The organism is Sphingomonas sp. BE123, from assembly GCF_031456015.1.
Lineage (GTDB): Bacteria > Pseudomonadota > Alphaproteobacteria > Sphingomonadales > Sphingomonadaceae > Sphingomonas.
Window position 1 is genome coordinate 1455270 of the sequence record NZ_JAVDTW010000001.1, and the last position, 180666, is coordinate 1635935.

Here is a 180666-nt window from a genome sequence, read left to right on the forward strand (position 1 = left end):
GCGGCGCGCGCTGCCGAGGCGCGTGCGCGCGCGTTGCAGCGCGCCGCCGCCAGCGAGCGGGACGAAGCGCGCCAGGCACAGGCGCGGGAAGCGGCTCTGGCCGCCCAGATCCAGGCGGCCGAGGCCGACATCGCGGCAGCGCGCGCGCGCATCGCGATCACCGACCGCATGCTCGCGCAGCAACGGACCCGGCTGGCCGAGCGCCAGGGGCCGATCCTGCGCCTGCTTGCAGCGCTGCAATCGCTCGCCAGCCGGCCGGCCATGCTCGCGCTGGTTCAGCCGGGATCGACCGCCGACATCGTCCATGTCCGCGCGGTGCTGGGCGCAGTCACGCCGACCGTGCGGGCGCGGACCGCCGATGTGCGCGCCGAAATTGCCCGTACCCGTCAGCTGCGCGAGCGTGCCGGCCGCGCCGCCCGGAGCCTCGCCGACGGGCGCGCGCGGCTGCAGGCGGAACGGATCGCGCTGGTGCGGATGGAGGCCGAGCATCGGCTGAAATCGGCGGACTATCGGCGCGAGGCGATGTTCGAATCCGACCGCGCGCTCGCGCTGGGCGAACAGGCGCGCGACCTGGTCGACCTGATGGACACCATGGGCGAAGCGGCACAGACGCGCGCCGCGCTCGCCGCGCTGCCCGGCCCGCTGCCGCGCCCGGGCGATCCGGCCGAAACGGTCGATCGCGGCGCCCCCCTGCCCGTGCGCGCCGGCCCGCCGCCCTATCGCCTGCCCGTTGCGGGGCGCCTGGTCACCGGCCTTGGCGAAGTGTCCGATACCGGCGTGCGTGCGCGCGGCCTCACGCTCGTCACCGGCCCGGAGGCGCAGGTGGTCGCGCCGACCGCGGGACGCGTCGTCTATGCCGGGCGCTTCCGTCGCTATGGCAATATCGTGATCCTCGACCATGGCGGCGGCTGGACGTCGCTGGTCGCCGGGCTCGACGCCGTGATGGTGCGGGTCGGGGAGACGCTAATCCAGGGTGCGCCGATCGGGCGTGCGCCGCGCGGCGACGCACCGCGGATCACCGTCGAACTGCGCCGGCAGGGGCGTCCGGTCGACCTCGCGCAGCTGCTCGATTGAAAACGGCGGGTTGCCGGTCCTGCCCCACCGTTGCCGCTTTGCGGCCACGCGGTTCCGGTCTATCCTGTCGCGCAAAGACCTTGAGGAACGTATGCGTATGATCCGTCCCATCCTCCAGGTGTCCGCCGCCGTCGGCGCGCTGGCCCTGATCCCCCTGACCACCGGTGCGATGGCCAGCGTCGATACGTCGAGCTATCGCGAGCTCGATGCGTTCATGGACGTCTATACCCGGGTCAAGGCGTCCTATGTCGACAAGGTGGACGACAAGACGCTGATCGAAGGGGCGATCGGCGGCATGCTCGCGAGCCTCGATCCGCACAGCTCCTATGTCGATGCGCTCGCCTTCGACAATCTGCGGCTGCAGACTGACGGCAATTATGGCGGTCTCGGCCTGTCGGTCACGCTCGAGGATGGCGCGGTCAAGGTCATCACCCCGACCGAGGATACGCCGGCGTGGCGCGCGGGGATCAAAGCGGGCGACTATATCACCCATCTCGACGGCAAGCTGATCTATGGCGGCACGCTCGACGAGGCGATCACCCAGATGCGCGGCGCGCCCGGGACGAGGATCACGCTGCGCATCGTCCGTCCTGGCCGCGACAAGCCGTTCGATGTCGCGCTGACGCGCGAAACGATCGTGCAAAAGGCCGTGAAGTGGGAGGTGCAGGACGGCATCGGCATCCTCAACATCAACACCTTCAGCGCAACCACCGCCGCCGACATGCGCGCCGGGATCGCCGCGATCGAAAAACAGCTGGGCAGCGGGCTCAAGGGCTATGTCATCGACCTGCGCGGCAATGGCGGTGGCCTGCTTAACCAGGCGATCGAGGTCAGCGACGCGTTCCTCAGCCATGGCGAGATCGTGTCGCAGCGCGGACGCGAAAAGAGCGATATCGAGCGCTGGTACGCCGAATCCGCGATCCGCGGCGACCTGACCCGCGGGCTCCCGCTGGTGGTGCTGGTCGATGCCGGAACCGCGTCGGCATCGGAAATCGTGGCCGGCGCGCTGCAAGATCACCATCGCGCGCTGGTGCTCGGCGAAAAGACCTTCGGCAAGGGCTCGGTGCAGACGCTGCTCCAGCTTGGCCCGCGCACCGCGCTGCGCCTCACCACCGCGCGCTATTACACGCCGTCGGGCAAGTCCGTGCAGGAAGGCGGGATCGAGCCCGATCTGTTCGTGCCCCAGATCAGCGACCCCGACTACAAGACCCGCCCGGTCTTCCGTGAAGCCGATCTGCGCCGTCACCTGATCAACGAGACCAAGGTCGACAATGCCGTGCTGGAAGAGGACACCCAGACCGATCCCCGCTTTGCCGCGACCCCGGCCGAGCTGGAGAAACAGCGTATCAAGGACTTCCAGCTGCATTACGCGCTGCAGACGATCGCGCGCATCGGTGCGCCGACGCGCGTCGCCGTCGGCGGCGGCGCCAAGGCGGGCGGGCGCTGAGGCCGGTCATGTCCCCGCTCCGCACCGCCCAGCTGCTCGCCCTGTTCGTCCCGCTCGCCCTGATCGGGGGCGCGCTCACCAGCCAATATGGCTTCGGCCTCTACCCGTGCGAAATGTGCATGTGGCAACGCTGGCCGCACTATACCGCGATCCTGCTCGCCACGCTGGCGTACATCGTGGGGCCGGCACGCGTGCCATTGGTCGCACTTGCCGCACTCGCCATCGCGGTGAGCGGCGCGATCGGCGCCTTCCATGCCGGGGTCGAATATGGCTGGTGGGAAGGGCTGACCCAATGCGCCACCACCTTTGGCGGTGAGGGCAGCGCGCTCGACCGGATCATGAACGCGCCGCTGATCCGCTGCGACGTCGCACCGTGGAGCCTGTTCGGCATTTCGCTCGCCGGGTGGAATGCGCTCTTTTCGCTGGGCGCAGCGTTCACCATATCGCTGCTGTTGCTGAAAGGACGCCGCGCATGAAGTGGAAGCCGGGCGATCGCCGCGAACCGGTCGAGGCCATGATCCGGGTGGATCAGGCCGGCGAATATGGCGCGACCCGCATCTATGCGGGCCAGCTTGCGGTGATGGGCGACCGCCATGACATGGCGCGCGCGATTTCCGGCATGGCCAATCAGGAAGAACGGCACCGCGCCTTTTTCGACGCGCTGATCGCGCGCCGGGGTGTGCGTCCGACCGCGCTGCAGCCGCTCTGGAACGTCGCTGGCTATGCGCTCGGCGCGGCCACGGCAGCGATCGGCCCGACTGCCGCGATGGCATGCACCGTCGCGGTCGAGACCGAGATCGACCGCCATTATGCCGAACAGCTCGACGCGCTCGGCGCGGACGAGCCCGAGCTTGCCGCAGCGGTCGCGGAATTCCGCGCCGAAGAGCTTGAACACAAGGAAAGCGCACTCGCCGCCGGTGCCGAGACGGCGCCGGCCTATCCCCTGCTCTCCGGAGCAATCCGGATGGCGTGCCGCGCGGCAATCGCTGTATCGAAACGGCTGTAAGCGGCCGCAAGGAGTTGACGATGAAGACAATGATCCTGTTCCCGCTTGCGGTCCTCGCCGCTCCGCTGGCGACGCCTGTGGCGCCCGCCGCGGCCCAGAATGCACCGCAAAATGGCGTGCTGATCATCTATGGCGACGACAAATGCCCGACCAACGCCGATGGCGACGAGATCGTGGTCTGCGTCCGGCGCCCGGCCGATGAACGGTTCCGCATCCCCAGCGAACTGCGCGACAGCGGCGTGACCCCCGAGCGCGAAAGCTGGGCAGTGCGCCAGCGTTCGGCGCTGACCGCCGGCGACACCGGCATCGGCAGCTGCAGCACGGTGGGTCCGGGCGGCGGGATCGGTTGCGGGACGCGCGAGATCCAGGCCGGCAAGGCCGAGGCGGATGCCCGCAAAAAGGCCGAAAAGGTCCTTCCGGACTAAGCCGGCACGGCATTACCACCGACCGGCTCGGCAATCGCCATGGGCACCACCGCCGCGCGCCGCCCATGGCACGTGCCAGCGCTGCTGTTCGCATTGGTGTGGCTGTCCTGCACCTGGTTCGGTTCCTGGGCGTTCAATCCCAACAGCGCCACGCGTCTGCTCGCGGCCACCGCGATCGTCGAAACCGGGTCGGCCCGGATCGATCCCTATGGCGCGATGACGATCGACAAGGCGCAGTTCGACGGCCATCTCTACATGGACAAGGCGCCGGGCATGACGCTGATGGCGCTGCCCTTCGTCGCCGCGACCAACTGGATCACTGGCCAGACCAGCGCCGACGTCCCCCATATGCTGTTCGACCCCGATGCCGAGGCATTTCTGCGTCTGCGCATGCGCATCGCCATTGCCGGGATCGGCGCGGTGCTGACCGCACTCGCGGCGGTTGCACTGCTCGACCTTGGCACCGGCATCGGCGGCAGCCGCGCGGCGGGGCTGTTCGCAGGTATCGGCTTCGCGCTCGGCACGACGCTGTGGGGCTGGACGACGACGTGGTTCGGCCATGCCGCCGCTACCTCTCTCATCGCCATTGCACTCTGGGCGGTGTGGCGCGGGACCCGCGATGGCCTCGCGCCCCGCTACGCTCTGGTCGCCGGATTCGCGCTCGGTTGGGCGGTCGTGGTCGAGCATGGCGCGCTGCTGCTCGGCGCACCGGTCGCGCTCTGGGCGCTGTGGCGCATCCGCAACGCCGATCGTGCCGCCCAGCTCCGCACGATCGCGCTCGCCATCGCTGGCGGCATCAGCGCCGCCCTGCCCCTGCTCGCCTACAACCTTGCGACCTTTGGCGATCCGTTCATCACCGGCTACTCGGGCGTGGTCGGGTTCGAGGGGATGAAGCAGGGGCTGTTCGGCCTGACCTATCCCAAGCTCGACGTGCTCTACGAAATCCTGCTCGGCAAGCGGCGCGGGATCATCTGGGTCGCGCCGCTCCTCGTGCTCGCCCCGTTCGGCATCTGGAGCCTGCTGCGCGACCCCGCACGGCGCGACCTCGGCATGCTGGCGACGGGCGGCGCGCTCGCCTGTTTTCTCTACCACGCAGCCTATGTTTATTGGGACGGCGGCAACGCCACCGGCCCGCGCCATGCGCTCCCGGCGATCGCCTATCTCGCGCTCGGCCTTGCCGCCTATTGGGGCAGCGCCAACCGGGTCGAGCGGGGGCTTGGCCTTGCCTTCCTCATCGCCAGCGTGGCGCTCAACCTGATCATCACCGCGGTCGACATCCAGGCCCCGCACCACTTCACCGCGCCGGTGACCGATCACATCCTGCCCGGCTTTCTCGCACTCAACCTGCGTACCATCCCCAGCGAATTCTGGGGCTGGCCACCCGGCGCGGGCCTCGCCCTCTACCTCATCCTCGCCGGCGCCCTTGCCATCCTGCTCGCGCTCGCCTGCCGCCGCAGCGCGCCGGACTGACTGGACAGTCAAACCGCTGGAACGTATAAAGAACATATGGCCCAGCTCGACCTGCGCGAAAAGCTCGAAATCCTTGCCGACGCGGCAAAATATGATGCCTCCTGCGCCTCGTCCGGCACGGCAAAACGCAAATCCTCGGGCGGCAAGGGGCTGGGCTCGACCGAAGGATCGGGCATCTGCCACGCTTATGCTCCCGATGGGCGCTGCATCAGCCTGCTCAAGATCCTGCTGACCAACAGCTGCATTTTCGACTGCCATTATTGCATCAACCGCAAGAGTTCGAACGTGCGCCGCGCGCGCTTCACCGCGCAGGAGGTCGTCCGCCTCACGCTCGATTTCTATCGGCGCAACTATATCGAAGGGCTGTTCCTCTCCTCCGGCATCATCCGCTCGCCCGATTACACGATGGAGCAGCTGGTCGAGGTCGCGCGCAGCCTGCGCGAGGACCATGATTTTCGCGGCTATATTCATCTGAAGACGATTCCCGACGCCGATCCCGGGCTGATCCATCAGGCCGGGCTGCACGCCGACCGGCTGTCGATCAATGTCGAGTTGCCGACCGTCGCCGGCCTCACCCGCCTTGCGCCCGAAAAGTCGGCGCCGCGGATCGAAGGGGCGATGGGCGACCTGAAGCGCGATATCGACGACACGCGCGACGCCCGCAAACGCTACCGTTCCGCCCCTAAATTCGCCCCCGCAGGCCAGTCGACGCAGATGATCGTCGGCGCCGATGCCGCCACCGACCGCGACATCGTCGGCCGCGCTGCCGGACTCTATGGACGGTTCGGCCTGCGCCGCGTCTATTATTCCGCGTTCAGCCCGATCCCGGACGCGAGCGCGGTCCTTCCGCTTCAGCGCCCGCCGCTGATCCGCGAACATCGGCTGTACCAGTCCGACTGGCTGATGCGCTTCTACGACTATCGCCCGGACGAGGTTGCCGATGCCGCCGACCCCGCAACGGGCATGATGCCGCTCGACATCGATCCCAAGCTCGCCTGGGCGCTGCGCCACCGCGATCGTTTCCCGGTCGATGTCAACCGCGCCCCGCGCGAAGCACTGCTGCGTGTTCCGGGCCTGGGGGTGAAGGCGGTCGACCGCATCCTCGTGTCGCGGCGCTGGCGACGCCTGTCGCTCGCCGATGTCGCGCGGCTCACCGTGTCGGTGAAGAAGCTCAAGCCTTTTCTGATCACGACCGACTGGCGCCCCGTCCTGCTCGCCGATCGCGCCGACCTGCGCCCGCTGGTCGCGCCACCGCCGCAGCAGATGCAATTGTTCGCGGCCTGAGAACGACTCGCGGGTGAAACAATCTTCGGCACGATCGGTTGGGCGGGCAAAGGAGACTTTGCATGGCCGAAACCCGCATTTTCGAGGATCTGATCCGCGACCACGACCGTCAGCGCGACCTGCTCGACCGTATTGCCCAGACCAGCGGCGACAGCCCGGAACGACGGGCGCTGTTCGAGGAACTGCGCCTGGAGCTTCAGGCGCACGCGGCGGCCGAAGAGGAGTCGCTTTACGCCACGATGCTCGCCAACCCCGATCTGCGCGACGAAGCACGGCATTCGGTGTCGGAGCACAAGGAAGTCGACGACATGCTGGGCGAACTGGTCGAGATGGAGATGTCGTCGAATGGCTGGCTGACCCGGTTCAAGACGATGCGCGACCGCTACCTCCATCATATCGAGGAGGAAGAGGAGGAGATGTTCCCCGCCGCCGAAAAGGATCTGGACGACGCGACCAAGCGCAAGCTTGCGGCGATCTTCGAGAAGCGCAAGCCGCGCGAACTGGAACGCGCCGAACAGGAAATGCCCGGCGACGCGCGCGAATGACCCCGATCGGTCCCCGCGCCGGTTCATGCGCGGGGACCGGGGCGGACTGACATGCACCGCGTCACGCTCGCCGATGAGGATGATTTCGATGGCTGGCGCGACGCGGCGCGCGCGCTCGCGGCTGCCAATGTCCCGCCCGAGGCGGTGCTATGGCAAGTCGGCGACGCGCCGTCCGACCTGTTCGGCGCCACTGCAGCGGCGCTGCCGCCCGCGCCAGGTCCGTTGCGCGTTTCCCGCCAGTTCATCGATCTTGCCCGCACCGCGATCCTCCATCGCGATCCGGCACGCTTCGCGCTGCTCTACACGCTTTTGCTCCGCCTGATCGCGCGGCCCGGCGCCATCGCGGATCGTGCCGATCCGCTGATCCGCCGGATCGAGGGACTGGCCAAGGGGGTGCGCCGCGACATTCACAAGATGCGCGCCTTTGTCCGCTTTCGCGCGGTGGCCGACGCGCCGGGGGACGACCCGCGCTATGTCGCGTGGTTCGAGCCCGAACATCATATCGTCCGCGTCAATGCCCGTTTCTTCGTCGACCGCTTTCATACGATGCACTGGTCGATCCTGACGCCGGCGCTGACGATCCACTGGGACGGATCGGTGCTCAGCGAGGGGCCGGGCGCCAGCCGCGCCGATGCGCCGCAGGACGATCCGGTCGAGGCGGTGTGGAAAAGCTATTACGCGTCGATCTTCAACCCCGCGCGGCTCAAGATCGGTGCGATGCTCAAGGAAATGCCCCGCAAATACTGGAAGAACATGCCCGAAACCGCGCTGGTCGCGGACCTCATCAAGGGCGCCCGCGCCCGCGAACTGGCGATGGTGCAGACGGCGCGGGCGACCGCACCCGCCGGCGATGCGCGCGCGGCATGGGCCGCGCTGCGCGACGAGGCCGCCGCCTGCACCCGCTGCCCGCTGCACCGCCCCGCAACCGCCACGGTGTTCGGCGAGGGCCCGGTCGATGCGCCGCTGATGCTGGTCGGCGAGCAGCCGGGCGATCAGGAAGACCTCGCCGTACGCCCCTTTGTCGGCCCGGCCGGGCAGCTGCTCGACGCGGCGCTGGCCGAAGCAGGGATCGACCGCGCGGCAACCTACCTCACCAATGCGGTCAAGCATTTCAAGTTCGAGCCGCGCGGCAAGCGCCGCATCCACGCCACGCCCGACGCGGGCGAGATCAGTGCCTGCCGCTGGTGGATCGAACAGGAATTGCTGATCGTCCGGCCGCGCATCGTCGTTGCGCTCGGCGCGACCGCAGCGCGCGCGCTGCTCGGGCGGACCGTGACGATCGCACGCGAACGCGGGCGCCCCGTTTCGCTCGAATCGGGGGCTGAGGCGTGGATCACCGTCCACCCAAGCTATCTGCTGCGCCTGCCCGACCCTGCCGCCGCAGCCGAGCAGCGCGCGGCGTTCGTCGCCGACCTGCGCGCCGCGGCCGCCCGGCTCTAGCCCGCGTCGCGCTTCAGCTTCGCGAGCGCCGCGAACGGACCGGTCGGGTCTTCGCTCAGCACCCCGGCGTCGCGCAGCACCGCATCGGCGCGCGGGCTGCGCGGAAACGGATCGAGCGCCAGCGCCAGCGTCTCCGCCGCCGCCTCCCCCAGATCGATCGCTCCGCCGGTGAAAAACACCGTGTCGCAATCCGCATCGGACAGTTCGACCTCTTCGCCCGACGCCGTGTCCTCGGGCAGGAACCGGATCGCGAACGCCTCGTCCACCTGCGCCGGCACCGCATCGCCGGTGACACTGCATGCCTGCACCACCGCGCCCGCCAGATGCCCGCGTGCGACGACCCCGCTGGCGTCGCGCCGTATCTCCATCTCGGCATCCAGCCGGTCGATCGCGATCAGCCCGAACCGCCGCGCCAGCGCCGCCCGCTCGTCTGCGGTCGCGCTGATCGTCACGCGGTGCGCGCCGGCACCGATCCCGTCGAGCCGCTGGGCGCGCGAAAATTCCGGCTGGATCATGGCATCCGTCCCGCCATCAGCGCGTCGAGCGGGGTTTCGGCGAGCGCCGCGCGCAGCGCGCGCAACGCTGCAGCGCTGTGGCCGAGCGCATCCGCCCCGGGGTCCTCGCCGCGATACAGGTTGCGCAGCAGCGCCGCTTCGAACGCCCCCGGCGCCGCATCGCTGGCGAGTGCGTCGCGATAGGCGGCGATCCGCCCGCCGAGCAACGCCATCATCTTGCCGATGCCCTTGCCGACCACGACATCGCCGATGCCGATCTGGCGCAGCTGCCCATCCATGTCGGCAACGAAACATTCGGTCAGCCGCGCCGTGACCTCTGCCGCCGCCGGCTCATGCTCGATCCGCAACATCACGATGCCCAGCACGCTCGCGATCATGTCGAACCGGCCATTGACGCTGTCGGGTACAGCGCCCGCCTCATACCAATGCGGTTCGCGCCCGCGCGCGACCACCGCCTGGTAAAGCGCCGCTGCCGGGTTTTCCGCGCGCCGCCCGGTCAGCTTCTGCCACAATCCCATCGTCACACTCCAATTGCCTCACGACGCTTGTTTGCCGGGGCTGCCCCGCATATTGAGGGGAACGGCGCGCGATGCAATGCGTGGCCCGTGCCCGGTCTGGGGAGAGTGAGTTTGATGAAGTCCGCCCGTATCCTGTCCGTCGCGCTGTGCGGCACGATCCTGCTCGGCACGAGCGCCTGTGTGAAGCCACTGCGCGGGTATCAGGGCTATGTGGTCGATGCGGACCTGGTCAATTCGGTCCAGCCCGGCGTCGACAATCGCGAATCGGTCCTCGCCACGCTCGGCAAGCCGACGCTGACCAGCCAGTTCAACGAAGGCGAATGGTATTATGTCGGGCGCGCGACCCGCAATTTCGCGTTCAACAATCCGCGCGCGGAGCAGCAGACCACGCTGCGCATCCGCTTCGATTCGGCGGGCAATGTGACCGAAGTCGCGCGCACCGGGATCGAGCAGATCGCGAAGATCAATCCATCCAACGAAAAGACCCCGACCCTGGGTCGCGAACGCGGCTTTTTCGAGGATCTGTTCGGCAATATCGGCACGGTCGGCGCGCCGGGGACCGGCGGCGGCCCGGACGGCCCCTGACCGGGTCGCGGCTTTCGCGCCGCTGAACCGCCCATTCCCGCGCGGTTCAGCCGGGCGGGTCTAGCTTCCTCCCATGCCCGCCAGTCGGGCGATGTGCAGGAGGAAGACGATGAAGAAACTGATTGCCACCGCGCTGATCGCTGCGGTCGCCATGCCGGTGATGGTCCCGGCTGCCAGTGCCCAGTCGCAGCGCGAGGTGCGCCGCGAGCGCCAGGATCTGCGTGAGGAACAGCGCGAACTGCGCGACGCCCGCCGCTATGGCGACCGCCGCGACATTCGCCGCGAACAGCGCGACGTGCGCGAAGCGCGCCGCGACTATCGCGACGCGGTTCAGGATCGCAACCGCCGCTGGGGCGACAATGACTGGCGCGGCTATCGCGGCACCAATCGCGGCCTGTACGCCCGGGGCGGCTGGCGTGCGCCGTTCCGCTATCAGGGGTTCCGTGCCGGGGTGCGCATCGCGCCGACCTATTATGGCAGCCGCTATTTCATCGCCGATCCGTGGCGTTACCGCCTGCCGCCGACCGGCCGCTATCAGCGCTGGGTGCGCCATTATGACGATGTGCTGCTGGTCGACACGCGTCGCGGCTATGTCGTCCGCGTGATCCGCAACTTCTACTGGTAACCCCATGAAAGGGCCGCGCCGGCGGATACGCTGCCGGCGCGGCCAGTACAGGGTTCGGGCCCGAAAGGGATGGACCGGACGCGAGAACGCACCGCCCGCGCTTTGGTTCAACGCACCGTAAACAGGATCTGGTCGACGACCCGGCCGCCCGGCGCCACCAGCCGCAACTGGTGCCGCCCGGGGCCCGCCAGCACCAGCGGACGCGAATCCGCCGCGCCCAGATCGCGCCCGTCAAGCGTCAGGCGATGGCCGATCACTTCGCCCGATACGCTGATCGCCATGCGCTGTCGCTCGATCGGGATATCCGGGTCGAGTGCATAGACGCTGCCCGCCACCGGGCTGACGATGCGCGGCCGCCGCGCCACCGCCGGCGCCGCCGCGACCTGTGTCATCGCCGTTCCGGCGAGGAAATATTCGCGGCGCGGCTGTTCGATCGTGCCGCTGAAACGGACCTGCCGCGCCTCGATCCCCTTAGGCCGCGCCGGCGCGCGTCCGGGCTGCTCGGCGTGCAGCGCCATCATCACGTCGCGCCACACCGGCGCCGCGCCGCTCGTCCCCGACACCGCGCGCATCGGATCGCCTTCCAGATTCCCGACCCACACGCCGACCGTGTAGCGGTCCGAAAAACCGATGCACCAATTGTCGCGCATCGCCTTTGACGTGCCCGTCTTCACCGCGGCCCAGAACGGCAGGCGCAGTGCCGAATCCATGCCGAACGTACCCGCGCGCGCCGCCGGGTCGGCGAGCATGTCGGCGACCAGCCACGCGGCCTGTGGCGTGGTGGTCGGGCGATCCGCCTCAGCCTTCGCCTCCGCTTCGACCCGCAACGGCGCCCAGCGCCCACCGCGCGCCAGGCTGCGATAGGCCGCAACCTGCTCGACCAGTGTCACCTCCGCCGACCCCAGCGCCAGACTGAACCCGTAATAATCGCCGCTCTCGGTCAGCCCGCGATAGCCGCTGTCCCACAGCCGGTCGCGAAACGCCTCCACCCCGGTCAGGATCAGCGTCCGCACTGCCGGTACGTTGAGCGACCCCGCCAGCGCCGAGCGCGCACTTACCGGCCCCTTGAAGGCGCGGTCGTAATTTTGCGGTACATACAGGCCAGACGCGGTGTCGAGCTGCACCGGGCTGTCGTCGAGGATCGAGGCGGGGGTGAGATACCCCTTCTCGATCGCCTGCGCGTAGAGGAACGGTTTCAGCGTCGATCCCGCCTGCCGATAGCTCGCCGCGCCATCGACCGCGGGTGCAGTCGATGCCCCGCCAATCCCGCCAACCCACGCCAGGATCTCGCCCGTTCGATTGTCCGCAACGATCACCGCCCCGTCGCGCGCACGCGTCCCGCCAAGGCCGACCAGTTGCCGCCGCAGCGCCCGGATCGCGGCGCGCTGCACATCCAGGTCGATCGTCGTCTTCACCCGCAGCCCCGGCTGCGTCAGCATCCGGTTCGCCAGATGCATCGCCAGCCCCGGATCGAGCGCCAGGCTGCGCGCCGGGCCCAGCATCGATGCCGCCGCGCCGGCAAAGCGGCTGCACTCGGTTTCCCGCGACAGCGCGCACGCGCGGCGCGCAACCGTCGCCGCGCCCGCCGCCGGATCGGGCAGCAAGGCCGCGAGCAACAGCCCATCGTCGCGGGTCAGCGCATCGGGCGTCTTGCCGAGCAGCCCCAGCGCCGCGGCACCGATCCCCTGCGCCTCACCGCGAAACCCTGCAAGGTTGAGATACGCCTCGAGGATTTCGTCCTTGCTCCACGCGCGTTCCAGCGCGGCGCCCGCCCGCATCTGGCGGAGCTTGTCGATGAACCCGCGCGATCCCGGCGCAGCCAGATCGGGCGACAGATAGGCCGCGACCTGCATCGAGAGCGTCGATGCGCCGCGCGCGCGCTTCCCCTCCAACCGGTCGCGGATCGACCCGGCAACTGCCCACCAGTCAACGCCGTCATGCTCGCGAAAGCGGCGGTCCTCGGCGTTCGCGATCGCCGCGACGGCTTCCGGCGCAATCGTGTCGAGCGGGGTCCAGGCCAGCCGCCGCGCCTGAAAATCGACCCGCGAACTGTCAAGCAGCCGCCCCGCGCGGTCATACAGCCACGCCTCGGACGGCTTCCACCCCGCCACCGTCGCGCGATGCGAAGGCAGCGGCGGCGGCAGCGTCGCCCAGTCGATCGCCGCATGCCCCCCGGCGAGCGCCAGGATCGCCGCCACCGCGATGCGCGGTCCGCTCCACCATGCCCGATGCGTCGTCGCTTCAAGGCCGGTCCAGAGGCTACGGACACGCTCGGTCAGGGACGGGAGGAACGCCACACCCACTCGCCGTCACCCCCGCGAAAGCGGGGGTGACACATGAGGGCCGCTAGTCACCGTTGCACCACCACCACCGGCTGATTCGGAACCGCCGCGCGGATCTCGGGCGAATACATCGCCTCGACCCGGCTCGGCGGCAGCTGCAACCGGCCCGCCGCATTCAGCCGCATCGCATAGCTCACGCTGTGGGTCCCGCGCGGCATCCACGCGAAATAGCCCCGCCACGCATCGCGTCCGCGCTCGACATAGCTGGTCCCGCCGCTGCTGGTCCCTTCGGCCAGCATCTCCGACTGACCGCCCAGCGATCCGATCACCGTCGCACCCGCCGGCACCGGATCGCTGATCACCACCCAGTTGCGGTCGGCACTCGCCTCGACCGTCAGCGTCACCTTCAGCACGTCGCCGCGCGTCAGCACGCCCTTGGTCTTGGCCTGCACCACCTCGACCGTCCGGGTCAGCTTGTAGCCGGCGTTGAGCGGCTGGGTCAGCGGCACCGCCGCCTTGACCTGAACGCTCGCCCATGGCCCGGCACCGCCCGACTGGCTCAGCACCAGCGGCGTCGGCGTACGCGGCAGGGCGAAGAGCAGGCTGCGCTGCGCCTCGGCCAGCGGCCAGCTGCGCGTCACCGTCCGCGTGCCGATCGTCGCCGTCGTGATTCCCGCCACGTCAGCGGCGGGATAGACGCCCTCGAACTTGCGCGCAGCGATCACGCCCCATGCATTGGCAGTGGTCGTGTCCCAATGGCCACGTTGCTGGCGCAGCGCCGCGCCGACCATCATCTTCGGCCCCTCGCCCTGGAACGCCGGACGGCCCAGGGTCGCAACCAGCGCCTTCAGCACCGATTCGTCGCCCGATGCCATCAGCCACCACGGCACATTGCCCTTGTCGGACAGGTCGATCCGCGTCCCTTCATACACCAGCCGCGTCTTGAGCACGCCCTCCGCCGCCGCGCGCAGCTGCGCACCATTGGCAAGGCCAGGCACCCGGCCGAGCGCCGCGATGTAATCGGCAAGGGTCGAGGTCGGCATGTCCTGCGGCGTGATGCCGAGCTGCCCCAGCATCGCCGCATTGGCGGCCCCCTGCCGCGCCAGCGCCGCGAACGCCGCGACCTTTTGCAGCCGCACATCGCCATAATCGTCGTGCCGCAGCCGCCCGTCGAGCACCGCCTTCAGCGCCTCGATCATCCGACCGCGTGATGCTTCGGGGATCGGCAGCCCGGCCTCCGCCGTGATCGACAGGATGTAGCTGGTCAGCGCCTCCGATCCGCGCAGGCTCTCCGACGGGAAGTACCGCAGCAGGCCATCGCGATCGAGATAGACCGGCAGTTCGCCCGCCAGGCGATTCCATGCGCCGACATCGCCCAGCACCACCGCCTGTGAGGTACGCTGCTCGAAACAGCCATAGGGATAGGCCGACATGTAATCGCGTACGCCCTGCAGCGGCGGGACCAGAGTCGGCGTCAGCCGCACTGTCACGCTGCCCATGCCGGGCAGCGCTCCGCCGGGCGGCGCGATCGAGATCGGCCCGCCCTCGCCCACGCGGGCAAGCGTCGCTGCCCAGGTTTCGACCGGCACCGCTGGCGCAATCTCCTGCGTCACGGTCACTGCATCGACCGCCTTGCCGCCCGCATCGCGTGCGGTGACATTCCATTGCAGCTTGTCGAAGCCCTGCGGCGCGGTCAGGTTCCACGCGATCGGCACCGCGCCGCCCGCCGGGATGTCGACCGTCAGGTCACGGCCAACCGCCACCTTGGGCGACAGCTCGACCTTCGCCGTCACCGTCATCGGCTTGTCGGAGCCATTGCGCAGCGTGAAGCCTGCCGAGAAGAAGTCGCCATCGCGCACCAGCGGCGGGATGCCGGCAAAGATGCTCAGATCCTGCGCCGTCCGTACCGCCGTCTCGCCCATGCCGAACGTCTGGCCGTCGTCGCCCAGCGCCACGGCGACCAGCTTGAACGCGGTCAGCGCATCGCTCAGCGGCACGTCGACCACCGCCTGGCCCTGTGCGTTGAGCGGCACCGTCCCGCGCCACAGCAGCACCGGCTGGAAATTCTCGCGGTTCAGCGCGGACAGGTCGCCACCGCCGCCGCCGCCAGCCGCGACCGCCTTGCGCCCATAATGGCGCTTGCCCACCACCTGCGTCTGTGCGGTAGAGGTCAGCACCGACAGCGGCCGCTCGCCCATCATCGCCTTGAGCACGTCCAGGCTCTCGTTCGGGGCAAGCTGCAGCAGCGCCTCGTCCACCGCGACGAAGGCGACATCGGCCTTGGGCGCGACGCTGCCATCGGGGTTCTTGACCTGTAGCGCGACCTTCGCCGTGTCGCGCGCGGCGTAGCGTTCCTTGTCCGCCTTGACGGTCACGCCCATGCGGTGGCCTTCCCAGCCGACCTTGATCTTGGCGATGCCCATGCGGAAGCTCGGCTTGGCCAGATCGACCAACGCCGTCGGCTTGGCCCCCTCGCGCGAGAAGAAGGGCAGGTTCCAGCGGCGAGCGAGGTCCGCCCACCACAATTTCCACCCGCCGACGCGCCCGCGCACCGCCATCACCGACACGAACACATCGGGGGCATAAACGCCCTTCAGCGGCACCTCGACCACCGGATTGTCGCCCGACAAGGTCGTGACAAAGCTCGACAGCACGCCCTCACGCTCGACCGTCACCAGCGCGGTCGCCTCCCGGAACGGCATGCGTACCTGGAATCGCGCAGTATCCGTCGACTTATACTCCTGCGCCTCGGCAATGACGTCCATCCGATCGCCATTGTCGCCGCCAAACCACCAATCATCCTCGCCCGCGAGCCAGACCGAGGTGGTGGCGCGCGCGACATTGCCGGCGCTGTCGGTGGTGGTCGCGACAACATGCACCTCGCCCGATACGCCCGGGTCGATCGAACATTGCGCCAGACCCAATTCGTCGGTCCTCGCCGAACAGGATGCGCCGATCTTGGTCGTGCGCATGTTGTTTTCATACGCGTAGAAGCCGCCGATCAGTCGCCGCCGCGCGGTCAAGATTTCGCGGCTGTACACCGCAACCTGCACCTTCTGACCGTTGAGCGGCTTGCCCTGCGGGTCCAGCGCGACGAAGCGCAGCCGCAGGTCATCCTCCTTCATCAGCCAGCCATCGGTCTTGACGCCCAGCTGGACGGCCGCGCCGAACAGGGTGATGCCGCGCGACGCGGTCAGCACCTCGCCATTGGCGTCCTGATAGTCCATTTCGACGCGCATGCGGCTGGTGCCGGTCAGCGTCTGGGGGATGTCCACGCTGGTCCGCGCGGTGCCGTCGGCGCCAAGCGTCACCGGCAGCGTCTGCATCGGCGGCAGCTGGCTCGAATCCTCTTCCTCGCCGTCGCCGTTGAGTGGCTTGGTTCCCTCCTCGATCGCGCGCCCGCCAAAGCTGTAGCCGTCATAGCCATCGGGCGCGTCGCCCGCGTCATAATAGCCGATGCGCAGTTCGACCGGCAGGTTCGACGCCCCGCCACCCGAGAGGTACCCGACAAACAGGTCGAGCGGCAGCGTCTTGGGCCGCACCGCCGCTTCCTTCGGCCCGGCGACCGACGCCTTCATCGTCGGCAGCTTGTATTCGTCGACCTTGATCGACTGGCTGGTCCAGACCGTCTCCTCGCCGCCCTTGCCGTCGCTCTTCACGAATTGCAGGTTATAGTCGCCCATCGGCGCGCCCTGCGGCACGTTCCACTGCGTTTCGCCGCTGCCGCTCGCCCCGATCGTGACCGGCAGGTCGAACTGCGTGTCCGAACCGCTGTGCGACAGGCGCAGCAATCCCTTGAACCCTTCGGGGCGGACAAAGCCACTCGCGACCGGCCGGCGCAGGATATGCTTCATGTTGACGCTCTCGCCCTGGCGAACCAGCGCGCGGTCGAACACGGTGTGGACGATGTCGCTCGCGGCATTGTAGCCGAAGGACAGGTCGAAATCGTACGGACGGATCCCCTCGCCCCACGCGGTCAGCGTAAAGCTCATGTCGTCGCCCTTGCGCGCCGATACCATCAGCGGCGGCGAGGACCCGTCCTCGCACCCGCCCCAGCTTTGCGGTTCGGGCAGCCCCTGCGCCACCGCGAGCCGGCCGAACTGGTCGGTCTGGCCGGTTGCCAGCCCGGTGCCCGAGCAACTGTCGGTCACGCGCACCTGCGCGCCGGCGACCGGCTTGCCGCTGTCGAGCGCGGTGACCCAGACAAGCGATCCTTCGCGGCCCCATTTGAAGTGCACCGCCATGTTGGTGACCAGCGCACCTGCGGCCACGTAGCGCGGCGCATCGCGGCCCAGCAGCGCGCGGCCAAGCTGTGGCGATGCCAGCTCGACGACATAGAATCCTGGCTTGCTCAGCGGGATTCCGACGACCTCGAACTCCTTGCCCTTGCCCGGCAGGGCAATCGGCTGCAGCGCGGTGCCGCTCGCCCCGGTCAGGATCGATTTGGCGCCGGTCTGATTGATCGTGACCGTTTCGCTGCCCTGCTTGACCTCGTCGCTCTTGTAATCATCGGCATCGTCGATCGTGCGCAGCCATTTGGCGATTTCGCCGTCCGACGCCTCGACGCGTAGCTGCTGGCCGGCGATGCTCAGGCCCTTGCGCTGCAGCGCCGGTTCGACGTTGCGCACCGTGACGGGGAGCACCCCGCCCTCCTGCGCCTCGATGATCCCGAAGGGTGCGGCAAACTTCACCAGCGGGGGCGCTTCGTCGAACCGCACCTCCAGCGGGAAGCGCTGGCCATTGGACAGCACCCGCCCGCTCTCGTCCTTCAGCCCTGCGGGCAGGACCACCTTGCCGGTGGTGGATGCCGGCAGCGGCCCGGCGAACTTGATGTCGCTGACCGTATTGGCGCGCTTGTCGTCATCGCTCAGCACGGGGGTGAGCTGCTTGCCATCGGGCAGCGAAATGCGGATCGCCTCGGCCTGTTCGCGCGGGATGCGCGCGGTGAAGCGGACCCAGGCTTCCTTGACCGGGTTGCACCCCGCTTGCGGATTGACCCGCGAACATTCGAATCGCGCCTCGAACGGCTTGCGCACGGTGAAGTCGAAGCGCTGGTCGGCGCCCGCGGTCTTGCCGCCAGCCCCCGCTACGCCCGCGCCCCATACCAGCGCGACGTCACGCCCCGGCGGCAACGGTCGCCCGCATTTCAGCGCGACGACGTTGGACAGCACCTTGGCGCGCTCCTCCGCCTGTTCCGGCAGCGCCTCGGCCATCCCGGCCTCGCTCAGGAAATTGCGCACTTCCCAGCGCTTGGGATTCAGATCCTGCAGCAACTTGCCCGGCACTTCGGGGGCGAGCAATTCGACCGGGATCTTCTCGCCGATGCCCTCGACCGCGCAATAGGCATTGGCCGCGACCGACGCGCGCGTGGCGGGCATGTTGGTGCCGATCAGGAAGACCTGGTCCTCCTCGATCTCCCCGCCCCAGCGTTGCGGCAGCATCGCCTTGACCGTCGGCCCGCCGGCATCGATCGTGAACTCGCGCTTGCCCGCGACGGCATAGCCGGCGACGCTCTTCAGCCGCTCTTCCAGCGTGACGGTACAGGTCGTCCCACCCGGCAGCGGGCTGGAAAATTCCCAAACATAGGTCTGCTGATCGACCCAGCGCCCCGCGCCGCCGATTGCGCACGCAACCTTGATCGGGGAAGCCGCGCGCGGATCGCCCAGCGGCACCATTGGCTGGCTGAAGCGCACCGTATAGCGCTCGATCGCGCCATCGCCCATGCCGGGGGTGGCCAGCACCACCTGCGGGCTCGAATCGCCCCATGCCGCAATCGGTGTGAGTGCCAGCGCCAAGATGGCGGCCGCGCGTGCCAGGTGCTTCATCGAACCCACTCCCCCCAGACAGGTTACGGCGCCGACCCTACGCGCCTTGCCGCCGGAGTCCAGTGTCAGCACCGCCCTCTTCTCAGTTTCTGTCAGTGGTTTGCGCGCCTGGCGTCCCGCACATTCGGCGCATCGCGGCACCCCGCCGCGTCGCCATTCAACGATGCAAGGATCGGATATCATGAAGAAAATCGCCCTGGCGCTCGCCGCCGCGCTCACCACGCTTGCCACCCCGGCACTCGCGCAGGAAGCCGAAGATTTCAGCGGCGCCAAGGCGAGCATCACTGCCGGCTACGACGTCGTCGACCTCAACACACCCGGGGTCCGCAACCCCGACGGCGGAACCTATGCGCTCGGTCTTGGCTATGACATCCAGAAGGGCCGCACGGTATTCGGGATTGAGGGCGAAGTGGCCGACTCGACCGCCAAGCTCAAGGCCGGCGGCGCCACGCTCGCCGAGGCCAGCCGCGATCTGTACATCGGCGGGCGCGTCGGCATCGTGACCGGCAAGACGCTGATCTATGCCAAGGCCGGCTATTCCAACTTCCGGCTGCTTACCGTCGCGGGCAACGGCAATGCCGACGGCTTCCGCGCCGGCGCCGGGCTGGAGCACAAGCTTACCGATACCGTCCATGCCAAGGTCGAATATCGCTACACCGATTACGAAGCCGGCATGGAGCGCCAGCAGATCGTTGCCGGAATCGGCCTGCGCTTCTGATCTCAAAGCGATGACAGAAGGGCCGGCTCCCGCTCGGGAACCGGCCCTTTCTTTCGGCGCAGCGCGGGCCCGGTCCGTGCCTGGCGTCGGACGGGCTCCGCCGCCGTGTCAGTACATATGCTGCCCGCCATTGATCGACAGCGTCGACCCGGTCACGAACCCGCCCTCTTCGGCGCACAGAAATGCGACGCCGCGCGCAATCTCGTTCGCCTGGCCCAGCCGCCCGACCGGGATCTTCGCGACGATCTTCTCGAGCACTTCGCCCGGAACCGCCGCAACCATGTCGGTGTCGATATAGCCCGGTGCGATCGCGTTGACGGTCACCCCGAACTTCGCGCCTTCCTGCGCCAGCGCCTTGGTAAAGCCGTGGATGCCGCTCTTCGCCGCGGCATAGTTGACCTGGCCATATTGGCCCGCCTGCCCGTTGATCGACCCGATATTGACGATGCGGCCCCATTTGCGCTCGCGCATCCCCGGGAACACGCCCTTGGCCATGTTGAAACAGCCGCCAAGGTTGGTGTCCATGACCTCCTTCCACATCTGGTAGGTCATCTTGAGGATCGTGCCGTCGCGCGTGATGCCGGCATTGTTGACCAGCACGTCGACCGGCCCCAGCGCCGCCTCGACCTGCGCGATCCCCGCCTGGCAGGCATCGTAATCGGCAACGTCCCACTTGAACGCGGAAATGCCCGTCCGCTCGCTGAACTCGGCAGCGCGCTGGTCATTGCCGGCGTAATTGGCCGCGACCGTCATCCCCATGTCGCGCAGCGCGATGCTGATCGCCTCGCCGATCCCGCGTGTGCCGCCCGTAACGATCGCTACCCGTGCCATAACCTCTCCCATCGCGTGAGCGGGAAGGCTAGGTTAGGTCCGCCCATCCCGCAAGTTCCGATGCGACGATGCTGCGCAGCATCGCGATCCCCGCCGCGCTATCGTTCAGACATGACAGATACGCGAAATGCGTGCCCCCCGCCGCGATGAAATCCTCGCGCCCGCGGATCGCCAGTTCCTCCAGCGTTTCGAGGCAGTCGGCCGAAAAGCCCGGCGCAACGATCGCCACCTTGCGCATGCCCTTGTCCGGCAATTCGCCCAGCACCGTGTCGGTCGCCGGCTCCAGCCATTTGGCACGGCCGAAGCGCGACTGGAACGTCACGATCAGATCGCGCCCCAGCGCCTCGCCCAGCAGCCGCGCGGTCTTGCGGCAATGGCAGTGATAGGGATCCCCCAGGTCGAGCGTCCGCTGCGGCATCCCGTGAAAGCTCGCCAGCACCGCGTCCGGTTCGAAGTCGAGCGCGGCCAGCTGCATCCGCACCGATTCCGCCAGCGCCGCGATGTAGCGCGGATCGTCATGATAGGGCGGCAGCGTGCGCAGCGCCGGTTGCCAGCGCATCGCGGCCAGCGTCTCGAACGCCTTGTCGACCACCGTCGCGGTCGTCGCGCCGCAATATTGCGGATAGAGCGGGGCGATCAGGATGCGTTCGCACCCGGCGTCCTTCATCGCCTTGAGCTTCGCCGGGATCGACGGGTTGCCATAGCGCATCGCCCAATCGACCATGACCTGCGGCCACGCCGCCTGCAGCGCCACCGCCTGTCGCTTGGTGATCGCGGCGAGCGGCGATCCGTCCTCGGTCCATACTTGGCTGTACGCATGCGCCGACTTGGCCGGGCGCGTGCGCAGGATGATGCCGCGCAGGATCGGCTGCCAGAGCAGCGCCGGAAGCTCGACCACGCGACGGTCCGACAGGAACTCGCCCAGATACCGCCGCACCGCACCCGTGTCAGGCGCATCGGGGGTGCCAAGATTGACCAGCAGCACGCCGACCCGGCGTGGCGGGACGGGGGGATGGCCATTGGGGAGCATCATTCGCCTCCGGGAATCAGGGGAAGTTGCCGCAACCGGACCCCGGTTGCCGCATGGATGGCATTGGCGATCGCGGGCGCCACCGGCGGCACGGCCAGTTCGCTGGCACCGCCCGGCTCCGCCTCGCTCGCGATCAGTTCGATCATGATTTCGGGCGTGTCGGCCAGTCGGGGCAGAGCAAGGTCGGCAAAGCCGCGCGCTTCCGCCCGATTGGCGGTAAAGCCCGTGGTCGCGCCCAGCGCCGCGGCCATGCCAAAGATCAGGCCGCCCTCGATCTGCTGCTGCACGACATCGGGATTGACCACCCGCCCGCAATCGACCGCCGCCACCAGGCGGTCGACCCGGATCCGCTGGTCGCCGCCGACCGACGCCTCGGCCATGACCGCAATATAGGATCCGCGAAACGCGTGGCACGCCAGTCCCTGACCGCTCCCCGCCAGCCCGCCCTGCCACCCGCCCAGCGTCGCGACGGCAGACAGGCACCGCGCCAGTCGGGGCTCGCCGCCCAGCATCGCGATGCGGAAGCTGTGCGCCTCGATCTGCGCCACATGCGCCAGTTCGTCGATGAAGCTTTCGGTGAAGAATGCGGTCACGCCATGCGCGCCTCCGCGCCAGTAACCGGTCGCGACGCCGATATCGGCGGGATGATGATCGACCGCCAGCGCCGGGATGCGATAGGGCGGCCGCGCGCCCGCGACCGCGGCCGGGTCGCCGTCGCCGCTCAGCATCAATGCGGTGCCGGTCACCCCATCCCCCGCCATCAGCCGGGCGGCGAGTTCATGCCCGCTGGCCGGCGCGGCGATCTTGGCCAGCCAGCCGCTGACCGCGCCATTGCCGCCCAGCCGCGCCGTCATCCGCGCTGCCGCGGGCGCGCGATAGCGATCCTGGACGCTGGTTTCGCCGCGCGACCAGGTCAGCTGCACGGGCTTGCCCACCTGCTGCGCGATCAGCGCGGCCTGCTGCGCGCAGGCGTGTTCGAGGTTCTGACCAAAGGATCCGCCGGCAAAGACCGGATGGATGATGACCGACTCCGCGCTCATCCCGATCGCATCCGCCACCGCCGCCCGGGCAAGGCCCGGGGCCTGTGTCGCCATCCACACGCGGCACCGCCCGTCCGCAATCGTCGCGGTCGCGGTCATCGGCTCGATCGCGGCATGCAGCGCGACCCCGACGCGATAGCTCGCGGTCACCACCCGCGCGCCCTTGAACGCCGCGGACAGATCCCCCTCCGCCACGATGCGGGTGCCATCGCCGTCCAGCGCGGCATCGAGTGCGGCCTGGATCGACGCGCTGTCGACCTTGCTCGTCACCTCGAATTTGGGATTCAGCGCGTCGAGCGCGCGCTGCGCCGCCCAGCTGGTATTGGCGACCGCCGCGACCCATTGGTCGGTACGTACGATCTGCGCGACGCCGGGGATCGCCCGCCCCGCCGCCTCGTCCACCGCCACCAGCCGCGATGTCCCGATCGGCCCCTGGCGCACGGCGGCAAAGACCATGTCGGGCAGGCGGATGTCGGCGGCAAAGCTGGCGCTGCCGGTGACCTTGCCCGGGCCGTCGAGCCGGGGCAGCGGTTCGCCCAGCAACCGGTCACCCTCGCCCTCGCGCAGGGGCAGGTCGTCGGGGACGGTCTCACCGGCGGCGTCCGCTGCGATCGCGCCGAACCCGATCTTCTGCTTGTCGTGCAGCACGAACCCGCCGGCGGTGGTACAGGCGCGCCAGTCGACGCCCCAGCGCCGCGCTGCGGCCTGACACAACAGCGCGCGCGCCGCCGCCCCGGCCTCGCGCAACGGCGCCTCGAACTGGCGCAGCGAGGTCGACCCGCCGGTCAGCACCAGCGCGCTGCGCCGCGCATGGGTCGCGCGCAACGCATCGGGCACCAGCCCCGGAAACAGCTCGGCCGAAGCCAGCGGATTGGCATAAAGCGGGTTGAGCGGCGCCTGCTCGACCCCGACGCGGCGCCAGTCCGCGCCCAGTTCGTCGGCAAGCACCTGCGGCAGCGTCGTGAACACCCCCTGGCCGGTTTCGCATTGCGGCACCGCGACCGTCACCTGACCATCGGGCGCGATCTTGAGCCAGGCGCCGAACGCGGTCTCGCCGTCGCGGACCGGCAAATTGGGCAGATAGGTCCGTGGCCATGCCGCCCATGCGACCAGCAGCCCGATCCCGGCGCCCCCGCCGATCAGCAGCGTCCGCCGGTCGATCCCCTTGATGCCCTTGCGCTCCATCCCAGCCGCTCTAGCGGGGCGAAAAGCAGGACGCCACTCCCATCGCTCCCCTTGGCCCCGCCCGGATATGCCGATAGGACAGCGCCGAACTCCCGGGGAGCCCGACACGTGATCCTGACTGCCGCCGCCCAAGCGACCTCGTACATCCAGTTCAGCGACCTCGGCCTCGACCCGGTCGCGCTGGATCTCGGCTTCTTCCAGCTCAAATGGTATTCGCTGGCCTATATTGCCGGCATCCTGATCGGCTGGTGGTATCTGCTCAAGCTGCTCGGCCGGCCCGGCGCGCCGATGGCACGGCGCCATGCCGATGACATGGTCTTTTATGCCACGCTCGGCATCATCCTCGGCGGCCGCCTCGGCTATGCGATCTTCTACCAGCCGCAGCTGTTCGCCGAGCCGATCAAGCTGCTCCAGCTGTGGGAGGGCGGCATGTCCTTCCATGGCGGAATGATCGGCGTGATGCTCGCGGTGCTGTGGCTGTGCCGCCGCGAAAAGCTCGATTGGCTGCGCGTGCACGACTATGTCGCCTGCTGCGTGCCGTTCGGGCTGTTCTTCGGCCGGCTCGCCAATTTCGTGAATGGCGAGCTGTGGGGCCATCCGACGACGGTGCCGTGGGGGATCGTGTTCGACCGCACCGGCGAAGCCGTGCCGCGCCATCCCAGCCAGCTCTACGAAGCCGGGCTCGAAGGGTTGCTCGTCGGCCTGATCCTGTGGTTCCTGTTCTGGAAGACCGATGCCCGCTACCAGCCGGGCAAGCTCGTCGGCACCTTCATCCTCGGCTATGGCCTGTCGCGCTGGTTCGTCGAATTCTTCCGCGAACATGACGCGCAGTTCGATGGCACGATCTTCGCCACGCCCGGCCTGCACATGGGCCAGTTGCTGACGCTCCCGATGATCTTCGGCGGCATCTACCTCATCGCCACCGCCAAAAAGCGGCGCGCGCGCGTCGAACCGGTTGCGGGCGACCAGACGATCGCATGAGCGACACGCCTAACGTCGACGGCCCCCTGCCCGAGCGGATCGCCCGCGCGATCACGCTCGCCGGGCCGATCCCGCTGTCGCAGTTCATGGGTGCGGCCAACACCCATTATTACGCCACCCGCGACCCGCTCGGCACGCGCGGCGATTTCACGACCGCGCCCGAAATCAGTCAGATGTTCGGCGAGCTGGTCGGGCTCGCACTCGCCGATCTGTGGGACCGCGCCGGGCGCCCCGGCTGCCATTATGTCGAGCTTGGCCCGGGCCGCGGCACGCTCGCCAGCGACGCGCTGCGCGCGATGCGCAGCGCTGGCCTGACCCCGCCGGTGCATTTCGTCGAGAACAGCCCGATGCTGCGCGCCGAACAGGCAAAGGCAGTGCCGCACGCCGAATGGTCGCTCGATCTGGTCGGCCTGCCGGACGATGCGCCGCTGCTGGTTGTCGCCAACGAATTTTTCGACGCGCTCCCAATCCGGCAGCTGGTCAAGACGCCGCAGGGGTGGCGCGAGCGGCTGGTCGCGTGTCAGGACACGCTGTTCCTGCCCGTCATCGGCAACACCATCTTCGATCCGATCATCCCGCCGCAGTTTCGCGATGCGCCCGACGGGTCGATCCTCGAAACCTCGCCGCCCAGCGTCGCGATCCTGCGCGCGCTCGCAGCGCGGCTGTTGCAACAGGGCGGCGCGGCGATCCTGATCGACTATGGCTATGCCGGCCCCGCGATCGGCGACACGCTGCAGGCCGTGCGCGGCCACGCATATGTCAACCCGTTCGAGGATCCGGGCGAGGCCGACCTCACCGCGCATGTCGATTTCGGCACGCTGATCGAAGCCGCGCGGGTCGAGGGGCTGGCGGCCTATCGCCCGATCACCCAGGGCGCGTGGCTGCGCGAACTTGGCATCGAGCCGCGCGCCCAGGCGCTCGCCGCCGCCGCACCCGCTCGCGCTGCCGATGTCGCCGCTGCGCGCGACCGGCTGATCGGGGACGAGGCGATGGGCGAGTTGTTCAAGGTCGTCGCCCTCACCGCCCCGGGGTGGCCGATCCCGGCGGGGTTCGCATGATCCGTATCGACACCCCGACCGCCGCCGACGCCGTCGCGCTCGACGCGATGGCGCAGGCGAGCTGGCGCGACACCTTCGCCCATTTCTACAAGCCCGAGGATCTCGCCGCGTTCCTCGACGAGAATTTCGGCGAAGACGGTCGCCTTACCCGTGATCTCGCCAACCCGGCGATCACCTGGGCCGTCGCCCGCGCCGACGGTGCCATCGCCGGTTACGCCAAGATGGTCCCGCCAACGCTCGAACAGGCCGGCCCCGCCGACGCGCAACTGGCGCAGCTCTATGTCGCAACCGACTGGCACGGGCGCGGCGCCGCACAGGCGCTGATGGACTGGGCGATGACCACCGCCCGCGCCCGCCGCGCACCCGCATTGCTGCTGACGGTGTTCGAGGAAAACCACCGCGCAATCGCCTTTTACGGCAAATATGGCTTCGTCCATGTCGGCGACTATGCCTTCCCGGTCGGCCGTCAGATCGACCGCGACCTCGTGATGCGGCTGGCGCTGTGAGCGAAGCCCTCACCATCCTGCGCGCCACCGCGCTCGACGGCGTCGCGCATGGCTTCCTGGGCCGCACCGGCGGCGTCACCGCCGGCCCCACCGCCAGCCTCGACATGGGCCGCCGCGGCCTGCCCCCCACGCCCGCGCTGCAGGAAAACCAGCGTCGCGTGATCGCCGCCATCGCACCCGGCAGCCGCTTTGCCACTGTCCATCAGGTCCACTCGCCCGACGCCGTCATAGTCGGCACCGACTGGGACGAGGATAACCGGCCGCACGCCGACGCGCTCGTCACCGACCGCCCCGGCCTGCTGCTCGGCATCCTCACTGCCGACTGCGCCCCCGTGCTGTTCGCCGACCGCGAAGCCGGGGTGGTCGCCGCCGCCCATGCCGGGTGGAAGGGCGCGCTCCACGGCGTCACCGACGCGACCATTGCGCGCATGGAGGAACTCGGCGCCGACCGCAGCCGCATCGCCGCCGCGATCGGCCCGTGCATCGCCCGCGCCAGCTACGAGGTCGACGACGCGTTCCTCGCCCGCTTCGCCGCCAGCGACCCGGCGAACGAACGCTTCTTCACCCCCGGCAAGCCCGGCCACCACCAGTTCGACCTTGAGGCCTATGTCGTCCACCGCCTCGCCGCGGCCGGCCTCCGCCGGATCGAGGCGCTCGGCGCGGACACCTATGCCGATCCCGCGCGTTTCTTCAGCTATCGCCGCGCAACGCACGAAGGCGCCGCCGATTACGGTCGCCAGATTTCGGTGATCGCATTGACGGAATGACGGATCGGTGCGACGGCTGCGGCAACTAGTTTCACCTGATACCAGGAGCGGCCCGCCATGACCGACACGCCCGACCAGACCCCTGACGAAGCGGCAATCACCGGCGCGCCCGCGCGCGGCCGCCCCAAGCCCTCGGCCGACACCATCGGCAATCGCAAGCTCAGCCCGAGCACGCTGATGATGGGCCATGGCTATGACCCGATGCTGTCGGAAGGCTCGCTGAAGCCGCCGATCTTCGCCACCTCCACCTTCGTCTTCCCCAATGCCGCCGCCGGCAAGCGCCATTTCGAAGGCGTCACCGGCAAGCGTCCCGGCGGTGCCGAAGGCCTCGTCTATTCCCGCTTCAACGGCCCCAACCAGGAAATCCTCGAGGATCGCCTAGGCGTATGGGAAGAAGCCGAAGACGCGCTCGCCTTCTCCTCCGGCATGTCCGCCATCGCCACTTTGTTCCTCGCGATGGTCAAGCCCGGCGACACGATCGTGCACAGCGGCCCGCTCTACGCCGCCACCGAAACGCTGATCGCGCGCATCCTTGGCAAGTTTGGCGTGCACTGGGTCGATTTCCCCGCCGGCGCCACGCGTGAAGAGATCGACGCGGTGCTGCAAAAGGCATCGTCGGGCAATGTCGCCCTCATCTATCTCGAAAGCCCCGCCAACCCGACCAACGTGCTGGTCGATGTCGAGGCCGTCGCCGCCAGCCGCGACGCGATCTTCACCGGTGAAAACAAGCCGCCGATCGCGATCGACAACACCTTCCTGGGGCCGCTCTGGGCGCAACCGCTCAAGCAGGGCGCCGACCTCGTCGTCTATTCGCTGACCAAGTACGCCGGCGGCCATAGCGACCTCGTCGCCGGCGGCGTGCTGGGCAGCAAGGCGCACATCAACACCATCCGCATGATGCGCAACACGATCGGCACGATCTGCGACCCCAACACCGCCTGGATGCTGCTGCGCAGCCTCGAAACGCTCGAACTGCGCATGAGCCGCGCCGGCGAAAACGCCGCCAAGGTCTGCGAATATCTGCGCACCCATCCCAAGGTCGAAAGCGTCGGCTATCTCGGCTTCCTGCCCGAAGGCAGCCGTCAGCGCGACATTTACGACCGCCACTGCACCGGCGCCGGCTCGACCTTCTCGCTCTACCTCAAGGGCGGCGAGAAGGAGGCGTTCGCCTTCCTCGACAGCCTCAAGATCGCCAAGCTCGCGGTCAGCCTCGGCGGCACCGAAACCCTCGCCAGCGCCCCCGCCGCGATGACCCACCTCTCGGTCCCCGACGCGCGCAAGCAGGCGCTCGGCATCACCGACAATCTCGTGCGCATCTCGATCGGCGTCGAAAATGCCGACGACCTGATCGCGGACTTTGAGGAGGCGCTGAAGGCGGTTTAATCCGCCCTCAACGCCCATGGTCGAGAAACGCGAGCGGAATGTCGATCCGCTCGCGCCAGGCGCGCTCATTATGCTCGGTGCCGGTGAAACTGCGGATCTCGTAGGTTTCGCCGCGCACCCAGCCCAGCGTCGGCAACATCGCATCGATCGCCGCGGCAAAGGGGGGATAGGCCGCATCCAGCGTCGCCGTGCCATGATCGAAATAGACGCGGTTGCGCGCCGGATCGAACGCGCTCCCGGTCAGCCACGCGCGTAGCGCCGCCCCCACCGCCTCCGGCCCCTCGGGCGGGCGGCTATAGAGTGCCATCGGTGCCGCGAGCGGCAGGTGGATCGAAAGGCATGCCGCCTGCCCGAAGACGCGCGGATATTCGCCGATCGCATAAAGCGAGATCAGTCCGCCCATCGATGATCCCATCACCGATGTGTCCGCCGCGCCACGCAACGTACGGAACCGCGCGTCGATCGCCGGCTTCAGCTCCTCGACGATGAAGCGCAGATAGGCGTCGCCCAGCAACGGCCCGCCCGCCATCTCCAGCACTGCCGCACGATATGCCTCGGGCAGATGTGCCGCGACCTTTTGCGGAAAATACTCGCGATAGCGGGCCGCCGTGTTGGCCACCCCCACCACGATCGTGTCGCGCAGGTCGCCGCGCGCCGCCATCCGCGTGATGGCCTCGTCCACGCCCCACTCGCCGGCGAACGCCGCCTTGCCATCGAACAGATTTTGCCCGTCATGCATGTAGATCACGGGAAACCGCGCCGACCGCCGCGCATCATAGGCCGCGGGCAGCCACACCAGCACCTTGCGCGCCGCGATATGGCGCGATGGGAACGCGTCGATCTCGACGATCTGCCCGCCGGTAACCTGCGCCGTGGCAGGCAATACCGACAGACCCAGCCCAGCGACGGCCCCGCCCAGCACATTGCGCCGCGTCCAGCTCATGTCCCTCTCCTCAACGTTGACGCAAGCCTAGCACCGCCTTGAACTCTGACGAGAAAGCATACGAATGCACGTCGCCGAATACTGTCCTTCCCCCTCCTCTCCCAATCGCCTAGCCATCCCACATGCCCGACGAGTTCACCTTCCTCACCGCCCTGCGCGCCATCGCCACGCATCCGGCGGCGGCTGGGCTCGCCGACGATACCGCACAGCTCGGCGTCACCACCGGAACGCTGATCCTCACCAGCGACACGATGGTCGAGTCGGTCCATTACCGCCCGCACGACCCGCCGGAATCGGTCGGCTGGCGGCTCGCGGCGGTGAACCTGTCCGACCTTGCGGCCAAGGGCGCGACCCCGCTGGCCTGCCTGCTCAATTACAGCCTGTCGGGCGATGGCGCGTGGGATCGCGCCTTCCTGCACGGCCTCAACGATGCGCTCACCCGCTACGCCATGCCGCTGATCGGCGGTGACACGGTGGCGATGCCGGCGGGAGCGCCGCGCAGCCTCACCCTCACCGCCATCGGCACCGCCCCGGCCCAAGTCCCGCTGCGCACCGGCGCGCAGCCCGGCGATACGCTCTGGGTCACCGGCACCATCGGCGGCGCAGCGTTCGGCGCGGATGGGCAGCCGCGCGACCTCGCCCGCTACCTCCACCCCGCCCCGCGTGTGGCCGAGGGTCAGGCGCTCGCCCCGTTCGCCACCGCGATGATGGACGTGTCCGACGGCCTGCTGATCGACGCTCAGCGGCTTGCCGCCGCCAGCGGCATCGCGCTCACCATCGACCTCGACGCCATCCCGCTCGCCCTGCCCGGCCCCGTCCTCGACGCTGCGTGCGCGGGCGACGATTACGAACTGCTCTTCACCCTCCCCGACGGCATCGAGCCACCCGTTCCCGCCACCCGCATCGGCGCCGCCAGCACCGGCAGCGGCCTCACCCTGACGGCAAACGGCGCGCCAGTACCCCTCCCAGCAAAGCTCGGCTACCGCCACGGTTGAGAACGCAATTCCTCCCCTGAGCTTGTCTCAGGGGAGGGGGACCGCTCGCGAAGCGAGTGGTGGAGGGGCGGCCGCGCAGACGGCCGTGAGCGGCTCGGCAAAATTCCGCCGTCTGACGACGGCGGCCCCTCCGTCATTGCTTCGCAATGCCACCTCCCCTGCAGGGCAGGGGAGGAATTGCCCCCCCCCAAACCCCCTTCAAATGTTGGATTTCATCTGATCTACCCTGATCGATGAAGCCAACCGCACCCGACTCACCCACCCCCGCATCGCCACCCCGGCGCGCACCGGTCGCGTGGCTGGTGTCAGCGTGTGGTTCTCCTGTCCCGCTCCGGGTGCAAGCCCCTCGCGCCGATGTCGCGCCACCGTCGCGTCCCCGTTCGCCGCGCCGCACACCCCGCTTTTTTGTCCGCTTCGTCCGGCGCTGCCCCATTCCACCACGCCGCTTGACAGCCCCCCGCCCCTCTCTACGCTCCACCCCGACGCGGTTTGTACCGGGCATCAAGATCTGGACGACCCGCGCGGTTCACAGGGGAAGGATACCAGATGCCGATTGTCTATATCGCCATCGCGTGCGGCCTGATTGCCGTGCTCTATGGCCTGGTAACGTCGCAACAGGTGCTGCGCGCACCGGCAGGCGACCAGAAGATGCAGGATATCGCAGCCGCCATTCAGGAAGGCGCCAAGGCCTATCTCGGCCGCCAATATACCACCATCGCCATCGTCGGCGTCGTCGTCGCGGCGGTGATGTTCTTCACGCTCGGCGCGCTGTCGACCGTCGCATTCCTGATCGGCGCGATCCTGTCGGGCGTTGCCGGCTATGTCGGCATGAACATCTCGGTCCGCGCGAATGTCCGCACGGCTGAGGCGGCGCGCGGCTCGCTGCAGGGTGGCCTCACCCTCGCTTTCCGCGCCGGAGCCGTCACCGGCATGCTCGTCGCCGGGCTCGGCCTGCTCTCGATCGCCGGACTCTTCTGGTATCTCGTTGGCCCCGCCGGTGAAGCCGCGAATGGCGAGGATATCATCAAGGCGCTGACCGCACTGGCGTTCGGTGCGTCGCTGATCTCGATCTTCGCCCGCCTCGGCGGCGGCATCTTCACCAAGGCCGCGGACGTCGGCGCCGACCTGGTCGGCAAGGTCGAAGCCGGCATCCCCGAGGATGATCCCCGCAACCCCGCCGTGATCGCCGATAACGTCGGCGACAATGTCGGCGACTGCGCCGGCATGGCCGCCGATCTGTTCGAAACCTATGTGGTCACCATCGGCCTCACCATGGTGTCGATCGCGCTACTCGTCGGCGGGCTTGCCGATGACGCGATGCTCGCGCTGATGGCGCTCCCGCTGATCGTCGGCGGCGTGTGCATCATCACCTCCATCATCGGCACCTATATGGTCCAGCTCGGCGGCAGCCAGTCGATCATGGGTGCGCTGTACAAGGGGTTCTGGACCACCGCGATCCTCGCCATCCCGGCGATCTGGTTCGCGACCGACTATACGCTTGGCGATCTCAACGCCGCGATCGGGGATCAGGCGTTTACCGGCATGGACCTGTTCTGGTGCATGATGATCGGCCTCGGCGTCACCGGGGCGCTGGTGTGGATCACTGAATACTACACCGGCACGCAATATCGCCCGGTCCGCTCGATCGCCAAGGCATCGGAAACCGGCCATGGCACCAACGTCATTCAGGGTCTGGCGATCAGCCTTGAATCGACCGCGCTGCCGACCATCGTGATCGTCGTCGCGGTGATCGCATCGTTCCAGCTTGCGGGAATCATCGGCGTGGCGTTCGCCGCCACCTCGCTGCTCGCGCTCGCCGGCATGGTGGTCGCGCTCGACGCCTATGGCCCCGTCACCGACAATGCCGGTGGCATCGCCGAAATGGCCGGGCTGCCCGACGACGTCCGCACCCGCACCGACGCGCTCGATGCGGTGGGCAACACGACCAAGGCGGTGACCAAGGGCTATGCCATCGGCTCGGCCGCGCTCGCCGCACTGGTGCTGTTCGGGGCGTATACCGAGGATCTGACGCGCTATTTCCCCGACATCGTCGTGGACTTCTCGCTCAGCAACCCGTTCGTGATCGTCGGCCTGCTGCTCGGCGCGCTGCTGCCCTATCTGTTCGGCGCATTCGGCATGACCGCCGTGGGCCGTGCAGCGGGCGCCGTGGTCGAGGATGTCCGCGCCCAGTTCCGCGACAATCCCGGCATCATGGCCGGGACCAGCCGCCCGAACTATGGCCGGACCGTCGACATCGTGACCAAGGCGGCGATCAAGGAAATGATCGTGCCTAGCCTGCTCCCGGTGCTGTCGCCGATCGTGCTCTACTTCGTGATCCTGTCGGTCGACAGCCAGGCCAACGCGTTCGCCGCGGTCGGCGCGATGCTGCTCGGCGTGATCGTGTCGGGCCTGTTCGTCGCCATCTCGATGACCTCGGGCGGCGGCGCTTGGGACAATGCGAAAAAGTACATCGAAGACGGCAACCACGGCGGCAAGGGCAGCGAAGCCCATAAGGCCGCAGTGACCGGCGACACCGTCGGCGATCCCTACAAGGATACCGCCGGTCCGGCGGTCAATCCGATGATCAAGATCACCAACATCGTCGCCCTGCTGCTCCTCGCGGCACTCGCGGCGGGCTGATCGACATGGCCTTCTTCAGCCCCTCCCGCCTTCGCGGGAGGGGTTGGGGAGGGTCTTCTTTCTTCTGTTACTTCAAGCCCAGCGGTAATCGGCCACCACCGGAAAATGATCCGACGGAAACCGCCCGTTCCGCCCGAAATCGACCGTCGCGACCGCCACCGGCGTCAGGCCCCGGGCCATGACCCAGTCGATCCGCTTCCCCGGCGTTCCGGAAAAGCCATGGAACGTCCCTTCCGGCCCCTTCCGCTTCGGCGCCGCAACCCAGGTATCGAGCAGACCGGCACTGAGAATGCGATGCGCGTCGCTCTCCGGCCCGGTATTGAAGTCGCCGGTCAGCACCACGATATCGCCAGCAGGCCGCTGCGCCACCCACGCCGCAATCGCCGCCGCACAGTTGCTGCGCGCCACCTCGTCCTCGCCGCGATACGGAAAATGCGTGTTGATCAGCCAGAAGCGCTTGCCCGCCACCGTCTCGAACAGGCCCCAGGTCGCCATCCGCGGATAGGGGTGCCCCCAGCTGATGCTCCCCGGCACATCGGGCGTATCCGACAGCCAGAAATGGCCAAGGTCGATCACCTTCATTCGGTCGCGGCGAAAGAACACGCCCATATGCTCGTCGCCGCGCCCGCCGCGCCGATCGACCCCGAACCAGCTGAACTGCGGCAGCCGCTCGACGACATAATCGCCCTGGATCTTCCACAATTCTTGGGTGCCGATGATGTCCGGATCGGCGCGGCGAAGCGTCTCGACGAACAGGTCGCGCCGCGCCGCCCACCGGTTCGGTCCATCCGAGTCGAGTGGCAGGCGGACGTTGAAGCTCATCACCCGCAACCCGCTGCGCGGCTGTGCGGCGCGCGCCCAGCCGGGTGCGAGCGCCATTGTCGCCGCTACCGCCATCACTTCGCGCCGTTTCATCCGCAGAACTCCGCACTTGCCTGTTGCCAACGCTGTCACCTATGCCTGAGGCGACAGGGGAGGCAAATGGCGCGACGGCCGACGATCAAGGAAGTTTCGAAACTCGCAGGCGTGTCGTTCAAGACCGTCTCGCGCGTGCTGAACAACGAAAAGAATGTCAGCGAGGAAACCCGCCGCCGCGTCGAGCAGGTCGTCGCCGAACTCAACTTCCGCCCCAGCCTCGCCGCGCGCACGCTGGCCGGGCGCAAATCCTTTCAGGTCGGGCTGCTCTACGACAACCCCAGCCCCTATTATGTGTACCACCTGCTCGCCGGGGCGCAGGAGGGGTGCGCCGAACATGGCTATCGCCTGCTGACCCAGCCGGTCGACAGCGCCGCGTCCGGGCTGGTCGCCGATGTCGCGGCGCTGGTGGACGAAACCCATCTCGACGGGCTGATCCTCTCGCCACCGCTGACCGAACATGCCGAGCTGCTCGACGAACTCGACCGGCGCGCCCTGCCCTATGTGCGGATCGAACCGGGGTTGCGGCGCGACTCCGGCCGCTCGGTGACGATCGACGATGCCAGCGCCGCGCATGAGGCGACCGCCCATCTGCTCGCGCATGGCCACCGCGCCATCGCCTTCATCAAGGGCCCCGACAGCCATGTCTCGTCGATCGAGCGGTTGAAGGGCTATCGCACCGCGCTCGCGGCGCATGGCGTCGCCTTTGACCCGGCGCTCGTCGTGGCGGGGGATTACAGCATCGAATCGGGACGCCAGGCCGCCCGGCTGCTGCTCGACCGGCCGGGCCCGCCCTCGGCGATCTTCGCCGGCAATGACGACATGGCGGCCGGCGCGCTGGCAGTTGCGCATGAGCGCGACATTTCCGTTCCGGAACAGCTGTCGATCGTCGGCTTCGATGATTCGGACCTTGCCGCCGCCGTCTGGCCGCCGCTCACCACGGTGCGTCAGCCGGTCCACGAACTCGCGCGCAGCGCCGCCGATCTGCTGCTCGATCCCAAGGTTCAGCGCGACCGCGTCACCTTCGACACGCGGCTGATCGCGCGCGCCAGCTCGGGTGCCGCGCCGCCGCGCTGACCCCGCCTAGCGCCGCAGCGCGCGCATCACATCCTGCCACAGCGTCAGGTTGCGGCGTGCGCGCTGGACGATCGCCGACTGGCGGATCCGCGTGATCACCGCATCGGCCAGCCACCGCCCCGGCTGGCGCAGCGGCCGCCGCACCTGGACCACCAGCAGCACGCTGACCCCGGCGGCGTCGTTCCACAGCTCATGGTCGACCGTATCGTCGAACAGCAGCGTCTCGCCCTCGGCCCAGCGCAGGATCCGGTCGCCAACGCGAATCCGCGCATCGCCGTCGCGCGGCACGTGCAGCCCGAGGTGACAGGTGAGCAGCCCCTTGGTCGCCCCCCGGCTCGCCGGCACATGCGCGCCGGGCGACAGGACCGCGACATGCGCGCTGACCAGTCCCGGGATGCGCCCGACCAGCGCCGCGGTCACCGGACAGCGCGCCAGCGCCTCCTCGACGCGATAGCCATAGCCCCACAGGAACCAGGCCTGCCACGGCCGCAACGGCGCGACCGCCCCGCGCGCGCCCGGCAGCACCGCCGCCGGCACCGCGTCCGGCAGTGCGAGTGCCAGCGCCTCGCGCCGGATCGCCTCCCACTCCGCCCGCAGCGGCGCGGTCCAGCAAAATCCGCGAACGTCGAGGATCGGGTGCGTCGGGACCAGCGAGAACCGCGCGATCACCCGATCAGTTACCGCGCGCACCTGCCCCATCGCAAAGCCGGCAAGCCCCCGACGCGGCGGCGCCTCGGACTCGGCAGCACCCGGGATCAGCGCAAGCGCGGGCGCGGGTCGCGCTGCGTCACGCCCCCCATCCTGCTGCCGCTGGCTCCCCTGCCGCCCCATCATCGCCTCCACGCGCATCGCCCGGTCGGCGTGCCCGATCCGGGCGCTAGGGCATGATCTGGGTCCAAATCATGGCAGAACCCGCGCGGCATCGCGGGCAAATGCGGCACCGCTCGGACCGTCGCACCGCGCTGGCGGTCGCGGTCGAAGCGCGCTAGGCTGCGGGCCAATGGCTTTGTCTCTGCGCCTGACGCCGCTCGCTTTGTCCGTCCTGTTCCTGGCGGCCAATCCTGCAACCGCCCAGACCGCCCGCCCGGCCCAGCCGGCAGCGGCGCCACCGACGGCAGCAGTCCCGGTCGACCGCTCGCCCTGGCTCTATGCCGGCAGCGATATCGCGCATGACCCCGAATGGCGCTTCGGCACCCTGCCCAATGGCCTGCGCTACGCGGTCCGGCGCAATGGCGTGCCCCCCGGCCAGGTGGCGGTCCGCCTGCACCTGCGCGTCGGCTCGCTGATGGAGGAGGAGAGCGAGAAGGGCTTTGCCCATCTGCTCGAACATCTTTCCTTCCGCGGCTCGTCCAAGGTTCCCGATGGCGAATCGAAACGCGTGTGGCAGCGGCTCGGCGTCACCTTCGGTTCGGACAGCAATGCCAGCACGACGCCGCTGTCGACGACCTACAAGCTCGACCTGCCCAATGCGACCGAGGCAAGCTTCGACCAGTCGATGATGATCCTGGCCGACATGATGGCAGCGCCCAACATCACCACCCAGTCGCTGAACCAGGAGCGGCCGGTCGTGCTGGCCGAACAGCGCGAGGGGCTTGGTCCGCAGGAACGCTTCAGCGACCTGCGCCGCCGCGTGTTCTTCGCCGGACAGCGTTTTGCCGACCGGCCGGTGATCGGCACCGTCGAAACGCTGACCGGAGCGACCGCCGACGCGGTGCGCGCCTTTCACCAGCGCTGGTATCGCCCCGACCGCACCACGCTGGTGATCGTCGGCGATCTCGATCCCGCAATCTTCGAGGCGCAGATCGTCAAGCATTTCGCCGCGTGGAAGGGGACCGGCCCGGCCCCCGTCGACCCCGCTTTCGGCACCCCGTCCGGGGGACATCCCAGCAGCGGCGCGCTGGTCGAACCGACGCTGCCGCCGCTAGTGGCGATGACGGTGCTGCGGCCGTGGAAGCTCGATGCGGACACGGTGATGTTCAATCGCGAACGCATGGTCGACATCGTCGCGATCCGCATCATCAACCGCCGGCTCGAGCGGCGCGCGCGCGCGGGATCGAGCTATATCGGGGCCGGCGCCGACCTGTCGGACCTGCTACGCTCCGCCAATGCCACGACGATCCAGATCCTACCCGTGGGGGAGGATTGGGAAACGGCGGTGCGCGAAGTGCGCGGCGTCATCGCCGATGCAATGGCCAGCGCACCGACTCAGGCGGAGATCGACCGCGAGGTCAACGAAATCCTCGCCGACCTGCGCAACGCGGTCGAAACCGCGCGGGTCACCTCGGGTACCCAGCGCGCCGACACGCTCGTCGCGGCGCTCGACATCCATGAAGTGGTGACCAGCGAAGAGACCAGCCTCGGCATCCTTCAGGGCGCGATCGACGGGCGCATGTTCACGCCCGAGCGTGTCCTCGCCTCGACCCGGCGCGTGCTTCAGGGCGTGGCGACCCGCGCGGTCATCACCACACGCACTCCCGATCCCGGCGTCCAGGCCAAGCTCGCGGCGGCGCTGACCGCCGATGTCTCGGGCCTCGCCGGCACCCGCGCCGCGCTCCGCAACGTCAGCTTCGCCTCGCTGCCGCGGCTCGGGTCGCCGGGCAAGGTGGCGATGCGCGCAGTCGCCGTGCCCGACCCCCGGATCGAACAGGTCCGCTATGCCAATGGCGTCACCGGGCTGTTCTTCCAGAATCCGGGCGAAGTCGGGCGTGTCTATGTCAGCGTGCGCTTCGGGCGCGGGATGCAGGCGCTGCCCGCCAACCGCCAGACCCCGGCCTGGGCGGCGAACCTTGCCCTGCTCGAAAGCGGGATCGGATCGCTGGGGCAGGAAGAGCTGGACCAGATTACCGGCGACCGCCGCATCTCGATGGATTTCGGGATTGGCGACGATGCCTTCGTCATCTCGGGACAGACCTCGCCCGCCGATCTCGCCGACCAGCTTCGCCTGATCGCGACCAAGCTGGAAGTACCCGGCTGGGATCCGAAGCCGGTGGCGCGCGCCCGTGCGGTCGCCACGACCAGCTATGCGGCGCAGCGCGCATCGCCCGATGCGGTGATCGGAACCAGCCTCGAAAAGCTGCTGCGCGCGGGGGATCCGCGCTGGGGCATGCCCGACCTCTCGGAGATCGAAAAGCTGAACGCCAAGGACTTCCGCGCCTTCTGGGAGCCCCTGCTCGCCAGCGGGCCGATCGAGGTGCAGGTGTTCGGCGACATCGATGTCGAAAAGGCGATCGAAGCGGTCCGCCAGACCTTTGGCGCAATGAAGCCGCGCCGCGCGTCGCGCATCGTCTCCGCCGCGGTCCAGTTTCCCGCGCATGTCGAAACCCCCGTCGTCCTGCGCCACACCGGCGAAGCTGAACAGGCAGCGGCGGTGATCGCGTGGCAGGCCGGCGGCGGCGCTGCCAATATCGCCGAGGGGCGCAAGCTGGAGATTCTGGCCGCAGTGATGCGCGACCGCATCCTCGACCGCATCCGCTCGGCCGAGGGGGTCAGCTATTCGCCGACCGTGCTCAGCCAGTGGCCGGTGGGACAGCCCGGTGGCGGGCGGATCATCGCGCTGACGCTGCTGCCGCCCGACAAGACCGATCTGTTCTTCACCGTCGTGCGCGAGATTGCGGCGGACCTCGTCGCCAAGCCGATCGAGCTGGACGAGCTGCGCCGCGCGCTGGTGCCGACCGCCCAGCTCGTCTCGCGCCGCTCGACCGGCAATCCCTTCTGGATGCAGCAGACCGAAGGCGGCACCACCGACCCGCGCCGGCTCGCCGCGATCCAGTCGCTCGGGATCGATTATGGCCGGACCGGGCCGGAGGAGCTTCAGGCGCTGGCCGCCAAATATCTGCTGCGTGAAAAGGACTGGACGATGGTCGTGCTGCCCGAGGAAACACCGGCTGCCCCGGTGGCGGGAGCACGCTGAACGCGTTGCATCGTCGCCCCGGGTCGGGCCCGGGGCGACGTATCGGCTAACCCTTGTACAGCCCGTCGAGCCGCTCGCCATAGACCTGCTTGAGGACATGGCGCCGGATCTTCAGGCTGGGGGTCATCTGCTGGTTCTCGATCGTGAACGGCGCATCGGCCAGGATGAAGCGGCGTACCCGCTCGATCACCGACAAATTGGCGTTGACGCGATCGACCGCCGCGCTGATCGCCGCGCGATAGGCGGGATCGTCGCGCAATGCGGCGAGATCGCACTTCACCCCGGTCCGGGCGCACCATTCCTGCGTCCATTCCGGGTCTGGGACGATCACCGCAGTCATGTACGGCTTGCGGTCGCCCGCGATCATCGCCTGCATGATCTCGGGCTGCAGCGTCAGCATGCCCTCCACCTTTTGCGGCGCGACATTATCGCCCTTGTCGTTGACGATGATGTCCTTCTTGCGGTCGGTGATCTTGATCCGGCCCTTTTCGTCGATCAGCCCGATGTCGCCGGTATGCAGCCACCCGTCCTTCAGCACCCGGGCGGTCTCCGCCTCGTTGCGCCAGTAGCCGTGCATCACCAGCTCGCCGCGCACGAGGATCTCGCCATCCTCGGCGATGCGCACCTCGACCCCCTCCAGCGGCGGCCCGACCGTATCGTGCTTCAGCCCGGCCTTGGGCCGGTTGCAGCTGATCACCGGCGCCGCCTCGGTCTGGCCATAGCCCTGCAGGAAGGTGATGCCGAGGCTTTCGAAGAACACCCCGACTTCGGGGTTGAGCGGCGCGCCGCCCGACACCATCGCCTTGATCCGCCCGCCGAACTTCTTCGACAATTTGGGCTTGAGCGTGCGGTCGATGAACAGGCTCATCGGCAGGTCGAGCAGCGATCCCTTGCCCGCTGCCTTCTTGCCGCCGATGCTGACTGCGCGGTCGAGCAGGAAATTGGCGAACTTGCCCTGTTTCTCGACCTGTTTGGTGATCCGCGTGCGCAGCACTTCGAACAGGCGCGGGACGACGACCATCAGCGTCGGGCGCACCTCCTCGATATTCGACGCCAGCTTGTCGAGCCCTTCGGAATAATAGATCTGCGCGCCCAGCCCGATCGGGAAATGCTGCCCGCCGGTATGTTCATAGGCGTGGCTGAGCGGCAGGAACGACAGGAACACCTCGTCCTCCCATCCGAAGTCCTCGCTGATAACGGTGCAGCAGCCCTCGACATTGGTCAGGATCGCGCCGTGATGCTGCATCACGCCGCGCGGGCTGCCCCCGGTTCCGCTGGTGTAGATGATGCACGCCAGATCCGCGCGCCGCATCCCCGCCGCCGCCTGTTCCGCCTCGGCCACGCTCACCGGGTTGGCCGCAATCAGCGCGTTCCAGTCGTGAAAATCGATCGCACCCTGCTGGCTCAGCTTCAGGTCGGTGATACCGATCAGCACATGCCCGCCGCTTCCCGCGGTGTGCAGAATCGCCGGCAGCAGCGTCTTGGCCAGCTTGGCATCGGACACGATCGTCATCGTCGCGCCCGAATTGTCGATGATATGCTGGTGATCGCGTTCGGTATTGGTGGTGTAGGTCGGCACGGTCACGCCGCCCGCCGCCATGATCGCCAGGTCGCTGATGCACCATTCGGGGCGGTTCTCGCTGACCAGCATCACCCGGTCGCCAGGTTTGAGTCCCAGCTTCTTGAGCGCCGCAGCAAGGCTCGCGACCTTCTGCGCCGCCTCGGCCCAGCTGGTCGACTGCCATTTGCCGCCCGATTTCGCCCACAGGAACGGCGCATCGCCCTGTTCCCGTGCGCGGGTGAAGAACATCGAAACCAGATTGTCGAACTTTTCGAGCTTGCGCATCCTGTTCCCAACTCCTGCGGCACGGGTTCGTGCCCGCGCTCGATTTGAGCGCGAACCCTAACGCCGCCGCCGCCAAGCGCAATGCCGCTACGTCACAGACGCTTCAGGATACGCCGCACCAGCCCGGGCCCTTCGAACACCAAAGCCGAATAGATCTGCACCATCGTCGCCCCGGCATCCAGCCGCGCCAGCGCCTCTTGCGGCGAATCAATCCCGCCCACCGCGATCACCGGCAGCGCGCCATCGGCAATCGCCAGTGCTTCCGCCAGCTTGGCCCGCGCCAGCACCGCCAGCGGCCGCCCCGACAGCCCGCCCGCCTCGCCCGCCAGCGGTGAGCGCAGGCTGTCCGGGCGCGAAATCGTCGTATTGCCGACGATCAGCGCGTCCAGCCCGGCATCCACCGCCGCCCCGACCACGCCCGCCATGCCGTCGCGGTCCAGATCGGGTGCGACCTTCAGGAACAGGGGAACCCGCCCCCCCGCCAGCATCCGCGCCGCACTCGCCGCGCGCAGCAGCTCGTCCAGCGCCGGCCGCGACTGCAGGTCGCGCAGCCCCGGCGTGTTGGGCGAGCTGACATTGATCGTCACATAATCGGCATGCGGCGCGACCTTGGCCACGCCCAGCGCGTAATCCGCCACCCGGTCGGCGCTGTCCTTGTTGGCGCCGACATTGATCCCGAGCACGCCCGGGCGGCGTGCCCCCTTCACCCGGTCGATCGCCGCATCGATCCCGCCATTGTTGAACCCCATGCGGTTGACCACCGCGCGATCCTCGACCAGCCGGAACAGCCGCGGCTTGGGATTGCCCGCCTGCGGGCGCGGGGTCAGCGATCCGATCTCGACGCTGCCGAACCCCAGCCCCATCAGCCCGTCGATCGCCTCGCCGTCCTTGTCGAGCCCTGCCGCCAGCCCGACCGGATTGGGGAATTCGACCCCGCCAATCGTGACCGGCCGCACCCGCGGAATCGCGCCGCGAGGCGCCAGCGCCGCCGCCCGGATCGCGAGCCGGTGGGCGCGCTCGGCATCGAGGGTGAAGATCAGCGGCTTGAGCAGGTCGTACAGCATGATCGCCCAATAGAACGACGGGTTGACGAACGCTACGCTCAAGCCCATTTGCCTAATCGGATCGAATCATTCCGATTTAAGAATCGCTCGCAACAGCCAGGGACCATGCGCCTCTCCGCCCAGACCGATTATGCAGTCGTCATGCTCTCCGCCGCCGCACGCCATTGCGGCGTCAGCGGGCGGCTGAACGCGACTTTGCTGGCGGACGAGACCGGGCTGCCGCTGCCCACGGTGCAGAAACTGGTCAGCCGCCTCTCCGCCGCCGGCCTGATCGAAAGCGCCCGCGGCACCGGCGGCGGCTTCCGCCTCGCGCGTCCGCCTGCGGCAATCAGCCTTGCCGATATCGTCGAAGCGATCGAAGGGCCGATCGCGCTCACCGGCTGCATCGACGCGGCCAAGCAGGATTGCCTGATCGTCGCGACCTGTCAGGTGAAGCCGCACTGGACCAGCGTCAACGCATCGGTCCGCGACGCGCTCGCGGGCGTCACCCTCGCCTCCCTCTCCTCCCAGTCGGTACCCGGATAATGGCCACCAAGAATGCCGAGGCGCTCGCCGCCGCGAACAAGAAATATGAATGGGGCTTTTCCTCGGATATCGAACAGGACTTCGCGCCCAAGGGGCTGAGCGAGGACACCGTCCGCTTCATCTCGGCCAAGAAGAACGAGCCCGAATGGATGCTTGAGTGGCGGCTCAAGGCCTATCGCCACTGGCTGACCATGCCGTCGCCGGACTGGGCCAAGCTCGACATCCCGCCGATCGACTATCAGGACGCCTATTATTACGCGGAGCCCAAGGCCAAGCCGAAGCTCGGCAGCCTGGACGAGGTCGATCCCGAAATCCTGCGCGTCTATGAAAAGCTCGGCATCCCGATCGAGGAGCAGAAGGTGCTTGCCGGGGTCGAGGGCGCGCGCAAGGTCGCGGTCGATGCGGTGTTCGACAGCGTCAGCGTCGCCACCACCTTCCGCAAGGAACTCGAAGCCGCCGGAGTCATCTTCCGCAGCATCTCCGAAGCGATCCGCGAATATCCCGAGCTGGTGAAGAAGTGGCTGGGGAAGGTCGTGCCGATGCACGACAATTACTTCGCCGCATTGAACTGCGCGGTCTTCAGCGACGGCACCTTCGTCTACATTCCTGAGGGCGTCCGTTGCCCGATGGAGCTGAGCACCTATTTCCGCATCAACGCCGAAAATACCGGCCAGTTCGAACGCACGCTGATCGTCGCCGACAAGGGCAGCTACGTCTCGTATCTCGAAGGCTGCACCGCGCCGATGCGCGACGAAAACCAGCTTCACGCCGCCGTGGTCGAGCTGGTCGCGCTCGACGATGCCGAGATCAAGTACAGCACGGTCCAGAACTGGTATCCCGGTGACGAGAATGGCAGGGGCGGCATCTATAATTTTGTGACCAAGCGCGCTTTGTGTCAGGGCCGCAACTCCAAGGTCAGCTGGACCCAGGTCGAAACCGGCAGCGCGATCACCTGGAAATACCCCAGCTGCGTGCTCAACGGCGAAAACAGCGTCGGCGAATTCTACTCGGTCGCGGTCACCAACAATCGCCAACAGGCCGATACCGGCACCAAGATGATCCACAATGGCAAGGGGTCGCGCTCGACGATCATCTCCAAGGGGATCAGCGCGGGCCGGTCGAACAACACCTATCGCGGCCTCGTCCGCGTCGCGCCGGGCGCAGAGGGCGTGCGCAACTTCACCCAATGCGACAGCCTGTTGCTGGGCTCCGAATGCGGCGCGCACACCGTGCCGTATATCGAAGTCAGGAATCCTTCAGCCCAGATCGAGCACGAAGCGACCACGAGCAAGATCAGCGAGGACCAGATGTTCTACGCCATGCAACGTGGGTTAGACCAAGAGGCGGCGGTCGCCCTGATCGTCAACGGCTTCGCGAAAGAGGTGCTGCAGCAGCTCCCGATGGAGTTCGCGGTCGAGGCGCAGAAGCTGCTTGGGATTTCGCTGGAAGGCAGCGTGGGATGATCGCCGCGCTCGCCCTTATGGTCGCGGTGCCGCAGGACGCGATCGCCGCGCCCGAGCCCGAATATGAGGAAGTGGTGATCACCGCCCGCGTCGGTCGCGTCGCTTTGGTGTTCGACCGCGCGCCCGATGGCCGCCTGATCAACTGCCGCGTGTTCAAATCGTCCGGCACGAAGCGGATCGACGATGCCGCCTGCACGTCCTTGCCCGACTGCGTCACCTCGACCGTGGGTCAGGAATATTGCGGCGGTAGCGGCGCGGGCCTGACGGCGGTCGCACCAAAGATCCTGCCGACGCCCGAACCCAGGCTCGGCCTCGGCGTCTCGCTCAAGCCCGAAGCGCCGAAAGTGCCAGCGGTCGGCCCGGTGGTCGGCGGCACCCGGGACGAAGACCCCAACCGCCTCGGCAAACTCCCGCCCCTACCCAAGGACGAAAGCGGCACCCCCGCGATCACGCTGGGTCCGGTAAAGCAGGACGAGCCGCGGTGAGCGGGGCCCCGTTTTCCTTCTTCCGTCATGCTGAACTTGGTTCAGCATCCACCGCGCCACCAGCGACAATCTCGCCCATGGCGGAGTGGACCCTGAACCAAGTTCAGGGTGACGAACTTCAGAATTTGCACGCAGGATAACATGCTCCAGATCACCAATCTCCACGCCGAAATCGACGGCAAGCCGATCCTCAAGGGCCTGACCCTCAGCCTCAATGCAGGTGAGGTCCACGCGATCATGGGCCCCAATGGCGCGGGCAAGTCGACCCTCGGCTATGTCCTCGGCGGCCGCCCGGGTTACGAGGTGACCGAGGGGAGCGTGACCTTCAACGGCACCGACCTGCTCGAACTCGAACCGCATGAGCGCGCCGCCGCCGGCCTGTTCCTCGGCTTCCAATACCCGGTCGAAATCCCCGGCGTGTCGAACGTCCAGTTCCTGCGCGAAAGCCTCAACAGCCAGCGCCGCGCGCGCGACGAGGCGCCGCTGTCGGGCGGCGAGTTCCTGAAACTCGCCCGCGCCCAGGCCGCAGCGCTGGAGATGGACGCCGAGATGCTCAAGCGCCCGGTCAATGTCGGCTTCTCGGGCGGCGAGAAGAAGCGCAACGAAATGGTGCAGATGGGCATCCTGAACCCGCGTCTCGCGATCCTCGACGAGACCGATTCGGGCCTCGACATCGACGCGTTGCGCATCGTCGGCGAAGGCATCAACCGCATCATGCGCGCACCTGACAAGGCGGTGCTGCTGATCACCCATTATCAGCGCCTGCTCGACTATGTGAAGCCGGACTTCGTCCACATCCTCGCCGACGGCCGCATCGTGAAGACCGGCGGTCCCGAACTCGCGCTCGAACTGGAGCGTGAAGGCTATGCGCAGGTGGCGGCATGATGACGTCCCGGCAAGGCTGGATCGCGGCGCTTCTCGGCATCAGCCTCTGGGCGTGCGGCGCGACTATCGTGCACTTCTTCCCCGTTCTGTTCGATGGCGGGATCGCGACCGCGGTGATGTTCGGGGTCGGCGTGCTGACCAGCCTGGTCACGGTCGAAGCCGCACGCCGCCTCGGCAGCGCGTCGGGCGGGCCGCTGGTCGCCATGATGGCGCTGGGCACCGGCATCGCCCTGCTGCTCGATGGGATCGGCCTCGCCTTCGTATCGGATATCTATGCCGGACGCAGCTTCGCCAGCCAGGCGGGCGCGGCGTTCATCATGTGGGCGGGCGGCGCAGGGCTGCTGATCGCACTGGTGACGGAGCGGAAGCGGTGAGCCTGTTCGCTACCCTTGCCCTCTTCGCCGCCGCGCAGGAGCCGCCGCTCGACCCGTTGACCGAAGCGGAAATCGTGATCGTCGGACAGCGGCTGCAGGGCGTCACCGTCAATGTCGGGCGCGATGCCGAGGGCCGCTGGCATTGCGGACTGACCGGCAGCACCGGCTATCCGAAACTCGACGAACGCCTGTGCCGCGCGACGACGAAGTGCGTCCAGAAGGGCAAGTCCGACGATGCGGCGATCCAGGCCTGTGTCGCAAAGACCAAGCCGGGTCTGATTGCCGAACTGCGCAAGCGCGCCAAGCGGGGTGGCAAATGACCCACGGTCTCGTTCTCGACGCCCCGGTCGCAGAGGATTGGCGCTGGTTCGACGCCGCGCCGCTCGATGCGCTCGCCGCGACGCCGCGCGGGTCTGCGCCCGATGTCGCGCGGCTGTGGATCGACCTGCCCGGCCCGCGCCTGTTGTTCGTCGACGGCGCGTTCGTGGCTGAGGGCAGCGCGCCCGGCGCGGTCGAGATTTCCGCCGCGCCGATCATGACCCGCGCCAATCCCTATTCGGAAGCGGCATGCGCCAATGCGCAGGCGGGCTATGTGCTTTATCTCAAGGCCGAAGCCGCACTCGACGGTCCGGTGCAGGTGATCCACGCCACCACCGGCGGGGTCGCGCATCTGTCGAACAAGATCGTGATGCAGGCCGACGCCGTCGCGTCGCTGGTCGAAACCCATGTCGGCACGGGCTGGAGCAACGCCAATCTGTGGGTCGAACTGGGCGAGGGCGCGCGGCTGATGCGCGCAATCCGCGTGCTGAAGCATGACGGCGCGCACACCGACTATGCCGATGCGACCATCGGCACGGCGGCCAGCTTTGTCAGCACCGCGCTCGTCACCGGCTGCCGCACCGCGCGCGCCGAGGCACGGCTGACGCTGACCGGCGAAGGGGCCTATGGCGAGGCCGGCGGCGCGCTGCTCACGCGCGGCGGGGAAAAGGCCGATGCCGCGACCGTCGCCGACCATGCCGCCCCCGAAGGGACCAGCCGCCAGATCTGGCGCGCGGTCGCCGCCGACACCTCGACCGCCAGCATCGCCTCGCGCGCCGAAGTGCGTCGCGACGCGCAGAAAACCGATGGCGAACAGTCGCTGCGCGGCCTGCTGCTCAAGCGGACCGCGACGGTCAATCTGAAGCCCGAGCTCGAAATCTTCGCCGACGACGTGAAATGCGCGCACGGCGCAACGGTCGGCGAGCTCGATGCCAAGGCGTTGTTCTACATGCAATCGCGCGGGATTCCGGAGGCACAGGCCAAGGCGCTGCTGACCCGCGCCTTCGTCGCCGACGCGCTCGACCGGATCGGCGACGAAGCGGTGCGCGACGCGTTCGCGGCGGACGCGGATGCGTGGCTGGAGGCAGCGCTGTGACCACCCTCACCGCCACTGCCCCGCTCGATCTGCTCGCCGATTTCCCGGCGATCCCGGCGGGCTGGGCCTATCTCGACACGGCTGCCACCTCGCAAAAGCCGCAACCGGTGATCGACGCGATCACGCGCGGCTATGCCCGGGATTATGCGACCGTGCATCGCGGCGTGTATCAGCGCTCGGCCGACATGACCTTGGCCTATGAAGCCGCGCGCCGCCGCGTCGCCAGCTTCATCGGCGGGCGTGAGGAGGAAGTGGTATTCGTCCGCGGCGCGACCGAGGGGATCAACCTCGTCGCCTATAGCTGGGCGGTCCCCAATCTTCAGCCCGGCGACCGCATCCTGCTCAGCCAGCTTGAACATCACAGCAATATCGTGCCGTGGCAGCTGGCGGCGGAACGCACCGGCGCGGTGATCGACGTCGTCCCGCTCACGCACGACCACCGCATCGACCTCGACGCGATGGCGGCGATGCTGACCGACCGGCACAAGTTGGTGGCGCTCGCCCATGTCTCCAACGTCATGGGCTCGATCCTCGATGTGCAGCGCGCGACGCAGCTGGCGCATGGCGTCGGCGCAAAGATCCTGATCGACGGCTGTCAGGCCGTGCCGCGCCTGCCCGTGAACGTCGCCGAACTCGGCTGCGATTTCTATGTGTTTTCGGGGCACAAGCTCTACGGCCCGACCGGGATCGGCGTGCTGTGGGGCCGCCACGACCTGCTCGACGCGATGCCCCCCTGGCAGGGTGGCGGGGCGATGATCGACCGGGTGACGTTCGCGAAGACGAGCTACGCCCCCGCGCCGGGGCGGTTCGAGGCGGGGACGCCGCACATCATCGGCGTCACCGGCCTCCACGCCGCGATCGACTATGTCGACGGCATCGGCCTTGACCGCATCCACGCGCATGAAAGCGCGCTGGTGAAAGCGGCGCGCGACGCGCTGTCCGGACTCAACAGCGTCCGGCTGCTCGGCCCCGACGACAGCGCCGGAATTGTCAGTTTCGTCGTGGAGGGGGTGCATCCGCACGACGTCGCCACCATCTTGGACGAAGGCAATGTCGCGATCCGCGCCGGGCATCACTGCGCCCAGCCGCTGATGGACAGCCTCGGGCTGCCGGCAACCGCACGCGCCAGTTTCGGCGTCTATAATAGCGCAGGCGACATCGCTGCGCTGGTCAAAGGAATCGAGCGAGTGACGAGGATCTTCGGATGAACGAAGAACGCAGGATCGAAGTCGAGGAAGTGGACGCCGTGGCGACGCCGCCACGCGCGCGCGTGGAAGACGCGCGGGAAAGTTTCGAACGCAAGCGCGACTATCTCGAAGGCTTCCTCGCCCAGAAGCCCGCAAATGTCCCCGCTGGCGAACCCGGCGGCGCGACCTACGAAGCGATCATCGACGCCTTGAAAGACATTTACGACCCCGAAATCCCGGTCAACATCTACGACCTCGGCCTGATCTATAACGTCGAAGTCACCGATGCCGGCCACGCGGTGGTGACGATGACGCTCACCACCCCGCATTGCCCGGTCGCCGAATCGATGCCCGGTGAAGTCGAACTGCGCGTCGGCGCCGTGCCGGGCGTGGGCCATGCCGAGGTCAATCTGGTCTGGGACCCGCCTTGGGATCCGGCGAAGATGAGCGACGAGGCCCGGCTCGAACTGGGGATGCTGTGATGACCGAAGTCAAAACCCGCGCCCGCCCCGCAGCGATCGTGCTGACCGCCGCGTCGGAAGCGCGCATCGCCGACCTGATGGCAAAGGCGCCCGACGGCGCGATCGGCGTGAAGCTGTCGACCCCGCGCCGCGGTTGCTCCGGCCTTGCCTATTCGGTCGACTACGTCACCGCGGCCAACCCGATGGACGAGCGGATCGACACCCCCGGCGGCACGCTGTTCGTCGATGGCGGGTCGGTGCTCTACCTGATCGGGTCGACGATGGACTGGGTCGAGGACGATTTCACCGCCGGCTTCGTGTTCAACAATCCGAACGCCAAGGGCGCCTGCGGCTGCGGCGAGAGCTTCACTGTCTGACGACGCCCCCAGGTCGAACACCGCCCGCAACGCTGCCATCGCGGCGACGGTGCTGCTCGCGCCAGGCGGGTTCATCCTGGGCGGGATCCTGATCGCCCGCGCGCTCAAGAAGCGGCGCGAGGCGAAAGGCGCGGATTAGACCGCGAACAGCTGCCCGATATCCTTGAACGCCTTGAACTCCAGCGCGTTGCCGGCGGGATCAAAGAAGAACATCGTCGCCTGTTCGCCGGGCTTCCCCGCGAACCGGATGTGCGGCTCGATCACGAACGCCGTCCCCGCCGCCTTCAGCCGATCGGCCAGCGCGTGCCATTCGTCCCAGTCGAGCACCAGCCCGAAATGCGGCACCGGCACCGCGTCGCCATCGACCGCGTTGCGCAGTCGGACTCCGGCGCCCTCGCCCTTGTGCAGCACCAGCTGGTGCCCGCGCAGGTCGAAATCGATCCAGTGGTCGGGATCCTCGCGTCCCTGCGGACAGCCGAGCAGATCGCCGTAAAAGGCGCGCCCCGCCTCTAGGTCGTCGACCGGGATCGCGAGGTGAAAGCGCGGCATCGTCATCACATCCATCCTTCCAGCACCTGATCGGGCGGACGGTGGCCGTCGGCCCAGAAACGGATATTGGCGATCACCTTCTCGCCGGTCGCCTGCCGCCCCTCGAACGTCGCGGAGCCCATATGCGGCGTCATCACGACATTGGGCAGTGCGAGCAGGCGCGGGTCGATCTGCGGTTCGAACCGCCACACGTCCAGCCCTGCCCCGGCGAGCCGCCCGCCCTCAAGCGCGTCGACCAGCGCCGCTTCATCGACGATCCCGCCGCGCGAGGCGTTGATGAGGTAGACGTGGCGCCCGAGCAGCCCGATCCGCCGCGCATCGATCAGATCGCGGCTCTGGTCGTTGAGCGGGGTATGGATCGTCAGAATGTCGATCTCGCCCAGCATCGCGTCGAGATCGGCATGGAACGTCGCGCCAAGCTCCGCCTCGATCGCATCGGGCAGGCGGTGGCGGTTGTGATAATGGATCGACAGGCCGAACGCCCGCGCACGCCGCGCGACCGCCTGTCCGATGCGGCCCATGCCGACAATGCCCAGCTTCTTGCCGCCGATGCGATGGCCCAGCATCCCGCCCGGCGACCAGCCCTTCCACTGGCCCGACCGGACTAGCTTCTCCCCCTCGGCCAACCGCCGCGGCACGGCGAGGATCAGTGCCATGGTCATGTCGGCGGTGTCTTCGGTCAGCACGCCGGGGGTATTGGTCACGACGATGCCCCGCGCCCGCGCGGCGCGCAGATCGATATGGTTCACGCCCGCGCCGAAATTGGCGATCAGCTTGAGCCGCTCCCCCGCCGCCGCGATCAGTTCGGCATCGATCGTGTCGGTGACGCTGGGGACCAGCACATCGCAATCCTGGATCGCCGCGACCAGCGCGGCGCGATTCATCCCTTCCTCAAACGGATGCAGGACCGTGTCGAACAGCTCGACCATCCGCTGCTCCACCGCGTCGGGAAGCTTGCGGGTAACGATCACGCGGGGTCGGGCGACGCGCGTCTGTGCCATGCCGGCCCGCTTGGCCGCGCGCGCTTCGCCAGTCAACGGTTGATGCACCCGCCCCGCCGCCTTTAAGAGGGGGATGGTTGCGCCGAACGGGGGAAGAAATGCAGTTGCGGGTCGTTCTGGCTATGCTTGTCGTGCTCGCGCTGGGGGTGGGCGCCATCGGCGATGCCTGGGCGCAGCAGCGCAATCCGCCCTATTTCGCCTCGATCGCCGCCGGAAAGGCGCGGATGCGCACCGGCCCCGGTCGCAACTATCCGTCCAGCTGGCTCTATGTGCGCGCGGACCTGCCGATCAAGGTTGTGGAGGTCTATAACGACTGGCGCAAGGTCGAGGATCCGGACGGCACCCAGGGCTGGATGCTGGTTTCGCTGCTTTCCTCGACCCGCACCGCCATCGTGGTCGGTTCGGTGCTCGAGATGCGCGACGAACCGCGCTTCGGCGCGCGCGTCAACTGGCGGGCCGCGCCGGGCGTGGTCGGACGGATCAGCAAGTGCCGGCGCGGCTGGTGCTGGCTCGATGTCCGCGGGCGCGGCGGCTATGTCGAACAGAACCGCATCTGGGGCACCGAGCCGGGCGAGGACGTCCCCTAAGAATCCGGACCCTGGTCGAGCGGGTCGGGCTGGGCCGCACGCCCCTTGAACCCCTGCGCGACGACAAACCATTCGACCGAACCCTTGCGGCTCGACGGTGGCTTGGCGTGTTTCACGGTCGCGAAATTGCGCTTCATTTCAGCGACGAGATCGCTGTCCGCTCCGCCAGCGAACACCTTGGCGACAAAGACGCCGCCCGGCGCGAGGTTGCGGATCGCGAAATCCAGCGCGGTCTCCACCAGCCCCATCGTGCGCAGCGCATCGGTCTGCGCATGGCCGACGGTGTTCGCGGCCATGTCCGACATGACCAGGTCGGGCGCGCCGCCCAACGCCTCCATCAGCCGGTCGGGCGCGGCATCGTCCATGAAATCCATCTGAAAGATGGTGACGCCCTCGATCGGATCGACCGGCAACAGGTCGATGCCGACCACCGCCGCCTTGGGCAGTTTGCGCCGCACGACCTGACTCCATCCCCCCGGCGCGATGCCGAGATCGACGACGCGTTTGGCGCCCTTCAGCATGTCGAACTTTTCGTCGAGCTCGATCAGCTTGTAGGCGGCGCGGCTGCGATAGCCCTCGGCCTTGGCTTTCTTGACATAGGGGTCATTGAGCTGCCGCTCGAGCCAGCGCACCGACTGGCTTGTCCGCCCGCGCGCGGTGCGTACCCGCGTACGCCCCCGGGTCCCGCCGCGGCTCACAGCGAACGCCCGTCGATCAGGCGCCGCAAGATGCCTTCGCGGATGCCGCGATCGGCAATGCCGAGCCGTTCGGCAGGCCAGATGTCCATGATTGTCTCCAGAATCGCGCAGCCCGCAACGACCAGGTCGGCGCGTTCGGGACCAATACAGGGAATTGCCGAACGGCCGGCGAGGTCGAGTTCAGCCACGCGCCGGCTCACCGCGCGCATCGATGCCGCCGGAACGATCAGGCCGTCGACCGCATTGCGATCATAGGAGGACAGGCCAAGGTGCACGCTGGCGAGCGTCGTGACCGTGCCGCTCGTCCCGAGCAGCCGGGGCGTTCCGCGGACCGACGGAAGCCGGCTGATGAACGGGGCAAAGGCTGCGGCCACCTCGGCGCGCATCCGCGCATAGGCGGCAGCACGTGCCGCCGGCGCGTGATCGCCGACGATACCGCGCGCTTCGGTCAGCGAAACGACCCCCCAGGGCGCACTGTGCCAGTCGAGAATACGCGGATGATCGCCCGTCGAATCGACGACGACCAGCTCGGTCGACCCACCGCCGATGTCGAAGACCAGGGCAGGCGCATCGCCCGGCTCGAGCAAAGCATGGCAGCCGAGCACGGCAAGCCGGGCCTCTTCCTCGGCGGTGATGATGTCCAGCACGATCCCGGTTTCGCGATAGACCCGATCGATGAACTCCGCGCCATTCGCTGCCTGGCGGCACGCTTCGGTCGCGACGGCGCGGGACAGCGCGACATGGCGGCGACGCAGCTTGTCGGCGCAGATCCGCAACGCAGCGATGGTGCGCTCGATCGCCGCATCCGACAAGCGACCGGTCGATGCCAGCCCCTCGCCCAGTCGCACGATCCGGGAAAAGGCGTCGACGACGGTGAAACCCGAACCGGTCGGGCGGGCGATCAGCAGACGGCAATTATTCGTGCCAAGGTCCAACGCGGCATAGTGACGCGCCTCGGGCCAGCGCTGACGGGCAGCGGGCGGGGCGGAATTCGGGGCCGGGCGGGCCGGACGTTTCGCCGGCGGGCGCGGCCTCCTGGCGGAGCCATCCCCCATGCAATCACTCACTTATGGTCTTCCGTCACGGCCGAACCGGCCGCCGGTGCTTGGTTACCAAGCTAGCGCAACCGCTTCAGGCAGGCAAGCAGCGCACCGGCCCGCTTCTGTTGCTTTCCCTATTGACCCGCCCGACAAGTCCGCATAGATGCGCGCGCTCCAAGCGCGATGCCCTGTCGTCTAATGGTAAGACCACGGACTCTGACTCCGTTAATTGTGGTTCGAATCCACACGGGGCATCCAATTCTTCTTCCGGCCTTAACCCCGCGACGTCATCGGGCAGGCACGACGCTATCTCAGACCTGGTAGTGACCGCATGGGCTCACCAGCTCCATGCTCGCGCGATATTTGCGCGACGCACGCTCCGCGCAGCCCGATTTCCCCCTACAATAATCAGGTTGTCGCCACCTTGGATCGTCCCGCAGGGACAGCCCGATGCGACGTTGGAGGCAGACGGGCAGCCGGATGAATTTGTTCCGCGCGATAAAGAGGATCTGGGCGATCAGCGGCTCCCCCGAACTGGTGGCGGCCCAATATCGCACGCTTCGCAGCCAGATTCCCATGATGTACGCGTTGATGATCGTCGACGCCGCTTTTCTCGCCGTTGCGACCTTCGAACAGGTTCCGCTGATGCTCAGCGTCGGAGCGCCGATCTTGCTGGGGCTGATGGCACTGGTCCGCGCGCTGATGTGGGTCCGCCGGCGCGGCGCGTGTCCGGCCGCCACCGACATGCGGCGCTACCTGCGCGGGACGGTCGTGGTCGCGGCCGTGCTCAGCGCTGCCTTTGGCGGTTGGGGCCTCGTCCTCATGGAGTATGCCAATCCCACCCAGACCTTCGCGATCGCACTTTACATCTTTGTCGGCGCCATTGGCTGCTGCTATTGCCTCCAGACGCTTCCCGCCGCGGCCCGTTTCGTCCTTCTGCTCGGCGCAGCGCCGGTCACGATCCAGCTGCTGTTCTCGCAGGACTGGTACCTCACCGGGATCGGCGCAAATTTCGTCCTGGTCGCCGCCGTGCTGTTCCGGATGCTGTCGAGCTACCATCGCGGCTTTATTGACGTCCTCAACTCCCGCTCCGAAATGCTGGCCGAACAGGCGCGCGCGCAATCGGCCGAGCGCCGCGCGCAACAGCTTGCCTATCACGATGCGCTGACCGAACTTCCCAATCGCCGTGCGCTGAGCGAGCATCTGGCGGGCCTGCGCTTCCTTGCGCCGGAGCGCGCCGTTGCGCTTCTGGTTCTCGACCTCGACCATTTCAAGGCGGTGAACGACGTCCATGGCCATCATGCCGGGGATGAACTGCTCCAGCGCGTCGCCGATTGCCTGACCGACATCGTGGGCGATTCAGGCAGGGCCTATCGACTCGGCGGCGACGAGTTTGCGATCACGCTGGATCAGGAGCGTCCCGATATCGACGCAACCGAGCGGATCGCACGGCGCATCGTTGACGTGCTTGCCGCCCCCTTCTGGATCGATGGGCTGGTCCACCATATCGGCGGCAGTATCGGCATCTCCGTCTATCCGCGCGACGCGCCCGACAGCGACACGCTCATGCGGCGCGCGGACATTGCGCTCTACCAGGCCAAGGCCTGCGGGCGGTCGCAGTATCGTCTGTTCGAACGCGCCATGGACGCGGCGATCGTGCGGCGCTCGGTGCTCGAACAGGAGTTTCGCCGCGACCTCGCACAGGGCGGGTTCCGGCCTTATTACCAGCCCATCGTGCATCTGGAGAGCGAAGCGATCACCGGCTTCGAGATGCTGGCGCGCTGGGAACGCGACGACGGAGTCGATGTGGGGCCGAGCGAATTCATTCCGATTGCGGAAGAATGCGGGCTGGTCGGCGAATTGATGCTCAACCTGCTCGAGCAGGCCTGCGCCGACGCGACCGCGTGGGACCCGGGGCTCACCCTGTCGATCAACGTCTCCCCGACACAGCTCAAGGACCGGTGGCTCGGCGAAAAGATCCTGCGGGTGCTGACCAAGGCCGGGCTCCCGCCACGCCGCCTGAAGCTCGAAATCACGGAAAACGCGCTGATCGCCGAGCCGGCCCATGCCAAGTCGATCATCGAAAGCCTGAAAAACCAGGGCGTCCTGCTCGCGCTCGACGATTTCGGCACCGGCTATTCGTCGATCCAGCATCTGCGCATCCTGCCGTTCGACAATCTGAAGATCGACCGTTCCTTCATCACCGGCATCGAACAGGATCCGGAGGCACACCGCATGGCGGTGTCGATGATCCATCTCGCGTTCAACCTGGGCCTGTCGGTCGTTGCCGAAGGGGTCGAAAGCGCCGGCGTGTTCGCAATCCTGAAGGAAATGGGATGCGCCGAGGGTCAGGGCTATTTCTTCGGTCGCCCGGTCAGCCAGTCCGGAGCGCTCGCCCTGCTCGAACGCGCGCGCCCGGGCGCGACATCGGCGGAACGCCGCGCCGGCTGACCCAACGCGCGGCGCCCTGCCCGCCTCAGTCGATCAGTTCCAGCGCCACGGCGGTCGCCTCGCCGCCGCCGATGCACAACGATGCCAGCCCGCGCTTCTGCCCGTTATTCTGCAACGCGGCGATCAGCGTCGCCATGATCCGGGCGCCGCTCGCGCCGATCGGGTGACCCAGTGCGCACGCGCCGCCATTGATGTTGAGCACATCGTGGGGGATCGAAAGGTCGCGCATCGCGATCATCGCGACCACGGCGAACGCCTCATTCACCTCGAACAGATCGACATCGCCGATCCCCCAACCGGCCTTGGCCAGCGCCTTCTGCATCGCGAATACCGGCGCCGTGGTGAAGCGCGCCGGGGCATGGGCGTGGCCCGCATGCGCCACCAGCCGCGCGACCGGGGTCAGCCCAAGCCGCTCCGCCACCGACGCCCGCGTCATGACCAGGGCCGCGGCGCCGTCCGAGATGGACGAGGCATTGGCTGCCGTGACCGTACCGTCCTTGGCAAAGGCGGGCTTGAGCGTCGGAATCTTCGCGGGGTCGCCCTTCGCCGGCTGTTCGTCGGTGGCGACGGTGACCACGCCCTTGCGGGTCTTGACCTCGACCGGCACGATCTCGCGATCGAACCCGCCCGAGCGCTGCGCCTGTTGCGCGCGGGTCAGGCTGGCAATGGCATATTCGTCCTGCGCCTCGCGGGTGAACTGATATTCGGTCGCGATCTCCTCGGCATAGGTGCCCATCGCGCGGCCCGGCTCGTACGCATCCTCGAGCCCGTCGAGGAACATATGGTCGTACAGCCGGTCATGGCCGATCCGCGCGCCAGTGCGGTGCTTGAGCGAAAGGTATGGCGCGTTGGTCATGCTCTCCAGACCGCCCGCGATGATCAGGTCGGTCGACCCCGCGACCAGCGCGTCCGACGCCATGATCGTCGCCTGCATGCCCGATCCGCACATCTTGTTGACCGTCGTCGCCTCGATATGCTGCGGCAGGCCGGCGCGGATCGCCGCCTGACGCGCGGGCGCCTGGCCAAGACCCGCGGGCAACACGCAGCCCATATAGATACGCTCGATCGCCTCACCCTTGAGCCCCGCGCGCTCGACCGCCGCGCCGACCGCCGTCGCGCCCAGTTCGGTGGCGGTCACATCGGCCAGCGCGCCCTGCATGCTGCCCATCGGCGTCCGGGCATAAGAAACGATGACGACGGGATCGGTGGACATGTTGGCCTCTCCGGGAGTTTGCGTTGCGGGCGATCTAGGCTTGCGCCCCGGCAAATGCAAAAGGGAGCGACGATGGAACTGCTCGACATCCTCAAATGGTTCGCCTCGATCAGCGGCATCGTCGCCGCGTTCATGGTCAGCCTCGACAATGGCCGCCGGGTCACCGGATGGGGCTTTGCGCTGTTCGTTGCGTCGAGCATCGCATGGATCAGCGGCGCGGTGATGGAGGGCGAAACCCCGCTGCTGTCACAGAATCTGGTACTGTTCGGGATCAACATTTTCGGCGTCTATCGCTACCTGATCCGCAAAAAGGCGGTCGATGGCTGAGCTTTACTGGCCGACTCTCCTCGGCATTCTCGGCGCGGTATTCGGCAGCTTCATCGCAACCGTCGCGATCCGCTGGCCTCAGGGCCGCAGCGCGTTGCAGGGGCGATCGGCATGCGACGGGTGCGGCAAGCCGCTGGCAGCGCATGAGCTGATCCCGCTGGTCAGCTTCCTGCTGCAACGCGGGCGATGCCGCGCTTGCGGGAACGCCATCCCCCGCGCCCATCCCGCCACCGAGATCGCCGGAGCCGTGATAGGAGTCGCCGCCGGACTGGTCGCGCCCGGATGGGAAGGCGTTGCAGGCGCGGTGTTCGGCTGGTTGCTGCTGGCGCTGGCCGCGCTCGACCTCGCCGCTTTCTGGCTGCCCAATCTGCTGACCGGGGCACTGGCCGCCGCGGGTCTTGTCGACGGCATTTTCTTCGAGCCGGGCTGGATCGACCGGCTCCTTGGCGGCCTGATCGGCTTTGGTCTGCTCTATCTCGTCGCCTTCAGCTACCGCCATGTCCGCAAGCGCGAGGGGCTGGGCGGGGGTGATCCCAAGCTGTTCGGGGCGATCGGCCTGTGGCTCGGCGCGTCGATGCTGGCCCCGGTCCTGCTGGGCGCAAGCGTTACCGGCCTTGCCGTCGCATTGGTCATGAAGCTGTCAGGGCGCGAAATCGGGATGACGAGCCGGCTTCCGCTTGGCACATTGCTCGCCATCGCCGCATTCCCGGCGTGGCTCTATTCGGTCGGAGTGTGACGATGCGCGAGATTCTGGATGCCCAGCGGGCAGCGTTCATGGCGGAGCTGCCGGTCGGGCTGGACGTGCGCAAGGATCGCCTCAAGCGCGCCGCAGCGATGGTGCGCGACAATGCCGCCCGCTTCTGCGACGCGTTGAGCGAGGATTTCGGCCATCGCAGCCGCCAGCAGTCGATGATCACCGACATCGCGGCATCGGTTTCCCCGCTCGAGCACGCGCGCAAGTCGCTCGACCGCTGGGCGCGGCGCGAGAAGAAGCCGGTGATGTTCCCGCTCGGCCTGCTCGGCGCCAAGGCATGGGTCGAATATCAGCCCAAGGGCGTGGTCGGGATCATCTCGCCGTGGAATTTCCCGGTCAATCTGGTGATGAGCCCGCTCGCCGGGGTGTTCGCCGCCGGCAACCGCGCGATGGTGAAGACCAGCGAATTCACGCCCGTCACCGCCGCGCTGTTCGAGGAACTGGCACCCAACTATTTCGATCAGACCGAACTGGCGTTCGTGAGCGGCGGGCCGGACGTCGGCAAGGCCTTTGCCTCCCTGCCCTTCGACCATCTCCTGTTCACCGGCGCCACTGGGGTCGGCCGCCACATCCTCCACGCCGCAGCGGATAATCTGACCCCGGTGACACTGGAGCTCGGCGGCAAGTCGCCCGCGATCCTGGGGCGATCGGCCAGTCTGGCGCAGGCGACCGAGCGGGTGGCGATGGGCAAGATGCTCAACGCCGGGCAGATCTGCATCGCGCCCGACTATCTGATGGTTGCGGCGGAGCAGGAGGCGGCGGCGGTCGACGGCATCGTCGCGGCGGCTTCGGCGATGTACCCGACGCTGCTGAGCAACCCCGACTATACCTCGGTGGTCAACGACCGGCATTATGCCCGCCTGACCGCGGCGATTGCCGACGCGCGCGACAAGGGTGCGGAGGTGATCGAAGTCAACCCGGCGAACGAGGATTTTGCCGCGTCGAACAGCCGCAAGCTGCCGCTGCACATCGTCCGCAACCCAACCGACGACATGATCGTGATGCAGGAAGAGATTTTCGGCCCGATCCTGCCAGTACGCAAATATGACAGCATCGACGGCGCCATTGCCGAGGTGAACCGGCGCGACCGACCGCTCGCGCTTTATTATTTCGGCAGCGACGATGGCGAGCGCCGTCGGGTGCTCGACCGGACCATTTCGGGCGGGGTCAGCCTCGACGACACGATCTTCCACGTCTCGATGGAGGAGCTGCCGTTCGGCGGGATCGGGCCGTCGGGCATGGGCGCCTATCATGGCGAACCAGGCTTCCGCACCTTCAGCCACGCCAAGTCGGTGTTCAAGCAGTCGAAGCTCAACGTCGCCAAGCTCGGCGGGCTGATGCCCCCTTATGGAAAGGCGACCGACACGGCAGTCAAGCGACAGCTTGGCTGACGCGCCGGTCGCTGCGCGTCAGTTGCCGGTCAGGATGCGGTCGACCAGTTGCTTCACCGTCGGCACGAAGCCGTTGGAATAGAAGGGGTCGCGCTTGAAGTTGTAGGCGGCGTGGCCCGCGAACATCAGATTCTGGTCGGTCGGCCCGCCATGCGCGATGTCCTGCAGCGTCTTTTGAATGCAGAAGCTGCGCGGGTCGGCGAGACGACCGGTCGAATTGGTCTCGCTGTCCGCCCAGCTCGAAAAGCTGCACTGGCTAAGGCAGCCCATACAGTCTGCCTGATCCTTGCGGATCACCTGCTTTTCGACCGGATCGACGAAGATCAGCGTGTTGTCAGGGGTCTTGAGCGCGTCGGTGAAGCCGAGGCCGACCCATTCGCGGGCACGCAGCAGGTCGTTGCGGGTGACCCAGAAATTCTTGCCCTTCACCCCGACATCGAGCTGGAAGGTGTGGTCGCCCGCCGCTTCGGTCGAATAGGCGATCTGGCGTTCGGAACGCGCCTCGAGGCTGCGCAGGAACGGGTTGCGGACGGCTGACGAATAAAAGCCGGTCGGCGAGAAGCGGTGCAGCAGCACGTCGCCCTCTTCGATCTCCATCAGCTTCGACTTCCACTCCTGCGGGATCGGACTTTCCTGCGTCAGCAGCGGCCGCGTACCGAACTGGAAGGCGATCGTGCCAAGCTCGGGATTGTCGATCCAGTCGTTCCAGTCGCGCAGATACCAGACGCCGCCGGCCATCACGATCGGTACAGCGTCCGAAATGCCGCCCTCGCGCATCACCGCGCGCAGTTCCTTGACGCGGGGATAGGGATCCTGCGGCGCGCGGGGGTCTTCGGCGTTGGACAGGCCGTTATGCCCGCCGGCGAGCCAGGGATCTTCGTACACCACCGCCGCCAGCCATTCGCTCGCCTTGGAATAAGCGCGCTTCCACAGCGCGCGGAACGCGCGGCCGGAGCTGACGATGGGCAGATAGTTGACGCCGTAGGACGCGGTGATCTCCGACAGCTTGTACGGCATGCCCGCGCCGCAGGTGACGCCGGCGACCATGCCGCGGGTCCGCTCCAGCACGCCGTGCAGGATGCGCTGGGCGCCGCCCATTTCCCACAGCACGTTGATGTTGATCGCGCCCTTGCCGCCCGAGATTTCGAACGCGCGCTTGACCTGCTGCACCGCGCCCTCGATCGCATAGGCGATCAGTTCTTCATGGCGTTCGCGCCGGGTCAGCGCCTTGTAGATCTGGGGGATGATCTTGCCATCGGCATCATAGCTGTCGGCATTGACCGCGCTGACCGTACCGATGCCGCCCGCTGCGGCCCAGGCCCCTGCCGAAGCGTGATTGGTCGCCGCGACACCCTTGCCGCCCTCTACCAGCGGCCACACTTCCTGGCCGTTATAGACGATCGGCTTCAAACCCTTGAACAAGACATCCTCCAGAAAATTTCGCGCTATGTTTAGCCGCGATCCTTGAATTGTGCGAGGGGAATTACCCCAGCGCGCCGGGGCGCCCAGCCGCCTCGGCGTACAGCTTGGCATAGGCAGCGATCATCGCCTGTTCGTCGAACAGTTCGCGCGCCCGCGCCTGGTTCGCCTTGCCGACAGTGCGGCGCGCGTCGGGATGGGCGGCGAGCACCTCGATCCGGTCGCGCAAATGGACCGGATTCCAGTCCTTGCTGATCGTCGACACATTTTCGGGATCGACCATCTTGGCGACGTCGCCGACCGGGGTCGACGCGATCGGCAGCCCCGCCGCCATCGCCTCCATCACCGCAATCGGTTGCTGCTCGCTCTTCGACGACAACGCGAAAATGTCGAACAGGCCCATGTACTTGTGCGGATCGGGCAGGAAGCCGGCGAGCAGTACCTGCTTTTCCATGCCCATATTGGCGATCGTGTCCTCGATCGCCTCACGGTCCGGCCCCTCGCCGACGATGACCAGTTGCGCCTTGGTTTTCATGCCGCCGACCGCACGGACCAGCATCGGAATGTCCTTGACCGGCCGCAGCCCGGCCAGCGTGCCGACCACGACATGGCCGGGCAGCCGCTTGAAGCCGGGGATCGCCCTGGGATCGGGCTTGCGGCCATAGGCGGCGACGTCGATTCCGTTCGAGATGCGGTGCAGCCGCGCCCGGGGCTGTTTCCAGACATGGTGGGCGATGCTTTCCAGCGTATGCGACGGCACCACCAGCCCATGCGCCGCGGTCAGCGCGATGCGGCGGTACATGTTGCGGACGCGGTTGAGGCGGAACGCCTCGTCCGCATTGAAGCCGTCTTCGTGGTGGATCACCGGGGGCATGTTCTTGCCGAACACGCGCCGCGCCATCACCCCGTCGATCGCGCCCCAGTTGTAGGTCAGGACCAGATCGAACCGCGCCATGAACTTGGCAATCGCCTCGTACCGGGCGACCGACGGCTTGCCGGTCAGCGGCGGCGGGTTTTGCGCAATCTCGTAGCGGACGCCCTTGGCGATCGCGTCGCGCGCGCCAGTGGCCCCCTCGACCCCGGAGACGATGACATGCTTCGCCCGGTCGCCGAACGCGTTCATCAGGCGGACGGCACGGGCTTCCTTGCCGCCAAGGTCGAAGCTGGAGTGGAGGTGCAGGATGTTGAGCATCATCGGCCCCTTGCAGTTGTCATTTTCGGGGCGGAGTCAACCGGAGTGCCGGACGAAGCGGACATAAATGCGCGTGTATCGGACGGAAGCGATCGCACGGCATTTGCGACGGGGTGGGTCCTGGACCGGGACGCTGGCGGTGAGCGACCGTGGCGCGACGCGCGCGCGACAGGCTCAGGCCGAGGATGTTGCGCCAGGGGGAGACGGATCGTGTCCACCCCAAGGGTAGATCAGAATAAATCCAACATTGGAAGGGTTTTGGCGGGCAAATAGTACGCGGCGCTTCTTCTTAGCCCTCTCCCGCTTGCGGGAGAGGGTTGGGTGAGGGTCTTATCTTATCCTCCCCCGCCAGGGGGAGGTGGCGCCGCAGGCGTCGGAGGGGGAGGACGGCTGTGTCCTTTCGGCTTTTGCCGATGTGGTTCCTCCACCTCCGTCAGCGCTTTGCGCTGCCACCTCCCCCTTGCGGGGGAGGATTGAGTTGGTCGCGGCGTTTGGTGGCGATCGACATGATTTGCGTGACGACGCCGTCGAGATGTTCCAGCACCTCTTGCGCCGCGTAGCGCATGGTGCGGACGCCCTGCTCTGCCAGCCATGCGTCGCGCTCGGCGTCGCGGGCTGGACGATCGCCACGCGCGTGCGCTTCGCCATCGACCTCGATCGCCAGTCGCGCGGGGGCGCAGTAGAAGTCGAGGATATAGGGTCCGGCGGAGTACTGCCTACGGAAACGCAGCCCCGCTGAATTGGCCCGTAGTGCTAACCACAGGCCGATTTCCGGCGGGGTCATTTGCTTGCGTAGCTGGCTGGCGTTGCGGCGGCTGGGTTCCGATCCATTCAGGCGCATTGCCGTCCTCCCCCTCCGTCGCCTTCGGCGCCACCTCCCCCTGGCGGGGGAGGATTTTTTAAGTCACCCGCGCCAGCAGCCGGTCGATCGCCGCTTCCGCCTCGGCCTCCGTCAGGGTCGGGGTGTGCCCCGTATCGGGGATCGTCACCAGTTCGCTGCCGGCAACCTTGGCATGCATGCGGTCCGCCACCGCTGCGGGGAGGATGTCGGAGGTGCCGCCGCGGACGATCAGGAGCGGTTTGTCGGCCAGCGCGTCGAACGCGCGCCACATGTCGGGGCCGGCTTCATTGCCGGGAACGCGAAAGGGTTCGGCGATCTTCATGTCATAGTCGAGCACGATGCGGCCCGCGCTGGTCAGGCGGTACAGGCGCTTGGCCATGTCGAGCCATTCGGTGATGCCCCAGTGCGGGTAGACATGCGCGTTCGCCTCGGCCACCGCACGCGCCGCGTGCATCCAGGTGGGGTGCCAGCTGGGCTTGCCGACATAGCCACGGATGCGGCCGAGGCCTGCGGGATCGATTTCCGGCCCGACATCGTTGAGCACCGCGCCCGCGATCCGTTCGGGATGGGTCGAGGCCATCAGCATCGTCAGGATGCCGCCAAGCGAGGTGCCGATCGCAACGAAGCGGTCGAGCTTGAGTTCGCCGACCAGTGCCTCCAGATCCTGAAGATAGGTCAGCGGGACATAGGTCATCGGGTCCTTGGCGTAACCGCTCTCGCCGCGTCCGCGCAGCTCGACCGCGATCACGCGCCACTCGCCCGCCAGCCGCTCAGCGAGCTTTTCATAGTCGCGCGCATTGCGGGTCAGGCCGGGGATGCAGACCACCGGCGGCCGGTCCGACCGGCCCGGATAGTCGCGATAATGCAGCCGCAGTCCGTCGCCGGACCACCAATAGCCGTCGGTAAAACTGGGCAGGTTGCGCGCGGTCGCCATCGTCCCCCATATCGCTGCATGGCCGATTTCCCGCAAGCGCCCGCGTACATGCCCGATCCGGCAGTGCTGAAACTGGGCGACAGTTTCTACGATCCGGTCGATGCCGCCGACTTTCCGCAGACCGTTTTGCGCTTTCGCAACGATCGCGCGGCGGCGGAGGTTGGGCTGGACACGTTGAGCGACGACGCGTGGCTGCGCCATTTCGGGCGGTTTGCGCCGCTGCCCGGCAATCTGCCCCGGCCGCTGGCGATGCGATACCATGGCCATCAGTTCCGCGTGTACAATCCCGAGCTGGGCGACGGGCGCGGCTTTACCTTTGCGCAGATGCGGCGCGGGGCGGACGGCGCGCTGATGGAGTTGGGCACCAAGGGCTCCGGCCAGACGCCTTGGAGCCGGTTCGGCGACGGGCGGCTGACGCTGAAGGGCGGGGTGCGCGAGGTGCTGGCGACCGAGATGCTGCAGGCGCTGGGGGTCAATACCTCGCGCAGCTTCTCGCTGGTCGAGACCGGCGAGGCGCTGGAGCGCAACGACGAGCCCTCCCCCACCCGCTCCGCCGTGCTGGTGCGGATGAGCCATGGGCAGATCCGGATCGGGACGTTCCAGCGGCTTGCCTATCATGGCGATGCCGAGAACATGCGGCGGCTGGTCGACTGGTGCCTGGCCGAATTGTTCGGGGTGGTGGCGGCGGCGGATCCGGTTGCGCAGCTGCTGGGGCTGGCGGTCGATCGCACCGCGCGGCTGGCGGCAAGCTATATGGTCGCCGGCTTCGTGCATGGCGTGCTCAACACCGACAATATCAATGTGACCGGCGAGAGCTTCGACTATGGCCCGTGGCGGTTCGCGGCGACATTCGACCCGGGCTTTACCGCCGCCTATTTCGACCATGCCGGCCTCTATGCCTTTGGTCGCCAGCCCGATGCGATCCTGTGGGACGTCGCGCAGCTGGCGGTGTCGCTGCGCCTGATCAGCGAAGCGCCGCCATTGATCGCGCAGCTCGAGCGGTTCGAGGCGCAGTTCCGCCATGCCTATGCGCCGTTGCTGCAGCGGCGGCTGGGCATCGTCGCGCCGACGGGAGCGGACGCGACCGAGCTGGGCTGGACGCTCAAGGATGCGGTCGAGCAGGCGCTGATGGCAACCGGCCACGCGATCGACCGGTTCTTCTTCGACGGGTTTGGCGGTGCGCTGCCCGACAGCTATGGCGCGGATTGGGACGCGGTGCGCGCGGCGCTCAAGCCCTATGCGCCGGTTCCGCGCGGGCGAAACCATCCCTATTTTACGGGTGCACCCTGCGCGCTGCTGTTCGGGGAGGTCGAGGAAATCTGGGCCGCCATCGACCGCGCCGACGATTGGGGACCGTTCCAGGCCAAGGTCGCGGCGATCCGCGCACTGGGCGACGCGCTCGATCAGCCGGGATGTCACGGGTGAGGTGGCATCACGCTTAATAGCTGCTAGAGGACGTCCAATCCTCTGGGCTCCAACGCATAGAAAGACCCATGCCCGCCACGGAAATCATTTCGACCGAACCCGCCACCGGTGCCGTGCTGTGGCGGCACAAGATCGGCGATGTCGACGGAGAGGTTGCCAAGGCCCGCGCGAGTTGGGCCGAATGGGCGGCGCGCCCACTCGCCTACCGGATCGAGGCGCTGCGCCGTTTCGCCAATGTCGTGCGGCAGAAGAGCGATGCCTTCACCGACCTGATCGCGCGCGAAACCGGCAAACCGCTGTGGGAAGCGCGGACCGAGGTCGAGACGGTGATCGCCAAGGTCGATATCTCCGTCACCGCCTTTTCCGAGCGCACGGGGCAGCGGCGGATCGACGCCCCGATGAACACGCGCCTCGCGCTGCGGCACAAGCCGCATGGCGTGCTGGCGGTGCTGGGGCCGTATAATTTCCCGGCGCATCTGCCCAATGGCCATATCGTCCCGGCGCTGCTCGCGGGCAATGCGGTGGTGTTCAAGCCGTCGGAAAAGACCCCGGCGACCGGCGCGTTTCTGGTCGAATGCTTCCATGCCGCGGGCGTGCCGGAAGGGTGTATCCGCCTGCTGATCGGCGGGCCGGACGAGGGCAAGGCGCTGGCGTCGCATGACGGGATCGACGGGCTGTTGTTCACCGGATCGGCCCGCACCGGCATCGCGCTCAACCGCGCCTTCGCATCGAAGCCGGAGAAGATCCTGGCGCTGGAAATGGGCGGCAACAACCCGATCCTGGTGTGGTCGACGCCCGACATCTATTCCGCCGCGGTGCTGGTGGTGCAGTCGGCCTTCACCACGGCTGGCCAGCGCTGCACCGCCGCGCGCCGCCTGATCGTCGACGAGAATTTGTTCGAGCCGCTGGTGGGCGAGGTCAACAAGCTGATCGGCCGCCTGATCATCGGTGAGCCGCATGCCGATCCGGCGCCGTTCATGGGGCCGGTGATCGACAATGACACCGCCGACCTGCTGACCGAAAGCTTCCTCGAGCTGACCTTCATGGGCGGCAAGCCGTTGCGCCACATGGAGCGACCGATTGCCGGGCGGCCGTTCGTCACCCCGGCGATGATCGACATGACCGAGGCCAGGGAAAAGCCCGATGTCGAGCTGTTCGGCCCGATCCTGCAGGTGATCCGCGCCAAGACGTTCGAAGAGGCGATCGCCGAGGCGAACAACACCCGGTACGGCCTGTCGGCCAGCCTGGTGAGCCAGGACCCCCAGCTGTACGACCAGTTCTGGGCCAATATCCGCGCAGGGATCGTCAACTGGAACCGGCCGACCAATGGCGCGAGCTCGTCGGCGCCGTTCGGGGGCATCGGCTGGTCGGGCAATCACCGGCCCAGCGCCTTCTACGCCGCCGATTACTGCGCCTATCCGGTGGTATCGTCGGAAGCGGAACAGGCGCGCGTGTCGATCGGCATCGGGTTGCGCGACAGCTGAACCGGATCAGCGCTGGCCCGCTGCAGCGGCGGCAAGCCCCCAGCTGAGGTAGATCTGGAATTTGAGCGGCTCCTGCAACGCCCGGAGCTCGGCCTGGTCGGCGGCGGCATAGACGCGTTTGCGTCGGACCGCCGCCAGCGTCGCGTCGATGCCCGATTTGAGCAGGACGCGCGCCTCGGCAGTGCGGCGCACGACCGCCAGCGCCTTGCCGAGTTCGATGTCGGCCGCGGCGCGGGCCGGATCTTCGGCATGGGTGCTGGCCCGCACGATCGTGCGGAGTTCGCGGGTCGCCGCGACATATGCCGGCGCGTCGCCGCGCTGTTCGGCCAATGTGCGGCGCGAGCCAAGCACGGCGACGAGCGACGCCGGATCGAATTTGGCCCGCTCACGCGCGATGACCAATGCCGCGTCGAGATCTGCCTGGGCAGCCGCCAGGTCGCGGCCGGTCATTGCGAGCACCGCGCGCAGCCGCAGAATATCGAGCCAGCCCTTGTCCTTTCGCCGCAGATGGTCGGCAAGAAAGCTGCGGTCATAGGTCGCGATGGCGCGCTCGAGCAGCCGCTTGCTCGCGACCGGATCGCGCCGATACAGCGCGCGCCGGGACAACATCGTCGCAACCGCCGACACCGTCATGTCGAGCCTGGCCGGCGCCGGATGCGTGGCGATTTGGGCGGTCATCCAGCGCTCGAGCCGGTCCCACAGCGGCGCCGCCTCACCCCGCCGACCCTCACGGTCCAGGCGCTCCGCATATTCGGCGAGGACCTGAACGGTGAGCGCGTCGAGATTGCGCGGCACGGCGGCGATCGCCTGCTGCATCCAGCGGTCATAATCGCCCGGGCGCGACGTCAGCAATGCAAGGCGCGCCTGCATCAGATGCCAGTAAAAACCGATCTGGCTGTCGGAGAGTCCCGTTTCCCCCGCCGCGCGACGATAGGCCGATGCGATCAGGTCCATCAGATCGACCCGGCCCATCAGCTGCGCAACGTTGAAGCTCGTCCAGAAGCGCGAGACGCATGAATCCAGAAATCCGAACCGTTCCTGCATCCGGCTTTTCGTGCAGATCGCCTCGTCCTGTTGCAGTGCAGCCGCAAACTCGGCCAGTTCCGCATCGGTGAGCTGGCGTTGGGCATGGACCGGCGCACTGAACAGCACGCCGAACGCTGCAAAACCGGTCAGGCAGGCAAGCAAAGCAAGTCGCATCGCCCCAGCATAGGCCGCACAGGCAGCGAGACAATGGTCGGGATCGGTCACCGCGGCGTTCCGGACCCGGTCGATTAAATCTTTGCGATAAAAGGCGGAACTCGCCGTACCCTGGGTCATTGAGCGGGCATTGTGACCAAGATTGCTTCCCCCGCCCATCCGCGTGCCGATCGTTTGCACCGCGAAGCCAGCAACTGCCTGCAGATCGCCGTGCGCGAGCGCGATCCCGCCTTTACCGCGCAGCTGATTGACGAGGCGCTGCGCCTGGCGGCGCGGGCGCGGGACCTGCGCGCAAGCGATGCGGCAAAGATTCGCTAGCCTCTCGCAAAGCAACCCTCGGTTGTCGCTCGACGCCGCGCGGACCATCTGGACGCAATGGCTTCCCTGCTCGATCCCGAGGCGCGCGGTCGCGTCATCCTTGTCGGCGCCGGTCCCGGCGATCCCGGCCTGCTGACCGTCCGCGCGGTCGAGGCGCTCAAGTCCGCCGATGTGCTGGTCCATGACGGGCTGGTCGATCCGCGCGTGCTCGACCTGGCACCCAATGCGCACCGCATTTGCGTCGCCAAGAAGCGCTCCAAGCACACCGTGCCACAGGACGGCATCAACGCGCTGATCATCGCGCATGTGAAGACCGGCGCGATCGTCGTGCGGCTGAAGGGCGGCGATCCGTTCATCTTCGGCCGGGGCGGCGAAGAGGTCGAGGCTGTGCGGGCGGCAGGCTTGAAGGTCGAGGTGATCCCCGGAGTCAGCGCGGCGCTGGGCGCGGCGGCGGAAGCGATGCTGCCGCTGACGCATCGCGACTGGTCGAGCGCGGTCAGCTTTGTCGCTGGCCAGTGCAAGGGGCTGAAGGATCAGGACTGGTCCGGCCTTGCCGGCAAGGGCCGCACGCTCGTCATCTATATGGGCGTCGCGACCTGCCCCGACATCGCCGAAAAGCTGATGGCCGACGGGGTTGCGCCGGACATGCCGGTCGCGGTGCTCGAACGTGCGACGCTGCCCGGCAGCCGCGCGATCCGCACCCTGCTCGCCGATCTTGGCCCGATGGTCGAGCGCGAGCAGGTGCAGAGCCCGGCGATCATCGTCGTCGGCGAAGTGGTCGCGCTGTCGGACGCGCAGGACAAGCTCGCCAGCTGGGCGAAAGCGGCGGAGGCACTCGCATGAAATTGCTGACCGGAAACGATCTTGCCACCGGCGACGTGACCTGGTGGACCGGCACAGGCTGGTCGCGCCATGTCGCGGACGCCGTCGATGTCGGCGAGCAGGGCGAAGCGATCGCGCAGGCCGAGGAAGGCGCGCGGCGGGTCAACACCCCCTATGTGATCGACGCTACCGCCACGCCCGAGGGACCACGCCCCGCGCATATCAAGGACCGCATTCGCGCGCTCGGCCCCACCGTGCGCCCGGACCTGACGCTCAAACCCGCCGATCCCAATGCCGGCAGCTGGGTGATCTGACATGTACAAATATGACGAATATGATCACTCCATCGTCGCGGCGCGCGTCGAGGAGTTTCGCGATCAGGTGCAGCGCCGCCTGGCCGGGCAGATCACCGAGGACCAGTTCAAGCCGCTCAGGTTGATGAACGGCCTGTATCTGCAGCTGCACGCGTACATGCTGCGCGTCGCGGTGCCCTATGGCACGCTCGACAGCCGCCAGATGCGGATGCTGGCGCATATCGCGCGCAAGTACGACCGCGATTACGGCCATTTCACCACGCGCCAGAACATCCAGTATAACTGGATCAAGCTGGAAGACGCGCCCGACATCCTCGCCGAGCTGGCGACGGTCGAGATGCATGCGATCCAGACGTCGGGCAACTGCATCCGCAACATCAGTTCGGACCAATATGCCGGCGCCGCGGCGGACGAGCTGACCGATCCGCGCCCTTGGGCCGAATTGCTGCGCCAGTGGAGCACCTTCCACCCCGAATTCAGCTATCTGCCGCGCAAGTTCAAGATCGCGGTGATCGCGGCGGACGCGGATCGCGCGGCGATGCGGCTGCACGATATCGGGCTGCAGATCGTGGAGCGCGACGGCAAGCACGGCGTTGCCGTCTATGTCGGCGGCGGCATGGGGCGCACCCCGATGATCGCGCCGCTGATCAACGACTTCGTGCCGTTCGAGGACTTTCTGTCCTACATGGAAGCGTGCCTGCGCGTGTATAATCGCTATGGCCGCCGCGACAATATGTACAAGGCGCGGATCAAGATCCTGGTCCATGAGATCGGCGCCGACAAATATCGTGACGAGGTCGCGGCCGAGTTCATCGCGGTCAAGAAGCTGGGCATCGATCCGCCGCGCGCGGAGTTCGACCGCATCGCCGCGCACTTCGCCGATCCGGCGTTCGAAACGGGCCTGAGCGACGAACTCGACCGCAGCGATCCCGACTTTGCGGTGTGGCTCGACCAACAGGTCGTGGCGCACAAGCAGCCGGGCTATGCCATCGTCAATATCAGCCTGAAGCCGGTCGGCGGTATTCCGGGCGACGCATCCTCGGCGCAGATCGACGCGATGGCGGACCTGGCCGAGCGCTACAGCTTTGACGAGCTGCGCGTCACCCATGCCCAGAACATCGTCCTGCCGCATGTGCGCAAGGCGGACCTGTATACGGTGTGGCAGAAACTGGTCGAGGTCGAGCTGGCCGACGCCAATCTCGACCTGATCAGCGACATCATCGCCTGCCCCGGCCTGGATTATTGCAGCCTCGCCAATGCGCGGTCGATCCCCGTGGCGCAGAAGATCGCGACGCGCTTCGCCGATCTTGGGCGGCAGCGTGAACTGGGCGAGTTGAAGCTCAAGATCAGCGGCTGCATCAACGCCTGCGGCCACCATCATGCCGGGCATATCGGCATCCTGGGCGTCGACAAGAAAGGCGTCGAAAACTACCAGCTCTCGTTCGGCGGATCGGGCGCGGAGGACGTGTCGCTCGGCCAGATCACCGGCCCGGGGTTCAGCGAGGACGGCGTGGTCGACGCGGTCGAGCGCGCGACCGAGGTCTATCTGCGCGAACGTGCGCAGGGCGAACGCTTCGTCGATACCTATCGCCGCATCGGCATGGCCCCGTTCAAGGAGGCGATCTATGGTTGATGCGCTCCGTTTCCGCACCGACGAACCGCATGACGAACCGGCCGTGACGCTGGATGCGTTTCTCGGCCAGTCCAACGCCACTGCGGTGCGCCTCGAATCGAGCGAGGATGCGCGTGCGCTGATCCCGCATCTCGACCGGCTGTCGCTGGTGGAAGTCAGCTTCCCCAAGTTCCGCGACGGGCGCGGCTATTCCGCGGGCCGCATCCTGCGTGAGGCGGGCTATACCGGCGAGCTGCGCGCGCAGGGCGATGTGCTGGTCGACCAGATCCCGCTGATGCGCCGCTGCGGCTTCGACAGCTTCGCGCCCGAGGCGCCGGTCGACGAAGCGGTGCTGGCGGCGAGCCTCGCGCGCTATGACGCGGTCTATCAGGGCGCGGCGGACGGGGCGGTACCCGTCTGGAAACGGCGGCATGGCTGACGCAGCCGCCCGCCGCGTGGACCGCATCGACGTCGCGCCCCGTTTCGGCGAGCGCGACGCGATCCGGCTGAACAACCTGTTCCGCGGCGTGCCGACGGAAGAGATGCTGCGCACCGTGCTGGCCGAGCAGATGGTCGGCGACGTCGCGCTGGTGTCGTCGTTCGGCGCGGAGAGTGCGGCGCTGCTGCATCTGGTCGCGGCGGTCGATCCGGCGGTGCCGGTGCTGTTCCTCGACACCGGCAAGCATTTCCCCGAGACGCTCGCCTATCGCGACACGCTGGTCGAGCGGCTCGGGCTGACCGGGCTGCGCGTTCTGACCCCCGACGCCGACATACTCGCCCGGAAGGACGAGAACGGGCTGCGCTGGTCGTACGACCCCGACGGCTGCTGCGAGATCCGAAAGGTGATCCCGCTCGACGCGGCGATGGCGGGCTTCGACGCAAGCATCACCGGGCGCAAGGCGTTTCAGGCGAGCACCCGCAACGCCCTCCCCCGCTTCGAGGTGGACGGCGCGGGCAAGCTCAAGGTCAACCCGCTCGCCGACTGGACCAAGGCGGATATCGAGGCCTATTTCGCCACCCACGACCTCCCCCGCCACCCGCTGGAGGCGCAGGGCTATCTGTCGATCGGCTGCGCGCCGTGCACCAGCAAGGTCAAGCCCGGCGAAGACCCGCGCTCGGGCCGCTGGGCCGGCTGGGACAAGACCGAATGCGGCATCCATACGCCGGTCGCGGACGGCGACCCCGACCTGCCGGTGTTCTGAGGATGGTTAACCCCCTCCCCTGAAGGGGAGGGGCTGGGAAGGCCTTACTCGTACGGCTCGGCCACCATGTCGCCGGCGTAATCGCTGAACCGCGTGAAGCTCGATTCGAAGCTCAGCAGCACCTTGCCGGTCGCGCCATGGCGCTGCTTGGCGATGATCAGTTCGGCGAGGCCGAAGACGCGCTCCATTTCGAGCGCCCATTTGGCGTGGTCCTCGAACACCTTGGGATCGTCGCCTTCGCGCGGGCGCTTGGGTTCGCGCGCGGCGACGTAATAATCCTCGCGGAACACGAACCACACCATGTCGGCGTCCTGCTCGATCGAGCCCGATTCGCGCAGGTCCGACAGCATCGGGCGCTTGTCCTCGCGGCTTTCGACCGCGCGGCTCAGCTGCGACAGCGCGATCACCGGGACGTTGATGTCCTTGGCCAGCGTCTTGAGGCCGCGGCTGATTTCCGAGATTTCCTGGACGCGGTTGCCGTCGCGATTGTTGCCGCTGCCCTGCAGCAGCTGAAGATAGTCGACGATGACGAGGCCGAGTTCGCCGTCATGCTTGGACTGAAGGCGGCGCACGCGGCTGTGCAGCGAGCTGATCGTCAGGCCGGCGGTGTCGTCGATATAGAGCGGCAACTGTTCGAGGTCGGCGGCAGCCTGCGCCAGCTGGGCGAACTCGGCCTTGCTGATATTGCCCATGCGCAGCGCTTCCGACGCGATGCGCGAGCTTTCCGACAGGATACGCAGCGCGAGCTGGTCCGCCGACATTTCGAGGCTGAAGAACGCGACCTTCGCGCCGATCGATTGCTTCGGGCTGATGCCCAGGCGGATATCGTCCATCATCCGCCGCGCGGCGTTATAGGCGATGTTGGTGGCGAGCGAGGTCTTGCCCATGCCGGGGCGGCCGGCAAGGATGATGAGATCGCTGTGATGCAGACCGCCGATACGGCCATTGACCGAATCGAATCCGGTGGTGACACCCGCGACGCCGCCGCCGGCACTCTGCGCACGCTTGGCATTTTCGAGCGCGATCTTGGTCGCTTCGTTGAAGGATTTAACGGTGTTGGCGGTGCCGCCATCGGCCGCGACCTTGAACAGCGCTTCTTCGGCGCGGTCGATCTGTTCGCGCGGGTTGACGTCCTCGCTGGTGTCGAGCGCCTTCTCCACCATGTTGCGGCCGACCGTCACCAGCTCGCGCAGCAGGGCAAGGTCGTAGATCTGGCGCGCGAATTGGCGCGCACCGATCAGCCCCGCGCCAGAGCCCGTGAGCTGCGCCAGATAGCCGGGGCCGCCCAGCTGGGCCATCCCCTCGTCCTTTTCGAACAGCGGCTTGAGCGTCACCGGGGTCGCCAGCATGTCCTGCTTGCGCAGCGTCTTGATCGCGCGAAAGATGCGGCCATGGACCGGCTCGAAGAAATGCTGGTCCTGCAGCACCTCGACAATGTCGTCGGCAAGCCGGTTGTCGATCATCATCGCGCCGAGCAACGCCGCCTCCGCCTCCACATTCTGGGGCAGGCGCGGGGCGGCATCCGCCGGGGCGGCCGAAGAAGCCGGGGGAATCGTAGCAAGTGTGGCCATGGCCCCCTTTCCCACTCCAGCGGTTGCGGCTCAACCCGCCACAAGCTGTTTATCCTGTGGACGAGACACCCGCGCGCCCGGTAGTGGCACAGCATGGCCGACCCCCGGATCATCGACGTCACGCTGGACGAGCGCACGATCCTGTGGCGCTCGGCGGATATCGAGCAGGAACGGCGCATCGCGATCTTCGACCTGATCGAGGAAAACAGCTTCGCGCCGCAGCGCGCCTATCCCGATGGCTATGCCGGGCCGTACCGCATCGCGCTGTCGGTGCCGGAGGGGCGGTTGCAGCTCGACATCAAGCGCGCGGACGATAGCGCGCTGGAGACGCTGATCCTCAGCCTCGCCGCCTTCCGCCGCCCGATTCGCGATTATTTCGCGATCTGCGACAGTTACTTCCAGGCGATCCGCAGCGCGACGCCGAGCCAGATCGAGACGATCGACATGGCGCGGCGCGGCATTCATGACGATGCCGCGCGCCTGTTGATGGAGCGGCTGGACGGCAAGATCGCAGTCGATCACGCGACCGCGCGGCGGCTGTTCACGCTGATTTGCGTCCTGCACATCAAGGCATGATGCGGCGTATCCGGATCCTGGCGGGCATCCTGCTCGCCCTGGCCCTGGTCGGCGTGGCCGGGTGGATGTGGGCGATCGGCTGGGCGCCATCGCGCAGCGATTATGCCGAGCAGGGGATCGATGTCGGCGACGAATCGGGCAAGATCGACTGGATGACGGTGCGCGGCGGGATCGACTTCGCCTATGCCCGGGCGACCAGCGGCGCGGACGTGCGCGACGCGCTGTTCGCCGAAAACTGGGCCGGCATGTATGAAGCAGGAATCCGCCGGGGCGCGCTGCACAGCTATTCGCTGTGTCAGCTGGCCAGCGATCAGGCGGGCAATTTCAGCGCGACGGTGCCGCGCGATGCCGACGCGCTGCCGGTCGCGATCGACCTGCGTTTTCACCCGGACTGTCCGGCACGCCCCGAACGCGACGTCGTGCTGGGCGAGGTGCGCCAGCTTGCCGCGCTGATCGAAACGCACAGCGGCAAGCCGGTGATGCTGCGGATCACCCCGGAGTTCGAGGCTCAATACCAGCTGAGCGCCGCGATCGATCGCCCGCTGTGGAGCACCGGCATGTTCTTTCCGCCCGAATATCTCGCGCGGCCATGGCGGTTGTGGCAGGCCAGCACCATCCGCCGCATCGAAGGGGCCGAACGCCCCGTAAACTGGACCGTGATCGCCCCATGACCGACACCCCTGAACTTGGGGACGCCCCCCGCCTGATCGCCGCCGCACGCGCGGCTGCGCGGAATGCGCACGCACCCTATTCGAACTTCGCGGTCGGCGCGGCGCTGCTGATGACCGATGGCAGCATCGTCACCGGCTGCAATTTCGAGAATGCGAGCTATGGCCTGTCGCTGTGCGCCGAGACGGTGGCGACCGCGCGCGCCAATGCCGAGGGGCGGCTGCGCGAAGTGGTTGCGGTCGGGATCATCGGGGGCATGATGACCGATGGCGTGGCGCATGGCAGCGACCCGATCCGTCCGTGCGGGCGGTGCCGTCAGGTGCTGAACGAGGCAGCGCAGCTGGGTGGGCGCGATCTGGCGGTGTTCTGCGCGGGGGCCGAGGGCGATGCGTATGAGACGCATCGGCTGAGCGACCTGCTGCCGCATGCCTTTGGTCCGGGGGATTTGGGGATCGGGTGAAGGCTTTTTGAGCGCACAACGACACGAAGCCACCAAGAGCGAAGCAGACAATCCCTGCGTTGCGGCCTTGGCGCGAACACAGTCTTTGTGGCTTCGTGCCTTTGTGCGAGCCAAAACTTTCCGAAGCTGCGCACAGCTGTTCCGTCCGTGAAAAATTCGCACTAGAGCCTGTCAGATGAGCATCCTCTCCGACATCTGGATTCGCGAACAGGCCCAGAAGCACGGCATGATCGAGCCGTTCGTCGAGGCGCAGCGGCGGGAGGGGTGCATCTCCTACGGCCTGTCCTCCTATGGCTATGACGCGCGGGTGGCGGACGAGTTCAAGATCTTCACCAATATCGACAGCGCGGTGGTGGACCCGAAGGATTTCGCGGCGACCAGCTTCGTCGATCGCCAGACCGATGTCTGCATCATCCCGCCCAACAGCTTCGCACTGGCGCGCACGGTCGAATATTTCCGGGTGCCGCGCGACGTGCTGGTGATCTGCCTCGGCAAATCGACCTATGCGCGGTGCGGGATCATCGTCAACGTGACGCCGCTTGAGCCCGAATGGGAGGGGCATGTCACGCTGGAGTTTTCGAACACCACGCCGCTGCCCGCCAAAATCTACGCGAATGAGGGGGCGTGCCAGTTCCTGTTCCTCAAGGGGAACGAGCCGTGTGAGACGAGCTATGCCGACCGCGCGGGGAAATATATGGGCCAGCGCGGCGTAACGCTGCCGCGGCTGTAGAGCCCCATTCCATCGTGATCCTCCCCCGCGAGGGGGAGGATTGACGAGCGGTAGCCCGGAGCGCTTACCGCCCAGCCATCTGCGCGGCGTCGAGCAGGCGCAGCCCGCGCTGCGCGACGACATGCGATGCAGCGACCTGGCCGTCGGCGACGTCCATCGCCACCGCCTTGCGCGCCAGCACCTGCTGGTACAGCGCCCGCGCTTCGGCCACGCGGCCGGTGCGCGCATAGACTGCAGCAAGGTTGAGCAGGACTTCGGGCCGTTCGGGGAAGATGCGCTGTTCGGCCAGCAGATGGCGCTCGGCGAGGTCATAGTCGCCGGCAGCGATCGCGCGATGGGCGTTGGGCTGATCGGCCACCTGGGCCTGAGCGGCGGGGGCAAGCGCAAGGGCGGCGGTCAGAGCGACGGCGGCGAAGGGAACACGCATGGCACACTCTCCTAATGTTACAAATCAATGACACCTAAATGTCATTAATGTGTCACATAGGCAAATGCGTTGTTTGCAATCGATCGCGGCGGGTCGAAGCGCCTGGGCAGAAACGAAAAAAGGGGCGGCCGAGGCCACCCCTTTGAATTTCGACAGTCGCCGCGACGATCAGAAGTCGTTGCGATACTGTTCGTTGCCGACGAAGCCGAGCTTCGAAACGGCGGACCGCTTGATCACCGCCAGCACTTCGTCGACGCGCTCGTAGCGCGCCTGCGGATCGGGCTGGAAGTGCAGTTCCGGTTCCGGGCTGATCGTGACGCTCTGGTCCAGATACTGGCGCAGGATGACGTCGTTGATCTCGCTGCCGTTCCAATAGATCTTCCCTGCGGGGTCGATCGTGATCTTGTTCTTCTGCGGCTCGATCACCTTGGGCGGCGGGTTGCCCTGATTCTGCGGAAGGTCGACCTTCACCGCGTGCGTCTGGGGCGGGATGGTGACGATCAGCATGATGAGGAGCACGAGCATGACGTCGATCAGCGGCGTCGTGTTCATCTCCATCATCGGCTGGCCGTCGTCTTGGCCGGCGCTCATTGCCATGATGTGTACTCCTGAACTTCGGGCTTACTGGGGCACGCCCAGCTGCGGCTGCGAGATGAAGCCGACTTTGACGAAGCCCGCATTCTGCATCGTGTAGATCACGCCGCCAATGCACTTGTACGGCGTGTTCACGTCGCCGCGGATATGCACTTCGGGAATGTCGTCCGGCTTGATGTTCGCCGCACCGACGCGGTCGACCACAGCCTGCAGATTGTCGCTGGCGCGCTTCAGCAATTCGGTGCTCGTGATCGGGGTCATCTGCCAGAACACCTGGCAATTGCCGCCCGCATCCGCGCGCACCGCGAGCAGCACGTTCTCCGGCTTGGTTTCGGTCGGTTCGAACTGCACCTTCGGCAGCTCAAGTTCGACCGACTGAATCGCGACGGGAATCGCGATCAGGAAGATGATGAGCAGAACCAGCATGACGTCCACGAGGGGCGTCGTGTTGATGTCCGACATCGGTTTTTCTTCGGCGCCATCGCCGCCTACACTCATCGCCATTGGCGCAATCCTATCTTTCGCATCCTGTCCCCGGACCAGACCGGCCCGGGGGCTGACCGTGCGGCGCGGCGAACCGCCACCGCACGGTTGTCAGTCGAACCTTCAGGCCTTGGCAGTGGTCGCGACCGGCGGCGCCTTCGGCGCAACCTTGCCGGTGACCGGACGGACGCGGCCGTCCGAAGCCAGATAGCCGAGCACGTCGTTCGAGAAGCCGCTCAGCTGCTCGGCGATCGCCTTGTTGCGGCGCTGCAGCCAGTTGTAGGCGAGCACGGCCGGAACCGCGACGACGAGGCCGAGTGCGGTCATGATCAGTGCTTCACCGACCGGGCCGGCAACGGTGCCGATCGACGCGTCGCCCGCTGCACCGATCTTGATCAGCGCGCGGAAGATGCCGACGACGGTACCGAACAGACCGATGAACGGCGCGGTCGAACCGACGGTCGCGAGGAAGGCGAGACCGCCGCCCAGCTGCGAGTTGATCGAGTCTTCCGAACGCTTGAGCGAGCCGTGCAGCCAGTCATGCGCTTCGATCGGATCGGTCAGTTCCTTGTACTGGTCCTGGGCGAGCAGCGCGTCGTCGACGATCTGGCGATAGGCCGAGTTCTTCTCGAGCTTCGCGGCCGCTTCACGCAGGCTGCCCGACTGCCAGAAGCTGGCACGGACGCGCTTGTACTGGTTCAGCACCTTCTGCTGCTCGAACACCTTGGTGAACAGGATGTAGAGCGAGAAGAAGAGCATGCCGGTCAGGATGATCGCGGTACCCCATGCGATCACGCCGCCCTCGTTCATGGCGTGCAGGATGTCGAAGTTCGCGGCCGCGGGCGCTGCTGCGGGGGCGGCGGCTCCGGCGAGGATGGTGGTCAGCATGTGCGGTTCTTTCCCTTGAAATAAAGATAGTGATGTCGGTGAGGATCAGTCTTCGAGCTGCCACCGGAAGCGCAGGGTCTTGGTACCCCCGGCCACCGGGTTGCCAGCTGCGTCGAGTGCCGGCGAATAGCGGCCGCGACGCGTCACGAGACTGCAGGTTGCATTGTCGAGCGCGGACGAGCCCGACGATGCGGTCACGCGGCAATTCTCGATCCGCCCCTGGGCGTTGATCGCGAAGGTGATGCCGACCGAACCCTCGTCGCCGGCGCGGCGTGCCGCGGGCGGATAGTCGTCCGGCGTGACCCACGACGCGGGGTTGCCGCGCGCGGCCGCAGCCTTGCTGATCGCCGGCGGCGCAGGCGGAGCCGGCGGTGCGGGCGGAGCCGGCGGCGCAGGCGGCGTCGGCGGCTGGCTGGGCGGAATCACGCTCGACACAGCAACCGGCGGCGGAGGCGCGGGCACCTGGACGATCGGCTTCTGCACGACCACGGTGGTGGGCGGCGGCGGGACCGGGGAATCCGGCGGCGGCGGCGGCGGGGGCACTTCCTCGGGCGGAGGCGGTGGCTCCTGAACCTCGAAGACTTCCATCTCCTCGGCCGCCTGTTTGACGAATTTGTAGGCGAGCCCGGTCACGAACACGTAACCGAGGGCGGCGAGGATGATCGAGACGACCACGATCGCCACGACCCGACTGCCTCCTACATCACGATCTGCGTAGGCCATTCAGCAACTAAACTCCTTCATTCGCCGCGCCGTTGCCCGGCACCATGGCATCGTTTTCGGCGTGGCTCTTCCGTTCGGACAATCGCATGACCGACCGGCGGCGGCGCAAGTCCTATCGCGGCGATTTGCGTGACGCAAACGCTTTGTCGGACGCAATAAACGTATAATCCGCACGTGGCAGAAATATTTCTGTATGCCGCTGGGACATTCGGGTAAACAGAAACGCATGTTCCGCCCCCGTATCGTCGCGCTTTCTGCCGCAATCTGTGCGGCTTCCCCGCTGTTCCCGACACCGGTCACCGCACAGGTCGTGGCCGAGTCCGGGGTCGTGCTGCCGCCCTATGCCCAGGTCGCCGATCTGGTGGTCGGTTCGCCCGCGATCCTCGACGCGCGAATCCGCAGCGCGGTGCGAATCAAGGGCGCGGAGGCAGCGAACGTCGCCCCCGGGCGCGTGCGATTCTATGTCGAGGCCGATGTGCTGGCGCTGATTCGCGCCGATGGCGCGATGCCGGCCCGGGTCGGCTATGTCGTCGATGTGCCGACCGATGCGCGCGGCCGCGTGCCCAAGCTGACCAAGCGGCGCGTGCTGGCCTTTGCCCGTCCGGTGGCGGGTCAGCCGGCCATGATCCAGCTGACCACGCTCGATTCGCAGCGCGACTGGTCGGCCGAACTCGACGCGATGGTGCGCCGCATTGCCCGCGACGCGGTGGCGCCCGACGCCCCGCCGGCCGTCACCGGGCTGGGCAATGCGTTTCACGTTCCCGGCGCCCTGCCGGGTGAGGGCGAAACCCAGATTTTCGTGCAGACCGCGAATGGCGCGCCGATTTCGCTGTCGATCCTGCGCCGTCCGGGCGAGGAGCGGCGCTGGGCGGTCGCGCTGGGCGAGATTGTCGACGATGCGGCGGCGGCGCCGGCGCGCGACACGCTGCTCTGGTACCGGCTGGCCTGCGGCCTGCCGCGCACCCTGCCCGCGACCAGCCTTGCCGACGAAGATCCCGCGAACGTCGCCGCCGCGCGCGACGATTATCGCTTCGTGCTCGACCAGCTTGGGCCGTGCCGGCGGTAGGACTGCGGGTGGTTTGAATATCCGTCGTCCCGACCTCGCGCGGGGACATTGCCCCCGCGTTACTTCCGATACCGGACCAGCGTCATGCCGATGCGTTCATCGGCTTCGGCGATGGCGAGCTTGACGATCTCCACCTCGACCCGCTGGATGCGCGCGTCGCCGGTCATCAGCGTTTCGACGATATGATCCGCCACGCCTTCGATCAGGGTGAAATGCACCCCCTGCGGCAGCGCGCCGGTCGCGGCATGCTTGAGGTCGAGATAGGATTTCGACGCGTCGAGCGGCGTGTCGGGCCGGAACGGGTCGCCCGGCGCCATGTCGACCGTGATCGAAATGCGCAGCGGCTGGGGCAGATGCGTCTCTTCGGAATAGACGCCGGTGAGCACCTGCACCTCGAGATCGCGAACCTGAAGCTGAAGAAGATCGTGCAACGAACAAGCCCCTCGGGGAAAATGATCGCGCGCCCATAGGCCGCAGCCCCGCAAACGGCAATGGCCGTTCAGGCCGAAGCGCTGGGCCGCGCGCTCGCTTCACCATGCCAGCGGCGCAGATTGTCCAGATGCTCGGGCACGGCAAGCTTGGCCGCACGGGCGAAATCCACCGTCACCAGCGCGGTGATGTCGGCAAAGCTGTAGCTGTCCCCCGCGATCCACGGCCGGTCGGCCAGCCGCGTGTCGAGCGCCGCGACAAACGCATCCCACATGATCGCGCCACGCGCGGCGAGTTCGGGGATCTGCGCGACGCTCAGCCCGGCATCGGGAATCGCGCGATCCTTGAACGCGCTGGCGGTGTTGCGCAGCACATAGACGACGGCGGCATAGCCATCCCCCTCGATCCGGCGGGTCCAGCTTTCGATCCGCCCAATCTCGATCGGGGTGCGCCCGAACAGGGCAGGCTCCGGATGCAGCGCCTCGAAATAGCGGCAGATCGCCGCCGATTCGCACAGCACTTCGCCATCGTCGAACTTGAGCGCAGGCACCGCGCCGCGCGGGTTGATGCGCAGATAGGCATCGGACAGATGCGCGCCCGAGCGCAGGTCGACCGCCTCGCGCGGCACCTCCACGCCCTTTTCGGCCAGGAAGATGCGGACCCGGCGCGGGCTGGGTGCCCAGGGTGCGTCATAGAGCTTCACCGGCGGTCTCCCTTACGTTCCGTCTGGCGGCGCCGGCCCGCTCCCCCACCCGGCCACCCATCGACAGGATATTCTGAAATGGGTGGCCGGGTGGGGGAGCGGGCCGGCGCCGTTTCGGCGTAGCTGAAAACAACGCTATGCCGTGTTTCGTTTCGGGGCTAAAGGCGCGCGCCCCCGGCGTCCATCCCCCGGGCTGCTGGAGATTGCCCCTGTTCGAACTGGTGCCTTTGAGCGAGGTGTATCGCGACGCGGTCGAGCAGCTGCTCGATCGCGTGTTCGGTGCCGACCGCCATGGCCGCACCGCCTATCGCCTGCGCGAGGGCGTCGCGGCAGTGCCGGCGCTGAGCTTTGCGGCGGTCGAGGCCGGGACTTTGGTCGGATCGATCCAGTGCTGGCCGGTCGAACTGGCGGGCGACGATGGCAGCGTGACGCCGATGGTACTGGTCGGCCCGGTCGCGGTGTCGCCCGAACGGCAGAATGTCGGCATCGGCCGCGCGCTGATGTGGAAGGCGATCGCGGGCGCGGGCGACGCGGTGCTGATGCTGATCGGCGACCATGATTACTACGCGCAGTTCGGGTTCGACGCAGCGCGGACGGGTGCGTGGCGGCTGCCCGGCCCTTTCGAGCGGGAGCGGCTGCTGGCGCGCGGACCTGCGCCGGATGTGCCGGGGGTGGTGGGGCCGCGGCGGTAGGGCGGAGCGCGTAGTTGGCCGCTATTGGGGTGGCAGTTGAACGGCTGCAGTTATGCGGGAAGCGGTCATCCCCACCCCGTCATGCTGAACTTGGTTCAGCATCCACCCTTCCATCCGCTGCTGCGTCGCCTGCGGAGCCGTGGATCCTGAAACAAGTTCAGGATGACGGAGTAGAAGGACGGCTGCCTCCGCTAACGGGCTGGCGCTTTCATCGCCGCAACGGCGGAAATTGAGTGGAAAGCTGCCATACGGCTGTTAATATCGCCATGTGGACGCTTCATTCATCCTGATCATCGCCGCGAGTGCGATCATAATGTCAGTGATGATGATCTACGCGGAAATCACCCGTCGTAGGCGATCAGTCTTCCGACTGACGTTTGGCGTTTCTTACCTATTCGCGATTGCCCTGATGCAGCCGTGGCGGGTTGCTTCCGCGCAAGAGGCAGGAATGTCGGTCATGATGCTAGTCTTTATGGCGATATGGGTGGCGATTGGTTGCTTCATCGGAGGGGCACTTACCGCCACGGTCATTGCAGCATTCAGTTGGATCAAGAATGCGGTCATCACACAGCCATAGGTCCGCAAGGAGGTCAAAGCCGATCGGCCGGCTTTATCCGTCTGGGCCTATTTAAATCGCGCTCCGGTCGACGCCCCCAATCCTCCCCCGCCGGGGTCAGGATCATCGGCCTGACCCTTTACCCCGACGCCCAAAAGCGCCTAACGCCAATCCAATGCCGATGACCCCGCCCCCCGACCTCGCCAGCCTGTCGCTCGCCGAGATTGCGCGGCTGGCGGACGAGCAGAAACTGCCCCCCGTGGACAGCTGGAACCCGGCGCATTGCGGGCATAGCGACATGCGCATCGCGCGCGACGGGACGTGGTTTCATCAGGGGTCGCCGATCGGTCGCCCGGCGATGGTGCGGCTGTTCGCGTCGATCCTGCGGCGCGAACCCGATGGCCGCCATGTGCTGGTCACCCCGGTCGAAAAGCTCGACATCGATGTCGAGGACGCGCCGTTCGTGGCGGTCGAGATGAAGGTCGAGGGTGCGGGCGACGCGGCGCGGATCGCGTTCCGGCTGAACACCGGCGACCTGATCCCGGCCGGGCCGGAGCACGCGCTGCGCTTTGAGGAGCGTGACGACGGCCCCCACCCCTATCTCCATGTCCGGCGCGGGCTTGAGGCTTTGGTCGCGCGGTCGGTCTATTATGAGCTGGCGGCGCTGGCGCTGGAGAATGGGTCGAACCCGCCCGGCGTGTGGAGCGACGGCGCCTTCTTTGCGATGGCCCCGGCATGACACTGGCCGAGCGGTTGCGCGCCGCGCTCGATGCCGAGCATGACGATGCGCCCGAGCTGATCGTCGGCGATATGCTGGACGACACCATCGCGGCGGATGGCGTGCCGATGCCGGCCGCCGTGCTGGTCGCGGTGACCGACCGCCCCCGCCCCGGCCTGATCCTGACCCAGCGCACCGATACGCTGCGCCGCCACGCCGGGCAGGTCGCTTTTCCGGGCGGGCGGATCGACGCGGGCGACGCCGATGCGACCGCCGCCGCGCTGCGCGAAGCGTGCGAGGAAATCGGGCTGAAGCCGGATGCGGCGCAGGTGGTTGGCCTTGCCGACCGCTATCGCACCGTCACCGGGTTCGAAGTCCAGCCGGTCGTGGCTGTGATCCCGCCCGATCTGGTGCTGACGCCGCAGCCGGGCGAGGTGGCGGCGATTTTCGAAGCGCCGCTCGATTATGTGCTCGACCCCGCCAACCAGCTGCAATCCAGCGTCGAGTGGCAGGGCCGCGACCGGCATTATTACGAGATCATGTGGCAAAACTTTCGGATCTGGGGCGCGACGGCGGCGATGCTGGTCAATCTGTCGCGGCGGCTCAAATGGACCGCGTGAAGCTCCCCGATGCGCCGTGGCGGCACTGGCCGGGGCTGGACCGGCTGACCGCTGCGCTGGGTCCAGGCAATGCCCGCGTGGTCGGCGGCGCGGTGCGGGATACGCTGCTCGGCATCCCGGTGTCCGATGTCGACATCGCCACCCCGCTCGACCCGCAGGACGTGATCCGGCGGCTGGAGCATGCAGGGATCAAGGTCATTCCGACCGGCTTGGCGCATGGCACGGTGACCGCGGTGAGCAGCGGCACGGTGGTCGAGGTGACGACGCTGCGCCGCGATCTCGAAACCGATGGCCGCCACGCCACCGTCGCCTTTACCGATGACTGGAAGGAAGACGCGGCGCGACGCGACTTCACCATCAATGCGCTTTATGCCGACCTGCAAAGCGACACAGTGCACGACTATTTCGGCGGTCTGGCGGACCTTGCGGCGCGACATGTTCGCTTCATCGGTGACCCGTTGCGCCGCATCGCCGAAGACCATCTGCGCATTTTGCGCTTCTTCCGCTTCCTTGCGCGCTTTGGCGACACCCCCGACCCGGCATCGCTCGACGCCTGCACCGCGCGCGCCAATGACCTGATGGCGCTGTCGCGCGAACGCATCGCGGACGAGCTGCTCAAGCTGGTGGTAGCCAAGGACGCGGTGCGGGTCATCGCACTGATGCTGGAACGCGGGATTTTCCGCCCCGTCATCCCGGAAATCGTTGCAATCGAACGACTTGCACGGGTCGCGGCGCTGGAGGCGGAGGCCGGTCTGACGCCCGACCCGATCCGCCGCCTCGCCGCGCTGCTGCCCGCCGACGCGGCGGTCGCCGAATCGGTCGGCGCACGGATCAAGCTCTCCAACATCCAGCGCAAGCGCCTGATCGCCGCGACCGAGGCCGACCTGTTCGGCGCCCCCCGCGCGGCCGCCTACCGCCTGGGCCGCGACGAGGCGATCGACCGGCTGTTCCTGTGCGATTGCCCGACCGCCGTGGCCGACGCGCGCGACCTGACCGGCTGGGAGATTCCGCGGCTGCCGATCAGCGGCGGCGCGCTGATCCAGCGCGGGCTGACAAAAGGGCCGGACGTCGCCCGCGCGCTAAGAAGCGTGGAGTCTCAGTGGATTGCGGAAGGGTTTCCGGATGCTCAACGCGTCGGGGAAATCGCCGATGCAGTGGCGGATCAGGCGTTGCGCTCGAGCAGCAGTGAATAAGCCTGATCGAGGCAGAGCGGACGCGAATAGAGGAAGCCCTGCCCGTAATTACAGCCCAGCGCGGCGAGCGTCTGGGCGAGTTCGTTGGTCTCGATCCCCTCTGCCGTGGTCTGCATGCCGAGTGCCTGGGCGAGGCTGAGGATCGCGCGCACGATCGCCACCTTGTCGCGGTCGGCGAGCATGCCAGACACGAAGCTGCGGTCGATCTTGAGCACGTCGATCGGCAGTTTCTGGAGGTAGGCGAGGTTCGAATAGCCGGTGCCGAAATCGTCCATCGCGAGCGTGGTGCCGAGGCTCTTGAGCGCCTGCATCGTCTGGGCAATGCGGTCGGGATCGGTGACCAGCGCGCTTTCGGTCAGCTCAAGCGTGATCTTGCGGCCGTCGACGCCATTGGCTTCGAGCGCCGACTGGACCATCGGCGCGATACGGTCGCGCTGCAGCTGGATGGCCGAGAGGTTGACCGCGACCTTGACCCCGCAATCGCCACCGGCGCGCGCGTCCCATTCGGCAACGGCACGCGCCGCTTCGTGCATCGCCCAGCGGCCGAGCGGGACGATCAGGCCCGATTCCTCGGCAACCGGAATGAATTCGGCGGGCGACAGCGCAATACCACTCTCGGTGGTCCAGCGCGCCAGCGCCTCGAACGACATGATTCGCCCCGTGGCGAGATCGCAGATCGGCTGGAAATTGAGGTCCAGCGCGCCATTGTCGATCGCCCGGCGCAATTCGGTTTCGATGCTGAATTCCTGACGGACGACATCGAAGGCGCGGGTCTGGTAGATTTCGGTGCGGCCCGATTTCTTGGCGCGCTTCATCGCGAACTGGGCGTGGCGGATCAGTTCCTCGGCGTCGCCCCGCTCGCCCTCGCCGATCGAGATACCGATCGCGCAATCCACGCGAATCTCGAAATCCGACAGGCGGAACGGGGTGGTCAGCGCATTCTGGATCCGCTTTGCGACATGCAGCGCGTCCTGCAACCCTTCGTCCAGCTCGAGCCGAATCGCGAATTCGTCGCCACCGGTGCGCGCCAGCACATCATGGCCGCGCAGCGCGCCCTTCACGCGGCGGGCGACCGAGATCAGCAATTCGTCGCCGGCAAGTCCGCCCATACAGGCGTTGATCCGGCTGAACCGGTCGAGGTTGATCACCAGGATCGCGAATCGCTCGATCCCCGATTGCTCGATCTCGCTTTCCAGATCCTCGCCGAATCCGGCGCGGTTGGGCAGACCGGTCAGGCTGTCGGTCAGCATCTCGCGCCGCAGGCTGCGCTGGGTGCGCAGCTCCGACGTATGGTCGATCAGCGTGACCAGGCACCGGCCGTTGCGCAGTTCGCTGCTTCGCCGCGCGAGGCGCACGCGAAAGAAGCGGGCGTCCACGGCATCGCCCAATTCCCAGTCGAGCTCACTCTCGGTCGCCGAAGAAGCCAGGAATTCCGCGATTTTCGGTCCCAGTTTCCGGATCAGCGGCGACTGATCGGCTGTAGTGCCAAGCCCGGCAAGGCGGAACGGCCGGTTGACCGATTCGAACATCATGCCGCCAGCCGCCTGTTCGACGATGGCTGCGGGAATCGGCAGCAGATTGAGCACCTGTGCGGTCGAGGACGGACCGAGCGCGCGCGGATCCGTCCCCGGAACGGGGGCGGGCGGCGGGACAGGCTTGTCCTTGCGGCGGCGCGACAACAGCATCACCACAACGGGTTAGGGAAATTTGGTTAAGCGGTCCTGAAGACCGGCCATGGGAATCCGCGCGGCTTGCGAAGCGATCCAGAGGTGCGCGGGGTACCGCCGAATCGGTTGTTCAGAAACGGTTGTCGCGCGGGAACCCGACCGGCGGCATCCGCCCAGCCGCACCGCGTGCCGCGCGCCACGCAGTGAGGTCCGATTCGGTGCGGGTCCGCCCCTGCTCGCCCCCCATCCGCCAGCTGAGGCCATCGGCAAAGCGGAAGCTGATCGCGTCGGACAGCCCGCCATCGCGATAGCGCTGAAGCTGCACCCCCTGCCCGCGCGCCATTTCCGCCAGCTCCGCCATCGGAAAGACCAGCAGCTTGCGGTTGTCGCCGATCACCGCGACATAATCATCCTCGGCGCCCACCGGCCGGACCAGCTTGAGCGTTGCACCGCTGCGCGGGGTCACGACCTGCTTGCCCTTGCGCGTCTCCGCGATCACGTCCTCGACCTTGACGAGGAAGCCGCGCCCGTCGGTTGCCGCGACGAGCAGCCGCGGTGCGACGCTCGCCGGCAGCAGGCCGACGATCCCGGTCCCGCCATCAAGGTCGATCATCAGCCGCACCGGCTCGCCAAAACCGCGGCCCCCGGGCAATTTGTCCGCGGCGAGCGTGTAGAAGCGACCATTTTCGGCGGCGAGGAGCAGTTTGTCGGTCGTCTGGGCGTGGAAGGCGATGAACGGGCCGTCGCCTTCCTTGAACTTCGCCGTTTCCGCGCTGGCGAGCTCGGCATGGCCCTTCATCGCGCGGATCCAGCCGCGCTGCGACAGGATGACGGTGATCGGCTCACGCTCGATCATCGCTTCGAGCGGGATCTCGCGCGCTGGCGCGGCTTCGGCGACCAGCGTCCGCCGGGCGCCGAGCACCGTTTCGGGACCATAGCGGTCACGGACCTTGCCAAGATCGCGCTTCATCCGCGTGCGTTGCCGCGCGTCACTCGCCAGCAGCGCCTGCAGCTCCGCCTGTTCCTTGGCCAGCGCCTCGCGCTCCTTGCGCAGCTCCATTTCCTCAAGCTTGCGCAGCGCGCGCAGCCGCATGTTCAGGATCGCCTCGGCCTGACGGTCGGTCAGGTCGAATTCGGCCATCATCACCGGCTTGGGCTCATCCTCGGTGCGGATGATCGCGATCACCCGGTCGAGGTTGAGGAAGGCGATGATATAGCCGTCGAGCAGCTCCATCCGGTCGGCGATCTTCTGCAGCCGGTGTTCGCTGCGGCGGCGCAGCACCACGAACTGATGCGCGACCCAGGCTGCGATTGCCTCACGCAGGCTCATCACCCGCGGGGTGCGCTGGGCATCGAGCACGTTGAGGTTGAGCGACACCCGCGTTTCGAGGTCGGACAGGCGGAACAGGCTTTCGATCAGCGTGTCGGGATCGACCGTGCGCGCGCGCGGTTCGAGCACGATGCGGATTTCGGCATCGGATTCGTCGCGGACATCGGCGAGGATCGGCAGCTTCTTGTCGTTGATCAGCCCCGCAATCTGCTCGATCAGCTTGCCCTTCTGGATCCCGTACGGAATCTCGGTGACGACGATCTGCCACGTGCCGCGCCCCTGATCCTCGACCGCCCATTTCGCGCGGACCCGGAAACTGCCGCGCCCGGTGGCATAGGATTCGGCGATCGACGCCGGGCTGTCGACCACGATCCCGCCGGTCGGGAAATCGGGGCCCCGGACATGCTCCAGCACCTGTGCGTCGGTCGCGTCGGGCTGGTCGATCAGCAGGATCGCGGCATCGATCAGTTCGGCGGCATTGTGCGGCGGGATGCTGGTCGCCATGCCGACCGCGATCCCGCTGGCGCCATTGGCAAGCAGATTGGGGAACAGGCCCGGGAACAGCTCGGGCTCATGATCCTCGCCATTATAGGTCGGGCGGAACTCGACCGCATCCTCGTCCAGCCCGTCCATCAGGTCGATCGCGACCTGGGTCAGTCGCGCTTCGGTGTAGCGATAGGCGGCGGCGTTATCGCCATCGATATTGCCGAAATTCCCCTGTCCGTCGACCAGCGGGTAGCGCAGCGCAAAGGTCTGCGCGAGCCGCACCATCGCGTCATAGACCGACTGGTCGCCATGCGGATGGTATTTGCCGATCACGTCGCCGACGACGCGCGCGCATTTCTTGTACGCCTCGTTCGGGTTGAGTCGCAGTCCGCGCATCGCCCAGAGCAGCCGGCGATGCACCGGCTTCAGCCCGTCGCGCACATCGGGCAGCGAGCGCGCAGTGATGGTCGACATTGCATAGACGAGGTAGCGTTCGGACAGCGCGCTATCGAAAGGAGCGTCGACAATCTGGTCGAAGGGGTCGCTAAGGTCGGTGGCCATCGCTCAGGCGATAGCAACGCCGCCGCCCGCGGACAAATCAGAAACGGTTTCCGCCTGCGCTTCCCGTTTCGGCACAATGCCGGAGACTCGCCCTTCCGGCGATTAACCAATTCCCCTATCGTTCCGGTTGCGAACCGCAGGGGGATTCGAATGCGTATCGTTGCTGGACTGCTGGGGCTGCTGGCGCTCGCCGGATGCGATGGCGCCCCCAAAAAGGATCAGGACAAGATCAGCAACGAAGCCGTCGCCGCGCTGACCGCGACCGGCGGAGCGTTCGACTATCGCTATGCCTATAAGGTGCCGGGCAGCCGCGTGAAGGCGGTGGTCGAATCGCACGCGGCCGGTTGCGACAAGCTTGGCCCGGCGCGGTGCCGCATCATCGCGATGCGCTATCGCGTCGACGATTCGAACCGGATCGCAGCAACGCTCAGCTTCCAGATCGATCCCGCCGTCGCGCGCACCTATGGCGAAGCGGCAACGCGGGTCGTGGTGGGCGCTGGCGGTGCGCTGATCGAGACCGAAATCGCCGGCGCCGATGCAACCGCAGGCGCGCGCACCAACGCGCTGGTCGGGCGGCTGCGCGACCAGCTGGCCAATGCCCGCGCCAGCAGCGATGTGCGACAGCAGGACCGCGCGCGTCGCATCCAGACCGCGCTGGATGTCATCGCCGAATCGGCGGGCGAGAGCGGCGAAACGATGGCCACCGCGCCGGTGCTGATCACCTATGCCTCGGGCACGCCCGCGCCCGGCCTGAACGGTTCGGCCGATGCGAGCTTCCGCGATGCCGGCAACACGCTGGTCACCTCCGCGGCGGCGCTGGCGCAGGCGCTGGCGCAGGTCAGCCCGTTGCTGTTCCTGCTGCTGCTGCTGCTCGTCGGTGCGCTCGGCCTGCGCGCGCTGATCCACCGCACCGCGCCCGTCACGGCGGAAGGGGGCGAGATCGGCCCCTATCGCGACGATGCCGAAGCGGCCGCGCCCAGCCGCAATCCGATCCAGCGCTGGTTCAATCGCGATGATGACAATCGCTGAACAGGACCGGCGCAACCTCACGGCGCGACAGGAACGGTACATTGCGCGACGCGCGCTGGCATGATGGCATCGCGCCAGCGCTGAATTCAGCGCCGCTGCCGTTGGAGAGACGTTGATGAAGCCGATGTGGGCGCGATCGCCGATGGTGCTGTGCCTGTCGCTCCTCGCGGGCTGCGGTCAAGCCAGCCAGACGGGCGACGCGAGTGAAGCGATCGCGGTTGCCGATGTCGCCGAACCGGCCGGCGCGAAGACCGATGCAGCGCCGGCGGGGGTCGCCACGGACCCGATTGCGGTCACGCTCCCGCGAATCGCTTATCTCTACCGCGTCGGCTATCGCCTGCCGGGCGACAGTATCCCCGCACTGCAGCAAGCGCATGTCGCCTTATGCGATCAAATGGGCGCCGCGCGGTGCCAGGTCGTCGGCCTGCAACGGTCCGGCGGCGAGGCCGAACGGGGCGAGGGAACGCTCAAACTGCGGGTTGAGAGCAAGAGCGCGCGCGCGTTTCTCGAGTCGTTGAACAAGGCCGCGTCCGACAAGGGCGGCCGCCCCGTCGACACCGCCATCGAGGCCGAGGACGTGTCGAAGCAGATGGTGGATGCCGAGGCCCGCATCCGCCAGCGCGAGTTGCTGGTCGCTCGCCTGACCGAGATCCTGCGCACCCGCCAGGGCAGTGTAGCGGACCTTGTCGCGGCGGAGCGCGCCGTTGCCGAAGCCCAGGAAGAGCTTGACCAGGGCAAGGCGTGGTTGGTCGAACTCAAGGGTCGGGTCGCCTATTCGACGATCGAGATCGGGTACAATGCGCAGGCCATGGAATCCGGCGGATTCGGCGCGCAACTCGGCGACACCTTGGCGGATTCGGGCAGCCTGTTCCTGATCGGGCTGCGCGGACTGCTGACCGTGCTGATCGTGCTTGCGCCATGGGTGCTGGTGTTCGGTCCGCTGATCTGGCTGGGTCTGCGCTGGCGACGACGACGGCGGCAGCAGCCCGAGATCGCGTCGGTGCGCGATTGATTGCGCCCCGGGCGCGGCTGCGATATAGGCCGGAGCGAAGCCCCGGCGTCGCGCGACCGCGCCGCCGGGGCACCGCGTTTCTGAAGGACTCCCGTCGCCATGGCACGTCGCCGCCAGATCTATGAGGGCAAGGCCAAGATCCTCTATGAAGGCCCTGAACCCGGCACGCTGATCCAGTATTTCAAGGATGACGCCACCGCGTTCAACGCCCAGAAAAAGGGCACGATCAACGGCAAGGGCGTGCTCAACAACCGGATTTCCGAGCATATTTTCACCCTGCTCGGCAATATCGGCATCCCCACCCATTTCCTGCGCCGGCTCAACATGCGCGAGCAGCTGATCCGCCAGGTCGAAATCGTGCCGATCGAGGTCGTGGTCCGCAACGTCGTAGCCGGATCGCTCGCCAAGAAGCTGGGGATCGAGGAAGGCACGCCGCTGCCGCGCACGATCATCGAATATTATTTCAAGGACGATGCACTCGGCGACCCGATGGTCACCGACGAGCATGTGCTGTGCTTTGGCTGGGCCAGCCAGGAAGAGCTGCATGACATGGCCGACATGGCCATTCGCGTGAACGATTTCATGTCGGGGCTGTTCGCCGGCATCGGCATCCGGCTGGTCGACTTCAAGCTCGAGTTCGGCCGGGTGTTCGATGAGAATGGCTATAGCCGGATCATCCTGGCGGACGAGATCAGCCCGGACGGCTGCCGCCTGTGGGACATGGCGAGCGGCGAGAAGCTCGACAAGGACCGGTTCCGCCGCGACCTGGGCGGCGAGGTCGAAGCCTATCAGGAAGTCGCGCGCCGGCTGGGCCTGATGCCCGAAGGTGCCGATTCGGCAGTGCTCGACCTTGAAACGCACCGCAAGAAGCGGGGCAAATAAGGTTTCATCCGGTTGGTCAGCTTTTGCTGACGCCGCACCGTCCCGCTCTCCACCAGCCCACCCCACGACAGTATGTTCCATGGGTGGCCGGGTGGAGAGCGGGCCGGTGCCGCCAAACCCGAAGAGCCCCTACCCCTTTGCCTTCAGCCCGGCGATGATCCCGAAGATGAAGGAACAGATCAGCGCGATCTGGACCTGCCCGCCCGGGTCGCTCCATCCGAAATAGTCCCTGCCGAACGCGGCCAGCGCGACGAACAGGATGATCGCCAGAAATGCCATCGCAGCGCACTCCATGCCACCGTACGCCACCCCGTTGGCGGCGACTCGGCGGCGGCAAGCGTCGCGGATCGGGGTAAATGGGCGATGAAATCTTGAACCCGCGCGGCGAACGGCTCATAGGGCGCGGCAAATCCCCGGAGGACACCCCATGAAGCTGCGCATCGTCGTCACACTCAAGAACGGCGTGCTGGACCCGCAGGGCAAGGCGATCGAACACGCGCTGGGCGCACTCGGCTTTTCCGGCGTCGGCGAGGCACGGGTCGGCAAGCTGATCGAGCTGGAGGTCGCCGACGGCACCAGCGATGCCGATATCGACGCGATGTGCACCAAGCTGCTCGCCAACACGGTGATCGAGAATTACCGGGTGGAAAAGCAGTGAAGGCCGCCGTCATCGTCTTTCCCGGATCGAATTGCGACCGCGATCTTGCGGTCGCGATTGAACAGGTCACGGGGTCGAAGCCGGCGATGGTCTGGCACGGCGAGAGCGACCTGCCCGACGGCGTCGGCCTGATCGCGCTGCCCGGTGGCTTTTCCTATGGCGACTATCTGCGCTGCGGCGCGATCGCGGCGCGCTCGCCCGTCGTGCGGGCGGTGATCGACGCGGCGAATCGCGGCGTGCCGGTGATCGGCATCTGCAACGGCTTCCAGATCCTGACCGAAACCGGCCTGCTGCCCGGCGCGCTGATGCGCAATTCGGGCCTCAACTTCGTGTGCCGCGATGTCGACCTGACCGTCGACAACAGCCAGTCGATCTTTACCAGCCGCTATGATGCGGGCGAGACGATCTCGATCCCGGTCGCGCATCATGACGGCAATTACTTCGCCGATGCCGATACGCTCGACCGACTCGAAGGCGATGGTCGGGTCGCGTTCCGCTACGCCAGCGACGTCAATGGCAGCGCGCGGCGGATCGCGGGCATTGTCAATGCCGGGGGCAATGTCCTGGGCATGATGCCGCACCCCGAACGCAAGATCGAGGCGGCGCATGGCGGCACCGACGGGCGCCGCCTGTTCGAAGGGCTGCTCGAAGCGGTAGCGTGACATCGGTGCGCGGCGCATGACTGCCCCGATCGTCTGTGCCACCTGCCCGGTCGCCGATCGCGCGGTCTGTTCCGTGCTGGCGCCCGAAGACCGCGCCGAGCTGGCGCGGCTCGGGCAGCAGCGTCTCTATGCCCGGGGCGAGACGATCGTTGCCGCCGGGGATGCCAACACCGTCTGCATCACGCTGACCGAAGGCGCGGCCAAGCTGTCGAGCATCGATCGCGACGGGACGGAGCGCATCGTCGCACTGATTCACCCGGCCGGCATGGCGGGACAGCTGTTTGCGCCATCGGTAACACTGCACGTCACCGCGCTGACGCGGACCGCCGCCTGCGTCTTTCCTGCCGACCGGTTTGCCGCGCTGGTCCGTGAGCGCCCCGAACTGGCCCAGCGGCTGCTGACCGAACTGGCGCGCGAGCTGGACGCGAGCCGCACGCTGATCGACCTGATTTCCAAACGCCAGGCCAAGGGGCGCGTTGCGGCATTGATCCTTGCCTTTTCCCGCGCGGCAAGCCCCGCCGACTGCCACGATGCCGACCGGTTCGACCTGCCGCTGACCCGCGGTGAGATCGCCCAATTGCTGGGCCTGACGATCGAAACCGTCAGCCGGACGCTGACCGCGTTGGAACAGGGCGGCGCGATCGCGCGCCACGGCACGCATGGCATCGCCATTCGCGACCGCAATCACCTCGACCTGCTGGCGGCTGCCTGATCCCCTGAAAAAGGGCTGCGGGCGCGCCGGAGACCGGCTGCCCGCAGGAAGGAGAGGTGTCGAGTGACGCGGGGGACGATGCGGCACCAGAGCCCGTGGCGGGGAGCCTGAGCCGGTAACGCAGCGTTTCGTGTCGCACCGTCACTGCGCCCTTCGCCCGGCGGCCGCTTTGCGGTCGATCAAACCCGGGTGCGGAATGGCGTGAAATCGGTTCCCTCGTCGAAAATGTCGACGCCCTCACGCCGTTTCAGGAAACCGACTACGGCATAGGTCACGGGGGTCAGGATCACTTCCCAGCTGACCTTCAGCACCCATTGCGTCACCAGCACCTTGAGCACCAGATCGTTGGTCCAGCCAGCCGCGCCCCAGAAGGCGAGCGGGTAGAAGATCAGGCTGTCCACCCCCTGCCCGACAAAGGTCGACCCGATCGTGCGTGCCCATAGGTGCTTGCCCCGGGTCCAGATCTTCATCTTGGCGAGCACGAAGGAATTGACGAACTCGCCCGCCCAGAAGGCGACGACTGAGGCCAGCACAATGCGCGGCACCTGACCGAAGATTGCCTCATAGGCCGGCTGATTGGTCCAGTCGGGCGCGGGCGGCAGCGCGACGACCACCCATGACATGAACGCCATGAACAGGGTCGCGACGAAACCGGCCCAGATCACGCGGCGTGCGCGCGCATAGCCATAAACCTCGGTCAGCACGTCGCCGATAATGTAGGAAATCGGGAAGAACAGGATGCCCGCGCCGAACGGCCACCAGACTTCCCAGAAGGGGATCCAGATCTGAGCGACCTTGCCCGCGCCGAGCACATTGGACAGCAGCAGGATCGCGACGAACGCCGCCATCACATAATCATAATAGCGGAAATGCCCGCCCGCGACCTGCGCCGCGTTGATCCGTGCCGGTCCTGCCCCGTCGCTCATCGCATTCCCCCGATTGCTGGCGTGGACTATGATCGCGGTTTGCGGCCCGCGCAATCCGCGCTAACTGAGCCGCTACGCGCGCCCGTAGCTCAGTTGGATAGAGCACGAGCCTTCTAAGCTTGGGGCCGCAGGTTCGAATCCTGCCGGGCGCGCCAACCATTCCGCGCAAAGCGGAAGGATCGGGAGGGGACGCGATGCCGCAGTTCGGCGACTATCAGCATGCGATCTATGGCGCGGGGCTGCAGGGCGTGCTGCCGACGATCCCGGTCGATTTCGCAACCCTTGAGACGCGGGCCGAAGCGGCGATGGCGCCGTCGCTGCTGTCCTATGTCCAGGGCGGCTGCGGCGACGAGCACACGCAGCGCGCCAATGCCGATGCGTTTCGCCATTGGGGCATCGTGCCGCGGATGATGGTCGATTGTTCGGTCCGCGACCTGTCGGTCGATCTGTTCGGGATGAAGCTCCCCTCCCCGCTGTTCATGGCCCCGGTCGGGGTTGCGGGGATGTGCACGCAGGACGGGCATGGCGACATCGCGGCGGCACGCGCCGCCGCGATGACCGGGGTGCCGCTCACCGTCTCCACGCTGACCAACGATCCGCTGGAGGACGTCGCCGCCGCGATGGGCGACACGCCGGGGATGTTTCAGCTCTACACGCCCAAGGACCCCGAACTCGCCGCGAGCCTGGTCAGCCGCGCCGAGGTGGCGGGGTACAAGGCGATCGTCGTGACGCTCGACACCTGGGTCACCGGATGGCGGCCGCGCGACCTCAACACCGCGAACTTCCCGCAGCTGCGCGGCCATGTCCTGTCCAACTACTGGTCCGACCCGCGTTTTCAGCAGATGCTCGCCAAGCCCGTGGCGGAGGACCCGCGCGCAGCGGTGATGACCTGGGCCGCGACGTTCGGGCGGGTGCTGACCTGGGCCGACATGCCGTGGCTGCGCTCGCTGACCAAATTGCCGATCATCCTCAAAGGCATCTGTCACCCCGACGACGCGCGCCGCGCAATCGATGAAGGGGCCGACGGCATTTATTGCTCCAACCATGGCGGGCGCCAGGCCAATGGCGGGATTGCCGCGATCGACCTGTTGCCCGATGTCGTCGCGGCGGCGGGCAATGTGCCGGTGCTGTTCGACTCCGGCATCCGGTCGGGCAGCGATGTTGCCAAGGCGCTGGCGCTCGGCGCGACCGCCGTCGGCGTGGGACGTCCCTATTGCTATGGCCTGGCGCTCGGTGGTGCGGAGGGGGCGGCGCATGTGCTGCGATCGATCTTGGCCGAGGCCGATCTGCTGATGGCGGTCGACGGTTTCCCCAGCATTGCGGCGCTGCGCGCAGCGGGTGCCGTGCGCCTTTGATGGGTTTGGTCCCGTTACGCTGAACGGAGGCACCAAAAACCCCGATTGACCAGCGTTGTCTGATAGCGCTACCAATCGAGTCGGTGCCGGCCCGCGAGTGGCTGGAACGACTAGGAGGGACGCGCATGATCGGCTCACTGGCGCTTGCTGCTTTGCTTGCTGGCGCCCCGCAGGCGGCGCCCGCGCGCACCGACAAACTGCCGGTCGGCATCTGCATCAATATCGGCAACACGTTCGAGCCACCGGCCGAATCCGCCTGGGGCGGGAAGCCGCTCGCCGATGACGATATGGCGATCATCGCCAAGGCCGGGTTCAAGACGGTGCGGCTGCCGGTCCGCTGGGACACGCATGCCGGCCCGGGGCCAGAGTTCAGGATCGACGAAGCCTATATGAAGCGCATCCGCACCGCCGTCGAACAGGCGCGCGCGGCCGGGCTGAACGTCATCCTCAACAGCCATCATTTCGAGGCGATCCACAAGGATCCGCTGGGCAGCGCGCCGCAGCTGGCGGCGATGTGGCGGCAGATCGCTGCGCGCTTTGCCGACATGCCGCGCGAGCATGTCTGGTTCGAGGTCGAGAATGAGCCGCATGAAAAGTTCGATAACAAGAATCTGATCGCGGTGATCACCCCAGCGCTGAAGGCGATCCGCGAGACCAACCCCGATCGCCCGGTCATCGTCGGCGGCGAGTTCTGGAGCGGGATCGACAGCCTGGCGACGCTGCCGCTGCCCGAGGACCCGCATATCGTCCCGACCTTCCATTACTACGAGCCGTTCGACTTCACGCATCAGGGCGCGAGCTGGGTCAACCCGGCTCCGAAGCTGGGGCGCACCTATGGCACCGCCGAGGATGTGCTGCGCCTGAAGCGCGACGTCGAGAAGATCCGCGCCTATATCGCGCGCACCGGCAAGACGCCGTTCATGGGCGAGACCGGCGCGCATACCACGACCAGCCTGGACCAGCGCGTCGCTTATCACCGCGCGGTCACCGCCGCGTTCGGACCGATGGATATCGGCATGTGCAGTTGGGCGTACAGCAACACCTTTCCTTTCTACGACAAGGAGAAGAAGCAATGGCTTCCCGGTCTGCGCGGCGCGATGGGGCTGCCGGAATGAAGCGGGTGCTGATCGCGGCGGCGGCGCTCACCGCACTCGCTCCCGCCGCCGTGGTGGCACAGGACCAGCCGACGGCCGAGCTGCAGGCGCTGGACGATGCGCTGCCCGGAACGCTGATCAACGATCCGTCACGGATGGACTGGAGCTTTTACGGCGCCGAGCAAAAGACCCGGAATGTGCAGGACCCGTCGATCCCGGGCGGCGGTGCCGCCGTGCGGGTCGAGGTGCCGCGCGCCGGCGCCAATATCTATGACAGCGGCGCCAACGTGCCGATCCGGCGCGGGATCGCGGTCGGGCGCGACGTGACGGTCGCCTTCTATGCCCGGACGGTGAAGTCCGAGGCCCCCGGCGGCAAGGGCAGGATCGGCGTGCGCTTCCAACAGAATGCCGCGCCCTATGCCGGCTTTGGCGACACGGTGCTCGACATCGGGAGCGAATGGGCGCTGTACGAAGTCACCGCGCGGTCGGACAAGGCGCTGCCGACCGGACAGGCGGTGGTCGGGCTGCAACTCGCCGGGGCCAAGCAGGTGATCGAGATCGGCCAGGTGATCGTGGTCGAGGGCGCGACCAGCATCCGCACCACCAAGCGTGTGGAGACCGCCGCCGCCCCCGATCCCGAGCTGCCGCCGCAGCTCAAGGACAAGGGCCGGATGCTCAACGATCCGGCCAATCGCGACTGGGGCTTTTACGGCGCGGGGCAGACGACCAAGGCGACGGTGACCAATGTCTATGGCCGCGTCGGCACGCTGTTCAGCGTCGCCAATGCCGGAGCCGCCCCCTATGCCTCGGGCGCGAGCGTGGCACTGAACGAAGAGATCAAGGAGGGCGATGTCCTGCTGGTGGCGGTGCTGGCGCGGACACTCTCGGCGGCGACACCCGACGGCCAGGGGATGCTGTCGGTGCGCATCCAGAAAAATGTCGCGCCCTATGACGGGTTCCTCGACAAGCCGGTGCAGGTCGGGCCGAACTGGCGGCTCTACCAGTTCCGCACGCAAGCCCCGATGGACATCGCCAAGGGCGGCGGCCAGCTGTCGATCCATACCGGCGCCGCGCAGCAGGAGATCGAGATCGGCCCGGTCTATGTCATTCGCGAAGAAGCGGTGCTGACATCGTCGAGCAACTGATCCTGACCGCAGGAGCAGCGCGGGCGGCGGTCGCCCCGGCGCTGGGCGGCGCGCTGAGCGCGTGGAGCATCGGCGGTCGGCCGATGCTGCGCACGGCATCGCCGGAGGCGCTGGCAGCGCGCGACCCGCTGGGCATGGCGAGCTTTCCGCTGGTGCCCTTTTCCAACCGGATCGCCGATGCGCGGTTCGACTGGGCGGGACAGTCCCATGCGATCACGCGGAACTTCGCGCCCGAGCCGCATGCGATCCATGGCATTGGCTGGACGTCGATCTGGTCGGTGCGGGAGGCGGGCGACCAGCGCGCCGTGCTGACGCTCGACCATCGCGGCGACGCGCGCTGGCCGTTCGCCTTTGCGGCCGAGCAGATTGTCGAGCTGACCCCCGACACGCTGACGGTCACGCTGACAGCGTGCAATCTCGAGGCGTTCGACGCGCCGCTCGCCTGTGGGCACCATCCCTATTTCCCGGCGGCGGGCGCGCGGTTGCGCTTTGCTGCAGAGCGGCGCTGGCCGCCCGATGCGCGGATGCTGCCCGGCGATCCGGTCGAGATCGCCGACCGGGATGTCGATTTCGCGGTGGCCGAACGCGCGCTCGACTGCGCCTTTTCGGGGTGGGACGGCGCCGCCACGATTGCCTGGCCGGACGCCGCGTTGCGGATCGACTCCGATGTCGATCATGCGGTGGTCTATACCCCGGCCGGCGCACCGCATTTCTGTTTCGAGCCGGTGGCGCATCTGCCGAACGGGCTGAGCGTCATTGTGGCGCCCGGCGCCAGTCATCGCGCGACGATGCGCCTGATCGCGCAACCTGCTAACGTCGGCGCATGACCGCCCCGCCCGTGTCCAGCATCGTCATCGTCGGCGGCGGGACCGCCGGATGGATGGCCGCGGCAGCGGCCGCACGGTTCCTGAGCGACGGCCAGCGCACCATCACCCTGGTCGAATCCGACGCGATCGGCACGGTCGGCGTCGGCGAGGCGACGATCCCGCCGATCCGCGCGTTCAACCACCGGCTGGGCATCGACGAGCGCGACTTTGTCCGTGAGACCGGCGCGACGATCAAGCTCGGTATCGAATTCGTCAATTGGGGGCAGGTCGGCGACCGCTACCTGCACCCGTTCGGCGAACTGGGGCATGATTTCGAGGGCATCGCCTTTCACCAATATTGGCTGAAGCACCGCATCGGCGCACTCGAGGATTACTGGATTGCAGCACAGGCGGCGCGCCGCGACCGCTTTGCGCATCCCGCCGCCGACCCGCGCTCGCCACTGGGTGGGATGGCCTATGCCTATCATTTCGACGCTGGCCTCTACGCCGCGTTCCTGCGCCGCCGTGCCAAAGCCGGGGGCGTGGCGCGGGTCGAGGGCAAGATCGCGTCGGTTGAGCGCGATGCGGCAAGCGGCCATGTCGCCGCCGTGCTGCTCGACGACGGACGCCGCATTGCGGGCGACTTCTTCATCGACTGTTCGGGCTTTCGCAGCCTGCTGCTCGGCGATGCATTGGGGGTCGGCTATCGCGACTGGTCGCATTGGCTGCCGTGCGATCGCGCGATGGCGGTGCCGTGCGAGCGCGTCGATCCGCTGACCCCGCTGACGCGATCGACCGCGCATGAATTCGGCTGGCAGTGGCGCATCCCGCTGCAGCATCGCACCGGCAACGGTATCGTCTATGCCAGTGCGTTCGCGAGCGAGGAGGCGGCGCGTGAGACGTTGCTGGCGAACCTTGACGCGCCCGCAACCGCCGAACCGCGCGGCCTGTCGTTCACCGCCGGGGTGCGGGAGCAGCAATGGGTCGGCAATGTCGTCGCGCTGGGGCTCTCGGCGGGGTTCATCGAGCCGCTCGAATCGACCAGCATCCACCTGATTCAGACCGGTATTTCGAAGCTGATGTGGCTGTTCCCCGACCGCGCCATGGGGGTGGCGGGGCGCGCCGAATATAATCGGCTGATGCACGAAGCCTATGAATATGTGCGCGATTTCATTGTGCTGCATTACAAGGCGACAGCGCGGCGCGACGGCGAACTATGGCGCCATGTCAGCGCGATGACCGTGCCGGACAGCCTGGCCGCCAAGCTGGAACTGTGGCGCGAGCGCGGGCGGATCCGCCGCTATGACCATGACCTGTTCGGCGTGCCGAGCTGGGTCGCGGTGCTGCTGGGCCAGTGGATGGTGCCCGAGGGCCATGACCCGCTGGTCGATTCGATGGACGATGCGCGCGTGACCGCCGCGATGCGCCAGATCGCCGCGACCTATGCCGATGTGGCGGGGAAGCTCCCCAGCCATGCCGATCAGATCGCGGCGATGCTGCGTTAGGTCAGGCTGGACGTCACCCCGGCTGACGGCCGGGGTGACGATCACACGCGTCAAGGGCAGGCCACCACCTTGTCCGCCGCAGTGCCGAGCGCGACGCGCGAAAGGCTGTAGGTCACCGCCCCTTCGCTGCGCAGCATGAACGGTGCCTCGACCCGCGCCAGATTGGCGCCGCCGGCGGCGAAGCATTTGAGCGGGACACCATAGCTGACCCACGCGCCAGGGGTCGCAGTCTCCAGCGCGGTCGCGCGCACGGTCGCTGTGCCGATACGGAAGCTCAATGGACCGGCAGGCTTGGTATCGAGCCGCAGCGTGGCGACCAGCATGACGTCGCCATTGGTTTCCCGTGTCAATTCGAGCGGTGCCTGGGTCGCCAGCGCGACATCGGCATTGCCCGAGGCGATCGCGAAGCGGCGCGCGCCTTCCTGCACGACATGATCGACGGCGGTCACCCGGACCCGCCCGCTCGCCGCGACCGCGGGTACGGTGGTGATGCGAGTCGAATCCGCCGGATCGCCATAGACCAGCAGCGACCACGACGCCGCCGGCACGCCGCCTGCGAAATAGACATTGCCCGCGTCTTCGGCCGGCACCTCGCTATCCTCCGACAACGGCTTCCACGCGCGCGCTCCGCCCGCCAGCGTCAGGCCATAGCCGAACGGGAACAATGTCGGCCCGTCGGCGCGCGCGGTGGCGGGCCAGGCGACGGGCAGCTTGCCGGTAAAGTCGTAGGGCGCGCGGCGATCCTTGCGCTGGACCAGCAGGTCGGCGATTCCTGCGCCTTCCGATCCGGGCAGCCACGCGACGACGAACGCGTCGGCGATGTTGAGCTCCGGATTCATGAACAACGGGCGACCGGTAACCATCACCGCGACCACCGGAATCCCCTGCGCCTTGAGCGCCTTCATCGTCTCATAGGGCTTGCGCAGTTCGGGGCGCAGCTGGAGCGTCTTGAGGTCGCCCTGGAACTCGGCATAGGGCGTTTCGCCGAACACGACGATTGCGACATCGGGCTTCTTCGCGAACGTGCCGTCCGTCGCCAGCTCGGCGCTGCCCCCGGTCGCGGTGACCGCGTCCTGCAGCCCCTTCCAGATCGAGGTCGCGCCGGGGAACTGGTCGTTCTTGACCCCGGTACCCTGCCAGGTCAGCGTCCAGCCGCCCGACTGACGGCCGATATCGTCCGCCGCATCGCCCGCAACCAGCACATGCGCGCCCGCCTTGACCGGCAGGAGCGCGCCGTTGTTCTTGAGCAGCACCAGCGATTTGCGCACCGCGTCCCGCGCCACCGCGCGGTGATCGGCATGGCCGAGCAGCGACCAGTCGCCCGAATATTTGCGCGTCGACGGCTTGCCCGCCTCGAACAGCCCCAGCCGCATCTTGACGCGCAGGATGCGTGCGACCGCATCGTCGAGCCGCGCCATCGGCACTTCGCCCGACTTCACCTGCGCTACCAGCGCGTTCCACAGCGGCTTCCAGCTGTCGGGCGCCATATACATGTCGAGCCCGGCATTGACCGCCTTGGGGCAGGAGGCGTTGGTGCAGCCTTCGATCTGGCCGTGGGCATTCCAGTCCGAGACGAGGAAGCCGCCGAAATTCATGCGGCGCTTGAGCACATCGGTCAGCAGCCCCTTGTGCCCGGTCATCTTGGTGCCGTTCCAGCTGGAGAAGCTGACCATCACCGTCGCCACCCCCTGTTCGATCGCGGGGACATAGGGGGCGCCGTGGATGTCGCGCAGCTCGGTCTCGCTGATCCGCGCATCGCCCTGATCGCGCCCATCATGCGTGCCGCCATCGGCGAGGAAATGCTTGGTCGAAGCGATCACATAAGGACCGGACAGCAGGTTGGTGCCGCTGCCCGGCCCCTGAAGGCCCCGCACCATCCGCTCGACATAGGACGCAACCAGCTGCGGATCGGACGAATAGCCCTCATAGGCGCGGCCCCAGCGGAAATCGCGCGGGACGGTGACCGTCGGCGCGAAGGTCCATTCCTGACCGGTCGCGCGGATTTCCAGCGCCGTCGCCTGCGCGATCTTTTCGATCAGATCGGGGTCGCGCATCGCGCCGAGGCCGATATTGTGCGGGAACAGCGTCGCACCGATGATGTTGCTGTGGCCGTGCACCGCGTCGGTGCCCCAGATGATCGGCACACCGACCCGCCCGCCGCTCTTGTCGACCGACGCTTCGTAGAATTCGTCGGCGAGTTGCAGCCATTTGGGCGCGGCGGCGAAATCGTCGCCATAGGGGCCGCTGCTGCCGCCATTCAGGACTGAGCCGAGATGATAGGTGCGCACATCCGCCGGGGTGACGCTGGCGATATCGGCCTGAACGATCTGGCCGACCTTTTCCTCGACGCTCATCCGCGCGATCAGCGCCTTGATCTTCGCTTCGACAGCGTTGTCCGTCTGCTGCGGCCAGGCCGGGCTCGGCCAGATCTCGGGATTGACCTTGCTCTCCTGCGCGGCGAGCGGCGCGGCAAGGACGGCGCCGAGCGCCAGAAGGGTCAAGCGTTTCATCGATTGTTCTCCACGATGCGGATCAACTGGTCTGTCGGAAGGGCACGGGCGGTCGGATCGATGCGCGCGGGACGGACCCCGGTTGCAAGCCACCAGCCTACCCATTCGCCCGGGGTAACGGGATCGCCGTCGCGATAGGGGATGCGCCCGCGCGCGGCAAACCCCGCGCGCAAGTCGGCGAGATCGTCGCTCGGCGACGCGCTCCACCGCACACACGCCCAGTCGAGCACGCGCCGATGCGCAATGCCTGTGCGGCGGTTATATTCCGACGCCTCGCGCGCGCTCGGCTCGACATGCGGCATGAGCGCGATCGCGCGCAGGATATCGGCATGGGCAGCGGACAGCGCATGGCCATCGAAACTTTCCGCGACAAGCGCCGCTTCGCCCAAAGCGATGGTGCGGCCGCTGCGAGGCTCTGGATGGCGACCGGGCGGCAGCCCCGCCCCGCGCGTCAGCTGCCAGCCCCAGGGCGGTGCCTGCCAGTCAACGCCGCCATCACGGATCACCAGCGTCTCGCCCTCGGCACCGCCCGGCGCGGTCGGCTCGGCGATGAGGCTTGGCAACGGCTCGCTCACCCAGTCAGCGCCCGGCACGGTGCAATCGAGCAGCAGGTCGGCATCTTCCGCCGCGCCGCGTGCGATGCCGAGTGCTGCGGCCATTTCGGCGAGCAGCGCAGCGTAAGCGGGCATGTCGAACCGTACGCCGAACGGCTCAGCGCCGGGCGTGGTGAGCGCAGCCCAGCGCGGCGTGCTGTCAGGGCGCTCGGCAAGATTGCGCAGCCACAGCTGGTGGAGCGCGACACCCTCGACATGCGGGATCGCGCCGGGCGCACCGAGCGGTTCCCCGTTCAGCGTGACGCGGTGAATCGCGACCGCGCCGGTGCGGCGGGTGAAGAGTTCCCGATCAAGGCCGATCGCGCGGTGAAAGCCATCGATCGCGAGCGTCGCGGCACCGATGCGGTCGAGCAGCGAACGCGGATCGCCCGGGCGCTCGACCAGAATGACCCGCGCGGCAGGCAGCGCGCGGCGAAAGGCAATGGCGGCGGACAGCGCGACCACGCCGCTGCCCAGCACCGCGACGCTCGCCGGGCCGCTCATGCTGCCCCCCATGCGCCTTGTGCGCGCAGTGCCGCCTCGTGGTCGGGCATCGCAGCAACCCGGCTGCGGATCGTGTCGGCAATATCGTCAAGCGCACGCTTGAGCGCGGCGGGTGCGGGGTTGTCGGCGCGCGGATCATAGCGCTGCGGCATCATCCCCTGCCCCAGATACACCGCGACCCAGCTGGGTTCGAGGAACAGGCCCTCGCCATAGGTTTCGATCCGTCCGGCGTCCCGCCACAGCTCCAGCTTGCCGGCCAGGCTGTCCGGCAGCGCCATCGTGCGGACATGGTTCCAGAACTCCGAATCGTCGCGGGTCGTCGCGTGATAGTGCAGGATCAGGAAGTCACGGACCCGGTCATATTCGTAATCGACCGTCGCGTTGAACGCAGCGCGGTCGGCGGGGTCGATCTGGCGCTCCGGAAACAGCTCGATCAGCCGCATCACCGCCGTTTGCGCCAGATGGATGCTGGTCGATTCGAGCGGTTCGAGGAACCCGCTGGCGAGGCCGATGCTGACGACATTGCCGACCCAGCTTTCGCGCCGCCGCCCGGCACGGAAGCGCAGGATGCGGGGGTCGGCAATTGGAGTCCCATCGACCGCGCCGAGGATCGCGTCGCACGCCGCATCCTCCGACAGGAAGTTGCTCGAAAAGACATAGCCATTGCCGACGCGGTGCTGGAGCGGGATGCGCCAGCGCCAGCCGGCACCCATCGCGGTGGCACGCGTATACGGCTCGATCGGCCCCTCGGGCGACGTCGCGGGCAGCGCGGCGGCGCGGTCGCAGGGCAGCCAGTGCGACCAGTCCTCCCACGCCGCATCCATCGCCCCGCCGATCAGCAGCGCGCGAAAGCCCGAGCAATCGATGAACAGGTCGCCCGCGACGCGCTCGCCGCTCTCCAGCACCAGTTCGGTAACGTTGCCGCTTTCGCCATCGCGCGCGACCCCGGTGACGCGACCCTCGGTCCGCGTGACGCCGCGCGCCTCCGAATAGCCGCGCAGCATCGGCGCGAGCTTGGTCGCATCGAACTGGTACGCCCAGCCATAGCTGGTCGACAGGAAATCGCCGTCAGTCGGCGGAAGCGCGAAGCGGTTGGCGCGGGCGGCGACGATCGGGAGCGAATAGTCCTCGATTCCGCGCGCGCGCCCTTCGGCACTCGCGCGCAGCCAGTAATGATGGAACCCCACTCCCGCGAGATCGACGCCATAGGCGCCGAACGGGTGGATGTAGCGGTCACCGATCCTGCCGAAATCGCGAAAGTCGATTCCGAGTTTGTAGGTGGCGTTGGTCGCGCGCATCATCTCCGCTTCGGGAATGCCGAGCCGCTGGAGAAAGGCGCGCAGGTGCGGCAGCGTCGCCTCTCCCACCCCGACGATGCCGATGTCTTCGGATTCGATCAGGCGCACGTCCGCCACGCCGGGCAGGAAGCGCGCGAGCGCGGATGCAGCCATCCACCCCGCGGTTCCGCCCCCGACGATGACCACGCGCACCGGATCGGTCATAGCGTTCCCGACGCGGCATGCGGGCCGACCACCAGCCCCATGAACAGCCCGGCATGGATGGTGGCGAGGCGCGAGACGTCGATGTCCCGCGCGATGCTGCGCCATGCCGGGTCGCCGACCGGGCGCCACTGCGCCTGCGCCACGCCGGCGTCGAAGCTCAGCTTCAGCTCGACATCGGTCGCGCCGCCGCGCGGGACCGATGCGATCACCACGCCATTGTCAGGCTCGTCCTTCGAAATCCGGCGGCGCACCACGAGCTTGTCGCCTTCGATCCCGGCGAACATCAGATGATGTTCGTTGGCAACGGCAAGCAGCCCGGCGCGCTGCGACGCATCTTTCGGATCGAAGGACACACGCGTGGTCCAGCCGGCTTTGCGATGCTGCATCCGTTTGCCGATATAGCTGGGCTGGGCGAGCGCGCCCGCCGCGACCGGCCGCGCGTCGAGCGTCAGCGCGCCGTCGGCGATCCGCCACCACGGCGCTCCCTTGGGCGTGCGCAGCATCAGCCAGTCCGGGGCGAGGTTCGGGGCGTCGAACTCTTCGCGCCAGTCGCGCGCTTCGCCGGGCGACGCTGGCAAGTTCGGGCGCGCCACGCTGGCGGGCAGCGGCGTGCGCGCGGGCAGGATCAGCGGCCAGCCATCTTTCCACGTCACCGGCAGCAGGAAGGTTTCGCGACCCAGCAGCGTCTCCTGCCCCCGGAACGGACGGGTGGCGAGGAACACCGCCCACCAGCTGCCATCGTCCAGCTTCACGAAATCGGCGTGTCCGGTCGCCTGGACCGGGTTCGGGCGATCTTCGGGCAGGTCACGCTGCGTCAGGATCGGGTTGATCGGGCCGGGCGTGTACGGGCCGGTCAGGCTGCGCGAGCGATAGATGGTCTGCGCATGCTGGTCGGCCGTGCCGCCTTCTGCCGCCGAGAGGTAATACCGGCCATCGACCTTGTAGATGTGCGGCCCCTCGGCCCAGATCGGCTTGGTCGACGGATCGACGCCCTTGTCGACCAGCAAATGGCGCGGCCCCTTCATCGTGTAGGTCGCGAGGTCGATTTCCTGCAGCCACAGCGCGCGGTGGCCATCATATTCCGCCGGCCCCGGCGGCGCATCGTTGTTGACGATCCAGGCGCGGCCATCCTCGAAATAGATCGACGGATCGATCCCCCCGAAGCTGAGCCAGTGCGGCCCGCTCCACGGCCCCGCCGGATCCTTCGCCGTCAGCAGAAAATTGTCGCGGCAGCCAACACAGGTGTTGAGGATGTAGTAGGTGCCGTTGTGATACTCGATCGTCGGCGCGAATACGCCGCGATCCAGCGCCAGTCCGCTGAAATCGAGCATCTCCGGACGGTCGATCGCGTTGCCGATCTGCCGCCAATTGACGAGATCGCGGCTGTGATAGACCGGGATCCCGGGGAACCACGCAAAGGTCGAGGTGACGAGGTAGAAGTCCTGCCCCACCTTCACGATCGACGGGTCGGGGCGGAACCCGGGCAGCACCGGATTGGCAAATTGCCCCGCTGGCGGCGGCGTAACATCGGGCGCCGCGGCATATTCGACGAAATCGAATCGCGCACTCGCGTGCTGCGCAACAGACGGCGCAGCAAGCAGCAGCGGCAACACGGCAGCCAAAGCCCTCATTTCATTCCTCTCCCCCGCCGTTCTACGGGAATTCCGATGTTGCACCGAGTTTTTTCCGGCCGATGCTTGACACCTTCATAGGAGCATGATGTTAGCGCTATCAAGAGCAATGATGGCGGAGAGGCAAGGGCTATGGCGATCGCGCTGACGGACATTCTGCCGGCAGACTGGGCCACGGGCCGCTTTCTCGGGCGGATCGACTGTGGCGATGGTCCGCTGCCCATCCTGATCGCCGACGGGGCGCTGTTCGACCTCAGCCCCGCCGCAGCAACCGTCTCGGGCGCGATCGAGCGCGGGCTTCTGTCTCCGGATCACGGCAGGCGCATTGCCGATCTCGATCCCGCCGCCCCGCAGCTTCCCGAAGGCGCGTGCCTGCTCGCGCCGATCGACCTTCAGTGCATCAAGGCTGCCGGCGTAACCTTTGCCGTGTCGGCGATCGAACGCGTGATCGAGGAACGGGCGCGGGGTGACGCCAGCCAGGCCGCGGCCATCCGCGGACGGCTCGAGGAACGGGTTGGGAGCGGCATTCGCTCGGTCGTGCCCGGATCCCCCGAAGCCGCCGCGCTCAAGGCTGCGTTGATCGAGGACGGGATGTGGTCGCAATATCTGGAGGTCGCCATCGGCCCGGATGCTGAGGTCTTCACCAAATCCCCGGTGCTGTCCGCGGTCGGCCATGGCGCCGCCGTCGGCGTCCGATCGGATTCGAGCTGGAACAATCCAGAGCCGGAGATCGTGCTTGCGCTGTCGAGCCGCGGCGACGCGGTCGGTGCGATGCTGGGCAACGACGTCAATCTGCGCGATTTCGAAGGGCGCTCGGCACTGCTGCTGGGCAAGGCGAAGGACAATACCGCGTCCTGCGCGCTCGGCCCGTTCATCCGCCTGTTCGACACGGGCTTTACCATCGATGACGTCCGCAGCGCCGATGTCGCGCTGACGATCGAGGGGGAGGACGGGTTTCGCCTCGACGGTGCCAGCCGGATGAGCGAGATCAGCCGCGACCCGCTCGACATCGCGGCGCAGGCGATGAGCGAGCATCACTATCCCGACGGGTTCGTCCTGTTCCTCGGCACGCTGTTCGCGCCGACCCAGGATCGCGACGTGCCGGGCGGCGGCTTCACGCACAAGGTTGGCGATAACGTCACCATTTCGTCCACGCGGCTTGGCACGTTGCGCAACCGCGTCACCACCTCCCGCGATGCCCCGGCCTGGGAGGTCGGCATCGCAGCCTTTGTCCGCGACCTGACGCGTCGCGGTCTCGTCGACCGGATCTGACCCGAACAGCAGGACATGCCCATCATGAAGCTGACCCACCTCATCAATGGCGAGCGCCTGGCGGTCGATACGCCGCTGGAGAGCCGCAACCCGTCCAATACCGACGAGATCGTCGCCACCTTTGCCGCGGGTGACGCCGGGATCGTGGATCAGGCGGTACAGGCCGCACGCGCCGCGCAGCCGGGCTGGGCCGCCGCGTCGCCCGAAGTGCGCGCCGACCTGCTCGACAAGGTTGGCGCGACGATCATGGCGCGGGCAGCCGAACTGGGCGAATTGCTGGCGCGCGAAGAGGGCAAGACCCGCGCCGAGGGCATGGGCGAAGTGATGCGCGCCGCGCGCATCTTCCGCTATTTCGGCGGGGAAGCGCTGCGCCGCCACGGACTGACGCTCGAATCGACGCGGCCCGGCCTCGACGTCGCGACCTATCGCGAGGCGGTGGGCGTTGTCGGCCTGATCACGCCGTGGAATTTCCCGATCGCGATCCCTGCATGGAAAGCCGCCCCCGCGCTGGCGTTCGGCAATACCGTGGTGATGAAGCCCGCCAATGTGACGCCGGCGATGGCGAGCGCGCTGGCCGACATCATCCACGAGTGCGGCGCACCCGCCGGGGTGTTCAACCTCGTGCTCGGCCAGGGCGGCGTCGGCCAGGCGATCGTCGATCATCCGCACGTCGACGCGATCAGCTTCACCGGGTCGCAGGGCGTGGGCGCCAAGGTCGGCATGGCCGCGATGACGCGGCAGGCGCGGGTGCAGCTCGAAATGGGCGGCAAGAATCCGCTGGTCGTGCTCGCCGATGCCGATCTCGACAAGGCGGTCGCGATCGCGCTCGATGGCGGGTTCTTCCAGACCGGACAGCGCTGCACCGCGTCGAGCCGGGTGATCGTCGAGGACGCGATCCATGACCGGTTCGTCGCCGCGCTGGCCGAGCGTGCCAGGGCGCTCAAGGTCGGCCCGGCGCTTGCCGCCGACACCCAGGTCGGCCCGGCATCGAGCGAGAGCCAGTTCGAACAGAATCTCCGCTATGTCCGCACGGCGATCGCGGAAGGCGGCCGCGTCGCCAGCGGTGGGCCGGATCCGCTCACGCTCGACACCCCCGGCTTCTTCATGGCGCCGACGCTGATCGCCGACACCGATCCCGACATGACGATCAATCGCGAGGAAGTGTTCGGCCCGGTCGTCTCGACCGTCCGTGCCCGCGATTACGAACATGCCCTGGAAATCGCCAACCAGGGCGAGTTCGGCCTGTCGTCCGGCATCGTCACCACCAGCCACAAATATGCGCGCGATTTCCGCAAGCGCATTCGCGCCGGCATGGTGATGGTCAACCTGCCGACCGCCGGGGTCGATTACCACGTGCCGTTCGGCGGCACCCGCAAGTCCAGCTATGGCGCGCGCGAACAGGGTTTCGCCGCGGTCGAATTCTATACGACCGTCAAAACGGTCTATTCGGGGGATTGAGGTTGCTGACGACGACTAGCGCGGCGGCCGCGATGCGCGCCATCTATCCCAGCCTGCGTGACAAGCATGTGCTGGTCACCGGCGGCGCCTCCGGCATTGGCGAAGGCCTGGTCGAGGCATTCGTGGCGCAGGGCGCGCGGGTGACGTTCGTCGACGTCCAGACCGCCGCGGGCGAGGCGTTGAGTGCGCGACTGACACCGGGCGCATTGCATGCGCCGCAATTCGCACATTGCGACCTGACCGATGTCGCCGCGCTGCAGTCCTGCCTGACGGCGATCATCGCAGAGCGCGGTGCGGTCGACATTTTGCTCAACAACGCGGCGAGCGACGACCGGCACGGGATCGATGAGGTGACCCCGGCCTATTGGGACGAGCGGATGGCAGTCAATCTGCGCCATCTGTTCTTTGCCGCGCAAGCGGTGGTGCCGGGGATGAAAGAGGCCGGGCATGGCGTCATCATCAATTTCGGATCGATCAGCTGGCATCTCGGCCTGCCCGATCTGACGCTGTACCAGACCGCCAAGGCGGCGATCGAAGGGCTGACCCGCAGCCTGGCGCGCGAACTTGGCCCGCACGGCATTCGCGCGTGCACCATCGTGCCGGGCAACGTCCAGACGCCGCGCCAGGAAAAATGGTACACGCCCGAGGGCGAGGCCGAGATCGTCGCCGCCCAGGCGCTCAAGGGGCGGATTCAGCCGGCGGACATCGCCGCGATGGCAACGTTCCTTGCGTCGGACGATGCACGCATGTGCACCGCGCATAATTACTGGGTGGATGCCGGATGGCGATGACCGAGTCACGGGTAGCCGCGCGCGTCGGCGCGGCGCTGGGCGAAGGCCCGGTCTGGGATGCGCAGCGCGGCTGCCTGTGGTTCGTCGATATCAGGGGCAGGAAGCTTCACCGCTTCGCCCCCGAGCGCGCTGCGCTGGACAGTGCCGATGCGCCGCGCGAAATCGGCTGGGCACTTCCCGCCGACAATGGCCGGTTGCTGTGCGGCCTGCAGGATGGTCTGTACTGGTTCGACCCTGACGCGCGTGCGTTCACCTTCTGGCGGGCGGTCGAGCCGGCACTGCCCGGCAACCGCCTCAACGACGCCTGCACCGACGCGCAGGGGCGCGTGTGGTTCGGATCGATGGACAATAGCGAGGCCGGCGCGACGGGTTGGTTCTACCGGCTCGATGCCGGACAGATCGACCGCGTCGGACCGGGGCCGGTCAGCATCACCAACGGCCCGGCGGTTTCGCCGGGCGGCGACCGCATCTATTTCACCGACACGGTCGGTCGCCGCATCTGGCAGGCGGCACTGCATGACGACGGGTCGCTGGGTGCCGTCCAGCCCTATCTGACCTTTACCGGGGACGAGGGCTATCCCGATGGGTCGATCACCGATGCCGAGGGCAATGTCTGGGTCGGATTCTATGCCGGCCACGGCGCGCGCCGCTTCGATCCCAGCGGACGCGAGATCGAGTTCGTGCGCCTGCCCGTCGCCAATGTCACCAAGCTGGCGTTTGGGGGCGCGGGGCTGACCACACTCTATGCCACCACCGCCGCCAAGGGACTAAGCGAGGCCGAACGCGCCGCCCAGCCGTATGCCGGCGACCTGTTCGCGTTCGAGGCAAAGGTTCCCGGCCATCCCCTCGCACGGGCGCATGTTGCATGAAGGCAGCGGCCGCATGGTTCGCCGCCATGGCTTTCGCGCCCCTGCCCGCTGCCGCGCAGCTCGCCTTCGCTCCCGCGATCGGAGACCATGGCGTACTCCAGCGCGACAAGCCGATCATTGTCGAAGGTGCGGCACCGCCCGGCACGCGCCTGACCGTCACGCTCGGCGACACGATCGCACAGGCCCGGGCGGGCAAGGACGGCCAGTGGCGCGCGACATTCCCGGCGACGAAGGCGGGCGGCCCCTATCTGCTTCGCGCCGCGACGCCGAACGCTGCGGTCGCGGCGACGAACGTGATGGTCGGCGATGTCTGGCTGTGCTCGGGCCAGTCGAACATGGAATTGCCGGTCCGCCGCGCGCTCGATTTCGACAATCAGATGAACAGCGCCGCCGATCCGATGCTGCGCCTGTTGACCGCGCCCAAGGCCACCGCCACGCGACCGCAGCGCGTTTTCGCCGAACCTGCCGGCTGGCAGGCATCGACGCGCGAGACCGCGCCCGAATTCTCCGCCGCCTGCTGGTACATGGCGCGTGAGCTGCGCAAGGCCGAGCCGGCGGTTGCGATCGGCCTGATCGACGCGACCTGGGGCGGCACCGCGATCCGCGCCTGGCTCGATCCGGTGGCGACGCGCGCAATCTATGGCGCGGACGAGGCCGCGCTGCTCGAAACCTATGACCGCGACCCGCTGGTCGCGAACACGCAGTTCGCGCCGCGCTGGATCGAATGGTGGCGGACGCAGGAGACGGTCGAGCCGTGGCGTACGCCCGATGCCGTGACCTGGTCGCCGGTTCCCGGCATCGGTCCGTGGGACACGATCGGCGAGGCGCCGTTGCGGGGCCTGACGGGCTGGGTGTGGTTCCGCCGTACGGTGACGCTGACGGCAGAGCAGGCGCGCGGCGGCGCGACGGTTTCGCTCGGCATCATCGACGATGGCGATCAGGCGTTCGTGAATGGCCAACCGGTCGGCAACAGTTTCGGCTGGTCCAATCCGCGCGACTACAAGGTGCCGGGGAGTTACTGGAAGGCCGGGGCGAACGAGATCGTCGTGGCGGTGTGGAACAGCTATGGCACCGGTGGCTTCATGGGTCCGGCCGAGCGGCTGAAGCTGACGCTGTCCGATGGCTCGACCATCCCGCTCGGCGACCAGTGGCGCTACTGGATTTCCGCGGCCAAGGGCACGCCGCCGCGTCCGCCATGGGATATGATCGCGGGCCTCGGTTTGATCGGCAATGCGATGGTCGCGCCGCTGGGCGGGATCGGGCTGCGCGGCGTGGCATGGTATCAGGGCGAGAGCGATGCCGGGCAGACCGGCTATGACGTGCGGCTGCGCGGCCTGATCGACGGCTATCGCCGCCAGTCGGGCGATCCGGCGCTGCCGGTCCTGGTCGTGGGCCTGGCCGGCTATGGCGCACCCGGCGCGATGCCGGTCGAAAGCGGCTGGGGCCGGCTGCGCGACGAGCAGCGGCGCGCCGTCGCGGCGACGCCGGGAACAGCGCTTGTCTCGGCGATCGACCTGGGATCGCGTACCGATATCCATCCGGGCGACAAGAACGAGCTGGGCAAGCGCCTCGCGCGCGCTGCGCTGGGCAAGCCCGGCCCGCAGGCGGTGTCGGCGCGGCGTGATGGCACCGATGTGGTCATATCGTTCCGCGGCGTCGAGGGCGCGCTGACCAGCTGGAGCGGCGCGCCGATCGGGTTCGAGCTGTGCGCACAAAGCTGTCGCTTTGCGGCGGCGCGCATCGAGGGCGGCAGCGTCCGGGTGCTGGGCGATGGTCAGGCGGTGACGCGGGTGCGCTATGCCTGGGCGGATACGCCGGTGGTCAACCTCTACGACGCGGCGAACATGACGCCGACCTCGTTCGAACTGGCGGTGGATTAGTCCCAATTCCTCCCCTGAGCCTGCTCAGGGGAGGTGGCAGCACGAAGTGCTGACGGAGGGGCCGCCCCGCAGAGGGCGGAATTTTGCTGAACTGTTCACGGCCGCCTGCGCGGCCGCCCCTCCACCACTCGCTGCGCGAGCGGTCCCCCTCCCCCAGCGAGCTGGGGGAGGAATTTGAACGCCCTCAATGATTATGCCGCGGCAGCGTCTTCGACGTCTGGCGATAGTCCAGCGCGAACTCCAGCACCGCGCCCTCGCCCAGCTGCCCGGTCTTTTCGCGCGCCAACTGTTCCCATGGCGTGTTGCTCGCCGGGACTGCGGGCAGCCCGTCGCCCTTGCGCCGCTCGATCTCGGCTGCATCGACCAGCATGTCGCAGCGGCGGGCGTTGAGGTCGATGCGGATCATATCCCCCGTGCGCAGCCATGCCAGCCCACCGCCCGCCGCGCTTTCGGGCGAGGCGTTGAGGATCGACGGGCTGTCCGACGTTCCCGACTGGCGCCCGTCGCCGAGCGTCGGCAGCCAGTTCACGCCCGCGCGGATCAGTGCATCGGGCGGTTGCATGTTGACCACCTCCGCCGACCCCGGCCAGCCGAGCACGCCCGCCGAGCGCATCACGAGGATGCAATCGGCGTCGATAGCGAGCGCGGGATCGTTGATGCGGTGGTGATAGTCGTCCGACCCGTCGAACACGATTGCCCGCGCCTCGAATATATTCTCCGCACCCGGTCGCGAGAGATAGCGTTTGCGGAATTCGGCGGAGATCACCGACGTCTTCATGATCGCGAAGTCGAACAGATTGCCGCTCAGCACCAGGAAGCCGGCATTCTCCTGCAGCGGATCGGCGAAGGGACGGATCACCTCGCGATCGCTCGCCTCGCTGTCCGCCAGATTCTCAGCGATGCTGCGCCCGGTCACGGTCAGGCAGTCGCCGTGCAGCTTCCCCGCCTGCAGCAATTCCCACATCGCCGCGGGTACGCCGCCCGCGCGGTGGAAGCGCTCGCCGAGATATTTGCCCGCCGGCTGCATGTTGACCAGCAGCGGCAGGTGATAGCCGTGATCGTACCAGAGCTCCGGCTCCAGCTCGACGCCGGCATGGCGCGCCATCGCGACGATGTGCGGCTGAGCATTGGACGATCCGCCGCACACTGTGACGGTGGCGATCGCGTTGAGGAACGCTTCACGCGTCAGAATCTTCGACGGACGTAGATCCTCCCGCACCATCTCGACGATGCGCTGGCCGGTGCGATAGGCGATCTGCCCGCGCTCGCGATAGGGCGCCGGGATCGCCGCGCAGCCGGTGAGCGACAGGCCGAGCGCCTCGGCCACCGCGTTCATCGTCGATGCGGTGCCCATCGAATTGCAATGCCCGGCCGACGGCGCGCTGCTGGTCGCGCGGCGCAGGAACTCGGCCTCGTCAATCTCGCCCGCAGCGAGCGCGCGGCGGCTGCGCCAGATCACGGTACCGGAGCCGACCAGCTCGCCCTCATGCCAGCCGTCCAGCATCGGTCCGCCCGACAGGACGATTGCCGGGATATCGACCGTGGTCGCCGCCATCACCTGGCTCGGCGTCGTCTTGTCGCAGCCGGTGGTCAGCACGACGCCATCGATCGGATAACCGTTGAGCAGCTCGACCAGCCCGAGATAGGCAAGGTTGCGGTCGAGCGCGGCGGTCGGACGGCGGCAGTTTTCGAAGATCGGGTGCACCGGAAATTCGATCGGGATGCCGCCCGCGTCGCGGATCCCGTCGCGCACGCGCTTGGCCAGATCGAGATGGATGCGGTTGCACGGGGACAGGTCGCTGCCCGATTGGGCGATGCCGATGATCGGCTTGCCCGACTGAAGCTCTTCGGGAGTGATCCCGTAATTCATGAACCGCTCAAGGTAGAGCGCAGTCATGTCCCAGCGTTCGGGATTGTCGAACCAGTCGCGCGAGCGCAGCCGCACCATCTTCGGATCAGTCATCAGGGCTCCCAGTTGCGCGCGGCACGGCTGACCAGGGTGGGGGCCGAATCCGAATCGCGCCGGATCAAGGTGTAGGGAAGGGTTTTCTGCTCGACCGCGAGCGGTTCGCCGGCGCGGCGCGCCTTCAGGATCCGCACGACGGCGGCAACCGCCCATGCGGTCATTGCGCGAATCGGCTGGCGGATCGTGGTCAGTTCGGGCCAGATCGTGCTGGCCATCGCCGTATCGTCAAATCCGCACACGGTGATGTCATTCGGCACGTCGAGATGCAGCCGGTGCGCAACCGCCACCGTGGCCGCGGCCATGTCGTCGTTCGATGCAAAGATCGCGGTCGGGCGCGGATCGACCGCGATCAGCCGCTCGGCCGCCTGCATGCCCGACAGATAGGTGAATCGGCCCTGTGCGATCAGTTCGTCGCGCACCGGGATGCCGGCATCCTCAAGCGCCGCCTTGTAACCATTGAGGCGCCGCCCGCTCGCGACCTGTTCGGGGTTGCCGATGATGAAGCCGACCCGCTCGTGCCCCAGTCCCAGGATATGGCGGGTCATGTCATAGGCCGCCTGGAAATCGTCGATCAGCACCGCCGCATGCGATCCGCTGGCGCGACCCGGACCGACCGCGATCGCCACTGCGCCCGAATGGGTGACCAGATCGAGCACACTTTGATCGTCGCACAGCGGCGGGGGCAGGATGAATCCCTTGATCCCGCCGTCGATCAGATGACGCACCAGCGGCTTGGCTTCGGCCACGCTGTCGCAATTCTGCACCACCAGGTGAATGTCGGCGCGCCCCGCCTCTTCCAGCGCACCCATCAGGAATTCGCTGAGATAGGAGGCGGACGGGTTGTCGAACATCAGGGCGATGCGCAGCTGTTCGCCCCCCGCAAGGCTGCGCGCGGCGCGGTTGGGGGCGAAGTTGAGCTTTGCGATCGCCGCCAGCACCTGTTCGCGCGTGTGTTCGCGGACATTCCCCTCCCCGTTGATCACGCGGCTGACCGTCATTGGCGAGCAGCGCGCCTCGGCCGCGACATCGGCAATCGTGGGAGCGCCACCACGGCGGCGGGAAGAGCGGGGCTTGGCGGACGCGGCGGTCCGCGCAGGATCGTTCAAAGGCATGGCCAACGCACATACCCCCCGTTCGCCCGCAGCGGCAAGCAAGCGATACCCCGTATTGGGAGCGCAATCATTCGCCGGGCGCCTCGGGGAAGCGCTGAGCCTGATACCAATCCAGCGGATGCGGCGGGAGAGCGTGTCCGGGCGGCAGGGCCCGCCCTGAAACCGCCATCCAATATGCGAGGCTGGCGTCACGCCACCATTGCGCCTCGCGCGTCTGGATCTTCAGGAAATCGGCAACGCTGCGATGCCGTGCCGGATCGACATGCGGGGCCAGCGTCGCCCAGGTCGCCGCCATGCCGCGCACCGCCGCGACGCCCCGATCATAGCGGCGCGGCAATTCCTGCCACAGCGTCGCCCCGCTACGCAGCCGGTAATCCCATGGCACGCGGTGAAACCACAGCAACAGATCCTCGTCCGCGGCGAGTTGCTGCGCAATATCCGGCGCATATTGCGCGAGGGCATTGGTCCCGGTCCGGGTCCGGTCGACGCCGATCCCGGTGGCATCGGCGCGGTGATAATAGACCGGGTTCCATTCGGGCCGGTCGAGATCCGCGACCCATGGCGCTGGGCCGTAATGATGCCCCGTGCCCATGACATGAGCGAGGCCGAGCGGGGTCATGTAATCGACCACCGCCGCGCGGCTGTTCAACATCAGCGGCACCACCGCGCGCAGGAAATCGGGATTGCGGCTGAACGTCTGCGCCGCCCATTCGCGCGCAATCTGTGCGCTTGGCAGGCGCGGATCCCAGGCCAGCCGACCAAAAGCGTACCAGTTCGCCTGGTCGAAGTCGGATCCGGTCCAGTTACGGTCGCTGCCGGTATTGGCCACGCCGGCAATCGCCGTGACCGATTGCGCCACCGTGCCGCCGCGCCCGGTACGCGCATCGAGCACCTCTTCGAACAGCGGCGCCAGAAACGCTAGGTGCGAGGCAAAGCCAAGATATTCCTTGGTAATCTGCAATTCCATCGCCATTCCGGTGCGCGGCATCGCGCCGAACAGCGGGTGGAACGGCTCGCGCGGCTGGAAGTCGAGCGGACCGTTCTTGACCTGCACGATCACGTTGCTGGCAAAGCTGCCGTCGAGCGGCTGGAACTCGCTATAGGCCTGTTTCACACGATCTTCGGTGTTCTCGGCGGCATAGACAAAGGCGCGCCAGATCACGACGCCGCGCCCGCCAATCGCCGCGGCCAGCATGTTGGCGCCGTCGGCATGGCTGCGGCCATAATCCTGCGGACCCGGCTGCCCTTCGGAATTGGCCTTGACCAGAAACCCGCCGAAATCGGGGATCGCGGCGTAGAGTTCGTCGGCCTTTGCCTTCCACCACGCGCGCACCGCCGGATCGAGCGGGTCGGCGGTTTCGAGGCCGCCAATGTCGCGCGGTGCCGAGAAGCGCGCCGACAGATACAGCCGGATGCCCCAGGGGCGCAGCGTGTCGGCCAGTGCCCGTGCCTTGGCAATGTAGCGCGGCTCAAGCATCATCGCGCGCGCATTGACGTTGTTCACCACCACGCCATTGATCCCGATCGACGCGTTGGCGCGGGCATAATCGGTGATCCGCGGATCGACCCGGTCGGGCAGATGCCACCAGTCGAAGATCGAACGCCCGGCATAGCCGCGCTCGACATGGCCATCGGGATTGTCCCAGTGATTGAGCATCCGCAGCGCATAGGCCGGCGCTTCATCGAGCCGGACCGTGTCGATCGGCCTCCCCTGCCCCAGTTCGCGCATCAGTGCAAAAACGCCGTAGAGCAGGCCGGTGTCGCTGGCCGCAGTGATCCGCACGACGCCACGATCGGGTGCAACGCGGAACGCCCCCTCCCGCATGTGCGGATCGGGAATCCGGCGCAGCACCACCGCCATGCCGTTCGCACCGTCCTGGCCGGGAAAGAGTGTGGCGAGCGCCCGCTGCAGTTCGTCGCGGGCCAGCCTTGCGGTGGGCGAATCGCTGCCCTCCAGCGTGACCGGGCCGATCCGATGCTGCGCAGCATCGGCGCGCGGGGCGTGACGCAGCCACAGCCGATAGCCATCCTCGGCACCGGCTGACACCGGCGCGACGATCAGCGCAGCAGCCAGCCATGATGCGCATAACCGCGCAAACCGCATCCCCATCCCCTCGCCATGCGCCGATCCGTTTTGCGATCGGTCACGGGTTGACAAGCCCGAACGCCTCATATCATGTTAGCGCTAACAATAAAGGTCTTTTACGGCCCGATTCAGGAGAGTGTTGATGCGGAAGGCTTGGGTTGCCCTGTTGCTGGCGAGCGTCGCGGCCGCGCCCGGGGTCATGGCGGGAGAACCCGCCGCCACGGTTCAGAGCGACGCGACCCAGCGCCCGCCCGCAACCGCACCCTATCGCAACGCCGCGCTTCCGCTCGAGCAGCGCGTGGCCGACCTGCTCGCCCGCATGACGCTTGAGGAGAAGATCGCCCAGATCACGTCGGTCTGGGATACCAAGGTCGAGATTCAGGATGAACAGGACCGCTTCGACCCGGCCAAGGCCCGGGCCAGGCACCCCCATGGCATTGGCCAGCTGGCGCGTCCGTCCGACCGCAAGGGTCCGGTCTCGCCGCGCGTCACCCCGCCGCGCAGCATTGCCGACAGCATCGCTTATGTGAACGCGGTCCAGAAATGGGCGGTGGAGGGCACGCGCCTCGGCATCCCGGTCCTGTTTCACGAGGAGGCACTACACGGCCTCGCGGCGCAGGATGCGACCAGCTATCCGCAGTCGATCGGGCTGGCCTCGACCTGGGATCCGGATCTGATCCGCGAGATCAACGCCGCGATCGCCCGCGAAGTGCGCGCACGCGGCGTACACCTCGTCCTCTCTCCGGTTGTCGACGTCGCGCGCGACCCGCGCTGGGGACGGATCGAGGAAACGTTCGGCGAAGACCCGCATCTGGTGTCGGAAATGGGTGTCGCGGCGGTCGAGGGACTGCAGGGCACCAACCGCGCGCGGGTGCTGGCTCCGGGCAAGGTCTTCGCGACGCTCAAGCACATGACCGGCCATGGCCAGCCCGAAAGCGGCACCAATATCGGACCGGCGCCGATCGCCGAGCGCACGCTGCGCGAGATTTTCTTCCCGCCGTTCGAAGCGGTGGTCACCCGCACCGGGGTCGAAGCGGTGATGGCGAGCTACAACGAGATCGACGGTGTTCCCAGCCACGCCAATAAATGGCTGCTGGGCGACGTGTTGCGCGGCGAATGGAAGTTTCCGGGCGCAGTGGTGAGCGACTATTATGCGATCGAGCAGATGGTCGGCATTCACAAGGTTGCCGGGTCGAATGCCGAAGCGGCAAAGCGCGCGCTGGCCGCCGGTGTCGACAGCGAATTGCCCAACGCCACGGCCTATTCGACGCTGCTCGACCTCGCGCGCAAGGGCGAGGTCAGCCAGGCAGCAATCGACACGGCGACTGCGCGGATGCTGAGCATCAAGTTCCGCGCCGGCCTGTTCGAGAACCCCTATGCGCGGCTCGCCGACACGAAGATCAACCACAGTCCGGAATCGGTCGCGCTGGCACGCAAGGCGGCGGCGAAGTCGTTCGTACTGCTCAAGAACGAAGGGGCCGCACTGCCGCTGGCGCTCGATGCGCCCCAGACGATCGCAGTGATCGGGCCCAATGCCGATGTCGCGCGGTTGGGCGGCTATTACGGCATTCCGCCTGAGACGGTGACCCCGCTGCAGGGCATCCGCGCACTGGTCGGGGACAAGGCCAGGATCGTGCACGCCGAGGGCGTCAGGATCACCGAAAATGATGATTGGTGGGCGGACGAGGTCAAGCTGTCCGACCCGGTCGAGAATCGCAAGCGCATCGCGCAGGCGGTCGAGACCGCGCGCAGCGCGGACACGATCCTGCTGTTCATCGGCGATACCGAGCAGACCAGCCGCGAAGCATGGGCCGACGCGCATCTTGGCGATCGCGCCAGCCTCGACCTGGTCGGCGAACAGCTCGAGTTGTTCGACGCGATGAAGGCGCTGGGCAAGAAGCTGGTCGTCGTGCTCGTCAACGGGCGCCCGCCATCTTATCCGAAGATTGCCGAACAGGCCGATGCGATCCTGGAAACCTGGTACGCCGGTGAGCAGCAGGGGCATGCGATTGCGGATGCGCTGTTCGGCCGGGTCAATCCGGGCGGCAAGCTGCCGGTGACGGTCGCGCGCCATGTCGGCCAGCTGCCGATGGTCTATAATGTCAAGCCGAGCGCCCAGCGCGGCTATCTGTTCGATACGACCAAGCCGCTTTATCCGTTCGGTTTCGGCCTCAGCTACACGCGCTTCACCCTGTCGCCGCCGCGGCTGTCGGCACCGTCGATCACGGCCGGGGCCAGTGTCGATGTGCTGGTCGACGTCACCAATGCCGGCGAACGCGAAGGCGACGAAGTCGTGCAGGTCTATCTGCGCGACAAGGTTGCCAGCGTGACGCGACCGATCAAGGAACTCAAGGCTTTCCGCCGCGTGACGCTGAAGCCTGGCGAGACGCGTACGGTTCGCCTGACGCTTGGTCCGGACGCGTTCCAGATGTGGAATATCGACATGCAGCGGGTGATCGAACCGGGCGAGTTCGAGATCATGACCGGGGCGGACTCGGCAACGCTGCAGACCGTGACGCTGACGGTGACGCCGTGAAGCGCCGCGCCCTGCTTCGCCTGCTCGCCGGTGCCTCGGCGGCCGCCGGCGCCATCGCCCTTGCGCCAGCGGCACATGCACTGGCGGCGCCGCTGTACAAGGATCCGCGCGCGCCGATCCCGGCCCGCGTCGCCGACCTGCTGGGCCGGATGACGCTGGAGGAAAAGGTCGGCCAGATGATCGCGATCTGGGCGCGCAAGGCCGAGGTCATGGACGGCCTTGCCTTCGATCCGGCCAAGGCAAATGCGGCCTATCCGCACGGTGTCGGCCATGTTACGCGTCCGTCGGACAAGCGTGGCGTCCCCGGCATTACCGGCGCGGCGGGGGGCACCGCGGCAAACTGGCGCACCCCGGGCGAGACGGTCGCGTTCATCAACGCGATGCAACGCTGGGCGCTCACCGGCACGCGGCTCGGCATTCCCGTGCTGTTCCACGAGGAATCGCTGCACGGCTATATGGCGACCGAAGCGACGATGTTCCCGCAGGCGATCGGGCTGGCGGGCGCGTTCGACCGGGATCTGATGCGTCGGGTGCAATCGGTGATCGCGCGCGAAACACGCGCGCGGGGCGTGCCCTATGTGCTGTCGCCGGTGGTGGATATCGTCCGCGATCCGCGCTGGGGCCGGATCGAGGAAACCTTTGGCGAGTGCCCCTATCTCGTCGCCGAGCTCGGGGTCGCGGCAGTCGAGGGACTGCAGGGGCCGGGCAAGTTCGATCGGCTGCCCGATGGCAAGGTGTTCGCGACGCTCAAGCACATGACTGGCCATGGCCAGCCCGAGAGCGGCAACAATGTCGCGCCGGCGCAGCTGTCGGAGCGCGAGCTGCGCGAATATTTCTTCCCGCCGTTCCGCGAGATCGTGAAACGCACCTCGATCGGCTCGGTGATGCCGAGCTATAACGAGATCGACGGGGTTCCGAGCCATGCCAATCGCTGGCTGATCGGCGATGTGCTGCGCGGCGAGTGGGGCTTCGACGGGTTGATCTCAAGCGATTATGGCGCGGTCAACGAACTGGAAAGCATCCACCACGTCGCCGCGAATCTAGAGGAAACCGCGCGGCTGGCGCTTGCCGCCGGAGTCGACAGCGAGCTTCCCGACGGCATGGCGTTCCGCACGCTGGTGGACCAGGTCCGCGCCGGGAAGGTCGAGATCGCCGCCATCGATCGCGCAGTGGCGCGCATGCTCACGCTCAAGTTCCGCGCCGGGCTGTTCGAAAATCCCTATGGCGACATCAAGTTGGCGGAGACCATTACCGGCAATGCCGAGGCGCGCGCGCTGGCGCTGGAGGCAGCACGCAAGTCGCTCTGCCTGCTCACCAATGACGGGACGCTGCCGCTTGCGCAGGACAAGGTCCGCACGCTCGCAGTGATCGGTCCCAACCACGCCATTGCCCGGCTGGGCGGCTATTCAAGCGTCCCCAAACAGACGGTCAGCCTGATCGAGGGGCTGCGCGCGCTGGTCGGCAACACGGTCGAACTGGTGACGGCGCAGGGCGTGTTCATCACCCAGAGCGAAGACCGGTCGGCCAACGAAGTGCTGCTCGCCGACCCGGCGAAGAACCGCGCGCTGATCGCGCAGGCGGTGGAGGTCGCGAAGAGTGCGGACGCGATCGTGCTCGCCATTGGCGACACCGAGCAGACCAGCCGCGAAGGCTTTGCCAGGAACCATCTGGGCGATCGCACCAGCGTCGACATTGTCGGCGAACAGAATGAGCTGGTCGCGGCGCTGGCTGCGCTCGGCAAGCCGCTGATCGTCACCGCGATCAATGGCCGCCCGCCAAGCTGGCCAACGGTCATCGCCAGCGCGAACGCCGTGCTGGAATGCTGGTATCCGGGTCAGGAAGGCGGAACGGCGATGGCCGAGGCGCTGTTCGGCCGCGTCAATCCGGGCGCGAAGCTGCCCGTCACGGTGATCCGCGACGCGGGGCAGGTGCCCTATTTCTACAATCACAAGCCATCGGCGCGGCGCGGCTATCTGTTTACCGAAAAGACGCCGCTATTCCCCTTTGGCCACGGGCTCAGCTACACCAGCTTCGCCATCGGCGAGCCGCGCCTGTCGGCACCCACCATGCGCCGCGACGGATCGGTGAGCGTCACGGTCGACGTGCGCAATACCGGGTCACGCGCAGGCGACGAAGTGGTCCAGCTCTACATCAGCCGCCGCACGGCATCGGTCACCCAGCCGGTCTTGCAGCTCAAGGGATTTGAGCGGGTCAGCCTGAAGCCGGGCGAGGCGCGGACGGTGCGCTTCGACCTGCCTTCCGAAAGCTTTGCGCTGTGGGACGCGAACATGCGGGAGATTGTCGAGGCAGGGGAGGTCGACATCCGCGTCGGCAACAGTTCCGCCGCGCTCAAATCCACGTTGCTCACGATCGTCTGAGCAATGCCAAAAATCGCCTCCGCGCGCGTCATCGTCACCTGTCCGGGGCGCAATTTTGTCACGCTCAAGATCGCGTGTGACGATGGCACGACGGGGCTGGGCGACGCGACACTCAATGGGCGCGAGCTGGCGGTGGCGAGCTATCTCACCGACCATGTCATCCCGTGCCTGATCGGTCGCGACGCGCACCGGATCGAGGATATCTGGCAGTATCTCTACAAGGGCGCCTATTGGCGGCGCGGCCCGGTGACGATGAGCGCGATCGCGGCGGTCGATACCGCGCTGTGGGACATCAAGGGCAAGATCGCGGGGCTGCCGCTCTATCAGCTGCTGGGCGGCGCGATGCGTGAAGGGTGCATGGTCTATGGCCATGCCAATGGTGCGACGATCGCGGAAACGATCGCGGCCGCGCGCGACTATCAGCAGCAGGGGTACAAGGCGATCCGGCTCCAGTCCGGCGTGCCCGGCCTCGCCTCGACCTATGGCGTGAGCAAGGACCGTTATTTCTACGAACCCGCCGACGCCGACCTGCCGACCGAGAATATCTGGTCGAGCGAGAAATATCTCCGCTCGGTCCCGCCGCTGTTCGCCGCCGCGCGCGAGGCGCTGGGCTGGGACGTGCATTTGCTGCACGATGTCCATCATCGGCTGACCCCGATCGAGGCAGCGCGGCTGGGCAAGGATCTGGAGCCGTACCGCCCATTCTGGATCGAAGATTCGACCCCGGCAGAGAACCAGGCGAACTTCCGCCTGATCCGACAGCATACGACGACGCCGCTGGCCGTCGGCGAAGTCTTCAACTCGATCTGGGACTGCAAGGGTCTGATCGAGGAGCAGCTGATCGACTATATCCGCGCGACCGTGGTTCATGCCGGGGGCATCACCCATCTGCGCCGGATTGCTGCGTTCGCCGACCTGCACAATGTCCGCACCGGATGCCATGGCGCCACCGACCTGTCGCCGGTGTGCATGGCCGCCGCGCTCCATTTCGGCCTGTCGGTGCCCAATTTCGGCGTGCAGGAATATATGCGCCATACCGCCGAGACCGACGCGGTGTTCCCGCATGGCTACAGCTTTGCCGACGGCCTGATGCACCCCGGCGACGCGCCCGGCCTTGGCGTCGAGCTCGACGAGAGCCTGGCTGCCACCTTCCCCTACAAGCGCGCCTATCTGCCGGTGAACCGGCGCGAGGATGGCACGATGCATGACTGGTAAGCTGTAAGGAGTTCCGATGAATCCCACCCGCCGTCAGACACTCGCCGGCATTGCCGCGCTTCCGTTGGTCGCTGCGACCGGTGCGGGCGCCAGTGCGCCATCGACCGGGATCGACGCGACCGCCCGCAGCACGGGTCGCCGCTTCGGCACCGCCGTCGCCTGGGCCCCGCCCGGCGCGGATGCGGGGTCGTTCAACAATCTCGCTTATGCCGCGATCGCCGAGCGTGAGTGCGGCGTCATCGTCGCCGAAAACGAGATGAAGTGGCAGGCGTTGCGCCCGTCGCCGACCGAATATCGCTTCGAGCGGTTCGATGCGATGGTCGCCTGGGCGCGCAGCAAGAATCTCGACGTGCGCGGCCACACCCTGTTGTGGGCGCGGCCGAAATGGTTCCCGAACTGGCTCAACGACCATGATTTCGGATCGTCGCCGGGGTTGGCAGCGGAAAAGATCCTGACCGACCATATCCAGACCGTGATGCGCCGCTACAAAAGCGCGATCTCGAGCTGGGACGTGGTCAACGAGGCGGTCGATCCCGAAACATCGGGGCTGGTCGAAACGTCGCTGTCCAAGGCGATGGGCGGCGTCGAGCCGGTGCTCGATCTTGCCTTCCACACGGCGCGCGCGGAGATGCCGAACGCCGAACTGGTCTATAACGACTATATGAGCTGGGAACCGGGCAACGAAAAGCACCGCGCCGGTGTGCTCAAGCTGCTCGAAGGCTTTCGCAAGCGCAACGTGCCGGTCGATGCGCTCGGGATCCAGAGCCATATCGAGATGTTCACGCTCGACCCCGCCACCGGCCTTGGCCCGCGCCAGGAGCGCGAATGGCGCAACTTTGTCGATGAAGCGGTGGGCATGGGGTATCGGCTCGTTATCACCGAGCTCGACGTGAAGGACAACGCCCTTCCCGGCGATCCGGCGCAGCGCGATGCCGGCGTCGTCGCCTATCTGCGCGCCTATATGGAGCTGATGCTGTCCTATCCGCAGCTGCGCGACGTGCTCGCCTGGGGCATGGTCGACAAATATAGCTGGCTGCAGGGTTTCGCCCCGCGCAAGGACGGCCTGCCGCAGCGTTGCTGCCCCTATGACAGCAGCTTCCGCGCCAAGCCGATGCGGCATGAACTGGCGCGCCTCTTCGGTGCGGCCAAGCCGCTCGGCTGACCCCCTCCCCCTGACGCATGCAACGGGCTGCGCGGCACATGGCTGCGCGGCCCGTTTTTGTGTGCGCGACCGCCGCCGCCGATGGCCTGCCCTGCGAGACAGAAAAAAGGCCGCCGCCCGCAAACGGGCGACGGCCGGGGGGAGGTTGGAAAATTGTCCCTTAGAAGTTGAAGCGGATCATGCCGGTGACGCGCCGGTCGTTCATGTACCAGCCGCGCGGAACCAGCCGGACATCGCCGTTCTGATCGGTCACCGCCGCGCTGGTCTTGGTCACCGAATTGGTAAGGTTCACGCCCTGAATGCCCAGCTTCAGCTGATCGCTGATCGAAATCGTGATCGACGCGTCGAGCTGACCATAATCTTCCTGGAAGATCGGGTCGAACGGCGTGATCACGTCGCGCAGCGTCAGCAGATATTGCGAACGCCAGCTATACGAGGCGCGCGCCGACACCGGCCCGATATCGATGAACGGGGTGATGTTGAACGTGTGTTCGGACAGCCCCTGCAGCGGGAAGTTCGCCCCGCTGATCGTCGGCTGACGGCCGGCCGCGACATCCGGGTCGGTTTCGGACAATGTGCTCTGCGGGACACCCTCGCTGTGCACATAGGTGTAGTTCGCCTGCAGGCCGAGGCCCTTGAGCGGCCCGGGCAGGAAGTCGAACACCTGCTGATAGGCGATTTCGAAGCCCTTGATCTTGCCGACCTCGGGCGAGTTGACCGGGGTGGTGACGACCGCTTCGAACGTCTCGCCATTGTTGGTGAAGGTGCGGCGAACCGTGTCGTTGGTCAGGACGTTACGCAGTTCCTTGTAGAACAGCGACGCGGTCAGCTGACCGACCCGCGAGAAATACCATTCCGCGGTCACGTCGAAATTGTCGCCTTCGGTCGGCAACAGTTCGGGGTTGCCGGCATTGAACGAACCCTGGACCAGCACCTGGCCCGGCGCGATGTTGCCGTCTGACCCGAATGCACCGGTTCCGGGGGCGGTCGGCGTGACGACCACCGGAATCTGATTGCCGCTGCTGTCAACGCGCGGAACTGCGGTGACCCCGACGGGGAAATAGTTGCGCACCAGACCCAGCGAAGGCGGCGACACCCCCTTCGAATAGGCCGCGCGGAACTGCAGCCCGCCGCCGACTTCCAGCTTCAGATTGAGGCTTGGCAGCCAATAGTCATAATCGAGATCGAAATTGTTCGCGACGATCGCGCCGTTGAGATAATTTCCGATCTGCGTCAGCTGGGTCGGCGTCAGCGCACAGAGCGTGTTGACGCCCCCGCCCGACCCCGCAATCGCATTGTTGATCGAATCCCGGCACGTGTCGGCGGTCGGCAGGTTGGTTGCGAACGGGAATTCGATGAACCCTTCGGACTTGCGGTTGGTCGTGGTGTAACGAACCCCCGCATTGCCGCTGAGCTTCATGCCGTTGCCGAATTCGTTGCCAAAGCGCAGCATCAGATACGCGGCCTTGTTCTGCTCGCGCTGCGGATTGACTTCGCCCGGGGTGAAGACCGAACCGGGCAGCGCGTTCGGACGGTCGGCCAGCGAACGCCAGCCGCCATTGATCTGGCGCCCGCCCGCACCCGCGACCGTCGGCTCCCACTCGCGATTGATGCGGTTCGCAAGGTCGATATAGGCCGGATAATAGGTCGCGCTGTTGACGTTGGAGAACAACCGGCACTCGCCACCCAGCGGGTTGCCGACACTGTTGCGGAAGAACCCGTCGAAGCAGAAGGGTGCATAGGCCTGGAGCGGCGCGCCGCCATTGCCGCCGGTGACATTGTCGACCGGGTCGTCCAGCCACACTGGCCCGCCATTGCCCCACTGCTCGCTCAACCGACCCCAGTTATAGGTCGAGAAGCGCGCCGTCTGATCACGATCGGCATAGCGCCCGCCGACACGGACCGACTTGAAGAACCCGTCTTCGGGGAAGGACAGTTCGGCATCGACGCGGAACGAGTCCGAATTGCCGGTGCTCGCTTCGACATGGTCCATCGCGGAGCGGTAGAAGCTGTTATACGGGTCCGAGAAGCTCTGGTGCGTGCCGGTGTAATAGGACGGATAGTTCGCCGACCCGCCCGGCGCACCGGGGCACGGGATGCTGGTGCAGCTTTGCGGCCGGCGGAATTCCACCGTCGGAAAATCGCTGCCGTTCAGCGTGATCGCGGCGTCCTGATAGGACGAGATCCACAGGCCGTTGTCGACGATGTCGACGAAGGAATCGACATGCTGATAGTCGACGCTGAGGCTGAAATTGTCCGTGACCTGATAGCGGAAGTTGACCGAGTAATCGTCGGTCACCGCCCGCTCGTCATGGTCGCGCCGGATATTGTTCGACTGCAGGCCGAATGCCGGGGTGCGGATATCGCCTGCCGTATTCTGGTCGGCGCGCCAGCCGGTCGGTCCGGTGATCACGCCGCTTTCGAACAGGCCCGAGGAGTCGAACGCGAGCGAGGTGCCCGCCACTGCGCGTGAATCGCCGTTCGACGCGACGTTGTCGGTCGCGATTTCGATCGTGTGTTCGGTCCATGCCTGGCGCGCGTCGGAGCGCAGGAACTGGAACGTCGCCTCGGCACGGCGGTCATTGCTGCGCCACTGGGCGGCTGCAGCATAGCCATAGCGCCGGCGGTCGAATTCCTGGTTGCCCAGCACCGCGCCGCGCGGGAACAGGCCGCTGCCCTGCTGCGTCGCAGTGCCGAACGGCACGACGTCGGTACGGGTGCCGTCCGAATAGATCGGGCGGACGCGGAAGCTCGACACCTGAAAGCGATCGGCGCGCGAAAAAAGCTGCGAGTAGGAGACGCTGCCGAGCAGGCCGATCTCGCCGATCCCGGTGTCCCAGGTATTGCTGACCACCAAAGCCGCAGTGGGCGACGCCTTTTCGATGAAGTCCGAATAGTTGAGTTCGAGCGAGCCGGCGAGCACGAAGCCCTTCTTGTCGAACGGCAGGCGCGTGCGCAGGTTGACGACGCCGGCGATGCCGCCCTCGATCCGGTCGGCCGACGGGCTCTTGAACACGTCGACGCCGCCAAGCAGTTCGGACGGAACGTCGGCAAAGCTCAGCGCGCGGCCATTATTGGCGGTGAATGCTTCACGCCCGTTGAATTCGGAGCGGACATAGGTGAGGCCGCGCACCACCACGCCCGATCCTTCGACCGAGAAATGGTCGGGATCGACGCCGGCTGCGAAGCGGTTGATCGAAATGCCGGGGATACGCTGCAGCGTTTCGGTGACCGAACGATCCGGAAGCGCGCCGATATCTTCTGCCGTAACCGAATCGACGATCGTGTCGGAGGTCCGCTTGCGCTGCTGCGCACTCTGGAGCGACTCACGGAAGCCCGTCACCACCACGGTGTCCGGATCGGTTGCCTCTTCGCCCGTGGCATCCTGTGCCAGCGCCGCGTTCGGCACCAGCAGCGCCGTCATCAGCGCCGCCGTCGAAACACCGAGCCCCCAAGACGCGCGACCTTCTGCGCGCGCACGCTTCCGCCAAATCGACATCCATCCCCTCCTCGTTCGAGGGCCTTGTGGCCCCTTCTGCTGTCACGCCACAAGGTAGCGCTAACATTTATCCGCATTATGCCATCGCGCAGCTTTCGGCAAGAGATGTTGTGCGCTACCAGAAAGAAAATGACGCGAATGTTGCAGCAATGCTGCAGCAGCAGGGAGAGGGCAGAAACGTGGCCGAACGGGTTCGTTCAATCGTGATCGTGGGCGGTGGCACCGCCGGATGGATGACCGCCGCGGCGCTCGCCCGCATACTTGGGCCCGACTATGCGTCGATCACCCTGATCGAGTCCGACGCGATCGGGACGGTCGGTGTCGGCGAGGCGACGATTCCCCAGATCGGCACGTTCAACCGCTTGCTCGGGATCGACGAAAACGACTTTGTCCGCCGGACCAAGGGCAGCTTCAAGCTGGGGATCGAATTCGTCAACTGGGGCGGGATCGGCCGGCGCTATTTCCACCCGTTCGGCAAATATGGCATCGACATGGAAGGGGTGTCCTTCCACGCCTATTGGCAGCGTCTGGCGCATGAGGCGGCCTTTGCCGATCTCGACGCCTTTTCCCTGATGGCGCGCGCTGCGCGTGCCAACAAGTTCATGCCCCCGTTCGATGCAGGCAATTCCCCGCTATCGGGCATCGCCTATGCTTATCATTTCGATGCCGGGCTGTACGCGCTCTACCTGCGCGAACTGGCCGAGACGATGGGCGTGCGCCGGGTCGAGGGGCGGATCGTCGATGTGCAGCGCGATGGGGAAAGCGGGCATATCGCGGCGGTCCAGCTCGAGTCGGGCGCACAGGTCGCGGGCGCGTTGTTCATCGACTGCTCGGGTTTTGGCGGGCTGCTGATCGGCAAGACGCTGGGCGTCCCTTACATCGACTGGTCAGCCCATCTGCCGTGCAACCGCGCGGTGGCGGTGCCGTGCGCATCGGTGGCAGGCGGACTGACGCCGTTCACGCGATCGACCGCGCATGGTGCGGGCTGGCAATGGCGCATCCCGCTGCAGCACCGCACCGGCAACGGCATGGTCTATTGCAGCGAATATCTGAGCGACGATGAAGCGGCGGCTACGCTGCTTGGCAATCTCGATGGGGCGGCGCTCGCCGATCCGCGCTTCATCCGCTTCACCACGGGCCATCGCGCGCGCTTCTGGGAAGGCAATTGCGTGGCGATCGGGCTGTCCGCGGGGTTCATGGAACCGCTCGAATCGACCAGCATCTGGATGATCCAGACCGGTATCGCCCGGTTGCTGTCCAATTTCCCCGACTCGCGCTTCGCCGAGGCGGAGCGCGCCCGCTACAACCGGCTGATGATCGAGGAAAGCGAGCTGATCCGCGATTTCCTGATCCTGCACTATCACGCCACCGAACGCAGCGACACGCCGTTCTGGGACTATTGCCGCACCATGGCGATTCCCGAGCGGCTGGCGGAGAAGATGCGCGTGTTCGAAAGCTCGGGCCGCTGCTTCCGCGAGCATGACGAGCTGTTCAACGACACGAGCTGGTTCGCGGTCATGGTCGGACAGGGCATGCGCTGGCACCGCCACGACCCGGTGGTCGAGTTGATGCGCGAGGCGGACACCCGCGCGCGGCTGGCGCATATCGCCGGCGCGGTCGACAAGTCGGTCGATTACATGCCCGATCATGCGGCCTATATCCGCCAGCATTGCGCGGCCAGCTGAACGCAAAAAAGGGCGGGGTTTCCCCCGCCCTTTCCGGTGTCGGCCTGGAGGCTTCAGCCCTCCATGTCCTCGAGTTCGCGGCCCTTGGTCTCCTTGACGAAGCGCTGGACCAGGAAGAAGCTGATCACCGCGCAGACCGCATAGAAGGTATAGGCACCGGCCAGGCTCCACGTCGCCATCGCCGGGAAGGTCTGGGCGATCAGATAGTTGGCGAACCACTGGAAAAAGCCCGCCACGGCCAGCGCCGATCCGCGGATCTGGTTGGGGAACATTTCGCCCAGCATCACCCACATCACCGGGCCCCAGCTGACGTTGAAGAAAATGACGTAGAGGTTGGCGGCGACCACCGCGAGCATGCCGAGCTCGGTCGAGAGGACCAGCTTGCCGCTGGCGTCGAGCGAGCCCTGGCTGAAGGCATAGACCATCACCAGCAAGGTCGCAGCCATGCCGGCCGACCCGATCAGCAACAACGGCTTGCGCCCGATCCTGTCGATCACCGCGATGGTGATGAAACAGGCGGCGATCGACACGCCGCCCGACACGATGTTGATCATCAGCGCATCGTTTTCGGTGAAGCCGGCCAGCTGCCACAGCGTCGCGCCATAGTAGAAGATCACGTTGATCCCGACGAGCTGCTGGAACACCGCCAGCATGATCCCGACCCACACGATCCCGCGAATGCCCAGGAAACCGCCGGTGCCCCTGGACAGGATGTCGCTGAGGCGCGGATTATGATCGGTGGAGAAGCTCGCCTTGATCTCGCCGAGCTTGGCCGTCCCCGCGGCGGTGCCGAACAGGCTGGTCAGCACGGTCAGCGCCTCGGCATCGCGCCCCTTGGCGACCAGATAGCGCGGGCTTTCGGGAATGAAGAACAGCGCGATCAGGAACACTGCGGCAGGCAGCGCCTGCATCAGATACATCCAGCGCCACGCCTCGATATCGCCCCAGAACAGGTTGAGCGACGACCCCGCCGCCTGCGCCAGATAATAGTTGACGACGAATGCGGCGGTCAGGCCGGTGATGATCATCACTTGCTGCACCGTCGTCATGCGGCCGCGGATATTCGCTGGTGCAACCTCGGAAATATAGGCGGGCGACAGCACCGACGCAGCGCCCACCGCCATGCCGCCAATGATGCGGGCGATCACGAACAGCGTCTGATCGTGCGCGAAGCCCTGCACCAGCGCGCCACCGAGGAACAGCACCGCCGCGAGCCGCATGACATTGCGACGCCCCATAGAATCGGCCAGCGTCCCGGCGAAGAAGGCGCCGATGAAACAGCCGATCAGCAGCGATCCGACCGTGAAGCCGAGGCTGGTATCGTTGAGCGCGAACGCCGCCTTCAACCCGTCCTGCGTACCGTTCACGGCACCGCTGTCATATCCGAACAGCAAACCACCAATCGTTGCGACCGCAACGATGGCAAAGACGAGGCCGGTATTGGCCTGCGTCGCCGGTGACTGAGTCAACGCGCTTCTCCCTCCCCCTGACGCGCGATCGATCCGCGCTTATGTTAGCGCTACCTAAACGCTAAATCGGGTCGGGCGCAAGATGGCGTGCAGGATCATATCGGCGATCGATGCTGCGCGAAGGAAACGGCCGGCTATCCGTGCCAGTCGAACCATTCGCCATAGGGGTGGCACGTGGCCAGAACCCGGTGCTCGCCGCTCGGCCAGCAGGTCATCGCCAGCGCGACGCGCTCGCGACCGGGCGTCCATTCAAAGCTCAGCCACGCCAGCGGGCGCCGGTCGGTGGCGCGCGCTCCGGCAGCGGCAATCGCCTCGGTCACCGCCGCGCGGTTGCGCGCGCCAAGATACTGGATCACCATCGAGTGAAACACGACCCGGCACACGCCATCGTCCTGCGGCAGCGCCAGCCGTTCGGGCAGCCACAACGTCGCGTCGCCACGCGTCAGTGCCGGCGGGTGCGTGCGCGCGATCCGCAGCGCGGCCTTGAGCCGCTCGATCCGGCGCGGCTGGTCCGCCCAGACAAAGGCGAGGAGGCGTTCGCGCGATGCAGGATTGGTCGCGTCGAGCGGGTTGAGATCGACGCCCTCGGCCGCCACCACCTCGATCGGGGCAGCGACAGGCAGCGTCCCGCGCCATTGCGGCGCAATGCGGACCGGCGATGCGGGATCCCCGCCGATGATGCTGCCGAATTCATAGCGATAGCGCGCAAGATTGAGGTTGAGCCCGCAACTCGATCCGACCTCGACCAGTTCGACCGGCATTCCGGTGCTGACCCGCAAGCCCATCAGCGCGGCGGCAAAGCCGGCCGCACGCGCGACTTCGTTGGTCTGCGTCGGCTCGCGCATCCAGCGGACGATGAACGCGTCATGCGCCGCAAGCGCCCCGGCAAGCGCGCCATCGAAATCGTCGTGCTCGCGCTGGTACAAGGCGCTGAGCCGCGTATCATTGCCGCGGCGCGCCAGCGCATGGAGCGCGGCGTTGAACCGCATCGCCAAGGCTGCGGACGACGGGTCGTCGGGCCAGCCATTGATCACTGCCGCCGTTTGTGGCGCATGCTGCAACTGGCGGTCACCGGCCTCGAGAATGGCCGCGACGAACTCCGAACCGAGTGCACGCACCACCTGCGCCTGGCGTCGCAACTCCCCCTGCGCCCCGGCGGTACGCGTCATCATCTTCATCAACTCTCCCCTGCCCGCGCGTCCGCGGCGGCCGGTGCTGCCCGGCCAAAGGCGAGACCGCACCGGCCGGCGCGGTCTCGACCCGTCACGCCACGTCCCACATCTCGGCCCCCATCGTCGCCGCAACGCGATGCTGCAGCGCATGGACCGGGCTCGGGCGTGCCTGCGCTCCGCCAGCGGCGTCGACCGTGAACTGGCCGGCCTGATCGGCGAGGTGCGTCACCTCGTCCGCCAGGCTGCGTGCCGCGGCCGAGCTTTCCTCGACCATCGCGCTCGTCTGACGCGTGGTCTGGTCCATCGTGCCGATCGCCGAGCTGACCTCGGTGATTGCGAAGGACTGGGCGTTGTTTTCCTGCGCGATCTTGTCGAGCAGCGAGTGGACCTCGTTCACGTCGGTCGAGATTTCGACGAGCGCGGTATCGACCTTCTGCACCATCTCGACCGCTGCAACGATGTCGGTCTGGGTCGCGGTCAGCTGGTCGCGTGCGCGGCCGGCCTCTTCCTCCGCCCGCATCGCGAGCGCCGAGACGAGGTCGGCAACGACCGCAAAGCCGCGGCCCGCTTCACCGGCACGGCCCGCCTCGACCGCCGCGTTCATGGCGAGGACGCGGGTCTGGAAGGCGATTTTGTCGAGGCCCTCGATCACGCTGTCGATGCCCTTGGCGCTGTCGGCCACGCGGCCCATCGCCGACACGGCCTCTTCCGCGACGGCGCGGCCATTGGCAACGGTACCGATCGCGCCATTGGCACGCTGGACGGTCTCGCCCGCTGCCGACGCGGTGGTCTTGAGCCGCTGATCCATCTGCACGATCGCCGCCGAAGTCTGTTCGAGGCTCGCGGCATTCGCCTCGGTGCGCCGCGCGAGGTCTTCGGACGCTTCGGCGATCCGACCCGAACCGGCATGGATCGAGGCCGTTGCCTCCATCACCGACGCGATCAGGCCGCGCAGGCTGGTTACCGCCGCGTTGAAGTTGGATTTGACCGCGACATAGTCGGCGGGGAAATCGGCGGTGATTTCGGCGGTCAGATTGCCGCTCGCCAGTTCGGAAAGCTGCGACGAGACGACCTCGACCACCATCTTCTGCTCCGCCTCGGCGCGGGCTGCGGCCGCATCGGTCGCCTGCTTGGCGATTGCCGCGTCACGGAACACCAGCACCGCGCGGGCCATGTCGCCCAGCTCGTCGGAGCGGTCGGTCCCTTCGACATCCACGTCGTTGCGACCCGACGCCAGCGTGCTCATCGTGCCCGTCAGCGCCGAGATCGGCGTCGCAATCGCGCGGCTGAGCAGCCAGGCAAGACCGATGGCGAGCGCGATCAGCGCCACGCCGCCGACGATCAGGACCGTCGTCGCGGTGGCGATCGCGCTTTCCTGCTTGGCCGACCCTTCCTCGATCAGCGCCTGTTCGGCGTCGCGCACGTCGCGCAGCGGCAACACCGCCGCGCTGACCAGCACCGCCTTGCCCGCTGCCTGCACTTCGGCCTGGGCGCCGGCAAGGTCACCGCCATCGACGCGCTTGATCAACCGGTCGCCCCAATCCTTGCGCCACGCCAGCGTTTCCTTGCGCGACGTCTGCACCGCCTCGCGCAGCTTGGGATCGGTCAGCTCCGCCTCAAGCTCCGCCGACGCCTTGTCATAATCGACCCGGCCTTCCTCATAGGATTTGAGATAGGTCTTGTCGCCCGTGACGAGATAGCCGCGCATCTGGCTGTTCTGGCGCAACAGCGCGGTTTCGAGCGCCAAAGCCTTGGCATAGCGCCCCTGGGCCGCGTTGTTGGCATCGGTGACCGAACGGATCATCGCGATGTTCGAAAAGAACACCGCCATCATCACCGCCGCCGACGCGCAGATGACCAGGAATGAGAGACCCAGTTTGCGCGGGATCTTCAGGGATTTGAGCATGTTCATAACGATGTCTGAACTCCGTGAGCCATGTCGGTTCGGCCGGAACCCGCAGGCCCCGGCCGCATCCGGCTAGAAGTCGAAACGCAGCGAAGTGGACACGGTGCGCCCATTGATCGCGCGGCCCCAACCAACGCCATTGGCCGGGACGGCGTCCTGGGCGATGTCGTAGAAGCCGACCGTGTCGAACAGGTTGTTGGCGTTGAGCATCAGCTGCACCCGCTCGATCGGGCGGAACTGGAGGAACGCGTTGACCACGGCAAAGCCCGGCATCTTCAGCCCGTTGGTATCTTGGGCATAGCTGCTGGTGGTGCCGAACAGGTTGAAGCCGACGGTCACCTTCTTGGAGTCGAACTGCGGCGTCAGCGTATAGATGAAGTCGGGCTGATGCCGCGGCGTGTTGCCGCTGATCGCGGCGTTGCGGCTGTCCGAACGGATCTCCGCGCTGGTATAGGTCAGCCCGCCGGTCACGCTGAACGGCCCGGTGCGATAGCTTGCCTCGACCTCGGCACCATAAGCGCGATAGTCGCGCAGGATTTCGAGCCCGGTGCCACCCTGGATGTTGCGGTCGGTCGTGTCGGCGAGGAAGCCCGTCACGTTCAGCGTGGCGTTGGCACCGCGATACTTGAAGCCGCCCTCGAGCTGGGTGACCGTATCATAGGCCGCGTCCGGCTCGACCAGGTTGCCGTCGACCGTGCTCACCGACGGCGTGAACAGGATCTTGTCGGCCCCGGCACGCGCGCCCTTGCTGTAGCGGACAAAGACGGCAAGCGGCTCGGAAACGCGCCAGTTGACGCCGGTCGAGTAGCTTACATAGTCATAGTCATAGTTGACCGGGGCGGGACGCGAGAGCGGCAGCGCAGCGGTGCGCGCCTCGGCGTCGGAAATCACGCCGTCATTGTTGAAGTCGTACGGAACACGCGGGGCGCGGCCACCGCCCAGATCGCTGCCGAACAGGCGTCCGCGCACCTTGCCGATATCGTAGCGGATGCTGCCGCCGATCGCGACCGGGCCGACATGGAAGTTGACCGAGCCATAGGGCGCCGTGACATTGTAATCGACGTCGAAAGTGCGCCGATACTGGCCCGGAATGCCGCCGACGTTGAGGTCGAACGCGACATAGCCGTCCTGCGTCAGCGGCGTGCCCGCGGCGTTCGCCGCGTTGAGCAGCGACGACTGGCCGCCCCCCAGCGCGTCCTGATAGGTGTTGGTGTACAGCCAGGTCGTGTCGATCGTCTGCAGCGACTTGTACACGCCGACGGTGGTGGTCAGCTTGCCCCCGCCGACATTCCAGACGCGCGAGGCGCGCAGGTCGTTGTTGATATTGTCGAGCGATCGCGCGTCGATCCGGATCAGCAGCATGTTGCCGACGATGCCGTTGCCGTTCAGCGCCGCGGGGTTGGCAATGACCTGCCCCGCATTGGGACCATTGGCATAGCTCAGCGTGCCACCCGCGCCGCCAGCCGCTGCCGGCAGCGAGGCGCCGGAGAACAGCGAGAAGATCTGGTTGCGCAGCGTGCTGCCCGAAATAGCCGAGTAGCGGAACCGCTCGGTGATGGTCCAACCCGCCAGGTCGAACTGCGATTCCAGGCCGATGGCCTTTACCTTGGCGTGCATGCCTTCGCTGGTGCTGTAGGCGGCCGGGCTGTTGCTCGCGTCGAGCGTCACCAGGCTGGTGATGTTGCTCGAGAGCATCGAGTCACGGCGCACGTCGAAATTGGCGAAGGACGAGAATTCGGGATCCGCCGTCGTGCCGGTAATCTTGACCGGGACGGTCACATATTGCGGCGAGCGATCATCGAGCCACTTGCCGTGCAGGCGCACATAGCCGCCGGCGAAATCCTTGGTCACGTTGAACTTGAGCTGGCCGCCCTTGTACGCCGTGAAGCCGACGTCGCGCGGCCCCTCACCGACGCGATAGAAGCCGCCGATGTGCATGCGCAGCGTGTCGCTGAGCTTCATGCCATAAGCGAAATCGAGCCGGTTCGAGTCATAGCCGAGACCCGTGGTAAAGCCGATCGAGCCGCCCTCGGTCTCACCGGTCTTCGAGATCAGGTTGATCACGCCGCCGGGCGAGTTGGACACGAAGGTCGAGGCCGAGCCGCCGCGGATCGCTTCGATCTGCCCGATATTGTAATCGTAGCGGATGAAGATGTCCGACGCGACGTTGAAGATGTCGCCGAATTCGAGAACGGGCAGGCCGTCCTCTTCGAGCTGCATGTACTTCGAACCGCCCGACGCGAGCGGGAGGCCGCGGATCGTGTAGTTCGAATTGCCCTCGCCGGTCGAGCTTTCGGTGCGGATGCCGGGGATGTTGCGCAGCACTTCCGCCAGGCTGCGCGCACCGAGCTTTTCGATCTCGCCCGCCTTGAGCACGCTGGTCGAGGTCGCGCTGTCGAGCGGATCGCGGCCCTTGGCGACGCCGGTGGTGAACACCTCGCGCTCCGGCTCCTTGGACTCGGCAGCCTCAGTGGCGGCCGGCGCTGAATCGGTCGCGAGCGGCGCTTCGGTTGCCGCGGCGGCCGGTGCGATCAGCGCCAGCGGCGCTGCTGCGATCAGTAGAAAATGCTTGCTCATTCCTGCGTGCCCAACCCTTGACGATATGGCCCCGGAGCCGGAGCCGAACGATTTCATGGCTTCGCCCGACCGTGCGAACACGGCAAAGGCGTCCCTGCTATGATAGGAGGCGGTCACAGGACCGGGCGGCGTTCGGCATGAATCTTTGCGCGGCGCGCGGCACGATGTCGCGCAAATGCGCAGTTATGGCACGATATCAAGCCCGTCCCATGCCACTGGCAGGCGGCATTTCGCACGATGATGATTCCGGGCAGGGTCGGCGCCACGCGCGCGACTTAACAAGTTCTTGCAGTGTGCATCCGGCAACATGCAATAGGCGGGCGACATCATCTGCCGCCCGCCCTTTCTGCTTTGACGATTATCGCGTGATTCAATGCCGGCCCATCGTCAGGCGATGGCGCCGACCTCGCTCTCGTTCCAGCGCAGCGCCTTGAGCACGGTGTCGACGATGTGCGGGGCGTTCAATCCCGCTTCGTCATATTGCAGCTCGGGCTTGTCCTGATCCTGAAAGCGATCGGGCAGGCGCATCGTGCGCAGCTTGAGCCCCGCGTCGATCAGGCCTTCGTCGCTGGCCATCGTCAGGACATGCGCACCCAGGCCGCCGACCGAGTTTTCCTCGATCGTCACCGCCACCTCATGGGTGGTCAGCAGGCGACGGATCAGCGCCTCGTCGAGCGGCTTGGCAAAGCGCAGATCGGCCACCGTGGTCGACAGCCCCTTTGCCTCCAGCGCGTCGGCAGCCTTGAGCGCTTCCGCCAGCCGCGTGCCGAGCGAGAGGATCGCGACCGTCTTGCCCTCGCGCACCACCCGGCCCTTGCCGATTTCCAGCACCTGCGGCTCGGCCGGCATCTCGACGCCGACGCCATTGCCGCGCGGATAGCGGACCGCGATCGGCCCGGCGTCATACTCGACGGCGGTCTTGGTCATATGCGCCAGCTCCGCCTCATCGGCGGCCGCCATCACCACGAAATTGGGCAGCGAGGCGAGATAGGTGACGTCGAAACTGCCGGCATGAGTGCAGCCATCGGCACCGACCAGGCCGGCGCGGTCGATCGCGAAGCGGACCGGCAGGTTCTGGATCGCCACATCGTGCACGACCTGATCATAGGCGCGCTGCAGGAAGGTCGAATAGATCGCGCAGAACGGCCGCATGCCCTGTGCCGCGAGGCCAGCGGCGAACGTAACTGCATGCTGTTCGGCGATGCCGACGTCGAAGCTGCGCTCGGGATGCGCCTTGGCGAACTTGTCGACGCCGGTGCCCGACGGCATCGCCGCGGTGATCGCGCAGATCCGCGGATCGGTCTCGGCCAGCTTGGCCAGCGTTTCGCCGAAAACATTCTGATAGGCCGGCGGCCCCGGCGGTGCCTTGACCTGGGCGCCGGTAATCACGTCGAACTTCTGCACGCCGTGATATTTGTCTGCGCTGTTTTCGGCCGGGGCATATCCCTTGCCCTTCTTGGTCACGACATGGACCAGCACCGGGCCTTCCTTGGCGTCGCGGACATTTTCGAGCACCGGGATCAGATGGTCGAGATTATGGCCGTCGATCGGGCCGACATAATAAAAGCCCAGCTCCTCGAACAACGTGCCGCCGGTCGCGAGGCCGCGGGCATATTCCTCGGCCTTCGATGCCGCACTGGTCAGTCGGCGCGAAATGCGACCGGTGATCTTGCGGGCAAGGGTGCGCAGCGAGAGATATTCGGAGCTCGACACGACGCGGGCGAGATAGGCCGACAGGCCGCCGACCGGCGGCGCGATCGACATGTCGTTGTCGTTGAGGATCACGATCAGCCGGTTGCCCGCCTGTTCGGCGTTGTTCATCGCCTCATAGGCCATGCCGGCGCTCATCGCGCCGTCGCCAATCACGGCAATCCCCTTGCCCGGCGTTCCCGCGAGCTTGTTCGCCATGGCAAAGCCAAGCGCCGCGGAGATCGAGGTCGAGCTGTGCGCCGCGCCGAACGGGTCATATTCGCTTTCGGCGCGCTTGGTGAAGCCGCTGAGGCCTCCGCCCATGCGCAGCGTGCGGATGCGGTCGCGCCGCCCGGTCAGGATCTTGTGCGGATAGCATTGATGCCCGACGTCCCACACCAGCCGGTCATCGGGTGTGTTGAATACGTAGTGAATCGCGACCGTGAGTTCGACTACGCCGAGCCCGGAGCCGAGATGGCCACCGGTCGTGCCGACCGCGCTGATCGTCTCGGCGCGCAATTCGTCGGCGAGCTGGCGGAGCTGGGACGGCGCAAGCTTGCGCAGGTCGTGGGGCGTGTCGACAGTGTCGAGCAGCGGGGTCTTGGGCAGATCAGACATTCGACCGCGTTTACTCCAGCGTTTTGAACCTGTCCAACACCTGACACCGCTTGCCATCACCGGTCATGAGCAAAAACTGAGCGATCCGTGAACACGGCCCTGCCGCAGCGTCATTTCTGTTTCAGGGGACGGACTTGCGCGTGAAACTGCGGCGAATGCCGACGGTTCAGTCGCAGTCGGCGCACTTGCCGCGCACCTCGATCACGGGGCGCACAGGCGAAAAGCCGGCGCCCTGCGCGGCCGAACGCACGGTGCGCGTGATCGAATCATCGTCGAGATGCGTGGTGTTCCCGCACGAGTCGCAGACCAGGAAGATGCAGTCGTGCAGGCAATCGGGATGCGCATTGGCGACATAGGCATTCGCGCTTTCCACCCGCCGCGCCAGATTGGCTCCGACGAACAGGTCGAGGATGCGATAGACGCTGTTCGCCGCGACCCGGCGCCCTTCGCGCTTCGACACCGCCTCGGCGATGTCATACGCGGAAGCCGGCTTGTCGAACCCTGCAAGCACTTCGAAGATCGACGCGCGCATCGCGGTCCATTGCTCGCCCGCCTTCTCCAGCGTTGCCCGGGCTGCGGCGGTCAGGTCAGGTCCCTGGCGTTCATGATGGTCATGGGCGTGCATGGCACCGATGTAGGCCCCCGCGCCCGCGCGCTCAATAGGTCGCGCGCCGGTTGAGGTCATGGCCCAGCGCGAGCACCGCCACGCCGATCACCGTCCAGAAAATCTCCTGCCCGCCATGCGGCAGGCTGAGCGCACCGATCATCATGCCAAGGCCAAAGGCGCCGACTGCCGCCGGCATCATGTAACCATGCTTCAGGATTCCGCGGCCCAGCGCAACGATCCCGAACGCGATCGCCAGCACCAGTCCGACTTCATGGATCAGCGGATGCATCAGCGCCCCGGCCGCCGACGCGATGGCAAGCAGCACCGTCGTCGCCACGCAATGCGCAAGGCACAGGGTCGACAGGCCGATCGCCATCGAATCGAAGCGCGTATCGACCTGAGCCCAGAATCGGGGGGCGAGAGCCAGTTGCATGGGCGGCGATATAGGCCCGTGTCGGAAAAGTTACAACATCACATGCACCAGCGGACAGGGCGCCATGGCTGGCATTTGTGGTTAGGGGCGGATACATGGATCCCGTGTCCGAGTTCCGCCATCCCATCCGCCCGCGCGCGATTGCCAACTGGCTGACCGTTGTCGCCGCGCTCATCGTCCTGATCGTCATTGTCGGGGGCATTACCCGGCTGACCGAATCGGGGCTGTCGATCACCGAATGGAATGTCGTCACCGGCATCCTGCCACCGCTGAGCGAGGCGGCGTGGCTGTCAGAATTTGAGAAGTACAAGCAGATCCCGGAATATCAGCAGATCAACAAGGGGATGAGCCTCGCGGCGTTCCAGTTCATCTATTTCTGGGAATATATCCACCGGCTGCTCGCCCGGATCATCGGCTTTGCCTTTGCCGCGCCACTTTTGTGGTTCGCGTGGAAGCGCGCGATTCCGCGCGGCTATGGCCTGCGCCTGACCGGCCTGCTCGCGCTGGGCGGTCTGCAGGGGGTGATTGGCTGGTGGATGGTGAGTTCGGGCCTCGCCGAGCGTACCGATGTCAGCCATTTCCGCCTCGCGGCGCACCTGCTGCTCGCATTGTTCATCCTTGCCGCACTGACCTGGACGATCCTCGACCTGCGCAACCTTGCGCGCGATCCGGGTTATCGTCCGGCACGCCTCACCGGGCTGGGCTGGGCAGTCGCGCTGATCCTGTTCATCCAGCTGCTTTACGGCGCGTTCACCGCCGGCCTCAACGCCGGGCTGGTGACCGACCAGTGGCCGCTGATGAACGGGCGTTTCTTCCCGTCCGAAGTGCTGGCGGTGCGATCGGCGCTCGACGCTGCGGTCAACGACCCGGCGATGATCCACTGGATCCATCGCTGGTGGGCCTGGGTTGCCGTGGCTGCGCTGGTGATCCTTGCCCGCCATGCCCGCGCCGCGGGCAGCCGCGCTGCATCGATCGCGATCCACAGCGCATTCGGCGTCCAGATCCTGCTCGGCATCGCGACCGTGATGACCGGCGTCGATATCACGCTGGGCGTCCTGCATCAGGGAGTTGGCGCGCTGCTGGTCATCGCCACCGCCTGGGGCATTCATGTGATCGGCCGGCGCGACCGCGGCTTTCGGTGATGCGCGACATCGCCCTGGTTCACGCAACCTTCGGTAGCGCCGATGAAGCGGAGCGGATCGGACGGGCGATGGTCGAAACGCGCCGGGCCGCCTGCGTCAACCTGCTCGGCGCGTGTCGTTCGGTCTATCGCTGGAACGGGGCGGTCGAGACCGGGGACGAGTATCGCGCGCTGTTCAAGACGACGCCGGAGCGGGCCCGGGATCTTGCCGATGCAATCGCCGCCGCGCACAGCTACGACCTGCCGGTTGTCGAAATCTGGCCAGCCGCCGCCAGCGACGCCATCGCCCAGTGGGTCGAGGCGGAAACCCGGTGATTCTGGCCGCGATCGCGCTGGCGAGCCAGGCGACGGGCAGCTTCGCACCGCCAATCGACCGCCCCATCACCGTTCGGATCGAGACCGAGCGGACGCAGGACGGGACGACGCGCCGCTTCACCGGACAGCGCACGCTGCGCTTCGCGGCGACCGATACGGGCTATCGCGTCGCGGTGACGCTGGACGCTGCGGATCCCGCTGAAGCGGAGAGCGATCCGGCCGGCCTGCTGCGCGCCGGATTCGCACGGCTCGCCGGCAGAACCATCACGCTCAGCCTCGCCCCCGACGGGACGGTGACCGCAATTGCCGACAGCGACACGGTGTGGCGCGCCCTGACCGACGGGATTGCGGCGATGGCGCCAAGCGGAACCGGCGCCGATGCACGACAACGCGCGGCGCAGGTGCGCGCCATCGCCGCCGCGCTCGCAGCTCAGCCCGAACCCGCCCGGCGATCGGCGCTGGCGACGCTCGTGGCGCCGTTGATCGCCCCCCACCTGGTCGTCGAGGCGGCCTCCCCCGGCCCGCCCCGCACCGTCCAGCTCCCGGCAACCTCGCCATTCGGCCGCGCCGAACTGACCGGACTTCGCACCGTGCGGCAGCGCGACGCCATGGTCGAATTGTCGCTCAGCGCGACCGGGGCCGTCGGGGTCAGCGGCAGCGCGGGCGAGGTCCGCGCGACCGTGGCGATCGAGCGGCTGCAGCGCGTCGATCCCGCCACGGGGCTGGTGATCGTAAGCCGCGAGCGGATCGAGAGCGTTTCCGCAGACGGGCGCCAGCGCTCCGAACGGGTCACCATTACCCGGCTCGAGTTATAGGGTATTCAGATACCCGTCGAGCAAACCGCGCATTTGCTTGACTTTTACCCCTCCCTGCGTCAATTGCCCGCCGTTCGCGCCGTCCTGCGCCATCTGGCTGGGGGCGGCGCCATTCATTTAAACCCAAGAGGTCTGGCCCCATGAAGGCGCTCATGAAGACCACCAAGTCGGTAAAGCCGGCCGAGGTGGAAAAGAAGTGGCACATCGTCGATGCCGACGGTCTGGTCGTCGGTCGCGCTGCGGTCGTCATCGCCAACGTCCTGCGCGGCAAGCACAAGACGAGCTTCACCCCGCACGTCGATTGCGGTGACAATGTCATCGTGATCAACGCGGACAAGGTCCGGTTCACCGGCAAGAAGCTGGCGGACAAGGTCTATTACAAGCACACCGGCTATGCCGGCGGCATCAAGGAAATCACCGCGCAGAAGGTGCTCGAGGGTCGTTTCCCCGAGCGCGTCCTGGAAAAGGCGGTCGAGCGCATGATCCCGCGCGGCCCGCTGGGCCGTCAGCAGATGCGCAACCTGCGCATCTACAAGGGCGCCGAGCATCCGCACGAAGCGCAGAACCCGCAGGTCCTCGACATCGCCGGCATGAGCCGCAAGAACAAGGTGGGCGCATAATGTCCGACAATCGCCAGTCCCTTTCCGACCTGGGTGCGATCGCCGCCGACGCGCCTGTGACCGAAGCCGGCGCCGCGACCCCGGTCGTCGCCAGCACCCCGCTGCGCCAGCAGGAAATCGACAAGCTCGGCCGCGCTTATGCGACCGGCCGTCGCAAGGACGCGGTCGCCCGCGTGTGGCTGAAGCCGGGTTCGGGCAAGATCACGATCAACGGCCGCGATCAGGAAGTCTATTTCGCGCGTCCCACGCTGCGTCTCGTCATCAACCAGCCGTTCGGCGTTGCCGAGCGTGACGGCCAGTATGACGTCGTCTGCACCGTCAAGGGTGGCGGCCTGTCGGGCCAGGCCGGCGCGGTCAAGCACGGCATCGCCCAGGCGCTGACCAAGTATGAGCCGGTGCTGCGCGCGCCGGTCAAGGCAGCCGGGTTCCTGACCCGCGACAGCCGCGCGGTCGAGCGCAAGAAGTACGGCAAGGCCAAGGCCCGCCGCAGCTTCCAGTTCTCGAAGCGCTGATCGACCGACCGGTTCGATCATCGAACGTTGCGAAAGGGCGGCCCCACGGGTCGCCCTTTTTCGTTTCGCGACAGTTCGTTGCCGCGCAATGTGTTGCCTTGAAGCCGCGCTTTCACCGGCAAATCGCCGCGCGCTGCATTCTGCCTATTGACGCGGTGCGGATGACGCATAGCCTCCGATGCTTCGCGGCGGACCGTTCCGATGGTCCCCGCATGTGAATTGGGGGAGTTAGATCATGGTAATCCGCTCGACGCGCGCGTCGCTCCTGTTGTCCGCTGCCGGCCTTGGGCTGTGCGCGATTGCGAGCCCCGCGCTCGCCAGCGACGATGTCGCACGGCCGTATATCGACATTTCGGGATCGATCGAGGCGCCGCATACCGGCGATCCGGTCAGCGTGGTCACCCCGACCGGCAGCGGCTTCGTGTCGCCCGAGGACGTGGTCGAAACGCCGGCCATCACGATCAACAACGGCTACACCCCGGTTCAGGCCTATGACCCGGTGAACATCACCGGCATCGGCCAGATCATCACCGATTCGGGCGGCGGCTTCATCGGCACCTGCACCGGCACGCTGATCAACCCGCGTACCATCATCTTCGCCGCCCATTGCGTGAACACCCGCGACGCGACCGCCTATGGCGCCAATTCGGGCGGCGTCGGCGTCGGCGTCGGCTTTGAAACCAACACCCGCGCCAATGCGGCCGGTCAGACCGACGAACTGGTCCGCTGGCTGCTCGGCGGTACCGGCGGCGCCGGGCGCTTCCAGAGCAATACCGCGCAGCATTTCTACAACATCAACCAGGTCTTCTACGATCCGCGTTCGCGCGCGGCAGCGTCGTGCACCAACGCAACCTCGTGCTTCCTTGAAGCCGACGTCGCGACTGCCGTGCTCGATACCCCCGCCGCCGGCGTTCCGACCTGGGCACTGCTGTTCTCGCCGCTCCCCACCCCCGACGCGATCAATCCGGTCACCGGCACCGGCTATCATGTCAGCATCGGCGGCTATGGCAGCTTCGGCACCGGCACCACCGGCGCGTCGAGCAGCGGCAATTTCCGCCGCCGCGCTGCCGAGAACATGCTGGGCGCGCTGGTTTCGCTCAGCACGCGCAACGCATTCCTGTTCGGCAGCCCCGGCACGCCGCTGCGCCCGCAGCAGCTCTACTTCCTCGATTTCGACGATCCCGCGCGCGGCACCGCCACCGCGAACCCCCGCGATTTCAACGGCTTCCGCGACGATGCCCTGCCGCGCGAAGGCCTGACCGGCCCCGGCGACTCGGGTGGCCCGCTGATCCTCGACCAGACCTTCGCCACCCCGGTGGTGATCGGTGTGCTCTCGGGCGGCTCGACCTTCTTCGGCGGCCAGCCCGGCGGCAGCTATGGCACGCAGAGCTTCTATCAGCCGCTGTTCCTCTATTGGGACTGGATCGCCGCGAACAACCCGTATCGCTACGTCACCGCCGTCGCGGGCAACCGCAACTGGGAAGATGGCAATGCGTGGGTGACCGAACTCGACCCGGCCTATCGCATCATCACCAACGGCCAGCTGGTCAACGGCGTCCCGACCCATCTGGGCGGCGCGAATTCGGGCAACGGTCCGGAGTTTGGCGAACTGTGCTTCCAGTCGCCGAACACCTCGCCCAACCCGACGTTCGAATGCTATGACCTCGCCACCGGGACGTTCACGACCAATGCACCGAGCGGTGCAGTGGACTCGAGCGCGCCGGCGATCGCCAGCGTCACGGGCAGCAACGGCCTTGTTGCCGGACTCGACGCGCCGCACGCCGACCCGGGCTATACCGATACCGTTGCACCGGCACCGACGCTCGCCAACGGCCTGCCCGGCGCGACCGGCTTCGTGCCGAACAATGTCGACGGCGTCCGCACCACGGGCCAGATCGGTCGCTATTATGACGTGACGCTGCGCAACACCGGCGTCGTCACGCTCAATTCGAACGTGACGATCGACCGCTTCACGATCATGGGCGCCACGTCGCAGCTGACGATCGCCAGCGGCGCATCGCTGACCAGCCTGATGGAGATCCGCCAGAACACCGGCACGATCCTCAACAACGGCACGCTGACCTCGTCGGGCGACTATCTGATGCTGTCGGGCCTGCTCACCGGCTCGGGCACGGTCAATGCACCCTTCACCACCAGCGTGATGGGCAGCTTTGCGCCGGGCACGATCGGCACCACGGGTACGCTGACCTTCAATGGCGGCCTCGTGATGGCGTCGGCTTCGGGCTATCTGGTCGACCTGGGCGCCAATGGCACCTCCGACCGTATCGTCGTCAATGGCGCGACCAACCAGGCCAATCTGGGCGGCGCACTTCAGCTCAACTATTCGGCAGCCACGCTGCGCGCCGGCAACCGCTACACCATCCTTACCGCAGCGGGCGGCGTCGTCGGCACGTTCAACACGCCGAGCGCAATCAGCGCCATCCTGACTCCGAAGGTGACCTACAGCACCAACGCGGTCGTGCTGGACATCGAAGCGGGCAAGTATGTCAACGTCGTGCCGGCGTCGAACCCGGTCGGCTATGCCTGGGCCCGTCTGCTCGACAACAACCGTTCGGCGGCGTCGCGCTTCGACGGCCTGTATGGCCCGCTCGACCTGCAGAATGCCGCGACCATCGTCAGCACGCTGGGCGGCTGGGCACCGGCTGCTGAAACCACCGCACAGACGCTGGGCATCGCCACGACCGACGCCAACTCGACCTTCATCCGCAACCGCCTCAACGGCCTCGACCCCGCCAATCTCGGCGGTTCGCTGGCCCATTACGGGCGCCCGGTGCAGGTCGCCGCGCTCAACCTGAGCCCGATGGGCGCCAATCCGGTGCGCAGCGACGCTGCCGCCCCAATGGTTCAGGAAGGCGCGCTGCCCGACACGATGAGCGGCTTCATCTCCGGCGGTTACCTCAGCGGTGACGGCGCGGCGATGAGCAGCCTGGGCGGGCGTGACAGCTATAATGGCTGGTATGTCGGCGCGGGTCTCGAGGCATCGCTCGGCGATACCGCGCTGATCGGTTTCGCCATGACCTACACCGACACCGACGGCACCGCTGCATTCGGCGGGCAGACCGCCCGTGGCGAGGCGCTTCAGGGCACGCTCTATGCCAAGAAGAGCTTCGGCGGCGCGACGCTGGACGGTCAGGTCACCGCAGGTGCGCTGACCACCCGGACCAGCCGCACGGCCGGCTTCCTCGGCACCAACTACACGCTGCGGGCCGAAGATACCGCGCTGATCGTCGGCGGCGAGCTGGGCCTTGGCTTCGACCTTGGCAACGACGTCATCGAAGTGGCTCCGCGCGTTGCGGCACGTGCAACCTATCTCGACTTTGGCCGGACCCAGGAAGCTGGCGGGCCGATGGCGCTCACCTTCATCCGCGAGGATTATGAGAGCTATCAGGGTCGCGCAGGCGTCACCGTCGCCGGCAAGGCCGAGGGTGTCCGTCCGTTCGTCACCGCAACCTATGTCCATGCGTTCAACGATCGCCCCGCGATGGTTGCCGCGAACCTGGTCGGTGGCACCGGCGCGAATGTTGCCTTTGCCCTCAACGGCCAGGACAAGAACTGGGGCGAAGTGTCGGGTGGCCTGACCTTCCGCACCGGCGCAGTCGATCTGGGCGTGTCGGCCGACACCACCATCTCGCGCTCCGACCTGTCGGCGCAGACCTATCGCGGATCGGTAACCTTCCGCTTCTGATCGCGGCGCACACCGCACCGGCGCAGGGCCGTCCCCATCCGGGGGCGGCCCTCTGTCGTTCAGGCTCCCGGCGATCCCGCATCCACTCCCATCGCGCGTACCGCAACGTGCAGCGCGCTACCGGCGATCCGTGCTTCGTTGAACGATGGCAGGGTGTCGCGCACCCGTTCGGACAGGGTCCCGGCGCCGATCAGCCGGACCGGACCGGCTGCGGTGGGGTGGACGACGTCGAACGGGTCATGGACATGGCCGGTCAGCACCCCGTGCGCGCCGGCAGCGGCCAGCGCCTCCAGCGCGGCCCGTCCGCCGCGGGTGCGCGACGTACCGCGCGTTCCGGTGTCGACCAGCGGATGATGGCAGGCGACCAGGATCAGGTGATCGCGCGGCACCGCGTTGAGCGTGCCCAGCGTCCGGCGCAACGCACGACCGCTGACATGCCCCTTCGACCAGTTGAGACGCGCCTGGGCACGAGCGGTGGTCTTGAGCGGGACGATCGACACGCCGGGCAGGGCAAGCGGCCGCTCGATCATCGCTTCCAGCGCGCGGTACCGCCGATAGGGCGCGACAAACCGGGCCCATGGGTTGAAATAGGGCAGGTCATGGTTGCCGACCTCGACCGTGACCGGCGCCTTGAGCGCCGCGAGCCACTGCTGCGCCGCCGCGAATTCCTCCCGCCGGGCGCGCATGGTGAGGTCGCCGGTCACCACGACGGCGTCCGGTCGTTCGTCCGCCACGCGCGCGGCAAACCAGTCGAGGGCGTCCTGATCCTCGGCCCCGAAATGAATGTCGCTGACGTGGAACAGCCGGATCATGGCACCGCCCCGCTGGTGGCAAGGAATATCGGCGCCGTCATCCCGCCCCGGATCGGCGTTCCGCCCGCAAGCGTTACCGGTTCGCCGTCGAACAGCGCGAGTACCGGACGCCGGCTCACCGGGTGAAGCGCGTCTGCGCGGCGATGGGTCACTGCGTGTGCCGCGACCCAGTCTCCGGTCAGCCACGCCCAGCCCAGTTCGGCAATCGCACCCCAATGGCGTGCATCGACCGCACTGACCTGCAACCCTGTGGCCGCTGGCGCGACGAACACCGCCTGATAGCGCCCCTCCATACCGGCCACGCCGCGCACCGCGATTCCGCGACCGAAAGTGCGGCGCCATGCATTGCGTACTGCACCGGCAAAGCGCGCCAAGCGTCCCTTGCGGGCAGCTTCCCGGGCGCGGCCCCAATGGGCTGCCGGACCGAGGATCAGGCCGACAAAGGCGCGGTGGGCGCCCGCTTCGACCAGCGGCATCGCGACGCGGCGCCCGTTTTGATGCGCCGCATGGATGATCGCCTCGGCCGACCGGTCGCCATGTAGCGCCTTGGCCAGCAGGTTCATCGTGCCGCCGGGCAGGATCAGCACCGCGCCCGACCAGTTTGCGAGCCGGCACAGCGCGGCGTTGATCGTCCCATCCCCGGCAAACAGCACGACCGTATCCGCTCGTGCGGCGTCCAGCATGGCGCCGCTCGGCAGATCCTCCTCGGGAAAGTGCGTGCGGCCGGCCAGCGCAAGACCGCGCTCTTCGAACACGGCTTCGATCGCGGCACAGCTTTGCTGGCTGGCAGAACCGGAATGCGGATTGGTGATGAACCACAGGCGTTGCATGCGGCGCTAACGCGGTCCGGCGCCGGATTGTTTCGCTTGAGCGATGAAAAAGGCGCGGTGCGATGACGGCGCGTTGCTGGTTCGGTTTACCTGCTCGAAGCGACCGGCATCACGCGCGCGCCGCCTGTCGGGCTGGCACAACATAAAAGGCCCGCCAGCTCATGGAGCGGCGGGCCTGATAATGGTGGGCGTGGCAAGGATTGAACTTGCGACCCCTGCGATGTCAACACAGTGCTCTACCACTGAGCTACACGCCCACTCGCCTTGCAGCGAATCTCGGGAAGCGGCGCTGTAGCGGGGGTCGACCCGGCTTGCAAGCACCCGTTTTCAATTTCGGCTTGGAACCTGTTCGATATCGAACAGCCGGTCGACCTCGAGCACCAGTTCGCGCAGGTGGAACGGCTTGGACAGCACCCGTGCCTGCGGCACCTGTTTCCCCGCTTTCAGCGTCACCGCGGCAAAGCCGGTGATGAACATGATGCGCATGTCGGGCGCGATTTCCGCAGCGCGCTGCGCCAATTCGATCCCGTCCATCTCGGGCATCACGATGTCGCTGAGCAGCAGATCGAAGCGTTCCGTTTCGAGCAAGGGCAGCGCGGCAGTGCCGCGGTCAACCGCCGTGACGGCGTAACCCGACTTCTCGAGCGCGCGCGCGAGATACTCGCGCATCACCTGATCGTCCTCGGCCAACAAGATCCTGATCATTCGCCCCTCGCCCGCGGCATGCCCCGCGCCTGCACCGCGGACCGCCTCCTTATGCGCAAAGCCCTTAAGAATTTCCAGCCGCCCCGCCGGTTGCGACGCGCCCGCCTCGCGCCTAGCGTGACGCCGTGTCCGCTCCGCTGCCCTATGTCCGCCATGGACCGGAAATGCCGGCGTCTCCGGTCGTGCTGTCGGTGCCGCATGCCGGGCGCGACTATTCCCCCGCCCTGCGCGCCGCGCTACGCGTCGATCCCGGGCTGCTGATCGCGCTGGAGGACCGGCACGCCGACACGCTGGCGCTGGCGGCGCGCGGGATCGAAACACTATTCGTCGCGACTCGACCGCGTGCGTGGATCGATCTCAACCGCGCCGAGCAGGAACGCGACCCGATCATTGACGAAGGCGCCATGCGGCTGCCCGAAAGCGCCCAGTCGCTCAAGCTGCGCAGCGGCCTTGGCCTCGTCCCGCGCCGCGTCGAGACCAGCGATCTGTGGCGCCGCCGTTTTTCGGACGCAGAGATCGGCGACCGGATCGCGCTGGACCATCGCCCCTATCATGCCGCGCTTGCAGCGGCGCTCGCAGCTGCGCGGGCACGGTTCGGCGTTGCCGTGCTGCTCGACATTCATTCGATGCCGCCGCTCGGCCCGAACGCTGCCCGGCTCGTGCTGGGCGACCGGTTCGGCCGGGCCAGCGCTGGACGGTTCGTCAGCCGGATCGAGGGGGTCGCACAGGCGGCGCGCATCCGCTGCGCGGTCAACAGCCCTTATGCCGGCGGCCACATTCTGGAACGCCATGCCGCGCCTGCCGCTGCGATTCACGCGATCCAGTTGGAATTCGACCGCAGCCTCTATCTCGACCGGCGCCGCGAGGAACCCGGACCGGGGCTGGAGCCAACCGCGGCGCTGCTCCGCGCGATCATCGATGCCGTGGCGGACGAGGCGCTTCCGCTGGCTGCCGCCGCCCAGTGACCGACACCTGCGTGACCGGCACCCGCGCCTGACCCATAAAAAAACCGCCCGGCGTTGCCACCGGGCGGCCAAGGTTCAGGGAGGAGACACGCCCGAGGGCGTGCCGCGCGGGTCCGCGAAAGGGGGGACACGAAACCGCGCCTAACAAGTATAGGAAGGCTTGACCGTGGCTTCAAGGTCACATCCGGAAATGCGACGAAGCGAGTGCCGGGGGCGTCCGGGTCGACGCGGGCGAGGGTGAAGCACGCAAAAAAGCCCCGGGACGCGATACCGCATCCCGGGGCCGATCGGATCAGGTCAGATCAGGCGCCAGTCGCCAGCTGCGGCGTCACTGCACCAAGCTGCATCTGGCGGCCAAAAATCTCGCGGACGAGGCCCAGCGAGAACAGATGGGCGTAGATCAGCGGCAGCATGCCGTTCTGCTGGATCTTGCGCAGCTGGTCGCCCCGCATCTCGTTCAGCTTGCCCTCGTCCACCATCTGGAAGCCGCGATAGATATAGGGCTGCGCCGCGCCTTCCGGCTGGATCGCGACTTCGCCGTCCATCAGCAGACCGAGATCAGCCAGTTCCTTGAGGAACGCGCCGGTCTTCTGCCCGGCAATCTCGAACTCCTCGTTGAACTTCAGGATCTGCTGGACGATCTCGGTCGGCTTGCCGTCCTCGAACAGTGCATCGCCATCCTCGAACGCGCCGATCGTATCGGTGCTTGGGTCGAAGCACAGCGACAGTTCCTCAGCATCCTGGCGCAGGCGGGCGAGCAGGAACGGATAGCGGCGGATATAGGCCGGGATGTACATCGGCTCGGTACCGCGCGGCTTGCCATCGGCATCGAAGAAGACGTTGACGCCTTCATTCAGACCCATCAGCGCGAGCGGCACGGGATCGGCGCCGGCCGAGAAGACGATCGGCATATGGCGCTGAACCAGCGGGAATTCCTCGACCGTCAGCGGCACTGCGTGCTGCTTGCCAAGGAACGGCGCCGTGGTCGCCGGGCGGATGCGGAAATTGCCATGCAGCTCGCTCGAAAGCGGCTGAAGATCGTTGTAGAAAACGGGCAGACCCTGTGCTTGCGGCGCGCTGGCCATGAACTTCTCCTGGTATTGGGTGTGCGCGGTCTATTGGTCGCCGCACGCGGGCGCAAGGGTAACGAGTTTCCCCGGATTGAACAGATTGTCCGGATCCAGCCCGCGCTTGATCGCGGACAGCGCGTGAAGCCGCGCGGGCGCAGACAAACGTGCCAGTTCGTCGCGCTTCATCTGGCCGATGCCATGTTCGGCGGAGATCGATCCACCCGCCGCGACCACCAGATCGTGGACGAACGGCGTGATCCGCCCGACATTGTGCGCGACCCAGTCCGGCCCGGCCCCGGCGGGCGCACGAACATGGAAATGGACATTGCCGTCGCCAAGATGGCCGAATGCACCGGCGCTGGTCCCGGGAAATGCCGCTTCGACCGCCGCCGCACCGTCGATCATGAAGTCCGGCATCCCCGCCACCGGAACCGAAATGTCATGCTGCAGCGCCGGCCCGCTCAGCCGCTCGGCTTCGGAAATCGAATCGCGCAACTTCCACAGCGCTTCGGCCTGCGCCTCGCTCGTCGCGATCGTGGCATCGCCGACCAGCCCGCGCTCGAACCCAGCGGCAAGCAGGCGTTCGAGCAGCGCTGCGGGCGGCTCGGCCCGGCCATCGCTGGCCACCGCTTCGATCAGCACATGCCACGGATGCGCCGTTGCGAGCGGCGCGCGCGTGGCGGGGATATGTGTCAGCACCAGTGACAATGAATGGGCGGGGACGACCTCGAAACTCTCCACCGCATCGGTCGCCGCTTCGCACAGGCGCAACAGGTCGAGTGCGGCGTGGGGCGAGGCAACGCCAACCCAGGCGACCGCGCGGGCATGGATCGCCGGCACCAGTCGCAGCGTTGCAGCCGTGACCACGCCCAGCGTCCCTTCAGCGCCGACCAGCAACTGGGTCAGGTCATAACCGCGATTATCCTTTTTGAGGGGGGCGAGCCCGTCATGGATGCTGCCATCGGGCAGCACCGCCTCAAGCCCCAGCACCAGCGCGCGCATCGTCCCGAAGCGCAGCACCTGCGTCCCGCCGGCATTGGTCGACACCAGCCCGCCAATCGTGGCGCTGCCGCGCGCGCCGAGCGTCAGCGGGAACCGGCGCCCCTGCTCCAGCGCGGCGGCGTGAAGATCGGACAGGATCACCCCCGCCTCGGCAACCGCAAGGCTGGCCGCCGGATCGATACGACGGATCGCCTGCATCCGGCGCAGCGACAGGATTGCCGCGCCCCCACTGGCCGGCGGGGTTGCGCCGCCGACCATCGACGTGTTGCCCCCCTGCGGTACCAGCGGCACGCGATGCCGCGCGGCAAGGGCGACCAGCGTCGCAACCGCAGCGGTCGTGCGCGGCTGAAGCAGCAGGCGGGCGGCGCCGTGATAGCGTCCGCGCCAGTCGGTCAGCCACGGCGCGATTCGTTCCGGGTCGGTGACCACCGAATCGGGTCCGATCGCGGCCGATACGGCGGCGGCGAGTGCATCGATCGCGGCGTCTGAAGCTGCTGCCATGGCGCGCCCGCTACCATGGTGGGACAGCGCTACGCAATTCATCCACTGTTCAACCCCCGCCGCTATAGGGCAGCATGTCATGGTGAAGCTGTTGATCGCCACATTCGCTGCCGGGCTGCTCATGCCTGCGACCGCCGCCGGGGCGCGCGATCCCGCGCCGGCACCCGGCGGGGTACGAGTCGCACAGGTTCGCATCCAGCAGCATATCGTCATCCGCGTGCCACGCCCCGATCCGGTGCGCCGCGCAGCGGCTCCGGCACCGCCGCCACTCCCGCCGATCGAATGGGTCGAGAAGCGCGCGGACGACTGTGTCAGCACCGCCGCGCTTTCGGGCGCGGCGATCGTCCGGTCAGACAGCGTCGATCTCGTCCTGAATGGCGGACGCCGGGTGCGCGCCAAGCTGGGCAATGAATGTCCGGCGCTCGATTTCTATGCCGGCTTCTACGTCAAGCCGAACAAGGACGGAAAAGTTTGCGCGAAGCGTGACGTATTCCGGTCGCGCGCCGGCGGCGAATGCCGGATCAAGTCGTTCCGGACGCTGACGCCCGGGCGGTGAGCCCGCTTTACCTTGACTTTTTCGATCAATTCCCGGAGAGCGCCCCTCAGTTTACAGTAGGGGGTGCGCCCCCGTTTTTCCGGACATCTGGATGAGCTTTGCCGATCTCGGCCTCTCTGACGAATTGCTGAAGGCCGTCGAAGAGGCCGGCTATTCCGAACCCACGCCGATTCAGCGCCAGGCGATCCCGTCGGTGCTGATGATGCGCGACCTGATCGCGATTGCCCAGACCGGCACTGGCAAGACCGCCAGCTTCGTGCTGCCGATGATCGACGTCCTTGCCGAAGGCCGCAGCCGCGCGCGCATGCCGCGCAGCCTGATCCTTGAGCCGACCCGCGAACTGGCGGTTCAGGTGGCCGAGAATTTCGAGAAATACGGCAAGAACCACAAGCTCAGCATGGCGTTGCTGATCGGCGGCGTGCAGATGGGCGACCAGGTCAAGGCGCTGGAAAAGGGCGTCGACGTCCTGATCGCGACGCCGGGCCGCCTGATGGACCTGTTCGAACGCGGCAAGATCCTGCTGACCGGCTGCAACCTGCTGGTGATCGACGAAGCCGACCGGATGCTCGACATGGGGTTCATCCCCGATATCGAGAATATCTGCACCAAATTGCCGGCCAATCGCCAGACGCTGCTGTTCTCGGCGACGATGCCGCCGCCGATCAAGAAGCTTGCCGACAAGTTCCTGTCGAACCCCAAGACGATCGAGGTTGCGCGCCCCGCGACGACCAACATCAACATCACGCAGCATCTGGTCACCGCGCCGAGCAGCGCGTTCGGCAAGCGCGAATTACTGCGGCGCCTGCTCAGCGCCGAGGACGTTCGTACCGCGATCATCTTCTGCAACCGCAAGACGACGGTGCGCGAGCTCAACAAGAGCCTCAAGAAGCACGGCTATCGGTCTGCGGAAATTCATGGCGACATGGATCAGCCGGCACGCCTCGCCGAACTCGACCGGTTCAAGACCGGGGACGTCAACATCCTCGTCGCCAGTGACGTTGCCGCACGCGGCCTCGACATCAAGGGTGTCAGCCACGTCTTCAACTTCGATGCGCCATGGCATCCGGACGATTATGTGCACCGGATCGGCCGCACCGGTCGCGCCGGCGCGACGGGCACCGCCTACACGCTAGTGACCAGCGCCGACGCCGAAGCGATCGAGAATATCGAAAAGCTGACCGGCCAGAAGATCGACCGGATCGGCGCGCTTCCGGAAGAGCCCTCCGAACCGGCCAGGAAGCCCCGTGCCCGCAAGGGCAAGGCGGACGCCGCGGCGGTCGACGCAACCGAGACAGCGCCGCGCGAAGCACCGGCACCGCGCTCGGAGCGCCCCCGTGAAGAACGCCCCCGCGAAGAGCGGGCGCATGCGCGCCGCGACGAACGTCCTGCGCGCCGCGACCGCGATTACCGGCGCGACGCGCGTGACGAGGGTCCGGACGAGGGCTGGAACGGCCCGATTCCCGATTTCCTGAATTTCACGATCCCTGCGTGACGTCTGCGTCCGATATGGACGACTTTCTGAGCTTCACCCCGGTGCCGGCCGTGGCGAGCCCGTGCGTCGGCATCTGCCGGATCGGCGCGGACGATGTTTGCACGGGCTGTTCGCGCACGCTCGACGAGATTGTCGAATGGTCGATGGCCAGCGACGAACGCCGCCGTGCGATCCTGGAACGGATTGCCGAGCGCTGACCGCATAGTCATTGCGGCGGGGAAACAATGGGTTGTTGTACGCCCAGGCTTTCGCCAAGGTCGCGGGCGATGCCCCCCACCGCTTCTGCTCGGATGTTCCTGCGCGCGCAGACCGCCGCCGATCATGACCGCGTCGATCGCGCCTTTGGTGCCTTCGACCTGTCGCACCGCGACGGCTATCGCGCATTCCTGCTGGCGCAGGCCGACGCGCTGCTCCCGGTCGAGCAGGCGATCGACGCCGCCGCGCCGACCGATCTGCTGCCCGACTGGCCGCAACGGCGGCGCGCACCGCTGCTCGTCGCCGACCTTGTCGAACTGGGCGTGGCCGTGGCGCCGATGCCTGGCGACGGCGCCCCCGACCTGTCGGACGCGGCCGCCTTGCTCGGTGCGGTCTATGTTCTCGAAGGGTCGCGACTGGGCGGGAGCGTGCTGGCACGCGGCATCGCGGCAACGCTTCCGACCCGGTTCATCGGCTGCGCAACGGCACCGCAACGCTGGCGCGGCTTGATCGAGATCATGGACAAGCAAATCATTACCGAAGAGCAACGTGCAACGGCTTTGGCTGCGGCGCGTTCGGTGTTCGACCGGTTCCGGCACAGCGCCAGCCGGCATGGAAGGATAGCCGTCGTTGAATGACCCGAACCCCGTCGATCTCACCAATTGTGATCGCGAGCCCATTCATATTCTCGGCGCCATCCAGCCGATCGGCTTTCTGCTGGCCCTGACCGCGGACTGGATCGTCGCGCGTGCGTCCGTAAATCTGCATGCCTATATCGGGGCCGAGCCGGCGGACCTGATCGGCCATCCGCTGGCCGAATTCCTCGCCGCGCCGGTCATGCATGATCTGCGCAATCGCACCGCGATGCTGCGCGGACCCGACGCGATCGAACGCCTGTTCGGGATCGAACTGATTCCGGGCCATGGCCGGTTCGACATCGCGGTCCATATGTCGGGCGGACAGATCATCATCGAAGGCGAGCGTTCGACCGGAGAAGTCGGCGACGTCACCAGCATGGTGCGTTCGATGATCGCGCGGCTCGACCAGTGCGCCGACATGCTGTCCTTCTTCCGGGAGGGCGCGCGGCAGGTTCGTGCGCTGTCGGGCTATGACCGCGTCATGGTCTACCGCTTCGCCGCCGACGGGTCGGGCGAAGTGGTGGCCGAGGCGTGCAAGCCCGGAATCGGCCGGTTTCTTGGCCTCCATTACCCTGCCAGCGACATTCCGGCGCAGGCGCGGACGCTCTACACCCGCAATCTGCTGCGCGTCATTGCCGATATCGACGCGATGCCGGTTCCGATCGTGCCACAGCTCGACGAGACGGGCGAGCCGCTCGACCTGTCGCTGTCGCTCCTGCGTTCGGTATCGCCGATCCACATCGAATATCTGCGCAACATGGGGGTCGGCGCGTCGATGTCGATCTCGATCCTGGTGGATGGCAAGCTGTGGGGCCTGTTCGCATGCCACCATTATGCGCCGCGCAGCCCCAGTTTCGAGCGTCGGTCGATCGCCGAACTCTTCGCCCAGATGTTCTCGATGCGGCTTGAGAGCCGCGAGCGGCAGCAGACGGTCGAGTTCGAACGTCGCGCGCGCGACATTTCCGACCAGCTGCTCGGCGCGGTCGCATCGGATGAAACGCTGCTGCGCGATCCCGACTGGCTGGCCGACATTCTGACTCATGCGATCCCGGCCGATGGCGTGGGCGTCTGGCTGAACGGCAGCTATGCCTTTTCGGGGATCACCCCGCCGACCGACGATTTCCGCAGGATTGTGCGCGCGCTCAACGCCACTGCTGCCGGCAAGGTGTTCGCGACCGACCATATCGGTTCGCTGGTGACCGATGCCGAAGCCTTCTCCGGGAGCGCCGCCGGCCTGCTCGCCATCCCGATCTCACGCTCGCCGCGCGATTATGTGATTCTGTTCCGCAGCGAAATGATTCGCTCGATCCGCTGGGCGGGGGATCCGCACAAGCCCGTCGAATACGGCCCCAACGGCCCGCGTCTGTCCCCGCGCGAGAGCTTTGAAGAGTGGAAGGAACTGGTACGCGGGCGATCCCGGCCCTTTACTGGATCGGAGCTGCGCGTCGCCGAAACGCTGCGCGCGACCCTGATCGAGGTCGTGCTGCGGCTTGCTGACGAGGCCTCGGCTGAACGTCAGCGGTCGGGTGCGCGGCAGGAATTGCTGATCGCCGAACTCAATCATCGTGTGCGCAACATCCTCGGCCTGATCCGCGGCCTGATCCGCCAGGCGCAGCCGGAGGAGGAGGCGGTGCGCAACTTCGTCAAGGTGGTTGACGGCCGCATCCATGCGCTCGCGCGGGCGCACAACCAGATCACCGAAGACCATTGGGGACCCGCCTGGCTCCAGGCGCTGATCGATGCCGAAGCCGCCGCTTTTGTCGAGGAAGGCGACCGGATCATCAGCGCGGGCGATCCGATCCTGCTCAACCCCCAGGCCTATTCGACCATGGCGCTGGTGCTGCATGAACTGGTCACCAACTCGTCCAAATATGGCAGCCTGTCGGTCCCCGGCGGAACCGTTCATCTGAGCTGGCGCTGCGTCGCCCGCGGCGACCTGATGCTCGAATGGCGCGATCGCGACGGTCCACCCGTCGTCCCGCCCTCGCGCAAGGGCTTTGGCACGACGATCATCGAGCGTTCGGTACCCTATGATCTGGGCGGCGAAGCCGTGGTCCGGTACCTTGAAACGGGCTTCGAGGCCGATTTCTGCATCCCGGCACGCCATGTCTCGAAACCGCGCGAGGGCGGCGCGCCGCTGATCCGCTTCCCCCGCGCCGCACAGCTGCATCGCGACGACCCGCCCGGCGATCTGCTCGCCGATCAGCGCCTGCTGCTGGTCGAGGACAGTCTGATCATCGCGCTGGACGCGGAGGATATCGCCACCCGCCTCGGCGCGCCGGAGGTGATGACCGCCGCGTCGGTCGACGCCGCGCTCGACCTGATCGCGGCGCAGCCCCCGACCGTCGCGATCCTCGACATCAATCTGGGCAGCACGACCAGCTTCGCCATCGCCGACGCGCTGCTTGAGCGGCGCATCCCGTTCATGTTCGCGACCGGCTATGGCGAACAGGCGCAATTCCCGGACCAGCATCGCGGCCGGCCGGTGGTGCAGAAACCCTATACGCTAGAGAACCTCGCCCGCGCGATCGCGGAGATGCTGGGCTAATCCAGCACCCGTCCGGCAACGGCGTCGAGCTTTGCGAGCAGTTCCGGGTCGCGGGCATGCGGCGCGGTGATCAGCGCGGTGTCGAGGCAGGTATCGATCGGCGACGCCGCGCGTTCGGACGGAAGCGCGCGCAACAGGTTGAGCACCATCGCCCGCGCCTTTTCGGCGTTGGTCGATAGCTGCGCGATCACCTGCGCGACATCGACCGCCGCTTCCTCTTCGCGCCAGCAGTCATAATCGGTGACCATCGCCACCATCGCGAACGGCAGCTCGGCTTCGCGCGCCAGCTTCGCCTCGGGCATCGCGGTCATGCCGATCACATCACAGCCCCAGCTGCGATAAAGCAGACTTTCGGCACGGGTCGAGAATTGCGGCCCCTCCATCACCAGACAGGTGCCGCCGCGATGCACGCGCGCCCCTGCTGCCTCCGCCGCATCGCCCGCCAGTGCGGACAGGCGCGGGCACACCGGATCGGCCATCGAGACATGCGCGACCATACCGGTGCCGAAGAAGCTCGACGGGCGTCCCTTGGTCCGGTCGATGAACTGGTCGACGATCGTGAACGTCCCCGGCGCGCGTTTCTCCCGCAACCCGCCGACCGATGAAACCGACAGGACATCGGTGACGCCCAGCCGCTTGAGGCAATCGATATTGGCGCGCGCGTTCAGCTCCGACGGGCTGATCCGGTGACCCCGCCCATGGCGCGGCAGGAACGACACGCGCACATGCCCCAGCCGCCCGGTAAAGATCGCGTCGGACGGCGCACCCCAAGGCGATTCGACATCGACCCATTGCCCGTCTTCGATCCCCGCGACGTCGTACAGTCCCGATCCGCCAATGATCCCGATATGCCAGCCGCTCATGCGATCCCCTGCCTGCTCACCTTCGGCCGCGCATAGGCGAAGTAAATGACAACCCCGAGCAGGTTCCAGTACAGGAAATAGAGCTGGGTCGTGGCCGGCAGGCTCAGGAACAGATAGCCGCAGCCGAGCACCGCGATCGCCCCGACCAGCCACCATAGCGGCGTACGGAACATGCGCGGCGCATCAGGCGCGCGACGCCGCAGCACCATCATGCAGATCGCGACCGCCGCAAATGCCACCAGCGTTCCCGCATTGGCCAGCGCCGCGATCTCCTCGATCGGCAGTAGCCCGGCAATGACGCTGACGATCACCGCGGTAAAGATCGTGATGCGGACGGGGGCGCCGCGGGACGAGACCTTGGCGAGCGCGATCGGCAGCATCCCGTCACGCGCCATGGTGAAGAAGATGCGGCTCTGCCCGAACAGAAAGCCGAGCAGCACCGTCGGCAACGCGATGATCGCCGATACCGCCAGGAAGGTGGCAAAACCGGGCTGTCCCAGTTCGCGCAGGATCAGCGCGAGCGGTTCGGGGCTGTTGGCGAATTGGGTATAGGACAGCGCGCCCACCGCAGCGACCGCAACCAGCATGTAGATCGCGACACATGCCACCATCGACCCGACGATCCCGATCGCCAGATCGCGGCCCGGATTCTTGGTCTCCTCCGCCGCGGTCGAGATCGCGTCGAACCCGTAAAAGGCGAAGAAAATGATCGCGGCCGCCGCCATGACCCCGCGCTCGACCCCGTCCGCCGACACGCTCTTGGCAAAACCGAATGGCGCGAAGGGGTCGAAATTGGCGCTGTTGAAATAGGGCAAGGCGACCGCAACGAACACGGCGAGCGCCACGATCTTGACGATCACCAGCCCGGCGTTGAGCGTCGCGCTCTCCCGCGTGCCGAGGCACAGCAGCCCGGCAACGATGGCGATGATCACGATTGCCGGGATATTGACGATGCCCCCGGCATGCGGCCCCTGCATCAACTCCATCGGCACGCCGGCCCAGGATTGCAGCAAGGGTGCGGCATAGCCCGACCAGCCGACCGCGACCGCGCTGACCACCAGCGAATATTCCAGGATCAGCGACCAGCCGACCACCCAGGCGACGATCTCGCCGAGTACCGCATAGCTGTAGCTGTATGCGCTGCCCGATGCCGGCATCATCGTCGCCATTTCGGCATAGGCGAGCGCGGCTGCGGCACAGATCGCCCCGGCAATCACAAAGGACAGGATCACCGCTGGCCCGGCCTTGCCCGCCCCGACGCCGATCAGCGTCAGAATGCCGGTGCCGACGATCGCTCCGACGCCCAGCGCGATCAGGTGCGGCCACGACAACGTCGCCGCCAGCCGATGTTCGGGTGCGTGATCCTCCACGCCCTTGACGTCCCTTGTGCGGAACAACCCACCGCTCATGTGATCCCCCTTTGCAATCACGCCGGGGTGCGCCGGTCGGGCGCGTCCGTCAACCGGTCACGCCGGACATTTCGCTCCGCTGTCGATCCACGCCTTGGTCAGCGCGCCGAACTCGGCCTGCGTCCCCGGTGCAGGGGTCCGCCCTACCCCCGGATTCCAGCCCCACCCGACCAGCGTGTCGCTGGCATTATGTTCGTGGATCTGCGCCAGCGTCTTGCCGCCATTGCGCTTGCGGTCCTTCAACTGCTCGCAAATCTCGCGCAGCGACTTGCCTTCCCACGCCATCGATGCCGGCGCGAGGTGCCACAGCGGGTGGCCCGGGATGCTGCCCTTGCCATCGGCAAAGGTCACGTTGCGCGGACCGTGACAGGTCGAACATTCCATCCCCGCAATCCCCATCCCTTTCGGCCCACGCTCGACCGGGGGCATGTGGAACCGCATGTCGTCGCCCTGCAACGGGCTGTCGGTGCGCGGATGACAGTTGATGCAGCGGGGATGCGTCAGCACCTTGCCCATTTCGGTAAAGATCGCCGCCGACCGTACTGCCGGGTCGGCAATGGTCGCGAACGCGGCGACCGGCTTCAGCCCCGCAGGCGCTGCAGGCTCGCTCGACGCCACCACCGCAGCGGGCAGCGCGACGGCGGAAAGCCCGAGCGCGATCAGGCCGTAACGTTGCACGCTCATGCATTCTCTCCATGCGCGAAGGGCAGGCGGCGCACCGCCTTGCCGGTCAGCTTGCGCCAGGCGTTGGCAACGGCGGGCGCGATCGGCGGCAGTCCCGGCTCGCCCACCCCGCTCGGCTTGGCGGTCGAGGGGATGATCGCCACTTCGACATCGGGCATCTCTCCGATCCGCAGCGAGCGATAGCTGTCGAAATTGGTCTGCTGCACCACGCCGCCCTCACCCAGGGTCAGTTCGGCGTACAGCGCATGGCCCAGGCCATAGCCGATCCCGCCCTCCATCTGCGCGCGGATGATGTCGGGATTGATCGCGATGCCGCAATCGACCGCGCACCACACTTTGTGCACCTTGGGCAGGCCGTCCGGCCCCTTCGACACTTCGGCGACCTGCGCGACGAAGCTGTCGAAGCTTTCGTGCACCGCAATGCCCTTGGCCCGGCCCTTCTTCGCCGGCTTGTCGAACGCCGCCATCGCCGCGACCTTGGCCAGCACCGCCTTGGCGCGATCGTGCTTGAGCAGCTCCATCCGCCCGGCGACCGGATCCTTGCCGCCCAGTTCGAGCAGTTCGTCGATAATCGTTTCCTTGACGAAGGCGGTGTGGGTGTGGCCGACCGATCGCCACCACAACACCGGCACCCCGCCCTGCATCAGATGCTGGCCCAGCCGGAAATCGCCGATCTTGTACTGGTTGGTGTCGTTCGCACCCTCGACCATGTTGCCGTCGATGCCATTGCGGATACCCATGGCCTCGAACGGCGTATCCTTCATGATCGACTTGGCGGCGCAGACCTGATCCCAGCCGCTGATCGCGCCATTGGCGTCGATCCCCGCACGCACGCGATGCACCGTCATCGGGCGGTAAAAGCCGCCGGTCAGGTCATTTTCGCGGCTCGCCACCACCTTGACCGGCGCGGCAAAGCCATAGGCGCGCGCGCATGCCGCCGCTTCGGTCCCGTCAAACATGACCGGGGTGGCGCGGCGGCCGAAACTGCCCCCGGCATAATGCTGGACCAGCGCGCTCTTGTCGAACGGCACCCCGGCAACGCCGCACATTGCGCCCATTTCGCCGACCTGGAACTGGCTGCCGGCGTGGACCGAGATGCCTTCGCCCTTCTTTTCGATGACATAGTCCATCGTTTCCATCGGCGCGTGCGCGAGGAACGGGAAATAATAGGTCGCATCGATCGTCTTGACCGCGCGCGCCAGCGCGGCAGCGGCATCGCCCGTCGCCTCGACCTGTTTGCCCGGCGTGCGCGCGGCGGCGCTATATTCGGCGAGCATCTGGTCCGACGAGCGCGTTTCGGCCTTCGCCATATCCCAGTCGACCTCGAGCGCGGCGGCACCGCGCTGCGCGGTCCAGGTGTCGCGGGCATAGACCGCAACGCCGCTAGGGATCGATTTCACGTCGAGCACGCCGGGAATCGCGCGCGCGGCGCCATCCTCGACCTTCTTCACCGTCGCGCCGAATGCGGGCGGACGGCGGACGGCGGCATGGACCATGCCGGGCAGGCGCACATCCTGCGTGAAGACCGCCGACCCGTCGCTCTTGGCCTTGCTGTCGACCTTCGACACATGCTTGCCGATATAGACATAGCGGTCCGGGGTCTTGGGCGCGGGCTTTTGCGGCACCGGCAGCTTGGCTGCATCCTCCACCAGCTCGCCAAAGGTCGCCTTGCGCTTGCCAGCGCTGACCACGCCCTGTGCGATGCTTAGGGCACCCGGCGCGACACCCCAGCGCTTCGCCGCCGCCTCGACCAGCATTGCCCGCGCCGCTGCGCCGGCCATGCGCATCTGGTCCCAGCTTTCGCGCATCGCGGTCGATCCGCCCACGCCCATCGTGCCGAACATGAGATTCTTGTAGAGCGGGTCATTGGCCGGGGCGAACAGCACCTCGACCTGATCCCAGGCGGCATCCAGCTCATCGGCGATGATCGTCGCCACGCCCGTGGCCGGCCCCTGGCCGAATTCGACATGCTTGGCGATGATCGTCACCCGGCTGTCGCTGCCGACGCGCACGAATGCGTTGGGCGCGAGCGTCGCAGCGGCTGCCTGTGCCTTTGCCGCCTTGCCCGGAAGCGTGACGCCGATGGTGAGCGCGGCGCCTCCGGACAGGAACGCGCGGCGGTTTGCGACGGCGTTCATGCCCGCTCTCCCTTCACGCCAGCCGCGTCCTTGATCGCCTGCCGAATGCGGACATAGGTGGCGCAGCGGCAGAGATTGCCCGCCATCGCCGCGTCGATATCCTTGTCGGTCGGCTTGGGCTTGGCGGTAAGCAGGCCGATCGCCGACATCACCTGCCCGGATTGGCAGAACCCGCATTGCGGCACGTCGATCTGGACCCAGGCGGCCTTGACCGCATCGGCGACCTTGCCACTCGCGCCTTCGATCGTCGTCACGGACTTGCCCGCAACCGTGCCGACCGGGGTAACGCACGAGCGCCGGTTCTTGCCATCGAGATGCACGGTGCACGCGCCGCACTGGGCGACGCCACAGCCATATTTGGTGCCCGTCAGCCCGAGATGGTCGCGCAGGACCCAGAGCAACGGCGTTTCGGGATCGCCATCAAAGGTTGCGGGTTCGCCGTTCAATTGGAAGGTGGTGGCCATCGGTGCGCCTCCTGTCTGGCACGCACGCTAGGCCACCACCGGCCATTCGCGAAGTGAATTTATTTCACTTGGCTCCGTTACTTGGCGACGAAGCGCACCGCCGCGCCGCCACCCGGCCCCATCCAGATCGACAGCGCATCGCCCGCCTTCACGCGCTTCTTCTCGATCACGATCGCATGCCGCTGGTCGGTGCGATAATCCGCCCCCGCGCCATCGCGATAGATCTGCGCCTCATAGGTCTTGCCCGGATCGAGGAAGTCGAGCTTCACCGCCGTCGTCCGCGCGGTGCCGTCGGTTACCGCGCCCAGGAACCACTCGCCGGTCCCCTTGGCCTTGCGCGCAACCGTGACATATTCGCCCACTTCGCCGTTCAGCACGCGGGTATCGGTCCAGTCGACCGCGACATCCTTGATGAACTGGAACGCGCCCGGATATTTCGCGTAATTCTCGGGCAGGTCGGCGGCCATCTGGATCGGCGAATAGAGCACGATATATTGCGCCAGCTGCTTGGCCAGCGTCGACATGAACGGCGTCCCGCCCTTGCCCGTCAGGCTCAGCACGCCCGGCGTGAAGTCGAACGGCCCGGCCAGCATCCGCGTGAAGAACAGGTTCGCTTCGTGCTCGGGCGGGTTCTTAGGCTCGCCCCAGGCGTTATATTCCTGCCCGCGCGCGCCCTCGCGGCTGACCCAGTTGGGATAGGTGCGGCGCAGGCCGGTATCCTTGATCGGCTCGTGCGGATTGACCGCGACCTTATACTTGGCCGCCGTCTTAACGATGTTGAGGTGGTGGCGCGCCATGTACTGGCCGTCATGCCATTCCTGCGTCACCCGGCCATCGGCCCAGACGCGGTCGATCTGCCCGGCATCGGTGACATAGCCGGTCTTTACCACCTCGATCCCGTTCGCTGCGGCATAGCGATAGGCGTCGTCGGACTGCGCCTCATACTGCCCCGCCCCGCCGCCGGTCTCATGATGGCCGACAATGTGCACGCCCTTCCTCTTCGCATAGGCCGACAGCGCGGCCATATCGAACTGCGCCACCGGCTTGTCGAAGTCCCAGCCATCGCCATTGTCGAACCAGTTGCCGTCCCAGCCGACATTCCACCCCTCGACCAGCACGCCGCGGAACCCGTTCCGTGCTGCGAAATCGATGTAGCGCTTCACATTCTCGGTCTTCGCGCCCAGGCGGTCGCCGGTGCCCCAGGTCGCGGCGTCGAGGTGCATTTCCCACCACACGCCGACATATTTGCTGGGCTTGAACCAGCTGACATCGCCCAGCTTGTTGGGCTCGTTGAGGTTCAGCTCGAGCTGCGACATATACAGCTTCGCCGCGTTGTCGGCGACGCGCAGCGTGCGCCATGGTGTCGTGAACGCACCCTCGCGCACCACTGCGGCGCCCTGCGACGATGGCGACAGCGCGGCGCGGAAGCGCGTCCCTTCAACCCGGCGCAACCACATGCCGGCATAATCGACCAGAGCCGCCTCATGGAACGCGACATGCGTGCCATCGGCCAACTTCATCGTCACCGGCGTATGCGCCTGGGTCATGCGGCTGACCGGCGTCTTGTTGTACGGGTATTCGTAGCGGTTCCACTCGCCCGCCGGGGTCCACCAGGCGGTGCCGTCGCTGGCGAGTGAAAATTCGGTCAGTTCTTCGATGATCCGCGTCGGCTTTCCGTCCGCCGGGGCGGGAAGCTCGTAGCGAAAGCCGAAGCCGTCATCGAACACGCGGAACACGACATCCATCACCCGGCCGAGCGCGGTCGTTTCCTTCAGCCGCACGCGCAGCTGCGTATGGCGGTCGCGCACCTTCTGCCATTCGCCCCAGGGCTGTTCCCAGGTCGAATCCGCGCTGGTCACGCTCTGGCTTTCGATCGCAAAGCCGCGCTCCAGCTTGGGCGCGTCACCGAGCATGAAGCCCATGCGCGATGGCAGGATCAGCGGCTTTCCGTTGCGCGTGACGCTGTAATAGGGGCGCCCGTCGCCATCGGTGGTTACGGTCACGCGGATGCTGCCATCGGGCGAGGTGACACTCGCGCCACCCGCCTTCGCCGTCGTTGCCTGCGCAACATCCTGCGCCAGCGCCGGGCCGGCCAGTGCCAGCAAGGGCAGCGTCAACGCTGTCAGGGCCAAGGGTGCTCGCATCATTCTCTCCTGTCGTCGACGCACATGTGCGTCAGTCTGTGTGTTCGAGGACCAGGCCCGAAAAGGCTGGCAGCGTCCCCGGGGCCGCGCCATTGACGCCCGCGATCACCCGGAACCGGTCCGACGGCGCGGGATGCCATGCCCGCGCGGCCTTGCCCAGATTGAAAGCACAGGTCAGCCGCTGGCCCGCGCTGCGGCGGGTAAAGACGAGCAGTGCTTCATCGGCCTCGACGACTGCCATCGCTCCATCGCGGAGCGCCGGATTGGCAGCGCGCATCGCGATCAACCCGCGGGTGAGGTTGAGCAACGACCCATTCTCGCTCGCCTGACGATCGACCGCCATCGCGGCATGGTCAGCCCCGACCGGCAGCCACGGCTCGCCCGATCCAAAGCCCAGATTCTCCGCATCCGCCTGCCACGGCATCGGGGTGCGCACCCCGTCGCGGCTCAGCGTCAGCGGCCAGTTGGCGATCGCCTCCGGATCCTGCAGCTTGTCGAACGGGATCTCGACCTGGGTCAGGCCCAGTTCCTCGCCCTGGAAAAGGATCGCGTTGCCGCGCAGGCACAGCAGCAACAGCATCTTCATTGCCGCAAAGGCGCTGCGATGCTCGGGCTCGACCCAACGCGACACGGCGCGTGGGGCATCGTGATTCTCGAATGCCCAGCTTGGCCAGCCGGTGCCGGGTTCATCGGGCCAGGTCTCGACGGCCTTCTTGACCAGCGCCGGGGTCAGGCGCGGTGCATAGAGAAAGTCGAAGCCATAGGCGCTGTTGAGCCGCGTGCTGCCGCGGGTAAAGGCGTGCATCTCCGCCTCGGGCGTCGGGCCACCCACTTCGGCCACGGTGAACGCGCCGCCATGCGCGTCGGTCAGCGCGCGATGCCGTTCGAGGAAGCGGACGATATCCGGGTGGCTCTGGTTATAGACATGACTCTGGAAATCGAACGGGCGGGTGCGCGGGCGCCCGTCATCCGGCGCGGGCGGATTGTCGCGCAGCTGGGGGTCGTGCATCGCAAAGTTGATCGCGTCGACGCGAAAGCCATCGACCCCGCGCTCCAGCCAGAATTGCGCCGCTGCCAACGCCGCATCCTGCACCGCCGGGTTATGCAGGTTCAGGTCGGGCTGTTCGCTCAGGAAATTGTGCAGATAATATTGGCCGCGCCGCGCGTCCCACGTCCAGGCCGGGCCGCCGAACACCGACTGCCAGTTGGTCGGCGGCGATCCATCCGCCTTGGCATCGGCCCAGACATACCAGTCCGCGCGCGGATTATCGCGGCTCGCGCGACTTTCCTTGAACCACGCGTGCTGATCGGAGGTGTGCGAATAGACCTGGTCGATAATGACCTTCAACCCCAGCGCATGCGCGCGGGCGATCAGCGCATCGAAATCGGCCAGCGTCCCGAAAATCGGATCGACATCGCAATAATCGGCGATGTCATAGCCGAAATCGCGCATCGGCGAGGTGAAGAAGGGCGACAGCCAGATCGCATCGACCCCCAGCCCCGCGACATGGTCGAGCCGCGCGGTGATGCCGGGCAGGTCGCCGATGCCGTCGCCGTTGGAATCGGCAAAGCTGCGCGGATAGATCTGGTAAATCACTGCGCCGCGCCACCAGTCCCGGTGCGACTCGACAGCGATCACGGGGGCAGCCTGGCTCACTTGACGCCTCCGGTCGCGGCGCAGGCGACATAGCCGAACGCGGGGAGCGTGACGGTGAGGCTGCCGGGCGCAGCGGCGCTGGTCGCGCAATTGCCGATGATCGAGGTGAAGCTGGTCGATCCGACGCCGATCTCGACCTGCCGCGTTATCGGCTTGGCGCTGGTGTTGAACGCAACCACCACCTCCGCACCCGTTGCGGGATCGAAGCGCGACACCGCGAACAGGCCGGGCGTCTCGTCATAGTTGCGCGTCACCTGCCGCCCGTGGCTCAGCGCCGGGGTCGCCTTGCGCGCTGCCGACAGCTTGGCGATCTCGACATAGAGCGGGTGCGCCATGTCGAAATTGGAGTCCGCCGTCGTCCTGGTCGTGCCGATCAGCTTGTTGTCATTGTACACCGCGACCTTGCTCGGGAACATGTCCTCGCGCGCGTCCTGATCGTTGCCATCGCCGATGAAGCCCTGCTCATCGCCCGAATAAACCGTCGGCACCCCGCGCAGCAGCAACAGCATCGCATGGCCGAGCTTCACCCGCGCCAGCAGCTCGGCATCGTCCGCCGCGGGAAACGCCTTGCGCACATCGGTCGAGAAGCGGCCATGGTCGTGGTTGGAGATGAAGGTCGGCAGTTGCAGCGCGGTCGCGGCCCCGCCCTCGTACAATGCGTCGCGGTCGAACAACGCGGCGAGCGTGTCGGTGCCCTTGGTCCCCGCTACCGTCGCCTGTACCGCCGCGCGAAACCCGAAATCGAGCACGCTGGGAAGCTGGTGCACGCGCGTGTGCAGTGCCAGATCGCCGGCATCGCCCTCATTCGCCACTTCGCCAAAGATGTGGAAGTTCGGGATGCCCTTCGCCGCCGCACGCTCCTGCATCGCCTTGGCAAAGACCTGCCAGAATTCCGGATTCACGTGCCGCGCGGTATCGATGCGGAATCCGTCGATCCCGAACCGGTCGATCCAGCCGCCATAAATGTCGATGAACCCCTGCACGACGCGCGGATTCTCGGTCATCAGATCGTCCAGCCCGACGAAATCGCCCATGGTCGAGCTTTCGTTGCGGAACGTCGTGTTGCCGCGATTATGGTAGAAGATCGGGTCGTTGAGCCAGGCGGGCACCTTCACCGATTTCTCGGCTTCGGGCACGAACGGGGTGTAGGCGTAGGTCGGATCGGTCAGCTTCGCGAAATTCTCCGCCGTGCCGATGCCGTCACCGGCAAAGCCCGGATTGATGGCTTTGCCGGTGACGCCCCCTTTGCGCTGGTACGGATAGTCGGCGCGGCTGCGATAGGCGCAGGCGCTCTCCGGACATTCGCGATACTGGATCACGTCCGCCGTGTGGTTGGTGATGATGTCGAGATAGACCTTGATCCCGCGCGCATGCGCCGCGTCGACGAACGCCTTCATTTCCGCATTCGTCCCGAAATGCGGGTCGACCTGGGTGAAGTCGGTGATCCAGTATCCGTGATAGCCGGCGCTTTCCTGCCCCGGCCCGCCCTGAACGGGCTTGTTCTTGTAGATCGGCCCCAGCCAGATCGCGGTCGCGCCCAGCCCCTGAATATAATCGAGCCGCGCGATCAGCCCTTTCAGGTCGCCGCCATGGAAGAACCCCTTGTGCGTGGGATCGAAGCCATGCGTCAGCCGGTCGCCCTTCAACCCGCCGCGATCGTTCTTCGGATCGCCATTCTCGAACCGGTCGGGCAGCATGAAATACAGCACCTCCTGCTCGGCCGTGCGCTCGCGCAGCGCTGGCTGCGGCGCGGGCGTCTGGGCCAGCGCGGGACTGGCGAGCGCGGTGGCGAGGATCAGCGGCAACAGCTTCATAGACGGGTCACTTCCTGGGGCTGAGATTGCGGGGTCGCGACGAAGCGCGCGACGAAGTCGTCATGGGCGGGCATCCGCGCGGCATCGCGGGCGAAGGCGGTGGCGACGGTCGACAGGAACTGGTCGAGTTGCGCGTCGTCGAGCTGATCGGCGAGCGGGTGCCAGCGCTCAGGCAACACCCCCTGTCCGACCATCACCTGCAGCCAGCCGGGCACGTCGAACAGCTCGTCATGCTCGCGCACGATCCGGCCGCCGCTGCGGAACATCGCGATGCGGTTGGCGAGCGGCTCGGGCAGCGCCATCGTGCGCAGCGCATCCCAAAAGGGTTCGCCGGTGCGGCCGTTGGCGGTGTAGTGCAGGATCACGAAATCGCGGATCCGTTCGATCTCGAAATCGGCAAGGCGATTGAACGCATCGCGATCGGCGCTCGCCACCGGCCCGCTCGGCAGGAAGTCGAGCAGCCGGTTGATCCCGGTCTGAATGAGGTGGATCGACGTCGATTCCAGCGGCTCGATGAACCCGGACGCAAGGCCGATCGCGACGACATTGCGGTTCCAGAATTGCTTGCGCTTGCCGGTGGTGAAGCGCAGCAGGCGCGGTTCGGCGAGCGCCTCCCCGTCCAGATTGGCCAGCAGCGTCGCGGTCGCTTCATCCTCGCTGATGTGGCGCGAACAAAAGACGTGGCCGTTGCCGGTGCGATGCTGCAGCGGAATGCGCCACTGCCACCCGGCGGTGCGTGCGGTCGAACGCGTATAGGGGGTCAGCGGGCGGACGCTCGCGCACGGCACCGCAACCGCGCGGTCGCATGGCAGCCAGTGGCTCCAGTCCTCATACCCCGTCGCCAGCGCGCCTTCGATCAGCAGCCCGCGAAAGCCGGTGCAGTCGACGAACAGCGCGCCGTCGATCCGCTCGCCACCGGTGAGCATGAGCGCGGCCACGTCGCCGCTTGTCCCATCGCGCTCGACCTGCGCGATCTTGCCCTCGACCCGAACCACGCCGCGCGCCTCGGCATAGCGGCGCAGGAACGCGGCATAGAGCCCGGCGTCGAAATGATAGGCATAGGGCATCGGCGGCAACGCGCTGTCCGGCGCCCGCTGCACATGCGCGAAGCGGTTGCCATAGGCGGCGACGGCGTTGAGCACATAGTCGCCGAGCGGCCCTGCCCGGCCTGCCGCGCGTGCGCGCAGCCAGTAATGGTGAAAGGGCAACAGCCCCAGCCCGCGCCCGACCAGCCCGAAGGCGTGGATATAGCGATCGTCGAACCCGCCCCATCCGGCGAATTCGATCCCGAGCTTGTAGGTGCCCTGCGTCTCGCGCAGGAACTGCGCTTCGTCGATCCCCAGCGCCTGATTGAAATTGCGGATCATCGGGATCGTGGCTTCGCCCACCCCGACCGTGCCGATCTCCTCGGATTCGACCAGCGTGATCCGCCAGCCTTTGCCGCAGAAGCGCGCCAGCGCCGCTGCAGTCATCCAGCCGGCGGTCCCGCCGCCCGCGATGACGATGCTGCGCAGCATTTCAGACATCGTACCGCCTTTCCCCCCGGCGGACCCGCCGCCGGGGGATTTAGGAACCATCAGAACTTGAAGGTAAAGCCCGCCTGGAACCGGCGACCGAAGCGCTGATAGTTCATGACTTCGAGCGGACGGCCCGGATTGATGGCAACGAACGGCTCGTCGGTCAGGTTCGAACCCTGAACGAACAGCGACAGCCCTTCCAGCGCACTGCCCGGCTGGAAATCATAGCCGACCTGCGCATCGACGATCGTCTCGTCCAGCGCCCGGCGACGCTGACGCACCGCCCCCAGCCCGGAGAAGTCGCCGAGGAAAGTCGAGCGGTACCGCACGCTGCCGCGCAGGTTGAAGCCCCACTTCTCGAAATAGGCGGTGCCGTTCGCCACCCAGTCCGAATAGCCCGGGATATTCTCGGGCGGCTGCGACGGATCCGGCCGCAGCTCCGACTTGGTGTACGAAACGCCGCCCGTCACGCCAAAGCCGGTCAGTGCCGAGGTGAAAGTTTCGAACGGGATCGTCCCGGCCAGCTCGGCGCCATAGATCTTGCCGCCATCGCCGTTGAACGGCTGGCTGATCCGACCCATCGTATCCACCGGCGGCGTCGGCTGGATCAGCGGGTAGCTCGAATAGTCGAACGGACGCTCCGCAGTGTAGATGTAGTTGTGCAGCGTCTTGTGGAACAGCTGCAGCGCGACATAGCCGCTGCGGCCCCAATATTTCTCGAACGTCAGGTCGAACGCGGTCGCGCGATACGGACGCAGCGACGGGTTGCCGCCGCTGCCGGTGACAATGCCTTCCGCGATGTTCGCGCCATAGGCGATGTTGACGCGCATATCGTCGAGGCGCGGACGCTGGATCTCGCGCGCCGCGCCGAAGCGGATCACGAAATCGCTGTCGAAGCGCAGCGACAGGCTGAGGCTCGGCAGCACGTCCCAGTAATCGTCGCCCAGCGTGCGCAGCTGCGGCCCGGTCGGGGTCTGGATATAGCCCGTCGAGCTCTGGTTGGTGTGCTGCGCCAGCACGCCGACGCTGCCGGTCAGTCGCGCGCCGTCCCAATCCGCGCCAAGGTTGAGCATCGCAAAGCTGCTCAGCACTTCTTCCTCGACGTTGAAGCTTTTGAACAGCACGTCCTGCGCGGTGTTGGCGACGCGGGTGTAGACCCCGCCATTCAGCAGATCGAGCGGGTTGTAGCTCAGCACCGGCCCCAGGCCGAGATAGGCCAGGTTGGTCGGCGTCAGGCGATACTGGCTGGGCACCTGAGCCTGCAGCGCACCACCGGCAAGCTGGAGGAAATATTCGTCGGGGACCAGCGACTTGGCGCGATCGACATAGTTTGCGCCAAGCTTGATGCTCCGGATTGGGCCGTTCTCGAATTCCTTCTCGATCTCGGCGAGATAGCTGAACAGCTCATCGTCGACGATGCGGTCATTGTAATAGCCATGCTGGCGCCCGCCCGGCGCGCCGCCACCCCAGCCCAGCGGATCGGTCAGCACGACCAGGCTGGGATCGCTGTAGTTGAGCTGGCGCGAGGTGAAAAAGGTCCCCGTCTCGGTCGTGCGGAACGACAGCGTGTCGGTCGCGCCGACGCCACCGCCCGGCCCGGTGCCGGCGTTGGATTCGAGGATCAGCTCGCGGCGGTCGGTCCGCGACCAGCCAAAGTCGAAATTGACGTTCCAGCCATCGTCGCCCTCGTGCTTGAGGTTGACGCCGCCCGAATAGAGATCGGCCTGGCGCAGGTAATTGTGGTTGTTGACCACGCCCTCGACGCCGCTGAACGTGCCGGCGGTGACCAGATTGTCGGTGATCTCGACGCCCGTCGGCGACAGGGTCGCCCCGCTCCAGGCGAGCGGCAGTTCGATGCCGCGCTTGATCTGGGTATCATCGAAATTCGAGTAGAAGCCGTCGATCGCCAGCTCCCAGTTGCTTCCGAGATCCGCCTGGATCGTGCCCGAAATGCCCAGCCGCTGCAGCTGGGATGTGGTCACGAACGGCTTGACGCCGCCGATCAGGTTCACGCCAGCCGGGTTGGTGGCATAGCCCCAGGCTTCGAACTCCTCGATCTGATAGGGCTCGTCGACATAAGCCGCCGACAGGGCGATGCCGAGCCGGTCGTCCAGGAACTTGCCGACATAGGTCGCATTGAGGCGATAGCCCCATTCCTTCGACCCGCTGTTGAGCTTGCCCATGTCGGTGTAGATGCCGCGCGCACCGATGGCGAGCACTTCCTTGCCATAGTCGAGCGGACGGATCGTGCGGATGTCGACCGTGCCGACCAGGCCCTGGGTGGTCAGCGATGCGTTCGGCGTCTTGTAGACGTTCACGGCATTGACGACCTCGGACGGATACTGGTCGAACTCGATCCCGCGATTGTCATTGGTCGAGGTCTGGGGGCGACCGTTGAGCAGGGTCGCCGAGAAATCCGGGCCAAAGCCACGGATCGAGATGAACGAGCTGCGGCCCGAGATACGCTGCGACGTCAGGCCCGGCAGGCGCGCGATCGATTCCGCGATCGAGGCGTCGGGCAGCTTGCCGATATCTTCGGCCGACACCGACTCGACGATCTGATCGGAGTCCTTCTTGGTCGAAACCGCGCTCTCAAGCGCAGCGCGAAACCCGGTAACGACGATCTCCTCGCCTTCCTGAGCGGGCTCCGCAGCTTCCTGCGCATGGGCGGGCATCGCCAGCCCCGCGAGCAGCAGCGCGGCCGCAAGCGCCGGGCCGCTGGTGCCGGTGGACAGTCGAGCGGCCGGACGGCCGCCAAGCATGTGACGCATATATTCCTCCCCTGGACCGGCCCCCTAATCTGGCCGGGGCGCACCCGTTGCGGCGCGTTGTGCATAATATTCACGCCAACCCCGCCGGAGCGCCAGCGAACGGCATACGTATTCAGGCCCATGCGCGATGCTGCGTGGCTACCGCGCAACATTGACGGCGCCGGGAAAGGCGCTCAACGTCGCATGGTCAGGCAGGGAGGACATTTGCCGGCGCTTAGGGGACACGTGGCAGGGCCATGCAACGCAAGCCGACCTCTTTCGATATCGCGCAACTCGCCGGCGTTTCGCAGCCGACCGTTTCGCGTGCGCTGCGCGGCGGGCGCGGCGTGAATGAAGCAACGCGCATGCGGATCGAGGCGATTGCCCGCCGACTGAACTATCGCGTCGACAAGGCGGCGTCCAACTTGCGCAGCCGTCACGCCGAAACGCTCGCCGTGCTGATCTTTCAGGACGAAAGCGCCGACGACAGCGCGATCAACCCCTTCTTCCTCTCCATGCTCGGATCGATCATGCGCGCCTGCGCCGACCATGGGCAGGACATGCTGGTGTCGTTCCAGCAACTCGGCAGCGACTGGCATCAGGACTATGAGGACTCCCGCCGCGCCGACGGGCTGATCCTGCTCGGCTATGGCGATTATGAGCTGTACCGCGCGAAGATCAGCGAACTGATCGCGCAGAATACGCATTTCGTGCGCTGGGGATCGGTCGAGGCCGAGGGCGCCGGACTGACGGTCGGCTGCGACAATCACGGCGGCGGACGGGCCGCTACCCGGCACCTGATCGATCTCGGCCGCCGCCGCATCGCCTTTCTCGGCCATGCCTCCAGCCATTATCCCGAATTTCACGACCGCTATCGTGGCCATCTTGCCGCGCTGCACGAAGCCGGCATCACGCCGGATCCCGCACTGCAGGTCGACGCCCTGACTTCCGAGGAAGCCGGCGCCGCTGCCGCCACGACGCTGATCGAGCGCGGCGCCCAGATCGACGCGGTTCTTGCCGCCAGCGACCTGATCGCGATCGGTGCGATGCGCGCACTCGCGACGCACGGCCTGCGCGTGCCGAACGATGTCGCGATCGTCGGATTCGACGATATTGCCGCCGCAAGTTTCACCAACCCGCCGCTGACCACGGTCATGCAGGACACCCGCGCCGCCGGGCGGATGCTGGTCGAAACGCTGCTCGGACGCATCCGCGAAGAGCGCGTCCATGACGTGCTGCTCCCCGCCAAACTCGTTGTCCGCCGCTCCTGCGGCGCAACGGCCTGACCCGTTCCAAGGATCAATGATGGAAAAACCGCGCCAGGGCTTTTGGGGCCTGTGGAATATCTCGTTCGGCTTCTTCGGCATCCAGATCGGCTTTGCGCTGCAGAATGCGAATATGAGCCGCATCTTCCAGTCGCTCGGGACCAGTATCGACGATCTTCCGGCCCTGTGGATCGCCGCACCGCTGACCGGCCTGCTCGTGCAGCCGGTGATCGGGCATATGAGCGACCGGACCTGGCTCGGTCGCCTCGGGCGCCGGCGCCCCTATTTCCTGGCTGGCGCGATCCTTGCCGCATTGTCGCTGTTCGTGATGCCGCTCGCCCCGGTGCTGCTGGTTGCTGCCGTGATGCTGTGGGTGCTCGATGCCTCGCTCAACATCTCGATGGAGCCGTTTCGCGCCTTTGTCGGCGACATGCTGCGCAAGGACCAGCATAGCGCGGGCTATGCCGTCCAGACCGCGTTCATCGGCGCAGGCGCGGTGGTCGGGTCGATCTTCCCATGGGGGTTGGAGCATCTCGGCGTGTCGAACGAAGCGCCGCTCGGCAGCATCCCCGACACCGTCCGCTACGCCTTCTGGTTCGGCGGTGCTGCCTTGTTCCTAGCAGTGCTGTGGACGATCCTCACCACCCGCGAATACAGCCCCGAACAGCTCGCCGCGTTCGAAGGCGCGCGGGAGGAGGCGGCGGCAGACAGCGTGCGCGTGCTCGCGGCGCGCGGCCCGTTCGCCAGCCTGATCTGGGTCGGCGCCGGCGCGCTGGTCGCCGCCGCGGTCGGTTGGTTCGGGCTCGAAAAGGAAGTCTATCTGCTCGGCGGGCTGCTCGCTGGCTATGGCGTCGCCAGCCTGATCGCGGTCCAGTTGGCCAAAGCGGGGCGCGGGACCAGCATGCTCGCCAGCATCGTCGGCGACTTTGCCGGGATGCCACCGATCATGAAACAGCTGGCGGTCGTCCAGTTCTTCAGCTGGTCAGCGCTGTTCATCATGTGGATCAACACCACGCCGGTCGTCGCCCAGGTGTTTTTCGGCGCACCCGACGCCGCCGACCCGCGCTATCAGGAAGGCGCGAATTGGGTGGGTGTGCTGTTCACCGTCTATAACGGCGTGGCCGCGATCGCCGCGCTGACGCTGCTCCCGCTGCTCGCGGCGCGGTTCGGCAAGGTGCGCACCCACATCATCGGCCTGCTCTGCGGCGCGGCGGGCTATGCCAGCTTCTTCGTGATCCGCGATCCGCAATGGCTGATCGTCAGCGAGATCGGCATCGGCATCGCCTGGGCCTCGATTCTCGCCATGCCCTATGCGATCCTGGCGTCGAACCTGCCCCAGGCAAAACTCGGCATTTTCATGGGCCTGTTCAACGTGTTCGTCGTGGTGCCCCAGCTGCTGGTCGCGACCGTCATGGGGTCGATCATGAAGACATTCTTCCCCGACCAGCCGATCTGGACGATGGCCTTCGCCGCCGGAACCCTCTGCCTCGCCGCGCTTGCCATGACGCGGGTCAAGGCGGATTAGAGCGCGGCGAAGTCGATCGCCCCGTGCCGGTCGAGCGTCAGCGACCGGTCGTCCATCGGATATTTGAGGCCGGTTGCGCAGTTGAACAACAGCGCGGTCTCGTCCGGCGACACGCGCCCGTCGGCGACCGCCGCCCGCCACGCCGCCAGCGTCGCCCCGCCTTCGGGGCACAGCAATAGCCCATCGAGCCGCGCCGCATCCTCGACTGCCTCCAGGATCGCGGCGTCGCTGACCGCCATCGCAAATCCGTTGGACTCGCGCACCGCATCGAGGATCAGGAAATCGCCCACCGCCTGCGGCACGCGGATCCCGGCTGCAACCGTATGCGCATCCTCCCACCGCGTCGCGTGGCGCTCACCCTGCTCCCACGCACGCACCATCGGCGCGCAACCTTCCGCCTGAACCGCGACCATGCGCGGGCGCTTGGAGCCGATCCAGCCTAGCGCCTCCAGCTCGGCAAAGGCTTTCCACATGCCGATCAGCCCGGTTCCGCCCCCCGTGGGGTAAAAGATCACGTCGGGCAGTTCCCAGCCAAGCTGCTCGGCCAGTTCCAGCCCCATCGTCTTCTTGCCCTCGATCCGGTACGGCTCTTTCAGCGTCGACAGGTCGAACCAGCCATTGGCTTCCTTCCCCGCCGCGACCAGCTTGCCGCAATCGTCGATCAACCCGTTGACGCGATAGACCCGCGCACCCTGCGCCGCGATCTCGCGGACATTGATCTCGGGCGTGTCGTCGGGACAGAAGATCACCGCCTCGATCCCGGCCTGCGCGGCATAGGCCGCCGCCGCCGCGCCTGCATTGCCATTGGTCGGCATCGCGATTGTGGTGACCCCCAGCTCCTTCGCCATGCTGATCGCCATCACCAGCCCGCGCGCCTTGAACGAGCCCGTAGGCAAGCGCCCCTCGTCCTTGACCAAGAGCCGCGCTGCGCCCGCACCCGCGCCGACCTTGTGCAATGGCACGATCGGCGTCGCGATCTCGCCAAGGCTGACGATGTTCTCGGTCCGCCGCACCGGCAGCAACTCGCGATAGCGCCACAGATCCGCCGGTCGCTGCGCCAGGTGGCGCGGCGTGACTGCGGCGCGGACCGCGTCCAGATCATAGCGGACCAGCAAGGGCCGCCCGACCCGTGACAGCCCCTGCAACGTATCGGCAGCGTAGCGCTCGCCGGTCATCCCGCATTCGAGATGGGTGACAAAGGTTGGGCGATCGGTGGTCAGATTGGTGTCGTAGCGCATCGGGCGGATGTAAAGCGCTGATCGCGGTTAGTCGATGCGCTCTGCACGCCAGCCTTCCCCGGCGATCGTGCGCGCACCGACCACGCCGCGATAGGCAGTGCCGTCGGCAGTAAAGTGCAGGGCTGCACCGGACAGGCGCGCCGCTTCGATCGCGCGGCCTTCGAACGTACCCGACACCGTGCTGTAGCGCTGATCGATCACCAACCGCGCAAGCGTGCCATCGTCCCGGATCAGCTGCCATTCGCCTCCGGCAATCGCAGGGATGGTCCAGCGATAGACGCGCTTGTCGGCGATTTCACGATAGTCATCATGCGGCCAGTCACCCATGTCGAACGCATGGCTCACCACGCGCGCGCCCGCTTTCATCTCGTTGAGCAGCTTGGGTTTCAGCCGCTCGTTCAGCGCGGGCAGCAGATAGAGCGCGACGACATCGACATCGCGCAACGAGACGGTGAACAGATCGTCGCGCACGAACCGCGCGCGCTCCTCCAGTCCCTCGAGCCGGGTCAGCGACCGCGCCCGCGCGACCAGGTCGCTGTCGATCTCGACCCCCAGTGCCGTGGCCCCACGCCGCGCCGCAGCGCGCGCAATCCGGCCGTCACCTGAGCCAAGGTCGATCAGGCGCTCGCCCGCCTTCAGCCCAGCCAGGTCCAGCATCCCTTCGACCACTTCCGCGGGCGTCGGCACATAGGGCACGTCCTTTGCCCGCCGCGCGGCGGCAGGCATGGCGAGCAACGAGGCAGAGCCGAGCAACAGGCTCCGGCGGGAGAGGGGGATGGTCATGCGGCCAACGTGGCGGAGCGCCCGTCATGGCACAACCGCGGTGCGGTCTTTCGCCCTGCACCGGACATA

Annotated in this window: 155 protein-coding genes and 3 tRNA genes (1 of these 158 cut by a window edge); 91 read left to right on the forward strand and 67 right to left on the reverse strand. The window is 67.0% G+C overall.

Annotation, left to right across the window (positions count from 1 at the left end; all coding sequences use genetic code 11):
• The 9 genes from J2Y54_RS07260 to J2Y54_RS07300 form a co-directional block, all read left to right on the forward strand.
• A protein-coding gene (locus J2Y54_RS07260; RefSeq protein WP_310038170.1) for a peptidoglycan DD-metalloendopeptidase family protein crosses the window boundary here: on the forward strand, positions 1 to 1074 show its 3' portion. The gene continues 123 nt to the left of window position 1, outside the view; only the last 1074 of its 1197 coding nucleotides appear in the window; its start codon lies off the left edge, out of view; its stop codon occupies positions 1072 to 1074.
• 97 nt (positions 1075 to 1171) lie between these two features.
• Complete coding sequence (locus tag J2Y54_RS07265) at positions 1172 to 2521, forward strand: S41 family peptidase (protein WP_310038172.1); 1350 nt, start codon at positions 1172 to 1174, stop codon at positions 2519 to 2521.
• An 8-nt stretch (positions 2522 to 2529) separates the two neighbouring features.
• Positions 2530 to 2997: a disulfide bond formation protein B gene (locus J2Y54_RS07270; protein ID WP_310038173.1), complete on the forward strand. Its 468-nt coding sequence runs from the start codon at positions 2530 to 2532 to the stop codon at positions 2995 to 2997.
• Positions 2994 to 3527 (forward strand): demethoxyubiquinone hydroxylase family protein, encoded by a 534-nt coding sequence (locus tag J2Y54_RS07275; RefSeq protein ID WP_310038174.1) that lies wholly within the window; start codon positions 2994 to 2996, stop codon positions 3525 to 3527. Before J2Y54_RS07270 ends, J2Y54_RS07275 begins: the two co-directional genes overlap by 4 nt.
• Positions 3528 to 3547: 20 nt before the next feature.
• Positions 3548 to 3952, forward strand: coding sequence for a hypothetical protein (locus tag J2Y54_RS07280; RefSeq protein WP_310038176.1), 405 nt, complete (start codon positions 3548 to 3550; stop codon positions 3950 to 3952).
• 39 nt (positions 3953 to 3991) lie between these two features.
• The gene (locus J2Y54_RS07285) at positions 3992 to 5422 is read left to right on the forward strand and encodes a hypothetical protein (RefSeq protein WP_310038179.1); all 1431 of its coding nucleotides are present in this window, start codon (positions 3992 to 3994) and stop codon (positions 5420 to 5422) included.
• A gap of 36 nt (positions 5423 to 5458) precedes the next feature.
• Positions 5459 to 6706, forward strand: a complete 1248-nt coding sequence (locus J2Y54_RS07290) for a putative DNA modification/repair radical SAM protein (protein WP_310038180.1) — start codon at positions 5459 to 5461, stop codon at positions 6704 to 6706.
• Between the two features lie 62 nt (positions 6707 to 6768).
• Positions 6769 to 7251 carry a hemerythrin domain-containing protein gene (locus J2Y54_RS07295; protein ID WP_310038182.1) on the forward strand — a complete coding sequence of 161 codons (483 nt, stop codon included), beginning with the start codon at positions 6769 to 6771 and terminating at the stop codon, positions 7249 to 7251.
• Between the two features lie 51 nt (positions 7252 to 7302).
• Positions 7303 to 8691: a UdgX family uracil-DNA binding protein gene (locus tag J2Y54_RS07300; RefSeq protein WP_310038185.1), complete on the forward strand. Its 1389-nt coding sequence runs from the start codon at positions 7303 to 7305 to the stop codon at positions 8689 to 8691.
• Here the strand turns inward: J2Y54_RS07300 and J2Y54_RS07305 are convergent.
• Entirely contained in the window at positions 8688 to 9206 is a 519-nt protein-coding gene (locus J2Y54_RS07305; RefSeq protein WP_310038187.1) for a YceD family protein, read from the reverse strand. The genes J2Y54_RS07300 and J2Y54_RS07305 overlap by 4 nt on opposite strands.
• Positions 9203 to 9724, reverse strand: coding sequence for a ubiquinol-cytochrome C chaperone family protein (locus tag J2Y54_RS07310; protein WP_310038189.1), 522 nt, complete (start codon positions 9722 to 9724; stop codon positions 9203 to 9205). The genes J2Y54_RS07305 and J2Y54_RS07310 overlap by 4 nt, the downstream gene beginning before the upstream one ends.
• 114 nt (positions 9725 to 9838) lie before the next feature.
• Here J2Y54_RS07310 and J2Y54_RS07315 point away from each other — a divergent pair, with 114 nt between their 5' ends.
• Both J2Y54_RS07315 and J2Y54_RS07320 read left to right on the forward strand, forming a co-directional pair.
• Positions 9839 to 10309, forward strand: coding sequence for an outer membrane protein assembly factor BamE (locus J2Y54_RS07315; protein ID WP_310038191.1), 471 nt, complete (start codon positions 9839 to 9841; stop codon positions 10307 to 10309).
• A 109-nt stretch (positions 10310 to 10418) separates the two neighbouring features.
• The gene (locus J2Y54_RS07320) at positions 10419 to 10934 is read left to right on the forward strand and encodes an RcnB family protein (protein WP_310038193.1); all 516 of its coding nucleotides are present in this window, start codon (positions 10419 to 10421) and stop codon (positions 10932 to 10934) included.
• A 107-nt stretch (positions 10935 to 11041) separates the two neighbouring features.
• Here J2Y54_RS07320 and pbpC read toward each other — a convergent pair whose 3' ends face one another.
• Positions 11042 to 13132, reverse strand: coding sequence for a penicillin-binding protein 1C (gene pbpC, locus J2Y54_RS07325; RefSeq protein ID WP_310038498.1), 2091 nt, complete (start codon positions 13130 to 13132; stop codon positions 11042 to 11044).
• A 152-nt stretch (positions 13133 to 13284) separates the two neighbouring features.
• Positions 13285 to 19041, reverse strand: a complete 5757-nt coding sequence (locus J2Y54_RS07330) for an MG2 domain-containing protein (protein ID WP_310038195.1) — start codon at positions 19039 to 19041, stop codon at positions 13285 to 13287.
• Between the two features lie 181 nt (positions 19042 to 19222).
• Between J2Y54_RS07330 and J2Y54_RS07335 the strand changes: the two genes are divergently transcribed.
• A complete protein-coding gene (locus J2Y54_RS07335; RefSeq protein ID WP_310038197.1) occupies positions 19223 to 19759 on the forward strand; it encodes a porin family protein in 537 nt (178 codons plus the stop codon).
• Between the two features lie 108 nt (positions 19760 to 19867).
• Here the strand turns inward: J2Y54_RS07335 and phbB are convergent, their stop codons facing one another.
• Genes phbB through J2Y54_RS07350 form a run of 3 tightly spaced genes read right to left on the reverse strand, consistent with a single transcriptional unit; the run spans position 19868 to position 23845 of the window.
• Positions 19868 to 20590 carry an acetoacetyl-CoA reductase gene (gene phbB, locus J2Y54_RS07340; protein WP_310038199.1) on the reverse strand — a complete coding sequence of 241 codons (723 nt, stop codon included), beginning with the start codon at positions 20588 to 20590 and terminating at the stop codon, positions 19868 to 19870.
• Positions 20591 to 20618: 28 nt separating this feature from the next.
• Positions 20619 to 21623, reverse strand: a complete 1005-nt coding sequence (hemH, locus tag J2Y54_RS07345; protein ID WP_310038201.1) for a ferrochelatase — start codon at positions 21621 to 21623, stop codon at positions 20619 to 20621.
• Entirely contained in the window at positions 21620 to 23845 is a 2226-nt protein-coding gene (locus J2Y54_RS07350) for a molybdopterin cofactor-binding domain-containing protein (RefSeq protein ID WP_310038204.1), read from the reverse strand. The genes hemH and J2Y54_RS07350 overlap by 4 nt, the downstream gene beginning before the upstream one ends.
• Before the next feature lie 108 nt (positions 23846 to 23953).
• Between J2Y54_RS07350 and lgt the strand changes: the two genes are divergently transcribed.
• The 5 genes from lgt to J2Y54_RS07375 are packed head-to-tail and all read left to right on the forward strand — an operon-like array spanning position 23954 to position 28540.
• Positions 23954 to 24826 (forward strand): prolipoprotein diacylglyceryl transferase, encoded by an 873-nt coding sequence (gene lgt, locus J2Y54_RS07355; protein WP_310038207.1) that lies wholly within the window; start codon positions 23954 to 23956, stop codon positions 24824 to 24826.
• Positions 24823 to 25884, forward strand: coding sequence for an SAM-dependent methyltransferase (locus tag J2Y54_RS07360; protein WP_310038209.1), 1062 nt, complete (start codon positions 24823 to 24825; stop codon positions 25882 to 25884). Before lgt ends, J2Y54_RS07360 begins: the two co-directional genes overlap by 4 nt.
• Complete coding sequence (locus tag J2Y54_RS07365; protein WP_310038211.1) at positions 25881 to 26390, forward strand: GNAT family N-acetyltransferase; 510 nt, start codon at positions 25881 to 25883, stop codon at positions 26388 to 26390. The genes J2Y54_RS07360 and J2Y54_RS07365 overlap by 4 nt, the downstream gene beginning before the upstream one ends.
• Entirely contained in the window at positions 26387 to 27157 is a 771-nt protein-coding gene (pgeF, locus tag J2Y54_RS07370) for a peptidoglycan editing factor PgeF (protein WP_310038213.1), read from the forward strand. Before J2Y54_RS07365 ends, pgeF begins: the two co-directional genes overlap by 4 nt.
• A 57-nt stretch (positions 27158 to 27214) precedes the next feature.
• Positions 27215 to 28540, forward strand: coding sequence for a cystathionine gamma-synthase family protein (locus tag J2Y54_RS07375; RefSeq protein WP_310038216.1), 1326 nt, complete (start codon positions 27215 to 27217; stop codon positions 28538 to 28540).
• 7 nt (positions 28541 to 28547) lie between these two features.
• Here J2Y54_RS07375 and J2Y54_RS07380 read toward each other — a convergent pair whose 3' ends face one another.
• Positions 28548 to 29483 carry an alpha/beta hydrolase-fold protein gene (locus J2Y54_RS07380; protein ID WP_310038217.1) on the reverse strand — a complete coding sequence of 312 codons (936 nt, stop codon included), beginning with the start codon at positions 29481 to 29483 and terminating at the stop codon, positions 28548 to 28550.
• Between the two features lie 122 nt (positions 29484 to 29605).
• Here J2Y54_RS07380 and thiL point away from each other — a divergent pair, with 122 nt between their 5' ends.
• The gene (thiL, locus tag J2Y54_RS07385; RefSeq protein WP_310038218.1) at positions 29606 to 30478 is read left to right on the forward strand and encodes a thiamine-phosphate kinase; all 873 of its coding nucleotides are present in this window, start codon (positions 29606 to 29608) and stop codon (positions 30476 to 30478) included.
• A 546-nt stretch (positions 30479 to 31024) separates the two neighbouring features.
• On the forward strand, positions 31025 to 33118 hold the full coding sequence (locus tag J2Y54_RS07390; protein ID WP_310038220.1) for a sodium-translocating pyrophosphatase: 2094 nt from the start codon (positions 31025 to 31027) through the stop codon (positions 33116 to 33118).
• A gap of 72 nt (positions 33119 to 33190) precedes the next feature.
• Here J2Y54_RS07390 and J2Y54_RS07395 read toward each other — a convergent pair whose 3' ends face one another.
• Positions 33191 to 34033, reverse strand: a complete 843-nt coding sequence (locus J2Y54_RS07395; protein WP_310038221.1) for an endonuclease/exonuclease/phosphatase family protein — start codon at positions 34031 to 34033, stop codon at positions 33191 to 33193.
• 66 nt (positions 34034 to 34099) lie between these two features.
• Between J2Y54_RS07395 and J2Y54_RS07400 the strand changes: the two genes are divergently transcribed.
• Complete coding sequence (locus J2Y54_RS07400; protein WP_310038223.1) at positions 34100 to 35110, forward strand: LacI family DNA-binding transcriptional regulator; 1011 nt, start codon at positions 34100 to 34102, stop codon at positions 35108 to 35110.
• A 6-nt stretch (positions 35111 to 35116) separates the two neighbouring features.
• On the opposite strand, the gene J2Y54_RS07405 is transcribed toward J2Y54_RS07400, so the two are convergent.
• Positions 35117 to 35959, reverse strand: a complete 843-nt coding sequence (locus J2Y54_RS07405; protein WP_310038225.1) for an aspartyl/asparaginyl beta-hydroxylase domain-containing protein — start codon at positions 35957 to 35959, stop codon at positions 35117 to 35119.
• Between the two features lie 151 nt (positions 35960 to 36110).
• On the opposite strand from J2Y54_RS07405, the gene J2Y54_RS07410 reads away from it, so the two are divergent.
• Entirely contained in the window at positions 36111 to 39020 is a 2910-nt protein-coding gene (locus J2Y54_RS07410) for an insulinase family protein (protein WP_310038226.1), read from the forward strand.
• 46 nt (positions 39021 to 39066) lie between these two features.
• Here J2Y54_RS07410 and J2Y54_RS07415 read toward each other — a convergent pair whose 3' ends face one another.
• Together J2Y54_RS07415 and J2Y54_RS07420 are read right to left on the reverse strand one after the other, a co-directional pair.
• A complete protein-coding gene (locus tag J2Y54_RS07415) occupies positions 39067 to 40866 on the reverse strand; it encodes an AMP-dependent synthetase/ligase (RefSeq protein WP_310038227.1) in 1800 nt (599 codons plus the stop codon).
• A gap of 92 nt (positions 40867 to 40958) precedes the next feature.
• The gene (locus J2Y54_RS07420; protein ID WP_310038499.1) at positions 40959 to 41930 is read right to left on the reverse strand and encodes a quinone-dependent dihydroorotate dehydrogenase; all 972 of its coding nucleotides are present in this window, start codon (positions 41928 to 41930) and stop codon (positions 40959 to 40961) included.
• A 105-nt stretch (positions 41931 to 42035) separates the two neighbouring features.
• Between J2Y54_RS07420 and J2Y54_RS07425 the strand changes: the two genes are divergently transcribed.
• From J2Y54_RS07425 to J2Y54_RS07470, 10 genes are all read left to right on the forward strand, one after another.
• Positions 42036 to 42455 (forward strand): SUF system Fe-S cluster assembly regulator, encoded by a 420-nt coding sequence (locus tag J2Y54_RS07425; RefSeq protein ID WP_310038228.1) that lies wholly within the window; start codon positions 42036 to 42038, stop codon positions 42453 to 42455.
• Entirely contained in the window at positions 42455 to 43918 is a 1464-nt protein-coding gene (gene sufB, locus J2Y54_RS07430) for a Fe-S cluster assembly protein SufB (RefSeq protein ID WP_310038229.1), read from the forward strand. The genes J2Y54_RS07425 and sufB overlap by 1 nt, the downstream gene beginning before the upstream one ends.
• Positions 43915 to 44403 carry a hypothetical protein gene (locus J2Y54_RS07435; protein WP_310038231.1) on the forward strand — a complete coding sequence of 163 codons (489 nt, stop codon included), beginning with the start codon at positions 43915 to 43917 and terminating at the stop codon, positions 44401 to 44403. Before sufB ends, J2Y54_RS07435 begins: the two co-directional genes overlap by 4 nt.
• 141 nt (positions 44404 to 44544) lie before the next feature.
• Positions 44545 to 45288, forward strand: a complete 744-nt coding sequence (sufC, locus tag J2Y54_RS07440; RefSeq protein WP_310038232.1) for a Fe-S cluster assembly ATPase SufC — start codon at positions 44545 to 44547, stop codon at positions 45286 to 45288.
• Entirely contained in the window at positions 45285 to 45662 is a 378-nt protein-coding gene (locus J2Y54_RS07445) for a hypothetical protein (RefSeq protein ID WP_310038234.1), read from the forward strand. Before sufC ends, J2Y54_RS07445 begins: the two co-directional genes overlap by 4 nt.
• Entirely contained in the window at positions 45659 to 45982 is a 324-nt protein-coding gene (locus J2Y54_RS07450; protein ID WP_310038235.1) for a hypothetical protein, read from the forward strand. The genes J2Y54_RS07445 and J2Y54_RS07450 overlap by 4 nt, the downstream gene beginning before the upstream one ends.
• On the forward strand, positions 45979 to 47076 hold the full coding sequence (locus J2Y54_RS07455; RefSeq protein ID WP_310038237.1) for a SufD family Fe-S cluster assembly protein: 1098 nt from the start codon (positions 45979 to 45981) through the stop codon (positions 47074 to 47076). Before J2Y54_RS07450 ends, J2Y54_RS07455 begins: the two co-directional genes overlap by 4 nt.
• A complete protein-coding gene (locus J2Y54_RS07460) occupies positions 47073 to 48284 on the forward strand; it encodes a cysteine desulfurase (protein WP_310038239.1) in 1212 nt (403 codons plus the stop codon). Before J2Y54_RS07455 ends, J2Y54_RS07460 begins: the two co-directional genes overlap by 4 nt.
• Positions 48281 to 48745 carry an SUF system Fe-S cluster assembly protein gene (locus tag J2Y54_RS07465; protein ID WP_310038240.1) on the forward strand — a complete coding sequence of 155 codons (465 nt, stop codon included), beginning with the start codon at positions 48281 to 48283 and terminating at the stop codon, positions 48743 to 48745. The genes J2Y54_RS07460 and J2Y54_RS07465 overlap by 4 nt, the downstream gene beginning before the upstream one ends.
• A complete protein-coding gene (locus J2Y54_RS07470; protein ID WP_310038241.1) occupies positions 48745 to 49101 on the forward strand; it encodes an iron-sulfur cluster assembly accessory protein in 357 nt (118 codons plus the stop codon). The genes J2Y54_RS07465 and J2Y54_RS07470 overlap by 1 nt, the downstream gene beginning before the upstream one ends.
• A gap of 135 nt (positions 49102 to 49236) precedes the next feature.
• On the opposite strand, the gene J2Y54_RS07475 is transcribed toward J2Y54_RS07470, so the two are convergent.
• On the reverse strand, positions 49237 to 49656 hold the full coding sequence (locus tag J2Y54_RS07475; protein ID WP_310038242.1) for a VOC family protein: 420 nt from the start codon (positions 49654 to 49656) through the stop codon (positions 49237 to 49239).
• Positions 49656 to 50651 carry a D-glycerate dehydrogenase gene (locus J2Y54_RS07480; protein ID WP_310038243.1) on the reverse strand — a complete coding sequence of 332 codons (996 nt, stop codon included), beginning with the start codon at positions 50649 to 50651 and terminating at the stop codon, positions 49656 to 49658. The genes J2Y54_RS07475 and J2Y54_RS07480 overlap by 1 nt, the downstream gene beginning before the upstream one ends.
• Positions 50652 to 50749: 98 nt before the next feature.
• On the opposite strand from J2Y54_RS07480, the gene J2Y54_RS07485 reads away from it, so the two are divergent.
• Positions 50750 to 51238: an SH3 domain-containing protein gene (locus J2Y54_RS07485; protein ID WP_310038245.1), complete on the forward strand. Its 489-nt coding sequence runs from the start codon at positions 50750 to 50752 to the stop codon at positions 51236 to 51238.
• On the opposite strand, the gene J2Y54_RS07490 is transcribed toward J2Y54_RS07485, so the two are convergent.
• Positions 51235 to 51936 (reverse strand): RlmE family RNA methyltransferase, encoded by a 702-nt coding sequence (locus J2Y54_RS07490; protein WP_310038246.1) that lies wholly within the window; start codon positions 51934 to 51936, stop codon positions 51235 to 51237. The two genes, J2Y54_RS07485 and J2Y54_RS07490, sit on opposite strands and share 4 nt — an antisense overlap.
• Positions 51933 to 52991 carry a Ppx/GppA phosphatase family protein gene (locus J2Y54_RS07495; protein WP_310038247.1) on the reverse strand — a complete coding sequence of 353 codons (1059 nt, stop codon included), beginning with the start codon at positions 52989 to 52991 and terminating at the stop codon, positions 51933 to 51935. The genes J2Y54_RS07490 and J2Y54_RS07495 overlap by 4 nt, the downstream gene beginning before the upstream one ends.
• Before the next feature lie 169 nt (positions 52992 to 53160).
• Here J2Y54_RS07495 and J2Y54_RS07500 point away from each other — a divergent pair.
• A tRNA-Gln gene (locus J2Y54_RS07500) sits at positions 53161 to 53234 on the forward strand.
• Positions 53235 to 53456: 222 nt separating this feature from the next.
• A complete protein-coding gene (locus J2Y54_RS07505) occupies positions 53457 to 55427 on the forward strand; it encodes an EAL domain-containing protein (protein WP_310038248.1) in 1971 nt (656 codons plus the stop codon).
• A 25-nt stretch (positions 55428 to 55452) separates the two neighbouring features.
• Here the strand turns inward: J2Y54_RS07505 and J2Y54_RS07510 are convergent, their stop codons facing one another.
• Positions 55453 to 56640, reverse strand: coding sequence for an acetyl-CoA C-acyltransferase (locus tag J2Y54_RS07510; protein ID WP_310038249.1), 1188 nt, complete (start codon positions 56638 to 56640; stop codon positions 55453 to 55455).
• A gap of 54 nt (positions 56641 to 56694) precedes the next feature.
• On the opposite strand from J2Y54_RS07510, the gene J2Y54_RS07515 reads away from it, so the two are divergent.
• From J2Y54_RS07515 to J2Y54_RS07525, 3 genes are read left to right on the forward strand one after another with little or no spacing between them, the layout of a single operon-like run.
• Positions 56695 to 56967 (forward strand): hypothetical protein, encoded by a 273-nt coding sequence (locus tag J2Y54_RS07515; protein WP_310038250.1) that lies wholly within the window; start codon positions 56695 to 56697, stop codon positions 56965 to 56967.
• Positions 56960 to 57703 (forward strand): prepilin peptidase, encoded by a 744-nt coding sequence (locus J2Y54_RS07520; RefSeq protein WP_310038251.1) that lies wholly within the window; start codon positions 56960 to 56962, stop codon positions 57701 to 57703. The genes J2Y54_RS07515 and J2Y54_RS07520 overlap by 8 nt, the downstream gene beginning before the upstream one ends.
• Positions 57704 to 57705: 2 nt before the next feature.
• Positions 57706 to 59112, forward strand: a complete 1407-nt coding sequence (locus tag J2Y54_RS07525; protein ID WP_310038253.1) for a coniferyl aldehyde dehydrogenase — start codon at positions 57706 to 57708, stop codon at positions 59110 to 59112.
• 18 nt (positions 59113 to 59130) lie between these two features.
• On the opposite strand, the gene J2Y54_RS07530 is transcribed toward J2Y54_RS07525, so the two are convergent.
• The 4 genes from J2Y54_RS07530 to J2Y54_RS07545 all read right to left on the reverse strand — a co-directional run bounded on the left by J2Y54_RS07530 (position 59131) and on the right by J2Y54_RS07545 (position 63498).
• Positions 59131 to 60534 carry a nitronate monooxygenase gene (locus J2Y54_RS07530; protein WP_310038255.1) on the reverse strand — a complete coding sequence of 468 codons (1404 nt, stop codon included), beginning with the start codon at positions 60532 to 60534 and terminating at the stop codon, positions 59131 to 59133.
• Positions 60535 to 60595: 61 nt separating this feature from the next.
• Positions 60596 to 61726 (reverse strand): glycosyltransferase, encoded by a 1131-nt coding sequence (locus J2Y54_RS07535; RefSeq protein ID WP_310038257.1) that lies wholly within the window; start codon positions 61724 to 61726, stop codon positions 60596 to 60598.
• Between the two features lie 430 nt (positions 61727 to 62156).
• Positions 62157 to 62564 (reverse strand): endonuclease domain-containing protein, encoded by a 408-nt coding sequence (locus tag J2Y54_RS07540; protein WP_310038258.1) that lies wholly within the window; start codon positions 62562 to 62564, stop codon positions 62157 to 62159.
• 58 nt (positions 62565 to 62622) lie between these two features.
• Positions 62623 to 63498, reverse strand: coding sequence for an alpha/beta fold hydrolase (locus J2Y54_RS07545; protein ID WP_405052884.1), 876 nt, complete (start codon positions 63496 to 63498; stop codon positions 62623 to 62625).
• Positions 63499 to 63516: 18 nt separating this feature from the next.
• On the opposite strand from J2Y54_RS07545, the gene J2Y54_RS07550 reads away from it, so the two are divergent.
• Positions 63517 to 64923 (forward strand): protein adenylyltransferase SelO family protein, encoded by a 1407-nt coding sequence (locus J2Y54_RS07550; RefSeq protein WP_405052885.1) that lies wholly within the window; start codon positions 63517 to 63519, stop codon positions 64921 to 64923.
• A 68-nt stretch (positions 64924 to 64991) separates the two neighbouring features.
• Entirely contained in the window at positions 64992 to 66407 is a 1416-nt protein-coding gene (gene astD / locus J2Y54_RS07555; protein WP_310038259.1) for a succinylglutamate-semialdehyde dehydrogenase, read from the forward strand.
• A gap of 6 nt (positions 66408 to 66413) precedes the next feature.
• Here astD and J2Y54_RS07560 read toward each other — a convergent pair whose 3' ends face one another.
• Complete coding sequence (locus J2Y54_RS07560) at positions 66414 to 67658, reverse strand: hypothetical protein (RefSeq protein ID WP_310038261.1); 1245 nt, start codon at positions 67656 to 67658, stop codon at positions 66414 to 66416.
• Between the two features lie 81 nt (positions 67659 to 67739).
• Between J2Y54_RS07560 and J2Y54_RS07565 the strand changes: the two genes are divergently transcribed.
• Genes J2Y54_RS07565 through J2Y54_RS07590 form a run of 6 tightly spaced genes read left to right on the forward strand, consistent with a single transcriptional unit; the run spans position 67740 to position 71875 of the window.
• Positions 67740 to 67925 carry a hypothetical protein gene (locus J2Y54_RS07565; protein WP_310038263.1) on the forward strand — a complete coding sequence of 62 codons (186 nt, stop codon included), beginning with the start codon at positions 67740 to 67742 and terminating at the stop codon, positions 67923 to 67925.
• A gap of 57 nt (positions 67926 to 67982) precedes the next feature.
• On the forward strand, positions 67983 to 68768 hold the full coding sequence (gene cobA / locus J2Y54_RS07570) for a uroporphyrinogen-III C-methyltransferase (protein ID WP_310038264.1): 786 nt from the start codon (positions 67983 to 67985) through the stop codon (positions 68766 to 68768).
• Complete coding sequence (locus tag J2Y54_RS07575) at positions 68765 to 69061, forward strand: DUF2849 domain-containing protein (protein WP_310038266.1); 297 nt, start codon at positions 68765 to 68767, stop codon at positions 69059 to 69061. The genes cobA and J2Y54_RS07575 overlap by 4 nt, the downstream gene beginning before the upstream one ends.
• A 1-nt stretch (position 69062) precedes the next feature.
• Positions 69063 to 70694, forward strand: a complete 1632-nt coding sequence (locus J2Y54_RS07580; protein WP_310038267.1) for a nitrite/sulfite reductase — start codon at positions 69063 to 69065, stop codon at positions 70692 to 70694.
• The gene (locus J2Y54_RS07585) at positions 70687 to 71112 is read left to right on the forward strand and encodes a DUF934 domain-containing protein (protein ID WP_310038269.1); all 426 of its coding nucleotides are present in this window, start codon (positions 70687 to 70689) and stop codon (positions 71110 to 71112) included. The genes J2Y54_RS07580 and J2Y54_RS07585 overlap by 8 nt, the downstream gene beginning before the upstream one ends.
• Complete coding sequence (locus J2Y54_RS07590) at positions 71105 to 71875, forward strand: phosphoadenylyl-sulfate reductase (protein ID WP_310038271.1); 771 nt, start codon at positions 71105 to 71107, stop codon at positions 71873 to 71875. The genes J2Y54_RS07585 and J2Y54_RS07590 overlap by 8 nt, the downstream gene beginning before the upstream one ends.
• A 44-nt stretch (positions 71876 to 71919) precedes the next feature.
• Here J2Y54_RS07590 and J2Y54_RS07595 read toward each other — a convergent pair whose 3' ends face one another.
• On the reverse strand, positions 71920 to 73446 hold the full coding sequence (locus tag J2Y54_RS07595; RefSeq protein ID WP_310038273.1) for a replicative DNA helicase: 1527 nt from the start codon (positions 73444 to 73446) through the stop codon (positions 71920 to 71922).
• 93 nt (positions 73447 to 73539) lie between these two features.
• On the opposite strand from J2Y54_RS07595, the gene J2Y54_RS07600 reads away from it, so the two are divergent.
• From J2Y54_RS07600 to dcd, 4 genes are all read left to right on the forward strand, one after another.
• Positions 73540 to 74022, forward strand: coding sequence for a UPF0262 family protein (locus J2Y54_RS07600; RefSeq protein WP_310038274.1), 483 nt, complete (start codon positions 73540 to 73542; stop codon positions 74020 to 74022).
• Entirely contained in the window at positions 74019 to 74693 is a 675-nt protein-coding gene (locus J2Y54_RS07605) for a GH25 family lysozyme (RefSeq protein WP_310038276.1), read from the forward strand. Before J2Y54_RS07600 ends, J2Y54_RS07605 begins: the two co-directional genes overlap by 4 nt.
• Positions 74690 to 75151: a cytidine deaminase gene (locus tag J2Y54_RS07610; protein WP_310038278.1), complete on the forward strand. Its 462-nt coding sequence runs from the start codon at positions 74690 to 74692 to the stop codon at positions 75149 to 75151. Before J2Y54_RS07605 ends, J2Y54_RS07610 begins: the two co-directional genes overlap by 4 nt.
• A gap of 175 nt (positions 75152 to 75326) precedes the next feature.
• Positions 75327 to 75881: a dCTP deaminase gene (dcd, locus tag J2Y54_RS07615; protein WP_066655586.1), complete on the forward strand. Its 555-nt coding sequence runs from the start codon at positions 75327 to 75329 to the stop codon at positions 75879 to 75881.
• A gap of 64 nt (positions 75882 to 75945) precedes the next feature.
• Here the strand turns inward: dcd and J2Y54_RS07620 are convergent, their stop codons facing one another.
• The 5 genes from J2Y54_RS07620 to J2Y54_RS07640 all read right to left on the reverse strand — a co-directional run bounded on the left by J2Y54_RS07620 (position 75946) and on the right by J2Y54_RS07640 (position 78957).
• Complete coding sequence (locus tag J2Y54_RS07620; RefSeq protein WP_310038279.1) at positions 75946 to 76308, reverse strand: tetratricopeptide repeat protein; 363 nt, start codon at positions 76306 to 76308, stop codon at positions 75946 to 75948.
• 168 nt (positions 76309 to 76476) lie between these two features.
• Entirely contained in the window at positions 76477 to 76905 is a 429-nt protein-coding gene (locus tag J2Y54_RS07625) for a biopolymer transporter ExbD (RefSeq protein WP_310038281.1), read from the reverse strand.
• A 24-nt stretch (positions 76906 to 76929) separates the two neighbouring features.
• Positions 76930 to 77406, reverse strand: a complete 477-nt coding sequence (locus tag J2Y54_RS07630; RefSeq protein WP_310038282.1) for a biopolymer transporter ExbD — start codon at positions 77404 to 77406, stop codon at positions 76930 to 76932.
• Between the two features lie 102 nt (positions 77407 to 77508).
• The gene (locus J2Y54_RS07635) at positions 77509 to 78273 is read right to left on the reverse strand and encodes a MotA/TolQ/ExbB proton channel family protein (protein ID WP_310038283.1); all 765 of its coding nucleotides are present in this window, start codon (positions 78271 to 78273) and stop codon (positions 77509 to 77511) included.
• A gap of 45 nt (positions 78274 to 78318) precedes the next feature.
• Complete coding sequence (locus tag J2Y54_RS07640; protein WP_405052886.1) at positions 78319 to 78957, reverse strand: energy transducer TonB; 639 nt, start codon at positions 78955 to 78957, stop codon at positions 78319 to 78321.
• A gap of 265 nt (positions 78958 to 79222) precedes the next feature.
• Between J2Y54_RS07640 and J2Y54_RS07645 the strand changes: the two genes are divergently transcribed.
• Entirely contained in the window at positions 79223 to 80062 is an 840-nt protein-coding gene (locus tag J2Y54_RS07645; RefSeq protein WP_310038285.1) for a hypothetical protein, read from the forward strand.
• Between the two features lie 59 nt (positions 80063 to 80121).
• Here the strand turns inward: J2Y54_RS07645 and J2Y54_RS07650 are convergent, their stop codons facing one another.
• Both J2Y54_RS07650 and J2Y54_RS07655 read right to left on the reverse strand, forming a co-directional pair.
• Complete coding sequence (locus J2Y54_RS07650; protein ID WP_310038288.1) at positions 80122 to 80493, reverse strand: dihydroneopterin aldolase; 372 nt, start codon at positions 80491 to 80493, stop codon at positions 80122 to 80124.
• A gap of 68 nt (positions 80494 to 80561) precedes the next feature.
• The gene (locus tag J2Y54_RS07655; RefSeq protein ID WP_310038289.1) at positions 80562 to 81194 is read right to left on the reverse strand and encodes a glutathione S-transferase N-terminal domain-containing protein; all 633 of its coding nucleotides are present in this window, start codon (positions 81192 to 81194) and stop codon (positions 80562 to 80564) included.
• Positions 81195 to 81403: 209 nt separating this feature from the next.
• On the opposite strand from J2Y54_RS07655, the gene J2Y54_RS07660 reads away from it, so the two are divergent.
• The 5 genes from J2Y54_RS07660 to J2Y54_RS07680 all read left to right on the forward strand — a co-directional run bounded on the left by J2Y54_RS07660 (position 81404) and on the right by J2Y54_RS07680 (position 84973).
• Positions 81404 to 81886 (forward strand): N-acetyltransferase, encoded by a 483-nt coding sequence (locus tag J2Y54_RS07660; protein ID WP_310038506.1) that lies wholly within the window; start codon positions 81404 to 81406, stop codon positions 81884 to 81886.
• Between the two features lie 268 nt (positions 81887 to 82154).
• The gene (locus J2Y54_RS07665) at positions 82155 to 82463 is read left to right on the forward strand and encodes a hypothetical protein (RefSeq protein WP_310038291.1); all 309 of its coding nucleotides are present in this window, start codon (positions 82155 to 82157) and stop codon (positions 82461 to 82463) included.
• 154 nt (positions 82464 to 82617) lie between these two features.
• Positions 82618 to 83181 (forward strand): DUF1285 domain-containing protein, encoded by a 564-nt coding sequence (locus J2Y54_RS07670; RefSeq protein WP_310038294.1) that lies wholly within the window; start codon positions 82618 to 82620, stop codon positions 83179 to 83181.
• The gene (locus J2Y54_RS07675) at positions 83178 to 83780 is read left to right on the forward strand and encodes a CoA pyrophosphatase (RefSeq protein WP_310038297.1); all 603 of its coding nucleotides are present in this window, start codon (positions 83178 to 83180) and stop codon (positions 83778 to 83780) included. The genes J2Y54_RS07670 and J2Y54_RS07675 overlap by 4 nt, the downstream gene beginning before the upstream one ends.
• Positions 83768 to 84973 carry a CCA tRNA nucleotidyltransferase gene (locus J2Y54_RS07680; RefSeq protein WP_310038299.1) on the forward strand — a complete coding sequence of 402 codons (1206 nt, stop codon included), beginning with the start codon at positions 83768 to 83770 and terminating at the stop codon, positions 84971 to 84973. Before J2Y54_RS07675 ends, J2Y54_RS07680 begins: the two co-directional genes overlap by 13 nt.
• Here the strand turns inward: J2Y54_RS07680 and J2Y54_RS07685 are convergent.
• Positions 84943 to 86658 carry a putative bifunctional diguanylate cyclase/phosphodiesterase gene (locus tag J2Y54_RS07685; RefSeq protein WP_405052887.1) on the reverse strand — a complete coding sequence of 572 codons (1716 nt, stop codon included), beginning with the start codon at positions 86656 to 86658 and terminating at the stop codon, positions 84943 to 84945. The two genes, J2Y54_RS07680 and J2Y54_RS07685, sit on opposite strands and share 31 nt — an antisense overlap.
• A gap of 112 nt (positions 86659 to 86770) precedes the next feature.
• Positions 86771 to 89017 (reverse strand): DNA topoisomerase IV subunit A, encoded by a 2247-nt coding sequence (parC, locus tag J2Y54_RS07690; protein ID WP_310038302.1) that lies wholly within the window; start codon positions 89015 to 89017, stop codon positions 86771 to 86773.
• A gap of 150 nt (positions 89018 to 89167) precedes the next feature.
• On the opposite strand from parC, the gene J2Y54_RS07695 reads away from it, so the two are divergent.
• The 3 genes from J2Y54_RS07695 (at position 89168) to purC (ending at position 91940) form a co-directional block, all read left to right on the forward strand.
• Positions 89168 to 90046: a hypothetical protein gene (locus J2Y54_RS07695; protein WP_310038304.1), complete on the forward strand. Its 879-nt coding sequence runs from the start codon at positions 89168 to 89170 to the stop codon at positions 90044 to 90046.
• 115 nt (positions 90047 to 90161) lie between these two features.
• Positions 90162 to 91058, forward strand: a complete 897-nt coding sequence (locus J2Y54_RS07700; protein WP_310038305.1) for a DUF4349 domain-containing protein — start codon at positions 90162 to 90164, stop codon at positions 91056 to 91058.
• Between the two features lie 99 nt (positions 91059 to 91157).
• A complete protein-coding gene (gene purC, locus J2Y54_RS07705) occupies positions 91158 to 91940 on the forward strand; it encodes a phosphoribosylaminoimidazolesuccinocarboxamide synthase (protein ID WP_310038307.1) in 783 nt (260 codons plus the stop codon).
• Between the two features lie 129 nt (positions 91941 to 92069).
• Here purC and J2Y54_RS07710 read toward each other — a convergent pair whose 3' ends face one another.
• Positions 92070 to 92219 (reverse strand): hypothetical protein, encoded by a 150-nt coding sequence (locus J2Y54_RS07710; protein WP_310038308.1) that lies wholly within the window; start codon positions 92217 to 92219, stop codon positions 92070 to 92072.
• A 148-nt stretch (positions 92220 to 92367) separates the two neighbouring features.
• Here J2Y54_RS07710 and purS point away from each other — a divergent pair, with 148 nt between their 5' ends.
• From purS to J2Y54_RS07725, 3 genes are read left to right on the forward strand one after another with little or no spacing between them, the layout of a single operon-like run.
• Positions 92368 to 92598, forward strand: a complete 231-nt coding sequence (gene purS, locus J2Y54_RS07715) for a phosphoribosylformylglycinamidine synthase subunit PurS (protein WP_310038309.1) — start codon at positions 92368 to 92370, stop codon at positions 92596 to 92598.
• Positions 92595 to 93260, forward strand: a complete 666-nt coding sequence (gene purQ, locus J2Y54_RS07720; RefSeq protein ID WP_310038310.1) for a phosphoribosylformylglycinamidine synthase subunit PurQ — start codon at positions 92595 to 92597, stop codon at positions 93258 to 93260. The genes purS and purQ overlap by 4 nt, the downstream gene beginning before the upstream one ends.
• 16 nt (positions 93261 to 93276) lie before the next feature.
• Positions 93277 to 93972 (forward strand): Crp/Fnr family transcriptional regulator, encoded by a 696-nt coding sequence (locus tag J2Y54_RS07725; RefSeq protein ID WP_310038311.1) that lies wholly within the window; start codon positions 93277 to 93279, stop codon positions 93970 to 93972.
• A 179-nt stretch (positions 93973 to 94151) separates the two neighbouring features.
• Here the strand turns inward: J2Y54_RS07725 and J2Y54_RS07730 are convergent, their stop codons facing one another.
• Positions 94152 to 94898 carry a queuosine precursor transporter gene (locus J2Y54_RS07730; protein WP_310038312.1) on the reverse strand — a complete coding sequence of 249 codons (747 nt, stop codon included), beginning with the start codon at positions 94896 to 94898 and terminating at the stop codon, positions 94152 to 94154.
• Between the two features lie 78 nt (positions 94899 to 94976).
• Here J2Y54_RS07730 and J2Y54_RS07735 point away from each other — a divergent pair.
• From J2Y54_RS07735 to J2Y54_RS07760, 6 genes are all read left to right on the forward strand, one after another.
• Positions 94977 to 95053, forward strand: a tRNA-Arg gene (locus J2Y54_RS07735).
• Between the two features lie 39 nt (positions 95054 to 95092).
• Positions 95093 to 96253, forward strand: coding sequence for an alpha-hydroxy-acid oxidizing protein (locus tag J2Y54_RS07740; RefSeq protein WP_310038313.1), 1161 nt, complete (start codon positions 95093 to 95095; stop codon positions 96251 to 96253).
• A gap of 125 nt (positions 96254 to 96378) precedes the next feature.
• Entirely contained in the window at positions 96379 to 97368 is a 990-nt protein-coding gene (locus J2Y54_RS07745) for a glycoside hydrolase family 5 protein (RefSeq protein ID WP_310038316.1), read from the forward strand.
• Positions 97326 to 98492 (forward strand): hypothetical protein, encoded by a 1167-nt coding sequence (locus J2Y54_RS07750; RefSeq protein WP_310038318.1) that lies wholly within the window; start codon positions 97326 to 97328, stop codon positions 98490 to 98492. The genes J2Y54_RS07745 and J2Y54_RS07750 overlap by 43 nt, the downstream gene beginning before the upstream one ends.
• Before the next feature lie 53 nt (positions 98493 to 98545).
• On the forward strand, positions 98546 to 99319 hold the full coding sequence (locus J2Y54_RS07755; RefSeq protein ID WP_310038508.1) for an aldose 1-epimerase: 774 nt from the start codon (positions 98546 to 98548) through the stop codon (positions 99317 to 99319).
• Positions 99316 to 100803, forward strand: coding sequence for a tryptophan 7-halogenase (locus tag J2Y54_RS07760; protein ID WP_310038319.1), 1488 nt, complete (start codon positions 99316 to 99318; stop codon positions 100801 to 100803). Before J2Y54_RS07755 ends, J2Y54_RS07760 begins: the two co-directional genes overlap by 4 nt.
• A gap of 50 nt (positions 100804 to 100853) precedes the next feature.
• On the opposite strand, the gene J2Y54_RS07765 is transcribed toward J2Y54_RS07760, so the two are convergent.
• The 4 genes from J2Y54_RS07765 to J2Y54_RS07780 are packed head-to-tail and all read right to left on the reverse strand — an operon-like array spanning position 100854 to position 107543.
• Positions 100854 to 103313: a glycoside hydrolase family 3 N-terminal domain-containing protein gene (locus J2Y54_RS07765; RefSeq protein WP_310038320.1), complete on the reverse strand. Its 2460-nt coding sequence runs from the start codon at positions 103311 to 103313 to the stop codon at positions 100854 to 100856.
• Entirely contained in the window at positions 103310 to 104410 is a 1101-nt protein-coding gene (locus J2Y54_RS07770) for a hypothetical protein (protein WP_310038322.1), read from the reverse strand. Before J2Y54_RS07770 ends, J2Y54_RS07765 begins: the two co-directional genes overlap by 4 nt.
• A complete protein-coding gene (locus tag J2Y54_RS07775) occupies positions 104407 to 105912 on the reverse strand; it encodes a tryptophan 7-halogenase (RefSeq protein ID WP_310038323.1) in 1506 nt (501 codons plus the stop codon). Before J2Y54_RS07775 ends, J2Y54_RS07770 begins: the two co-directional genes overlap by 4 nt.
• Positions 105909 to 107543 (reverse strand): glycoside hydrolase family 43 protein, encoded by a 1635-nt coding sequence (locus tag J2Y54_RS07780; protein WP_310038324.1) that lies wholly within the window; start codon positions 107541 to 107543, stop codon positions 105909 to 105911. Before J2Y54_RS07780 ends, J2Y54_RS07775 begins: the two co-directional genes overlap by 4 nt.
• A gap of 132 nt (positions 107544 to 107675) precedes the next feature.
• Here J2Y54_RS07780 and J2Y54_RS07785 point away from each other — a divergent pair, with 132 nt between their 5' ends.
• From J2Y54_RS07785 to J2Y54_RS07805, 5 genes are read left to right on the forward strand one after another with little or no spacing between them, the layout of a single operon-like run.
• On the forward strand, positions 107676 to 108815 hold the full coding sequence (locus J2Y54_RS07785; protein ID WP_310038325.1) for a fumarylacetoacetate hydrolase family protein: 1140 nt from the start codon (positions 107676 to 107678) through the stop codon (positions 108813 to 108815).
• A 24-nt stretch (positions 108816 to 108839) separates the two neighbouring features.
• Positions 108840 to 110273 carry an aldehyde dehydrogenase family protein gene (locus J2Y54_RS07790; RefSeq protein ID WP_310038327.1) on the forward strand — a complete coding sequence of 478 codons (1434 nt, stop codon included), beginning with the start codon at positions 108840 to 108842 and terminating at the stop codon, positions 110271 to 110273.
• 32 nt (positions 110274 to 110305) lie between these two features.
• Complete coding sequence (locus tag J2Y54_RS07795; RefSeq protein WP_310038328.1) at positions 110306 to 111064, forward strand: SDR family oxidoreductase; 759 nt, start codon at positions 110306 to 110308, stop codon at positions 111062 to 111064.
• Positions 111061 to 111933 (forward strand): SMP-30/gluconolactonase/LRE family protein, encoded by an 873-nt coding sequence (locus J2Y54_RS07800; protein ID WP_310038329.1) that lies wholly within the window; start codon positions 111061 to 111063, stop codon positions 111931 to 111933. The genes J2Y54_RS07795 and J2Y54_RS07800 overlap by 4 nt, the downstream gene beginning before the upstream one ends.
• Positions 111934 to 111959: 26 nt before the next feature.
• On the forward strand, positions 111960 to 113813 hold the full coding sequence (locus J2Y54_RS07805) for a sialate O-acetylesterase (protein ID WP_310038331.1): 1854 nt from the start codon (positions 111960 to 111962) through the stop codon (positions 113811 to 113813).
• Between the two features lie 184 nt (positions 113814 to 113997).
• On the opposite strand, the gene J2Y54_RS07810 is transcribed toward J2Y54_RS07805, so the two are convergent.
• The 3 genes from J2Y54_RS07810 to J2Y54_RS07820 form a co-directional block, all read right to left on the reverse strand.
• A complete protein-coding gene (locus J2Y54_RS07810; RefSeq protein WP_310038332.1) occupies positions 113998 to 115776 on the reverse strand; it encodes an IlvD/Edd family dehydratase in 1779 nt (592 codons plus the stop codon).
• Entirely contained in the window at positions 115776 to 116891 is a 1116-nt protein-coding gene (locus tag J2Y54_RS07815) for a LacI family DNA-binding transcriptional regulator (RefSeq protein ID WP_310038333.1), read from the reverse strand. The genes J2Y54_RS07810 and J2Y54_RS07815 overlap by 1 nt, the downstream gene beginning before the upstream one ends.
• Before the next feature lie 67 nt (positions 116892 to 116958).
• On the reverse strand, positions 116959 to 118995 hold the full coding sequence (locus J2Y54_RS07820; protein ID WP_310038336.1) for an alpha-glucuronidase: 2037 nt from the start codon (positions 118993 to 118995) through the stop codon (positions 116959 to 116961).
• A gap of 124 nt (positions 118996 to 119119) precedes the next feature.
• Between J2Y54_RS07820 and J2Y54_RS07825 the strand changes: the two genes are divergently transcribed.
• From J2Y54_RS07825 to J2Y54_RS07840, 4 genes are read left to right on the forward strand one after another with little or no spacing between them, the layout of a single operon-like run.
• Complete coding sequence (locus J2Y54_RS07825; RefSeq protein ID WP_310038338.1) at positions 119120 to 121513, forward strand: glycoside hydrolase family 3 N-terminal domain-containing protein; 2394 nt, start codon at positions 119120 to 119122, stop codon at positions 121511 to 121513.
• Positions 121510 to 123891 (forward strand): glycoside hydrolase family 3 N-terminal domain-containing protein, encoded by a 2382-nt coding sequence (locus J2Y54_RS07830; protein ID WP_310038341.1) that lies wholly within the window; start codon positions 121510 to 121512, stop codon positions 123889 to 123891. The genes J2Y54_RS07825 and J2Y54_RS07830 overlap by 4 nt, the downstream gene beginning before the upstream one ends.
• Positions 123892 to 123894: 3 nt before the next feature.
• Positions 123895 to 125106, forward strand: a complete 1212-nt coding sequence (gene manD / locus J2Y54_RS07835; protein ID WP_310038343.1) for a D-mannonate dehydratase ManD — start codon at positions 123895 to 123897, stop codon at positions 125104 to 125106.
• A gap of 16 nt (positions 125107 to 125122) precedes the next feature.
• Complete coding sequence (locus J2Y54_RS07840; RefSeq protein WP_310038344.1) at positions 125123 to 126268, forward strand: endo-1,4-beta-xylanase; 1146 nt, start codon at positions 125123 to 125125, stop codon at positions 126266 to 126268.
• Between the two features lie 160 nt (positions 126269 to 126428).
• Here J2Y54_RS07840 and J2Y54_RS07845 read toward each other — a convergent pair whose 3' ends face one another.
• A complete protein-coding gene (locus tag J2Y54_RS07845; protein WP_310038346.1) occupies positions 126429 to 129692 on the reverse strand; it encodes a TonB-dependent receptor in 3264 nt (1087 codons plus the stop codon).
• A 254-nt stretch (positions 129693 to 129946) separates the two neighbouring features.
• On the opposite strand from J2Y54_RS07845, the gene J2Y54_RS07850 reads away from it, so the two are divergent.
• Positions 129947 to 131452, forward strand: a complete 1506-nt coding sequence (locus tag J2Y54_RS07850; protein ID WP_310038348.1) for a tryptophan 7-halogenase — start codon at positions 129947 to 129949, stop codon at positions 131450 to 131452.
• A gap of 53 nt (positions 131453 to 131505) precedes the next feature.
• Here J2Y54_RS07850 and J2Y54_RS07855 read toward each other — a convergent pair whose 3' ends face one another.
• The 7 genes from J2Y54_RS07855 to J2Y54_RS07885 form a co-directional block, all read right to left on the reverse strand.
• Positions 131506 to 132921, reverse strand: coding sequence for a sugar porter family MFS transporter (locus J2Y54_RS07855; protein ID WP_310038351.1), 1416 nt, complete (start codon positions 132919 to 132921; stop codon positions 131506 to 131508).
• 134 nt (positions 132922 to 133055) lie between these two features.
• Positions 133056 to 134099 carry a DUF2332 family protein gene (locus J2Y54_RS07860; protein WP_310038352.1) on the reverse strand — a complete coding sequence of 348 codons (1044 nt, stop codon included), beginning with the start codon at positions 134097 to 134099 and terminating at the stop codon, positions 133056 to 133058.
• Between the two features lie 85 nt (positions 134100 to 134184).
• On the reverse strand, positions 134185 to 135999 hold the full coding sequence (locus tag J2Y54_RS07865) for a methyl-accepting chemotaxis protein (protein WP_310038354.1): 1815 nt from the start codon (positions 135997 to 135999) through the stop codon (positions 134185 to 134187).
• A gap of 72 nt (positions 136000 to 136071) precedes the next feature.
• The gene (locus tag J2Y54_RS07870) at positions 136072 to 138576 is read right to left on the reverse strand and encodes a TonB-dependent receptor domain-containing protein (protein WP_310038356.1); all 2505 of its coding nucleotides are present in this window, start codon (positions 138574 to 138576) and stop codon (positions 136072 to 136074) included.
• A 387-nt stretch (positions 138577 to 138963) separates the two neighbouring features.
• On the reverse strand, positions 138964 to 140883 hold the full coding sequence (dxs, locus tag J2Y54_RS07875; RefSeq protein ID WP_310038357.1) for a 1-deoxy-D-xylulose-5-phosphate synthase: 1920 nt from the start codon (positions 140881 to 140883) through the stop codon (positions 138964 to 138966).
• A gap of 166 nt (positions 140884 to 141049) precedes the next feature.
• Positions 141050 to 141508, reverse strand: a complete 459-nt coding sequence (locus J2Y54_RS07880) for a transcriptional repressor (protein ID WP_310038358.1) — start codon at positions 141506 to 141508, stop codon at positions 141050 to 141052.
• 31 nt (positions 141509 to 141539) lie between these two features.
• Positions 141540 to 141923, reverse strand: a complete 384-nt coding sequence (locus J2Y54_RS07885) for a MerC domain-containing protein (protein ID WP_310038359.1) — start codon at positions 141921 to 141923, stop codon at positions 141540 to 141542.
• Between the two features lie 95 nt (positions 141924 to 142018).
• On the opposite strand from J2Y54_RS07885, the gene J2Y54_RS07890 reads away from it, so the two are divergent.
• The 6 genes from J2Y54_RS07890 (at position 142019) to J2Y54_RS07915 (ending at position 149032) form a co-directional block, all read left to right on the forward strand.
• The gene (locus tag J2Y54_RS07890) at positions 142019 to 143065 is read left to right on the forward strand and encodes a COX15/CtaA family protein (RefSeq protein ID WP_405052888.1); all 1047 of its coding nucleotides are present in this window, start codon (positions 142019 to 142021) and stop codon (positions 143063 to 143065) included.
• On the forward strand, positions 143065 to 143379 hold the full coding sequence (gene cutA / locus J2Y54_RS07895; protein ID WP_310038361.1) for a divalent-cation tolerance protein CutA: 315 nt from the start codon (positions 143065 to 143067) through the stop codon (positions 143377 to 143379). Before J2Y54_RS07890 ends, cutA begins: the two co-directional genes overlap by 1 nt.
• Positions 143376 to 144194, forward strand: a complete 819-nt coding sequence (locus tag J2Y54_RS07900; RefSeq protein ID WP_310038363.1) for a hypothetical protein — start codon at positions 143376 to 143378, stop codon at positions 144192 to 144194. The genes cutA and J2Y54_RS07900 overlap by 4 nt, the downstream gene beginning before the upstream one ends.
• 140 nt (positions 144195 to 144334) lie before the next feature.
• Positions 144335 to 144814, forward strand: coding sequence for a 50S ribosomal protein L13 (gene rplM, locus J2Y54_RS07905; RefSeq protein ID WP_310038364.1), 480 nt, complete (start codon positions 144335 to 144337; stop codon positions 144812 to 144814).
• Positions 144814 to 145326 carry a 30S ribosomal protein S9 gene (gene rpsI / locus J2Y54_RS07910; protein WP_310038366.1) on the forward strand — a complete coding sequence of 171 codons (513 nt, stop codon included), beginning with the start codon at positions 144814 to 144816 and terminating at the stop codon, positions 145324 to 145326. The genes rplM and rpsI overlap by 1 nt, the downstream gene beginning before the upstream one ends.
• Positions 145327 to 145561: 235 nt before the next feature.
• A complete protein-coding gene (locus tag J2Y54_RS07915; RefSeq protein WP_310038368.1) occupies positions 145562 to 149032 on the forward strand; it encodes an autotransporter domain-containing protein in 3471 nt (1156 codons plus the stop codon).
• Between the two features lie 59 nt (positions 149033 to 149091).
• Here the strand turns inward: J2Y54_RS07915 and J2Y54_RS07920 are convergent, their stop codons facing one another.
• The 4 genes from J2Y54_RS07920 to cpdR all read right to left on the reverse strand — a co-directional run bounded on the left by J2Y54_RS07920 (position 149092) and on the right by cpdR (position 151379).
• Positions 149092 to 149844 (reverse strand): metallophosphoesterase, encoded by a 753-nt coding sequence (locus J2Y54_RS07920; RefSeq protein WP_310038369.1) that lies wholly within the window; start codon positions 149842 to 149844, stop codon positions 149092 to 149094.
• Positions 149841 to 150674, reverse strand: coding sequence for a diacylglycerol kinase family protein (locus J2Y54_RS07925; RefSeq protein WP_310038370.1), 834 nt, complete (start codon positions 150672 to 150674; stop codon positions 149841 to 149843). The genes J2Y54_RS07920 and J2Y54_RS07925 overlap by 4 nt, the downstream gene beginning before the upstream one ends.
• A gap of 182 nt (positions 150675 to 150856) precedes the next feature.
• A tRNA-Val gene (locus J2Y54_RS07930) sits at positions 150857 to 150931 on the reverse strand.
• Positions 150932 to 151001: 70 nt separating this feature from the next.
• Positions 151002 to 151379, reverse strand: coding sequence for a cell cycle two-component system response regulator CpdR (cpdR, locus tag J2Y54_RS07935; protein WP_310038372.1), 378 nt, complete (start codon positions 151377 to 151379; stop codon positions 151002 to 151004).
• A gap of 164 nt (positions 151380 to 151543) precedes the next feature.
• Here cpdR and J2Y54_RS07940 point away from each other — a divergent pair, with 164 nt between their 5' ends.
• The gene (locus tag J2Y54_RS07940) at positions 151544 to 152344 is read left to right on the forward strand and encodes an N-formylglutamate amidohydrolase (protein WP_310038511.1); all 801 of its coding nucleotides are present in this window, start codon (positions 151544 to 151546) and stop codon (positions 152342 to 152344) included.
• 302 nt (positions 152345 to 152646) lie between these two features.
• Here J2Y54_RS07940 and J2Y54_RS07945 read toward each other — a convergent pair whose 3' ends face one another.
• Together J2Y54_RS07945 and J2Y54_RS07950 are read right to left on the reverse strand one after the other, a co-directional pair.
• A complete protein-coding gene (locus J2Y54_RS07945) occupies positions 152647 to 153429 on the reverse strand; it encodes a SapC family protein (protein ID WP_310038374.1) in 783 nt (260 codons plus the stop codon).
• Between the two features lie 30 nt (positions 153430 to 153459).
• The gene (locus J2Y54_RS07950) at positions 153460 to 154917 is read right to left on the reverse strand and encodes an FAD-binding oxidoreductase (protein ID WP_310038376.1); all 1458 of its coding nucleotides are present in this window, start codon (positions 154915 to 154917) and stop codon (positions 153460 to 153462) included.
• A 79-nt stretch (positions 154918 to 154996) separates the two neighbouring features.
• Here J2Y54_RS07950 and J2Y54_RS07955 point away from each other — a divergent pair, with 79 nt between their 5' ends.
• The 5 genes from J2Y54_RS07955 (at position 154997) to J2Y54_RS07975 (ending at position 160346) form a co-directional block, all read left to right on the forward strand.
• Positions 154997 to 155473: a hypothetical protein gene (locus tag J2Y54_RS07955; RefSeq protein WP_310038377.1), complete on the forward strand. Its 477-nt coding sequence runs from the start codon at positions 154997 to 154999 to the stop codon at positions 155471 to 155473.
• A gap of 91 nt (positions 155474 to 155564) precedes the next feature.
• Positions 155565 to 156965, forward strand: a complete 1401-nt coding sequence (locus J2Y54_RS07960; RefSeq protein ID WP_310038378.1) for a DEAD/DEAH box helicase — start codon at positions 155565 to 155567, stop codon at positions 156963 to 156965.
• A gap of 14 nt (positions 156966 to 156979) precedes the next feature.
• Entirely contained in the window at positions 156980 to 157162 is a 183-nt protein-coding gene (locus J2Y54_RS07965) for a DUF1289 domain-containing protein (protein WP_310038379.1), read from the forward strand.
• Between the two features lie 69 nt (positions 157163 to 157231).
• Positions 157232 to 157798: a biliverdin-producing heme oxygenase gene (locus J2Y54_RS07970; RefSeq protein WP_310038381.1), complete on the forward strand. Its 567-nt coding sequence runs from the start codon at positions 157232 to 157234 to the stop codon at positions 157796 to 157798.
• On the forward strand, positions 157791 to 160346 hold the full coding sequence (locus J2Y54_RS07975; RefSeq protein WP_310038384.1) for an HWE histidine kinase domain-containing protein: 2556 nt from the start codon (positions 157791 to 157793) through the stop codon (positions 160344 to 160346). Before J2Y54_RS07970 ends, J2Y54_RS07975 begins: the two co-directional genes overlap by 8 nt.
• Here J2Y54_RS07975 and J2Y54_RS07980 read toward each other — a convergent pair.
• The 10 genes from J2Y54_RS07980 to J2Y54_RS08025 all read right to left on the reverse strand — a co-directional run bounded on the left by J2Y54_RS07980 (position 160343) and on the right by J2Y54_RS08025 (position 175807).
• A complete protein-coding gene (locus tag J2Y54_RS07980; protein ID WP_310038386.1) occupies positions 160343 to 161209 on the reverse strand; it encodes an S-methyl-5'-thioadenosine phosphorylase in 867 nt (288 codons plus the stop codon). The genes J2Y54_RS07975 and J2Y54_RS07980 overlap by 4 nt on opposite strands.
• A complete protein-coding gene (locus tag J2Y54_RS07985) occupies positions 161206 to 162618 on the reverse strand; it encodes an amino acid permease (RefSeq protein WP_310038389.1) in 1413 nt (470 codons plus the stop codon). Before J2Y54_RS07985 ends, J2Y54_RS07980 begins: the two co-directional genes overlap by 4 nt.
• A 57-nt stretch (positions 162619 to 162675) precedes the next feature.
• Positions 162676 to 163302 carry an Isoquinoline 1-oxidoreductase subunit gene (locus J2Y54_RS07990; protein ID WP_310038391.1) on the reverse strand — a complete coding sequence of 209 codons (627 nt, stop codon included), beginning with the start codon at positions 163300 to 163302 and terminating at the stop codon, positions 162676 to 162678.
• Positions 163299 to 165440: a molybdopterin cofactor-binding domain-containing protein gene (locus J2Y54_RS07995; RefSeq protein ID WP_310038392.1), complete on the reverse strand. Its 2142-nt coding sequence runs from the start codon at positions 165438 to 165440 to the stop codon at positions 163299 to 163301. The genes J2Y54_RS07990 and J2Y54_RS07995 overlap by 4 nt, the downstream gene beginning before the upstream one ends.
• The gene (locus tag J2Y54_RS08000; RefSeq protein WP_310038396.1) at positions 165437 to 165904 is read right to left on the reverse strand and encodes a 2Fe-2S iron-sulfur cluster-binding protein; all 468 of its coding nucleotides are present in this window, start codon (positions 165902 to 165904) and stop codon (positions 165437 to 165439) included. Before J2Y54_RS08000 ends, J2Y54_RS07995 begins: the two co-directional genes overlap by 4 nt.
• Before the next feature lie 77 nt (positions 165905 to 165981).
• Entirely contained in the window at positions 165982 to 168048 is a 2067-nt protein-coding gene (locus J2Y54_RS08005; protein ID WP_310038398.1) for a glycoside hydrolase family 97 protein, read from the reverse strand.
• 31 nt (positions 168049 to 168079) lie between these two features.
• On the reverse strand, positions 168080 to 169705 hold the full coding sequence (locus tag J2Y54_RS08010; protein WP_310038399.1) for an alpha-amylase family glycosyl hydrolase: 1626 nt from the start codon (positions 169703 to 169705) through the stop codon (positions 168080 to 168082).
• Entirely contained in the window at positions 169702 to 171519 is a 1818-nt protein-coding gene (locus J2Y54_RS08015; protein WP_310038401.1) for an alpha-amylase family glycosyl hydrolase, read from the reverse strand. Before J2Y54_RS08015 ends, J2Y54_RS08010 begins: the two co-directional genes overlap by 4 nt.
• On the reverse strand, positions 171516 to 173045 hold the full coding sequence (locus tag J2Y54_RS08020) for a tryptophan 7-halogenase (RefSeq protein ID WP_310038402.1): 1530 nt from the start codon (positions 173043 to 173045) through the stop codon (positions 171516 to 171518). The genes J2Y54_RS08015 and J2Y54_RS08020 overlap by 4 nt, the downstream gene beginning before the upstream one ends.
• Before the next feature lie 50 nt (positions 173046 to 173095).
• Positions 173096 to 175807 carry a TonB-dependent receptor gene (locus J2Y54_RS08025; RefSeq protein WP_310038403.1) on the reverse strand — a complete coding sequence of 904 codons (2712 nt, stop codon included), beginning with the start codon at positions 175805 to 175807 and terminating at the stop codon, positions 173096 to 173098.
• Between the two features lie 236 nt (positions 175808 to 176043).
• On the opposite strand from J2Y54_RS08025, the gene J2Y54_RS08030 reads away from it, so the two are divergent.
• Together J2Y54_RS08030 and J2Y54_RS08035 are read left to right on the forward strand one after the other, a co-directional pair.
• On the forward strand, positions 176044 to 177072 hold the full coding sequence (locus tag J2Y54_RS08030; RefSeq protein ID WP_310038405.1) for a LacI family DNA-binding transcriptional regulator: 1029 nt from the start codon (positions 176044 to 176046) through the stop codon (positions 177070 to 177072).
• A gap of 19 nt (positions 177073 to 177091) precedes the next feature.
• On the forward strand, positions 177092 to 178576 hold the full coding sequence (locus J2Y54_RS08035; protein WP_310038406.1) for an MFS transporter: 1485 nt from the start codon (positions 177092 to 177094) through the stop codon (positions 178574 to 178576).
• Here J2Y54_RS08035 and J2Y54_RS08040 read toward each other — a convergent pair.
• Together J2Y54_RS08040 and J2Y54_RS08045 are read right to left on the reverse strand one after the other, a co-directional pair.
• Entirely contained in the window at positions 178573 to 179814 is a 1242-nt protein-coding gene (locus tag J2Y54_RS08040) for a threonine synthase (RefSeq protein ID WP_310038407.1), read from the reverse strand. The two genes, J2Y54_RS08035 and J2Y54_RS08040, sit on opposite strands and share 4 nt — an antisense overlap.
• A 27-nt stretch (positions 179815 to 179841) precedes the next feature.
• Positions 179842 to 180597 carry a class I SAM-dependent methyltransferase gene (locus J2Y54_RS08045; protein WP_310038408.1) on the reverse strand — a complete coding sequence of 252 codons (756 nt, stop codon included), beginning with the start codon at positions 180595 to 180597 and terminating at the stop codon, positions 179842 to 179844.
• Positions 180598 to 180666 lie beyond the last annotated feature (69 nt).

Bases quoted from the DNA above. Each gene is read 5' to 3' on its own strand.
- J2Y54_RS07765 (WP_310038320.1), bottom strand. From the start codon at position 103,313: ATGAAACGCTTGACCCTTCTGGCGCTCGGCGCCGTCCTTGCCGCGCCG.
- J2Y54_RS07840 (WP_310038344.1), top strand. From the start codon at position 125,123: ATGAATCCCACCCGCCGTCAGACACTCGCCGGCATTGCCGCGCTTCCG.
- J2Y54_RS07675 (WP_310038297.1), top strand. From the start codon at position 83,178: ATGACACTGGCCGAGCGGTTGCGCGCCGCGCTCGATGCCGAGCATGAC.
- rpsI (WP_310038366.1), top strand. From the start codon at position 144,814: ATGTCCGACAATCGCCAGTCCCTTTCCGACCTGGGTGCGATCGCCGCC.
- J2Y54_RS07360 (WP_310038209.1), top strand. From the start codon at position 24,823: ATGAGCGACACGCCTAACGTCGACGGCCCCCTGCCCGAGCGGATCGCC.
- J2Y54_RS07865 (WP_310038354.1), bottom strand. From the start codon at position 135,999: ATGCTCAAATCCCTGAAGATCCCGCGCAAACTGGGTCTCTCATTCCTG.
- J2Y54_RS07405 (WP_310038225.1), bottom strand. From the start codon at position 35,959: ATGCGCGTGGAGGCGATGATGGGGCGGCAGGGGAGCCAGCGGCAGCAG.
- J2Y54_RS07965 (WP_310038379.1), top strand. From the start codon at position 156,980: ATGGACGACTTTCTGAGCTTCACCCCGGTGCCGGCCGTGGCGAGCCCG.
- J2Y54_RS07305 (WP_310038187.1), bottom strand. From the start codon at position 9,206: ATGATCCAGCCGGAATTTTCGCGCGCCCAGCGGCTCGACGGGATCGGT.
- J2Y54_RS07535 (WP_310038257.1), bottom strand. From the start codon at position 61,726: ATGATGCTCAACATCCTGCACCTCCACTCCAGCTTCGACCTTGGCGGC.
- J2Y54_RS07540 (WP_310038258.1), bottom strand. From the start codon at position 62,564: ATGCGCCTGAATGGATCGGAACCCAGCCGCCGCAACGCCAGCCAGCTA.
- J2Y54_RS08035 (WP_310038406.1), top strand. From the start codon at position 177,092: ATGGAAAAACCGCGCCAGGGCTTTTGGGGCCTGTGGAATATCTCGTTC.
- J2Y54_RS07390 (WP_310038220.1), top strand. From the start codon at position 31,025: ATGCCGATTGTCTATATCGCCATCGCGTGCGGCCTGATTGCCGTGCTC.
- J2Y54_RS07595 (WP_310038273.1), bottom strand. From the start codon at position 73,446: ATGGCCACACTTGCTACGATTCCCCCGGCTTCTTCGGCCGCCCCGGCG.
- J2Y54_RS07350 (WP_310038204.1), bottom strand. From the start codon at position 23,845: ATGGAGCGCAAGGGCATCAAGGGGATCGACCGGCGGACGCTGCTGATC.
- J2Y54_RS07445 (WP_310038234.1), top strand. From the start codon at position 45,285: ATGATGACGTCCCGGCAAGGCTGGATCGCGGCGCTTCTCGGCATCAGC.
- J2Y54_RS07270 (WP_310038173.1), top strand. From the start codon at position 2,530: ATGTCCCCGCTCCGCACCGCCCAGCTGCTCGCCCTGTTCGTCCCGCTC.
- J2Y54_RS07520 (WP_310038251.1), top strand. From the start codon at position 56,960: ATGGCTGAGCTTTACTGGCCGACTCTCCTCGGCATTCTCGGCGCGGTA.
- J2Y54_RS07985 (WP_310038389.1), bottom strand. From the start codon at position 162,618: ATGAGCGGTGGGTTGTTCCGCACAAGGGACGTCAAGGGCGTGGAGGAT.
- J2Y54_RS07515 (WP_310038250.1), top strand. From the start codon at position 56,695: ATGCAAAAGGGAGCGACGATGGAACTGCTCGACATCCTCAAATGGTTC.
- J2Y54_RS07470 (WP_310038241.1), top strand. From the start codon at position 48,745: ATGACCGAAGTCAAAACCCGCGCCCGCCCCGCAGCGATCGTGCTGACC.
- J2Y54_RS07485 (WP_310038245.1), top strand. From the start codon at position 50,750: ATGCAGTTGCGGGTCGTTCTGGCTATGCTTGTCGTGCTCGCGCTGGGG.
- J2Y54_RS07310 (WP_310038189.1), bottom strand. From the start codon at position 9,724: ATGGGATTGTGGCAGAAGCTGACCGGGCGGCGCGCGGAAAACCCGGCA.
- J2Y54_RS07420 (WP_310038499.1), bottom strand. From the start codon at position 41,930: ATGCTGTACGACCTGCTCAAGCCGCTGATCTTCACCCTCGATGCCGAG.
- J2Y54_RS07880 (WP_310038358.1), bottom strand. From the start codon at position 141,508: ATGCACGCCCATGACCATCATGAACGCCAGGGACCTGACCTGACCGCC.
- J2Y54_RS08015 (WP_310038401.1), bottom strand. From the start codon at position 171,519: ATGAAGCTGTTGCCGCTGATCCTCGCCACCGCGCTCGCCAGTCCCGCG.
- J2Y54_RS07635 (WP_310038283.1), bottom strand. From the start codon at position 78,273: ATGCTGACCACCATCCTCGCCGGAGCCGCCGCCCCCGCAGCAGCGCCC.
- J2Y54_RS07845 (WP_310038346.1), bottom strand. From the start codon at position 129,692: ATGACGGCGCTGCTGGTGCCGAACGCGGCGCTGGCACAGGATGCCACG.
- J2Y54_RS07745 (WP_310038316.1), top strand. From the start codon at position 96,379: ATGATCGGCTCACTGGCGCTTGCTGCTTTGCTTGCTGGCGCCCCGCAG.
- parC (WP_310038302.1), bottom strand. From the start codon at position 89,017: ATGGCCACCGACCTTAGCGACCCCTTCGACCAGATTGTCGACGCTCCT.
- J2Y54_RS07630 (WP_310038282.1), bottom strand. From the start codon at position 77,406: ATGGCGATGAGTGTAGGCGGCGATGGCGCCGAAGAAAAACCGATGTCG.
- J2Y54_RS07610 (WP_310038278.1), top strand. From the start codon at position 74,690: ATGACCGACACCCCTGAACTTGGGGACGCCCCCCGCCTGATCGCCGCC.
- sufC (WP_310038232.1), top strand. From the start codon at position 44,545: ATGCTCCAGATCACCAATCTCCACGCCGAAATCGACGGCAAGCCGATC.
- J2Y54_RS07330 (WP_310038195.1), bottom strand. From the start codon at position 19,041: ATGAAGCACCTGGCACGCGCGGCCGCCATCTTGGCGCTGGCACTCACA.
- purC (WP_310038307.1), top strand. From the start codon at position 91,158: ATGGCACGTCGCCGCCAGATCTATGAGGGCAAGGCCAAGATCCTCTAT.
- J2Y54_RS07680 (WP_310038299.1), top strand. From the start codon at position 83,768: ATGGACCGCGTGAAGCTCCCCGATGCGCCGTGGCGGCACTGGCCGGGG.
- sufB (WP_310038229.1), top strand. From the start codon at position 42,455: ATGGCCACCAAGAATGCCGAGGCGCTCGCCGCCGCGAACAAGAAATAT.
- J2Y54_RS07300 (WP_310038185.1), top strand. From the start codon at position 7,303: ATGCACCGCGTCACGCTCGCCGATGAGGATGATTTCGATGGCTGGCGC.
- J2Y54_RS07820 (WP_310038336.1), bottom strand. From the start codon at position 118,995: ATGCGGTTTGCGCGGTTATGCGCATCATGGCTGGCTGCTGCGCTGATC.
- J2Y54_RS07625 (WP_310038281.1), bottom strand. From the start codon at position 76,905: ATGGCAATGAGCGCCGGCCAAGACGACGGCCAGCCGATGATGGAGATG.
- J2Y54_RS07725 (WP_310038311.1), top strand. From the start codon at position 93,277: ATGACTGCCCCGATCGTCTGTGCCACCTGCCCGGTCGCCGATCGCGCG.
- J2Y54_RS07775 (WP_310038323.1), bottom strand. From the start codon at position 105,912: ATGACCGATCCGGTGCGCGTGGTCATCGTCGGGGGCGGAACCGCGGGG.
- J2Y54_RS07575 (WP_310038266.1), top strand. From the start codon at position 68,765: ATGAAATTGCTGACCGGAAACGATCTTGCCACCGGCGACGTGACCTGG.
- J2Y54_RS07600 (WP_310038274.1), top strand. From the start codon at position 73,540: ATGGCCGACCCCCGGATCATCGACGTCACGCTGGACGAGCGCACGATC.
- J2Y54_RS07750 (WP_310038318.1), top strand. From the start codon at position 97,326: ATGGCTTCCCGGTCTGCGCGGCGCGATGGGGCTGCCGGAATGAAGCGG.
- J2Y54_RS07480 (WP_310038243.1), bottom strand. From the start codon at position 50,651: ATGGCACAGACGCGCGTCGCCCGACCCCGCGTGATCGTTACCCGCAAG.
- J2Y54_RS07645 (WP_310038285.1), top strand. From the start codon at position 79,223: ATGTTCCGCCCCCGTATCGTCGCGCTTTCTGCCGCAATCTGTGCGGCT.
- J2Y54_RS07780 (WP_310038324.1), bottom strand. From the start codon at position 107,543: ATGAGGGCTTTGGCTGCCGTGTTGCCGCTGCTGCTTGCTGCGCCGTCT.
- dxs (WP_310038357.1), bottom strand. From the start codon at position 140,883: ATGTCTGATCTGCCCAAGACCCCGCTGCTCGACACTGTCGACACGCCC.
- J2Y54_RS07710 (WP_310038308.1), bottom strand. From the start codon at position 92,219: ATGGCATTTCTGGCGATCATCCTGTTCGTCGCGCTGGCCGCGTTCGGC.
- J2Y54_RS07465 (WP_310038240.1), top strand. From the start codon at position 48,281: ATGAACGAAGAACGCAGGATCGAAGTCGAGGAAGTGGACGCCGTGGCG.
- J2Y54_RS07800 (WP_310038329.1), top strand. From the start codon at position 111,061: ATGACCGAGTCACGGGTAGCCGCGCGCGTCGGCGCGGCGCTGGGCGAA.
- J2Y54_RS07955 (WP_310038377.1), top strand. From the start codon at position 154,997: ATGGTGAAGCTGTTGATCGCCACATTCGCTGCCGGGCTGCTCATGCCT.
- J2Y54_RS07425 (WP_310038228.1), top strand. From the start codon at position 42,036: ATGCGCCTCTCCGCCCAGACCGATTATGCAGTCGTCATGCTCTCCGCC.
- astD (WP_310038259.1), top strand. From the start codon at position 64,992: ATGCCCGCCACGGAAATCATTTCGACCGAACCCGCCACCGGTGCCGTG.
- J2Y54_RS07335 (WP_310038197.1), top strand. From the start codon at position 19,223: ATGAAGAAAATCGCCCTGGCGCTCGCCGCCGCGCTCACCACGCTTGCC.
- J2Y54_RS07365 (WP_310038211.1), top strand. From the start codon at position 25,881: ATGATCCGTATCGACACCCCGACCGCCGCCGACGCCGTCGCGCTCGAC.
- J2Y54_RS07475 (WP_310038242.1), bottom strand. From the start codon at position 49,656: ATGACGATGCCGCGCTTTCACCTCGCGATCCCGGTCGACGACCTAGAG.
- J2Y54_RS07320 (WP_310038193.1), top strand. From the start codon at position 10,419: ATGAAGAAACTGATTGCCACCGCGCTGATCGCTGCGGTCGCCATGCCG.
- J2Y54_RS07580 (WP_310038267.1), top strand. From the start codon at position 69,063: ATGTACAAATATGACGAATATGATCACTCCATCGTCGCGGCGCGCGTC.
- J2Y54_RS08005 (WP_310038398.1), bottom strand. From the start codon at position 168,048: ATGCGAGCACCCTTGGCCCTGACAGCGTTGACGCTGCCCTTGCTGGCA.
- J2Y54_RS07795 (WP_310038328.1), top strand. From the start codon at position 110,306: ATGCGCGCCATCTATCCCAGCCTGCGTGACAAGCATGTGCTGGTCACC.
- J2Y54_RS07730 (WP_310038312.1), bottom strand. From the start codon at position 94,898: ATGAGCGACGGGGCAGGACCGGCACGGATCAACGCGGCGCAGGTCGCG.
- J2Y54_RS07525 (WP_310038253.1), top strand. From the start codon at position 57,706: ATGCGCGAGATTCTGGATGCCCAGCGGGCAGCGTTCATGGCGGAGCTG.
- cobA (WP_310038264.1), top strand. From the start codon at position 67,983: ATGGCTTCCCTGCTCGATCCCGAGGCGCGCGGTCGCGTCATCCTTGTC.
- J2Y54_RS07700 (WP_310038305.1), top strand. From the start codon at position 90,162: ATGAAGCCGATGTGGGCGCGATCGCCGATGGTGCTGTGCCTGTCGCTC.
- J2Y54_RS07805 (WP_310038331.1), top strand. From the start codon at position 111,960: ATGGCTTTCGCGCCCCTGCCCGCTGCCGCGCAGCTCGCCTTCGCTCCC.
- J2Y54_RS08045 (WP_310038408.1), bottom strand. From the start codon at position 180,597: ATGACCATCCCCCTCTCCCGCCGGAGCCTGTTGCTCGGCTCTGCCTCG.
- hemH (WP_310038201.1), bottom strand. From the start codon at position 21,623: ATGATGCTCCCCAATGGCCATCCCCCCGTCCCGCCACGCCGGGTCGGC.
- J2Y54_RS07760 (WP_310038319.1), top strand. From the start codon at position 99,316: ATGACCGCCCCGCCCGTGTCCAGCATCGTCATCGTCGGCGGCGGGACC.
- J2Y54_RS07970 (WP_310038381.1), top strand. From the start codon at position 157,232: ATGCCCCCCACCGCTTCTGCTCGGATGTTCCTGCGCGCGCAGACCGCC.
- cpdR (WP_310038372.1), bottom strand. From the start codon at position 151,379: ATGATCAGGATCTTGTTGGCCGAGGACGATCAGGTGATGCGCGAGTAT.
- J2Y54_RS07315 (WP_310038191.1), top strand. From the start codon at position 9,839: ATGAAGTCCGCCCGTATCCTGTCCGTCGCGCTGTGCGGCACGATCCTG.
- J2Y54_RS07945 (WP_310038374.1), bottom strand. From the start codon at position 153,429: ATGGCCAGCGCGCCGCAAGCACAGGGTCTGCCCGTTTTCTACAACGAT.
- J2Y54_RS07925 (WP_310038370.1), bottom strand. From the start codon at position 150,674: ATGCAACGCCTGTGGTTCATCACCAATCCGCATTCCGGTTCTGCCAGC.
- J2Y54_RS07995 (WP_310038392.1), bottom strand. From the start codon at position 165,440: ATGAACGCCGTCGCAAACCGCCGCGCGTTCCTGTCCGGAGGCGCCGCG.
- J2Y54_RS07950 (WP_310038376.1), bottom strand. From the start codon at position 154,917: ATGGCAGCAGCTTCAGACGCCGCGATCGATGCACTCGCCGCCGCCGTA.
- J2Y54_RS07455 (WP_310038237.1), top strand. From the start codon at position 45,979: ATGACCCACGGTCTCGTTCTCGACGCCCCGGTCGCAGAGGATTGGCGC.
- J2Y54_RS07265 (WP_310038172.1), top strand. From the start codon at position 1,172: ATGATCCGTCCCATCCTCCAGGTGTCCGCCGCCGTCGGCGCGCTGGCC.
- J2Y54_RS07785 (WP_310038325.1), top strand. From the start codon at position 107,676: ATGGCGATCGCGCTGACGGACATTCTGCCGGCAGACTGGGCCACGGGC.
- J2Y54_RS07275 (WP_310038174.1), top strand. From the start codon at position 2,994: ATGAAGTGGAAGCCGGGCGATCGCCGCGAACCGGTCGAGGCCATGATC.
- purS (WP_310038309.1), top strand. From the start codon at position 92,368: ATGAAGCTGCGCATCGTCGTCACACTCAAGAACGGCGTGCTGGACCCG.
- J2Y54_RS07940 (WP_310038511.1), top strand. From the start codon at position 151,544: ATGCCGGCGTCTCCGGTCGTGCTGTCGGTGCCGCATGCCGGGCGCGAC.
- J2Y54_RS07885 (WP_310038359.1), bottom strand. From the start codon at position 141,923: ATGCAACTGGCTCTCGCCCCCCGATTCTGGGCTCAGGTCGATACGCGC.
- J2Y54_RS07825 (WP_310038338.1), top strand. From the start codon at position 119,120: ATGCGGAAGGCTTGGGTTGCCCTGTTGCTGGCGAGCGTCGCGGCCGCG.
- J2Y54_RS07695 (WP_310038304.1), top strand. From the start codon at position 89,168: ATGCGTATCGTTGCTGGACTGCTGGGGCTGCTGGCGCTCGCCGGATGC.
- J2Y54_RS07790 (WP_310038327.1), top strand. From the start codon at position 108,840: ATGAAGCTGACCCACCTCATCAATGGCGAGCGCCTGGCGGTCGATACG.
- J2Y54_RS07400 (WP_310038223.1), top strand. From the start codon at position 34,100: ATGGCGCGACGGCCGACGATCAAGGAAGTTTCGAAACTCGCAGGCGTG.
- manD (WP_310038343.1), top strand. From the start codon at position 123,895: ATGCCAAAAATCGCCTCCGCGCGCGTCATCGTCACCTGTCCGGGGCGC.
- J2Y54_RS07415 (WP_310038227.1), bottom strand. From the start codon at position 40,866: ATGCGCAAGCTCGAAAAGTTCGACAATCTGGTTTCGATGTTCTTCACC.
- J2Y54_RS07590 (WP_310038271.1), top strand. From the start codon at position 71,105: ATGGCTGACGCAGCCGCCCGCCGCGTGGACCGCATCGACGTCGCGCCC.
- J2Y54_RS07890 (WP_405052888.1), top strand. From the start codon at position 142,019: ATGGATCCCGTGTCCGAGTTCCGCCATCCCATCCGCCCGCGCGCGATT.
- J2Y54_RS07285 (WP_310038179.1), top strand. From the start codon at position 3,992: ATGGGCACCACCGCCGCGCGCCGCCCATGGCACGTGCCAGCGCTGCTG.
- J2Y54_RS07770 (WP_310038322.1), bottom strand. From the start codon at position 104,410: ATGAGCGGCCCGGCGAGCGTCGCGGTGCTGGGCAGCGGCGTGGTCGCG.
- J2Y54_RS07915 (WP_310038368.1), top strand. From the start codon at position 145,562: ATGGTAATCCGCTCGACGCGCGCGTCGCTCCTGTTGTCCGCTGCCGGC.
- phbB (WP_310038199.1), bottom strand. From the start codon at position 20,590: ATGGCACGGGTAGCGATCGTTACGGGCGGCACACGCGGGATCGGCGAG.
- J2Y54_RS07740 (WP_310038313.1), top strand. From the start codon at position 95,093: ATGCCGCAGTTCGGCGACTATCAGCATGCGATCTATGGCGCGGGGCTG.
- J2Y54_RS07375 (WP_310038216.1), top strand. From the start codon at position 27,215: ATGACCGACACGCCCGACCAGACCCCTGACGAAGCGGCAATCACCGGC.
- rplM (WP_310038364.1), top strand. From the start codon at position 144,335: ATGAAGGCGCTCATGAAGACCACCAAGTCGGTAAAGCCGGCCGAGGTG.
- J2Y54_RS08030 (WP_310038405.1), top strand. From the start codon at position 176,044: ATGCAACGCAAGCCGACCTCTTTCGATATCGCGCAACTCGCCGGCGTT.
- cutA (WP_310038361.1), top strand. From the start codon at position 143,065: ATGCGCGACATCGCCCTGGTTCACGCAACCTTCGGTAGCGCCGATGAA.
- J2Y54_RS07435 (WP_310038231.1), top strand. From the start codon at position 43,915: ATGATCGCCGCGCTCGCCCTTATGGTCGCGGTGCCGCAGGACGCGATC.
- J2Y54_RS07510 (WP_310038249.1), bottom strand. From the start codon at position 56,640: ATGTCCACCGATCCCGTCGTCATCGTTTCTTATGCCCGGACGCCGATG.
- J2Y54_RS07545 (WP_405052884.1), bottom strand. From the start codon at position 63,498: ATGGCGACCGCGCGCAACCTGCCCAGTTTTACCGACGGCTATTGGTGG.
- J2Y54_RS07495 (WP_310038247.1), bottom strand. From the start codon at position 52,991: ATGGGGGATGGCTCCGCCAGGAGGCCGCGCCCGCCGGCGAAACGTCCG.
- J2Y54_RS07605 (WP_310038276.1), top strand. From the start codon at position 74,019: ATGATGCGGCGTATCCGGATCCTGGCGGGCATCCTGCTCGCCCTGGCC.
- J2Y54_RS07685 (WP_405052887.1), bottom strand. From the start codon at position 86,658: ATGCTGTTGTCGCGCCGCCGCAAGGACAAGCCTGTCCCGCCGCCCGCC.
- J2Y54_RS07620 (WP_310038279.1), bottom strand. From the start codon at position 76,308: ATGCGTGTTCCCTTCGCCGCCGTCGCTCTGACCGCCGCCCTTGCGCTT.
- J2Y54_RS07920 (WP_310038369.1), bottom strand. From the start codon at position 149,844: ATGATCCGGCTGTTCCACGTCAGCGACATTCATTTCGGGGCCGAGGAT.
- J2Y54_RS07505 (WP_310038248.1), top strand. From the start codon at position 53,457: ATGAATTTGTTCCGCGCGATAAAGAGGATCTGGGCGATCAGCGGCTCC.
- J2Y54_RS07810 (WP_310038332.1), bottom strand. From the start codon at position 115,776: ATGACTGATCCGAAGATGGTGCGGCTGCGCTCGCGCGACTGGTTCGAC.
- J2Y54_RS07990 (WP_310038391.1), bottom strand. From the start codon at position 163,302: ATGAGCGTGCAACGTTACGGCCTGATCGCGCTCGGGCTTTCCGCCGTC.
- J2Y54_RS07815 (WP_310038333.1), bottom strand. From the start codon at position 116,891: ATGCCTTTGAACGATCCTGCGCGGACCGCCGCGTCCGCCAAGCCCCGC.
- J2Y54_RS07860 (WP_310038352.1), bottom strand. From the start codon at position 134,099: ATGAAGATGATGACGCGTACCGCCGGGGCGCAGGGGGAGTTGCGACGC.
- J2Y54_RS07870 (WP_310038356.1), bottom strand. From the start codon at position 138,576: ATGAGCAAGCATTTTCTACTGATCGCAGCAGCGCCGCTGGCGCTGATC.
- J2Y54_RS07290 (WP_310038180.1), top strand. From the start codon at position 5,459: ATGGCCCAGCTCGACCTGCGCGAAAAGCTCGAAATCCTTGCCGACGCG.
- J2Y54_RS07585 (WP_310038269.1), top strand. From the start codon at position 70,687: ATGGTTGATGCGCTCCGTTTCCGCACCGACGAACCGCATGACGAACCG.
- J2Y54_RS07670 (WP_310038294.1), top strand. From the start codon at position 82,618: ATGCCGATGACCCCGCCCCCCGACCTCGCCAGCCTGTCGCTCGCCGAG.
- J2Y54_RS07380 (WP_310038217.1), bottom strand. From the start codon at position 29,483: ATGAGCTGGACGCGGCGCAATGTGCTGGGCGGGGCCGTCGCTGGGCTG.
- J2Y54_RS07550 (WP_405052885.1), top strand. From the start codon at position 63,517: ATGGCCGATTTCCCGCAAGCGCCCGCGTACATGCCCGATCCGGCAGTG.
- dcd (WP_066655586.1), top strand. From the start codon at position 75,327: ATGAGCATCCTCTCCGACATCTGGATTCGCGAACAGGCCCAGAAGCAC.
- J2Y54_RS08020 (WP_310038402.1), bottom strand. From the start codon at position 173,045: ATGTCTGAAATGCTGCGCAGCATCGTCATCGCGGGCGGCGGGACCGCC.
- J2Y54_RS08040 (WP_310038407.1), bottom strand. From the start codon at position 179,814: ATGCGCTACGACACCAATCTGACCACCGATCGCCCAACCTTTGTCACC.
- J2Y54_RS07295 (WP_310038182.1), top strand. From the start codon at position 6,769: ATGGCCGAAACCCGCATTTTCGAGGATCTGATCCGCGACCACGACCGT.
- J2Y54_RS08025 (WP_310038403.1), bottom strand. From the start codon at position 175,807: ATGCGTCACATGCTTGGCGGCCGTCCGGCCGCTCGACTGTCCACCGGC.
- J2Y54_RS07395 (WP_310038221.1), bottom strand. From the start codon at position 34,033: ATGAAACGGCGCGAAGTGATGGCGGTAGCGGCGACAATGGCGCTCGCA.
- J2Y54_RS07960 (WP_310038378.1), top strand. From the start codon at position 155,565: ATGAGCTTTGCCGATCTCGGCCTCTCTGACGAATTGCTGAAGGCCGTC.
- J2Y54_RS07980 (WP_310038386.1), bottom strand. From the start codon at position 161,209: ATGAGCGGCTGGCATATCGGGATCATTGGCGGATCGGGACTGTACGAC.
- J2Y54_RS08000 (WP_310038396.1), bottom strand. From the start codon at position 165,904: ATGGCCACCACCTTCCAATTGAACGGCGAACCCGCAACCTTTGATGGC.
- J2Y54_RS07280 (WP_310038176.1), top strand. From the start codon at position 3,548: ATGAAGACAATGATCCTGTTCCCGCTTGCGGTCCTCGCCGCTCCGCTG.
- J2Y54_RS07410 (WP_310038226.1), top strand. From the start codon at position 36,111: ATGGCTTTGTCTCTGCGCCTGACGCCGCTCGCTTTGTCCGTCCTGTTC.
- thiL (WP_310038218.1), top strand. From the start codon at position 29,606: ATGCCCGACGAGTTCACCTTCCTCACCGCCCTGCGCGCCATCGCCACG.